206 protein-coding genes, 1 tRNA gene and 3 pseudogenes (1 of these 210 running past the window's edge) are annotated in these 221,442 nt (G+C 70.1%); 114 read left to right on the forward strand and 96 right to left on the reverse strand.

The genetic code is table 11. The features are described 5' to 3' along the window. Positions 1 to 1,229, forward strand: partial view of a glucose/quinate/shikimate family membrane-bound PQQ-dependent dehydrogenase gene (locus ACSQ4M_RS17070; RefSeq protein WP_436190624.1) — the 3' portion only. It extends 1,153 nt beyond the left edge of the window; the window shows 1,229 of its 2,382 coding nt (coding positions 1,154–2,382); the start codon falls outside the window, past its left edge; it ends in the stop codon at positions 1,227 to 1,229. A 28-nt stretch (positions 1,230 to 1,257) separates the two neighbouring features. On the opposite strand, the gene ACSQ4M_RS17075 is transcribed toward ACSQ4M_RS17070, so the two are convergent. Next, entirely contained in the window at positions 1,258 to 1,485 is a 228-nt protein-coding gene (locus tag ACSQ4M_RS17075) for a hypothetical protein (RefSeq protein WP_436190625.1), read from the reverse strand. Between the two features lie 64 nt (positions 1,486 to 1,549). On the opposite strand from ACSQ4M_RS17075, the gene ACSQ4M_RS17080 reads away from it, so the two are divergent. After that, positions 1,550 to 1,873 carry a DUF6172 family protein gene (locus ACSQ4M_RS17080; protein WP_436190626.1) on the forward strand — a complete coding sequence of 108 codons (324 nt, stop codon included), beginning with the start codon at positions 1,550 to 1,552 and terminating at the stop codon, positions 1,871 to 1,873. A gap of 4 nt (positions 1,874 to 1,877) precedes the next feature. On the opposite strand, the gene ACSQ4M_RS17085 is transcribed toward ACSQ4M_RS17080, so the two are convergent. The 7 genes from ACSQ4M_RS17085 to ACSQ4M_RS17115 all read right to left on the reverse strand — a co-directional run bounded on the left by ACSQ4M_RS17085 (position 1,878) and on the right by ACSQ4M_RS17115 (position 13,749). Beyond that, complete coding sequence (locus tag ACSQ4M_RS17085; RefSeq protein ID WP_436190627.1) at positions 1,878 to 3,014, reverse strand: iron-containing alcohol dehydrogenase; 1,137 nt, start codon at positions 3,012 to 3,014, stop codon at positions 1,878 to 1,880. A gap of 94 nt (positions 3,015 to 3,108) precedes the next feature. After that, positions 3,109 to 4,149: a VWA domain-containing protein gene (locus ACSQ4M_RS17090; RefSeq protein WP_436190628.1), complete on the reverse strand. Its 1,041-nt coding sequence runs from the start codon at positions 4,147 to 4,149 to the stop codon at positions 3,109 to 3,111. A 166-nt stretch (positions 4,150 to 4,315) separates the two neighbouring features. Next, positions 4,316 to 6,403 (reverse strand): Ig-like domain-containing protein, encoded by a 2,088-nt coding sequence (locus ACSQ4M_RS17095; RefSeq protein WP_436190629.1) that lies wholly within the window; start codon positions 6,401 to 6,403, stop codon positions 4,316 to 4,318. A gap of 97 nt (positions 6,404 to 6,500) precedes the next feature. Further along, entirely contained in the window at positions 6,501 to 7,496 is a 996-nt protein-coding gene (locus ACSQ4M_RS17100) for a Bug family tripartite tricarboxylate transporter substrate binding protein (RefSeq protein WP_436190630.1), read from the reverse strand. Positions 7,497 to 7,522: 26 nt separating this feature from the next. Beyond that, entirely contained in the window at positions 7,523 to 9,967 is a 2,445-nt protein-coding gene (locus ACSQ4M_RS17105) for a CoA transferase (protein WP_436194030.1), read from the reverse strand. Between the two features lie 5 nt (positions 9,968 to 9,972). Then, positions 9,973 to 13,281 (reverse strand): carboxyl transferase domain-containing protein, encoded by a 3,309-nt coding sequence (locus ACSQ4M_RS17110; protein WP_436190631.1) that lies wholly within the window; start codon positions 13,279 to 13,281, stop codon positions 9,973 to 9,975. Between the two features lie 33 nt (positions 13,282 to 13,314). Beyond that, the gene (locus ACSQ4M_RS17115) at positions 13,315 to 13,749 is read right to left on the reverse strand and encodes a PaaI family thioesterase (RefSeq protein ID WP_436190632.1); all 435 of its coding nucleotides are present in this window, start codon (positions 13,747 to 13,749) and stop codon (positions 13,315 to 13,317) included. A 114-nt stretch (positions 13,750 to 13,863) separates the two neighbouring features. On the opposite strand from ACSQ4M_RS17115, the gene ACSQ4M_RS17120 reads away from it, so the two are divergent. Beyond that, a complete protein-coding gene (locus tag ACSQ4M_RS17120) occupies positions 13,864 to 15,501 on the forward strand; it encodes a sigma-54 interaction domain-containing protein (RefSeq protein ID WP_436190633.1) in 1,638 nt (545 codons plus the stop codon). Here the strand turns inward: ACSQ4M_RS17120 and ACSQ4M_RS17125 are convergent. The 9 genes from ACSQ4M_RS17125 to ACSQ4M_RS17165 form a co-directional block, all read right to left on the reverse strand. Further along, positions 15,447 to 16,493: an amino acid ABC transporter permease gene (locus ACSQ4M_RS17125; RefSeq protein ID WP_436190634.1), complete on the reverse strand. Its 1,047-nt coding sequence runs from the start codon at positions 16,491 to 16,493 to the stop codon at positions 15,447 to 15,449. The genes ACSQ4M_RS17120 and ACSQ4M_RS17125 overlap by 55 nt on opposite strands. Before the next feature lie 14 nt (positions 16,494 to 16,507). Continuing rightward, on the reverse strand, positions 16,508 to 17,497 hold the full coding sequence (locus ACSQ4M_RS17130) for an ABC transporter permease subunit (RefSeq protein ID WP_436190635.1): 990 nt from the start codon (positions 17,495 to 17,497) through the stop codon (positions 16,508 to 16,510). A 268-nt stretch (positions 17,498 to 17,765) separates the two neighbouring features. Next, positions 17,766 to 18,797 (reverse strand): amino acid ABC transporter substrate-binding protein, encoded by a 1,032-nt coding sequence (locus ACSQ4M_RS17135; RefSeq protein WP_436190636.1) that lies wholly within the window; start codon positions 18,795 to 18,797, stop codon positions 17,766 to 17,768. A gap of 78 nt (positions 18,798 to 18,875) precedes the next feature. Next, positions 18,876 to 19,364, reverse strand: a complete 489-nt coding sequence (locus ACSQ4M_RS17140; RefSeq protein WP_436190637.1) for a type II toxin-antitoxin system VapC family toxin — start codon at positions 19,362 to 19,364, stop codon at positions 18,876 to 18,878. Next, positions 19,365 to 19,628, reverse strand: coding sequence for a ribbon-helix-helix protein, CopG family (locus ACSQ4M_RS17145; protein WP_436190638.1), 264 nt, complete (start codon positions 19,626 to 19,628; stop codon positions 19,365 to 19,367). A gap of 140 nt (positions 19,629 to 19,768) precedes the next feature. Then, positions 19,769 to 21,727 (reverse strand): PhoX family protein, encoded by a 1,959-nt coding sequence (locus ACSQ4M_RS17150; RefSeq protein WP_436190639.1) that lies wholly within the window; start codon positions 21,725 to 21,727, stop codon positions 19,769 to 19,771. Positions 21,728 to 21,877: 150 nt separating this feature from the next. Beyond that, positions 21,878 to 23,749, reverse strand: coding sequence for an IlvD/Edd family dehydratase (locus ACSQ4M_RS17155; RefSeq protein ID WP_436190640.1), 1,872 nt, complete (start codon positions 23,747 to 23,749; stop codon positions 21,878 to 21,880). Between the two features lie 17 nt (positions 23,750 to 23,766). Continuing rightward, a complete protein-coding gene (gene denD, locus ACSQ4M_RS17160; RefSeq protein ID WP_436190641.1) occupies positions 23,767 to 24,783 on the reverse strand; it encodes a D-erythronate dehydrogenase in 1,017 nt (338 codons plus the stop codon). Then, complete coding sequence (locus tag ACSQ4M_RS17165) at positions 24,780 to 25,574, reverse strand: FadR/GntR family transcriptional regulator (RefSeq protein WP_436190642.1); 795 nt, start codon at positions 25,572 to 25,574, stop codon at positions 24,780 to 24,782. Before ACSQ4M_RS17165 ends, denD begins: the two co-directional genes overlap by 4 nt. 170 nt (positions 25,575 to 25,744) lie before the next feature. Here ACSQ4M_RS17165 and ACSQ4M_RS17170 point away from each other — a divergent pair, with 170 nt between their 5' ends. The 8 genes and pseudogenes from ACSQ4M_RS17170 to ACSQ4M_RS17205 all read left to right on the forward strand — a co-directional run bounded on the left by ACSQ4M_RS17170 (position 25,745) and on the right by ACSQ4M_RS17205 (position 32,617). Further along, on the forward strand, positions 25,745 to 26,815 hold the full coding sequence (locus ACSQ4M_RS17170) for an ABC transporter ATP-binding protein (RefSeq protein ID WP_436190643.1): 1,071 nt from the start codon (positions 25,745 to 25,747) through the stop codon (positions 26,813 to 26,815). Between the two features lie 30 nt (positions 26,816 to 26,845). Then, a complete protein-coding gene (locus ACSQ4M_RS17175) occupies positions 26,846 to 28,180 on the forward strand; it encodes an ABC transporter substrate-binding protein (protein WP_436190644.1) in 1,335 nt (444 codons plus the stop codon). A gap of 66 nt (positions 28,181 to 28,246) precedes the next feature. Beyond that, positions 28,247 to 29,146 (forward strand): carbohydrate ABC transporter permease, encoded by a 900-nt coding sequence (locus tag ACSQ4M_RS17180; RefSeq protein ID WP_436190645.1) that lies wholly within the window; start codon positions 28,247 to 28,249, stop codon positions 29,144 to 29,146. Continuing rightward, entirely contained in the window at positions 29,146 to 30,021 is an 876-nt protein-coding gene (locus tag ACSQ4M_RS17185; protein WP_436190646.1) for a carbohydrate ABC transporter permease, read from the forward strand. The genes ACSQ4M_RS17180 and ACSQ4M_RS17185 overlap by 1 nt, the downstream gene beginning before the upstream one ends. A gap of 28 nt (positions 30,022 to 30,049) precedes the next feature. Continuing rightward, on the forward strand, positions 30,050 to 31,183 hold the full coding sequence (locus ACSQ4M_RS17190; RefSeq protein ID WP_436190647.1) for a hypothetical protein: 1,134 nt from the start codon (positions 30,050 to 30,052) through the stop codon (positions 31,181 to 31,183). Continuing rightward, positions 31,180 to 31,287, forward strand: a pseudogene (locus tag ACSQ4M_RS17195) (carbohydrate ABC transporter permease); the annotation flags it as partial. The gene ACSQ4M_RS17190 and the pseudogene ACSQ4M_RS17195, both read left to right, overlap by 4 nt. Positions 31,288 to 31,426: 139 nt before the next feature. Beyond that, the gene (locus tag ACSQ4M_RS17200) at positions 31,427 to 32,482 is read left to right on the forward strand and encodes a sensor domain-containing diguanylate cyclase (protein WP_436190648.1); all 1,056 of its coding nucleotides are present in this window, start codon (positions 31,427 to 31,429) and stop codon (positions 32,480 to 32,482) included. Between the two features lie 6 nt (positions 32,483 to 32,488). Continuing rightward, on the forward strand, positions 32,489 to 32,617 hold the full coding sequence (locus ACSQ4M_RS17205) for a hypothetical protein (RefSeq protein ID WP_436190649.1): 129 nt from the start codon (positions 32,489 to 32,491) through the stop codon (positions 32,615 to 32,617). A 22-nt stretch (positions 32,618 to 32,639) separates the two neighbouring features. Here the strand turns inward: ACSQ4M_RS17205 and ACSQ4M_RS17210 are convergent, their stop codons facing one another. Further along, on the reverse strand, positions 32,640 to 33,257 hold the full coding sequence (locus ACSQ4M_RS17210; protein ID WP_436190650.1) for a LysE family translocator: 618 nt from the start codon (positions 33,255 to 33,257) through the stop codon (positions 32,640 to 32,642). A gap of 67 nt (positions 33,258 to 33,324) precedes the next feature. On the opposite strand from ACSQ4M_RS17210, the gene ACSQ4M_RS17215 reads away from it, so the two are divergent. Further along, positions 33,325 to 34,248 (forward strand): LysR family transcriptional regulator, encoded by a 924-nt coding sequence (locus tag ACSQ4M_RS17215; protein WP_436190651.1) that lies wholly within the window; start codon positions 33,325 to 33,327, stop codon positions 34,246 to 34,248. Positions 34,249 to 34,400: 152 nt separating this feature from the next. Here ACSQ4M_RS17215 and ACSQ4M_RS17220 read toward each other — a convergent pair whose 3' ends face one another. Together ACSQ4M_RS17220 and ACSQ4M_RS17225 are read right to left on the reverse strand one after the other, a co-directional pair. Next, positions 34,401 to 35,096, reverse strand: coding sequence for a hypothetical protein (locus tag ACSQ4M_RS17220; RefSeq protein ID WP_436190652.1), 696 nt, complete (start codon positions 35,094 to 35,096; stop codon positions 34,401 to 34,403). Positions 35,097 to 35,105: 9 nt separating this feature from the next. After that, positions 35,106 to 36,125 (reverse strand): TRAP transporter substrate-binding protein, encoded by a 1,020-nt coding sequence (locus ACSQ4M_RS17225; protein WP_436190653.1) that lies wholly within the window; start codon positions 36,123 to 36,125, stop codon positions 35,106 to 35,108. 108 nt (positions 36,126 to 36,233) lie between these two features. Here ACSQ4M_RS17225 and ACSQ4M_RS17230 point away from each other — a divergent pair, with 108 nt between their 5' ends. Continuing rightward, a complete protein-coding gene (locus tag ACSQ4M_RS17230; protein ID WP_436190654.1) occupies positions 36,234 to 37,070 on the forward strand; it encodes an IclR family transcriptional regulator in 837 nt (278 codons plus the stop codon). Positions 37,071 to 37,250: 180 nt separating this feature from the next. Here the strand turns inward: ACSQ4M_RS17230 and ACSQ4M_RS17235 are convergent, their stop codons facing one another. The 4 genes from ACSQ4M_RS17235 to ACSQ4M_RS17250 form a co-directional block, all read right to left on the reverse strand. After that, positions 37,251 to 38,627, reverse strand: coding sequence for a phospholipase D-like domain-containing protein (locus ACSQ4M_RS17235; RefSeq protein ID WP_436190655.1), 1,377 nt, complete (start codon positions 38,625 to 38,627; stop codon positions 37,251 to 37,253). Between the two features lie 19 nt (positions 38,628 to 38,646). Continuing rightward, entirely contained in the window at positions 38,647 to 39,753 is a 1,107-nt protein-coding gene (locus tag ACSQ4M_RS17240; protein ID WP_436190656.1) for a 5-methyltetrahydropteroyltriglutamate--homocysteine S-methyltransferase, read from the reverse strand. A gap of 113 nt (positions 39,754 to 39,866) precedes the next feature. Next, the gene (locus ACSQ4M_RS17245) at positions 39,867 to 40,763 is read right to left on the reverse strand and encodes an aldose 1-epimerase (RefSeq protein WP_436190657.1); all 897 of its coding nucleotides are present in this window, start codon (positions 40,761 to 40,763) and stop codon (positions 39,867 to 39,869) included. After that, a complete protein-coding gene (locus ACSQ4M_RS17250; RefSeq protein ID WP_436190658.1) occupies positions 40,760 to 41,692 on the reverse strand; it encodes an SMP-30/gluconolactonase/LRE family protein in 933 nt (310 codons plus the stop codon). Before ACSQ4M_RS17250 ends, ACSQ4M_RS17245 begins: the two co-directional genes overlap by 4 nt. Positions 41,693 to 41,780: 88 nt before the next feature. Between ACSQ4M_RS17250 and ACSQ4M_RS17255 the strand changes: the two genes are divergently transcribed. Then, a complete protein-coding gene (locus ACSQ4M_RS17255) occupies positions 41,781 to 42,566 on the forward strand; it encodes an SDR family NAD(P)-dependent oxidoreductase (protein WP_436190659.1) in 786 nt (261 codons plus the stop codon). Here the strand turns inward: ACSQ4M_RS17255 and ACSQ4M_RS17260 are convergent, their stop codons facing one another. Further along, positions 42,567 to 43,514, reverse strand: a complete 948-nt coding sequence (locus ACSQ4M_RS17260) for a LysR family transcriptional regulator (RefSeq protein WP_189687504.1) — start codon at positions 43,512 to 43,514, stop codon at positions 42,567 to 42,569. Between the two features lie 164 nt (positions 43,515 to 43,678). Between ACSQ4M_RS17260 and ACSQ4M_RS17265 the strand changes: the two genes are divergently transcribed. The 9 genes from ACSQ4M_RS17265 (at position 43,679) to ACSQ4M_RS17305 (ending at position 55,113) form a co-directional block, all read left to right on the forward strand. After that, on the forward strand, positions 43,679 to 44,644 hold the full coding sequence (locus tag ACSQ4M_RS17265; protein WP_436190660.1) for an ABC transporter substrate-binding protein: 966 nt from the start codon (positions 43,679 to 43,681) through the stop codon (positions 44,642 to 44,644). A 39-nt stretch (positions 44,645 to 44,683) separates the two neighbouring features. Beyond that, positions 44,684 to 45,748, forward strand: a complete 1,065-nt coding sequence (chvE, locus tag ACSQ4M_RS17270) for a multiple monosaccharide ABC transporter substrate-binding protein (RefSeq protein WP_436190661.1) — start codon at positions 44,684 to 44,686, stop codon at positions 45,746 to 45,748. 14 nt (positions 45,749 to 45,762) lie between these two features. Then, positions 45,763 to 47,310, forward strand: a complete 1,548-nt coding sequence (gene mmsA, locus ACSQ4M_RS17275; RefSeq protein WP_436190662.1) for a multiple monosaccharide ABC transporter ATP-binding protein — start codon at positions 45,763 to 45,765, stop codon at positions 47,308 to 47,310. Next, on the forward strand, positions 47,307 to 48,530 hold the full coding sequence (mmsB, locus tag ACSQ4M_RS17280) for a multiple monosaccharide ABC transporter permease (protein WP_436190663.1): 1,224 nt from the start codon (positions 47,307 to 47,309) through the stop codon (positions 48,528 to 48,530). The genes mmsA and mmsB overlap by 4 nt, the downstream gene beginning before the upstream one ends. Next, positions 48,527 to 50,041 (forward strand): sugar ABC transporter ATP-binding protein, encoded by a 1,515-nt coding sequence (locus ACSQ4M_RS17285; RefSeq protein WP_436190664.1) that lies wholly within the window; start codon positions 48,527 to 48,529, stop codon positions 50,039 to 50,041. The genes mmsB and ACSQ4M_RS17285 overlap by 4 nt, the downstream gene beginning before the upstream one ends. A gap of 379 nt (positions 50,042 to 50,420) precedes the next feature. Further along, a complete protein-coding gene (locus ACSQ4M_RS17290) occupies positions 50,421 to 51,425 on the forward strand; it encodes an ABC transporter permease (protein ID WP_436190665.1) in 1,005 nt (334 codons plus the stop codon). Positions 51,426 to 51,445: 20 nt separating this feature from the next. Beyond that, positions 51,446 to 52,429, forward strand: coding sequence for a galactofuranose ABC transporter, permease protein YjfF (gene yjfF / locus ACSQ4M_RS17295; protein ID WP_436194031.1), 984 nt, complete (start codon positions 51,446 to 51,448; stop codon positions 52,427 to 52,429). Between the two features lie 7 nt (positions 52,430 to 52,436). Then, on the forward strand, positions 52,437 to 54,176 hold the full coding sequence (locus ACSQ4M_RS17300) for an IlvD/Edd family dehydratase (RefSeq protein WP_436190666.1): 1,740 nt from the start codon (positions 52,437 to 52,439) through the stop codon (positions 54,174 to 54,176). A 13-nt stretch (positions 54,177 to 54,189) separates the two neighbouring features. Then, positions 54,190 to 55,113 carry a dihydrodipicolinate synthase family protein gene (locus ACSQ4M_RS17305; protein WP_436190667.1) on the forward strand — a complete coding sequence of 308 codons (924 nt, stop codon included), beginning with the start codon at positions 54,190 to 54,192 and terminating at the stop codon, positions 55,111 to 55,113. Between the two features lie 75 nt (positions 55,114 to 55,188). On the opposite strand, the gene ACSQ4M_RS17310 is transcribed toward ACSQ4M_RS17305, so the two are convergent. The 9 genes from ACSQ4M_RS17310 to andAc form a co-directional block, all read right to left on the reverse strand. Next, the gene (locus ACSQ4M_RS17310; protein ID WP_436190668.1) at positions 55,189 to 56,490 is read right to left on the reverse strand and encodes a hypothetical protein; all 1,302 of its coding nucleotides are present in this window, start codon (positions 56,488 to 56,490) and stop codon (positions 55,189 to 55,191) included. A 345-nt stretch (positions 56,491 to 56,835) separates the two neighbouring features. Then, on the reverse strand, positions 56,836 to 57,555 hold the full coding sequence (locus ACSQ4M_RS17315; protein ID WP_436190669.1) for an ABC transporter ATP-binding protein: 720 nt from the start codon (positions 57,553 to 57,555) through the stop codon (positions 56,836 to 56,838). After that, positions 57,555 to 58,316, reverse strand: a complete 762-nt coding sequence (locus tag ACSQ4M_RS17320; RefSeq protein WP_436190670.1) for an ABC transporter ATP-binding protein — start codon at positions 58,314 to 58,316, stop codon at positions 57,555 to 57,557. Before ACSQ4M_RS17320 ends, ACSQ4M_RS17315 begins: the two co-directional genes overlap by 1 nt. Continuing rightward, on the reverse strand, positions 58,313 to 59,287 hold the full coding sequence (locus tag ACSQ4M_RS17325; RefSeq protein ID WP_436190671.1) for a branched-chain amino acid ABC transporter permease: 975 nt from the start codon (positions 59,285 to 59,287) through the stop codon (positions 58,313 to 58,315). Before ACSQ4M_RS17325 ends, ACSQ4M_RS17320 begins: the two co-directional genes overlap by 4 nt. An 8-nt stretch (positions 59,288 to 59,295) precedes the next feature. Further along, entirely contained in the window at positions 59,296 to 60,216 is a 921-nt protein-coding gene (locus tag ACSQ4M_RS17330; RefSeq protein WP_436190672.1) for a branched-chain amino acid ABC transporter permease, read from the reverse strand. A 166-nt stretch (positions 60,217 to 60,382) separates the two neighbouring features. Continuing rightward, positions 60,383 to 61,573 carry an ABC transporter substrate-binding protein gene (locus ACSQ4M_RS17335; protein WP_436190673.1) on the reverse strand — a complete coding sequence of 397 codons (1,191 nt, stop codon included), beginning with the start codon at positions 61,571 to 61,573 and terminating at the stop codon, positions 60,383 to 60,385. 23 nt (positions 61,574 to 61,596) lie between these two features. Beyond that, complete coding sequence (locus ACSQ4M_RS17340) at positions 61,597 to 61,947, reverse strand: non-heme iron oxygenase ferredoxin subunit (protein WP_436190674.1); 351 nt, start codon at positions 61,945 to 61,947, stop codon at positions 61,597 to 61,599. Beyond that, a complete protein-coding gene (gene andAd, locus ACSQ4M_RS17345) occupies positions 61,944 to 62,459 on the reverse strand; it encodes an anthranilate 1,2-dioxygenase small subunit AndAd (RefSeq protein WP_436190675.1) in 516 nt (171 codons plus the stop codon). The genes ACSQ4M_RS17340 and andAd overlap by 4 nt, the downstream gene beginning before the upstream one ends. A gap of 1 nt (position 62,460) precedes the next feature. Next, positions 62,461 to 63,747: an anthranilate 1,2-dioxygenase large subunit AndAc gene (gene andAc, locus ACSQ4M_RS17350; RefSeq protein ID WP_436190676.1), complete on the reverse strand. Its 1,287-nt coding sequence runs from the start codon at positions 63,745 to 63,747 to the stop codon at positions 62,461 to 62,463. Positions 63,748 to 63,920: 173 nt separating this feature from the next. Here andAc and andR point away from each other — a divergent pair, with 173 nt between their 5' ends. Continuing rightward, positions 63,921 to 64,916: an anthranilate 1,2-dioxygenase regulatory protein AndR gene (andR, locus tag ACSQ4M_RS17355; protein WP_436190677.1), complete on the forward strand. Its 996-nt coding sequence runs from the start codon at positions 63,921 to 63,923 to the stop codon at positions 64,914 to 64,916. Positions 64,917 to 64,931: 15 nt separating this feature from the next. Here andR and ACSQ4M_RS17360 read toward each other — a convergent pair whose 3' ends face one another. Continuing rightward, positions 64,932 to 65,651 carry a Crp/Fnr family transcriptional regulator gene (locus ACSQ4M_RS17360; RefSeq protein ID WP_436190678.1) on the reverse strand — a complete coding sequence of 240 codons (720 nt, stop codon included), beginning with the start codon at positions 65,649 to 65,651 and terminating at the stop codon, positions 64,932 to 64,934. Between the two features lie 118 nt (positions 65,652 to 65,769). On the opposite strand from ACSQ4M_RS17360, the gene ACSQ4M_RS17365 reads away from it, so the two are divergent. Genes ACSQ4M_RS17365 through ACSQ4M_RS17395 form a run of 7 tightly spaced genes read left to right on the forward strand, consistent with a single transcriptional unit; the run spans position 65,770 to position 74,934 of the window. Beyond that, positions 65,770 to 66,825, forward strand: a complete 1,056-nt coding sequence (locus tag ACSQ4M_RS17365) for a porin (protein ID WP_436190679.1) — start codon at positions 65,770 to 65,772, stop codon at positions 66,823 to 66,825. Positions 66,826 to 66,841: 16 nt separating this feature from the next. After that, positions 66,842 to 68,956: an acetate--CoA ligase family protein gene (locus ACSQ4M_RS17370; protein ID WP_436190680.1), complete on the forward strand. Its 2,115-nt coding sequence runs from the start codon at positions 66,842 to 66,844 to the stop codon at positions 68,954 to 68,956. After that, on the forward strand, positions 68,953 to 69,933 hold the full coding sequence (locus ACSQ4M_RS17375) for a Bug family tripartite tricarboxylate transporter substrate binding protein (protein WP_436190681.1): 981 nt from the start codon (positions 68,953 to 68,955) through the stop codon (positions 69,931 to 69,933). The genes ACSQ4M_RS17370 and ACSQ4M_RS17375 overlap by 4 nt, the downstream gene beginning before the upstream one ends. Before the next feature lie 27 nt (positions 69,934 to 69,960). After that, on the forward strand, positions 69,961 to 71,340 hold the full coding sequence (locus ACSQ4M_RS17380; protein ID WP_436190682.1) for a DUF1254 domain-containing protein: 1,380 nt from the start codon (positions 69,961 to 69,963) through the stop codon (positions 71,338 to 71,340). Continuing rightward, positions 71,340 to 72,680, forward strand: a complete 1,341-nt coding sequence (locus ACSQ4M_RS17385; RefSeq protein WP_436190683.1) for a DUF1254 domain-containing protein — start codon at positions 71,340 to 71,342, stop codon at positions 72,678 to 72,680. The genes ACSQ4M_RS17380 and ACSQ4M_RS17385 overlap by 1 nt, the downstream gene beginning before the upstream one ends. Next, positions 72,677 to 73,930, forward strand: coding sequence for an alkyl sulfatase dimerization domain-containing protein (locus ACSQ4M_RS17390; protein WP_436190684.1), 1,254 nt, complete (start codon positions 72,677 to 72,679; stop codon positions 73,928 to 73,930). Before ACSQ4M_RS17385 ends, ACSQ4M_RS17390 begins: the two co-directional genes overlap by 4 nt. Positions 73,931 to 73,968: 38 nt before the next feature. Beyond that, a complete protein-coding gene (locus tag ACSQ4M_RS17395) occupies positions 73,969 to 74,934 on the forward strand; it encodes a Bug family tripartite tricarboxylate transporter substrate binding protein (RefSeq protein ID WP_436194032.1) in 966 nt (321 codons plus the stop codon). A gap of 3 nt (positions 74,935 to 74,937) precedes the next feature. Here the strand turns inward: ACSQ4M_RS17395 and ACSQ4M_RS17400 are convergent, their stop codons facing one another. Next, positions 74,938 to 75,894 carry a PDR/VanB family oxidoreductase gene (locus ACSQ4M_RS17400; RefSeq protein ID WP_436190685.1) on the reverse strand — a complete coding sequence of 319 codons (957 nt, stop codon included), beginning with the start codon at positions 75,892 to 75,894 and terminating at the stop codon, positions 74,938 to 74,940. A gap of 1 nt (position 75,895) precedes the next feature. After that, a complete protein-coding gene (locus ACSQ4M_RS17405; RefSeq protein ID WP_436190686.1) occupies positions 75,896 to 76,948 on the reverse strand; it encodes an aromatic ring-hydroxylating dioxygenase subunit alpha in 1,053 nt (350 codons plus the stop codon). 95 nt (positions 76,949 to 77,043) lie between these two features. On the opposite strand from ACSQ4M_RS17405, the gene ACSQ4M_RS17410 reads away from it, so the two are divergent. The 8 genes from ACSQ4M_RS17410 to ACSQ4M_RS17445 all read left to right on the forward strand — a co-directional run bounded on the left by ACSQ4M_RS17410 (position 77,044) and on the right by ACSQ4M_RS17445 (position 83,181). After that, the gene (locus ACSQ4M_RS17410) at positions 77,044 to 77,889 is read left to right on the forward strand and encodes a GntR family transcriptional regulator (protein ID WP_436190687.1); all 846 of its coding nucleotides are present in this window, start codon (positions 77,044 to 77,046) and stop codon (positions 77,887 to 77,889) included. Positions 77,890 to 77,960: 71 nt separating this feature from the next. Further along, on the forward strand, positions 77,961 to 79,145 hold the full coding sequence (locus ACSQ4M_RS17415) for an ABC transporter substrate-binding protein (protein ID WP_436190688.1): 1,185 nt from the start codon (positions 77,961 to 77,963) through the stop codon (positions 79,143 to 79,145). A 51-nt stretch (positions 79,146 to 79,196) separates the two neighbouring features. Beyond that, on the forward strand, positions 79,197 to 80,069 hold the full coding sequence (locus ACSQ4M_RS17420) for a branched-chain amino acid ABC transporter permease (RefSeq protein ID WP_436190689.1): 873 nt from the start codon (positions 79,197 to 79,199) through the stop codon (positions 80,067 to 80,069). Next, a complete protein-coding gene (locus tag ACSQ4M_RS17425) occupies positions 80,066 to 81,031 on the forward strand; it encodes a branched-chain amino acid ABC transporter permease (protein ID WP_436190690.1) in 966 nt (321 codons plus the stop codon). Before ACSQ4M_RS17420 ends, ACSQ4M_RS17425 begins: the two co-directional genes overlap by 4 nt. Next, positions 81,031 to 81,795, forward strand: coding sequence for an ABC transporter ATP-binding protein (locus tag ACSQ4M_RS17430; protein WP_436190691.1), 765 nt, complete (start codon positions 81,031 to 81,033; stop codon positions 81,793 to 81,795). The genes ACSQ4M_RS17425 and ACSQ4M_RS17430 overlap by 1 nt, the downstream gene beginning before the upstream one ends. Next, positions 81,788 to 82,507, forward strand: coding sequence for an ABC transporter ATP-binding protein (locus ACSQ4M_RS17435; RefSeq protein WP_436190692.1), 720 nt, complete (start codon positions 81,788 to 81,790; stop codon positions 82,505 to 82,507). The genes ACSQ4M_RS17430 and ACSQ4M_RS17435 overlap by 8 nt, the downstream gene beginning before the upstream one ends. A 70-nt stretch (positions 82,508 to 82,577) precedes the next feature. Further along, positions 82,578 to 82,850, forward strand: a complete 273-nt coding sequence (locus ACSQ4M_RS17440; protein WP_436190693.1) for a YlcI/YnfO family protein — start codon at positions 82,578 to 82,580, stop codon at positions 82,848 to 82,850. A gap of 73 nt (positions 82,851 to 82,923) precedes the next feature. Continuing rightward, positions 82,924 to 83,181, forward strand: a complete 258-nt coding sequence (locus tag ACSQ4M_RS17445; RefSeq protein WP_436190694.1) for a type II toxin-antitoxin system RelE/ParE family toxin — start codon at positions 82,924 to 82,926, stop codon at positions 83,179 to 83,181. Positions 83,182 to 83,277: 96 nt separating this feature from the next. Here ACSQ4M_RS17445 and gloA read toward each other — a convergent pair whose 3' ends face one another. The 4 genes from gloA to ACSQ4M_RS17465 are packed head-to-tail and all read right to left on the reverse strand — an operon-like array spanning position 83,278 to position 86,507. Further along, a complete protein-coding gene (gloA, locus tag ACSQ4M_RS17450) occupies positions 83,278 to 83,817 on the reverse strand; it encodes a lactoylglutathione lyase (RefSeq protein ID WP_436190695.1) in 540 nt (179 codons plus the stop codon). 28 nt (positions 83,818 to 83,845) lie between these two features. Further along, positions 83,846 to 85,414, reverse strand: a complete 1,569-nt coding sequence (locus ACSQ4M_RS17455) for a GMC family oxidoreductase (protein WP_436190696.1) — start codon at positions 85,412 to 85,414, stop codon at positions 83,846 to 83,848. A gap of 53 nt (positions 85,415 to 85,467) precedes the next feature. Next, on the reverse strand, positions 85,468 to 86,103 hold the full coding sequence (locus ACSQ4M_RS17460; protein ID WP_436190697.1) for a twin-arginine translocation signal domain-containing protein: 636 nt from the start codon (positions 86,101 to 86,103) through the stop codon (positions 85,468 to 85,470). 53 nt (positions 86,104 to 86,156) lie between these two features. Beyond that, on the reverse strand, positions 86,157 to 86,507 hold the full coding sequence (locus ACSQ4M_RS17465; protein WP_436190698.1) for a c-type cytochrome: 351 nt from the start codon (positions 86,505 to 86,507) through the stop codon (positions 86,157 to 86,159). A gap of 297 nt (positions 86,508 to 86,804) precedes the next feature. Between ACSQ4M_RS17465 and ACSQ4M_RS17470 the strand changes: the two genes are divergently transcribed. The 17 genes from ACSQ4M_RS17470 (at position 86,805) to ACSQ4M_RS17550 (ending at position 105,651) form a co-directional block, all read left to right on the forward strand. Further along, positions 86,805 to 87,848 (forward strand): NAD(P)-dependent alcohol dehydrogenase, encoded by a 1,044-nt coding sequence (locus tag ACSQ4M_RS17470; RefSeq protein WP_436190699.1) that lies wholly within the window; start codon positions 86,805 to 86,807, stop codon positions 87,846 to 87,848. 7 nt (positions 87,849 to 87,855) lie between these two features. Beyond that, positions 87,856 to 88,884: a CobW family GTP-binding protein gene (locus ACSQ4M_RS17475; protein WP_436190700.1), complete on the forward strand. Its 1,029-nt coding sequence runs from the start codon at positions 87,856 to 87,858 to the stop codon at positions 88,882 to 88,884. Next, complete coding sequence (locus ACSQ4M_RS17480) at positions 88,881 to 90,029, forward strand: WD40 repeat domain-containing protein (RefSeq protein WP_436190701.1); 1,149 nt, start codon at positions 88,881 to 88,883, stop codon at positions 90,027 to 90,029. The genes ACSQ4M_RS17475 and ACSQ4M_RS17480 overlap by 4 nt, the downstream gene beginning before the upstream one ends. Further along, entirely contained in the window at positions 90,026 to 90,214 is a 189-nt protein-coding gene (locus ACSQ4M_RS17485) for a hypothetical protein (protein ID WP_436190702.1), read from the forward strand. The genes ACSQ4M_RS17480 and ACSQ4M_RS17485 overlap by 4 nt, the downstream gene beginning before the upstream one ends. A 10-nt stretch (positions 90,215 to 90,224) precedes the next feature. After that, complete coding sequence (locus ACSQ4M_RS17490; RefSeq protein WP_436190703.1) at positions 90,225 to 91,307, forward strand: NAD(P)-dependent alcohol dehydrogenase; 1,083 nt, start codon at positions 90,225 to 90,227, stop codon at positions 91,305 to 91,307. Positions 91,308 to 91,568: 261 nt separating this feature from the next. Continuing rightward, positions 91,569 to 93,236, forward strand: a complete 1,668-nt coding sequence (locus ACSQ4M_RS17495) for an aromatic/alkene/methane monooxygenase hydroxylase/oxygenase subunit alpha (RefSeq protein WP_436190704.1) — start codon at positions 91,569 to 91,571, stop codon at positions 93,234 to 93,236. Positions 93,237 to 93,292: 56 nt separating this feature from the next. Further along, positions 93,293 to 94,351, forward strand: coding sequence for an NADH:ubiquinone reductase (Na(+)-transporting) subunit F (locus tag ACSQ4M_RS17500; protein ID WP_436190705.1), 1,059 nt, complete (start codon positions 93,293 to 93,295; stop codon positions 94,349 to 94,351). Positions 94,352 to 94,370: 19 nt separating this feature from the next. Then, positions 94,371 to 95,459: an aromatic/alkene monooxygenase hydroxylase subunit beta gene (locus ACSQ4M_RS17505; protein WP_436190706.1), complete on the forward strand. Its 1,089-nt coding sequence runs from the start codon at positions 94,371 to 94,373 to the stop codon at positions 95,457 to 95,459. 26 nt (positions 95,460 to 95,485) lie between these two features. Then, positions 95,486 to 95,845, forward strand: a complete 360-nt coding sequence (locus ACSQ4M_RS17510; protein WP_436190707.1) for an MmoB/DmpM family protein — start codon at positions 95,486 to 95,488, stop codon at positions 95,843 to 95,845. A gap of 10 nt (positions 95,846 to 95,855) precedes the next feature. Further along, positions 95,856 to 96,881, forward strand: coding sequence for an amidohydrolase family protein (locus ACSQ4M_RS17515; protein WP_436190708.1), 1,026 nt, complete (start codon positions 95,856 to 95,858; stop codon positions 96,879 to 96,881). Positions 96,882 to 96,897: 16 nt separating this feature from the next. Continuing rightward, positions 96,898 to 97,668, forward strand: coding sequence for a metal-sulfur cluster assembly factor (locus ACSQ4M_RS17520; RefSeq protein ID WP_436190709.1), 771 nt, complete (start codon positions 96,898 to 96,900; stop codon positions 97,666 to 97,668). Positions 97,669 to 97,699: 31 nt separating this feature from the next. Next, positions 97,700 to 99,337 (forward strand): molecular chaperone GroEL, encoded by a 1,638-nt coding sequence (locus ACSQ4M_RS17525; protein WP_436190710.1) that lies wholly within the window; start codon positions 97,700 to 97,702, stop codon positions 99,335 to 99,337. A gap of 88 nt (positions 99,338 to 99,425) precedes the next feature. Then, positions 99,426 to 100,832, forward strand: a complete 1,407-nt coding sequence (locus ACSQ4M_RS17530; protein WP_436190711.1) for an Nramp family divalent metal transporter — start codon at positions 99,426 to 99,428, stop codon at positions 100,830 to 100,832. Between the two features lie 104 nt (positions 100,833 to 100,936). Then, positions 100,937 to 102,976: a sigma-54-dependent Fis family transcriptional regulator gene (locus ACSQ4M_RS17535; RefSeq protein WP_436190712.1), complete on the forward strand. Its 2,040-nt coding sequence runs from the start codon at positions 100,937 to 100,939 to the stop codon at positions 102,974 to 102,976. Between the two features lie 112 nt (positions 102,977 to 103,088). Beyond that, positions 103,089 to 104,072, forward strand: a complete 984-nt coding sequence (locus tag ACSQ4M_RS17540) for a tripartite tricarboxylate transporter substrate binding protein (RefSeq protein ID WP_436190713.1) — start codon at positions 103,089 to 103,091, stop codon at positions 104,070 to 104,072. Continuing rightward, positions 104,069 to 104,548: an N-acetyltransferase family protein gene (locus ACSQ4M_RS17545; RefSeq protein WP_436190714.1), complete on the forward strand. Its 480-nt coding sequence runs from the start codon at positions 104,069 to 104,071 to the stop codon at positions 104,546 to 104,548. Before ACSQ4M_RS17540 ends, ACSQ4M_RS17545 begins: the two co-directional genes overlap by 4 nt. Then, positions 104,545 to 105,651: a DUF418 domain-containing protein gene (locus ACSQ4M_RS17550; RefSeq protein ID WP_436190715.1), complete on the forward strand. Its 1,107-nt coding sequence runs from the start codon at positions 104,545 to 104,547 to the stop codon at positions 105,649 to 105,651. Before ACSQ4M_RS17545 ends, ACSQ4M_RS17550 begins: the two co-directional genes overlap by 4 nt. Before the next feature lies 1 nt (position 105,652). Here the strand turns inward: ACSQ4M_RS17550 and ACSQ4M_RS17555 are convergent, their stop codons facing one another. Further along, a complete protein-coding gene (locus ACSQ4M_RS17555; protein WP_436190716.1) occupies positions 105,653 to 106,594 on the reverse strand; it encodes a 2-hydroxyacid dehydrogenase in 942 nt (313 codons plus the stop codon). Positions 106,595 to 106,688: 94 nt separating this feature from the next. Then, positions 106,689 to 107,066: a hypothetical protein gene (locus tag ACSQ4M_RS17560; protein ID WP_436190717.1), complete on the reverse strand. Its 378-nt coding sequence runs from the start codon at positions 107,064 to 107,066 to the stop codon at positions 106,689 to 106,691. Between the two features lie 449 nt (positions 107,067 to 107,515). Between ACSQ4M_RS17560 and ACSQ4M_RS17565 the strand changes: the two genes are divergently transcribed. Then, a complete protein-coding gene (locus tag ACSQ4M_RS17565) occupies positions 107,516 to 108,463 on the forward strand; it encodes a helix-turn-helix domain-containing protein (RefSeq protein WP_436190718.1) in 948 nt (315 codons plus the stop codon). Between the two features lie 15 nt (positions 108,464 to 108,478). Here ACSQ4M_RS17565 and ACSQ4M_RS17570 read toward each other — a convergent pair whose 3' ends face one another. After that, on the reverse strand, positions 108,479 to 109,399 hold the full coding sequence (locus tag ACSQ4M_RS17570) for a LysR family transcriptional regulator (RefSeq protein WP_436190719.1): 921 nt from the start codon (positions 109,397 to 109,399) through the stop codon (positions 108,479 to 108,481). Positions 109,400 to 109,551: 152 nt separating this feature from the next. Between ACSQ4M_RS17570 and ACSQ4M_RS17575 the strand changes: the two genes are divergently transcribed. From ACSQ4M_RS17575 to ACSQ4M_RS17605, 7 genes and pseudogenes are all read left to right on the forward strand, one after another. Then, positions 109,552 to 110,580 (forward strand): amidohydrolase family protein, encoded by a 1,029-nt coding sequence (locus ACSQ4M_RS17575; protein ID WP_436194033.1) that lies wholly within the window; start codon positions 109,552 to 109,554, stop codon positions 110,578 to 110,580. Between the two features lie 10 nt (positions 110,581 to 110,590). Beyond that, entirely contained in the window at positions 110,591 to 111,274 is a 684-nt protein-coding gene (gene ligK / locus ACSQ4M_RS17580) for a 4-carboxy-4-hydroxy-2-oxoadipate aldolase/oxaloacetate decarboxylase (RefSeq protein WP_436190720.1), read from the forward strand. Between the two features lie 17 nt (positions 111,275 to 111,291). After that, the gene (locus ACSQ4M_RS17585; protein ID WP_436190721.1) at positions 111,292 to 112,290 is read left to right on the forward strand and encodes a Bug family tripartite tricarboxylate transporter substrate binding protein; all 999 of its coding nucleotides are present in this window, start codon (positions 111,292 to 111,294) and stop codon (positions 112,288 to 112,290) included. 2 nt (positions 112,291 to 112,292) lie between these two features. Further along, on the forward strand, positions 112,293 to 113,210 hold the full coding sequence (locus ACSQ4M_RS17590; protein ID WP_436190722.1) for an amidohydrolase family protein: 918 nt from the start codon (positions 112,293 to 112,295) through the stop codon (positions 113,208 to 113,210). Position 113,211: 1 nt separating this feature from the next. Then, positions 113,212 to 113,532: pseudogene (ligA, locus tag ACSQ4M_RS17595) on the forward strand (protocatechuate 4,5-dioxygenase subunit alpha); the annotation flags it as partial. A 147-nt stretch (positions 113,533 to 113,679) separates the two neighbouring features. Continuing rightward, positions 113,680 to 114,579, forward strand: coding sequence for a class III extradiol dioxygenase subunit beta (locus tag ACSQ4M_RS17600; protein ID WP_436194034.1), 900 nt, complete (start codon positions 113,680 to 113,682; stop codon positions 114,577 to 114,579). A gap of 2 nt (positions 114,580 to 114,581) precedes the next feature. Next, the gene (locus tag ACSQ4M_RS17605) at positions 114,582 to 115,532 is read left to right on the forward strand and encodes a Gfo/Idh/MocA family oxidoreductase (protein WP_436190723.1); all 951 of its coding nucleotides are present in this window, start codon (positions 114,582 to 114,584) and stop codon (positions 115,530 to 115,532) included. Between the two features lie 16 nt (positions 115,533 to 115,548). Here ACSQ4M_RS17605 and ACSQ4M_RS17610 read toward each other — a convergent pair whose 3' ends face one another. Then, complete coding sequence (locus ACSQ4M_RS17610; RefSeq protein WP_436190724.1) at positions 115,549 to 115,995, reverse strand: helix-turn-helix domain-containing protein; 447 nt, start codon at positions 115,993 to 115,995, stop codon at positions 115,549 to 115,551. A gap of 161 nt (positions 115,996 to 116,156) precedes the next feature. Here ACSQ4M_RS17610 and ACSQ4M_RS17615 point away from each other — a divergent pair, with 161 nt between their 5' ends. From ACSQ4M_RS17615 to ACSQ4M_RS17630, 4 genes are all read left to right on the forward strand, one after another. Continuing rightward, positions 116,157 to 117,161, forward strand: a complete 1,005-nt coding sequence (locus ACSQ4M_RS17615; RefSeq protein WP_436190725.1) for an aldo/keto reductase — start codon at positions 116,157 to 116,159, stop codon at positions 117,159 to 117,161. A 97-nt stretch (positions 117,162 to 117,258) separates the two neighbouring features. Then, on the forward strand, positions 117,259 to 117,720 hold the full coding sequence (locus tag ACSQ4M_RS17620; RefSeq protein ID WP_436190726.1) for a Spy/CpxP family protein refolding chaperone: 462 nt from the start codon (positions 117,259 to 117,261) through the stop codon (positions 117,718 to 117,720). A gap of 10 nt (positions 117,721 to 117,730) precedes the next feature. After that, entirely contained in the window at positions 117,731 to 118,423 is a 693-nt protein-coding gene (locus tag ACSQ4M_RS17625) for a response regulator transcription factor (RefSeq protein WP_436190727.1), read from the forward strand. A gap of 40 nt (positions 118,424 to 118,463) precedes the next feature. After that, positions 118,464 to 119,744, forward strand: coding sequence for an ATP-binding protein (locus ACSQ4M_RS17630; protein ID WP_436190728.1), 1,281 nt, complete (start codon positions 118,464 to 118,466; stop codon positions 119,742 to 119,744). A gap of 27 nt (positions 119,745 to 119,771) precedes the next feature. On the opposite strand, the gene rpoD is transcribed toward ACSQ4M_RS17630, so the two are convergent. The 5 genes from rpoD to ACSQ4M_RS17655 all read right to left on the reverse strand — a co-directional run bounded on the left by rpoD (position 119,772) and on the right by ACSQ4M_RS17655 (position 126,933). After that, entirely contained in the window at positions 119,772 to 122,117 is a 2,346-nt protein-coding gene (rpoD, locus tag ACSQ4M_RS17635) for an RNA polymerase sigma factor RpoD (protein WP_436190729.1), read from the reverse strand. 251 nt (positions 122,118 to 122,368) lie between these two features. Further along, positions 122,369 to 124,213, reverse strand: coding sequence for a DNA primase (dnaG, locus tag ACSQ4M_RS17640; RefSeq protein WP_436190730.1), 1,845 nt, complete (start codon positions 124,211 to 124,213; stop codon positions 122,369 to 122,371). A 43-nt stretch (positions 124,214 to 124,256) separates the two neighbouring features. Further along, a complete protein-coding gene (locus ACSQ4M_RS17645; RefSeq protein ID WP_436190731.1) occupies positions 124,257 to 125,015 on the reverse strand; it encodes a 3-hydroxyacyl-CoA dehydrogenase in 759 nt (252 codons plus the stop codon). Positions 125,016 to 125,152: 137 nt separating this feature from the next. Beyond that, complete coding sequence (locus ACSQ4M_RS17650) at positions 125,153 to 126,193, reverse strand: extracellular solute-binding protein (protein ID WP_436190732.1); 1,041 nt, start codon at positions 126,191 to 126,193, stop codon at positions 125,153 to 125,155. Positions 126,194 to 126,381: 188 nt separating this feature from the next. Next, positions 126,382 to 126,933, reverse strand: a complete 552-nt coding sequence (locus ACSQ4M_RS17655; protein WP_056670601.1) for a phasin family protein — start codon at positions 126,931 to 126,933, stop codon at positions 126,382 to 126,384. Positions 126,934 to 127,127: 194 nt separating this feature from the next. On the opposite strand from ACSQ4M_RS17655, the gene ACSQ4M_RS17660 reads away from it, so the two are divergent. Beyond that, the gene (locus ACSQ4M_RS17660; RefSeq protein WP_436190733.1) at positions 127,128 to 127,583 is read left to right on the forward strand and encodes an acyl-CoA thioesterase; all 456 of its coding nucleotides are present in this window, start codon (positions 127,128 to 127,130) and stop codon (positions 127,581 to 127,583) included. Between the two features lie 99 nt (positions 127,584 to 127,682). On the opposite strand, the gene ACSQ4M_RS17665 is transcribed toward ACSQ4M_RS17660, so the two are convergent. Continuing rightward, complete coding sequence (locus tag ACSQ4M_RS17665; RefSeq protein WP_436190734.1) at positions 127,683 to 128,093, reverse strand: hypothetical protein; 411 nt, start codon at positions 128,091 to 128,093, stop codon at positions 127,683 to 127,685. Between the two features lie 44 nt (positions 128,094 to 128,137). Continuing rightward, complete coding sequence (locus ACSQ4M_RS17670) at positions 128,138 to 128,362, reverse strand: CsbD family protein (RefSeq protein ID WP_056670607.1); 225 nt, start codon at positions 128,360 to 128,362, stop codon at positions 128,138 to 128,140. Between the two features lie 217 nt (positions 128,363 to 128,579). On the opposite strand from ACSQ4M_RS17670, the gene pncB reads away from it, so the two are divergent. The 5 genes from pncB to ACSQ4M_RS17695 are packed head-to-tail and all read left to right on the forward strand — an operon-like array spanning position 128,580 to position 134,690. Beyond that, entirely contained in the window at positions 128,580 to 129,776 is a 1,197-nt protein-coding gene (gene pncB, locus ACSQ4M_RS17675) for a nicotinate phosphoribosyltransferase (RefSeq protein WP_436190735.1), read from the forward strand. Next, entirely contained in the window at positions 129,773 to 131,185 is a 1,413-nt protein-coding gene (locus tag ACSQ4M_RS17680) for a sodium:proton antiporter (RefSeq protein ID WP_436190736.1), read from the forward strand. The genes pncB and ACSQ4M_RS17680 overlap by 4 nt, the downstream gene beginning before the upstream one ends. A 13-nt stretch (positions 131,186 to 131,198) precedes the next feature. Beyond that, the gene (locus ACSQ4M_RS17685; RefSeq protein ID WP_436190737.1) at positions 131,199 to 132,182 is read left to right on the forward strand and encodes a 2-hydroxyacid dehydrogenase; all 984 of its coding nucleotides are present in this window, start codon (positions 131,199 to 131,201) and stop codon (positions 132,180 to 132,182) included. Further along, complete coding sequence (locus ACSQ4M_RS17690; RefSeq protein ID WP_436190738.1) at positions 132,175 to 133,518, forward strand: DNA recombination protein RmuC; 1,344 nt, start codon at positions 132,175 to 132,177, stop codon at positions 133,516 to 133,518. Before ACSQ4M_RS17685 ends, ACSQ4M_RS17690 begins: the two co-directional genes overlap by 8 nt. After that, complete coding sequence (locus ACSQ4M_RS17695) at positions 133,515 to 134,690, forward strand: MFS transporter (protein WP_436190739.1); 1,176 nt, start codon at positions 133,515 to 133,517, stop codon at positions 134,688 to 134,690. Before ACSQ4M_RS17690 ends, ACSQ4M_RS17695 begins: the two co-directional genes overlap by 4 nt. Here ACSQ4M_RS17695 and ACSQ4M_RS17700 read toward each other — a convergent pair. Then, positions 134,678 to 135,547, reverse strand: a complete 870-nt coding sequence (locus ACSQ4M_RS17700; RefSeq protein ID WP_436190740.1) for a TIGR00730 family Rossman fold protein — start codon at positions 135,545 to 135,547, stop codon at positions 134,678 to 134,680. The genes ACSQ4M_RS17695 and ACSQ4M_RS17700 overlap by 13 nt on opposite strands. Positions 135,548 to 135,736: 189 nt before the next feature. Here ACSQ4M_RS17700 and ACSQ4M_RS17705 point away from each other — a divergent pair, with 189 nt between their 5' ends. From ACSQ4M_RS17705 to ACSQ4M_RS17715, 3 genes are all read left to right on the forward strand, one after another. Further along, complete coding sequence (locus tag ACSQ4M_RS17705; protein ID WP_436190741.1) at positions 135,737 to 135,934, forward strand: CsbD family protein; 198 nt, start codon at positions 135,737 to 135,739, stop codon at positions 135,932 to 135,934. A gap of 10 nt (positions 135,935 to 135,944) precedes the next feature. Beyond that, the gene (locus tag ACSQ4M_RS17710) at positions 135,945 to 136,361 is read left to right on the forward strand and encodes a BON domain-containing protein (protein ID WP_436190742.1); all 417 of its coding nucleotides are present in this window, start codon (positions 135,945 to 135,947) and stop codon (positions 136,359 to 136,361) included. Between the two features lie 87 nt (positions 136,362 to 136,448). After that, positions 136,449 to 137,186 (forward strand): metallophosphoesterase family protein, encoded by a 738-nt coding sequence (locus tag ACSQ4M_RS17715; protein WP_436190743.1) that lies wholly within the window; start codon positions 136,449 to 136,451, stop codon positions 137,184 to 137,186. Here ACSQ4M_RS17715 and ACSQ4M_RS17720 read toward each other — a convergent pair. The 13 genes from ACSQ4M_RS17720 to ACSQ4M_RS17780 all read right to left on the reverse strand — a co-directional run bounded on the left by ACSQ4M_RS17720 (position 137,180) and on the right by ACSQ4M_RS17780 (position 146,900). Beyond that, a complete protein-coding gene (locus tag ACSQ4M_RS17720) occupies positions 137,180 to 137,668 on the reverse strand; it encodes a Crp/Fnr family transcriptional regulator (RefSeq protein ID WP_436190744.1) in 489 nt (162 codons plus the stop codon). The two genes, ACSQ4M_RS17715 and ACSQ4M_RS17720, sit on opposite strands and share 7 nt — an antisense overlap. A gap of 33 nt (positions 137,669 to 137,701) precedes the next feature. Then, on the reverse strand, positions 137,702 to 138,841 hold the full coding sequence (locus tag ACSQ4M_RS17725) for a zinc-binding metallopeptidase family protein (protein ID WP_436190745.1): 1,140 nt from the start codon (positions 138,839 to 138,841) through the stop codon (positions 137,702 to 137,704). 84 nt (positions 138,842 to 138,925) lie between these two features. Continuing rightward, the gene (locus tag ACSQ4M_RS17730; protein WP_436190746.1) at positions 138,926 to 139,243 is read right to left on the reverse strand and encodes a BON domain-containing protein; all 318 of its coding nucleotides are present in this window, start codon (positions 139,241 to 139,243) and stop codon (positions 138,926 to 138,928) included. Between the two features lie 71 nt (positions 139,244 to 139,314). Continuing rightward, on the reverse strand, positions 139,315 to 139,800 hold the full coding sequence (locus ACSQ4M_RS17735) for a hypothetical protein (RefSeq protein ID WP_436190747.1): 486 nt from the start codon (positions 139,798 to 139,800) through the stop codon (positions 139,315 to 139,317). Then, a complete protein-coding gene (locus tag ACSQ4M_RS17740; protein ID WP_056670646.1) occupies positions 139,787 to 140,173 on the reverse strand; it encodes a hypothetical protein in 387 nt (128 codons plus the stop codon). Before ACSQ4M_RS17740 ends, ACSQ4M_RS17735 begins: the two co-directional genes overlap by 14 nt. A 42-nt stretch (positions 140,174 to 140,215) precedes the next feature. Beyond that, positions 140,216 to 140,641 (reverse strand): hypothetical protein, encoded by a 426-nt coding sequence (locus ACSQ4M_RS17745; RefSeq protein WP_436190748.1) that lies wholly within the window; start codon positions 140,639 to 140,641, stop codon positions 140,216 to 140,218. 91 nt (positions 140,642 to 140,732) lie between these two features. Then, positions 140,733 to 140,897, reverse strand: coding sequence for a DUF1328 domain-containing protein (locus ACSQ4M_RS17750; protein WP_082524985.1), 165 nt, complete (start codon positions 140,895 to 140,897; stop codon positions 140,733 to 140,735). A gap of 160 nt (positions 140,898 to 141,057) precedes the next feature. After that, a complete protein-coding gene (locus ACSQ4M_RS17755; protein ID WP_436194035.1) occupies positions 141,058 to 142,398 on the reverse strand; it encodes a CHASE3 domain-containing protein in 1,341 nt (446 codons plus the stop codon). A gap of 59 nt (positions 142,399 to 142,457) precedes the next feature. Next, complete coding sequence (locus tag ACSQ4M_RS17760; protein WP_436190749.1) at positions 142,458 to 142,835, reverse strand: response regulator transcription factor; 378 nt, start codon at positions 142,833 to 142,835, stop codon at positions 142,458 to 142,460. A 133-nt stretch (positions 142,836 to 142,968) separates the two neighbouring features. Beyond that, positions 142,969 to 143,391, reverse strand: coding sequence for a BLUF domain-containing protein (locus ACSQ4M_RS17765; RefSeq protein ID WP_436190750.1), 423 nt, complete (start codon positions 143,389 to 143,391; stop codon positions 142,969 to 142,971). 3 nt (positions 143,392 to 143,394) lie between these two features. Further along, positions 143,395 to 144,132, reverse strand: coding sequence for a GTP cyclohydrolase I (folE, locus tag ACSQ4M_RS17770; protein ID WP_436194036.1), 738 nt, complete (start codon positions 144,130 to 144,132; stop codon positions 143,395 to 143,397). Positions 144,133 to 144,147: 15 nt separating this feature from the next. Then, the gene (locus ACSQ4M_RS17775; RefSeq protein WP_436190751.1) at positions 144,148 to 145,899 is read right to left on the reverse strand and encodes an ATP-dependent DNA ligase; all 1,752 of its coding nucleotides are present in this window, start codon (positions 145,897 to 145,899) and stop codon (positions 144,148 to 144,150) included. Next, entirely contained in the window at positions 145,896 to 146,900 is a 1,005-nt protein-coding gene (locus ACSQ4M_RS17780) for a ligase-associated DNA damage response exonuclease (protein WP_436190752.1), read from the reverse strand. The genes ACSQ4M_RS17775 and ACSQ4M_RS17780 overlap by 4 nt, the downstream gene beginning before the upstream one ends. Positions 146,901 to 147,022: 122 nt before the next feature. Here ACSQ4M_RS17780 and ACSQ4M_RS17785 point away from each other — a divergent pair, with 122 nt between their 5' ends. Next, positions 147,023 to 148,324, forward strand: a complete 1,302-nt coding sequence (locus tag ACSQ4M_RS17785; protein WP_436190753.1) for an ArgE/DapE family deacylase — start codon at positions 147,023 to 147,025, stop codon at positions 148,322 to 148,324. Here the strand turns inward: ACSQ4M_RS17785 and ACSQ4M_RS17790 are convergent, their stop codons facing one another. Beyond that, positions 148,325 to 149,131, reverse strand: a complete 807-nt coding sequence (locus tag ACSQ4M_RS17790; protein WP_436190754.1) for an AraC family transcriptional regulator — start codon at positions 149,129 to 149,131, stop codon at positions 148,325 to 148,327. It abuts the gene before it with no gap. Between the two features lie 241 nt (positions 149,132 to 149,372). Between ACSQ4M_RS17790 and ACSQ4M_RS17795 the strand changes: the two genes are divergently transcribed. The 5 genes from ACSQ4M_RS17795 (at position 149,373) to ACSQ4M_RS17815 (ending at position 154,942) form a co-directional block, all read left to right on the forward strand. Further along, complete coding sequence (locus ACSQ4M_RS17795; protein WP_436190755.1) at positions 149,373 to 150,962, forward strand: ABC transporter substrate-binding protein; 1,590 nt, start codon at positions 149,373 to 149,375, stop codon at positions 150,960 to 150,962. A gap of 56 nt (positions 150,963 to 151,018) precedes the next feature. Then, complete coding sequence (locus tag ACSQ4M_RS17800; RefSeq protein WP_436190756.1) at positions 151,019 to 152,227, forward strand: serine hydrolase domain-containing protein; 1,209 nt, start codon at positions 151,019 to 151,021, stop codon at positions 152,225 to 152,227. Next, positions 152,224 to 153,150 (forward strand): 2-hydroxyacid dehydrogenase, encoded by a 927-nt coding sequence (locus ACSQ4M_RS17805; protein ID WP_436190757.1) that lies wholly within the window; start codon positions 152,224 to 152,226, stop codon positions 153,148 to 153,150. The genes ACSQ4M_RS17800 and ACSQ4M_RS17805 overlap by 4 nt, the downstream gene beginning before the upstream one ends. A 27-nt stretch (positions 153,151 to 153,177) precedes the next feature. Next, positions 153,178 to 154,161: an alpha/beta hydrolase gene (locus ACSQ4M_RS17810; RefSeq protein WP_436190758.1), complete on the forward strand. Its 984-nt coding sequence runs from the start codon at positions 153,178 to 153,180 to the stop codon at positions 154,159 to 154,161. Between the two features lie 61 nt (positions 154,162 to 154,222). Beyond that, positions 154,223 to 154,942, forward strand: coding sequence for a class II aldolase/adducin family protein (locus tag ACSQ4M_RS17815; protein ID WP_436190759.1), 720 nt, complete (start codon positions 154,223 to 154,225; stop codon positions 154,940 to 154,942). Here the strand turns inward: ACSQ4M_RS17815 and clsB are convergent. Next, positions 154,936 to 156,141 (reverse strand): cardiolipin synthase ClsB, encoded by a 1,206-nt coding sequence (gene clsB, locus ACSQ4M_RS17820; RefSeq protein WP_436190760.1) that lies wholly within the window; start codon positions 156,139 to 156,141, stop codon positions 154,936 to 154,938. The genes ACSQ4M_RS17815 and clsB overlap by 7 nt on opposite strands. Beyond that, positions 156,138 to 156,590 carry a dihydroneopterin triphosphate diphosphatase gene (gene nudB / locus ACSQ4M_RS17825; protein WP_436190761.1) on the reverse strand — a complete coding sequence of 151 codons (453 nt, stop codon included), beginning with the start codon at positions 156,588 to 156,590 and terminating at the stop codon, positions 156,138 to 156,140. Before nudB ends, clsB begins: the two co-directional genes overlap by 4 nt. A 162-nt stretch (positions 156,591 to 156,752) precedes the next feature. Here nudB and ACSQ4M_RS17830 point away from each other — a divergent pair, with 162 nt between their 5' ends. Next, complete coding sequence (locus ACSQ4M_RS17830; RefSeq protein WP_436190762.1) at positions 156,753 to 157,730, forward strand: GMP reductase; 978 nt, start codon at positions 156,753 to 156,755, stop codon at positions 157,728 to 157,730. On the opposite strand, the gene ACSQ4M_RS17835 is transcribed toward ACSQ4M_RS17830, so the two are convergent. After that, positions 157,723 to 158,649 (reverse strand): carbohydrate kinase family protein, encoded by a 927-nt coding sequence (locus ACSQ4M_RS17835; protein WP_436190763.1) that lies wholly within the window; start codon positions 158,647 to 158,649, stop codon positions 157,723 to 157,725. The genes ACSQ4M_RS17830 and ACSQ4M_RS17835 overlap by 8 nt on opposite strands. A 209-nt stretch (positions 158,650 to 158,858) precedes the next feature. On the opposite strand from ACSQ4M_RS17835, the gene ACSQ4M_RS17840 reads away from it, so the two are divergent. Further along, positions 158,859 to 158,934: transfer RNA gene (locus ACSQ4M_RS17840), tRNA-Lys, on the forward strand. 360 nt (positions 158,935 to 159,294) lie between these two features. Here the strand turns inward: ACSQ4M_RS17840 and ACSQ4M_RS17845 are convergent. Next, positions 159,295 to 160,245, reverse strand: a complete 951-nt coding sequence (locus ACSQ4M_RS17845) for an IS5 family transposase (RefSeq protein ID WP_436190764.1) — start codon at positions 160,243 to 160,245, stop codon at positions 159,295 to 159,297. Between the two features lie 452 nt (positions 160,246 to 160,697). Here ACSQ4M_RS17845 and ACSQ4M_RS17850 point away from each other — a divergent pair, with 452 nt between their 5' ends. From ACSQ4M_RS17850 to ACSQ4M_RS17875, 6 genes are all read left to right on the forward strand, one after another. Then, complete coding sequence (locus ACSQ4M_RS17850) at positions 160,698 to 161,666, forward strand: ferritin-like domain-containing protein (protein WP_436190765.1); 969 nt, start codon at positions 160,698 to 160,700, stop codon at positions 161,664 to 161,666. A 98-nt stretch (positions 161,667 to 161,764) separates the two neighbouring features. After that, positions 161,765 to 162,652 (forward strand): ZIP family metal transporter, encoded by an 888-nt coding sequence (locus ACSQ4M_RS17855; protein ID WP_436194037.1) that lies wholly within the window; start codon positions 161,765 to 161,767, stop codon positions 162,650 to 162,652. A gap of 77 nt (positions 162,653 to 162,729) precedes the next feature. Continuing rightward, a complete protein-coding gene (locus tag ACSQ4M_RS17860; RefSeq protein ID WP_436190766.1) occupies positions 162,730 to 163,335 on the forward strand; it encodes a sigma-70 family RNA polymerase sigma factor in 606 nt (201 codons plus the stop codon). After that, positions 163,332 to 163,994, forward strand: coding sequence for a ChrR family anti-sigma-E factor (locus ACSQ4M_RS17865; RefSeq protein WP_436190767.1), 663 nt, complete (start codon positions 163,332 to 163,334; stop codon positions 163,992 to 163,994). The genes ACSQ4M_RS17860 and ACSQ4M_RS17865 overlap by 4 nt, the downstream gene beginning before the upstream one ends. A gap of 186 nt (positions 163,995 to 164,180) precedes the next feature. Continuing rightward, complete coding sequence (locus tag ACSQ4M_RS17870) at positions 164,181 to 164,420, forward strand: hypothetical protein (protein ID WP_436190768.1); 240 nt, start codon at positions 164,181 to 164,183, stop codon at positions 164,418 to 164,420. A gap of 25 nt (positions 164,421 to 164,445) precedes the next feature. Beyond that, complete coding sequence (locus ACSQ4M_RS17875) at positions 164,446 to 164,976, forward strand: DUF1003 domain-containing protein (RefSeq protein WP_436190769.1); 531 nt, start codon at positions 164,446 to 164,448, stop codon at positions 164,974 to 164,976. Positions 164,977 to 165,014: 38 nt separating this feature from the next. On the opposite strand, the gene ACSQ4M_RS17880 is transcribed toward ACSQ4M_RS17875, so the two are convergent. Both ACSQ4M_RS17880 and ACSQ4M_RS17885 read right to left on the reverse strand, forming a co-directional pair. Next, the gene (locus ACSQ4M_RS17880; protein WP_436190770.1) at positions 165,015 to 167,435 is read right to left on the reverse strand and encodes a catalase; all 2,421 of its coding nucleotides are present in this window, start codon (positions 167,433 to 167,435) and stop codon (positions 165,015 to 165,017) included. 224 nt (positions 167,436 to 167,659) lie between these two features. Beyond that, positions 167,660 to 167,809 (reverse strand): hypothetical protein, encoded by a 150-nt coding sequence (locus tag ACSQ4M_RS17885; protein ID WP_436190771.1) that lies wholly within the window; start codon positions 167,807 to 167,809, stop codon positions 167,660 to 167,662. Positions 167,810 to 167,904: 95 nt separating this feature from the next. Between ACSQ4M_RS17885 and ACSQ4M_RS17890 the strand changes: the two genes are divergently transcribed. Next, on the forward strand, positions 167,905 to 168,039 hold the full coding sequence (locus tag ACSQ4M_RS17890) for a hypothetical protein (protein ID WP_436190772.1): 135 nt from the start codon (positions 167,905 to 167,907) through the stop codon (positions 168,037 to 168,039). Positions 168,040 to 168,192: 153 nt separating this feature from the next. Here the strand turns inward: ACSQ4M_RS17890 and ACSQ4M_RS17895 are convergent, their stop codons facing one another. From ACSQ4M_RS17895 to ACSQ4M_RS17905, 3 genes are all read right to left on the reverse strand, one after another. Beyond that, on the reverse strand, positions 168,193 to 168,921 hold the full coding sequence (locus ACSQ4M_RS17895; RefSeq protein ID WP_436190773.1) for a TSUP family transporter: 729 nt from the start codon (positions 168,919 to 168,921) through the stop codon (positions 168,193 to 168,195). A gap of 170 nt (positions 168,922 to 169,091) precedes the next feature. Next, entirely contained in the window at positions 169,092 to 169,736 is a 645-nt protein-coding gene (locus ACSQ4M_RS17900; RefSeq protein ID WP_436190774.1) for a hypothetical protein, read from the reverse strand. Continuing rightward, positions 169,733 to 171,160, reverse strand: a complete 1,428-nt coding sequence (locus tag ACSQ4M_RS17905) for a hypothetical protein (protein WP_436190775.1) — start codon at positions 171,158 to 171,160, stop codon at positions 169,733 to 169,735. The genes ACSQ4M_RS17900 and ACSQ4M_RS17905 overlap by 4 nt, the downstream gene beginning before the upstream one ends. Positions 171,161 to 171,366: 206 nt before the next feature. On the opposite strand from ACSQ4M_RS17905, the gene ACSQ4M_RS17910 reads away from it, so the two are divergent. The 11 genes from ACSQ4M_RS17910 (at position 171,367) to ACSQ4M_RS17960 (ending at position 181,055) form a co-directional block, all read left to right on the forward strand. Then, positions 171,367 to 171,627 carry a hypothetical protein gene (locus ACSQ4M_RS17910; protein ID WP_436190776.1) on the forward strand — a complete coding sequence of 87 codons (261 nt, stop codon included), beginning with the start codon at positions 171,367 to 171,369 and terminating at the stop codon, positions 171,625 to 171,627. Positions 171,628 to 171,648: 21 nt separating this feature from the next. Further along, positions 171,649 to 172,608: a sulfonate ABC transporter substrate-binding protein gene (locus tag ACSQ4M_RS17915; RefSeq protein WP_436190777.1), complete on the forward strand. Its 960-nt coding sequence runs from the start codon at positions 171,649 to 171,651 to the stop codon at positions 172,606 to 172,608. Positions 172,609 to 172,614: 6 nt separating this feature from the next. Next, on the forward strand, positions 172,615 to 173,802 hold the full coding sequence (ssuD, locus tag ACSQ4M_RS17920; RefSeq protein WP_436190778.1) for an FMNH2-dependent alkanesulfonate monooxygenase: 1,188 nt from the start codon (positions 172,615 to 172,617) through the stop codon (positions 173,800 to 173,802). 9 nt (positions 173,803 to 173,811) lie between these two features. Further along, positions 173,812 to 174,669 (forward strand): aliphatic sulfonate ABC transporter permease SsuC, encoded by an 858-nt coding sequence (ssuC, locus tag ACSQ4M_RS17925; protein WP_436190779.1) that lies wholly within the window; start codon positions 173,812 to 173,814, stop codon positions 174,667 to 174,669. A 22-nt stretch (positions 174,670 to 174,691) separates the two neighbouring features. Continuing rightward, entirely contained in the window at positions 174,692 to 175,660 is a 969-nt protein-coding gene (locus ACSQ4M_RS17930; RefSeq protein WP_436190780.1) for an aliphatic sulfonate ABC transporter substrate-binding protein, read from the forward strand. Next, complete coding sequence (locus tag ACSQ4M_RS17935; protein WP_436190781.1) at positions 175,657 to 176,442, forward strand: ATP-binding cassette domain-containing protein; 786 nt, start codon at positions 175,657 to 175,659, stop codon at positions 176,440 to 176,442. Before ACSQ4M_RS17930 ends, ACSQ4M_RS17935 begins: the two co-directional genes overlap by 4 nt. 27 nt (positions 176,443 to 176,469) lie before the next feature. Continuing rightward, the gene (locus tag ACSQ4M_RS17940) at positions 176,470 to 176,685 is read left to right on the forward strand and encodes a TOBE domain-containing protein (protein WP_436190782.1); all 216 of its coding nucleotides are present in this window, start codon (positions 176,470 to 176,472) and stop codon (positions 176,683 to 176,685) included. Positions 176,686 to 176,721: 36 nt separating this feature from the next. Further along, a complete protein-coding gene (locus ACSQ4M_RS17945; RefSeq protein WP_436190783.1) occupies positions 176,722 to 177,609 on the forward strand; it encodes a MurR/RpiR family transcriptional regulator in 888 nt (295 codons plus the stop codon). 185 nt (positions 177,610 to 177,794) lie between these two features. After that, positions 177,795 to 178,640, forward strand: coding sequence for a nidogen-like domain-containing protein (locus ACSQ4M_RS17950; RefSeq protein ID WP_436190784.1), 846 nt, complete (start codon positions 177,795 to 177,797; stop codon positions 178,638 to 178,640). A 295-nt stretch (positions 178,641 to 178,935) separates the two neighbouring features. Beyond that, positions 178,936 to 180,384, forward strand: coding sequence for an MFS transporter (locus tag ACSQ4M_RS17955; protein ID WP_436190785.1), 1,449 nt, complete (start codon positions 178,936 to 178,938; stop codon positions 180,382 to 180,384). An 11-nt stretch (positions 180,385 to 180,395) separates the two neighbouring features. After that, positions 180,396 to 181,055 (forward strand): aspartate/glutamate racemase family protein, encoded by a 660-nt coding sequence (locus ACSQ4M_RS17960; RefSeq protein ID WP_436190786.1) that lies wholly within the window; start codon positions 180,396 to 180,398, stop codon positions 181,053 to 181,055. On the opposite strand, the gene ACSQ4M_RS17965 is transcribed toward ACSQ4M_RS17960, so the two are convergent. From ACSQ4M_RS17965 to ACSQ4M_RS17980, 4 genes are all read right to left on the reverse strand, one after another. After that, positions 181,052 to 181,759 carry an anti-sigma factor gene (locus ACSQ4M_RS17965; RefSeq protein WP_436190787.1) on the reverse strand — a complete coding sequence of 236 codons (708 nt, stop codon included), beginning with the start codon at positions 181,757 to 181,759 and terminating at the stop codon, positions 181,052 to 181,054. The genes ACSQ4M_RS17960 and ACSQ4M_RS17965 overlap by 4 nt on opposite strands. Beyond that, positions 181,756 to 182,292 (reverse strand): sigma-70 family RNA polymerase sigma factor, encoded by a 537-nt coding sequence (locus tag ACSQ4M_RS17970; RefSeq protein ID WP_436190788.1) that lies wholly within the window; start codon positions 182,290 to 182,292, stop codon positions 181,756 to 181,758. Before ACSQ4M_RS17970 ends, ACSQ4M_RS17965 begins: the two co-directional genes overlap by 4 nt. A 45-nt stretch (positions 182,293 to 182,337) precedes the next feature. Then, positions 182,338 to 183,987, reverse strand: a complete 1,650-nt coding sequence (locus tag ACSQ4M_RS17975) for a DUF4394 domain-containing protein (protein ID WP_436190789.1) — start codon at positions 183,985 to 183,987, stop codon at positions 182,338 to 182,340. Positions 183,988 to 184,098: 111 nt separating this feature from the next. After that, the gene (locus ACSQ4M_RS17980) at positions 184,099 to 185,070 is read right to left on the reverse strand and encodes a DMT family transporter (protein ID WP_436190790.1); all 972 of its coding nucleotides are present in this window, start codon (positions 185,068 to 185,070) and stop codon (positions 184,099 to 184,101) included. A gap of 172 nt (positions 185,071 to 185,242) precedes the next feature. On the opposite strand from ACSQ4M_RS17980, the gene ACSQ4M_RS17985 reads away from it, so the two are divergent. Next, entirely contained in the window at positions 185,243 to 185,593 is a 351-nt protein-coding gene (locus ACSQ4M_RS17985) for a thioredoxin family protein (protein ID WP_436190791.1), read from the forward strand. 1 nt (position 185,594) lies between these two features. Here ACSQ4M_RS17985 and ACSQ4M_RS17990 read toward each other — a convergent pair whose 3' ends face one another. After that, positions 185,595 to 186,527 carry a TSUP family transporter gene (locus ACSQ4M_RS17990; RefSeq protein ID WP_436190792.1) on the reverse strand — a complete coding sequence of 311 codons (933 nt, stop codon included), beginning with the start codon at positions 186,525 to 186,527 and terminating at the stop codon, positions 185,595 to 185,597. A gap of 177 nt (positions 186,528 to 186,704) precedes the next feature. On the opposite strand from ACSQ4M_RS17990, the gene ACSQ4M_RS17995 reads away from it, so the two are divergent. Then, the gene (locus tag ACSQ4M_RS17995; RefSeq protein WP_436190793.1) at positions 186,705 to 187,538 is read left to right on the forward strand and encodes a DODA-type extradiol aromatic ring-opening family dioxygenase; all 834 of its coding nucleotides are present in this window, start codon (positions 186,705 to 186,707) and stop codon (positions 187,536 to 187,538) included. Here the strand turns inward: ACSQ4M_RS17995 and ACSQ4M_RS18000 are convergent. From ACSQ4M_RS18000 to mhpA, 3 genes are all read right to left on the reverse strand, one after another. Further along, positions 187,531 to 187,929 (reverse strand): nuclear transport factor 2 family protein, encoded by a 399-nt coding sequence (locus tag ACSQ4M_RS18000; RefSeq protein ID WP_436190794.1) that lies wholly within the window; start codon positions 187,927 to 187,929, stop codon positions 187,531 to 187,533. The two genes, ACSQ4M_RS17995 and ACSQ4M_RS18000, sit on opposite strands and share 8 nt — an antisense overlap. A gap of 188 nt (positions 187,930 to 188,117) precedes the next feature. Then, complete coding sequence (locus ACSQ4M_RS18005) at positions 188,118 to 189,071, reverse strand: tripartite tricarboxylate transporter substrate-binding protein (protein ID WP_436190795.1); 954 nt, start codon at positions 189,069 to 189,071, stop codon at positions 188,118 to 188,120. A gap of 3 nt (positions 189,072 to 189,074) precedes the next feature. After that, the gene (mhpA, locus tag ACSQ4M_RS18010) at positions 189,075 to 190,676 is read right to left on the reverse strand and encodes a bifunctional 3-(3-hydroxy-phenyl)propionate/3-hydroxycinnamic acid hydroxylase (RefSeq protein ID WP_436190796.1); all 1,602 of its coding nucleotides are present in this window, start codon (positions 190,674 to 190,676) and stop codon (positions 189,075 to 189,077) included. A 142-nt stretch (positions 190,677 to 190,818) separates the two neighbouring features. Here mhpA and ACSQ4M_RS18015 point away from each other — a divergent pair, with 142 nt between their 5' ends. The 8 genes from ACSQ4M_RS18015 to ACSQ4M_RS18050 all read left to right on the forward strand — a co-directional run bounded on the left by ACSQ4M_RS18015 (position 190,819) and on the right by ACSQ4M_RS18050 (position 197,732). Beyond that, on the forward strand, positions 190,819 to 191,928 hold the full coding sequence (locus ACSQ4M_RS18015; RefSeq protein ID WP_436190797.1) for an alcohol dehydrogenase catalytic domain-containing protein: 1,110 nt from the start codon (positions 190,819 to 190,821) through the stop codon (positions 191,926 to 191,928). A gap of 8 nt (positions 191,929 to 191,936) precedes the next feature. Next, positions 191,937 to 192,482: a cupin domain-containing protein gene (locus ACSQ4M_RS18020; RefSeq protein ID WP_436190798.1), complete on the forward strand. Its 546-nt coding sequence runs from the start codon at positions 191,937 to 191,939 to the stop codon at positions 192,480 to 192,482. 61 nt (positions 192,483 to 192,543) lie between these two features. Beyond that, the gene (locus ACSQ4M_RS18025; RefSeq protein ID WP_436190799.1) at positions 192,544 to 193,764 is read left to right on the forward strand and encodes an amino acid ABC transporter substrate-binding protein; all 1,221 of its coding nucleotides are present in this window, start codon (positions 192,544 to 192,546) and stop codon (positions 193,762 to 193,764) included. Then, positions 193,765 to 194,640 carry a branched-chain amino acid ABC transporter permease gene (locus ACSQ4M_RS18030; protein WP_436190800.1) on the forward strand — a complete coding sequence of 292 codons (876 nt, stop codon included), beginning with the start codon at positions 193,765 to 193,767 and terminating at the stop codon, positions 194,638 to 194,640. Further along, the gene (locus ACSQ4M_RS18035; protein ID WP_436190801.1) at positions 194,637 to 195,554 is read left to right on the forward strand and encodes a branched-chain amino acid ABC transporter permease; all 918 of its coding nucleotides are present in this window, start codon (positions 194,637 to 194,639) and stop codon (positions 195,552 to 195,554) included. Before ACSQ4M_RS18030 ends, ACSQ4M_RS18035 begins: the two co-directional genes overlap by 4 nt. Continuing rightward, positions 195,551 to 196,285, forward strand: coding sequence for an ABC transporter ATP-binding protein (locus ACSQ4M_RS18040; protein ID WP_436190802.1), 735 nt, complete (start codon positions 195,551 to 195,553; stop codon positions 196,283 to 196,285). The genes ACSQ4M_RS18035 and ACSQ4M_RS18040 overlap by 4 nt, the downstream gene beginning before the upstream one ends. Then, entirely contained in the window at positions 196,278 to 196,982 is a 705-nt protein-coding gene (locus ACSQ4M_RS18045) for an ABC transporter ATP-binding protein (protein WP_436190803.1), read from the forward strand. The genes ACSQ4M_RS18040 and ACSQ4M_RS18045 overlap by 8 nt, the downstream gene beginning before the upstream one ends. Positions 196,983 to 197,018: 36 nt before the next feature. Next, positions 197,019 to 197,732 (forward strand): FCD domain-containing protein, encoded by a 714-nt coding sequence (locus tag ACSQ4M_RS18050; protein WP_436190804.1) that lies wholly within the window; start codon positions 197,019 to 197,021, stop codon positions 197,730 to 197,732. On the opposite strand, the gene solA is transcribed toward ACSQ4M_RS18050, so the two are convergent. Beyond that, positions 197,729 to 198,955, reverse strand: a complete 1,227-nt coding sequence (gene solA / locus ACSQ4M_RS18055) for an N-methyl-L-tryptophan oxidase (RefSeq protein ID WP_436190805.1) — start codon at positions 198,953 to 198,955, stop codon at positions 197,729 to 197,731. The genes ACSQ4M_RS18050 and solA overlap by 4 nt on opposite strands. A 16-nt stretch (positions 198,956 to 198,971) precedes the next feature. Next, positions 198,972 to 199,934 carry an aliphatic sulfonate ABC transporter substrate-binding protein gene (locus ACSQ4M_RS18060; RefSeq protein WP_436190806.1) on the reverse strand — a complete coding sequence of 321 codons (963 nt, stop codon included), beginning with the start codon at positions 199,932 to 199,934 and terminating at the stop codon, positions 198,972 to 198,974. 141 nt (positions 199,935 to 200,075) lie between these two features. On the opposite strand from ACSQ4M_RS18060, the gene ACSQ4M_RS18065 reads away from it, so the two are divergent. Beyond that, positions 200,076 to 200,717, forward strand: a complete 642-nt coding sequence (locus ACSQ4M_RS18065; protein ID WP_436190807.1) for a response regulator — start codon at positions 200,076 to 200,078, stop codon at positions 200,715 to 200,717. Positions 200,718 to 200,720: 3 nt separating this feature from the next. Here ACSQ4M_RS18065 and ACSQ4M_RS18070 read toward each other — a convergent pair whose 3' ends face one another. The 10 genes and pseudogenes from ACSQ4M_RS18070 to ACSQ4M_RS18115 form a co-directional block, all read right to left on the reverse strand. Continuing rightward, complete coding sequence (locus tag ACSQ4M_RS18070; RefSeq protein ID WP_436190808.1) at positions 200,721 to 201,383, reverse strand: histidine phosphatase family protein; 663 nt, start codon at positions 201,381 to 201,383, stop codon at positions 200,721 to 200,723. Positions 201,384 to 201,388: 5 nt separating this feature from the next. Further along, positions 201,389 to 201,736, reverse strand: a pseudogene (gene arsC / locus ACSQ4M_RS18075) (arsenate reductase (glutaredoxin)); the annotation flags it as partial. 73 nt (positions 201,737 to 201,809) lie between these two features. Continuing rightward, positions 201,810 to 205,337, reverse strand: a complete 3,528-nt coding sequence (locus tag ACSQ4M_RS18080) for a hypothetical protein (protein WP_436190809.1) — start codon at positions 205,335 to 205,337, stop codon at positions 201,810 to 201,812. Then, entirely contained in the window at positions 205,337 to 207,262 is a 1,926-nt protein-coding gene (locus ACSQ4M_RS18085; RefSeq protein ID WP_436190810.1) for an AAA family ATPase, read from the reverse strand. Before ACSQ4M_RS18085 ends, ACSQ4M_RS18080 begins: the two co-directional genes overlap by 1 nt. Continuing rightward, positions 207,259 to 208,674 carry a hypothetical protein gene (locus tag ACSQ4M_RS18090; protein WP_436190811.1) on the reverse strand — a complete coding sequence of 472 codons (1,416 nt, stop codon included), beginning with the start codon at positions 208,672 to 208,674 and terminating at the stop codon, positions 207,259 to 207,261. The genes ACSQ4M_RS18085 and ACSQ4M_RS18090 overlap by 4 nt, the downstream gene beginning before the upstream one ends. A gap of 723 nt (positions 208,675 to 209,397) precedes the next feature. Beyond that, positions 209,398 to 214,599 carry a hypothetical protein gene (locus tag ACSQ4M_RS18095; protein ID WP_436190812.1) on the reverse strand — a complete coding sequence of 1,734 codons (5,202 nt, stop codon included), beginning with the start codon at positions 214,597 to 214,599 and terminating at the stop codon, positions 209,398 to 209,400. Next, positions 214,596 to 216,575 carry a hypothetical protein gene (locus ACSQ4M_RS18100; protein ID WP_436190813.1) on the reverse strand — a complete coding sequence of 660 codons (1,980 nt, stop codon included), beginning with the start codon at positions 216,573 to 216,575 and terminating at the stop codon, positions 214,596 to 214,598. Before ACSQ4M_RS18100 ends, ACSQ4M_RS18095 begins: the two co-directional genes overlap by 4 nt. Positions 216,576 to 216,590: 15 nt before the next feature. Next, positions 216,591 to 217,517, reverse strand: coding sequence for a hypothetical protein (locus ACSQ4M_RS18105; RefSeq protein ID WP_436190814.1), 927 nt, complete (start codon positions 217,515 to 217,517; stop codon positions 216,591 to 216,593). Then, positions 217,514 to 217,915, reverse strand: a complete 402-nt coding sequence (locus ACSQ4M_RS18110; RefSeq protein ID WP_436190815.1) for a hypothetical protein — start codon at positions 217,913 to 217,915, stop codon at positions 217,514 to 217,516. Before ACSQ4M_RS18110 ends, ACSQ4M_RS18105 begins: the two co-directional genes overlap by 4 nt. Positions 217,916 to 217,956: 41 nt before the next feature. Next, positions 217,957 to 221,031 carry a phage tail protein gene (locus ACSQ4M_RS18115; RefSeq protein WP_436190816.1) on the reverse strand — a complete coding sequence of 1,025 codons (3,075 nt, stop codon included), beginning with the start codon at positions 221,029 to 221,031 and terminating at the stop codon, positions 217,957 to 217,959. Between the last annotated feature and the right edge of the window lie 411 nt (positions 221,032 to 221,442).

Here is a 221,442-nt window from a genome sequence, read left to right on the forward strand (position 1 = left end):
CCGCCATCACCAAGCTGCCGCCCGAGGGCCAGACCTACACGCGTGGCTCGCCCAACGTCTGGGCCGCGATGTCCTACGACGCCAAGCTGGGCCTGGTGTACCTGCCCACGGGCAATGCCACGCCCGACTTCTGGGGCGCGCACCGCACGCCCGAGGAGGAGAAGTACAGCTCGTCCATCGTCGCGCTGGACGCCGCCACAGGCCGCGTGCGCTGGCACTTCCAGACCACGCACCACGACCTGTGGGACTTCGACCTGCCGTCGCAGCCGCTGCTGATCGACGTGCCCAACGCCCAGGGCGGCACCGATCCCGCGCTGGTGCAGACCACCAAGCAGGGCGAGATCTTCATGCTGAACCGCGAAACCGGCGTGCCGCTGGCCGAGGTGCAGGAAAAGCCCGTGCCGCAGGGCAATCTGCCGGGCGAGCGCTATGCGCCCACGCAGCCGTTCTCGGTCGGCATGCCGTCCATCGGCAACACCACGCTGGTGGAGTCCGACATGTGGGGCGCCACGCCCTTCGACCAGCTGCTGTGCCGCATCAATTTCAAGGGCATGCGCAGCGAGGGCGTCTACACGCCGCCGGGCCTGGACCACGCGCTGCAGATGCCCGGCTCGCTGGGCGGCATGAACTGGGGCAGCGTGTCGGTCGACCCGACCACGGGCACCATGTTCGTCAACGACATGCGCCTGGGGCTGGCCAACTACATGATCCCGCGCGAGAAGATGCCCAAGAACGCGAGCGGCATCGAAATGGGTGCCGTGCCGCAGGACGGCACGCCCTACGGCGCCATGCGCCAGCGCTTCCTGTCGCAGCTGGGCATTCCGTGCCAGGCGCCGCCGTTCGGCACCATGTCGGCGATCGACCTCAAGAGCCGCCAGCTGCTTTGGCAGGTGCCGGTCGGCACGGTGCAGGACACCGGCCCGCTGGGCATCAAGATGCGCCTGCCGATCCCGATCGGCATGCCCACGCTGGGCCCGTCGCTGGCCACGCAATCGGGCCTGGTGTTCTTCGCCGGCACGCAGGACTACTACCTGCGCGCCTTCGACAGCGCCAGCGGCAAGGAAGTCTGGAAGGCCCGCCTGCCGGTCGGCAGCCAGGGCGGCCCGATGACCTATGTGTCGCCCAAGAGCGGGCGCCAGTACGTGCTGATCACGGCAGGCGGTGCGCGCCAGTCGCCCGACCGTGGCGACTACGTGATCGCCTACGCGCTGCCCGGCACCCCCAAGTAAGACACCGTCAAGACCCTGGGCGCGCAGCTCAGGGCGAACGGTGCAGCCGCGGCGCTGCCAGCAGCGCCAGGTTGTCCGTGATGGCCGCATCCACGCGTGGATAGCGGCCTTTCATCTTCGAGATGGTCATGATGGTCTGCAGCGCCTGCAGGTCCTTGAGGGTCGGCGCGACCTTGATCTGCGCGATGGCCGCAGCCTGGTTGCCGCCGTTGATCAGGGTCATCAGCTTGCTGGACCAGTCGTTTGCGCGTGCCATGTCGTTCACCTGTCTTCGTTGAGGGCGCCGACTTTACGGCGCTGCGCACACGTTAGGATCACCCATGAGAAAAACATTTCAGCTCCAGGTCGAGGGCAAGCACCCCGACCGTCTCGTCGAAGCCATCAAGCACGAGATCCGCAAGTACATCAAGCGCGAACGCGGCCACGCCTTGCCCGAGGGTGCCGACTTCTGGGATTTCGACTGCCGCTTCGGCACGGACGAGGCCAGTGCCGGCACCGTTCACCTGTCGGACATCACCGGCCGCATCGACGGCGTGGTCCAGGAGGGCGGCAAGCAGTTCTACGTCGAGATCCTGGCCAAGCCCGCCAAGCGCCAGCCGCGGGCGGCGGCGGACCCGGCCGGTCCGGCCCAGGACGGCGCCTGACGCCTCACATCGCGCTGTCGAGCATCGCGCGGTAGTCCTCGCGCGAGGCCAGCCGCGGATTCGTCTTGTGGCAGTGGTCGGCCATGGCGCCGTCGATGATCTGCTCGAACAGCGCCGGCGTCACGCCGACCTCGGCCAGGCCCTTGGGCAGGCCCAGGCGCGCATTCATGTCGCGGATCGCCTCGCCGATGTCGCCAGGACCGTCCAGGTGCATGGCCTGCGCCATGCGCTGCAGCCGCGCCTCCTTCTGCACCGATTCGGCACCCGCGTTGAAGGCCACCACGGCCGGCAAGAACAGCGCGTTGAGCGTGCCGTGGTGCAGCCGCGGGTCCACGCCGCCCAGGCTGTGCGAGAGGCTGTGCACGCAGCCCAACCCCTTCTGGAACGCCATGGCGCCCTGCATCGAGGCGCTCATGAGGTTGAGCCGCGCATCGCGGTCGCTGCCATCCTTCGTCGCCCGCTCGATGTGGGCCCAGGCGCGCTCCAGGCCGTCCAGCGCGATGCCATCGGCCGGTGGGTTGAAGGCGGCCGACATGAAGGTCTCCATGCAGTGGGCGATCGCGTCCATGCCAGTGGCGGCCGTGAGCCTGGGCGGCAGGCCCAGCGTGAGCTCGGGGTCGCAGATGGCGGCCTTGGGCATCAGCGACCAGCTGTGGAAGCCCAGCTTGCGGTGGTCGTCCACGATGAGGATGGCGCCACGCGCCACCTCGCTGCCGGTGCCACTCGTGGTCGGCACGGCGATCAGCGGCGCGGCCGCCTCGGTGATGCGCGGCGAACCGCCTTCGATGGTGGCGTAGTGGGTGAGCGGGCCCTCGTGCGTGGCGGCAATGGCCACGCCCTTGGCGCAGTCGATCGAGGAGCCGCCGCCCACGGCGATCAGGCCGTCGCAGCGGCCCTGGTGGTACAGCGCGACGGCGGCGCGCACGGCGGCCTCGGTCGGGTTGGACGGCGTTTCGTCGAACACCGTGACGGGCAGCTCGCCCAGCGCGTCGAGCGCCTTCTGCAGGATGCCGACGGCGCGCACGCCCACGTCGGTCACGACCAGCGGGCGCGTGATGCCGATGCGCTTGCATTCATCTGCCAACAGGCGGATTGCGCCGAACTCGAACTGGACTTGGGTCAGGTACTGGATCAGGGCCATGGGATCAGCGTGGGACGTGGAAGACCGGGCAATCTAGCAAACCCTGCCCCTTGTGCGCATAGCGCCATCCCTTGGTTGGTCGTTACGGCGACCGTCACGCCACCCGTTGGAACCAGAGCAGCGACAGCAGCGCCGCGCCCGCCATCAACAGCAGCGCGCCCAAAGCCAGCGGCCCGGACAGTTCGGTCTCGCGCATCTGCACCTGCAGCCGCGCGCCCATCTTCTCGTAGACCTGCAGCAGGCTCTCGGCGCTGCCGGCGCGGAAGTAGTCGCCGTGCGTGATGCCCGTGACCTCGCGCAGCATGCCTTCGTCCAGCTGCAGCACGATGGACCAGTCGTCCTGGTCGGCGCCGGGTGTGTCGATGGTTCCGAGGCCGACCGCGTGGATGCGCACGCCGCGCGCGGCCGCCATGTCGGCCGCCTGCAGCGGGTGCACGCCGAAGTTGCTGCGCCCATCGGTCAGCAGCACGATGGTGGCGGCCGGCTCGGCACCCTGGGCGAACCGCTGCGGCACCGGCTTGGGCGTGGCGCGTGGCGCATGGGAGGTCAGCGGCAGGAAGGCGGCCTCGCCCAGGTCCATGGCCTCGTTGGGGAACAGTTCGCCCAGCGCGGCCACGATGCCGCTGCCCATGGCCGTGCCGTGCTGCAGGTGCAGCGCGTCGATGGCCGCGAGCAGCTTCTCGCGGCTGTAGGTCGGCGGCTGCACCACCTGGGCCGTGCCCGCGAAGCTGACCACACCCACACGGGCGCCGTCCGGCAACTGGCGCACGAAGGCCTTGGCGGCCTCGCGCGCGGCGTCCAGCCGGCTCGGCTTGATGTCGTCGGCCTGCATGCTGAGCGAGACGTCCACGGCCAGCATGACGGTGGCCTGCTCGGTCGGCAGCGGCAGCGCCGCCTGCGGCCTCGCCGCGGCGAGCAGCAGCACGGCCAGCGCGGCCAGCAGCAGGGCCGGTGGCAGATGGCGCCGCCAGACCCTGCCCGGCTGCATGGCCTGGCGCACCAGGGCCAGGTTGGCATAGCGCAGCGCCGGCTGGCGCCGGCTGCGCAGCAGCCAGACGTAGCCCAGGACGAGCAGGGGAATGGCCCACAGCAGCCACAGCAGTTGCGGCCAGAGGAAGTGCAGGGGCTGGATCATGGTGGACTCCAAGGGTTAACCCTAGGATCCAAGCAATAAACTTGCCTGGCGGTCGCCGGTCCGGAAGCTGTACGAAATTGTGGATACCAGGCCGCTCGATCTGTACGCTCCATGAAAAAAGGGGGCCAATGGCCCCCTTGCGGTGCGCGGCGCATGCCGCCGAATGTCACTGCAGCTTGTACAGCGCGGCCTTTTTGCTCACCTCGACCTGTTTGGGGCTGCGGGCCCACAGTTCGAGCATGTTGGCGGTGGTGCCCACGGCGTAGCGGCCCTGGCCGCCGGCATCGCAATGCTGGTCTGCCGAGGTCTGCGCAGAACAGTAGATGATGGTCTTGCGTGCCGTGCTGGCCACGCCCACGCTGTCGTTGAAGCGTGCGCCGTTCTGGCCCGCGGTGGTGCTGCCGAACGGGGCCCGGCCGAAGAGGATGGCCGAGGTCGGCGCCAGCGCCCCCGTCGGCACCGTCCAGGCATCGCCGCCGCCGATGGTGTCGAAGTAGGCCACCTCGGGCGTGTCGAACAGTACGTAGCCATTGGCTTGCGATTCCGTGATGAGTTCCGCGCGCAACGCGGCCGTCAGTTCCGTGAACACACGGGTGGTGCGGATCTCGCCGATGGTCTCGGCCCGCCGCACCGTGCGGTAGTGCTGCACGACGTTGGCCACGCTGCTGTCGGCATGGAAGAACTCGATGGTCCATGCGCCGTTGTTGCCCAGCGCCGCAATCTGCGCGTCGGTGTACTGCGGCGCGGTGTAGACCAGGTTCTCCTTCTCCTGTGGATTGCCGGCCAGCATAGTGTCGCGGTAGGCACCGGCCAGCCGCAGCACCGGCGAGCCGGTGGGCGTCACGCCGTCCGGCGCGATCACGAGGTACGACAGCCCTGCCTGCGGCAGCATGGTCAGCGTCAGCCCGAGTGGCGTGGTGACCACGGCCTTGCTGAAGATCGGCGACCCGTTGGATGTCCGGTTCTCGATCTGGATGTTGTAGCCCGTGGTGTAGTAGCTGAACGCCGGCGTGTTGAGCAGTTCGCGGTCTTCCGAGACAGGCCGGATCGTGATCGGATAGGTGTTGCTGTTGCCCACGAGGCGCAGCGTGCCGTCGGCATCGGCGTGCGCGGCGATCTGGTCGAAGTCCTGGTTGCCGGCCGTGTCCACCCACTTGTAGGTGATGATCATGTCGCCGTTGCCGCGGAAGAACTCCACATCGCCCGCGGTCCATTGCAGGCCCGTGGCGCCTGAGCGGAACATGCTGGCGAAGGCGCCGCCATTGTTGGCGTTGCGGCCTACGCCCACCTTGTTGGAGACGAAGGTGCCCGGGTCGCTGTTCTGGAACAGCCCGCGGCAGACCGCGGCCTTCACGTTGCTGGCGGTGCCGATGGCGCTGACCGTGTCGCTGGTCGCGCTGTCGATACGCTGCGTCAGCGGCAGTGCGTAGCAGGCATTCAGGCGCGCGAACAGGTCGGCCACCTTGGACGGCGTGGGCACCGGGGCGAGCGCCGTGACAGCCGCCGCGGAGACGGTCGGCAGGGTCGTATCGCTGCTGCTGAACTTGAGCGACTCGGGCGGTGCGGCCGCGTCGGACGGGAGGGTCTTGACCGTCACCTCGATGTTGGCGGCCGTGCCGCTGGGCTGCACGGACACGGAGATGCTGTCGAGCAGTTTGTCCTGGCCGGTGCCGTCGGCCGTGAGCGCGCCGGCGATGGGATCGATCGTCAGGCCCAGTGCGGTCAGCAGCGGCTGCAGCGCGGCCAGCAGGGCGCTGGACTGGGCCTGCAGCGCTGTGGCCGTGATCGACTGGGGCGAGGTGGCCAGCTTGGAGGGATCGCCGTTGGGCGCCAGCCGTGCGGCGATGATGGTGGTCAGCGGCGTCACGTTGGCGCGTGTGTCGCCCGCGGCCGCCGTGGCGCTGTAGAGCGTCTGGTCGTCCCGGACGGCGCGCAGCACGAGCGGCCGCGCCGCGGTGGGCGCCAGCGTGCAGCTGAAGCTGCCGTCGGCGGCGGTGGTGGTGTCGCAGACGGTCGCGCCCGAGGCATCGGTCACCTGCAGCGCCGCACCGGCGAACGCTGCGCCGGTGGCGGCCGTGCCGCTCAGCGTCGTGGCGACGGGCGCCGGCGGTTCGGGCTCCGGCGCCGGGTCGTCGCCGCCGCCCCCGCCGCAGGCGGCCAACGCCGCCGCCGCGCCGAGGCTGGTCAAGGCCCAGCGCAGGCGGCTGGGCGAAGGGCTGCGGTGTGCAGCTTGTGTGGAAACACCGTTCGTCATGGTCACTCCTCCTCGCATGGTTGTTGCAAAGCGTGACGGAGTGTGCGGGGGGCCGCCGTGGCGGCGCATCATGCAAATGAACGATGGCGCGCAGGCCTCAATCCAGTGCGATGCCCTCGGCCTGGATCACCGCGCCCCAGGCCGGCACCTCGGCCGCGATGCGTTTGGCAAAGTCCGCTGGCGCGCGCATCGTGAGCTCGCCCTGCGCGCCAAGCGCGGCCTTGGCCTTGGCATCGTTCAGCAGGCCCTGGGCGGCCGAGTTCAGCTTGGCAACGATCTGCGTCGGCGTGCCGGCGGGCACCAGCAGGCCGATCCAGAAGGCCACGTTGAAGTCGGCAATGCCGGCCTGTTCCATGGTCGGCACCTCGGGCAGCTGCGCGATGCGCTGCGGCGAGGTCACCGCCAGCGCCTTGAGCTTGCCGGCCTGGATGTGCGGCACGGCCGTCAGCACGTCGAAGGAACTGTTGAGCTCGCCCGCGATGGTCGCCAGCTGCGCCTGCGCCGTGCTCTTGTAGGGCACGTGCGTGGTGCTGATCTTGCTGCGGTTGTTCAGCATCGCGTAGCTCAGGTGGGCGATGTTGCCCGCACCCGGCGAGCCGTAGCTGATGGCGCCCGGGTTGCGGCGCGCGTACTGCACCAGGTCGCTCACGGTGGCGATGTTGTTCTTCTGCGCCCACTCGGGGTTGGCCGTGAGGATGAAGGGCGCTTCCAGCACCATGGTCACGGGCGCGAGGTCCGCCGTCTTGTAGCTGAGCTTGCGGTAGAGCTGTGGGTTGATCGTGATGCTGCTGGAGTTGGTCAGCAGCAGCGTGTAGCCGTCGGGCGCGGCACGCGCGGCCTCGGACACGCCGATCACGCCGTTGGCGCCGACCTTGTTCTCCACGACCACGGGCTGGCCCAGGGAGCGGCCGAGGGTGTCGGCCATGACGCGGGCCACGGTGTCGGTGAACGAACCGGCCGGGAAGGGCACGATCATGCGGATCGGTTTGCTGGGCCAGGCGTCCTGGGCCTGGACGGGCAGCGCGGCGGCGCAGGCCAGCGCGAGCGCCAGCTGCAGTGTCTTGCGACGGGAAGGGGGATTGGCTCGTCTCATCTCGGTCTCCTTGGGTGTGTGGTCTGTCATGCCGCATTGCGGCTGGTCTTGGGCCGCGCGCTGCGGCCCGTGATGCCTTGTCGTTCCAGTGCGTCGAGCTGCGTGGGCGTGAGACCCAGCCGCTCGGCCAGCACCTGGGCCGTGTGCTCGCCCAGCGTGGGCGCCACCTGCCGGATCGGCAGCGGCCGGCCGTCCTGGCGGAACGGCGTGCTGCCGCTCAGGTAGCGGCCCACGTGCGCGCGCTCCATCTGCTGCCAGAAGCCGCGCGCCCGCAGGTGCGGGTCGTCCATGAGGCGCGGGATGGAGCGCACCACGCCGGCGCTGACACCGGTCTGTTGCAGCTGCTGCATCGCCGCGTCGGCGCTGCGCGTGGCGGCCCAGGCCGCCACCGCCGCGTCGAGCCGGTCCTGCTGCGCGCGCCGGCCCTGCGCCTGCGCGAGGCCGGCATCGGCCGCGAGGTCCGGCCGTTCGAGCACACCGCACAGCGCCTGCCACTGGGCATCCATGCGCACGCTCACGACGAGCCAGTCGTCCGGCCCCGCGCAGCGCCAGCAGCCGTGCGGTGCATCCAGCGGGTGGCGGTTGCCCGCGCGGGTGGGCGCGCTGCCGTGCACCGACTGCGCGAGCACGAAGGGCGCGGCCATGGGCAGCATGGCCTCGACCTGCGAGAGGTTCAGCTGCATGCCGCGCCCGGTCTCGCGCTGCACGTGGAGCGCCAGCAGCAGGGCCGCGCCCGCGTTGAGCCCGCCGACCGGGTCGCCGTAGGCGTAGGAGGTCATGGCCGGCGGCCCGTCCGCATGGCCGGTGTACAGCGGCAAGCCCGTGGCCTGCTCCAGCGTGCCGCCATAGGCCCGCGTGTCGCTCCAGGCATTGCCGAGGCCGAAGGCCGGCATGGAGACCATGACCAGGCGTGGGTTGACCTTGCGCAGCGCGGCGTCGTCCAGCCCCAGCTTGGGCAGCACCTCGGCCGAGTAGTTCTCGATGACCGCATCGGCCTGGGCCACGAGCTGCAGCAGCAGCTGCCGGCCTTCGGGCCGGGCCAGGTCCAGCGTGATGCCGCGCTTGTTGCGGTTCATGAGGTTGAAGTTGGCGTTCTTCTCGTACAGCCGCTCGCGGTAGAACTCCTCGGTGAAGTTGGCGCCGCGCCACCAGTCCGGGTAGACCGTGCTCTCCACCTTGATGACCTCGGCCCCCAGGTCGGCCGCCGTGCGTGCGGCCAGCGGGCCGGCCCAGCCCATGGTCAGGTCGACGATGGTGGTGCCCGCCAAAGGCAGGCGCTGTGCCGGGCCGGCCGCGCGCGCCGGCAGGTGCATCAGCCCCGCGCCACGGTAGTGCGCGTCGTCGGCGCCGCGTGCGGGCGCCGCGCCACCGCGCAGCGGGCCGGCCGCGCCCAGGCGCAGCGGCACGATGGGGCCTTCGCAGCGCGCCGCGCCCACCGTGACGGGCACGAAGGCATGGCGCTGGCGGTGCACCTGCTGCGCGAGCAGCTCGGCCATGGTGGGCACCAGCACCGTGGGGTGCTTGCGCGCGCCCAGCTCTTCGAACCACTGCTGCGCGGTGCGGGTCTGCAGCGCGGCGCGCAGCATGGCGTCGATCTCGTCGGCGCGTGCCATGCGTTCGGCGCCATTGGCGTAGCGCGGGTCGTGCGCGAGTTCGGGCCGGCCGATGGCCTCGCACAGGGCCACCCACTGGGGCAGCGTGTGCGTGAAGATGCCGATCCAGCCCTGGGCCGTGGCGTAGATGCCGGTCGGGTGCGTGCCGCAGAAGCGGTTCACGCCCAGGCGCGGCGCGTGGCGGCCGTCCTGCACCATGCCGGCTTCCATCTCCACCGTGTGGAACACCGCCTCGTGCACGCTGAGCACGCAGCGGCGGCTGCCGTGGGCGCGGCCCATCCAGGCCGCCACGGCGGCCGAGAAGGCCATGAGGCCGGCCGCGATGCCGGTCTGCAGCGCGTGCGGCATGTGCGGCGGGCCGTCGACGGGGCCGCTGTTGAACACGGCGCCCGACAGTGCGCGGCACACGGCCTCCGAGCCGGCGTAGCCGCTGTAGGGGCCGTTCTCGCCGAACCAGGTGAAGACGATCTCGACCGGGGCCGGCGTCGCGCCCGCGATGGGTCGCTCCAGGACCGACAGGCCTGCGTCGAGCGCGCGCGCATCCAGCACCACGTCGCAGGTCTGCACCAGCTGTTCCAGCCAGCCTGCATCCTCGACCGGGTCCGCCGTCACGCTGCGCTTGTTGGTGTTGAGCCAGGCCCACAGCGCACTGCGCGGCTCGGGTCCGTCCAGCAGCGGCGGCATGTGCTCCCAGGCGTCGCCGCCCGGCGCCTCGACCTTGACCACCTCGGCGCCGAAGTCCGCGAACAGCTTGCCCGTGTAGGCCAGCGCCGGCCCGGTGCCGATCTCCAGAACGCGCAGGCCGCGCAGCGCCAGCTGGGCCGGGTCCGGCGCTTGCTCGATGCTGTCTCCCTGCATCGCGCTCACCAGGCGTCCACGAAGCCGCGGCGCGCGCGCTGGCCGCGCAGCGCGGCCGAGGCGATGCCCGTGGCGATCCACTGGCGCGTCTGCGCCGGGTCGATCACGGCGTCGATCTCCACGGCCGCGGCGGTCGAGATCGCGTGGCCGCGCTCGTAGGCCTGGGCCACCAGGCTGTCGTACAGCGCACGCCGCTCCGGGCCATCGGGTACGGCCTGGAGCTCCTTCTTGAAGCCCAGCGTGATCGCGCCTTCCAGCCCCATGGGCCCGAACTCGCCCGTGGGCCAGGAGACCGTGAAGCTGGCCGAGCGAAAGCCGCCGCCGGCCATGGCCATGGCGCCCAGGCCGTAGCCCTTGCGCAGTGTCACGGCCAGCAGGGCCACGCGCAGCTTGGCCGCGACCAGGAACATGCGCGAGACATGGCGCACCTGGGCCCGGGCCTCGACCTCGGGGCCGACCATGAAGCCGGGCGTGTCGATCAGCGAGACGATGGGCAGGCCGTGCGCATCGCACAGCTGCATGAAGCGCGCCGCCTTGTCGGCCGCGTCGGCGTCGATGGCGCCGCCCAGGTGGTGCGGGTTGTTGGCCATGATGCCCACGGGCTGGCCTTCCACGCGGGCCAGCGCGGTGTGGATGCCCAGGCCGAAGCCGCCGCGCAGCACCAGCATGCTGCCGCTGTCGGCGATGCCCTCGATGGCGCGGCGCGTGTCGTACACGCGCAGCCGGTTCTCGGGCACGACCTGGCGCAGCTGCAGCGGATCGGGCGCGCTCCACTGCTTCAGCGGACCCTGGAACATCGACAGGTAGTGCTTGGCCGCCTGCACGGCCTGGGCCTCGTTGTCGACCAGCACGTCGATCACGCCGTTGGCGTACTGCACGGCCGCCGGTCCCACGTCCTCGGGCTTGTAGACGCCCAGGCCGCCACCCTCGATCATGGCGGGGCCGGCCATGCCGATGTTGGCCGAGCGGTCGGCGATGACCACGTCGCAGCAGCCCAGGAAGGCCGCGTTGCCCGCGAAGCAACGGCCCGACACCACGCCGATCACGGGCACCTGGCCCGACAGATCGGCAAAGGCCGCGAACGAGGGCTGGTACAGGCCCGAGACGGAGGGGAAGTCCACGTCGCCGGGCCGGCCGCCGCCGCCTTCGGCCAGCAGCACGAGCGGTATCTCGTCGCGCAGCGCCACCTCGACGATGCGGTCGGTCTTGATGTGGTTGCGCTTGCCCTGGGTGCCGGCCAGCACGGTGGCGTCGTAGGCCATCACGGCACTCTGCGCACGGCCCTGGTCGACGAGCGCGCCGTTGATGCTGCCGATGCCGGTGATGAGGCCGTCGGCCGGCGTGTTGGCGATCAGGTCGGCCTGGCTGCGGCGGCTGGCCTGGGCCGCCAGCGCGAGCGCGCCGTACTCCACGAAGCTGTCGGCGTCGACGAGGTCGGCGAGGTTCTCGCGTGCCGTCCGCTGGCCGCGTGCGCGCCGGCGGGCCACGGCCTCGGGGCGGGCCGCGTCGTAGAGCGGGGCGTGTCGGTCGAGCACGCGCTGCAGGTCGGGGCGGATGGCGGCGGGGTCGATGGCCTCGGTCGCCTGGACTGCGGCAGCATCGCCTTCGACAGGTTCCAGCAGCACCAGGATCTGGCCCTCGGCCGCCTGCGCGCCGGGCGCCAGTTGCACCGCCAGCACGCGGCCGCTGGCCGTGGCGGCGACGCTGTGTTCCATCTTCATGGCGTCGAGCACGGCCACGGTCTGGCCCGGCTGCACAAGGGCGCCGGCCGCCACCGACAGCTCGACCACGCGGCCGCTGAGCGGTGCACGCACGGCGAGCAGGCCGGCGGGCGCGGCCTGCTCGGCGGCTGCGGCGGCCACGGGCGTGGCGGCCGTTGCCAGGCCCAGCGCGGCATCACGTGCGCGTTCGGCCTCGGCGATGGTGGCGGCCGCCGCCAGCAGCTCGGGCGCAATGGCCTCGAAGTGGCGCGTGTGCACTTGCTGCGCGGCGAAGTCGGGGCGGGCCACGAGGGCGCGCAGCAGGTCCAGGTTGGTTGCGATGCCGGCGATGCGGAACTCCGCCAGGCTGCGCTGCAGCCGCCGCACCGCGTCGCCGAACTGGGCGCTCTGGCTGGTCACGATGAGCTTGGCCAGCAAGGTGTCGAAGCTGGGCGGTGGCGCGTAGCCAGTGGCACCGTGCGTGTCCACGCGCACGTCCGGGCCGGCCGGCAGCTCGAAGCGCTCGAGCCGGCCGTGCGCGGGCCGGGCCTGGCCCTGGGCGTCGCTGGCTTCGGCGTTCACACGCACCTGGATCGCGAAGCCGCGCGGCTGTGGCGGCGCGGCCGGGTCCAGGCCCAGTTCGCGCAGGCTGCGGCCGCCCGCCAGGCCCAGCTGCACCGCCACCAGGTCCACGCCCGTGACCTGCTCGGTGACGGTGTGCTCGACCTGCAGCCGCGGGTTGGCCTCGATGAAGACGAAGCCGGTTTGTTGGCCGGCTGCGTTCTCCTCGACCAGGAATTCGAAGGTGCCCAGGCTCTGGTACTGCACGCGCTTGGCCAGGAGCCGCGCGGCGTTGACGATGCGCTCGCGCAGCGCGGCATCGAGCACCGGGCTTGGCGCGATCTCCACGAGCTTCTGAAAGCGCCGCTGCAGCGTGCAATCACGCTCGCCCAGTGCCACGACCTGTTCGCCGTCGCCAGCGATCTGCACCTCGATGTGGCGCGCGCGGGCCACCAGCCGCTCGGCATAGAGCGCGTCCACGCCGAAGGCGCTGGCGGCCTCGGAGCGGCAGCGCGCGTAGGCCTGTTCCAGGTCTTCGCGCCGGTTCACCACGCGCATGCCGCGCCCGCCGCCGCCGCCCACGGCCTTGATCACGATGCCGGTGCCGCCTTGCGCATCGAAGAAGGCGGAAATCTCATCCAGCGAGGCCGCGCCGGCCGTGGCGGGCATCACGGGAACATCGCAGCTGCGGGCGAGGGCCAGCGCGCGGCCCTTGTCGCCGAACAGCGCGAGCTGCTCCACCGTGGGGCCGACGAAACGGATGCCGGCATCCGCGCAGGCCTGGGCGAAGTCGGCGCGCTCGCTCAAAAAGCCGTAGCCCGGATGCACGGCATCGCAGCCCGTGGCCCGGGCAGCGGCCAGCATGGCGGCGATGTCGATGTAGGCGGCCGGGCCGCTGGCGGCCAGCGCGTGGGCCTCGTCGGCCAGCAGGCGGTGGCGCGCGGCGGCGTCGTCCTGCGAATAGACGGCCACGCTGGCGATGCCGAGGTCGCGCGCGGCGCGCAGCACGCGCAGCGCGATCTCGCCGCGGTTGGCGATGAGCAGTTTGTTCAAGAGAGTCTCCGGTGTTGTTGTGACGGGGTCAGGTCAGGCGCTCTGGCGCACGACCAGCTTGAAGACGGCGCGCGCGACCGCCACCACGGTACCGGCCGTGTCGACGATCTCGCCCTCGCAGAAGGCCAGCGACCTGCCGCGCCGCGTGCAGCGGCCGATCACGGTGAGGTCGGTGCGCGCCGGTTCGTAGAAGTGGGTGGTCATGTCCACCGTGATCACGCCCAGGCGCTCGGGGTCGTGGGCGCGCGCGGCCCCGCTCAGCGTGAAGTCGAACGCGCTCATGAGCGTGCCGCCATGGATGTCGCCGCGGCTGTTGACGAGATCGGGCCGCATGGCCAGCAAGGTGTGGCAGCGGTCCTGGTCCAGCAGCAGCGGGCGCAGGCCGATGTGCTGCATGAACGGCACTTCGATGCCGAAGTAGCTGATCGCGTCGGAAGACGGGGGCGAAGAGGGCGGGGGACTTGTCATGCATCCGGCATTGCAGCGACCGTGCCAGGGCGTCCAGGCGGCACTGTCGCCCGTGTTGCTCGCGAAAGTGTCGTTGCTGGCTACAGTTCTCTGTCCTTGCTGTGTCTGCCGTGTATGCCTGAAGAACAGATTTCCAGCGCGCCCCTGGGCGTGTTCGTGCGGCGCCAGGGTGCCGTGGTTGCGGCGCTGGGCCTGGCGGCCGGTGCGGCCGTGCAGCAGGCGCTGGCGGCGGCACTCGCCCGCGCGGGCGACCGGACGCTGTTCGAACTGCCCCTGCCCATGGGCCCGGGCATCGCCACCGCGCTGCGCGCGGACGGCCTGGAGATCGTGCTGCTGCGCCCGGCGGACAGCGGCAGCACGCTGCTGGACTTCGTCGCGGCCGTGCCCTTCGCCTTCGACATCTTCGAACAGATCCTGTCCGACCCCTACCAGGGCATCACCGTGGCCGACCACACCGGCACCATGCGCTACGTGAGCCCGGTGCACGAGAAATTCCTGGGCCTGCCGCCCGGTGGTGGCGCGGGCAAGCCCGTGGAGCAGGTGATCCGCAACTCGCGCCTGCGCGCCGTGGTCGCGTCGGGCAAGGCCGAGATCGGCCAGCCGCTGTCCTTTGGCAACGCCGTCACGCGCGTGGTGAACCGGCGGCCGGTGCGGCGTGATGGCCAGGTCATCGGCGCGGTGGGCCAGGTCATGTTCCGCGACACCGAGGCCGTGGCCCAGATGGCGGCGGAGATGCAGCAGCTGCGCACGCAGCTGGAGTTCTACCGCCGCGAACTCGACGGCCTGCGCGAGACGCGTGGCGCCGTGGCCGAGCTCGTGGGCGACAGCCAGGCCATGCAGCGGCTGCGCCAGGAGGTGCAGGCCGTGGCCCGGCTCGACGTGCCCGTGCTCGTGCAGGGCGAGAGCGGCACCGGCAAGGAACTCGTGGTGCGCGCCATCCATGCGCTGGGCCGGCCCGGCCAGGCCCTGGTCAGCCTGAACCTCGCGGCCGTGCCCGGCAGCCTGGTGGAGTCCGAACTCTTCGGCCACGCGGCCGGCGCCTTCACGGGCAGCGCCAAACAGGGCCGACCCGGCAAGTTCGAGATGGCCAACGAGGGCACGTTGTTCCTCGACGAGGTCGGCGACATCCCGCTGGACGTGCAGATCAAGCTGCTGCGTGTGCTGGAAGAACGCGTGGCCGAGCGGCTGGGCAGCCATGCCGCCAAACGCCTGAGCTTTCGGCTGGTGTCGGCCACGCACCGTGACATGGCGGCCCTGGTCGACGGTGGCACCTTCCGCCACGACCTGTTCTACCGCATCAGCGGCGTGACGCTGCAGGTGCCGCCGCTGCGCCAGCGGCTGGAAGACATCCCCGCGCTGCTGGCGCACTTCGTCGAGGCGTTCTGCCTGCGCAACCGCCGCGCCGTGCCGCAGATCGACGCGGGCGTGGCGCGCCATCTGGCAGACCAGCCCTGGCCCGGCAACCTGCGCCAACTGCGCCACCGCATCGAGGAGGCGTTGGTGTTCTCGCCACCCGAGCGGCTCACGCTGGAGGCGTTCTGCCGCGGCGCGCCGCTGCAGGCCGAAGCCGCGCCAAGGCGCGCGGAGCCTGCGCGGCTCAAGGACCACGAGCGCACGGCTGCGCTGCAGACGCTGGCCGACTGCGGCGGCAACAAGAAGCGCGCGGCCGAGCGGCTCGGCATCTCGCGCTCCTACCTCTACAAGCTGTTGGGCGAGTCCGCGGCCAGCCGCCGCTCCAGCCAGGCGCTGTAGCGCGACAGCCCGAAGCACAGGCACCAGTACACGAGCGCGACGAACAGGTAGCCTTCCAGGTAGAAGGGGCGCCAGGTCGGGTCGCCGCCCAGCGCCAGGCTCAGCGCCCCGGTCAGCTCGAACAGGCCGACGATGGTCACGAGCGAGGTGTCCTTGAGCGTACCCACGGCGTTGTTGGTCAGCGCCGGCACCACCATGCGCAGCGCCTGCGGCAGCACGATGTGGCGCTGCACCTGCCAGCGCGAGAAGCCCATGGCCATGGCCGCGTCGACCTGGCCGCTGGGCACGGCCTGCAGGCCGCCGCGGATGATCTCGGCCAGGTAGGCCGCCACGAACAGCGCCAGCCCGGCCAGCACGCGCAGCAGCACGTCGGGCCGCCAGCCGGCCGGCCACAGCAGCGGCAAGAGGTAGGAGGCCATGAACAGCACCGAGATCAGCGGCACGCCGCGCACCAGTTCGATGGTGCCGGCCGAGAGCGCGCGCGCCGGCCACCAGGACGCGCGCCGCGCCAGGGCCAGCACCAGGGCGAGCGGGAAGGCCAGCGCCAGGCCGACCACGGCCAGGCCGATGGTCAGCGGCAGACCACCCCAGCGGTTGGTCGGCACGTCGGCCAGGCCCAGTGCGCCGCCGCCCATCAACAGCACGGTCAGTGCCAGCACCGCCAGCCACAGGGGCGCCAGCCACCAGCGCCAGCTGCGCGGCCAGGCCGACAGCAGCGTGGTGCCGGCCAGCAGCACCGTGGCCAGGGCCGGGCGCCACTGTTCCTCGAACGGGTAGCGGCCGAACAGCAGCGGCCGCCATTTCTCGGCCACCACGCCCCAGCAGGCGCCGTGCTCGCGCGCGCGGCAGGCCGCGGCGTCGGGCCGGAAGACGGCCTGCAGCAGCGCCCAGTCCAGCGCATGCCAGCCGGCCCAGGCCAGCAGCGTGAGCAGCACGGCCGTGAGCAGTGCACGCGCCGGCGAGCCGAACAGTTCGGCCTTCCAGCCGTTCATGGCGCCTGCCCCGCTCACCGCCAACCCCGCAGCGCCACGCGCGCGTTGTAGACGTTCATCGCGGCCGAGATCAGCAGCGAGAGCACGAGGTAGACCGCCATCACGATGGCGATGCACTCGAAGGCCCGGCCCGTGGAGTTCAGCGAGGTGTTGGCCACCGACACCAGCTCCGGGTAGCCCACGGCCACGGCCAGCGAGGAATTCTTGACCAGGCTCAGCAGCTGGTTGGTCAGCGCCGGCACGATCACGCGCAGTGCCTGCGGCAGCACCACGATGCGCAGCTGCTGGCCCGGCTGCATGCCCAGGGCCTGTGCGGCGAGCTTCTGGCCGACGGCGACCGAGCCGATGCCGGCACGCACGATCTCGGCCACGAAGGCCGCCGTGTAGAGGCTCAGGCCCAGCACGATGGTGAGGTATTCGGGGCTCAGCGCGGCACCGCCGATCACGTTGAAGGCCGTGGGCTCGGGCCAGTCCAGCCGGCTGGGCCAGAACGCGCCGTCCTCGCGCACGGGCCAGGGCAGCGACAGCCCGCCCTTGCTGAGCCACCAGCCCGGCAGCAGCTGCACGGGCTCGGTGGAGTCGGGCAAGAGGTGCGTGAGCGCGAAGTACAGCATCAACAGCTGCACCAGCAGCGGCACGTTGCGCAGCGTCTCCACATAGGCCGTGCAGAGCGCGCGCACGAGCAGGTGCGAGGTCAGCCGGCCGATGCCCAGCAGGGTTCCCAGCAGCACCGCCAGCACGGCCGCCGGAACGGCCGCGCGCACGGTGTTGACCAGGCCGGCCGCGAAGGCGCGCGTATAGCTGTCGCCCGAGTCGAAGGCCAGCCAGCCTTCGGCGATGCCGAAGCCGGCCGGCTGCTGCAGGAAGCCGAACTGCGCGCCCAGCCAGGCCCACAGCGTGGCGACGCCGGGCACGCCACGCAGCAGCCAGAGCGCGCCGGCCGCGACCGCGAACGCCAGCAGCGCCCACAGCGCTGCGGGCGCGTTGACCCGCGCGGGCTTCATCAACCGTTCGTTGTACGACACGACGGCAGTGTCCGCCAGCAACGGTTCAATGGAAGCAGTTCGAGAGGCCGCGGAGCAGGCCGTGCCAGCAGACGCCGCGGAACGGGCTCTGCCCGGCTGCTGGCGTGCCTTGCAGGCCGCAGCAGTGCCAGAGGCACTGCTTCCTCGGGCTGTCCAAGCCTGCGCAGGCAGGCTTGGAGCCGCAGCCCTCGGCCCCTGGAGGGGGATGGAATGGCTACACGAAGTGAGCCATTCAAACGGGGTGGGCTCACTTCACCGGCATGGCGTACAGCAGGCCGCCCTTGCTCCACAGGTTGTTGACGCCACGCGGCAGCTGCAGGGCCGACTTGGGGCCCACGTTGCGCTCGAACATCTCACCGTGGTTGCCCACGGCCTTGATGGCGTGGTAGGACCAGTCCTTGTCCAGCCCCAGCAGCTTGCCCAGGTCGTCGCCCGTGCCGATCAGGCGTTGCTGGGCCGGGTCCTTGCTGTTGCTGCGCAGCTGGTCGATGTTGGCCTGGGTGATGCCCAGCTCCTCGGCCTCGATCAGCGCATTGGGCACCCACTTGACGATGGCGAACCATTCGTCGTCGCCGCGCTTGACGGCCGGGGCCAGCGGCTCCTTGGAGATCAGGTCGGGCAGGATGAGGTAGTCGTCGGGGTTCGGCGCTTCCTTGTTGCGCAGGCCCGCCAGCGCCGAGGTGTCGGTCGTGAAGGCCTGGCAGCGGCCTGAGAAGAAGGCCTTGAAGGAGGCCTCGAAGCTCTCGAACACGACGGTCTTGACCGGGATGCCCTGGGCCTTGGACCACTCGGCCACGTTCTTCTCGTTGGTGGTGCCGGCCTGGGTGCAGATGGTCGCGCCCTTGAGTTGCTTGGCGCTCGTGACCTTGATCTTCTTGGGCACCAGGAAGCCCTGGCCGTCGTAGTAGTTGATGGTCGTGAAGTTCAGGCCCAGGGATGCGTCGCGCGTGAGGTTCCAGGTGGTGTTGCGCGTGAGGATGTCGACCTCGCCGGCCTGCAGCGCGGCAAAGCGCTGCTGCGAGTTCAGCGGCACGAACTCGGCCTTCTTCGCATCGCCCAGCACGGCGGCGGCGATGGCGCGGCAGGTGTCCACATCCAGGCCCGACCAGTTGCCCTGGGTGTCGGGGGCCGAGAAGCCGGCCACGCCGTTGGTCACGCCGCACTTGACGGTGCCGCGCGCCTTGACGGCATCCAGCGTCTTGCCGGCCTGGGCGGTGGTGGAGGCCAGGGCCAGCAGCAGGGCGCCGGCCGCCAGGGCCACGGAGTGGTTCTTGCGCATCAGTGGTTTCCTCGTCGAATGGGAAGGGCCGGCGGCGCTGCCGGCCGGGTCGCGCGGCAGTTTACGTGGGGCGAAGAATCAGCGCCGCAGCAGGTTCACGAGCGGCCGGCCCGCGCGGTCGCGGTAGACGTCGAAATCGGCGTCGATCGACAGGATGTGCCGCAGCTTCAGGCGCGCGGCGGCCTCGGCGATGGAGGCATCGGCCAGGTCGAACGGCAGGTCGGCGAAGCGCTCGGACAGGCGCAGTACCTCGGTCAGCGCGCCTTCGGCGGCGCGGTCCAGCGCGATGGCGCCGCGTTGCGCCCAGCGCAGGAAGTCGAGCGCGCAGTCGTTGTGGATGCGCCGCGCCAGCAGCGCGCAGACCTCGGTGGCCACGCACCAGGTGGTGACCAGCCTGGCGGCGGGGTTGGCCTGCAGCCAGGCGCGCACCGGGGCGTGCCAACGGTCGGCGCCATTGAACAGCGCGGTCAGCGGCCCGCTGTCGACCAGCACGGTGCCGGCATGGGCCAGCCAGGGCGCGGAGGGCTCGCGGACTTCCAATGCTGCGCCGGTCTTGCGCGTGGCCATTCAGCTGCCGCGCGCAGCATGCCGCGCGGCCCATGCATCGCCGGCATGCTGTTTGCGGCGCTGGGCCAGGTCGGCCGGCCCCTGGTGGCGGCCGAACAGGTCTTCGCCCAGCGCATAGGCTGAGCGCGGTGATTCGGCGTCGGACTGCGCCAGGTAGGCCTGCAAGGCCGCGCGCACCACATCGCTGGTGCTGCGGCCGGTGCTGGCAGCGCGCTGGCGCAAGCGCTCCTCCAGCGTGGCTTCGAGCTTGATGGTGACGGTCATGGACGTTCCCTCGCTTTTCGTAATACCGATGGTATTTTCAATGCCGCAGCACGTCAACCAGGGCCCCACCATGGCAAAAAGGCCTGTGCCGGCGGACGCCGGAACAGGCCTTGGGTGCCAGCGCCCGCGGGCGCCGTTCCTCAGTCGCCCAGCTTGGGCTGCAGCGGCGTGGCCGTCAGGTAGCCGACGGCGGCGCTGTGCTTGTTGTCGTAGTTGGTGTTGATGAGCGCGTCGATCTGGTTCTTCAGCGTGGCGTCCAGTGCCGGGAAGCGGTTCCACTCGTCACCGGCGTGCTGGAAATTGCTCATGATGTAGGTCCAGCCGTTGATCTCGTCCACCGCGTGCAGGCCGGTCGATTCGGCGCCGGCCGGGCACGACAGCAGCCGCTCCAGCGCCTTGGTGTCGACGTTGTAGGCCCAAAGGAAGTTGTTCAGGTGGTTGCCGCTGTCCTCGCCGATGAACAAGGTCCGCAGCTTCTCGGAGAACTTGAGGTTGTCGGGGCTGGCGACCTTGGCCGGGTTGGCGGTGTTGCCCAGGCTGTCGGCCGCGATGTCCTCGCCGCGCAGCAGCAGGCGCGATTGCGTCGGCACCCATTCGCTGTTGATCGCATCGCCCTTCTTGTCCTTCTGCCCGGCGGCCATGTCGTGCGCCAGGATGCCGCCGGCCGTGATCTTCGGGAAGGCCACGTTGTTGGCTTCCACATAGCCCGAGCCGCCCACGACCATGGAATCCTGGATGTTGGCCAGGGCCGAGTAGGCGACCTTGTCCTTGGCGTTGGCGGTCGTGCCCTCCATCTTGGTGAAGGCCATGCTGCCGCCCATCAGGGCTGCGTAGCGGTGCGTCTCCAGGAAGGCTGCGGCCTTCTCCTGGCCGGCCTTCAGGCGCACCCAGGCGGTCTTCTTGTTCAGCACGATCTTGGTGTAGCTCGCGTCGCCCGGGTCGGTCGTCGTCGAGTCCATGATGTCGGTGGGCTGGATGTTGCTCACGTTCACGAGATCCTCGATCTCCTTGCTCGTGGCGTGGCCCAGCTTGATCCACTGGATCCTGGCGGTCGAGGTGTCGGTCAGCTTGTCCAGGTACTTGGCCACGTACAGCGTGCCGGCGGACAGATCCTTGGCCTTGTCGGCCACGAACATGAAGAAGCCGCCGTTGGTGGCGTCGTCGCCCATCAGCGCGGTGCGCTCGTCGGGCAGCACGTGGATCAGCTCGTGCGAGATGCGGCCCAGGCAGAAGTGCTTCTTGATCGTGGCCGTGCCGTCGGCCTTGACCGTGACCTCGGGCAGGTGGCCGTAGTTGTAGGCCTTCGCGCTGGTCTCGTTGCCGTAGACGTTCTTGCTGTAGGCCTTGAGCGTGGCCAGGGACTGGCCGGCCAGACCCTGGTTGAAGGCATCGGGCTCGTACTCTTCGCTGGACAGGTGCGTGCCCCAGGGCGACAGGCTGGCGCCGCAGGTGATCCACAGGCCGTGCACGGACGAGGTGTCGACGTTGTGGTACTTGGACAGGCTCAGGTGGCCGTTGGCCGGATCCTGCTGGAGCGTCAGCACGGCGATGGGCGAGGGCAGCGTGCCGTAGGCGCTGGCACCGGACAGGTCGGCCGTCGTGTACTCGAACTGGACCACGGCGAACACCGTGTTGGCCGGCGCGCCCGCCACCGTCAGCAGCGAGGTGCCGTCCGGGCAGTCGGAGAAGAACTGGCGTTCCTGGCCCGGCACGCTCTTGTCGATGATGGGCTGGTTGTTGATGTCGTAGTAGCCGCCGGCGACGACCTTGGCGCCGCTGGTGCTCGTGACCTGCTGGCCCGTCAGGAAGAAGGGCTGGTAAGCCAACTGGTAGGTGGTGCTGGTGCCGTTGCCGTAGCTCACCTTGAGGCTGGAGCCCACGGTGGTGCTGGCCAGCGCGGCCGGGTTGCTGGCCGCGGGCGCGGCCATGCCCGTGAATTGGGCGGAGGCGAAGCGCAGTTCATCGTCGTCACCGCCGCCGCAGGCGGCGAGCGTGGAGGCGAGCAGGCCACCGGTACCCAGCGGCAGCATGGGGGCGCCGGCCAGCAACTGGAGGATGCGGCGGCGTGACTGGACGGGAGTCGTAGGGAGGTTGGACATCGGTCTGGGCTCCACGGGAGCCTGTTGTTTTGGATGGGAACGCGATGGCAGATGCCATGCAGCGCGCCGCGATCCTAGGATCGACCGATGACAGTGTTGTTACAGCGTCGTGACGCCGGCCGGCGCGCGGGGCGCCGGCCTGGAGCGTGCTCAGTGGTTGTCGCGCGGCACGCCGAAGGTGGCGTGGATCTTCTGGTACTTCACGGCCGGCTTGAGCACCATGCCGTCTGCGAGTTCGCCGACCACCGCGCGCTGGATCTCCTGCCACGGGGTCTGGCTCGGCGGGAACTGGTAGCCGCCCTGGGCCTCCAGCGCTGCACGCCGCTTGGCCAGTTCCTCGTCGGACACCAGCATGTCGGCACGCCGCTTCTTGAGGTCGATGCGCACGCGGTCGCCAGTGCGCAGCAGCGCCAGATTGCCACCCGTCGCGGCCTCGGGCGAGGCGTTCAGGATCGACGGCGAGCCCGAGGTCCCCGACTGCCGGCCGTCGCCGATGCAGGGCAGGGCCGTGACGCCCTTCTTGAGCAAATAGCTCGGCGCACGCATGTTGACGACCTCGGCCGCGCCGGGGTAGCCCACGGGACCCACGCCACGCATGAACAGCACGCTCTCGCCCGTGATCTTGAGCTTGGGATCGTCGATGCGCGCGTGGTAGTCCTCGGGGCCGTCGAACACCACGGCCGGGCCTTCGAAGGCCATCGGATCGGCCGCGTTCTCCAGGTAGCGCTGGCGGAACTCGGGCGTGATCACGCTGGTCTTCATGATCGCCGAGTCGAACAGGTTGCCCTTGAAGTTCAGGAAGCCGGCGTCCTTCTTGAGCGGCTTGGCGTAGGGCAGGATCACGTCGCGGTCGCTGCTGAACTTGCCCGTGCAGTTGTCGATCAGCGTCTTGCCGTTGGCGGTGATGGCGGGCTGGATCTTGTCCTTGGCGATCAGTTCGGCCACCACGGCGGGCAGGCCGCCGGCGCGGTAGTAGTCCTCGGCCAGGTAGGTGCCGGCCGGCTGCAGGTTCACGATCAGCGGCACCTTGTAGCCGTGCTTCTCCCAGTCGTCGTTGTCGAGCTGCACGCCGATGTGCTTGGCGATCGCGTTCAGGTGCACCGGTGCGTTGGTCGAGCCGCCGATGGCCGAGTTGATGACGATGGCGTTCTCGAAGGCCGCGCGCGTCATGATGTCCGAGGGCTTCAAGTCCTCGCGCACCATCTCGACGATGCGTTTGCCCGTGAGATAGGCCATCTCCTGGCGGTCGCGGTAGGGCGCGGGAATGGCGGCGGCGCCCGGCAGCGTCATGCCCAGCGCCTCGGCCAGCGCGTTCATGGTGGAGGCCGTGCCCATGGTGTTGCAGTGGCCCGTGGATGGCGCCGACGAGGCCACGAGCTTCAAGAACTCGGGGTAGCCGATCTCGCCCGCGGCCATGAGTTCGCGCGCCTTCCAGACGATGGTGCCCGAGCCCGTGCGCTCGCCCTGGAACCAGCCGTTCAGCATCGGGCCGCTGTTGAGCGCGATGGCCGGAATGTCCACCGTGGCCGCGGCCATGAGCTGGGCCGGCGTGGTCTTGTCGCAGCCCGTGGTCAGCACGCAGCCGTCGATCGGGTAGCCGTACAGGATCTCGACCAGCGAGAGGTATTGCAGGTTGCGGTCCAGCGAGGCCGTGGGCCGCTTGCAGGTCTCCTGGATCGGGTGGATCGGAAACTCGAAGGCGATGCCGCCCGCGTCGCGGATGCCTTCCTTGACACGCTCGGCCAGCACGATGTGGTGGCGGTTGCAGGGCGCGATGTCCGAGCCGGTCTGGGCGATGCCGATGATGGGCCGGCCCGATTGCAGCTCCTCGAACGACAGGCCGAAGTTCATCGTGCGCTCGATGTAGAGCGCCGTCATGTCGGCGTTGGACGGGTTGTCGAACCAGGCCTGCGAGCGCAGGCGCTGGGCTGGCTTCGCGGACTTCGCTGCTCTCGCTGTCTTCTTCGGCTTGGTCGCGTTCGCGGCTTCAGCCTTGCTGGCCGCGCTGGCGGATGCTTTCATCGTGGTGTCCTTCTTGCTCATTGCATGCCTTTGAGAGTCTGGTCGGCATTGGGGCCGGCCTGGCAATCGGCGATGTATTCGCGGATGATCTCGGCGAACTGGCTGTACGGCTTCAGGCCCAGCTTTTCTGCCCGCTTGGCCGTACCGCCGCTGGGCCAGTTGGCCACGATGCCGGCGATGCGCTCGTCGCGCTCGAAGCGCACCAGTGCACTCACCTTGGGCCCGGCCACCTCTTCCAGCGCGGCCAGCATGTCGGCCACGCGCACGTTCAGGCCCGGCAGGTTCAGCGCCAGGCGGCCGCCCATCTGCTCGCGCGTGGCCTCGTAGACCGTGATGAGCCCGTTCACCGTCTGCGAGGGTGAGGACATCGGGTGCGAGACCTCCGGGTCCACCGGGCAGACCGATTCGCTGCCTGCCAGCGGCTCGCGGATGATGCCGCTGAAGAACGACGAGGCCGCGCCGTTGGGCTTGCCGGGCCGCACCGTCACCGTCATCAGGCGCGCGCTGCGGCCGTCCAGGTAGCCCTTGCGCGTGTAGTCGGCGATCAGGTACTCGCACATCAGCTTGTGCGTGCCGTAGGAGGTCTGCGGCGCGGGCAGGGTGTCGTCGGCCACGGTGCCGGGCCAGGCGAAGGACGGGTCGGGCCCGAACACGGCGACCGAGCTGGAGAACACGAAACGCGGCACCTTGCCGGTCTTGGCCGTGCGTGCGCGCAGCGCGTCGAGCAGCGCGCGCGTGCTGTCCAGGTTGGAGCGCAGGCCCAGCTCGAAGTCGAGTTCGCACTCGCCCGAGACGGCCGAGGCCAGGTGGAACACGCCGTCGAAGTCCTCGCCCTGGAAGGCCTCGGTCTGCGACAGCAGCGTGCCCGTGCGCGCCTGCACGCGCGCATCGGCCAGCAGGTCGGCCGGTGGCGGCGCGATGTCGGTCAGCACCAGGCGTTCGATCTGTTGGCCGTCGAGCTGGCCGCGTGCGAGCAGCGTGCGCGCCAGGCGCGCGCCGACGAAGCCGCCGCCGCCGGTGATCAGGAGTTTCATGGGGGTCGTCCTTGTGAGGGGGGTTGGGAATTCTTCTTGCGCCGGCCGGCGATCACGCCGCCTTCGACCAGGCGCTGTTCGCCGTGCAGGATGTGGTCCACCGCGCAACGCCGTGCAGCGGCCGGATCGCGTGCCGCGATGGCATCGACCATGGCGCGGTGTTCCTGCTGCACGGCCTGCATGAAATCGGTGCGGCGCGCCTCGTTGCCGCGCGTGATGCGCATGCCTTCGCGCAGGTACTGTTCCAGGAAGCCCAGCAGCAGCCGGAACTGTGGGTTGCCCGTGGCCTCGCCGATCAGCCGGTGAAAGCCCAGGTCTTCGGCAACACCGTCGCGGCCTTCGTCCACGGCCACGTCGATGGCCTTGAGCTGGCGGCGCATGCCGGCGATCTGGCTGCGCGTGGCCCGCTCGGCCGCCAGCGCGGCGATCTCGCCTTCGAGCACGCGGCGCACCTCGACCACGTGCACCACGGCATCCACCGAGCCCAGCACGCGCGGGTCGAAGGCCAGGGGCTGGTGCGCCGGTGCCTGGGCCACGTAAACGCCCGAGCCCTGGCGCGAGACCACCAGCGACAGCGACTTGAGCTGGTGCACGGCCTCGCGCACCACGGTGCGCGAGATGCCATGGGTCTGGGCCAGTTGCTGTTCGGTGGGCAGCCGCGCGCCCGGTTGCAGCGCACCGCTGGCGATCTGCTGCGCCAGCCGGTGGGCCAGCCGGTCGGACAGCCGATCCGCTTCCTGCCGCAGGGGTTCGGCCGCGGTCGGGGCGGGGACGGCGAGACGGTTGAACACGTTCGGACGCTCTGAAAGGCGCTGTACTGTAATCGGGTCATCATACAAATTGCCGGGTTTTCGCCTACCTGATTTCCCTGATGCCAAGCACTGGCGGTGTGCCGATACTGCGCGGGCTTCGGAGCGTCCGACGGGCGCTCGTTCCCCCAACCAACAGCAGAGCGCAGCGCATGGCCAGCGTCACGATCCAGGGTGTGAAGAAGAACTTCGGCGATGTGCCCATCCTGCACGGGGTGGACATCGACATCCAGGACGGATCCTTCACCGTCCTGGTCGGGCCGTCTGGCTGCGGCAAGTCCACGCTGCTGCGCATGATCGCGGGGCTGGAGCAGATCAACGGCGGCGAGATCCGCATCGGCGACAAGCGCGTCAACGACCTGCCGCCCAAGGAGCGGGACATCGCCATGGTGTTCCAGAACTACGCGCTGTACCCGCACATGACGGTGCGCGACAACATGGCCTTCTCGCTGGCCCTGGCCAAGACCGACAAGGCCACCATCGACACCAAGGTGCAGCGCGCCGCCGAGATCCTGGCCCTGGTGCCGTTGCTGGACCGCTACCCGCGCCAGCTCTCGGGTGGCCAGCGCCAGCGCGTGGCCATGGGCCGGGCCATCGTGCGCGACCCGCAGGTGTTCTTGTTCGACGAGCCGCTGTCCAACCTGGACGCCAAGCTGCGCGTGGCCATGCGCAGCGAGATCAAGGAACTGCACCAGCGCCTGAAGACCACCTCGGTCTACGTCACGCACGACCAGATCGAGGCTATGACCATGGGCGACAAGATCGTCGTGATGCGCGATGGCCGCATCGAGCAGACCGGCAGCCCGCTGGAGCTGTACGACCGCCCGGCCAACCAGTTCGTGGCCGGCTTCATCGGCTCGCCCGCGATGAACTTCCTGCCCGGCACCTTGCGCCAGGCCGCTGGCGCGGCCGAGGTCGAACTGCGCGACGGCACGCGGCTGGCGGCCCCGCTGGGCAGCGGTGGCCGCGACGGCCAGAGCGTGGTCTACGGCACCCGGCCCGAGCACCTGACGCTGGGCGACACCGGCATCCCCTCCAAGGTGGCGGTGCTGGAGCCCACCGGCATGGACACCTTCGTCGCCTGCCGGCACGAGGGCGCCGAGTTGTCGGCCGTGTTCCGCGAGCGCCACGACTTCGCGCCCGGCACGCTGATCCATCTGCAGCCCGATCTCGCGCGGGCCCATCTGTTCGACGCGGGCACCGGCCAACGGCTGGTGGCATGAGCTTTTTCCGACCAACGCAAGGAGACAGGCATGAGTGAGTTCCAAGGACGCAGGCGCAGCATTCTCAAGGGCTCGGCCGGCGCGGCCGCCGTGGCATCCATCGGTGCCGGTGGCGTGCTGTTCTCGCCGTTCGCACGTGCGCAGACGCTCAAGTTCACGCCCGAGAAGGGCGCCAAGTTGCGCGTGCTGCGCTGGAGCCGCTTCGTGCAGGGCGACATCGACGCCTACATGGCCAACGTCAAGAAGTTCACCGAAGCCACCGGGGTCGAGGTGCGCGTGGACAACGAGGGCTGGGAAGACGTGCGGCCCAAGGCGGCCGTGGCGGCCAACACCGGCGCCGGTCCCGACATCATCCTGTCGACCAACGACGACGCCAACCTCTACCCCGAGAAGCTGCTGGACGTGACCGACCTCGCGGAGTACCTGGGCAAGAAGTACGGTGGCTGGTACCCGGCCGTGCAGCAGTACCTGCGGCCCGACGGCAAGCGCTGGCTGGGCCTGGGCCTGGGCGCCTCGGGCTCGATGATCGTCTACCGCGGGAGCATGGTGAAGGCCGCCGGCTTCGACAGCTTCCCCAAGGACACGGCGGGCTTCCTCAAGCTGCACCAGGCGCTCAAGGAGAAGGGCACGCCGGGCGGCTACGCGCTGGGCAATGCCACGGGCGACAGCCTGTGGACCAACTGGCTGATCTGGTCGCATGGCGGCAAGCTCGTGGACAAGACCAACAAGGTCGTGATCGACAGCCCCGAGACCATCAAGGCGCTGGAGTACGCCAAGGAGCTGTACGCCACCTTCATTCCGGGCACCCTGTCCTGGCTGGACCCGAACAACAACAAGGCCTTCCTGGACGGGCAGATCAGCGTCACCAACAACGGCATCTCGATCTACTACGCGGCCAAGAACTCGCCCGATCCCAAGCTCAAGGAGATGGCGGCCGACATCCAGCACGCGGCCTTCCCGATCGGCCCGGCCGGCGTGCCGACCGAGTCGCACCTGTTCTTCAACCAGATGGTCATGAAGTACACCAAGTTCCCGAATGCGGCCAAGGAGTTCCTGCGCTTCATGATGGAACGCGAGCAGTTCGACGCCTGGCTGATCGGCGCGGGTGGCTACATCGGCCAGCCGCTGGCGGCCTACGAGTCCTGCCCGATCTGGACGTCCGACCCCAAGAACACCCCGTACCGCGACTGCGTGAAGAACATGCGGCCGTCCGGCTACGAGGGCAAGCTGGGCTACGCATCGGCCGGTGCCGGGGCCGACTTCATCGTCGCCAACATGGTGGCCGAGGCCGCCAGCGGCTCCAAGACGCCCAAGGAAGCCGCCGAACGCGCCCAGAAGCGCGCCGAGCGCTACTACAAGGTGTAAGCACCTCCCGCGTTCCGGCTGGGCCCGCGCCCGGCCGGGCCTCCATGGCACCTGTCTAGGGTCTGCATGCTCGCCCGACTGCAAAACAGCCGCAACGGTCTCGGCTTCCTGTTCATGCTGCCAGCGGCCGTGCTGCTGCTGCTGTTCCTGACCTATCCACTGGGCCTTGGCACCTGGCTCGGCTTCACCGACACCAAGGTGGGCCGGGCCGGCGTCTGGGTCGGGCTGGAAAACTACATCTACCTGTGGAACGACTCGGTCACACGGCTGGCCTTGTTCAACACCCTGTTCTACACGGTGGTGGCCAGCATCCTCAAGTTCGGCCTGGGGCTGTGGCTGGCGCTGCTGCTGAACAAGCACATCCGCTTCAAGACCTTCTTCCGCGCCGTCATCCTCTTGCCCTACATCGTGCCGACCGTGCTGTCGGCCATCGCGTTCTGGTGGATCTACGACTCGCAGTTCTCCATCATCAGCTGGGCGCTCGTGAAGATGGGGTTGATCGACCACTACATCGACTTCCTGGGCAACGAGTGGAATGCGCGCATCGCGGTGATCATCGCCAACGTCTGGCGCGGCGTGCCCTTCGTCGCCATCACGCTGCTGGCCGGGCTGCAGACGATCTCGCCCTCGTACTACGAGGCCTCGGCCATCGACGGCGCCTCGCGCTGGCAGCAGTTCCGCCACGTCACGCTGCCGCTGCTGACGCCCATCATCGCCGTGGTCATGACCTTCTCGGTGCTGTTCACCTTCACCGACTTCCAGCTCATCTACGTGATCACGCGTGGCGGCCCACTGAACGCCACGCATTTGATGGCCACGCTGTCGTTCCAGCGCGCGATCTCGGGCGGCGCACTGGGTGAGGGCGCGGCCATCGCGATCGCCATGGTGCCGTTCCTGCTGGCCTGCGTGCTGTTCAGCTTCTTCGGATTGCAACGCCGTGCCTGGCAACAAGGGGGGAAAGACTGATGGCCAGCAGCTCCGATGTCGACACCGTCGGCATGTCCTACCTGGACTCGATTCCGCGCAAGGCGGTGACGGTCTACCTGCCGCTGGTGGTCTTCCTGATCGTGCTGCTGTTCCCGTTCTACTGGATGGTGATCACCTCGATCAAGCCCGACGCCGAACTGCTCTCGCGCGACGGCAACCCGTTCTGGGTGGTCAAGCCCACGCTCACCCACTTCCACAAGCTGCTGTTTGAGACCACCTACCCGCAGTGGCTCTGGAACACGGTGCTGGTGTCCGTGGTGTCCACCGTGCTGTCGCTGGTGGCCTCGGTGCTGGCGGCCTACGCCATCGAGCGGCTGCGCTTCAACGGCTCCAAGCATGTGGGGCTGTCGATCTTCCTGGCCTACATGGTGCCGCCGTCCATCCTGTTCATCCCGCTGGCCAACGTGGTGTTCAACCTCGGCCTGTTCGACACGCGGCTGGCGCTGATCCTGACCTATCCGACCTTCCTGATCCCGTTCTGCACCTGGCTGCTGATGGGCTACTTCCGCTCCATCCCGATGGAGCTGGAAGAGTGCGCGCTGATCGACGGCGCCACGCGCTGGCAGATCCTGATCAAGGTGGTGCTGCCGCTGGCGGTGCCGGGCCTGATCTCGGCCGGCATCTTCGCGTTCACGCTGTCGTGGAACGAGTTCATCTACGCGCTGACCTTCGTGTCCTCGTCCGAGGTCAAGACCGTGCCCGTGGGCGTGGTCACCGAACTCGTGCAGGGCGACGTCTACCAGTGGGGCCCGCTGATGGCGGGCGCGCTGCTGGGCTCGCTGCCGGTGGCCTTCATCTACTCGTTCTTCGTCGAGTACTACGTGTCGGGGATGACGGGGTCGGTCAAGGAGTAGGGTGGCGGAGCAGCGGACAATAGATCAGATGCTGCCGCGCAAAAACATTCTGGCCGCGCGCCAGCCGGCGCAGCGATGGCGTTCGCAAGGCACTGCCGCGCGGCTTGCGCAACGCGAGGCGTTTTCCGTCGTCGGAGCCTGCCTGACGCTGGCGAAGCTGGTCGTGGGCGGAGGGGTGCTCGGCGCTGCCATTGGCTTCTTGGTCCTGTGTGCCTATGGCTTCAAGCGCAACGCCTTTCCCGTGTTCAGCAGCGACGAGTGGGTGCCGCAGCTGGCCACGCTGGGCTTGTTTTGCGGGATGGTGGTGGGCTACCTATCTGTCGTGCCCTGGCTGGATGCGCGCGTGGAACGCATGTTTGTCGTCGTCCGAGCGGCCGATGCCCGGGCAGGGCGCCTGGCGCAGGTCGCGGCGCAGATCATTACCGGCTGGACGCTGCTGATCTGCGTCCCATTCGTGCGGGAGGATGGGCCATGGTTGAGCATCTTGCTCGTACTTTGGATCGGCAGCGTGGCACTGGCTTCGGAAGTGAACCTGGTTTGGGGTGGTCGGCGCTGGCCTGAGAAGCTTGGCGACCGAGTGGAGCCGATGTTCATGCTGTGTATCGGGCATTTGCTCTATCTCCTCTCCCTGCTTGGCGTGTGGGTTCTGGCTTACCAGCGCACGCTCGGAGTGGCCAGCCACTCTGCGTGGTGGCCTGCGGCACTGGCCACGGTCTGCTTCGCCGTGTACAGGGGGGTGTTCGTGGCTCTTGACAAGGCACCGACCGTTGTGCAGTTCTATGCCGCCATCGTCGCGGTCTTTTTCGCCGGCTGGTTCTTCTCTCCTGAGATCGCGCGGCTGACGGGGCTTGGCAATTTGCCGAACGCTGCGATCAGCGTCGAGGGGGCTGTGGCGCGCGAGCTGGTCGACCATTTGAAGTTGGCGGTACCTGCGCTTGCCGAACCGGGCAAGAGCGTCTCTGAGAGCGCACCCGGTTTGATTGACCTGGATGTGGACATCGTCAGCCGCTTCGGCGGCCAGGTAGTCCTGGCCGCCCCGGGGAGTTTGCTGCTATCGGACGATGGCCGGTGCAGGACGCTGATACGCAAGTCACGGCCTTCGGCGTCGAGCTTTCCTTGCGTGGAGATTCCGCGCGACAGCGTGAAGGCATGGCTGCGCTGAATGCCGCCGATGCCGAGACAGTACCGGTGGGCGTGGTGACCGAGCTCTACTCCTTCTTCGTCGAGTACCAGGTGTCGGGGTTGACGGGCTCGGTCAAGAAGTGAGGCCGGGGCGGTGCACCGTCCCGGCCGCCGTCCATCGCCTGTTTCGGACCGCAGGGCGGCCCGTGCTCGCCCCGGGCGCTGCACGCTTCTAGACTCTTGGGCCCGTGATCCACGGTAAGTCTCCCCGCACTGCCCCCTGATGGTCGACGACTTCCACCGCTTGCCCCGGCTCGTGTACCCGCTGCGCATCATCGGCATGGGGCTGGGCGCGGTGGTGGCCATGGTCGTCCTGTACGAGCGCAATGCCGCGCCGGCGGTCTGGGCCGTGGTGGTCTGCGGCGGCTTCGTCTGGCCGCACCTGGCCTGGTGGCTCACGCGGCGCAGCCGCAACCCGCGGCGGGCCGAGGTGCGCAACCTGCTCGTCGATTCGGCCATCGCGGGCGCCTTCGTGCCGCTGATGCAGTTCAACCTGCTGCCCAGCGTGCTGTTGGTCACGCTGACCATGGTGGACAAGATCAGCACCGGCATCCGGTTGCTGTGGCTGCAGTCGCTGCCCGGCATGCTGGCGGCGGGCCTGCTCGCCGCCTGGTGGATGGACGCGCCCATGGCGCCCGAGAGCAGCATGCGCGTGGTGCTGGCCTGCCTGCCCATGCTGGTGATCCACACGCTGTCGGTGAGCGTGTCGAGCTACCGCCTGATCCGCCGCGTCTCGCGCCAGAACCGCCTGCTCGACGAACTCGGCCGCATCGACCCGCTGACCGGGCTGTACGGCCGCGCCTACTGGGAGCAACAGGTGCGCGATGCGCAGCGGCGCCATGCGGAGACCGGCGAGGCGGCCTGCCTCTTGATGCTGGACATCGACGGTTTCAAGCAGATCAACGACGGCCTGGGCCACACCGTGGGCGACGACGTGATCTGCACGCTGAGCCGCATCGTGCGCGACTGCGTGCGCTCCAGCGACTGTGCCGGCCGCTACGGCGGCGACGAGTTCGCCATCCTGCTGCGCGGGGCAGACATGGACGAGGCGCAGGAGATCGCCCAGCGCATCCGTGCCGAGGCCGAGAACCACCGCTTCCGCGACCATGCGGACCTGCGGTTCACGAGCAGCATCGGCATCGCCGCGCTGCAGCCGCACTACGCGAGCACGCGCGACTGGGTGGCCGCCGCCGACGCCGCGCTCTACCAGGCCAAGCGGGCCGGGCGCAACCGGGTCGAGTTGCGCCCGCCGAGCCGGCGCGCGCCGCTGTCGGCCTGATTCCTGGTGCACTTGCGTCGGCGCCAGGCCGAGCTGCTGCAGGCCAAAGGCCACCTGGGCTGCCGCGGCGACGGCGTGACCGCGCGACGCCACCTGCGGCGGCCGCTGTTCGGGCCCGTGCATCCGTCCGGGTGAGGCGTGCATGGCCGCTGGCGGCTCAGCGGGATCCGCGCGTGAGCGCCAGCAGCACGCCGAAGCCGACCAGCATCCCACCGAAGACACGGTCGATCCCATGGCGCATGGCGAGCAGCCGCTGCCGGACGGCGCCGGCCGAGAAGCACAGCGCCACGAGGCCGAACCAGGCCATGTGCGCCACGCAGATGAAGGCGCCGTAGCCAGCCTGCACTGCCAGCGGCGTGTCGGGCCGCACCACCTGCATGAACAGGCTGACGATGAAGACCGTGGTCTTCGGGTTCAGCGCGTTCGTCAGGAAGCCGGTGCGCAGCGCCGCCAGGTCGGACAGCGCCGCCGCCGCGCCATCGGCCTGCATGCCGTGGGGCTGGGCACGCAGCATCTTCACGCCCAGGCAGACCAGATAGACGGCCCCGGCCAGTTTGATGGCGTTGAACAGCCACGACGACTGCTGGATCAGCCATCCCACTCCCACCAGGGTGTAGCCGACGTGAGCCAGCACGCCCAGGCCGATGCCCAGGGCCGTGAGCACGCCGGCGCGGCGCGACTGCACCAGGCTGTTGCGCGTGACCATCGCAAAGTCCGGCCCGGGGCTGATGACGGCGAGCAGAGTGATGGTGATGACAGCTATCAGTTCGGTCATGGCGTCTCGTGTCGCAGAATGGTGGAACAGCACCGATGCTAGTGACGCCAACCTGCGATGTACAACGATGCTTTCTGACAACCATGGTGATCCTGGCTCACAACTGGCCGACACACGCCTGCCCTCGCTGCAGGCCTTGCGCTGCTTCGAGGCGGCGGCGCGCCTGGAGAACTTCAGCCGCGCGGCCACCGAGTTGCACCTGACGCACGGCGCGGTCAGCCGCGCCGTGCGCCTGCTCGAAGACGAACTGGGTGTGGCGCTGTTCGAACGCCGCAGCCAGCGCGTGTTCCTGACCCAGGCGGGCGCAACCCTGGCGCGTGCCGTCGGCGGCGGCCTGGAGATGATGCGGCAGGCGGTCGGCGAGCTGCGCACCAGTGCCCGAAAGGGGCGGCGCTGGGTGCTGTCGTGCGAGCCGACGCTGCTGATGCGCTGGCTCATCCCGCGCTGGCCGGATTTCCAGGCCCGGCACGCAGCGCTCGACGTGCACCTGGTCGCCGGCGGAGGCCCGTTCTCGTTCGGCAGCGGCATCGATCTGGCCATCCGCCGCGACGACTTTCCCTGGCCTGACGGCTACCACGCCGAACCGCTGTTCGCCGAGCAGGTCGGCCCGGTCTGTCGTCCGGACCAGCGCGCGTCCTGGTTCGCCACGCACAAGGGCAGCGCCGCGCTGCGGCCCGGTGCCCCCTGCCTGCACGCGCGCACGCGACCGGGCGCGTGGCAGGAATGGGCCACGGCCGCCGGCCAGCCACTGCCCGGTGCGAAGGGCCAGAGCTTCGAGCACTTCTACTTCAGCTTGCAGGCGGCGGTGGCCGGGCTGGGCGTGGCCATCGGTCCCTGGCAGCTGGTGCGCGACGACCTGGCAAGCGGCGTGCTGGTTGCGCCGCTGGGTTTCGTCGAGGACGGCTCGCGCTACTGTCTGTTGTCGCCCCAGCCATTGCACCCCGGCAGCCCGCAGGCGGACCTGCTGGCATGGTTGCGTGCGATGGGCTGACACGCCGAGCCACAGGGGGTGGACAGCGCCGCGTGCCGCCGGCCTGGACCAGCAACTGGGCCATGATCGCCGGCCGGGCTGCGCGTGGGCGCGGCCGTCGGCCAGGTGCGCCACAGGCTGCGGGCCATCGAGGCCGCGCGTGGCGCGGCGGCTCAGAGCAGGGTGTCGGCCACGTCCGCGGGCAGCGCGCAGTAGGCCAGCGCGTACATGCCGCGCTCGACTCCGGGCGCGGCGCCCATTGCGGCCAGGCTGGCGTCGGACAGCGCGGCGTCGGCCAGGCCGGCGAGCGCCGCGGCCTCGTAGCCGCAAGCCAGCAGCACCCAGTCCGCATACCGGTCGCCCGCGCCGCGCAGCTTCTGTTCGGTGGTCTGTGCGATGGCCGGGGTCTCGTGGCGCAGCAGGTGCAGCCCGGCCAGGCCGGGCTGGGCGGCCAGCTCGGCGGCCAGCGCCCGCAGCGCACTTCGCAGCGCCTGGTCGCGGCCGGGAGCGGGCGACAGGCGCACGGTCAGCGCGTGCCCGGCCATGCTGCCGCCGCGGCTCTCCAGCACACGGCACTGGCTGCGCACCATGTTCCGGTGCTGCGGCATCAGGCGGGTGGACCAGGGCGTGGGCGCGTTGAGCCGTGCCAGATAGGAAGGCGAGGACAGCACGCCGTGGTCTTGCAGTTCGTACAGCACGAACACGCCTTCACCACCACCGGCCGCGCGCCAGCGCGAGGCACGGCGAAAGCCCGGGATGCCGAGCCGCTCGGGGAAATGCTCGTGCGCATGCCAGTGCTCGAAGTCCGCACGCGCGGCGGGTGCCATGTCCCACCACATGGCCAGCGCGGCCTTGCCAAGAAGCGCCAAGCTGCGCTCCTACTGGCCGCCGCGCAGGCGCGCGAGCTCGGCTTGGACCTGCTGCACGAGCGGCTCGCCGACCTCGCGCGCGAACTTGTCGCTCACGGCCTGCACCTTCTCGCGCAGGCGCTTGATCTCGGCCGCGCCGACCTCGTTGACCTGCATGCTCTTCCTGAGCGCGTCGATGGACTCGCCCTCCTTGCGCTGCACGGCCTGGCGCTCGAACTGCTTCGCCTCGTCGGCGGCCTCGCGGATCACCTTGCGCTCGGCCTCGTTGAGCGCGTCCCAGGTCTTCCTGCCCATCATGAAGGGCATGCCGGTGTAGACGTGGCGCGTCAGCGAGAGGTACTTCTGCACCTCGGCGAACTTGGCCGACTCGATCACGCCCAGCGGGTTGTCCTGGCCGTCGATGGCGCGTGATTCGAGCGCGCCGTAGACCTCGCCGAAGGTCATGGGCACGGGGTTGGCGCCCAGGGCGTTGAACAGGTCCAGGAAGATCGGCGAGCCGATCACGCGGATCTTCAGGCCCGCGATGTCCTCGGCCCGCGCGATCGGCCGCTTGCTGTTGGTCATGTGGCGAAAGCCCAGGTCCCAGATGCCCAGACCCACGATGCCGTGCGGGGCCAGGTCGGCCTGCAGTTGCGTACCGGTCGCGCCGTCGGCGATGGCATAGGCCTCCTGCGGCGTGTTGAACAGAAAGGGCAGGTCGAACAGCATGAAGCGCTTGTCCAGCGATGCCACGATGCCGGTGGCCATGGAGGTGAAGTCCAGCGTGCCGCCGCGCACGGCCGACAGGTTCTGCATGTCGCTGCCCAGCACCGCGCCCGGGAACAGGCTCACGCGCAGCTTGCCGCCGCTGCGCTGGGCCACGGCGTCGGCGAACTTCTGCGCGCCCAGGCCCAGCGGGTGGTCCTTGGCCAGGCTGAAGGCGAAGCGCAGCTGGCGTTCGCGGATCTCCTGCGCGTGCAGGGCCGGGGCCGCCAGCAGCGCGGCGGTGCCGGCCGCGAAGGCACGGCGGGACAGGGATGGGTGTGGCATGGGTCTCCTCGTTCGAAAAAGCGGGCGGATCATTGCAGAATGCTGAACGTCTTCCAAATTTTGGAAGCCGTTCAAAATTTGAACACTGCAAGTCATTGAAAGCACGGCATGAGTGGCGCTCTAGAAAAGTCCCTGGCCATCCTGGAATACCTGATCGCCCACCCCGACGGCGTCGCGCTGGCGCAGATCGCGACCGAGCTGGGCCAGCTGCGCAGCGGCTGCCACCGCACGTTGCAGGAACTCATCCGCTACGGCTACGTGCGCCAGCTGCCGCAGCGCGGCGACTACGCGCTGACGACCAAGATGGCCTCCATGGGCCTGAGCTTCCTGTCCAAGTCGGGCGTGGTCGACATCGCCCAGCCCGTGGTCCAGCGGCTGGCCCAGACCACCGAGGAGCTGGTGCGCCTGGCCATCGTCGACGGCGAGCGGCTCACGCTGGTGGCCAAGGCCCAGGGCGCGCGCTCCGGCCTGCTGTACGACCCGGACATGGGCATCGACCTGCGGCTGTCGTGCAGCGCGGCGGGCCAGGCCTGGCTCATGACGCTGCCCGAGGACGCCGCCATCGCCTACGTCACGCGCCAGGGCATGGGCCAGCCGAAGCACTTCGGCCCCAACGCGCCGACCTCGTTCAAGGCGCTGCTCAAGCTGCTGGACGAGCACCGCAAGCGGCGCTGGAGCGTGATCGAGGAGGCCTATGCGCCCGGCATGAGCTCCATGGCCGCGCCGGTCCAGCGCCAGGGCGAGCCGGCCACGGGCGTGCTGGTGATCGCGGGGCCGTCGGCGCGACTCACGGCCTCGCGTATGCAGCAGTTCGGGCCGGCGCTGCTGGCCGCGGCGGCCGAGCTGGCAGCGACCGGGCAGGCCTCGGCGCTGCTCAAGTCGGCCAACGTCGGCACCTGGGGCAACGTGCCCGAGAAGGCGGCCGGGCGCAGGCGCGCGGGCTGAGTCTCAGCGCCGGGGCGTGGTTTTGCCCGATTGGCGGCCAGCGAGGTATTGGCGCACGAGCTTGTAGACCACGATGACGATGAAGACGGCGAACAGCAGCCAGTTGATGGGTTCCATGGGCAGGGCAGGCGAAGGGCGCGCGCAGCTTAACGCGGCGGCCCGGCGTCGCCGCGGATAAGCCTACAGCTGGAAGGCCACTGCGAGCAGCAGGCCCTCGGCGATGTCGCGGCCCAGCCCTGGCATCTCTGCCTGGTAGGGCTGGCCCAGTGCGCGCTGGCCCTCGATCCACCGCGCCAGCCAGCCGATCTCGGTCGCGCCGTAGAACACCACGCCGGCCTCGTGGTTGAGCAGCAGGCTGCGCAGGTCCAGGTTGATCGATCCCGCCAGCGCGAGTTGTTCGTCCACCACCACGGCCTTGGCATGCGACATGGAGGGGAGCAGGTGGAAGGCCACGCCAGCCTCGGCCAGGTCGCGCATGGCGCGGCTGCGCGCGAAGTCCGCGAGGCGGTGGTTGGACTCGGCCGGCAGCACGATGTCCACCGCCACGCCGCGGCGGGCGGCGCGGCGCAGGGCGTCGCGCAGTGCGTCGTCGGGGATGAAGTAGGGCGTGGCCGCCAGGATGCGCTGCTCGGCGCGGTAGCAGGCGTCGATCAGCAGCGCGTGGGCCGTGTCCTCGGCCTGGTCGGGGCCGCTGGGCAGGAACTGCGCGGGCGCCCCAGGGGCCATGGGCGGGGTCGGCGCCACGGCGCGCGGCGGGGACTGGCGCACGGCGCTCCAGTCGCGCTCGAACTGCCAGGCCGCGGCGCCCGCCACGGGGCCTTCGATGTCGAAGGACAGGTCGGTCCAGGCCGCGATGCCGGCATCGCCCTCGAAGTACTCGGCTGCCAGGTTGCGCCCGCCGCTCCACAGGCGGTGGTCGTCGGCGATCGCCAGCTTGCGGTGGTTGCGCAGGTTGCGCGGGCCGTTGTTGCGCAGGCTCAGCAGGGGGCGGAACACGGCCACCTCGCCGCCGGCCGCGCGCAGCCGGTCGAAGTGCCGGCGCGGCAGTTGCAGCGCGCCGAAGCCGTCGAGCAGCACGCGCACCTGCACGCCGGCGCACGCACGCTCGGCCAGCCGGTCGACCACGGCATCGCCGAAAGCGTCGCGGCCGATGATGAAGGTGCTGATGTCCAGCCGGTGCCGGGCGCCGGCGATGAGTTCCCACAGCGCCTCGCGCGCCGTTGCGCCGTCGGCATGGAAGCGCGCGCGGTTGTCGCTGGGCGGCGCGAGGTCGAAACCATCCAGCAGGTCGGCCGCCCAGTGCGTGAAGCGTGTGGGCCGGCTGCCGCGCAGCCGCGGCCGGCCGAGCGGGCGCAGCTTGCGCCGGCCGAACAGCAGGAACAGCGGCAGCACGAAGTAGGGCAGCAGCGCCAGGCCCATGACCCAGGCGATGGCCGTGGTCGGCGCACGCGGCTGGCGCCTTGCCCGGTTGGTCAGGATGTAGACGAGGACCGCCAGCGCGCCGAACAGCAGGTGCTGCGAGACGCTGGGCAGCCAGGCGATCAGGGCGTGCGCCACCGGTGCGCCGGGGTGGGGCTCAGCCCCAGACGGACTGGGCGGTTTCGACCACGAGGCGCAGCTTGTCGCGCTGCGCCTGCACGGCGATGTTGTTGCCGTGCACGGTGCTCGAGAAGCCGCACTGGGGCGACAGCGCGAGCTGCTCCAGCGGGGCGTAGCGCGCGGCCTCGTCGATGCGGCGCTTGAGGTCGTCCGGGCTTTCCATCTGGCCGAACTTGGTGGTCACGAGGCCCAGCACCACGGTCTTGCCCTTGGGCAGGAAGCGCAGCGGGCGGAAGTCGCCGGAACGGTCGTCGTCGTATTCGAGGAAGTAGGCGTCCAGGTCCATCTCTTTCAGCAGCGCCTCGGCCACCGGCTCGTAGTTGCCAGCGGCCGCGTGCGTGCTCTTGAAGTTGCCGCGGCACAGGTGCATGGCCAGCAGCATGCCCGGCGGCTTCTGGGCCACGACCTTGTTGATGAACTTCGCGTAGCGGTGCGGCAGCTCGTTGGGGTCGTCGCCGCGCTGGCGTGCGGCTTCGCGCATCTTCTCGTCGCACAGGTAGGCGAGGTTGGTGTCGTCCATCTGCACATAGGTGCAGCCGGCCGCGGCCAGCGCGCGCAGCTCGTCGCCGTAGGCCTTGGCCACATCGTCGTAGAACTCGGGCTCGAGCTCGGGATAGGCCTCCTTGCTGATGCCGGCGCGGCCGCCGCGGAAGTGCAGCATGGTGGGCGAGGGGATGGTCACCTTGGGCGTGTTGCCGGCGGCCACCTGGCTCTGGAGGTACTCGAAGTCGGCCAGCTGGATGTTTTTGGCGTGGCGCACCTTGTCGATCACGCGCATGACGGGAGGGGCCAGTTCCTCGCTGCCGTCGGGCTTTCGGATGGTGACCGGGATGTCGGTCTTCACACCGCCCAGCTGTTCGAGGAAGTCGATATGGAAGTAGGTGCGGCGGAACTCGCCGTCGGTGATGCTCTTGAGCCCCACATCCTGCTGGAACTGCACGATCTCGGTGATGGCCTGGTCTTCGACGCGGCGCAGCTGCTCGGCCGTGATCTGGCCCTTGGCCTTCTGTTCACGGGCTTCGAGCAGGTAGGCGGGGCGCAGGAAGCTGCCGACATGGTCGTAGCGGGCGGGCAATGGGTGCATTGTTTCCTCCGTTGTAGGCGTGCATGGCGCAAGCCCTGCAGGCAGGCGCTTGCGAGGAGGCGCAGTGTAGTGCGGCCCCCTCCATGGCCTTGGGCATCGTGGGTGCTTGGGGCTCAGGCGTCTTCGAAGCGCCACTGCACGTGCAGGCGCAGTGTCTGGCCCTGCGCGAGCACGCGCAGGCCAGGGCGGTCCGGCATGTGGAAGGCGTCGATGGGGTGCGTGATCGGCTCGAAGCACAGCGCCGGGCCATGGCCGGGCCGGTACACCAGGCAGCAGGGTGCGCAGGCCGTGGGGTCGGGCGTGGTCAGCGTGAGCCGCAGCCCATGCTCGGGCCAGTCGATGCGGGCCTGGCCCTGCCAGCCGCCGTAGCCGTTGTCGATGAAGCTGCCGTGCGCGGGAATGCCGGCGTTGAGGTCCCAGTCGGCCGGCAGGTCACGGGTGTAGCCGGTCGGGATCGGGTCGTCGCCGCTGAGCCACACGCCATCGACGCGGGCCTGCACGCGCATGGCCGGCGTGCGCGGGAACCAGGGGTGCAGGCCCAGGCCGTAGGGCAGTGGCGCAGCGCCAAGGTGCTGTACCTCGACGCTTTGGTCGAGCCCGCCAGGCACCAGGCGCAAGGTCTGCGTGGCCGCGTAGTCGTAGGGGTTGCCGCCGAAGTGCTGCGAGCGCAAGGCCATGCGCAGCGTATCGGCCGCCGGTTGCGCGAGCGTCCAGGCTTGCAGCCAGGCGTCGCCATGGATGGGGTAGGGCTCGCCCGCGCGGTTGGGCTGCATGGCATGCCAATGGCCGTCCTGCGCGAAGCCGCCCTGGCCGATGCGGTTGGACCAGGGCAGCATCGCGAACGAGGCCAGCTGGTAGAGGTCGGTGCTCTGGCCGTCCCAGGGGCGCCAGAGGTCGAGCAGCCTGCCGTCCGGTCGCGTACAGCGCCAGGCCGCGACCGCGCCGCCGAGCGAGGGCACGAGGCCCAGTTCCTGGCCGGCGTGGCGCAGCCAGACGGTGGGGTGGGTCATGTGCCTTCTCCGTGGCTTCCGAAGAGGTGCGCCGGCAGGCCTGGGCTGTCCAGCGTGACGGCAAACAGCGCACCGGCCAGCGGCTGCGCGGTGCGGGCCGCGGCGTCCAGGCCGGTGGCGGCACTGGTGATGAACAGGGTGCACAGGTCGGGCCCGCCGAATGCGCAGCTCGTGATCTGTCGTGCGGGCAGGTCGATCCTGCAGAGTTCGGCTGCATTCACGGGGTCGTGGCAGCTCACGCAGCCGCCACCCCAGTGCGCGATCCAGATGCGGCCGGCAGCGTCCGTGCACATGCCGTCGGGTACGCCATCGTCGGCGGCCAGGCGCAGCCACGGCCGGCGCGCGGCGATGCGGCCGGTGGCCGCGTCGAAGTCGTAGGCCAGCACCTGGCCTTGCACCGTGTCGTTGAAGTACAGGGTGCGGCCGTCGCGCGACCAGGTCGGGCCGTTGGTCACGGCGAAGCCCGCGTCGTGCCGCGTGCAGCGGCCATCGGGGTCGAAGCGGTACAGCGCGCCCGTGGGCGCGGCGCAGTCGAAGTCCATGCTGCCGGCCCAGAAGCGGCCTTGCGCATCGCACTTGCCGTCGTTGAAGCGGTTGTGCGCGGGCTCGTCCGCGACCCGGTGCAAGGGCGTGAGCCGCCCGTCCTCGGGATCGAAGGCGATGAAGCCATGGCGCAGGGCCAGCAGCAGGCCGGTGCCGTCCGCGCGTTCGGCCACGGCCGAGATTTCTTCAGCGAAGTCCCAGTGCGCTTGCGTGCCCAGCGGCCACTGCCAGCGGTACAGCCGCCGGCCGAGGATGTCGACCCACCACAGCGCCTGCGTGCGCGGCGACCACAGCGCGCCTTCGCCGAGTTGGGCGCCGGCATCCCAGACGCATTGCGGTTCGGACAGCGCGCGCGGAGCGACGGGAGCGGAGGAGGTGGCTGGCATGGGGCGGGGGCTTGACGCGGCGCATCGTATCAAGGCACATTCATATTGGAAAGAAATGATTTTGTAGTTAACTGATAGCAAATTCAATATGTCAAATACCAGCCCCGGAGACAGCAGCACCTCTTACCCCAGCCTGCGCGGTCGCAGCTGCTTCGTGACGGGGGGCGGCAGCGGCATCGGCGCGGCCATCGTCGCGTCGCTGGCGGCCCAGGGCGCGCGCGTGGCCTTCGTCGACGTGGCCGAGGCGCCCAGCCGTGCGCTGGCCGAAGGCATCGCGCAGGCCGGCCACGGCGCGGTCTGGTGGCGCCGCTGCGACGTGCGCGACATTTCCGCCCTGCAGACGGCCATCGCCGATGCGCAAACGGCGCTGGGCGATTTCGCGGTGCTCGTCAACAACGTGGCCAGCGACGACCGCCACACGCTGGAGTCGGTCACGCCGGCCTACTACGACGAGCGCATCGCGGTCAACGAGCGGCCGGCCTTCTTCGCGATCCAGTCCGTGGTGCCGGGCATGCGCCGGCTCGGCGCCGGCTCCATCGTCAACCTGGGCTCCACGGGCTGGCAGGGCAAGGGCACGGGCTACCCGGTCTATGCGATCGCCAAGTCCTCGGTCAACGGGCTCACGCGCGGTCTGGCGCGCACGCTGGGCGCCGACCGCATCCGCATCAACACGGTGTCGCCGGGCTGGGTCATGACCGAGCGGCAGATGCGGCTCTGGCTCGACGCCGAGGGCGAGAAGGAACTGGCCCGCAACCAGTGCCTGCCCGACAAGCTGGCACCGCAGGACATCGCCGCCATGGTGCTGTTCCTGGCCTCCGACGACGCGAAGATGTGCACGGCGCAGGAGTTCACCGTGGACGCCGGTTGGGTGTAGTCAAGCCTCCATGCGCTTGCCGTAGGCCGAGAACGCGGCCGTGCGCAGCGCCTGCATGAGCAGCGTGGCACCCGGAGAGAGCAGCCGGTCGCTGCGCGTGATGAGGCCGAAGTCGTCCATGTGACAGGGCATGTCCAGCGGCAGCACGCTGACGATGCCGTGCGCCGCGTAGTAGCGCGCCACCTCGGTCGCCACCACGCAGAGCATGTCGCTCTGTTGCAGCATGCGCGTGATGAACAGGATGGCCGCGCTCTCGATCACGTTGAACGGCGGCTCCAGCCCGGCCTCCTGGAACATCAGGTCGAAGCGGTGCCGCAGCACGCTGCCGGCCGGCGGGACGATCCAGCCGGCCTGCACCACGTCCGCGAGCGTGAGCCCGCTCGCACCGGCCAGCGGATGGCCCGGCCGTGCCACCGCGCAGACGGGCTCGCCCGTTACCGGCTCGTAGCGCAGGTTGGTCTTGTCCTCGCCGGCGAAGAAGCGCGCCACCGCGATATCCAGCTTGCCCTGGCGCAGGCGCTCGAGCAGCGGCGGGCTGTTCTCGATCTCCAGCACCACGCGCAGGCTGGGCTGTTCGCGCTTGACCATGGCGATGGCAGGCGGCAGCAGCGCCAGTGCCGGCGAGGTGATGGCACCCACGGCGACCTGGCCGAAGCGCCCGGCCTTCAGCGCGCTGAGCTCCTCGTGCGCCTGGTTCAGGCTGGCCAGCGCCTGGCGCGCGTGGCGGATCATGGTCTCGCCGTACCAGGTCGGCCGCATGCCGCGCGGCAGCCGCTCGAACAGCGGCACCTCCAGCACATCCTCCAGGTCCTTGAGCAGCTTGGAGGCGGCCGGCTGCGTCATGTTGAGCTGGCGCGCGGCGCCGTGGATGTTGCCTTCCTCGGCCAGCGCGGAGAGCAGCAACAGCTGGCGCGTCTTCAGCCGGGCCTGCAGAAACCAGTGCGACATCGGGTTTTCCTGATGATTGAATTGATATCGGTTTTGTCAAAAAAACGATTGGATTGATACATTTTTCATTCTTACACTGGCGCCCGGTCCCGGCAAGCCGCGTTCGCCATCGCAACAGATACCAAGACGCGGATACCGCCCCTCAACCCGCAGGAGACAACGCCATGCAACAGAACCGCAGAGACCTCATTGCCGCCGCCGCGGCACTCGCACTTGCCGGCGCCCTGCCGGGCCAGGCCTTCGCGCAGAAGAAGATCGTGCTGGGCTTCAGCCAGGTGGGGGCCGAGAGCGAATGGCGCACGGCCAACACCGAATCCATCAAGAGCGCGGCCAAGGACGCCGGCATCGAGCTGAAGTTCTCCGACGCGCAGCAGAAGCAGGAGAACCAGATCAAGGCCATCCGCGCCTTCATCGCGCAGAAGGTCGACGTGATCGCGTTCTCGCCCGTCGTCGAATCGGGCTGGGACAACGTGCTGCGCGAGGCCAAGGCCGCCAAGATCCCGGTGGTGCTGACCGACCGCGCCGTGAACGCCAAGGACACCTCGCTCTACGTCACCTTCATGGGTTCGGACTTCGTCGAGGAAGGCCGCAAGGCCGGCCGCTGGCTGGTCGAGAAGATGAAGGGCCAGAGCGGCGAGGTGCGCATCGTCGAGCTGCAGGGCACGGTGGGCTCGGCCCCGGCCATCGACCGCAAGAAGGGCTTCGAGGAAATCATCAAGGCCGACCCCAAGTTCAAGATCGTGCGCAGCCAGACCGGCGACTTCACGCGGGCCAAGGGCAAGGAGGTGATGGAAGCCTTCCTCAAGGCTGAGGGCAAGACCATCAACGTGCTCTACGCGCACAACGACGACATGGCCATCGGCGCGATCCAGGCCATCGAGGAGGCCGGCCTCAAGCCCGCCAAGGACATCGTGATCATCTCCATCGATGCCGTGAAGGGCGCCTTCGAGGCCATGATCGCCGGCAAGCTCAACGTCTCGGTGGAATGCAGCCCGCTGCTGGGCCCGCAGCTGATGGCGGCGGTCAAGGACATCAAGGACGGCAAGACCATCCCCAAGCGCATCGAGACGGTGGAGAGCATCTTCCCGATGGAGACGGCCGCGGCCGAGTTCCCCAAGCGCAAGTACTGAGCACGGCCCTCCTTCAAAAACACACAACAAGAGACAGCCATGAAGCGCACATTCCTCAAGAGCCTCGCTGCCACCGCCGTCGTGCTGGCCCTCACCCCCTGGGCCCAGGCCCAGGACAAGGGCATGGTGGGCATCTCCATGCCCACCAAGTCCTCCGCCCGCTGGATCGACGACGGCAACAACATGGTCAAGGTGCTGAAAGAGCGCGGCTACAAGACCGATCTGCAGTACGCCGACGACGACATTCCGAACCAGCTGGCCCAGATCGAGAACATGGTGACCAAGGGCGCCAAGGTGCTCGTGATCGCCTCCATCGACGGCACCACGCTGTCCAAGGCGCTGCAGAACGCGGCGGACAAAGGTGTCAAGGTCATCGCCTACGACCGGCTGATCAAGGGATCGAAGAACGTCGACTACTACGCCACCTTCGACAACTTCCAGGTCGGCGTGCTGCAGGCCAGCTCCATCGTCGATGCGCTAGCCCTCAAACAGGGCAAGGGCCCGTACAACATCGAGCTGTTCGGCGGCTCGCCCGACGACAACAACGCCTTCTTCTTCTACGACGGCGCGATGTCGGTCCTGAAGCCCCACATCGACAGCGGCAAGCTCGTGGTGCGCAGCAAGCAGATGGGCATGGACAAGGTGGGCACGCTGCGCTGGGACGGCGCGGTCGCGCAGGCGCGCATGGACAACCTGCTGTCGGCCTTCTACGGCAACGCCAAGGTCGATGCCGTGCTCTCGCCCTACGACGGCATCTCCATCGGCATCCTGTCTTCGCTCAAGGGCGTGGGCTACTGCACCAAGCAGACCCCGTGCCCCGTCGTGAGCGGGCAGGACGCCGAGGTGCAGTCCGTCAAGTCCATCCTGCGCGGCGAGCAGACCTCCACCATCTTCAAGGACACGCGCGAGCTGGCCAAGGTGGCGGCCAACATGGTGGACGCCGTGGTTTCGGGCAAGACGCCCGAGGTCAACGACACCAAGACCTACAACAACGGCGTGAAGGTCGTCCCGTCCTACCTGCTCAAGCCCGTCACCGTGGACAAGAGCAACTGGGAAGCCGTGCTGGTCGGCAGCGGCTACTACAAGGCCTCGCAGATCAAGTAAGCCAACGCACCACCATGCGCACGCTGCTGGAGATGCGGGCGATCCGCAAGACCTTCCCGGGCGTCGTGGCGCTGGACCGGGTCGACCTGAAGATCCGCGAGGGCGAGATCCACGCCCTCGTGGGCGAGAACGGCGCGGGCAAGTCCACGCTCATGAAGGTGCTGTCGGGGGTCTACCCGCACGGCGAGTACGAGGGCGACATCGTCTACGACGGCGCCGTGCAGCGCTTCGGCGGCATCCACGACAGCGAGGCCGCGGGCGTCATCATCATCCACCAGGAGCTGGCGCTGGTGCCCATGCTCTCGATCACCGAGAACATCTTCCTGGGCAACGAGGTCGCCACGCGCGGTGTGATCGACTGGGTGCAGGCCCATGGCCGCACCCAGGCGCTGCTGGACAAGGTGGGCCTGCGCGAATCGCCGCAGGTGCACGTCGGCGAGCTGGGCATGGGCAAGCAGCAACTGGTGGAGATCGCCAAGGCGCTGTCCAAGAAGGTGCGCCTGTTGATCCTGGACGAGCCCACCGCCAGCCTGAACGAGAACGACAGCGCGGCGCTGCTGGACCTGTTGATCGGCCTGCGCGCCCAGGGCATCACCTGCATCCTGATCTCGCACAAACTCAACGAGATCGCGCGCGTGGCCGATTCGGTGACCATCCTGCGCGACGGCAGCAGCGTGGAGACCATCGATTGCCAGGGCCAGCCCGTCAGCGAGGACCGCGTGATCCGCGGCATGGTGGGCCGCGCGATGGCTGACCGCTACCCGCCGCGCGCGCCGCAGATCGGCGCCATCGGCTTCGAGGTGCGTGGTTGGTCGGCACGCCATCCAGAGCACGCCGACCGCGACTTCCTGAAGGGCCTCCACCTGAACGTGCGCCACGGCGAGGTGGTCGGCATCGCCGGCCTCATGGGTTCGGGCCGGACCGAGTTCGCGATGAGCGTGTTCGGCCGCAGCTGGGGCCGGCAGATCCGCGGCGAGGTGCTGGTGGACGGCACGCCCGTCGACGTGGCCACGGTCGGCAAGGCCATCGCGCACGGGCTGGCCTATGTGACCGAGGACCGCAAGGGCGCGGGCCTGGTGCTGGACGAGAGCATCCAGTTCAACACCTCGCTGGCCAACCTGCCCGGCGTCTCGCGCGGCGGCGTGATCTCCCAGGAGCAGGAACATGCGGTGGCCGAGCGCTACCGGAAGTCCATGCGCATCCGCACCCCCAACGTGCTGCAGAAGACGCTCAACCTCTCTGGCGGCAACCAGCAGAAGGTGGTGCTGGGCAAGTGGCTGTTCACCGAGCCCAAGGTGCTGATCCTGGACGAGCCCACGCGCGGCATCGACGTGGGCGCCAAGTACGAGATCTACGCGCTGATCGCCGAACTCGCGGCGCAGGGCCGCTGCGTGATCGTGATCTCGTCGGAGATGCCCGAGCTGCTGGGCATTTCCGACCGCATCTATGTGATGAACGAAGGCCGCTTCGTGGCCGAGATGCCCACGGTGGAGGCCTCGCAGGAACGCATCATGGCCGCGATCCTGAAAGCCCATGCGCCCCAACCACAAGCCTTGACATGACAGAAGAGACATTGCCCACGCGCGCCGCCGCGGCCGTGCCCCCGCCTTCCATGGGCAGCTTCCTGCGCCACAACTTCCGCGAATACGGCATGTTGCTGAGCCTGGTGGCCATCATGGTGTTCTTCCAGGTCATGACCGACGGCACGCTGATGCAGCCGCTGAACCTGACCAACCTGGTGCTGCAGAACAGCTACATCGTGATCATGGCGCTGGGCATGCTGCTGGTCATCGTGGCCGGCCACATCGACCTGTCGGTGGGCTCGGTCTGCGGCTTCGTCGGCGCCGTGGCGGCCGTGTTGATGGTGCAGCACGACTGGCCGGTGTTGCCGGCCGCGCTGGCTTGCCTGGTTGTCGGTGGGCTGATCGGCGCGGCGCAGGGCTGGTTCGTGGCCTATGCGCGCATCCCGTCCTTCATCGTCACGCTGGCCGGCATGCTGGTGTTCAAGGGCCTCGCGCTGGCGCTGCTCGCCGGGCAGTCGGTCGGGCCGTTTCCCGAGGTGTTCCAGGCCCTGAGCTCGGGCTTCATCCCCGACCCCTTCGCGGCGCCGCCGACGCCGGGGCAGCAGAACCTGCGTTTGTTCACGCTGCTGCTGGGCATCGCCGCCGCGCTGCTGTTCGCCTGGACCGGCTGGCGGGCGCGCCAGCGCCAGCATGCGCACGGCATCACGAGCGAGCCGGGTGGCTTCTTCGTGGCCAAGACCCTCGTGTTCGCCGCGCTGTTGGTGGGCTTCTCCTGGCTGCTGGCCTCGTACCGCGGCCTGCCCAACGTGCTGGTGGTCATGGCCTTGCTGATCCTGCTGTTCGACTTCGTCACGCGGCGCACCACCATCGGCCGGCGCGTCTACGCGCTGGGCGGCAACGAGAAGGCTGCGCGGCTGTCGGGCATCGACACCCGGCGGCTGTCGTTCCTGACATTCGTGAACATGGGCGTGCTGGCGGCCCTTGCCGGCCTGGTGTTCGCCGCGCGGCTCAACACCGCCACGCCCAAGGCCGGCCTGGGCTTCGAGCTCGACGTGATCGCGGCCTGCTTCATCGGCGGCGCTTCGGCCTCGGGCGGGGTCGGCAAGGTCATGGGCGCTGTGATCGGCGCCTTCATCATGGGCGTGATGAACAACGGCATGTCGATCCTGGGCATCGGCATCGACTACCAGCAGGTCATCAAGGGGCTGGTGTTGCTGGCGGCGGTGTTCATCGACGTGTATCACAAGAACAAGGCATGACGACCGTGCCCAAGGTGGAACCTGTTCTGGAGCTGTCGGGCATCGGCAAGCGCTTCGGCGACATCGACGTACTGCAGGACGTGCAGCTGCGCCTGTACCCCGGCGAGATCCACGCGCTGATGGGCCAGAACGGCGCCGGGAAATCAACCCTGATCAAGGTGCTCACGGGCGTGTTTCCTGCCAGTGCGGGCGAGATCCGGCTGGGTGGCGAACGGGTGCGGCCCGACTCACCGATCGCAGCGCAGCGCCTGGGCATCAGCACGGTCTACCAGGAGGTGAACCTGTGTCCCAACCTGTCGGTGGCCGAGAACATGTTCGCGGGGCGCTACCCGAAGCGCGGCCTGCGCATCGATTGGGCAGCCGTGCACGCCCAGGCGCGTGAGCTGCTCGCGCGCATCGGCCTGTCCATCGACGTCACGCGCCTGCTGTCCAGCTACCCGGTGGCGGTGCAGCAGATGGTGGCGATCGCGCGTGCGCTGGGTGTCGAAGCGCGCGTGCTGATCCTCGACGAGCCCACCTCCAGCCTGGACGACGACGAGGTGCGCAAGCTGTTCGCGGTGCTGCGCCAGCTGCGCGACGAAGGCCTGGCCATCGTCTTCGTCACGCACTTCATGAACCAGGTCTATGCCGTGTGCGACCGCATCACGGTGCTGCGCAACGGTGGCTGGGTGGGCGAGTGGCCGGTGGCTGAGTTGCCGGCCCCGGCGCTGATCGCGGCCATGCTGGGGCGTGAACTGGCCGCCGCGCAGGCGCGCACCGAGCCGGCGCAGGCGAATGACGTCGGAACTGCGCCGCTGCTGCGTGCCGATGGCCTGGGCCAGACGACCCAGCTGCACCCCATCGACCTGCAAGTGCGGGCAGGCGAAGTCGTCGGCTTGGCCGGCCTGCTGGGCGCGGGCCGAACCGAACTCGCGCGCCTGCTGTTCGGTCTGGAGACACCGGACTGCGGCACGCTGCAGATCGACGGCCAGGTCGTGCGTTTCGCCAGCCCGTCCGACGCGATCGCCGCGGGCCTGGCGTTGTGTCCCGAGGAGCGCAAGACCGACGGTATCGTCGCCGAACTGTCGGTGCGCGAGAACATCGCGCTGGCGCTGCAGGCCCGCATGGGCGTGGGCAAATTCCTGTCGCATGCCGAGCAGAAGCGGCTGGCCGAGCGCTTCGTCGCCCAGCTGGGCATCAAGACCGCCAGCATCGAAACCCCCATCGGCCTGCTCTCGGGCGGAAACCAGCAAAAGGCCGTGATCGCGCGCTGGCTGGCCACCGCCCCGCGCCTCTTGATTCTGGACGAGCCCACACGCGGCATCGACGTCGCCGCCAAGCAGGAAATCATGGAGCAGATCCTGCAGTTGGCCGAGGCTGGCATGGCGGTGGTCTTCATCTCCTCGGAGATCAGCGAGGTGGTGCGCGTGGCGCACCGCATCGTGGTGCTGCGGGATCGGCGCAAGGTGGGAGAACTGCCTGCGGGCAGCACGGAGGACGATGTGTACGAGATGATTGCGGCGGCTGCATGACGCGACATCAGTTTGCACGCTTGGCGCGGGACCGCGCCGACGGTGTACTCCACTCCGCGAATGTCCCCCGGCCTTGCCCGCCTTGCCGGCCTGAGGCCGGCAAGGCGGGCAAGGCCTCCTCCTTTATTTCGCTGCGTGGAGCACACCATCGTCGTGGTCCTGAAGCGTCGCGTCGCACGACCCGGCACGACGCGACGTGTCCAAGGTCGAGGGTACTGGGTGGCCCCTGCAGCGAAATAAAGGAGGAGCCAGGGCCGCCTGCGGCCCTGGCGGGGGACATTCGCGGAAGGGGCCACCCGGTGGCCTCGGCCCGCGCGCAACCCAGTCACCACGCGCAAGCAAGCGCCAAGCGTTGGGGCTGCATGACATGAGCCGCTGGATGCAACACCGCCTGGCCTGGCCCCTGGTCACGCTGGCCATCCTGCTGGCCGTCAACGCCGCCTTCAACCCCGGCTTCCTGCGCATCGAATGGCGTGAGGGCCATCTCTACGGCAGCCTGATCGACATCCTGAACCGCGCGGCGCCGCTGATCCTGGTCTCGCTGGGCATGACGCTGGTGATCGCCACGCGCGGCATCGACATCTCGGTCGGTGCCGTGGTGGCCATCAGCGCGGCGGTGGCGGCCTGGGCCATCGGCGGCAACGTCGACGGCACGGCGCGCTTCGGCCTGCCGCTGGCCATCGTGGCGGCCCTGGGCGTGGCACTGGCCTGCGGGCTGTGGAACGGCGTGCTGGTGGCCGGTGTCGGCATGCAGCCCATCATCGCCACGCTGATCCTGATGGTGGCCGGGCGCGGCATCGCGCAGCTCATCACCGACGGGCAGATTCTCACGGTCTACCACAAGCCGTTCTTCTTCCTGGGCGGCGGCTACCTGCTTGGCCTGCCGTTCTCGGTGTTCGTGGTGGCCGCGGTGTTCGGCATCCTCTACCTGGCCGCCACGCGCAGCGCGCTGGGCCTGTTCATCCAGTCGGTCGGCATCAATCCCACGGCCGCGCGCGTGGCCGGCGTGCAGGCGAAACGCCTCGTGCTGGGCGCCTACGCGGTCTGCGGCCTGTGTGCCGGCATGGCGGGTCTGCTCATCAGTTCCAACATCAAGAGCGCGGACGCCAACAACGCGGGCCAACTGCTGGAGCTTGATGCGATCCTGGCCGTGACGCTGGGCGGTACGCTGCTGACGGGCGGGCGCTTCAGCCTGGTCGGCAGCGTGATCGGCGCATTGATCATCCAGACGCTGACCTACGCCATCTACTCGCTGGGCGTGCCGCCCGAGATCAACCTCGTGGTCAAGGCCGTCGTGGTGTTCGCCGTGATGCTGCTGCAGTCGGCCGAGTTCCGCAGCGCGCTGCGTGTGCTGGCCGTGCGGCCCGCGGGAGGCCTGCGGTGAGCAGCGTGCCTGCACCCGCGATGGCGCCCACGCCGCACGCGCCGCGGCTGGACCCCAAGTACCTGCCGCTGGCCGCCACCATCTCGCTGTTCGTGGCCGTGGCCACGCTGGGCGGGCTGCGCTACGACGGCTTCTTCTCGGCCCAGGTGTTCCTGAACCTGCTGATCGACAACGCCTTCGTGCTGGTGGTGGCCATCGGCATGAGCTTCGTGATCCTCACGGGCGGCATCGACCTGTCGGTGGGCTCGGTCATCGCGCTGACCACCATGGTCTCGGCGTCACTGGTCGAGCGCCATGGCTGGAGCCCTGCGGCCACCATCCCGCTGGTGCTCGTGATGGGCACCTTGTTTGGCGGCTTCATGGGCCTCCTGATCGAGCGCTTCCGGCTGCAGCCCTTCATCGTCACGTTGGCCGGCATGTTCCTCGCGCGCGGGCTGTGCTATCTCATCAGCATCGATTCCATCAGCATCACCAACGAGGCGTACTCGGATCTGGCGCAGATCCGCATCCCGCTGCCGGGCGAGACCTCGCTGTCGCTGTCCGCGGTGATCGCGCTGGTGGTGCTGGCGCTGGCCATCTACGTGGCCCACTGGACGCCTTTCGGCCGTACGGTCTACGCCATCGGCGGCAACGAGCAATCGGCCCGGCTCATGGGCCTGCCGGTGCGGCGCACGCTCGTGGGCGTGTACGCGCTGTCAGGCCTGTGCTCGGCGCTTGCCGGCGTGCTGTTCACCTTCTACATGCTGTCGGGCTACGGCCTGCACGCCCTGGGCCTGGAGCTCGATGCGATCGCGGCCGTCGTCATCGGCGGCACGCTGCTGTCGGGCGGCGTGGGCTACCTGGCCGGCACGCTGTTCGGCGTGCTGATGCTCGGCATCATCCAGACGCTGATCTCCTTCGACGGCACGCTGAGTTCGTGGTGGACGCGCATCGTCGTGGGCGCGCTGCTGTTCGTCTTCTGCATCCTGCAGCGCTTCATCACGGCGCGCGGCCCCAACCGGTGAGACTTCCATGACCCCCAAAAAATTGCGCTCCAGCGAATGGTTCGGCACGGCCGACAAGAACGGCTTCATGTACCGCAGCTGGATGAAGAACCAAGGCATCCCCGACCACGAATTCGACGGCCGCCCCATCGTCGGCATCTGCAACACCTGGTCGGAGTTGACGCCCTGCAACGCGCACTTCCGCAAGATCGCCGAGCACGTCAAGCGCGGCATCTCGGAGGCCGGCGGCTTTCCGGTGGAGTTCCCGGTGTTCTCCAACGGCGAATCGAACCTGCGGCCCACCGCCATGCTCACGCGCAACCTGGCCAGCATGGACGTGGAGGAAGCCATCCGCGGCAACCCCATCGACGCCGTGGTGCTGCTGACCGGCTGCGACAAGACCACCCCGGCGCTGCTCATGGGCGCGGCCAGCTGCGACATCCCGGCCATCGTGGTCACGGGCGGGCCCATGCTGAACGGCAAGCTGGAGGGCCGCAACATCGGCTCGGGCACGGCCGTGTGGCAGCTGCATGAGTCCTTGAAAGCGGGCGAGATCAACCTGCACCAGTTCCTGGCGGCCGAGGGTGGGATGTCGCGCTCGGCCGGCACCTGCAACACCATGGGCACGGCCTCCACCATGGCCTGCATGGCCGAGGCGCTGGGCACCTCGCTGCCGCACAACGCGGCGATTCCGGCCGTCGATGCACGGCGCTACGTGCTGGCGCAGATGTCGGGCGCGCGCGCCGTGGCGATGGCGCGCGAGGGTCTGTCGCTGTCCAAGATCCTCACGCGCCAGGCCTTCGAGAACGCGATCCGCGTGAACGCGGCCATCGGCGGCTCGACCAATGCGGTGATCCACCTGAAGGCCATCGCCGGCCGCATCGGCGTTCCGCTGGAACTGGAAGATTGGACGCGCATCGGCGCCGGCACGCCGACGCTGGTCGACCTCATGCCCTCGGGCCGCTTCCTGATGGAAGAGTTCTACTACGCGGGCGGCCTGCCCGCCGTGCTGCGGCGCCTGGGCGAGCATGGCCTGCTGCCGCACCCCGAAGCGCTGACCGTGAACGGCCACACGCTGTGGGACAACGTGAAGGACGCACCCAGCTACGACGACGAGGTGATCCGCCCGCTGGACAAGCCGCTGCTGCCCGACGGCGGCATGCGCATCCTGCGCGGCAACCTGGCGCCGCGCGGCGCCGTGCTCAAACCCTCGGCCGCCACGCCCGCGCTGCTGCAGCACCGCGGCCGCGCTGTGGTGTTCGAGAACCTGGAGCACTACAAGGAGCGCATCGTCGACGAGACGCTGGAGGTCGATGCGGACTCGGTGCTGGTGCTCAAGAACTGCGGCCCGCGCGGCTACCCCGGCATGGCCGAGGTCGGCAACATGGGCCTGCCGCCCAAGCTGCTGCGCCAGGGCATCAAGGACATGGTGCGCATCTCGGATGCGCGCATGAGCGGCACGGCCTACGGCACCGTCGTGCTGCATGTGGCGCCCGAGGCCGGCGCGGGCGGCCCGCTGCTGGCTGTAGAGGACGGCGACTGGATCGAACTGGACTGCGCGGGCGGCCGGCTGCACCTGGACATTTCCGAGGAAGAGCTGGCACGCCGGCTGGCCGAGCGCGCCGCGCAGGCCGCGGCCGAGGCCCAGCCTTCGCGCGGCGGCTACGCTGGCCTCTACGTACAACACGTGCTGCAGGCCGACGAGGGCTGCGACTTCGACTTCCTGGTCGGCTGCCGCGGCGCCGACGTGCCACGCCACTCCCACTGAACAGGGCCACTCCATGACCAAACCCCGCTACCAAGGCGTCTTCCCGGTCGTCCCGACCACCTTCCACGAGAACGGCAGCCTGGACCTGGCAAGCCAGAAGCGCTGCGTCGACTTCATGATCGACGCCGGCTCGCACGGCCTGGCCATCCTGGCCAACTTCTCCGAGCAGTTCCTGATCGCCGACGACGAGCGCGAGCTGCTCACGCGCACGGTGCTCGAGCATGTGGCCGGCCGCGTGCCCGTGATCGTGACCACCACGCATTTCTCGACCAAGGTCTGCGCCGAGCGCAGCCGCCGCGCGCAGGACATGGGCGCGGCCATGGTCATGGTGATGCCGCCCTACCACGGCGCCACCTTCCGCGTGGGCGAGCCGCAGATCCACGCCTTCTACGCCGGCGTGTCCGACGCCATCTCCATTCCCATCATGGTGCAGGACGCGCCGGCCGCCGGCACGCCGATGTCGGCCGCCTTCCTCGCGCGCATGGCGCAGCAGATCGAGCACCTGAGCTACTTCAAGATCGAGACGGCAGGCGCCGCCAGCAAGCTGCGCGAGCTGATCCGCCTGGGCGGCGACGCCATCGAAGGGCCGTGGGACGGCGAGGAGGCCATCACGCTGATCCCCGACCTGGACGCCGGCGCCACCGGCGCGATGACGGGTGGCGGCTACCCCGACGGCATCCGCCAGATCATGGACCCGTACGCGGCCGGCGAGCGCGAGGAAGCCATCGCGCAGTACACGCGCTGGCTGCCGCTGATCAACTACGAGAACCGGCAGGCCGGCTTCCTGGCGGCCAAGGCGCTGATGCTGGAGGGCGGGGTGATCGCTTGCGACCTTCCGCGCAGCCCCTGGCCGGCCATGCACCCCGAAGTGCGCAAGGGCCTGCTCGAGACGGCCAGGCGGCTCGACCCGCTGGTGCTGCGCTGGGGCCGTTCCTAGGACGGTTGCGGCATCTGGCTGCCGCGCTGCTGCTGAAGGCGAAGCCGGCAGCGCTGTGCACCCGCTGTGCAGACACTAGCTTTGCTTCGTGGTGAAGGCGCCGATGATGCGATCCATGAACGCGAACACCAACTCGATGCCGTAGCCTGCCACGAACGCCAGTGCCCAGACCGGCAGGTTGGCCCACTGCGCGCCACCGACGGTTGAAGGCGTGAGCAGCCAGTTGGACGCCAGCCCCGCAAGCGCGCCGAGGCCGATGCGCACGATGTGGTTGAACGCGGAGCCGGGAGCGAAGGACCGTTCCGTGATGGCCTTGCTCATGTTGCGCAGGATGAAGGCGTGCGCGCCCAGCCAACCCAACAGGAGGGGGAGGTAGACATCGCTCAGTCGCGTGGCCACCGTGCGCGCGGCTTCCACCCTCACGAGGACATCGGCCTCCTGCGGCATGTCGGCCGCCGGCTGCGTCTGGTCGGTCTTGGCGCACAGAAGACCGATGAACCAGTTGGCGCTGGCGTCGCAAGGCAGCGCGGCCCATTGCTGCATGCGCTCGGGGATGGCCAGACGTTCCCTGCGGGCCGCGATCAAGTCCTCGTGCGCGCTTGCCAGGGACACTTCGGCTTCTGCCAATGCCTTTTGAGCGACGTCGAGAGCCGCCGGATCTGCAGGTTGCCGTGCCATCGCCAGATCGCGCGCTGCGATGCGGCTGGTCAGTACGGCCCTTTTCTCGGACAGCGCCTGTTCCCCCTTCGAGATCACTTCGCGCAGTTCGTTGAACCGCTTCAAAGCGGATGCACCCTGTGCATAGAAACTCAGCGTGATGCAGGTACCGACCAGCACCGCAATGAAGATGAGCACGTTGAGGAACCGGCCGAAAGACCAGCGTTGCAGCTTGCCCCAACTGCTCGGTGGCCAACCCGGCAGGACCGTTTGCGACGCCGTGAGCGTTTCCACAGTGATGGGCGCCAAGGCAACCGTGAGGCCTTCATAGGCTTTGAGGAGCTCCTGCTCCTGCGCCATGGCCAGTGCTCCTTCGTCCACGGAGGCTTGGATGGCGACAAGGGGATTGCGTATGCCGTCTTCCACCTTCTTGCCATTGGCGGCGGCATAGGCCAGCAGCATCTGTGCGCTGCTCACGATCGGGCCTGCTCGCTGGCATCTGGCGAAGCTGGCGTAGGCCGGGGCGCCAAGTGCGGCAACCGTCGCGTTGTGGGCCGCGAGGAATGCCGTCTGCGCGGGCCCCGAGCTGGCGATGGCGGCTGCATTCGCAGCGGCGTTCAGCAACTCCTGCACGTCATTCGCCGGCAAGGCGATGCCTTGCCGCGCGGCAAAGCCTGCCAGGCCGGCGGATTCGCGGATGAGGTCTTCTATTCGAGTCATCGAGCTTTCTCGCTTTCATGCTGGTCTGCGTACCCGGGAGACAGGATCAGGATGCGAACCCGAGGAAGCGGCACTTTCGATGTTCCGGTGCCGACCGGGCGGGTTCAGCGTGCGGCTTCGAACTTGTCCTTCAGGAAGCGCGGCGCATGCATCCGGGCCTGGACCACGCTGCCGAGCAGACCTGTGCTTGGCGCCGTGACGGCATTAAGGCGCGTTGCTGGAGCGCGGGCATCCTCAGATCTAACGAGGGTGCCGCGAGCGGGCGCATGGAGGCAAGCGATGCGGGACGAGTAGCAACTGCTGTGTGCGGTGCGCAAGGGCGGAGCCGCTCGCTGCGACAGCCTCCTAGACCCCCAGATAGCGCGCCCACACGCCGCGATCCCCGTCCAGCGCCGCTGAGTCGCCTTGCCAGACCACGCGTCCGCGCTCCAGCACCACATGGTGGTCGGCCAAGGACAGCAGCCGCTCGATGTACTTGTCGACCACCAGCGTGGTCTGGCCTTCGGCCTTGAGCCGGGCCAGACAGCGCCAGATCTCCTCGCGGATGACGGGCGCCAGGCCCTCGGTAGCCTCGTCCAGGATCAGCAGCCGCGGATTGGTCGACAGCGCGCGCGCGATGGCCAGCATCTGCTGCTCACCGCCCGAGAGCTGGTTGCCCATGTTGTTCTCCCGCTCCTTCAGGCGCGGGAACAGCGCGTAGAGCCGGGCCAGGTCCCAGCCGCCACGCTGGCCGTTGCGCTGGTCGGCGAAGGCCAGCAGGTGCTCGCGCACCGTGAGGTTGGGAAAACACTGCCGGCCCTCCGGCACGATGGCCACGCCCAGCCGCGCGATGGCGTCGGCCCGCAGGCCCGCGAGCGGCTGGCCGCCGAAGCGCACGCTGCCGCCGCGCAGCGCGAGTGCACCGATCAGCGTCTTGATGGTGGTGCTCTTGCCCATGCCGTTGCGGCCCAGCAGGGTCACGACCTGGCCGGCCGGGATGTCCAGGTCCACGCCGAACAGCACCTGGCTGGCGCCGTAGCCGGCCTGCAGCTGGCGCGCCTGCAGGATGGGTTCCGGGGCGGCCATCAGGCGGGTGCTCCCACGGTGTCTTCGGTGCCCAGGTAGACGGCCTGCACCTGCGGGTTGCCGCGGATCGCATCCACGCCGCCCGAGACCAGCACCTTGCCGTAGACCAGCACCGAGATGCGGTCGGCCAGCGCGAACACGGCCTTCATGTCGTGCTCGATCAAGAGGATCGCCATGTCGCGCTTGAGCTCGTGGATCAGTTCGGTCATGCGTTCGGAGTCTTCTGGGCCCATGCCTGCCATGGGTTCGTCGAGCAGCAGCAGCTTGGGCTTGGCGGCCAGGGCCAGGGCCACGTCGAGCTTGCGCTGGGCGCCGTGGGGCAGGGTGCCGGCCACGCGGTGCTGGTCAGAGGCCAGGCCCACGCGCTCGGCCAGCGCCTGGGCCGTGTCGGCCAGCGGGCGTTCGTGGCGGCGGTCGCGCAGCATGCCGAAGCTGGAGCCGGCATGGGCCTGGGCTGCCAGCAGCAGGTTGTCGCGCACGGTCGCCTCGCGGAAGATGCTCGTGATCTGGAAGCAGCGCGACAGGCCGGCGCGCACGCGTGCGTGCATGGGCAGCCGCGTGAGGTCCTGGCCGTCCAGCAGCACGCGGCCAGCATCCGGCGGGATCAGGCCCGAGATCAGGTTCACGAGCGTGGACTTGCCGGCCCCGTTGGGGCCGATCAGCGCATGGATCTCGCCGGGCTGCACGGTCAGCGACACATGGTCCGTGGCCAGCAGTGCGCCGAAGCGTTTGACGAGTCCTTCGACCTGGAACAGGCTCATTGCAGTGCCTCCTGTCCGTGCACCGCCGCGGCCTTGGCGGGCCGCTTCTCCAGCAGGCTGGCCAGCCCGCGCGGCGCCAGGAACACGATGGCGATCAGCAGCACGCCCAGCGGCAGATGCCAGTACTCGGTGTGGAGCTTGACCACCTCTTCCAGCCCGATCCACACGGCCGCGCCCACCGGCCCGCCCCAGCGCCGGCCCACTCCGCCGATCACCACCATCACGACCAGCGTGGCCGACTGGGTCCAGTGCATGATCTGCGGGCTCACGAAGCTGTTGTGCGAGACCAGCAGCGCACCGGCCAGACCGGCCAGCGCGCCGGCCAGCGCGAAGGCTGCCAGCCGCAGCCGGAACACCGGGAAGCCCATGGCCTGCATGCGCGTCTCGTTGTCGCGGATGCCCATCAAGGCATTGCCAAAGCGCGAGACGGTCGCCCGGTTCAGGATGGCCATCACGGCCACGAACAGCACCAGCACCACCCAGTAGAAGGTCGGCTCGTGCGTGCTGTCCAGGCCCAGGCCGAACTGCGGGCGCTCCATGAGGTTGTAGCCGTCGTCGCCACCGTAGGCCCGCAGCGCGACCGCGACGAAGTACAGCATCTGCGCGAATGCCAGCGTGATCATGATGAAGTACACGCCGCGTGTGCGCAGCGCCACCAGGCCGATCAGCGCGGCCACGCCGCCGGCCACCGCCATCGCCGCCGGCCACAGCAGCCAGGCCGAGGTCTGGCCGGCATCGGCCAGCGCCACCAGCGTGTAGGCGCCCACGCCCACGAAGCCCATGTGGCCCAGCGCCACCAGGCCGCCGTAACCCAGGATGAAGTTCAGGCTGGCGGCGGCCAGCGCGAAGACCAGCGCACGGCGCACGAAGTTGATGTAGTAGTCCAGCCCCAGGAGCGGGGCCAGAAGCGGGAAGGCCGCGAGCAGCGCGAACGCGGCCCAGGGCAGCCAGCGGGAAGCATTGGAAGGCATGGGAGCGTTCAGCCTCGTGCGGGAAACAGGCCGGTGGGCTTGAAGGCGAGCACGCCGGCCATCAGCGCGTAGGTGGCCAGACCCGCGATCAGCGGCGCCAGGTCGGACACCAGCGTAGGCGGCAGCACGCTGCGCAGCGCCATCGGCACGAAGGCGCGGCCGATGGTGTCCACCAGCCCGACCAGCATGGCCGCCACAAAAGCGCCGCGCACCGAGCCGATGCCGCCGATCACGAGCACCACCAGCGAGGGGATCAGGATCTCCTCGCCCATGCCGACCTGCACGGCCGTGAGCGGCCCCATCAGCGCGCCGGCCAGTGCCGCGAGCGCCGCGCCGAGCAGGAAGACGAGCGAGAACACGCGGTCCACGCGCACGCCCATCCACTCGGCCATGGCGCGGTTCGAGGCGCCGGCGCGCACCAGCATGCCCACGCGCGTGTGGTTGACCAGCAGATACAGCCCCAGCGCCACCAGCACGCCGGCCGCGATGATCACGAAGCGGTAGGCCGGGTAGGGCAGGCCGGGGATCAGCTCCACCGGGCCGGCCAGCGCGGCCGGTGCCGAGGCCATGATGGGCGAGGGGCCCCAGGCCATCTTCACGAGGTCGTCGGCGATCAGGATGATGCCGAAGGTGGCCAACACCTGCGACAGGTGGTCGCGGCCGTAGAGCCGGCGCACCAGCAGGGCTTCGAGCGCCAGCGCCACCAGCACCACCACGGCCAGCGCCGCGAGCAGCGCGCCGATGAAGGAACCGGTGAGCGTGTGCACGCTGGCTGCCACGTAGGCCCCGCCCATGAACAGCGAGCCGTGCGCCAGGTTCATGACGTCCATGATGCCGAACACCAGCGTGAGCCCGGCGGCCAGCAGGAACAGCATCAGGCCGTAGCCGATGCCGTTGAGCATCTGTTCGGTGAAGAGTGTGGATGTCATCGATCGTGTGTAGGTGTTGGACCTTCTGCGCCCGCACTGCGCTGCAACCGGCGAGCGCAGCGAAGACCGTTCGGGAACACCGCGGAACCGGCTCTGCCGGGCCGCAGGTGTTGCTCCCTTGAGGGAGGATTCGGCTACACGAAGTGAGCAAGAAACGAGGGTGGGCCTATTTCATCTTGCAGAGCTGGTGGTAGGCGTCCTGGTAGCCCTTCAAAGGCGTGGACAGCGTCTTGTTCGTGATGTGGCCCTCGGCGTCCTTGCCGATCACACGCAGGTAGTAGTCCTGGATCGGGAAGTTGTTGTTGCCGTACTTGAACGGCCCGCGGATGGACTGGAAGTTGGCGGCCTTGAGCGCCTTGAGCACGGCGGCCTTGTCCTTCACATTGCCCTTGGTGTCACGCGCGGCGGCGTCCATGGCCATCACGGCGTCGTAGGCCTGGGCGGCGTAGAAGGTCGGGTAGCGCTTGTAGGCCTTGCGGAACTCGGCGACGAACTTCTGGTTGGCCGGGTTCGGCACGTCGTGCGAATACTGCGAGGTGGAGAACAGTCCCAGCATGGGCTCGCCCACGGCGGCGATCGTGTCCTCGTCGGCTGAGGCCGGGCCGGTGACGAGCTGGATGTCGCGCGAGAGGCCGGCCGCCACGAACTGCTTGATGAAGTTGATGCCCATGGCGCCGGGCAGGAAGAAGTACACGGCCTGCGGCTTGGCGGCGCGGATCTGCGCGAGTTCGGCCGCGTAGTCCAGCTGGCCGACCTTGGTGTAGACCTCGGCCACCACCTCGCCCTTGTACAAACGCTTGTAGCCGGTCAGGTGGTCGCGGCCCGCGGGATAGTTGGGGGCGACGATGAACGAGGTCTTCAGGCCCTTGTCGGTGGCCCACTGGCCTGCGGCTTCGTCCCAGGTGTCGTTCTGGTAGCTCTGGCCGAAGAAGAAGGGGTTGCACTGCGCGCCGGCGTACTGGCTGGGGCCAGGATTGCTCGTGATGAAGGGCACCTTGGCCGCGAACAGGGCAGGGCCCACGGCCAGCGCCACGTTCGATGGCGTGGGGCCGGTGAAGAAGTCGATCTTGTTCTGCTGGATGAAGCGGTCGACCACCTGCTTGGCCTGGTCCGGACTGCCGGCCGTGTCGGCCTGCAGGAACTCGGCCGGGTAGCCGCCGAGCTTGCCGTCCAGCAGCTTGATGGCCAGGTTGATCGCGTCGCGCGTCTCGGCGCCGCCGGCCGCGAACGGGCCGGAGATGTCCAGCGCCAGGCCGACCTTGATCGGGTCCGCGGCCAGGGCGGCGTTGGCGGCCAGCGCCAGCGCGAGGACAACGCCAGCGTGGCGCAGATGGGAAAGACTCTTCGATGCGGGCATGGACACTCCGTGGGATGGACAGATCAGGGGAGAAGCGGTGTGGCGACTTCGACGCGGCCGTCGCGCACGCGGACCGGGTAGCTGCGCACGCCCTCGGTCACCGGGCCGCCGCAGGCCGCGCCGGTGCAGATGTCGAACAGGCCCTGGTGCAGCGGGCATTCGATGCGGCCGTCCTCGACGTAGCCGTCCGACAGCCGGGCGTTGCCGTGCGTGCACAGGTCGTGCAGCGCATGCAGCGACTCCCCTTGCCGGAACATAGCAATCGGCATGCCACCGGCCACGACGGGCCAGACCGCGCCGTCCGGAAAGTCGTCGGGTTCGCCCACGTCGGTCCAGGTCGCGGGCTGCAGGATGGTGGTGGTGTCCGTGCTCATATCGGCGTGGCCAGGAGGGTGATGACGCGCGAGGTGTCGTAGATGACCCTGCGCTGGGCGTAGCGCCAGCCCTGGGGCGTGCGCACGATGCGGTCGAGGTAGCGGCCGGCTTGGTAGACGAAGCTCTCGCCGTTGGTGCGGGTCTGGATGACCACGTAGCTGGATTCAGCCTGCACGCTGCCGTCAGCCTGCTGCTGCAGCACCAGGCCGCTGCTCATGTGGCGGCAGCTGTGGTCCTCGTAGATGCTGGCGTGGCGCAGCGAGACCACACGGTCGCGCAGCATGCGCTGGTTGTTGCAGTGGATGAGGCCGATGGGCAGGCCAAGGTCGGCGTTCTCCTTGGGCACGATCTCGTAGAGGCAGTCCTCGGTGAACAGCGTGGCCCATTCCTCGAGCCGGTCGTTGTCCAGCGCGGCGCAGTAGCGCTCGTTGAGTTGGTGGATCTCGAACCAGAGCAGCAGGCTGTCGAGCGATGCAGCGGTGGTGGGGCGTTCTGCCAGCGTCGTGTCCATCTCAGTAGCCCATCAGCTGTTGGTAGCCGGTCCAGAACTTGCGGATCAGGTTCTCGGTGACCATGGTGTCCTCGCGCGTCGGGTCGGAGCGGCCCAGCTCGATGACCGAGGTGGCATCGACATCGCGCGCCGTGCCGCGCTGCACCAGTTCGGTGGCCTCGGTGTCTTCCATCGAGATGTAGCCGGCCGGGCCGACCAGGTTGGCCTGCTTGATGCGCAGCGCGCGCAGCTCGGGCGTGTCGTCGGCGTAGCCGAAGAAATGGAACACCAGCTCGAACTCGCCCGGCCCTTTGGGCAGCACCTGGCGCGCCACCAGCGTGTTGTGGATCTGCTGCAGCACCAGCTGCGGAAAGATCGTCTGGATGTGGTTGGTGCAGTCTTCCTCGAACTCCGAGACGAATCCCAGCACCGAGTCGTCTTCGAGGTGGAAGCCTTCGTCCATGGAGCGGATGGCCTGCTGCTTGTAGGCCGTGGCGGTGTCGCTCTCGTCGACCTTGGTCGCGGTGATGATGCTGTGCAGGCCGTGCCGCACGTCGGCGATGGAGCGCGCCTTCATGCCCACGCGGAAGATGTTGAAGGTGGTGTGGAACAGGTGCAGCAGGCTGGCGTGGTACGGGTCCTTGACGTTCTCGTAGTAGAGCTTCCAGTTCGAACGCGCGTACTGGCGCGTGCAACCGAGGTACACCACCGGTTTGTGCATGACGCGGTCGACCCAGGGCGCCATCTGCGGGCCGATGTACTCGGGCAGCGGCGGCGCTTCGGCGCTGAAGCTGGCGAACACCAGGCCCTTGTAGCTTTCGGCGCGCAACTGGCGCAGGCCGTGGTTCTTGGGGTTGAAGTCGGCCGGCATGCCCGGTGCACCATTTTGGCCACGCCGGAACGGCACGCCCTGCAGGTTGCCGCGCGTGTCGAAACTCCATTGGTGGTAGACGCAGGTGTGCGAGGTGGCGTTGCCGCGCGCGTTGCGGCAGACGATGGCGCCGCGGTGCGCGCAGCGGTTGACCCAGGCGGCCACGCCGCCGTCCTCGGTGCGCGTGACGACCACGGGCGTGTCGCCGACGAAGCTGCTCTTGTAGTCGCCGGCGTTGGGGATCTCGGCGTCCAGCGCGACGAAGCTCCAGGTCGGGCCGCGGTAGATGCGTTCCTGCTCGCGCTCGAAGACTTTCTGCGAGCTGAAGACTTCGTAGGGCACGCGCGAGCCGTCGGCCTGCGGGAAATGCACCAGCTGGGCCGTCTCGGCCGTGGCTTTGATCGATTTCAGTGCACTGATGTCGACGGGGTGGTTCATGGGTGGGTCCTCGTGGCATGCGCCGCACCGGGGCGGCTGGTGGGGCCAATCTTGGAAGACACCGGGGGCGCTGGCTATCCGCTTTGCGCGGCGGCAGGCGGCGGCTGTCCGTTTTGCGCAGGCATCTGCGGCCACGGCGTGCTGGCGCGCTTCTTGCGCCAGATCAAGCCGTGTTGCCCAGCCAGACCTTCCGTCCAGCCACGCCTGCCGCGTTCGAGCCCGCGCTGCTGCGCGCGCGCCGCCTGTTCGAATCCGACGACCTGGAAGACACGCGCGAACGCATCTCGCGCGTGATGCAGCCGCACGGCCTGCAGCCCATCGCGCGCGCCCACGGCGGACGCGCCCACATGGACTACCTCAGCGTGGGCGGCATCGGCATCGGCACCATCGCCTTCGGCGAGGCCATGCGCGTGGACGTGGAGCATGTGCAGGACTACCACCTGCTGATGTTTTGCCTGCGCGGCCAGGCCGACACGCTGGTGGGCGGCCAGGCGCTGCAGACGCATGGCCTGCAGGGCCTGGCCTGCGCCCCCGGCGAGCGCTTCCTGGCGGCGCTGTCGGCCGATGCCGAGCAGCTGGTGCTGCGGCTGGACCGCCGCATGCTGGAGGCGCATGCCGGCCGGCCGATCCGCTTCGACACCGCCTTCGACCTGCGCCGCCCCGCGCTGCAGGCCTGGCTGCAGCAACTGCACCTGCTGCTCAATGCCGAAGCCATGCTGGCGGCCGTGCATGCGCACCCGCTGGTGGCGCTGGAGATGGAGCGACTGCTGGTGCAGCTGCTGCTGGCCGGCCAGCCCTGGCAGGAGCTGCCTGCTGCCCCGATGCTGCGCAAAGGACAAGGCGGCCGTGCCTGCGTGCGCCGCGCCGAGGCCTACATGCGCGCGCACGCCGACGCGCCGCTGCGCATGGCCGACATCGCCGAGGCCGCCGGCGTGCCCGTGCGCACGCTGCAGGAGGCCTTCCAGCAGGCGCGCGACTGCAGCCCCATGCAGTACCTGCGCGAGCTGCGGCTGGATGTGGCGCACCGCCGGCTGCGCGAGCCGCAGGCCGACACCACGGTGGCCACGGTCGCACTGGACTGCGGCTTCACGCACCTGGGCCGCTTCGCCCAGGCTTATGCGCAGCGCTTCGGCGAGGCGCCCTCGGCCACGCTGCGCCAGGCCGGCTGAGCCCGGGCCTGCGCTTCAGGGCGTGGTCGCGATGCGGCGCAGGGCCTGCGCGTCGAGGATGGCGATGCGCTTGTAGCTGAGCTCGATCACGCCCTGCGCGACCAGGCGCCCCAGTTCCTTGTTGATGGTCTGCCGGGACAGCGTCAGCATGGAGGCCAGGTCGTTCTGCGACAGCCGCACGCGCAGGTCCAGCCCGCCCTGGTCCTGCTGGGCGCCGTAGAGCTCCGCCAGGCTCAGCAGCGTGGCCGCCACGCGGCCGGGCACGGGCGCCAGCATCTGGTTCTGCAGCAGCGCGATGCTCTGGCGCTGGCGCCGCAGGCCCAGCCGGGCCACGCCGCGCCACAGCACGGGCTCGGCGTCCAGCACGGCGACCACGGCGTCGCTGGGCAGGTGCACGATCACCGAGTCCTCGTGGGCGTGGTAGTCATAGGGCAGCGGCACGTCCTCCAGCAGGCGGACCAGCGGCGCCACCTGGCCCGGCCCGAGCAGCGCGTTGACGTACTTGCGGCCTTGCGGGCTGCTGCTGATCTCCAGGCAGCCCGAGACCACGGCCATCAGTTCGCGCTTGCGCGGGTCCTGCGACAGCAACTGCGTGCGCCGCGTGTAGCGCTCCAGCCGGGCCGAGCGCATGAGCTCGTCCAGCCGCTGCTCGGGCCAGCTGCTGAAGAGCTCGATCAGGCGCAGCGCACGGGCGATCAGCGTGCGGCTGTCGGTGGCGTCGGCGGTGGTGGACATGGGTGGCATCACAGGGTTCTCCCGGGCGCGATGTTCGCAAATCTGTCAACGCGTTGACAGATTCGTTCGGCCGGCATTTCTATCGTTGGGCGGCAACACACCAACGGAGACAAGACGGATGAACAAGACAGCTGGCGCGGTCCTCGCGCTCGCGGCCTGTGGCGGCGCCTGGGCGCAGGGCAGCGTGTCCATCTACGGCACGGTCGACCTGGCCCTCTCGCGGGCCAGTTCGGGCGGGGTCGCCACCACGGGGCTCAAGGAGGGCGGCCACACCGCGTCGCGCATCGGTTTTCGCGGCACCGAGGACCTGGGCGGCGGCCTGGACGCGCACTTCCTGCTGGAGGCCGGCCACGACCCCGAGACCGGTGCCGGCACGCTGCCCGGCCCAGGCCTGGCGTTCTCGCGCCAGGCCTTCGTGGGCATCTCCGGCCCCTGGGGCCAGATCGACGCGGGCCGCATGTACACGCCGATGTTCTACACGCTGTTCAGGGCCGATCCCTACGGCGTGAACGCCGTGTTCTCGCCCTTGAACCTGGTGTCGGCCACCGATGCGCAGCGCGGCATCACCCCGTTCGCGGCGCGCGCCAGCGGCATGCTGCGCTACCGCACGCCCGCCGGCAGCCCCTTCCTCGCGGACATCGCCTATGCGCCCAGCAAGGCGGCGGAGCCGAGCCGGCGCAGCGGCGAGTTCAAGGGCGCCACCTTCGGCTGGTCGCGCAAGCCCTGGTACGTGGCCTATGGCTTCCAGCGCGCGCGCTCCGGCACCGCCGCCGCGCCGGTGGCCGTGCCGGCGGTCACCACCTACCACGCACTCAGCGCGAGCTACCAGTTCGCCGAGCTGACGCTCTACGCCCATGCCATGCGCACCACGGTCCGCCATGCGGCGGCGCCCGATGCGCGCCTCTTCAGCCTCGGCGCCTCCTACCCCGTGACGCCGGTGTCCAGCCTCATCCTCGAAGCCGCCCAGCGCAAGGTCAGCGGCAGCGACCGTGCGCAGTTCGCCTGGACGCTGGGCTACGACCACCACCTGAGCAAGCGCACGGCGCTGTATGCGCGCTGGCTGGGGCTGGCCAACCGCGGTGGCGCCTCGGCCACGCTGGCCGGCGTGCCAGTCGTGGCCGACAGCGGCAACGGCGTGCGCGTGCTGGCCGCCGGCATCCGCCACAACTTCTGACCCCGGAGCCCATCGCATGGACCTCTTCGCATCCCAGCACGCCGCGCTGTCCGCGCTGTTCGCACCGCGTGCGATCGCGGTGGTCGGCGCATCGAGCAGCGCGCAGAAGATCGGCGGCATCCCGATCGACTACCAGCGCCGCTTCGGCTTCGACGGCGCCGTCTACCCGGTCAATCCGCGCGCGGAGCGCATCCAGGACCTGCCGGCCTGGCCCAGCATGCAGGCCATCGGCCAGCCGGTGGACCTGGCGATCCTGGCCGTGCCCGCGCCGCTCGTGGACAGCGCCTTCGACGACGCCGTGCAGGCCGGCGCCAAAGGCGTGGTGCTGTTCTCCTCGGGCTTCGCCGAGGTCGGCGCCGAGGGCGCGGCGGCGCAGGCGCGCCTGGGCGCCAGGGCCCGCGCCGCCGGTGTGCGGCTGATCGGGCCCAACTGCCTGGGCTTCATGAACGTGGCGCGCCATGTGTACGCCACCTTCTCGCCGGCGCCCAACGTGGGCCGCGTGCAGCCCGGCCGCATCGGGCTGGTCAGCCAGTCGGGTGCGTTCGGCGCCTACGCCTATGCGATGGCACGTGCCCGCGGCGTCGGCCTGTCGCTGTGGGCCACCACCGGCAACGAAGCCGACGTGCAGCTGGCCGACTGCCTGGCCTGGCTGGCGCAGGACCCCGGCACCGACGTGATCATGGGCTACATGGAGGGCTGCCGCGACGGCCCGCGGCTGCAGGCCGCGCTGGCGCTGGCCCGGGCGGCGGGCAAGCCGGTGGTCATGGTCAAGGTGGGCAGCACCGCGCTCGGCGCCCAGGCCGCGGCCTCGCACACGGCCGCGCTGGCCGGCGACGACGCCGTCTACGACGCGGTGTTCCGCCGCCACGGCGTGCTGCGTGCCCGCACGCTGACCGAGTTCTTCGACCTGGCCCACAGCGCGGCCGTGGCCGGGCGCCCGCGCGACCGTTCCATCGGCCTGTTCACGCTGTCGGGCGGCGTCGGTGCGCTGATGGCCGACGACGCCTCGGCCCAGGGCCTGGAGGTGCGGCCGCTCGGCGAGGCCGCGCAGAACCGGTTGCGCGACTGGGTGCCGTTCGCGGCGCCGCGCAACCCGGTGGACATCACGGGCCAGGTCACCAACGACCTGTCGCTCATGGAGCGTGCTGCGCGCCTGATGCTGGACGACCAGCGCTTCGCCACCTGGATGGGCTTTCTCGCGGCCGCCGGTGCTTCCGATGCATTCTGGCCCGTGCTGCGTTCGCTGGTGGCGGCGCTGCGCGAGGCCTACCCCGACACGCTGCTGGCCGTCAGCACGCTGCTGGCACCCGAGCGCCGCGCCGAGCTGGAGGCGATGCGCTGCCTGGTGTTCGCCGACCCCTCGGACGGCATCCGCACGGTCGCGGCGCTGGCCGGCCTGCCCCAACCCGGCGCAGCGGCGCCGGCCGCACCGGCCACCGGCCCGGCGGTGGCGCTATCGCCCGGCGCGCTGTCCGAGCCGGCCGCGCTCGCGCTGCTGGCCGAGGCCGGCCTGCCCGTGGTGGCCCACCGTGTGGTGCACAGCGCCGACGAAGCCGCGGCGGCGGCCGAGGCCCTGGGCGGCGCGGTCGCCGTGAAGGTGGTCAGCGCCGACATCGCGCACAAGTCCGACGTGGGCGGCGTGGCGCTGCGGCTGCAGGGCGCGGCCCAGGTGCGCGCTGCGTTCGAACGCACGCGCGCCAGTGCCCAGGCCGCGCTGCCCGCTGCGCGGCTGGAGGGTGCGCTCGTGGCCCGCATGGTGGACGGCGGCGGTGTGGAATGCATCGCCGGTGTGCACCGCGACCCGGTGTTCGGCCCCATCCTCATGTTCGGCCTGGGCGGCATCCATGTGGAGACGCTGCGCGACGTGGTGCTGCGCCCGCTGCCGCTGGCGCCGGGCGACGCGCAGGCCATGCTGCGCGAGCTGCGCGGAGCCGCCATCCTGGACGGCGCGCGCGGCCGGCCGCCGGTGGACCGGGACGCCCTGGCCGCCGCGCTGCAGGCGCTTGCGGACTTCGCGCTGCGCGCCGGCGACACGCTGGCCAGCGCCGAGATCAACCCGCTGATTGCACGGCCGGCGGGCGAGGGCGGCTGCGTGGCGGTGGACGCGCTGGTCGTCGGGAGCGCCGCATGACGCGCCGCCGCCGCCTGCTGTGCGGTGCGCTGGCGCTGCTGCCCCTGGGCGGGCTCGGCGCAGCCGAGGCCGATTACCCGTCCAGGCCGATCCGCATCGTCGTGCAGTACCAGCCCGGCGGCTCGACCGACACGCTGGCGCGGCTGCTGGCCGAAGGCCTGGCCAGGAAGCTGGGCCAGCCCGTGGTGGTGGAGAACCGCAGCGGCGCGGGCGGCATCATCGGCACCGACCATGTGGCCAAGAGCGCGCCCGACGGCCACACGCTGCTGCTGACCACGCCGGCGCCCGTGGCCGCCAACCTCTCGCTGTACAGCAAGCTGCCCTACGACCCGCGCACCGACCTGCGCATGGTCTCGGACGTCGCGACCATGCGCACCGTGCTGGCGGTCCACCCCTCGGTGCCGGCGCACGACTTCAAGAGCCTGCTGGCCGTGCTGCGGCAGGCCCCGGGGCGCTACGCGATGGGGTCCTGGGGCCCCGGCACGCAGCCGCACCAGATCCAGGTCTACATGGACAGGACCTACGGCCTGCAGACCCTGCACGTGCCCTACAAGGGCGAAGGGCCCATGGCGATCGACCTGATCGCCGGCACCATCCAGATGACCGTGGGCTCCGTCACCACGCTGCAGCCTTACATCGCCGCCGGCAAGCTGCGCGCGCTGGCCGTGGCCGGCCCGCGGCGCGCGCGGGCGCTGCCCGCGGTGCCGACCTTCGCCGAGCAGGGCTACCCCGACGAGGTCTACACGCAGACCGGCCCGACCTCGCTGATGGTGCCGGCCCGCACGCCCGATGCCGTGGTGGCCAGGCTCGGCCGCGCCGTGGCCGAGGTCGTGCACCAGCCCGAGGTCAGCCGGCGCATCGAGGAGCTCGGCGCCGAGCCGGTCGGCAACACGCCCGAGCAGGCGGCGGCGGCCTACCGCCAGTCGCTGCCCGTCACGCTGCGGCTGATCCAGGCCACCGGCGTGAAGCTGGACTGAACACCCCACACCAGGAGACACACCCCCATGAGCACCACACCATCCTCCGCTGCGCTGGCCGCGGCGCGGCAGGCCCAGGCCCGCGCCATCGGCCTGTCGGCCTTCGTCTACGGCTACCCGCTGGTCGAGTCCTTGCGCACCTGCCGGCTGCAGACCTCGGCGGCTACGGCCGGTCCCGACCAGGGCTCGGACGCGCGCATGCCGATCGACCAGCTGCACCACAGCCCGCGGCCCTCGACCGACCAGGACCGCGACATCGTCACGCCGGCCAACGACCTGCTCTACAGCACGGGCTGGATCCATCTGGGCGACGGGCCGCGCCTGCTGACGGTGCCGTCCTCGGCCGCGCACCCGGGCCGCTACTTCGTGCTGGCGCTGTACGACGCCACCACCGAGAACTTCGAGAACCTCGGCCCGCGCAACTGTGCGGCCGCGGGTGAGACGGTCGTGCTGGTGGGGCCGGGCGGCCCCGTGCCCGAGGCGCTGGCCGGCCACCGCGTGGTGCGCTGCCCGACCAAGCTGGTCTGGCTGATCGGCCGCATCCTGGCCGGCGACGAAGCCGACTGGCCGGCCGCGCGTGCGCTGCAGGCCGAGATCCGGCTCGCACCCGCGCCGGGCACGCCGACCGGGCGGCGACCACGTGGCGTCGATGCCTGGGAGGGCGCGCCGGTCGACACCATGGCGGCCTGCTTCGAGCGGGGCCAGCCGGCCGCGCAGGTGGCGCCGCTGTTCTTCGCCAACCTGTGCCGTGCGCTCGCCGACGCGCCGGGCCGCACCGAAGACCAGGGCCTGGTGGCCTGGTTCGGACAGGCCGGGTTGGTGGCCGGCACCCAACTGGCCTGGGACGCCATGGAGGCCCCGCTGCGCGCCGGCCTGGTCGAGGGCTTTGCCGAAGGCGTGGCCCTGGTCGCGGCCGCCGCGCGCAGCCGGCGCGCCCGGCCCTGGGTGCTGGCCGCGCGCGCGGGCCGCTACGGCAGCGACTACCTTGCGCGCGCGCTGACCGCCTACATCGGCCTGGGTGCGCTGGCGACCGACGAGGCGCTGTATGGCGCCGGCCACTTCGATGCCGAGCACGCGCCGCTGGACGGGCGGCGGCGCTACAGTCTGCGCTTCGCGGCCGACGAGATGCCGCCGGCCGATGCGTTCTGGTCGGTCACGCTGTACGACGCCGACCGCTTCCTGTACCGCAACGCGGCGCGCCGGCATTCCATCGGCGACCGCACGCCGGGCCTGCAGCGCGAGCCCGACGGCAGCCTGCAGATCGATTTCTCCCATGCGCCGCCCGCGCGCACCACCAACTGGCTGCCCACGCCGGCCGGCCCGTTCTACCTGATCCTGCGGCTGTACCACCCGCGCGAGGGCGTGCGCAGCTGGCGCATCCCGGCCTTGCAAGCACAGGAGGCCTAATGGCACACACCGACCCGGACCGCGCGCTGGCCGACGAGGCCGTGCTCGCCACCTATCCGCTGTACGAGATGTGCCGCATGCGGGCCGCCACCTCGCCGCGCCGCATCGAGGCGGCCGGCGCGGCGCCCGAAGGCCAGCGCTGGTGCAACGTGTTCACGCATGCGCGCGAGCTGCTGCGCGCCGGCAAGAGCCGCGTGGTCACGCCCAACAACGACACGCTGTACACCAACGCCTGGCTCGACCTCGGCGCCGGGCCGCTCGTGCTCGAGGTGCCCGACACGGCCGGACGCTACTACGTGCTGGGCCTGCTGGACTTCTACACCGAGCCCTTCGCCCACATCGGCCAGCGCTGCACGGGCACGCAGGCGCGGGCCTTCCTGCTCACGCCGCCGGGCTGGGCCGGCGCGCTGCCGACAGGCTTCGACGCGCCCGGCGCCCACATCGCGGCGCCCACGCGCTGGCTGTGGGCCATCGGCCGCATCCTGGTCGACGGCCCGCAGGACCTGGCCGCCGTCCATGCGCTGCAGGACGGCTTCACGGTGCGGCCGCTGGCCGACTGGCGGGCCGGCATGGGCGGCGCCACGCCGCATCCTTTGGCCTTCGACCCGGCCTGCGACCCCAAGGCGCCGCTGGATGCCGGGGGCTTCGCCGCGCAGGTCGGCCAGGCGCTGCGCGAGAACCCGCCGCCCGCGCACGAGGCCGCGCGCTTCGCACGCTACGCGCCGCTGGGCATCGCGCCCGGTGCCGGGCCGCTCGGTGCGCCGCAGCGCGCGGCGCTGCAGGCCGCGCTGGACCGGGTGCTGCCGGCCTTGCGCGCCCGGCAGGCCGGCCAGGTGAGCCCGGCCGGCTGGACGCTGATGCCGGTGGTGGAGGGCAGCTTCGGCGGCGACGACCTGCTGCGTGCGCTGGTGGCGCTCAAGTACATCGGCATGCTGGAGAGCCGCGAGGCGACCTATCCGATCGCCTGGCGCGACGGCGCGGGCCAGGCGCTGGACGGCAGCCGGCGCTACCGCCTGCACTTCCCGCCCGGCGCGTTGCCGCCGGTCGACGCGTTCTGGTCGATCACGCTGTACGACAGCCGCGACTACATGCTGGTCGACAACCTGATCGACCGCTACGCCATCGGCGACCGCACGCCCGGCCTGCGGCGCGACGCCGACGGCGGCCTCACGCTGCACATCGCGCACGCGCCGCCGGCCGATGCGGCCGCGCGCGCCAACTGGCTGCCGGCACCGCCGGGCGGCTTCTACCTGTGCCTGCGCGCCTACCTGCCGCGCGCCGAACTGCTGGACGGGCGCTATGCGCTGCCGCCCGTCACCCCTGTGGAGGTCAACACATGAACACCGAAACCGCCGAAAAGCCTTTCCTGATCGTCGGCAGCGGCACCGAGACCGTGGCGCCGGGCCTGCACATCCTGCGCGGCCAGGGCCAGTCCTTCGTGGCCGAGACCGACGCCGGCCTGGTCGTCGTCGACACCGGGCCGGGCGGCGCGGTCACGCAGGGCATGGTGGAGGCCGTGCGGCAGCTGTCCGACGCGCCGCTGCACGCGCTGTGCTTCGGCCATGGCCACATCGGCTACAACGCCGGCCTGCCGCAGTGGCTGGCCCATGCGGCCGCGCGCGGCGAACCGCCGCCGCGCGTGATCGCGCACCGCAACGTGCGCCGCCGCCTGGCGCGCTACCGCGAGACGCATGCGCTGCAGCAGCGCATGGCCGAGATCCAGTTCAGGCGGCGGCCGGGCTTCTTCGAGCACCGCATGCCGATGCACGAGCCGACCGAGACCTTCGACGAGCTGCTGGTGGTGGGCCAGGGCGCGCAGCGCGTGGAGCTGCGCTGGGCGCCCTCGGAGACCGACGACGCGATCGCGCTGTGGAGCCCGGCGCAGCGCGTGCTGTACGGCGGCGCGGCGCTGATCGACTCGATCCCCAACATCGGCACGCCGTTCCGCACGCTGCGCGACACGGTACGCTGGGCCGACACGCTGGAGACGCTGGCCGCCCTGGGCGCGCGGCTGGCGGTGCGCGAGTTCGGCCCCACCATCGAGGGCGAGGCGCAGGTGCGGCAGGTGCTCTCGCACACGGCCAAGGCGCTGCGCTGGCTGCGCGCCGAGGTGGTGCGGGGCCTGAACGAGGGCCTGGGCGAGCGCGAACTGCTGGCGCGCATCCGTTTTCCGGACGAGCTGTTCGGCGTGCCCTGGATGAAGCCCTCCTACGGCGACCCCAGCTACATCGTGCGCGACATCTACCGTTCGGAGAACGGCTGGTGGGACCGCAACCCGACCTCGCTGCACCCGGAGCCGCCCGAGGCCGTGGGCCAGGCCGTGGCCGATGCGATCGCCGACAAGGGCGCCGTGGTCCGCCAGGCCCGCGCGCTGGCCGCCCAGGGCCGCACGCAGCTGGCGCTGCACGTGATCGACCTGCTGGCCACGGCCGGCGGCGATGCGCCCGAGATAGGGGAGGCACGCGCGCTCAAGGCCGGCTGGCTGCGTGCGCGGGCGGCCCAGGTGGAGAGCTATGTGTCGCGCAACCTGTACCAGGTCAGCGCCGACATGCTCGAGCAAGGCACACAGGCAAGGTTCAGCATCCGATGAACATCCAGATGAGGAGACAAACCATGCACCGTTGGTTCATGCGCTGCGCGCCACTGGTGGTGGCCGTCTGCGGGGCGCTGCTGCCGCAAGCCTGGGCAGCCGAGGCCTACCCCGACAAGCCCGTCACGCTGGTGGTGCCGACCGCCGCGGCCGGCGGCACCGACACCATCGCGCGCGTGATCGCAGATGCGCTGGGCCGGCGCCTGGGCCAGAGCTTCGTGGTCGACAACCGGCCCGGCGCCAACGGCATCCTGGGCGTGGAGGCCGGCGCGCGCGCCGCACCCGACGGCTACCGGCTGCTGTTCACCTACGCGGCCTCGGTGGTGGTCAACCCCAGCCTGTACCGCAAGCTGCCCTTCGACCCGCAGAAGGACCTGGTTCCCATCGCCCAGGTCGGCCGTGGCGGCAACCTGCTGCTGGTGCGCAAGGACCTGCCGGTCACGACGCTGCAGGAGTTCGTGGACTACGCCCGGGCGCGGCCCGACAAGCTCAGCTATTGCTCGTGGGGCGCGGGCTCGGGCGGCCACCTGGCGATGGAGAGCCTGAAGAAGCAGGCCGGCATCGTGATGGTCCACGTGCCCTACAAGGGCAGCAGCCCCTGCGTGAACGACCTGATCGGCGGGCAGGTGGACGCGGCGTTCGCGGACACCTCTTCGACGGTGGAGATCGTGCGCGCCGGCCGGCTGAAGGCGCTGGCCAACAGCGGGCCCTCGCGCCTGCCCATGCTGCCGGACGTGCCGACCATGACCGAGGCCGGGTTTCCGTTCCACAACTACGCTTGGTACGGGCTGTTTGCGCCAGCGAAGACGCCGCCTGCGGTCGTGCACAAGCTCAACGAGGCGGTCAACGCAGCGCTGCAGGACCGGGCCGTGGTGCAGCGCATGCGCGAGCTGAACTTCAACGACCTGCCGCAGACCACGCCCGGGCAGTTCGGCGCGACCATCGCGCAGGACCTGCGCGATTGGGCCGCACTCGTGAAGTCGATCGGCCTGCAGCTGGAATAAGGGCTACAGGTCCAGCTCCAGCACCGCGCTCTTCGCACGCGAGCAGCAGGGCGTGAACTGGTCGTTTGCAGCCTTTTCCTCATCGGTGAAGTACAGGTCGCGGTGCTCGCACTCGCCCTCCAGCACGCGCGTGACGCAGGTGCCGCAGACGCCTTGCTCGCACGAGGTCAGGATCTCGATGCCGTGGGCGAGCAGGGCCTGCACCACGCTCTGGTCCTTGGCAACGGTGACGCTCTGGCCGCTGCTGGCGATGCGCACCTCGAAGCTGCCGTCGCCGCTGGTGTCCTGTGGCGCCGCGCCGAAGTACTCGAGGTGGACGTTGGCCTTGTCCCAGCCCTGGGTGTTGGCCGTGCCGACCACGTGGTCGATGAAGCCGGTCGGGCCGCAGACGTAGACATGGGTGCTGGCCGCGGGCGCGGCCAGCAGGCTGGCGGCATCGAGCTTCTGCTCGGCCTCGCCGTCGTCGAAGTGCAAGTGCACGCGCTGCGCCCAGGGCGCGGCCGCGATCTCGGCGCGGAAGGCCATGCGCTCTGCCGAGCGCGCGCAGTAGTGCAGTTCGAAATCGGCCCCCAGCGTCGCGAGGCGCTGCGCCATGCAGAGAAGCGGCGTGACGCCGATGCCACCGGCCAGGAGCAGCGTGCGCTCGGCGCGCACCAGCGGGAAGTGGTTGCGCGGCGTGCTGATGGTCAGCAGGTCGCCTTCCTTGACCTGCTCGTGCATGCCCTGCGAGCCGCCGCGCGAGGCGGCGTCGCGCAGCACGGCGATGCGGTAGCGGTGCGATTCCTGGTCGTCGTTGCACAGCGAGTACTGGCGCGTGAGGCCCCCCGGCACCTGCACATCGATGTGCGAGCCCGCACCGAAGGCCGGCAGCGGGCCGCCGTCAACGCGCGCGAGTTCGAAGCTGGCGATGTCCTGCGCCTCCTGCGTCTTGCGCAGGACCTTGACGGTGAGCTGGTCCATCTCAGGCGGCCTGTGCGACGGGGGCCGTTGCCTGCTCCGCGGCGATCATCTTGTCGAGCAGCTTGCGCGACTGCACGCCGCCCGCGTCGATGTTGAGCATCAGCAGCCGGCGCCCGGGGTGCAGCAGCATGTTGGCCTGCTGAGCCTCCAGCACGGCCGTGTCTTCGGCGAACACCTTGGCCTGGCCCTCGCGGATCTGCGCCGTGAGCGCCTTGTCCTTCACGTTGAAGTTGCGCGCCATGCCCCAGAAGTACCAGTGCGAGGTGGCGGTCTCGGGCGTGATGAAGTCCACCACGATGCTGTAGACCTTCTGCTCCGCTGGCGCGTGGTAGCCGCCCTGGCCCGCCAGCGCCACGCCGACCTCGATCATGATGTGGCTGGGCGGCGTGAAGCGGCAGACCTGCCAGCGGTCCACGGGCTGGTCGTCGGGCAGGTGGTTGCCGCGCAGGTTGGCGCGCCAGAAGGGCGGGGCCATCACGCCGTCCATGAAGCGGCTCGTGACGACCTGGCCGTTCTCCACCTTGGTCGTGACCGGCGTCTCGTCGATCTCCTTCTGGCCGATGCTGCTGGCGTGCACGTAGGTCTCGTGCGTGAGGTCCATCAGGTTGTCGATCATGAGCCGGTAGTCGGCCTGGATGTGGTACAGGCCGCCGCCGTAGGCCCAGTCGGGGTTCTCGGCCCATTCGAGGTGGTGGATGGTGGCCGGATCGGCCAGCGCGGCGTCGCCAGGCCAGACCCAGATGAAGCCGTAGCGCTCGACCACCGGGAAGGCGCGGATCTTCGGGAACCCTGCCGTGCGCTGGCCGGGCATGGAGACGGTCTTGCCGTCGCAGCCCATCACGAGGCCGTGGTAGCCGCAGACCAGCTGGCCTTCGCAGACGCTGCCCAGCGAAAGCCTGGCGCCGCGGTGCGGGCAGAAATCCTCCAGCGCGGCGACCTGGCCGTCGGCGCCGCGGTAGAACACGATGTGCTCGCCGCAGATCTGGCGGCCCAGGGGTTTGGCGTCGATTTCGTCGGGCGTGCAGGCGACGTACCAGGTATTGCGCGGGAACATGCGGGTCTCCGTGGGGTGCAAATAATTAGGGTTGCAATGTATACCGAGTTAAGAGAATTGGCGTAAAAATGGCTGGATCAGAGCGAATTACTCGGATGAATGTATACATAGACCCCGATGGACGCGAGGCCGTCGATGCTGGCGGATCGCAGTCGCTGCGTGCCCAGCTGCGGCTGCGCGAGCTGATCCTGGCCGGCGAGCTGGCGCCCGGCGCGCGCATCGCCGAGGTGGCGCTGGTCGAGCGCATCGGCGTGTCGCGCACGCCGATCCGCGCCGCCTTGTTGCGGCTGGAGCAGGAGGGTTTGTTGCAGGCGCTGCCCGGCGGCGGCTACGCCGTGCGCGTGTTCTCCGAGCGCGAGGTGGCTGATGCGATCGAACTGCGCGGCACGCTGGAAGGCCTGTCGGCGCGGCTGGCGGCCGAGCGTGGCGCGCCGGCCGAGGCGCTGGCGCAGGCCGGCGCGGCGCTCGACGCCATCGACGCGGTGCTGCGCCACAGCGCGCTCGACGATGCGCAGTGGCAGTGCTACGTGGCGGCGAACGAGCTGTTCCACCACCTGCTGCACGGCATGGCCGGCAGCGACGTGCTGGCCCGCGAACTCGAGCGCGTGGTGCGCCTGCCGTTCGCCTCGCCCTCGGCCTTCGTGGTGCAGCAGGCCCATGCGCCGCAGGCGCGCGACATGCTGATCGTGGCGCAGGACCAGCACCGCCAGGTGCTGGACGCCATCGCACGGCGCGAGGGCGCGCGCGCCGAGGCCATCCTGCGCGAGCACGCGCGCATCGCCCAGCGCAACCTGCGCGAGGCCATGGCCGCGCCGCTGCCGGGCCGCGCGCCGGGCGTGCGGCTGGTGGTGCCCGAGGCCGCGCCGTCCGATGCCGTTGCCGAGCCGCCCCCCACACCACGGCGCCGCGGTAGGCCACGCAAAGACGCCGCCGCGGGGTGAAGCTAACGCACAATGCGCGACCAAAAGCGGCGCTGGAACCGTTCGATTTTGAGACCAATGAAGGAGATGACATGCAAGCACCCACGACCCGCCGCAAGGCGCTGACCCTGGCCACGGCCGCCGCGCTGGCCGGGCTGGCCGTCCCGGCCATGGCCCAGGACAACGTGTTCAAGATCGGCCTGGTCCTGCCCATGACCGGGCAGCAGGCCACGACGGGCCGGCAGATCGAGGCGGCCGCCCGCCTGTACATGGCGCAGAACGGCGACACCGTGGCCGGCAAGAAGGTGCAGCTCATCGTCAAGGACGACACCAGCCTGCCCGACCAGACGCGCCGCCTCGCGCAGGAGCTCATCGTCAACGACAAGGTCAACGTGCTGGCCGGCATGGGCATCACGCCCTCGGCCATGGCGGTGGCGCCGCTGGCCACGCAGAGCAAGACGCCGCTCGTGGTGATGGCCGCTGCCACCTCCAGCATCACCGAGGCCTCGCCCTATGTGGTGCGCACCAGCTTCACGCTGCCGCAGGCCTCGGTCGCGCTGGCCGATTGGGCGCCCAAGAACAACATCAAGACCGTGGTCTCGCTGGTCTCCGACTACGGCCCCGGCATCGACGCCGAGAAGTTCTTCAACGCGCGCATGGTCAACAACGGCGGCAAGGTCATCGAGGCGCTGCGCGTGCCCATGCGCAACCCCGACTTCGCGCCCTTCCTGCAGAAGGTGCGTGACCTGAAGCCCGACGCGCTGTTCGTGTTCGTGCCCTCGGGCGCGGGCGCGGCCGTCATGAAGCAGTTCACCGAGCGCGGCATGGACAAGGCCGGCATCAAGCTGATCGGCACCGGCGACGTGACCGACGACGACCAGCTCAACGACATGGGCGACAGCGTGCTGGGCGTGGTCACCTCGCACCACTACTCGGCTGCGCACCCGTCGGAGCTCAACAAGAAGTTCGTCGACGCCTTCCAAAAGGCCAACAAGAACCTGCGGCCCAACTTCATGGCCGTGGGTGGCTACGACGGCATGCGCGTGATCTACGAGGCGCTCAAGACCACCAAGGGTGCCGGCGGCGGCGATGCGCTGCTGGCCGCGATGAAGGGCCAGATCTTCGAGAGCCCGCGCGGCAAGATCTACATCGACGCGCAGACGCGCGACATCGTGCAGGACATCTACCTGCGCAAGGTCGAGAAGAAGGACGGCCAGCTGTTCAACGTGGAGTTTGACGTCATCAAGGACGTCAAGGACCCGGGTAAAGCCAAGTAAGCCGCGGCTGGGCGCACGGGCGGCAGCCTGCCGCCTTTTTCCTCGCATTCCATGCTGACCATCCTCTTTGACGGCATCGCCTACGGCATGCTGCTGTTCATCCTGGCCGTAGGCCTGGCCGTGACGATGGGGCTGATGAACTTCATCAACCTCGCGCACGGTGCCTTCGCCATGGTGGGCGGCTACACCACGGTGCTGCTGATGCAGCGCGCAGGCTGGCCGTTCCTGGCCTGTCTGCCGCTGGCCTTCCTCGTGCCCGCGCTGCTGGGCGCGGTGCTGGAGCGCACGCTGTACCGGCCGCTCTACCAGCGCCCGCACCTGGACCAGGTGCTGTTCTCCATCGGCCTCGTCTTCATGGCGGTGGCGGCGGTGGACTACTTCATCGGCTCCACGCAGCAGATCATGCAGCTGCCCGAATGGCTCAAGGGCCGCAGCGAGTTCGGCAGCGGCGCGCTCACGCTGGGCATGGGCCATTACCGGCTGTTCATCATCGTGGTCTGCGCCGTGCTCACGCTGGCCTTGCAGTACGTGCTGGCGTCCACGCGCTTCGGCAGCCGGCTGCGCGCGAGCGTGGACGACCAGCGTGTGGCGGCCGGCCTGGGCATCAACGTCAACGTCGTGTTCCTCGCCACCTTCGCGGTGGGCTCGGGCCTGGCGGGCCTGGGCGGTGCGCTGGGCGCCGAGGTGCTGGGGCTGGACCCGCAGTTCCCGCTCAAGTTCATGGTGTACTTTCTGATCGTCGTGGCCGTGGGCGGCACGGCGTCCATCACGGGGCCGCTGCTGGCCGCGTTGCTGCTGGGCGTGGCCGACGTGGCGGGCAAGTACTACATCCCCAAGATGGGGGCCTTCATCGTCTACAGCCTCATGATCGTGATCCTGATCTGGCGGCCGCAAGGGCTGTTCGTGCGAAAGGGTGCGAAATGAACGCACGTGCTTCGCTGCTCAACATCAGCCGCATGCGGCCCTGGGAGCCCGTGCTTTGGCTCATCGCCTTCGCCGCGCCGCTGCTGCTGCCCAGCAAGGCGCTGATCGTCAACGAGATCGCCATCGTCGCGCTGTTCGCGGTCTCGCTGGACCTGGTGCTGGGCTATGCCGGCGTCGTCTCGCTGGGCCATGCGGCCTTCTTCGGCATGGGCGCCTACTCGGCCGCGCTGTTCGCCAAGCACGTGATGCCCGATCCGCTCGCCGGCCTGGCCTTCGGCGTGGCCACGGCCACGCTGCTCGGGGCCGTGGGCTCGCTGACCGTGGTGCGCGGCACCGACCTCACGCGGCTCATGGTCACGCTGGGCGTGGGCCTGATCATGCTGGAGCTGGCCAACAAGCTGGACTGGCTGACCGGCGGCGCCGACGGCCTGCAAGGCGTGGTCATCGGCCCGGTGCTGGGACAGTTCGAGTTCGACCTGTATGGCAAGACGGCCGCCTGGTACTCGCTCACGGTGCTGCTGGTCTGCTTCGTGCTGGCGCGCCGGCTCGTGCATTCGCCGCTGGGCGCGAGCTTCAAGGCCATCCGCGACAACCGCTTGCGCGCGGGCGCCATCGGCATCCCGGTCACAGCGCGCATCGCCACGGCCTACACCATCGCCGCCGCGCTGGCCGGCGCCTCGGGCGCGCTCCTGGCACAGACCACGGGCTTCGCCTCGCTGGACGTGTTCGACTTCCACCGTTCGGCCGACGTGATGCTGGTCCTGATCGTGGGCGGCACGGGCTGGCTGTACGGCGGCATCGCCGGGGCTGTCGTGTTCAAGATCATGTACGACGTGCTCGCGTCCATCACGCCGCAGTACTGGACCTTCTGGCTGGGCCTGTTCCTCGTGGTGCTGGTGCAGGTCGGACGCGACCGGCTGCTCAGGCCCTGGACCTGGTTCGGCAAGCGGGGAGGTGCCTGATGGCCGAGATCGTTCTGTCCGCCGACAGGCTGGTCAAGCGCTTCGGTGGCATCACCGCCACCAACGACGTGACGCTGCATCTGGAGAAGGGGGCGCGCCATGCGCTGATCGGCCCCAACGGCGCCGGCAAGACCACGCTGATCAACCTGCTCACGGGCGTGCTGGAGCCTTCCGAGGGCCGCATCAGCTTGCTGGGCGAGGACATCACACGGCTCGCCCCGCATGCGCGCGTGCAGCGCGGCATGGTGCGCACCTTCCAGATCAGCCAGCTGTTCCACACCATGACGCCGCTGGAAACGCTGGCCATGGTGGTCTCGCAGCAGCGTGCCCTCGGCGCGCGCTGGTGGCAAAAGCTGGGTGCGCAGGCCGGCGTAGTCGAGCGCTGCGCCGAACTGCTGGCGCAGTTCCACCTCAGCGACGTGCAGGACCAGCGGACCGAGCACCTGGCCTACGGCAAGCGCCGATTGCTGGAGATCGCGATCGCGCTGGCCTGCGAGCCGCGCGTGCTGCTGCTCGACGAACCCGTGGCCGGCGTGCCGCCGGGCGAGCGCGAGGAGCTGCTGCAGACCGTGGCCGCGCTGCCGGCCGATGTGTCGGTGCTGCTGATCGAGCACGACATGGACCTGGTGTTCGAGTTCGCCAAACGCATCACGGTGCTGGTCAACGGCACGCTGCTGACCGAGGGCACGCCGGACGAGATCGCGGGCAACCCGCAGGTCAAGGCCGTGTACCTGGGCCATGGCGAGGAGGCCGCCCATGGCTGAGCTGCTGCAGATCGAGAACCTCAGCGCCGGCTACGGCGAGGCCGTGGTGCTGAGCGGCGTGAGCCTGTCGCTGCCCGAAGGCCAGACGCTGGCGCTGCTGGGCCGCAACGGGACGGGCAAGACCACGCTCATGAACACGCTGGCCGGTGCCACGCGCCAGCACGCGGGCAGCATCCGGCTCGGCGATGCCGTGCTGCACAAGCTGCCAGCGCACGAGCGGGCTGCAGCCGGCATCGGCTGGGTGCCGCAGGAGCGCAACATCTTCAAGTCGCTCACGGTGCACGAGAACCTGACGGCGGTGGCGCGACCGGCACGCGGCGGCGCGCCGCAGTGGACGCCCGAGCGCGTCTACCAGATGTTCCCGCGCCTCGCGGAGCGCAAAGGCAACCTGGGCACGCAGCTGTCCGGCGGCGAGCAGCAGATGCTGGCCGTGGGCCGCGCGCTGGTGCTGAACCCGCGCCTGCTGCTGCTGGACGAGCCCTTGGAAGGCCTGGCGCCCATCATCGTGGAGGAGCTGCTCAAGGCCATCCGGCGCATCACGCGCGAGGAGGGCCTGTCGGCCATCATCGTCGAGCAGCATCCGCAGGCCATCCTGGCGATCTCCGACCGGGCGGCCGTGCTGGACCGCGGCAGCGTGGTGCACAGGTGCGGCGCGGCGGAGTTGCGGGCGCAGCCGGCGCTGCTGGACCAGCTGTTGGGCGTGGTGCGCTGACCAGGCCGTGGCTTGACAAAGTCTTCGCTTTGGCTCAACTCGATGCGTCGCAACTGCAACGCAATAAGCCATGAAGACCGCCACATTTCCCTCCCTGCGCGTCGACGCGCAGCTGCGCTCGGATGCGGAGAGCGTGTTGCGCGAGGGCGAGACGCTGACCAGCCTGATCGAGACGGCGGTGCACGACACCATCGAACGCCGCCATGCGCAGGCGGAATTTCTGACGCGTGGCTTGCGGGCACGTGAGCAGGCATGCAGCTCTGGCGTCTACCACCCTGCGGACGCGGTGCACCGGCAGTTGCGCCAGCGGCTGGATGCACGGCGCAAGCAGGTGCTGGGGTGAGCGCCGCGCCGGGCCGCCCCAAGCAAGCTCGCTCCCGCTTGGCGGGACAGGCCGCAGGCCGAGGGGTGCATCAGTGACCCCGCCGGGCGGCTTCGCCGTCCGCTACACCGATGCCGCCCGTGAGGACCTGCTGCGGCTGTTCGACTTCTTGCCGGAACGCGCGCAGACGGTCGAGGATTTCGACCTGGCGCAGCGCGCCCTCGATGCCGTGGTCGATGCGGTCGAGCGGCAACTCGGCCGCAGGCCATTGATCTTCCGCAAGGCCGCCGCGAGTCCTTTCCTGCGCGAGCTCATCATTCCTTTCGGCCATGCCGGCTATGTGGTGCTGTAAGAGGTGCGCGACGCATCCACCGTGGACATCCTGGCGGTGCGTCACCAACGCGAGGATGACTACCACTGAAGCCCGGCGGACCCCCTCCGCAACAGATCAGCGCCCCAGCCCCTGCAGCCGCCCGGCCTCCACGATCTCGATCCAGTAGCCGTCCGGGTCCTTGATGAAGGCCACGTCCTTCATCTTTCCCTGCTCCGGCCGCTTGACGAAGGCCACGCCGTTGCGGTCGAACCAGGCCACCGCCGCATCCAGGTCGGGCACCGAGAAGCAGATGTGCCCGAAGCCCTGGGGCTGCGCATTGCCGTCGTGGTAGCGGAACGCGGGGTCGGCCTCCGTGCCCCAGTTGTGCGTGAACTCCAGGATGCCGCGCTGCGCGAAGGTCCAGGCGGTGCGCTCGCCCGCACCGTCCGGTGGTGGCGCGTCGCCGGCCTGCGGCCGGTGCAGGAAGTACAGCGAGAACTTCATCTCCGCAAAGTCCAGCTTGCGCAGCAGGCGCATGCCCAGGATGCGGGTGTAGAAGTCCAGCGCGGGCTGCGGGTCTTTGACGCGCAGCATGCTGTGGTTGAAGACGAAGCCGGCGGTCGCCGCGTCGGGCTGCGCCGCGACACCGGGTTGGTTCTCGGTGGTGAATGGCATGGTGGATGGGGTTGCAGGTGGCGCCGGCTCAGATCGCGCGTTCGCTCATCTGGCGCGCGATGTACTCGGCCTGGCGGATCGCCAGCGTGACGATGGTCAGCGTGGGGTTCTCGGCGCCGCCGGTCGTGAACTGGCTGCCGTCGGAGATGAACAGGTTAGGGATGTCGTGCGTCTGGCCGTACTGGTTGCACACGCTGGTCTGCGCGGACGCGCCCATGCGGCAGGTGCCCAGGTTGTGCGTCGACGGGTAGGGTGGTGTGCGGAACGACTTGATGGCGCCGGCCGCCTCATAGATGCGCTGGCCCTGGCGGAACGCGTGCTCGCGCATCGCGATGTCGTTGGCGTGGTCGTCGAAGTGCACGTTGGGAATGGCATTGCCCCATTTGTCCTTCAGGCTGGCGTGCAGCGTCACGCGGTTGCTCTCGCGCGGCATGTCCTCGCCGACTAGCCACATGCCGGCCAGGTGCGTGTAGTTCTCCATGTACTCGCTGAAACCCGCGCCCCAGCCGCCCGGGTTCAGGAAGGCGGCCATGAAGGGCAGACCCAGCGCCAGCGTCTCCAGCTCGTAGCCGCCCGCGAAGCCGCGCCGCGTGTCATGCACCGCCTCGTCGCGCACGATGCCGGCCATGGTCGTGCCGCGGTACATGTGCACGGGGTTCTTGAACATGGCGTAGACCGAGCCCGTCATGTGGCGCATGTAGTTGCGCCCGACCTGGCCGGAGCTGTTGGCCAGGCCGTCCTTGAACATGGACGAGGCCGACAGCAGCAGCAGGCGCGGCGTCTCGATGGAGTTGCCGGCCACGGCGACGATGCGCGCCTTCTGCCGCTGCTCCTTGCCGTCCTTGTCGAAGTAGACGACACCCGTCACCTTGCCCCGGGCGTCGTGCTCGATGCGCGTCACATGGCTTTCGGGCCGCAGGTCCATGTTGCCGGTCTTCTCGGCCTTGGGCAGCTCGGTGTACAGCGTGCTCCACTTCGCGCCGCTCTTGCAGCCCTGGAAGCAGAAGCCCAGCTGCATGCAGCGGCCGCGGCCGTCGCGCGGCTGGCTGTTGATCGCCATGTTGCCGGTGTGCACCTCCTTGTAGCCCAGCTTGGTGGCGCCGGCGTGCATCACCTTGAAGTTGTTGTTGCCGGGCAGTCCGGGAATACCGTGGGTGCGCGTCACGCCCATCTTGTCCTCGGCGCGCGTGTAGTAGGGCTCCAGGTCTTTCAGCGTCAGCGGCCAGTCCTGCAGGTTGGCACCGGCGATCTCGCCATAGACGGTGCGCGTGCGGAACTCGTGCTCCTGCAGGCGCAGCGAGGCGCCGGCCCAGTGGGTGGTGGTGCCGCCCACGGTCTTGCAGATCCAGGCCGGCAGATTCGGGAAGTCCTTGGCGACGCGCCAGCTGCCCGAGGTGGTGCGCTTGTCCAGCCAGGCGAGCTGGCTGAAGGACTTCCATTCGTCGTTGATGAAGCTGGCGCTGGACTGCAGTGCGCCTGCCTCCAGCACCACGACCTTGATGCCTTTCTGGCAGAGCTCGTTGGCGAGCGTGCCGCCGCCTGCGCCGGAACCGATGATGACGACGACACCGTCGTCGTCGAATGCGAATTGGGTCATGCGTGCCTCCTGTTCGTGTGGTGTGTCGAATGCCTGTCGGTGCGCCGCTGCCGTCAGCCCAGGAAGGGCGGCGGGCTGGCCGCCTTGGACGGCGCCGGCAGCCACTTGAGGTCCTGGAAGCCCCGCGTGATGTAGCCCCCCTTCTCCCAGGCGGAGCCCGGATAGCCCAGGGCGGCGTAGGCCATGTCGTTGTCGTACAGCGATGTCACGCACTGCCCCCGCACGGTGTTGAAGAAGGACGTGCCCTCGATGGCCTTGACCGCGGCCAGCCGCTTGCCGGCCGGCGCCTTGGCGAAGCTGCCGCCCACCGCCTGGTCGAGCGCGGCCAGTCCTTCGTGCAATTGCGTGGCGGTGGCCGCGTCGGTGCCGGCCTTGGCATCGAGATCCTTGGCCAGCAGCGCGTAGACCGCATCCGGCAGCTTCTTGTGCGGATACAGCACGCGGCCCATGGCGATCAGCGTCTGGCCTTCCTGCGTGCTGAGCTGCTTGAGCTCCGCGGCCCACACGGGCGAGGGCGCCAGCGCCGCCAGCACCGAGCCGGCTGCCAGCGTGCCCATCAGCAGGCCGGTGCCCTGCAGGAAGTCGCGCCGCGCCAGTGGCAGATCGCACTTCGGCACCTGGCCGCTGCGCTCGTCTTCGCAGGCGCTGTGGTGGGTGTGGGTCGAGGGTGCGATGGGGATCACATGCATGTTGTTCTCCTGGGGTTGGGGTCTTGGTCGTCGGGGGACATCGTGGGGCGGTGCTACCTGGCGCCGCCCAGGATCCAGGTGGCCAGCCGACGCGCATCGGCCTCGGACAGCTGCGGCTGCGGCGGCATCGGGATCTGGCCCCAGCGGCCGCTGCCGCCGCCGCGGATGTGCTCCACCACGGCCTGCAGCGCGCCGGCCTGGTCGCTGTACTTCGCGGCCACCGACCGGAAGGCCGGGCCCACCAGTTGCGTCTGCACCGCATGGCAGCCCGTGCAGCCGTTCTTCTGCGCCAGCGTGGCGTTGGCGATAGCGCCAGGGCAGGTGGCGCACAGCGCAGCGCACGCCAGCCAGCCGGTCAGTCGCCGCAGCTGCGGCTGTCTTGTCTCGTTGTTCCTGCGTTTCATGCCCGTTCGTCGTCGTCCGTTCGAGGCAGGGATGGTGCTGCGCCAGGCCGCGTTGAACCACGCGGACTAACGCTGTAGCGATTTGGGACGCCCCCCACCGGGCGGCCGCATGCCGGTGCGTTCGAAAGCGCGACACCGAGGGCTTTCCCGGGGCTGCGGGAAACCCGTTGGCCGCGCGAATTTCCACAAGCGAATCAAGGCTCGGGGCATGTGGGCAGCACCCGGGCATGTCGGTTGCAAAGCAGCGCGGTCAACGCAACGGTGGCAGCGCAAGGCCGCACAACACAGGAGATGACCATGAAAGCCGCAGTCCTTCACGAGTACGACGAGACGCTCAGCAGCGATGCGTTCGTGCGCTACGAAGATGTCCCCGACCCGAAGATCGAGAGCCCGACCGACGTCATCGTGCGCATCGGCGGTGCCGGTGTCTGCCGCACCGACCTGCACGTGGTCGAAGGCATCTGGCGCAACCAGGTGGAGGTGAAGCTGCCCTACATCATGGGCCACGAGAACGCGGGCTGGGTCGAGGCCGTCGGCTCGGCGGTGAGCGGCGTGAAGGTCGGCGATGCCGTGATCTGCCACCCGCTGGTCACCAGCGGCCACTGCCTGGCCTGCCGCCGCGGCCTGGACACCCATGCCGAGGACAGCCGCTTTCCCGGCATCAACACGGACGGCGGCTATGCCGAGTACCTGCGCACCGGCGAGCGCTCGCTGATCAAGCTGCCCAGGACACTGGCGCCCAAGGACGTCGCGCCCTACACCGATGCCGGCCTCACGGCCTACCGCGCGGCCAAGAAGGCCTCGCGCCACCTGCTGCCAGGCGAGTACGCGGTGGTCATCGGCGCAGGCGGCCTGGGCCACATCGGCATCCAGGTGCTGGCCGCACTGTGCGCCACCGAGATCATCGTCGTCGACCGCTCCGACACCTCGCTGCTGCTGGCCAGGGAATGCGGTGCGCACCACCTGGTCAAGGCCGATGGCAACGAAGTGGCCCAGGTGCTGGAACTCACGCGCGGCAAGGGTGCCGAGGCCGTGATCGACTTCGTCGGCGAGGGCGACGCCATCGCCAAGGGCCTGGCCATGACGCGCAACGCGGGCAGCTACTACATCGTGGGCTACGGCGGCAAGATCGAACTGCCGACCATCGACATGGTCACCAGCGAGAAGAGCATCGTCGGCAACCTGGTTGGCACCTACCCCGAGCTGGTCGAGCTGATGGCGCTGGCCGACCGTGGCCTGGTGCACCTGGCCACCCAGGAGTACCGGCTCAAGGACGCGAACCAGGCTCTGCGCGACCTGCACCACGGCAAGGTCAAGGGCCGTGCAGTGCTCATCCCCTGAGGTGGCCATGAGCGCTGCACCCGCACCCATTCCCGTCACGGTGCTGACGGGCTTCCTCGGCGCCGGCAAGACCACCTTGCTGAACCGGCTGTTGCGCGACACGGGCGGCCGGCGCTATGCGGTCATCGTGAACGAGTACGGCGAGATCGGCATCGACGGCGCGCTGGTCATCGGCGCCGAAGAAGAACTCTACGAACTCAACAACGGCTGCGTCTGCTGCAAGCTGCGCGGCGACCTGGTGCGCATCGTCAGCGGCCTGGTGCGACGGCCGGACCGCTTCGACGGCATCCTGATCGAGACCTCGGGCCTGGCCGATCCGGCGCCCATCATCCAGACCTTCTCGCTGGACGACCTGCTGCGCCAGCACACGCGGGTGGACAGCGTGGTCTGCGTCGCCGACGGCCGCTACCTGGACACGCAGCTGCGCGGCGCACCCGAGGCCAGCGCGCAGCTCGCGCAGGCCGACCTGGTGCTGCTCAACAAGGCCGACCTGGCCGACGAAGGCCAGCTGCAGCAGGCGGAACAGGCCGTGCTGCAGCTCAATCCCGGTGCCGAACTGCGGCGCTCGGCCTACGGCGACCTGCCGCTGAAGGACCTGTTGGACCGCGGTGCCTTCGACCGGGCACGGCTGACCGTCGTGGCGCCGCGCCTCGCGCCGGGCGCGCCACCGGGTGCGCTGTCGGCGGCCTATGGCGCGGTGAGCGCGGCACAGCACAGCCCCGGCCTGTGCAGTGTGTCGCTGCGCTTCACCGAGCCACTCGACCGCAGCCGCTTCCTGCCGTGGCTGCAGCAGCTGGTGCAGGAGCGCGGAGCCGACCTGCTGCGCGCCAAGGGCATCCTCGACTTCGCGGGCGATGGCAGGCGCTTCGTGTTCCAGGCCGTCCACATGACCGTGGACAGCGGACCGGACCGCGCCTGGGCAGAAAGCGAGCCGCGCGAGTCCCGGCTGGTGTTCATCGGGCGCGGCCTGGACGCCGCTGAGCTGCGCGCCGAATTGGCCCACTGCCTGGCGGACGTGGCCGAGGTGGCCTCGTGAGTGCCGCAACGTCGTTCGCACCGCCGCTGCTCGACCTGCTCGGCGTGCACTGGGCGGCCGGTGCTCCGGTGACGGGCCTGGCCTGGGAGGCCGATGGCGGCTCGGTGGCGTTCGCGCTGGGCGATGGCCACCTGCTGGTCGCCGATGCGCGCTGGCCCGGCGGTCCGACGCTGGTGCCGCGGCCGGCCGGTGGCGTGGCGGTGCAGCCGGCGCAGAGCCTGGCACCCGCACCGCGCCGTGCGGCCTGCCACCAGGGCGCCTGCCTGGCGGTGGCGGCAGATCGCGCCGGCGGCTTCGTCACGGGCGGCGACGATGGCGGCGTGGTGCACCTGCCGCGCCAGGCCGCGCCCGCGGTGCTGGCCAGCGGCAGCGACGGTTGGGTCACCGCGCTCGACTGCGGCGCCGACGCCTGCCACGCCTACGCGCGCGGCCGCCATGCCTACCGCATCGGCGCCGGCAGCGGCGCGCGCATCGCGCTGCCTGCGCCGGTCACCGCGCTGGCCTTCGATCCGGCCGGCACCCGCCTGGCGATCGCGCACCACGGCGGCGTCACGCTGTGGGAAGAAGACGGCACGACCCGGCTGCTGCCCTGGCACGGCTACCACCGCGCGCTGGCCTGGAGCCCCGACGGCCGCTACCTCGTCACCGGCATGCAGGAGAACGCGCTGCACGGCTGGCGCGTGGCCGACGGCGGCGACATCGAGATGGGCGGCTACCCGGGCCAGGCCCTGTCGCTGTCGTTCTCGCACGATGGCCGCTTCCTGTGCACCAGCGGCGCCATGCGCCCGGTGTGCTGGGGCTTCGATCCGCCCGGCGTGCAACAGCAGCCGGGCGAGGCCGGCATGGCCAGCCGCACACCGGTGACCCGCGTCGCCTGCCATCCGCGCCAGCTGTTGATCGCGGCGGGCTACCACAACGGTGCCGTCGCGCTGTGCCAGCCCGGCAGCCACGAGACGCTGTTCATCAAGGGCGCGGGCGCCGGTGCCGTCAACGCGCTGGCCTGGTCGCCGGACGGGACCGGTCTGGCGCTGGGCACGCAGGAGGGCCTGTGCGGCTGGCTGGCCATGCCGCCAGGGCTGTTCCGGCCACGCGCTGGGGCGCGCCGCGACACACACGCGAACCACCACCAGGAGTTGACCGCATGAGCGACACCACCCAGGACAAGGACCACTACTTCGCGCAGCTCGCGCGCATCGCCGACGAGATGACCGCGGCCTACGGCCGCGACTTCGCGATGGGCGCGCTGGTGCTCGCGGCGCGGTTCATCGCCGAGAGCGAGGCGCGTGGAGCCGCCACCACTCCCGAGATCCCGACCACCGTCACAACCTGAGGAGACACCGATGAGCAAGAAGAAGATGATGAAAGCCGCCGTGTTCGTCGAACCCGGCCGCATCGTGCTGGAAGACAAGCCGATCCCGGTCGTCGGGCCCACCGATGCGCTGATCCGCATCACCACGACCACGATCTGCGGCACCGACGTGCACATCCTGAAGGGCGAGTACCCGGTCGCCAGGCGGCTGACGGTCGGCCACGAACCGGTGGGCGTGATCGAGAAGCTGGGCTCGGCCGTCATGGGCTACCAGGAGGGCCAGCGTGTGATCGCTGGCGCCATCAGCCCGAGCGGCCACAGCTACGCCTGCCTGTGCGGCCTGCACTCGCAAGACGGTGGCGCCGCCAGGCATGGCTTCAAGGCGCTGGGCGGCTGGCGCTTCGGCAACACCATCGACGGCGCGCAGGCCGAGTACCTGCTGGTGCCCGACGCCATGGCCAACCTGTGCCCGGTTCCCGACGCGCTCAGCGACGAGCAGGTGCTGATGTGCCCGGACATCATGTCCACGGGCTTCGCGGGCGCGGAGAACGGCCACGTGCGCATCGGCGACACCGTGGCCGTCTTCGCGCTCGGCCCCATCGGCCTGTGCGCGGTGGCCGGCGCCAAGCTGATGGGGGCGTCCACGGTGATCGGCGTGGACACCGTGGCCGAGCGCATGGCCGTGGCGAAACAGCTCGGCGCGACGCACGTGGTCGACTTCAGGAAGGCCGATCCGGTCGCGGAGATCCTGCGGCTCACCGATGGGCGTGGCGTCGACTGCGCCATCGAGGCGCTGGGCACGCAGCGCACCTTCGAGAACGCGCTGCGCGTGCTGCGGCCGGGCGGAACGCTGTCCAGCCTGGGGGTGTACTCCGAAGACCTCACGATCCCGATCAGCGCCTTCGGCGCGGGCCTGGCGGAACACAAGATCGTCACCGCGCTGTGTCCGGGCGGCAAGGAGCGCATGCGCCGCCTGCTGAACGTCGTGGCCTCCGGCGACGTGGACTTGAAGCCCCTGGTCACGCACCGCTTCAAGCTGGACCAGATCGAGGCCGCCTACGAGCTGTTCGCGAACCAGCGCGACGGCGCGCTGAAGGTCGCGATCACCCCCTGATCCCTCCGTGAAACCCCGCATGCCGCGATCGGACGTCCTGACACATCCAGGCGTCCCAGAACACGACGGGGTCCCTTCGTCGGGCCGGTCCCAAGGCTTGATTTCACGGGGAAATGAAGGCACTGCGAGGGTTATGGAGCAGTGGCACGCAAATCGCAAAGAAGCAAGTGCGGCGGGTGCGCGAGGCGATGGCAAGGTCGCCGGGTTTCACCGGAACGCAGCAAGAGTGCAAGTGGTAATCACCGTTCAAAGGAGACGTTCATGGCAGTGGGTTTGACACTCAACAAGATCACCTCGCAAAAGGGGATCAGCGTGGCGGAGGCGGCGCGCCGCATCGCCGATCTCGGCTGGCAGCCGAGCTATGTGCAGGAGGCGATGACCTTCCCGACCGACTACAAGATCGGCAAGGCACCGCGCGACCCGATGAAGCAGGTGCTGCGCTCCTACTTCCCGATGCAGGAGGAGAAGGACAACCGCGTCTATGGCGCGCTCGACGCGGCGCTGCGCGGCGACATGTTCCGCAACACACAGGCGCGCTGGGTCGAGTGGATGAAGCTGTTCCTGGCCATCATCCCGTTCCCGGAGATCTCGGCCGCGCGCTCCATGTCCATGCTGGGCCGGCTGGCACCGGGGGAGGAGCTGCGCACCGGCTTCACCATGCAGATGGTCGACGAGTTCCGCCATTCCACGATCCAGATGAATCTGAAGAAGTGGTACATGGAGAACTACATCGACCCGGCCGGCTTCGACATCACCGAGGCCGCGTTCGGCAAGTGCTATGCCACCACCATCGGCCGCCAGTTCGCCGAGGGCTTTTTGACCGGCGACGCGCTGACCGCCGCCAACATCTACCTGCAGGTGGTGGCCGAGACCGGCTTCACCAACACGCTGTTCGTGGCCATGCCGTCGGAGGCCGCGCGCAATGGCGACTATGCGCTGTCCTCGGTGTTCCTGTCGGTGCAGTCCGATGAATCGCGCCACATCGGCAACGGCCACTCGCTGCTGATGTCGGTCGTCAACGACCCCGACAACCACCTGCTGCTCGAGCGCGACATCCGCTACGCGTTCTGGCAGAACCACGCCATCGTCGACGCGGCCATCGGCACCATCATCGAGTACGGCACCACCGACCGCAACAAGAACAAGGAGTCCTACGCCGAGCTGTGGCACCGCTGGATCTACGAGGACTACTACCGCACCTACCTGCTGCCGCTGGAGAAGTACGGCGTGAAGATCCACCACGACGACGTGGGCGCGGCCTGGGACCGCATCGTCAAGAAGAACTACGTGCACAAGGTGGCGCAGTTCTTCGCCGTGGGCTGGCCCGTCAACTTCTGGCGCATCGAGGCGCAGACGGAGAAGGACTTCGAGTGGTTCGAGCACAAGTACCCGGGCTGGTACGCCGAGTTCGGCGACTTCTGGAAGTGGTACGCCAGGAAGAGCGTGCCAGGCGAGACCAACATCCTGTTCGACCAGGAGAACGGCTACGTCTACCCGCACCGCTGCTGGAGCTGCATGGTGCCCTGCCTGATCCGCGAGGAGATGCAGGTCGACGAGGTCGACGGCAAGATCTACACCTACTGCTCCGAGCTGTGCCGCTGGACCCACAAGGTCGCCTTCGCCGAGGAGTACGAAGGCCGCGCCACGCCCGCCATGGGCCGCTTCAGCGGGCGCCGCGAGTGGGAGGAGTGCTACCACGGCTGGGACCTGGCCGACGCCATCAAGGACCTGGGCTTCGTGCGTTCGGACGGCAAGACGCTGGTCTCGCAGCCGCACCTGCGCTTCGATGACAAGCACATGTGGACGCTGGACCACGTCAAGGGCCACACGTTGCAGAGCCCGCTGACGCTGCTGCGCGCCATGACGCCCGAGGCGCGCGAGAAGCACGTCGCCGAGTACCGCCAGGGTTTCAAGATCAAGCCGATCTGATGCACCGCCGCGCCCGGCCGCCAGCGGCCGGGCGCGTCACACAACGAGGAGACCCCATGTCTGCAAAGACGACGTACACCGTGCGCTTCGAGCCGGTTGGCGTGGAGATGGAAGTGGAAGAAGGCGAGTGGGTGCTCGACGCCGCCTTCCGCCAGGGCATCGCGGTGGCCCATGGCTGCCGCGAGGGCCGCTGCAGCAGTTGCAAGTGCGTGCTGCTGGAAGGCGATGCGGAGGTCGAGGACTACTCCACCTTCGCGCTGCCGGACTACGAACGCGACAGCGGCCATGTGCTGCTGTGCCGCACCCAGGCCTTCAGCGACCTCACGGTGGAACTGCTGAACTACGACGAAGACCTGATCCGCCGGTCCATCGCCGTGAAGGAGTTCGCCGGCAAGCTGGCCAGCGTCACCGCGCTCACGCACGACACGCGCCTGCTGGAGGTGCAGCTGGAGCAGCCGATGAAGTTCTGGGCCGGCCAGTACGTCGAGCTGACGGTGGTGGAGGCGGGCGTGACGCGTTCGTACTCGATGGCCAGCACGCAGAGCACGCCCGACACGCTGCGCTTCATCATCCGCAAGTACCCGGACGGCGCGTTCTCGTCCCTGGTCGACACCACGCTGCAGCCCGGCACCGCACTGACGGTGAAAGGACCGTACGGCAGCTGCTTTCGGCGCGAGGAGCGGCCCGGGCCGATGGTGCTGGTCGGCGGTGGCTCGGGCATGTCGCCGCTGTGGTCCATCCTGCAGGACCACCTGCACAGCGGCGAGCAGCGGCCCATCCGCTTCTTCTACGGCGCACGCACGCGCAAGGACCTGTTCTTCCTGCAGGAGTTCGCCGCCATCGCGCAGCAGCTCGCCGACTTCGAGTTCATCCCGGTGCTGTCGCAGGCCACGGCCGAGGACGCCTGGGAGGGCGAGACCGGCTTCGTGCACGAGGCGCTGGAGCGCGTGCTGCGCGCGCAGCAGCTGCCCGGGGAGATCGATGCCTACACCTGCGGCCCGCCGCCCATGATCGACGCCGTGCTGCCCGTGCTGCAGCGCCTGGGCGTCGAGCTCGACAGGACCTACGTCGACAAGTTCACGCCCGCCAGCACCAAGCTGGAACTCGTTCATTGACCACAAAGGAGACATTCTCATGAGCACCACCACAGCAGAACCCGTGGCCACCTATTCCGGCGCCGCTGGCGCGGCGAAGTTCGCCGGATGGGACAGCCGCAAGTACAACTACTACCAGCCCAAGGGCCGCAAGGCCACGCACTACGAGGACATGACGCTGGACGTGCAGCCGGACCCCAAGCGCTACCTGCTGCAGGACTGGATCATCTCGTTCGGCGACGGCACGCCGACCTATGCCGAGAAGTGGACGGCCGCGCAGGCCAGCGACTGGCACCTGTTCCGCTCGGTGGACGAGGAGTGGGAGCGCACCCACTACCAGCGCCAGTCCACTATCGTGGGCATGATCTCGCAGGCGGTGGAGAACGGCCGCCGCGCAGGTGCACCGGCGCGCGTGGACAAGACCTGGGTCAAGGTGCTGGAGCGCCACCTGGGCGCCTACAAGCATGCCGAGTTCGGCCTGGGCACGGCGCTCATGCATGCGCAGCGCTACGGCTACACGCAGATGATCAACACGACGATCCTGACCAATTCGTCGTACAAGCTGCGCTTCGCGCAGGACCTGACGCTGTTCCTGGGCGACATCGGCCTGGACATCGCGGGCTTCGACGCCGAGGTCGGCAAGAAGCACTGGCTGGAAGACCCGATCTGGCAGCCCACGCGCCAGCTGGTGGAGACCATCGGCGGCGCCACCGACTACCTGGAGAAGTACTTCGCCATCAACATCGTGTTCGAACCGATGCTGGGCGAGCTGTTCCGCAGCGGCTTCCTGATGCAGGCCGCGGCGGCGCAGAACGACTTCCTGACGCCGACCGTGGTCTCGGCCGCCGAGGGCGACTACCAGCGCAACCTGGCCAACACCGTGGAGCTGCTGCACATGCTGGTGAGCGACCCGGTGCACTCGGCCCACAACGTGGCCCTGCTCGGGCGCTGGCTTGCCGACTATGGCGACATGGCGGTGCACGCCGCGCGCAACCTGCAGCCGATCTGGTCGCTGCCCCACGTCAAGGTGGCCCAGTTCGACGACGCCTACGCCTCGGCCGTCGAACGCATCCGTTCCATCGCCAGCCAGCTGGGCCTGCCGCTGCCGGCGTCCCTGTCCGCGTCCTGATCCCCTTCCATCCACAAGGAGCAAGCATGTCCGAGAACCACCACAGCGACAACATCTTCAAGGCCTTCAAGGACCTGGAATTCAAGGAAACCATCTCGCACCAGTGCGGCGTGACCATGAACGACAGCGTGGAGGCGCGTGCCATCGCCGAGCTGATGGCCACCAAGCCCGGCATCCGCGTGACCTACATGCCGGCCATGATCCGCATCGACGGCGAAGGCCGCATCGAGTTCAAGATGGATGAGATCGCCGAGACGCTGGGCCGCGAGATGACGCCGCACCTGTTCGAGATCTCCACCTCGACCCACTATGGCCGCATGGTGATGCTGGACGAGAACACCGTGGTGCTGTTCGGCAACATGGAAGAAGCCATGGCTTTCGAGTAAGGAGCAGACCATGTTCATCACCGAATCGGGCGAAGAGATCTTCATCATCGACGGGCATGTCCACAACTGGGACGGCAGCAAGGCCAACCAGAAGAACGTGCATGGCGAGCAGTTCATCAACTGCTTCTACGGCTACCACACCTTCCTGAGCCCCAAGGAGAAGCTGTGGACGCGCGAGAAGTTCGACCGCTACGGCGCCGACCAGCTCTACCAGGACCTGTTCGTCGATGGCTACGACGACATGGCGATCTTCCAGCCGACCTACCTCAAGGATTTCTACGTCAACGGCTTCAACACCACCGAGCAGAACGCCAAGCTCAAGGAGCGCTACCCGCACCGCTTCATCGTCAATGGCGCCTTCGACCCGCGCGACGAGGCGGCCGGCCTGGACGTGCTGGAAGAGCTGGCGGCCACGCACAGGCTCAAGGGCCTGAAGCTGTACACGGCGGAATGGAAGGGCGCGAGCCGCGGCTACAAGCTGACCGACCCCTGGACCGAGAAGTACCTGGAGCGCGCCGAGATGCTGGGCATCAAGAACATCCACGTGCACAAGGGCCCGACCATCCTGCCGCTGGACCGCGACGCCTTCGACGTGGCCGACGTAGACCACGCCGCGACCAACTTCCAGGGCCTGAACTTCATCGTCGAGCACTGTGGCCTGCCGCGCCTGGACGACTTCTGCTGGATCGCCACGCAGGAGACGAATGTCTACGGCGGCCTGGCCGTGGCGCTGCCCTTCATTCGCAAGAAGCCGCAGTACTTCGCGCACGTGATCTCGCAGCTCCTGATGTGGCTGGGGCCGGAGAAGCTGCTCTACGGCAGCGACTACGGCATCTGGACGCCCGACTGGCTGGTGGAGGACTTCATGGCCTTCGAGCTGCCCGAGGACATCGCCAAGGAGACCGGCGTCACGCTGGACCTGGAGGCCAAGAAGAAGATCCTGGGGCTGAATGCGGCGCGGCTGTACGACATCGACATCGCGGCCCAGAAGCGCCTGCTCGCAGAGCAGGCCCAGCCGGCCGCGGTGGCGGCCTGAGCGGGAAGGCGCCGCCATGACCGCATTGCCGATGGAGGTCGATGCCGACCGCCTTGCCCAGGTCCGTGGCCGTCTGGACACGGTCATGGACCCCGAGCTCGACGAATCCGTGACGGACCTGGACTTCATCACCGACATCGTGCTCGGCGCGGCGGGCAGCGTGCGCATCGCGTTCCGCCTGCCGACCTACTGGTGCGCGGCGAACTTCGCGTTCCTGATGGCGGACGACATGCGCCTGGCGGTGTCGTCGCTGCCCTGGGTCGGCGAGGTGCAGGTGCATCTGCACGAGCACATGTACGCCGATGCGATCAACGCGGGGGTGGCGCAGGGCAGCGGCTTTCAGGCCAGCTTCGGCGAGGCCGCCGAGGGCGGGCTGGAGGGCCTGCGTCGCACCTTTGCGCTGAAAGCCTTCCAGCGGCGCCAGGCGGCGCTGGTACGGCATCTGCTGGACCAGGGCGGCACGCTGGAGGTGCTGGCACTGCTGGACATCGCTGCGCTGGCGGCGCTGGCGGTGGACGCACCCACGCGGGTGCTGCTGGAGCGCCACCTGGCGCGGCGCGATGTGCCGGGCGGCGGCAGCGCCGCCTTCGTCGACACCGACGGTCAGGCGCTCGATGCGCAGGGCCTGCAGGCGCAGCTGCGCCATGCCAGGCGCGTCGACATCAACGCCGAGTTCAACGGCGCGCTGTGCCGCGGCCTTCTGGCGGCGCGGTATGGAGAAGCGAAGGACGCAGCGCCGCAGCCCCTGCATTTCATCCCACGGCGCAGCCTCGCGGCCGCGCACTGATTCCCCTACAAAGACACCACGGAGACAAGACATGCCCAACATCATGTTGCACGATGAAGAAGCCCGCCTGGCCCTGGGCCGCGGGGTGGCCAAGCTGGCACGGGCCGTGCGCGGCACGCTGGGGCCGCGCGGCATGAACGCTATCATCGACCGGCCGATCGGCACGCCGCTGATCTCGCGCGACGGCGTCAGCATCGCGGCCGAGATCGAGCTGGAGGACCCGTTCGAGAACATGGGCGCACAGGTGCTGCGCGAGGTGTCCAGGCAGACCAACGAAGTCGCCGGCGACGGCACGACCACAGCCACCGTGCTGGCCGATGCGCTGGTGCAGGGCGGCCTGGCCTGCCTGGCCAAGGGCGCCAACCCGGTCGAGCTGGTGCAGGGGCTGGAGCTGGCGGTGGAGGAGGCGATCGCCTTGCTCAAGCGCAGCGCGACGCCGCTGGCCGGCGGCGATGAGCTGCGGGCGGTGGCGGTGGTGGCCGCCAACGACGAGGCCACCGGCCACCTGGTGGCGCAGGCACTGGAGCGTGTCGGCGCCGACGGCATCGTCGACGTGGACTACGGCAGCACCGTCGAGACCCTGCTGGAGGTGGTCGACGGCATGGCCTTCGACCGCGGCTACCTGTCGCACCACATGATCACCGAGGTCGAGAAGATGCAGGTGGTGCTGGAGCAGCCGCTGATCCTGCTGACCGACCAGCGCCTGCAGACGCAGGAGGAGGTGGCCGCGCTGCTGGCGCTGGCGGGCGAGGCCAAGCGCCCGCTGCTGGTCATCGCCGACGAGGTGGCGCCGGCCTGCGTGGTGAGCCTGCTGGCCTGGCGCGACAAGACGGGGGTTGCGGTGGCGGCCATCCATCCGCCCGAGTACGGGCACTGGCGCAAGGCCATGCTGGAGGATCTGGCGATCCTGACCGGCGGGCGGGTGATCGCGCGCGACCTGGGCGGCACACTGGCCGCTGTGCAGCTGCGCGACCTGGGCAGCGCGCGCCAGGTGCGCATCTCGTCCAACCAGACGGTGGTGACGCAGGGCGGCGGCGATCCGGCGCTGATGGCGGCGCGGCGCCAGCAGGTGGCGCGCCAGTACGAGCTGGCGCCGCAGAACGTGGAGCGCGACAAGCTCAAGGAGCGGTTGTCCAAGCTGTCCGGCGGCACGGCGGTGCTGATGGCCGGCGGTGCCACGCCGGTGGAGCAGAAGCGGCGGCTGCACCTGATCGAGGACGCCATCCACGCGGCGCGCGCGGCCATCGCCGAGGGTGTGGTGCCCGGCGGCGGGCTGGCCTTGCTGCGCACCTCGGCCCAGCTCGGCCCCTTGCTCGACCGCACCAGCGGCCATGCGCAGGAGGGCGTGCGGCTGCTGCAGCGCGCGCTGCAGCAGCCCATGCACCACATCGCGGCCAACTGCGGGCTGGACGGCCAGGCCATGGCCCGCAAGGCGCTGGGCTCTGCGCCCGGCGTCGGGCTGGATGCGCGCAACGGGGCTTTCGTCGACCTGGCGGCCGCGGGCATCATCGATCCGGTCAAGGTCAGCTACAGCGCGGTGCGCAACGCGGCGTCGGTGGCGTGCCTGATCCTGACCACGCAGACGCTGATCGCCAAGAAGCCGGAGTACACCGACCCCACCGCCGGGCCGGCGCTGGGCGGCGGCGCCGAACTGCTGGGGCGGGCATGAAGTCGCGGGCCCGCCGCCTGCTGGGGGCGCTGATCACGGGCAGCGGGCTGGTGCTGCTGTGCGAGCGGCTCTACCTGCAGTGGCTGGCATGACCGGCCTGGAACACAGCGTCGACATGCGCCACCATGTCGGCGGCCGCTGGCGCGTGTGGGGCTTCGTCGGCCCCGCCGCCATGGTCAGCGTGGGCTACATGGACCCCGGCAACTGGGCCACCGACCTGGAAGGTGGCGCCCGCTTCGGCTACCAGCTGCTGTGGGTGCTGGTGGCGTCCAACCTGATGGCCATGGTGTTGCAGACGCTGGCCGCGCGGCTGGGCATCGCTGCCCGGCTGGACCTGGCGCAGGCATGCCGCGCCTACTACGCGCGGCCGGTGGCGCTGGCGCTGTGGGGGCTGTGCGAGATCGCGATCATCGCCTGTGACCTGGCCGAACTGCTGGGCAGCGCGATCGCGCTGAACCTGCTGTTCGGCATCCCGCTGGCCTGGGGCGCATTGATCACGGGGCTGGACGTGATGCTGATCCTGGCGTTGCAGCACTTCGGCGTGCGCAAGCTGGAGGCGTTCGTCGGCGTGCTGGTGCTGACCATCGGCGCCTGCATGGGCGTGGAGATGGTGCTGGCGCGGCCGGTCTGGTCCGACGTGGCCGGTGGGCTGGTGCCACGGATCGACGGTGCCAGCCTGTTCGTGGCCATCGGCATCCTGGGCGCCACGGTGATGCCGCACAACCTGTACCTGCATTCCTCGCTGGTGCAGACGCGGCTGATCGACCGCACCGACCGCGGCAGGCGGGAGGCCATGCGCTACAACTTCCTGGACACGGCGCTGGCGCTGAACATCGCGCTGTGCATCAACGCCTCGATCCTGGTGCTGTCGGCCTCGACCTTCTTCGCCCACGGCATCGAGGTGACCGAGCTGCGCCAGGCGCACGAGCTGCTCACGCCGCTGCTGGGCACCACGCTGGGCGCGACGGCGTTCGCCGTGGCCTTGCTGGCGGCGGGGCAGAGCTCCACGATCACCGGCACACTGGCCGGCCAGGTCGTGATGGAGGGCTTCGTGCGCCTGCGCATGAGCCCTCTCAAGCGGCGGCTGCTGACGCGCGCGCTGGCCATCGTGCCGGCCGTGGCCGTGCTGTTCCACTCGGGCGAGTCCGGCGTGCTGCAGCTGCTGATCTTCAGCCAGGTGGTGCTGAGCCTGCAGCTGCCGTTCGCCATCGTGCCGCTGATCCGCTTCACCAGCGCGCCCGCCATCATGGGCGCCTTTGCCAACCCGGACTGGCTGCGTCGCCTGGCGTGGGCGGCGGCGGCCGTGATCGTCGCGCTGAACCTGTGGTTACTGCTCCAGGCGTGGTCGGCGCTGGCTGCGGGAGACGGCATGGGCGCCGTGCTGGCCGGCGCGGTGGCGCTTGCCTGTGTCCTCTTGCTGGGCTGGACCGTGCTGGCGCCGTTGCGCAGCGGGCCGGCGCTGGCGCGGCCGGGCGACTCGGTGGAGAATCGTTAGCTTTCCAGAAGAACGCGCGGCGAGCCAGGCACCCCACACGGTGGCTCGTCGATCCAGCGATGGCGGCGCGCCCATGGGCACCGCACACCGTGATGGAGGAGACGATGAACGATCCCGATGAAGATGGCCGCCAGGCACCGGCGGCAGCGGACGCGCGCCGCCTCGGTCTGGCACGGCAGGACCTGCCCAGCGAGCAGCAGACGATGGACGCCTGGGAGCGGCTGATCACCGGTGAGGCGCTCGCGCCCATGGCCGTGTCGAATGTCGTGCTGGCTTCCTGGCAGCGCTGCATGCGTTCCAGTGTGGAGCCGCGTGCGCGTTCCGCCCCGCTGGCGGCCGGCGGCGTTGCGCTGGAGCGGCTGCGCCGCCAGAACCAGGACATGATGTGGGCCGCCCAGGGCCTGTTCGTCGCGTCGTCCCATCTGCTGTCGAATTCCGGCTCCATCATGTTGCTGACGGATCCGCACGGCGTGGTGCTGGACGTGGCCGGCGACATGCGCACGCTGGACGCTGCACGGGCCATCCACCTCGTGGAGGGCGCCAACTGGCACGAGGGGGTGGTGGGCACCAACGGCATCGGCACGGCACTCGCGACGCGGCAGCCCGTGATCGTGCACGCGGCGGAGCATTTCTGCGAAGGCATCAAGCACTGGACCTGCGCCGCGGCGCCGGTCTACCGGCCCGATACGGACCAGATCGTCGGCGTGGTGGACATCTCGGGCCCGCCGTCGACCTACCAGCGCAGCAACCTGGCGCTGGCGCTGGCCGCCGCACGGCAGATCGAGGCCGTGCTGGCCGAACGCGCCAGCCGCGACCACGTCCATCTGCTGGAAGCTTCGCTGCGGTTCGCCAGCCGCAGCGAGGTTTCGGCGATGGTCGTGCTGGACAGCCATGGCGTGGTGATCCACATCCGGGACGCCCTGCCGGGCCTGAGCCTGCGCCTGGGCGAGCGCTTGCCGGGCATGGGCGCCGGGCTGGACAAGCCGGTCGACGAGTGGCACCGCTACCTGCCCGCCGAATTGCGCCCCGACTGGCTGCATCCGGTGCACACCGACGGCCGCGCCATCGGCGCCCTGCTGGTGGTGCCCAGCCGCAGCCGAAGGCCCACCGCCCCTGCCGGTGCGCAGCCGGACCACGCGCCCAGGGCCACGCGCCAGGGATTCGGGGCGCTGCTGGGCGACAGTCCGGCCATGCGCACCGCCGTCGACCGGGCCCAGCAACTGGCCGGCAGGCGTGTCGCCGTGCTGATCCAGGGCGAGACGGGCGTCGGCAAGGAACTGTTCGCGCGTGCCATCCACGGCGACGAGGCCGGCAGCGGGCCGCTCGTGATGTTCAACTGCGGCGCGACGACGAAGGAGCTGATCGGCAGCGAGTTGTTCGGCCATGTGCGCGGCGCCTACACCGGCGCCACGAACGAAGGCCGGGCCGGGCGCTTCGAGCTGGCGCACGGCGGCACGTTGTGCCTGGACGAGATCGGCGAGCTGCCGCTGGAACTGCAGCCGGTGCTGCTGCGGGCGCTGGAGGAAGGGGTCGTGTCGCGGCTGGGCGAGGCCAAGGAGCGCGCGGTGAATGTGCGCCTGATCGCGATGACCAACCGCGACCTGCTCCAGGAGGTGGCGGCCGGGCGTTTTCGCCGCGACCTGTACCACCGCATCAGCGTCACCTCGATCCGGGTGCCGCCGCTGCGCGAGCGTGTGGCCGATGTCGAGTTGCTCACGCGGGAGTTCAACCGCCGGCTGGCCGAGCGGCACGGCATCGCGCCGCGCCGGTTCGGCCCGGACGTGATGGCCTGTCTGAACGCCTATGCCTGGCCCGGAAATGTGCGCGAACTGCGCAACGTGGTGGAGAGCCTGCTGCTGACATCGGAGGCGGAGTGCGTGCTGTGCAACGAGTTGCCGCAAGAGCTGCTGTCGTCCATCGGCAAGGCCGCGGGCGCGGCACCACTGGACTGCGCCAGCAGCCTGGAAGACACGGAGCGCCAGGCCATCGCGCAGGCTGTGAAGAATGCGCGCGGCAACTTGACGCAGGCCGCCCGCACGCTGCAGGTCTCGCGCAGCACCCTGTACCGCAAGGTCGAGCGCTACCAGCTGGGCGGACTCGTGCAGCACGCGCATCCATCGGACCCGGGCGCCGACGGGATGTAGGCGCGGCGGCTGGTGCACACTGCGCGGTTCGGGATGCCAGGAGCCGGCCGCGCCTGAAGGTGCGGCATGGCCTGGATCCACCGCAACACGACGCATCGACAAGGACCACCGCATGACCACCAGACGCGCGCTGATGACGACGGCCGCTGCCATGGCCGCCACCGGCCTGCTGCCACAGAACGCCGCAGCGCAGGCCTTCCCCGGCAAACCGCTCAAGCTCGTCGTGCCCAACGCGGCCGGCGGCGCGGCCGACCTCACGGCGCGCACCGTGGGCCAGAAGCTGGCCGATGCGCTGGGCCAGCCCGTGGTCATCGACAACCGGCCCAGCGCGGGCGGCATCGTGGCCGGTGAGGCGGTTGCGCGTTCGCCGGCCGATGGCCACACGCTGCTGCTGGTGTCCAGCGGCACGGCCGTCAGTGCGGCGCTGTTCAAGTCGCTGCCGTTCGACACGCAGAAGGACTTCGCGCCGGTCTCGATGCTGGCCACATTCGACCTAGGCATCGTCGTCGCGCAGGACAACCGCTTCAAGACGCTGGCCGAGCTCGTGGCCTACGCCAAGGCCAACCCCGGCAAGCTCAACATCGGCACGCCGCAGATCGGCACCACGCAGAACCTGGCGGCCGAGCTGTTCAAGAGCACGGCCGGCATCGACGCGCAGATCGTGCCCTTCAACGGCACGCCGCCCGTGATCACGGCCGTGCGCGGCGGCCAGCTCGACGCCATGCTGGACATCCTGGGGCCGCTGATGTCGCAGATCAGCGGCAAGGCCCTGCGGCCGCTGGCTGTGCTGGGCGCCAAACGCACGGCGCTGCTGCCGGACACGCCTGCCGCGCGCGAGACGGGCGGCAGCCTCGCGAACTTCGACGTCGCGTCCTGGAACGGCCTGGCGGTGCCGGCCGCCACGCCCAAGGATGTGGTCGCGCGGCTCAGCAAGGAGACCAACGCCGCGCTCGCACTGCCCGACGTCAAGCAAAAGCTGCTGGACCTGAGCCTCATCGCGCAGGGCAGCACGCCCGAGCAGCTGGCCGGCCAGCTGGACCGAGAGATCAAGCGCTGGGGCGAGGTCATCGTCCGCGCCAACATTCCCAAGCAATGAGCATTTCCATCCGCGACGCAGGCCGTGACGACACGGCGCTGATCCTGCATTTCATCCGTGAACTGGCGATCTACGAGAAGGCCGAAGACCAGGTCGAGGCCACGCCCGAGACCCTGGCCGCGAGCCTGTTCGGCCCTGGCAGCCCTTCGCGCGCGCTGATCTGCGAGCAGGACGGCCAGGCCGTCGGCTTTGCCGTCTACTTCTTCAACTACTCGACCTGGCAGGCCAGGAAAGGCCTGTACCTCGAAGACCTGTTCGTGCTGCCCGCGGCGCGCGGCCAGGGCGCCGGCAAGCGGCTTCTGCAGCACCTGGCCGGCATTGCCGTGGCCCAGGGCTGCGGCCGCTTCGAATGGAGCGTGCTGGACTGGAACCAGCCCGCCATCGATTTCTACGAGTCCATCGGCGCCAGGCCGCAAAGCGAGTGGGTGCGCTACCGTCTGCACGGGCAGGCGCTGCGCGACTTCGCGGCCGGGTGAGCGCTTCGAACGCCCGCGCGCAGCTGCCCGACGCGCTGCGTGCCATTGCGATGGTGTCGGTGCTTGCCGTGAACGCCATCGGCTACGCCGTTGCGCCCTGGGGCCCGGTGCTCGGTGTGCGCACACCGTCCGACAGCGCCTGGGCCGCCGCGGCCCAGGGCCTGGTGGCCGCGCTGCTGCAGGGCAAGGGCGTGGCCATGCTGTCCTTCGTGTTCGGCATGTCGCTGTGGCTGGCCAGCCGAAGGCGCGACCGGCAAGAGGCCTTGCAACGCGGCCTGGTGCGCAACCGCCGCCTGCTCGGGCTGGGCATCGTGCACGGCGTCTTCGTCTACTTCGGCGACATCCTGACGCTCTACGCGCTGGTCGGCAGGCTGCTGCTGCGCCGCCTGCACCTGCCCTGGCGCGCGTTGCGCCGGCATCTGCGGTGGGCATTGGCCTGGGCCTTGGCGACCAAGCTGGTGTGGTGGCTGGCGCTGGTGGGCCTGGCCGCCGATCCCGACATGGCAGAGGTGCCGTCGTTTGCATCGGTCCAGGGGTACTGGCCGTTCTGGCGACTCAACGCCGGCTCCTATGCCTTCGGCCTGGCCGCGAGCCTGCTCATGGCAGGGGCCGTGACCTATCTGTGCATGGCCTGCGGCGTGGCCGCGGCGCGCCTGCGGCTGCTCACCCACCGCCGCTGGCGGGCGCCGCTGCGCCGCTTCCTGTCGTACGCCGGCCCGCCCTTGCTGCTGCTGGGCGGCGCTTACGGCTGGGGCTGTGCCCTCACGGGTCCGACGGACGCCTGGCGCCCGTGGATCGATGCGCTCGGCGATGCGGTTGCCATCCCGATGGCGGCCTGTTACGTGGCCGCACTGTCTCTTGCTGCCCATGGGGGCAGCGCGCGCTGGTGCAGCTGGTTCAGTCCGCTCGGGCAGCGCACGCTGAGCCTGTACATCGGTCACAGCCTGCTCTGCGTGGCCCTGTTCTCCGGCGCGGGATGGGCGATCTCCGTCGGCACGCTGCAGACCGTGCTGCTCTACCTGGGGCTGTGGTTGCTTGCAGGGGTTGCGGCCAGGCACAGCCGCCGCCGCTGGCCGCTGGAGGCCTGGATGGCGCGCCGATGATTCAGAGCGGCGTGGACATCGCCCGGCCCGCGAAGAAGGCCTCCAGGTTGCTCAGCACCAGCGTGACCGAACCCTGGATCGCCTCGGGCGAGCGGCCTGCGATGTGCGGCGTGATGACCACGTTGGCGATGTCCAGCAGCTCCGCGGGCGGCTGGGGCTCGCTCTCGTAGACGTCGATGCCGGCCGAGGCGATGCGTCCTTCGCGCAGGGCCGCAGCCAGCGCGGCCGTGTCGACCACGCTGCCGCGCGCGATGTTGACCAGCGTGCCCTGGGGGCCGAGGGCCTGCAGCACTTCGGCATTGACCAGGTGCTTGGTGTCGGCGCCGCCCGGCGTGGCCACGACCAGGTAGTCGGCCCATTCGGCCAGCGCGCGCACGTTGTCGAAGTAGGTGTGCGGCAGTTCGGGCTTGGCGCTGCGGCTGTGGTAGCCCACGGCCATGTCGAAGCCGGCCGCACGCTTGGCGATCTGCTTGCCGATGTCGCCCATGCCCAACAGGCCGAGGCGCTTGCCGCTCACGGTGGGCGTGTAGACGCTGAGCTGGTCGCGCCACAGGCCGCGGCGCACGCCCACGTCCATCTGCACGATGCCGCGCACGGCCGCCAGCAGCAGGCCGAAGGCGTGGTCGGCCACGCAGGTGGCGTTGGAGCCTGCGGCGTTGGCCACGGCGATGCCGCGCGACTTGGCCGCGGCCACGTCGACGAGCTCGTAGCCCACGCCCAGCGTGTGCACCACTTCCAGTGCCGGCAGCGCGGCGATCTCCAGTGCGGTGAGGCCGATGGTGCCGATGGTCAGCACGGCGCGGATGCGCGCGCCATGCGCGGCGATGGCCTGGGCGCGGCGCGCGTCGTCACCGGCCTCGATCACGTCGAAGCGGTCACGGAACTGTTGCATGTACTCGGCTTGCAAGGGGCACAGCACGAGCAGGGGGATGGCGGATGGCATCGGTGACAGGGATGGAGCTCTGGAAGCGGGCCAGTCTATCCGCCGCGTCGGCGCGCGTTGGCGGCCGCGGCCTGCAGGAACGGCCGCTGCCGCTTCACCTGCGCACCAGCGGGATCTGCAGGTTGGTGGGCCGGTTCTCTTCCTTGTCGAAGCCGCGGCCATCGATGTTGCGGGCGCCCCAGAACAGCATGCCGTGCGCCATGTAGACGAGGTCGTACTCCATGAAGTGGCGGCCCTGCACCAGCCCGAAGGGCGCGAAGTTCTTGCCGAAGACGCTCTGGGTGGCGCCCACCTCCCACCTGGCATAGCCCTGGCTGGCCACCTGGTTCAGCACGTCGGCGAAACCCTGGGCCAGCGGCGTCACCTCGTAGGCTTCGTCGGCGACGAAGTCGACCTTCTGCGCACCCTCGGCGATCGGGTGCGGTCCGCGCCACAGCATGTGGCCCTTGATCTGGATCCTGGCCAGCGGCACGGCACCGTTCGGGTCGGCCGAGTTGACGATGCGCAGCGCGAAGCGGTCGCCGTCCAGGTACGTGAAAGCGCGCTGCAGGTAAAACGGCTTGAGCGTGCCATCGGTGTTCCTGGCCGCGCTGGGGCGGATCTCGGGCGCGATGCTGGCCCACTCGCCGGCCAGGGCCTGTCTGGTTTATTCGATGTTCATGGTGCTTCGCTGGGTGGTGGAGGATGGTGTGGGGGGCGTCGCAGTGCAGGCGCCGAGTCCGACGGACAGGGCGAGAGCGATGTACAGGGGGATGCGTTGGGGCATGGTGGGGACGGCAGACGGTCGAAGGGGCGTGCGGCGGTGTCGACCCGGCGCGCACGGGGGCCCAGTCTGGGCCACAAGCGCTTGAGGGCGGTAACCCAAATCGGCAGAATCCGGCGACGCGGCCAGTGGCTGCATGCAGAACACCACGGCGATCCATGCTGGCCCGATTCGACGACTTCCACCTCTACGGTGCTTCCGCGCCGGAGTGGCACCAGCGCTACCAGCAGGTGTCGCGCGGCAGCATGCGCAGTTCGATGTTGGAGGCCACGCTGGGGCGCACCCACCTGTTCCGCAAGTCCTTGAGCCAGCGGGTGCTGCAGCAGGGCTGCCTGCCAGCGGGCAAGATCTGCTTCGCGCTGGCGACGCCTGCCGCGGGCGTGGCGCGCATGCAGGGGCGCGAGGTGAGGGCGCAGAGCCTGTTCATCCTGCGCGGCGGCGAGGAGTTCGTGATCCACCGGCCCCCGGGGATGGAACTGCTCGCCGTGACCTTCGATGCGTCCAGCTTCGCCGAGCTGCTGGCGCAGCAGAACGACGCCACGCGGCTGGGTGCCACCCTCGGCCGCGGCCTGGTCGAGCTGCCCCCGTCCGTGCTGGCGGAGCTGCGCCGCGCGCTGTCGGCTTCGTTCATGGCGGATGCGACCGGGTCGGTGCTGCCGTGGGTGGAGGCGGCGGTCCCGGCCGCCGTCGTGCACGCGCTGCGGGGCGGGCAGCGGGGGGCGGGCCGCGACCGCGGCATGTCCAGCCACGCGCTGGTCAGCGAGTGCCACCGGATCACGCTGGCCAGTGCCCATGCGCCGCCGACGGTCGCCGCGCTGTGCACGCGCTTGCGCGTCAGCCGGCGCACCTTGCAGGACAGTTTCCGCAAGGTCGCCGAAACCACCCCTGTCGACTACCTGCGGGCGATGCGCCTGAACCTCGTGCGCCAGGCCTTGCACCGGACCTTGCCCGGCGCGGTGGACATCGGCGAGGTCGCGACCCATGCCGGCTTCTCGCAACTGAGCCATTTCGCGCGCCAGTACCAGCGGCTGTTCGGCGAGCTGCCGTCGCAGACCCTGCGCGCGGACAGGCTTGGGCAGAGCGCCAGGGCCGTTCCGGCAGTCTGACGCGGCCCTGGCCGCTCAACTGGTGTAGGGCGCGATGGCGCGCAGCACCACATCCTGCAGCAGCGCACGCGCCACCTTCTGCGTCTCCGTGGAGGGGCGGCGCGAGGAACGCACCAGCGTGAGCTGGCTTGTCGGCCGCGGCGCCTGCAGCCGGCGCACCACGAGTGCGCCGCCGTGGTCGATGTTGGCCAGCGTGTAGGCCGGCAGCACGGCATGGCCGAAGCCCTCGCGCACCAGGCTCAGGATGGCGTTGAGCCCGTCGACCTCCATCGCGATGCGGAGCAGGCAGCCCAGGCGCATGGTCTCGGCCTCCAGCAGCAGGCGGAAGGCGTTGGGGCGGCTGGGCAGGATCAGTGGCAGGGCGGCGGCATCGCGCAGCGCCACCGCCGGGCGGCTCTTGCCCTTGGTCTCCGGCACCTCGGCGCGCGGCGAGATCAGCACGAGTTCTTCCTCGTGCAGCAAGGTCTGCTCCATGTCGGGCGAGCGCTCGGGGTTGTAGAGCAGGGCCATGTCCAGGTTGCCCATGCGCAGGCTGTCGATCATGACCAGCGAGAAGCCCTCGGTCAGCGTGAGCTGCGCCTGCGGCAGCCTGGCGCGGAAGGCCTGGGTCAGCGGCACCGTGATGAGCCGCGACAGGCTGGGCGGCAGGCCGATGGACACGCGCCCGGCCAGCGCGCCGCGCGCCACGCCGAGTTCCTCGCGCGCCACGGCCACCTGGTGCAGGATGCCGCGCCCATGCTCGAGCAGCAGCTTGCCGGCCTCGGTGGGCGTGGCGCCGCGGCCGTTGCGGGCCAAGAGGTTCTGGCGCAACTCCACCTCGAGCAGACGGATCTGGCGCGACAGCGCTGGCTGCGCCACGTCCAGTGCAATGGCCGCGCGCGTGAAGCTGCCGAGCTCGGCCACGCGGACGAAGTACTCCAGTTGCTTCAAATCCATGCTGTGAGTGTAGTGAATAGCTTTGAGCAAGATATGCCATTTCGTTCTAGCTGATAGCAGGCTTGCAAGCTAGGCGGGTATGCGCCGCGCGCGCAGAATCCGCGCACACCGCAGAGCCCAACACGAGGAGCAACATGAGCCGCGAGAACCCCTTGATCATCGACTGCCACGGCCACTACACCACGGCACCCAAGGCGCTGGAGAACTGGCGCAACCAGCAGATCGCCGGCATCAAGGACCCGGCCCAGGCGCCCAAGGTCGCCGACCTGAAGATCAGCGACGACGAGCTGCGCGAGTCCATCGAGACCAACCAGCTGCGCCTCATGAAGGAACGCGGCAGCGACATCACCCTCTTCAGCCCGCGCGCCAGCTTCATGGCCCACCACATCGGCGACTTCCATGTCTCCAGCACCTGGGCTGCGATCTGCAACGAGCTGTGCTACCGCGTCTCCACGCTGTTCCCCGACAACTTCGTACCCGTGGCCATGCTGCCGCAGTCGCCCGGCGTGGACCCGGCCACCTGCATTCCCGAACTCGAGAAGTGCGTCAAGGAATACGGCGCGGTCGGCATCAACCTGAACCCGGACCCGTCGGGCGGCCACTGGAACAGCCCGCCGCTGACCGACCGCCACTGGTATCCCATCTACGAGAAGATGGCCGAGTACGACCTGCCGGCCATGATCCACGTCAGCACCAGCTGCAACCCCTGTTTCCACACCACGGGCGCGCACTACCTGAACGCCGACACCACGGCCTTCATGCAGCTGATCCAGGGCGATCTGTTCAAGGACTTCCCGACGCTGAAGTTCCTGATCCCGCACGGCGGCGGTGCCGTGCCCTACCACTGGGGCCGTTTCCGCGGCCTGGCGCAGGAGATGAAGAAGCCGCTCTTGAGCGAGCACCTGCTGAACAACGTGTTTTTCGACACCTGCGTCTACCACCAGCCCGGCATCGACCTGCTCAACACCGTGATCCCGGTCAAGAACGTGCTGTTCGCCTCCGAGATGATCGGCGCCGTGCGCGGCATCGACCCCACCACGGGCCACTACTACGACGACACCAAGCGCTACATCGCGGCGTCGACGATCCTGAGCGACGACGACAAGCACCAGATCTACGAAGGCAACGTGCGCCGCGTGTTCCCGCGCCTGGATGCACGCCTCACCGCCAAAGGCCAATAAGGAGAACCGCATGTACGAACTCGGAGTCGTCTACCGCAACATCCAGCGCACCGACGCTGCCACCGCCGATGCGCTCGCCGCGCTGGGCTCGGCCACCGTGCACGAGGCCATGGGCCGCGTGGGCCTGCTCAAGCCTTACATGCGCCCGATCTTCCCGGGCGCCCAGGTGTCGGGCACGGCGGTCACGGTGCTGCTGCACCCCGGTGACAACTGGATGATGCACGTCGTCGCAGAGCAGATCCAACCGGGCGACATCGTCGTGGCCGCGATCACGGCCGAGTGCACCGACGGCTACTTCGGCGACCTCTTGGCCACCAGCTTCCAGGCCCGCGGCGCGCGCGCCCTGGTCATCGACGCCGGCGTGCGCGACGTCAAGACGCTCAAGGAAATGAACTTCCCGGTCTGGAGCAAGGCGATCAGCAGCAAGGGCACGATCAAGGCCACCATCGGCTCGGTCAACATCCCCGTGGTCTGCGCCGGCATGCTGGTCATGCCGGGCGATGTGGTCGTGGCCGACGACGACGGCGTGGTCTGCGTGCCGCGCGCCATCGCGGCGAAGACGCTGGAGGCTGCTCAGAAGCGCGAGGCCAACGAAGGCGAGAAACGCGACAAGCTGGCCTCCGGCGTGCTGGGCCTGGACATGTACAAGATGCGCGAGCCGCTGGCCGCCGCCGGACTGAAATACATCGATTGAGACGAGAGAGACACGACATGACGAACACCCTTCGCCGCGCACTGCTGCGCGCCGGCCTCGCCACCTGCGCCCTGGCTGCCGCCTTCGGCGCAAGCTTCGGTGCCATGGCCCAGCAGTTCCCCACCAAGCCCGTGCGCATCATCACGCCGTTTCCGGTCGGCGGTGGGCCGGACGGCGTGGCCCGCCTAGCGGCCGACAAGCTCGCGCGCCTGTGGGGCCAGCCCGTGGTGGTGGAGAACCGCCCGGGCGGCAACGGCTTCATCGCCATCGACGCCTGGAAGCGCGGCGCCAAGGACGGCACCGACCTGCTGGTGCTGGACAACGTGCACCTGGCGGCCTACCCCGCGCTGTTCAAGAAGCTGCCCTACGACCCGCAGAAGGACTTCGACATCGCGCTGCCGCTGTTCAAGACGCACTTCTTCTTCACGGTGCCGACCAGCAGCAAGTACAAGACCGTGGGCGACATCATTGCCGAAGCCAAGGCGCGCCCGGGCAAGCTCAACTACGGCTCCTGGTCCATCGGCAACCCCGTGCACCTGGGCTCCGAGCTGTTCGAGAGCGTGACCGGCACGCAGATGGAGCACGTGATCTTCAAGGAGACCACGCAGCTCTACACCTCGGTGGCCACGGGCGACATCGACTTCGCGCTGGGCAGCGCCGGCACGGCCGGCCCGCTGTACCGCGCCGGCAAGCTGCGCCTGGTGGCCTTTGCCGCCAACAAGCGCTCGGCCGATTTCCCGGACATTCCGACGGTGGCCGAATCGGGTGGTCCCAAGGACTTCGAGGTCACCGGCTGGAACGTGATCGCCGTGCCGCCGGGCCTGCCTGCCGCCACCATGGACAAGATCCGCAAGGACTTCACCGAGATCCTCAAGGACAAGGATTTCGTCGAACGCTTCAAGACCTTCGGCTACGAGCCCTTCCCGACCACGCCCGAGCAGTTCCAGGCCACCGTGAAGGCCGAGACGCAGCGCTTTGGCGACGTGATCCGCAAGGCCAACATCACACTGGATTGAACATGAGCGAATTCACCAAGACCCCCGGTTGGCTGGACTGGTACGCCGGCCCCAGCAAACCCAAATTCCAGGTGCCCGCGGGCGCCGTGGATGCGCATTGCCATGTGTTCGGCCCCGGCGCTGAGTTCCCGTTCGCGCCCGAGCGCAAGTACACGCCCTGCGACGCGAGCAAGGCGCAGCTGTTCGCGCTGCGTGACCACCTGGGCTTCGCGCGCAACGTGGTCGTGCAGGCCACCTGCCACGGCGCCGACAACCGCGCCATGGTCGATGCCTGCAAGGCCTCGAACGGCAAGGCGCGTGGCGTGGCCACCGTCAAGCGCAGCATCAGCGATGCCGAGCTGCAGGAGCTGCACGACGCCGGTGTGCGCGGCGTGCGCTTCAACTTCGTCAAGCGCCTGGTCGATTTCACGCCCAAGGACGAGTTGCTGGAGATCGCCGGCCGCATCCACAAGCTGGGCTGGCATGTCGTCATCTACTTCGAGGCGGTGGACCTGCCCGAGCTGTGGGACTTCTTCACTGCGCTGCCGACCACCGTGGTGGTGGACCACATGGGCCGGCCGGATGTGAGCAAGCCCGTGGACGGCCCGGAGTTCGCGCTGTTCGAGAAGTTCATGCGCGAGCACACCAACGTGTGGAGCAAGGTCAGCTGCCCGGAACGCCTGTCGGTCGCCGGCCCCAAGGCCTTGAACGGTGAGCAAAACGCCTACCAGGACGTGATCCCGTTCGCGCGCCGCATCGTCGAGCAGTTCCCCGACCGCGTGCTGTGGGGCACCGACTGGCCGCACCCCAACCTCAAGGACCACATGCCCGACGACGGCCTGCTGGTGGACTTCATCCCGCACATCGCGACAACGGCCGAGCTGCAGAAGAAGCTGCTCGTGGACAACCCCATGCGCCTGTACTGGCCCGAGGAGGTCTGACATGGCTCTGAACAAGCCTTACCTGGACGTGCCCGGCACGACCATCTTCGACGCTGACCAAAGCCGCAAGGGCTATTGGCTCAACCAGTTCTGCATGAGCCTCATGAAGGCCGAGAACCGCACGCGCTTCAAGGCCGACGAGGACGCCTACCTGGCCGAATGGCCGATGACGGACGAGCAGCGCGCAGCGGTGCGCGCGCGCGACCTGAACTGGGCCATGCGCACGGGCGGCAACATCTACTTCCTGGCCAAGCTCGGCGCCACCGATGGACTGTCGTTCCAGCAGATGGCCGGCAGCATGACCGGCATGACCGAGCATGCCTACCGCGACATGATGATCGGCGGCGGCCGCAGTGCCGAAGGCAACCGCATCGTGGGCGAGGGCGGCAACGCGCAGGGCGCGCCCGCGCAGTCGGACGCCTGGAAGAACTGGGACCTGACGCACCAGGAGGCGCTGGCTGCGCAGATCATGGGCGAGCACGCTGCCCGGCAGACGGGCGCCGATGCACCGGTCGCGCACGCGCAGATCACGGCCTCGGTCTACACCTCGCACGTGCCGGCCATCGGGGCGGCCATCGACCTGGGCAAGACCGAGGAGCCGTACTGGAAGCCGCTGTTCGCGGGCTACGAGCCGTCCAAGCAGTGGATGCGCGAGAACAAGCCCGACGTGGTGTTCCTGGTCTACAACGACCATGCGACCAGCTTCGACCTGGGCGTGATCCCGACCTTCGCCATCGGCACGGCAGCCGAGTTCGAGCCGGCCGACGAGGGCTACGGCCCGCGGCCGGTGCCCAAGGTCATCGGCCACCCGGACCTGGCCTCGCACATCGCGCAGTCGGTGATCCAGCAGGACTTTGACCTGACCATCGTGAACGAGCTCAAGGTGGACCACGGCCTGACGGTGCCCATGAACCTGCTGTTCGGCTCGCCCGAGGCCTGGCCGGTCAAGGTGATTCCGTTCCACGTCAACGTGGTGCAGTACCCGGTGCCCTCGGGTGCACGCTGCTTCGCGCTGGGGCAGGCGATCCGCCGCGCCATCGAGTCCTACGACGAGCCGCTCAAGGTGCAGATCTGGGGCACGGGCGGCATGAGCCACCAGCTGCAGGGCCCGCGCGCCGGCCTGATCAACAAGGAATGGGACAACAAGTTCCTGGACCGCCTGATCGCCGAGCCGGCCGAGCTGGCCAAGGTGCCGCACATCGAGTACGTGCGTGAAGCCGGCAGCGAGGGCATCGAGCTGGTGATGTGGCTGATCGCCCGTGGTGCCATGGCCGACGTGGCGGGCGGTCCCGCGCCCCGACTCAAGCACCGCTTCTTCCATGTCCCGGCGTCCAACACCGCCGTGGGCCATCTCATCCTGGAGAACTGAACATGACCATCAAAGTAGCCCTGGCCGGTGCCGGCGCCTTCGGCATCAAGCACCTGGACGGCATCAAGAACATCGATGGCGTCGAAGTCGTCTCGCTGATCAGCCGCGACCTCGGGAAGACCAGGGAAGTCGCCGACAAGTACGGCATCGGGCATGTCACCACGAACCTGGAAGACAGCCTGGCGCTCAAGGAAGTGGACGCCGTGATCCTGTGCACGCCCACGCAGATGCACGCCTCGCAGACGCTGGCCTGCCTGAAGGCCGGCAAGCATGTGCAGGTGGAGATCCCACTGTGCGACGTGCTCAAGGATGGCGAAGAAGTCGTCAACGTGGCCAAGACCAGCGGCCTGGTGGCCATGTGCGGCCACACGCGGCGCTTCAACCCCAGCCACCAGTACGTGCACAAGAAGATCGTGGCTGGCGAGTTCAACATCCAGCAGATGGATGTGCAGACCTACTTCTTCCGCCGCACCAACATGAATGCGCTGGGCCAGGCCCGCAGCTGGACCGACCATTTGCTGTGGCACCACGCGGCGCACACGGTGGACCTGTTCGCCTACCAGGCCGGCAGCCCCATCGTGAAGGCCAACGCCGTGCAAGGCCCGATCCACAAGGACCTGGGCATCGCCATGGACATGAGCATCCAGCTGCAGGCCGCCAACGGCGCGATCTGCACGCTCTCCCTGTCGTTCAACAACGACGGCCCGCTGGGCACCTTCTTCCGCTACATCGGCGACACGGCGACCTACATCGCGCGCTACGACGACCTGGTGAACGGCAAGGAAGAGAAGATCGATGTCTCGAAGGTCGACGTGTCGATGAACGGCATCGAACTGCAGGACCGCGAGTTCTTCGCCGCGATCCGCGAAGGCCGCGAGCCCAACAGCAGCGTGGCCCAGGTGCTGCCCTGCTACCAGGTGCTGCACCAGCTGGAGCAGCAGCTGAACGGCTGAACGCCGTGCGGCGGCTTCAGCCCGCCGCCTCCGTGCCGTTGGCGGTTCTCTTGAGGATGCGCCGCACCGTCTCGCGGCTCACCGAGCCCAGGCCGAACTGCTGGCGCGCTGCACGCTCCAGCTCCAGCAAGGTCCAGCGCTGGCGGCCTTCCGGTGGGTCGGAACTGGCCAGTGCCATCACGCGAGCCTCCGCGTCCGCGCCATAACGGCGTGGGCGGCCCGAGCGGGCCAGATCGAAGACGGCACGCTCCACCCCCCCTTGCAGGTAGGCGGCCCGCGTGCGCCACAGGGCGGTACGGCCGACCCCCAGAACCTCCAGGATCTGTGCCTCGGGAATGCCGCGGTCCAGGCACCACAGCACATGGGCTCGGTTGACCTCGCGGGCGTGGTGCACGCCCTTGCTCCGGATTTCTTCGACCGTGCCCCGATCTTCTGCCGTCAGCTGCAGCTCGACCTGCCTCATGAGTACATCCTGTGTGCTGTTGAACGTATTGTTTTAATGTATTCAAAGCGATGGAAATTCCATCCCTGCATGGATGAAACAAATTGTTTTTGTGTGTCGGCGGGGTGGGGCGTTGCTGCGGCTGGGCGCGGGTACCTTGGGGTGGCGGTAAGCTCGCGCGCATGCAAACACGCACCATCGGACCCTTCACTGTCTCGGCCATCGGCCTGGGCTGCATGAACCTGAGCCACGCCTATGGCGTGCCGCCGTCGCCCGAGCAGGCCGAGCGCCTGCTGCTGGCCGCACTGGACGCAGGCGTCACGCTGTTCGACACGGCTGCGCTGTACGGCTTCGGCGCCAACGAGGAACTGGTCGGACGGGTACTGAAAGCCCACCGCAGCCGGTTCACGCTTGCCAGCAAGGGCGGCATGGCCGGCGTGCGCGGCGAAGACGGCGTCGTGCGCCGCGTCATCGACGGCCGGCCCGAAGCCCTGCGCCGCAACTGCGAGGACAGCCTGCGCCGCCTGAACACGGACGTCATCGACCTGTACTACCTGCACCGCTGGCACAAGGAGGTGCCGATCGAGGACAGCGTGGGTGCATTGGCCGACCTCGTGCGGGCCGGCAAGGTGCGCAGCATCGGCCTGTCGGAAGTCTCGGCCGCCACCCTCCGCAAAGCGCATGCGGTGCACCCCATCACGGCCGTGCAGACCGAGTACTCGCTGTGGACGCGCAACCCCGAGATCGCGGTGCTCGAGGCCTGCCGCGCCATCGGCGCCGCCTTCGTGGCCTTCAGCCCCTTGGCCCGCGCCTACCTGACCGACACGCTGCACGACGTAACCACGCTGGACGCAAAGGACATCCGCCGGCCCATGCCCCGCTTCGCGCCGCAGAACTACGCGGCCAACCTGCAGTTGCTGCAGCCCTATGTGGCGTTCGCGCGCGAGCTGGGCTGTACGCCGGCCCAGCTGGCGCTGGCCTGGCTGCTGCACAAGGCGCCGCACACCGTGCCGATCCCGGGAACGACGAACCTGGCGCACCTGCAGGAAGACCTGGATGCCGCCAGCGTGCAGCTGACGTCCAAGCAGATGGCGCGCGCCGAGGCGCTGATCGGCCAGCACAACGTGGTCGGCCCGCGCTATGCGCCGCAAGCCACGGGCGAGGTCGACACCGAGAACTTCGCCTGAGATAAACCGAAACAAAGCGAAACCGCGCCGAGACCCGGGCCGGCCGGTGCGCCGGCACCATCGCTGCCATGTTCACTTTTCTTCAAGAGGCATGGCGATGAAATCCTGGATCAAGCGCAGTCTGGCGGGCCTGTTCGGTGCCGCCGTGGTGGTGGGTAGCCTGTCGGCCTGTGGCCACCGGCCGCACGATGGCGGCTGGAACGCCAGTGCCGAGCAGATGGCCGAGCGCCGCGCCAAGATGGTGGCGCGCGTGGCCGGCAAGCTCGACCTGGACGCGGCGCAGAAGGCCAAGCTGGAGGTGCTGGCCGGCAAGCTGTCCGAGCAACGCAGCGCGCTGATGGCCGGCGCGCATCCGCGCGAGCAGGCCCAGGCCCTGGTGGCGGGCGAGAAGTTCGACCGTGCCGGCGCACAGGCGCTGGTGGACCAGAAGACCGATGCACTCAAGGCCAAGGCGCCCGAGGTCGTGACCGCGCTGGGCGACTTCTACGACAGCCTCACGCCGGCCCAGCAGCAGAAGGTGCGCGACTTCATGCAGCGCCGCGGCTGGCATCGCGGATGACAATGCAGGCATGCCCCGCATCCTGCTGATCGACGACGACGCCGACCTGGGCGCTCCGCTGGCCGCGTACTTTGCGCGTTTCGAGCTGGAGCTGGTCCAGGCCCTGCACCCGGACGAGGGCCTGGCCCGGCTGCGCGCAGGCGGCTTCGACGCGGCCATCCTGGATGTGATGCTGCCGGGCATGGACGGGTTCGCGCTGTGCCGCGCGATCCGCAAGGACAGCGACCTGCCCGTGCTCATGCTGACCGCGCGCGGCGAGGTCATGGACCGCGTGGTCGGCCTGGAGCTCGGCGCCGACGACTACATCCCCAAGCCCTTCGAGCCGCGCGAACTCGTGGCGCGCGTGCAGACCGTGCTGCGCCGGCGCGTGGCGCCGGCAGCGGCCGTGGAGGATGGCCGCCTGCGCTTCGAGGGCCTGGAGATCGACCCCGTCACGCGCAGCGTCTGGCGCGGTGGCGAGGTGCTGGAGCTGACCGGCACCGAGTTCGAGCTGCTGCAACTGCTGGCGCGCGAGCCCGGCCGCGTCTGGAGCCGCGACGACATCCTGAACCAGCTGCGCGGCCACGAGGCCGAGCTCTACACGCGCGCGGTGGACATCGTGATCAGCCGGCTGCGCAAGAAGCTCGAACCCCTGGATGCGATCAAGACACTGCGCAACGCCGGCTACGCGCTGGCGCTGGCGCCGCGGCTGGGCCGTGGCTGAAGCGCGCGTGCGGGGCTGGCACCGGCGCGCGCACCGCGCCATGCGGCATTCGTTGCGGCTGCGGCTTGTCACGCTGTTCCTGCTGCTGGCGCTGGCCATGTCGGCCAGCTTCCTGTTCGGCATGCAGCGGGCGATCTCCATGGGCTGGCGCGACGCCGTGCGGCCGCTCGCGGCCGACTACGTGGACCGGCTGGTCGCCGAGATCGGCAGCCCGCCGAGCGTGGCGCGCGCGCAGGCGCTCATTGCGCGCTTGCCGGTCAGCGTCAGCATTTCCGGCCCTTCCATCAACTGGAAAAGCGAGCCGCAGGCTGGCCGCGAGCGCTACCGTGACCGGGACGGCGATGGCCACGAACGCGAGTTCCTGCGCCGCACCACGGCCGATGGCCATGTGGTGGAACTGGGCCTGTCGGTCGCGGCCTGGCAGGACAAGCCGCGCCGCGTCGGCTGGATGACGCTGTCGGTGCTGCTGGTGCTGACCATGCTGGCCTGGATCTACGTGCACCGCCTGCTGCGCCCGCTGCGCGACATCGGCGCGGGCGCACGGCGCTTCGGCACGGGCGATTTCGCCGAGCCGATCCCGGTGCGGCGGCGCGACGAGCTCGGCCAGCTGGCCGAGGACGTGAACGCCATGGCCCAGGACATCCACGGCATGCTGGAGGCCAAGCGCGGCCTGCTGCTGGCCATCAGCCACGAGCTGCGCAGCCCGCTCACGCGCGCGCGGCTGCACACCGAGCTGCTGCCCGAGACGGCAGACCTGGCGCCCACGCGCGCGGCGCTGCTGCGCGACCTTGCGGTGATGCGCGACCTCGTCACCGACCTGCTGGAGAGCGAGCGCCTGGCCGTGCGGCATGCGGCCCTGCAGCTGGAGCCGACCGACCTGGCCGCGCTGGCGCGCGAGGTGCTCGATGGCCTGGGCGGGGAGGGCGGTGCGGCGCCACAACTGCATGCGGCGCCCCATCTGCCACAGCTGCCGCTGGACCGCGCCCGCATGCGCCTGTTGCTGCGCAACCTGCTGGGCAATGCGCAGCGCCACAGCGGCGGCGCGCAGCAGCCACCCGAACTGCAGCTGCTGCCCGAAGGCGGCGGCATTCGCCTGCGCGTGCGCGACTATGGGCCGGGCGTGGACGAGGCCGTGCTGCCGCACCTGGCCGAGCCCTTTTACCGGCCCGATGCCGCGCGCGAGCGCAGCAGCGGTGGTGTGGGGCTGGGGCTGTACCTGTGCCGCCTGGTGGCACATGCCCATGGCGCGACCTGGCAGGTGGCCAATGCCCACCCGGGGCTGGTGGTGCAGGTGGACCTGGCGGCACCCGGCCAGACGTAAAAAAGCCCGCTGGTGCGGGCTCTTTTCTTACAGCGTGTCGATGAAGCTGCGCAGCTTGTCGCTGCGGCTCGGGTGCTTCAACTTGCGCAGCGCCTTGGCTTCGATCTGGCGGATGCGTTCGCGCGTCACGTCGAACTGCTTGCCGACTTCTTCCAGCGTGTGGTCGGTCGACATCTCGATGCCGAAGCGCATGCGCAGCACCTTGGCTTCTCGCGGGGTCAGCGAGTCGAGGATGTCCTTGACCACGTCGCGCAGGCCGGCCTGCATGGCGGCCTCGATGGGCGCGGTGTTGGCGCTGTCCTCGATGAAGTCGCCCAGGTGGCTGTCGTCGTCGTCGCCGATCGGCGTTTCCATGGAGATCGGCTCCTTGGCGATCTTCATGATCTTGCGGATCTTGTCTTCCGGGATCTCCATGCGCTCGGCCAGGATGGAAGCATCGGGCTCGAAGCCGAACTCCTGCAAGTGCTGGCGGCTGATGCGGTTCATCTTGTTGATGGTCTCGATCATGTGCACCGGAATCCGGATGGTGCGCGCCTGGTCCGCGATGGACCGGGTGATCGCCTGGCGGATCCACCATGTGGCGTAGGTCGAGAACTTGTAGCCGCGGCGGTACTCGAACTTGTCCACGGCCTTCATGAGGCCGATGTTGCCTTCCTGGATCAGGTCCAGGAACTGCAGGCCACGGTTGGTGTACTTCTTGGCGATAGAGATCACGAGGCGCAGGTTGGCCTCGATCATTTCCTTCTTGGCATCGCGCGACGAGGCCTCGCCTTCGTTCATGCGCTTGTTGATGTCCTTGAGCTCGTCCAGCGGCACGACCACCTGGGACTGGATGTCCATCAGCTTTTGCTGCAGGTCCTGCACCGGCGGGATGTTGCGGCCCATGATCGCGGCCCAGGGCTTGTTCGAGGCGGCCTGCTTCTCGATCCACTTCAAGTCCAGCAGGTGCGAGGCGACCTTGTGGCCCATCTTGTCGCGGCCGCTGAACTCGGCGATGAACTGCTCCTGCGGGTAGCCGCACTTGTCGACGATGATGCGGCGCAGCTCGCGTTCCTTCTTGCGCACATCGTCGACCTGGCTGCGCAGCAGGTCGCACAGCTTCTCGATGGTCTTGGCCGTGAAGCGGATGGTCATCAGCTCTTCGCTGACGGCCGCCTGGGCCTTCAGGTAGTGGGCCGAACCGTAGCCTTCCTTGTCGTAGATCTTGTGGACCTTCTCGAACAGCTCGCGCAAGCGGTCGAAGCGCGCCAGGGCCTCGTTCTTGAGTTCCTCGAGCTTCTTGGTCAGCGCCTTGGAGCCGCCCTTGCCGTCGTCGTCGTCGGCCGCGTCGAACTCGTCGAAGTCTTCCTCGGCCACATAGTCGTCGGCCTCGTTGGGGTTGGAGAAGCCGTCGACGATGGTCGAGATGACGACCTTGCCTTCACGGATCTCCTCGCCCAGGCGGAACACCTCGGCCAGCGTGGCCGGGCTGGCGCTGATGGCTTCCATCATGCGCATGAGCCCGCCTTCGATGCGCTTGGCGATCTCGATCTCGCCTTCGCGCGTGAGCAACTCGACCGTGCCCATCTCGCGCATGTACATGCGCACCGGGTCGGTGGTGCGGCCGAATTCGCTGTCCACGGTGGACAGGGCGGCTTCGGCGGCTTCCTCGGCCTCCTCTTCGGTGGAGCCGGTCGGCGCGTTGTCGGTGATGATCATCGACTCGGCGTCCGGCGTCTGCTCGTAGACGGCCACGCCCAGGTCGTTCAGCGTCGCGATCACGACTTCCAACGTCTCGGCGTCGACCAGCTTGTCGGGCAGGTGGTCGGAGATTTCGCCGTGCGTGAGGTAGCCGCGCGTCTTGCCCAGCTTGATCAGGGCCTTCAGGCGCTGGCGGCGCTTGGCCATGTCCTCTTCGGACAGCACGGTCTCGTCCAGGCCGAATTCCTTCATCAAGGCCCGTTCCTTGGCCTTGCTGATCTTCATGCGCAGCGGCTTGACCTTCTCGACCGGCGCGTCGGCGGCGGCGGCCGCAGGTGCAGCGGGCTCTTCCGCGAACTCTTCCTCGATGTCGGACATGTCGTCTGCGACATCGTCCTCGTCCATGCCCTTGGGCGCGGCCTTCTTGGCAGCGGCAGGCTTCTTGGCCGCGGCGGCGCCGGCAGCCTTGGGCGGGCGGCCGGGCTTCTTCTTGGTCACGGTCTCATCGGCCGCAGCGGCGGCGGCGGTCTTGGGGGTCTTTTCCGAGGCGGGTGTCTTGGATGCGGGCACTGTCAGAGCTTTCGTAGGGGACTTGGCGGCGGCCTTCGCGGTAGGCGTTGGCTTGGCTGCAGCCTTTGCAGCAGGTTGGGCCACGGACTTCTTGACCGGCTTCTCGGACTTCTGGCTTGGCATGGATACACCTCGACACACGAAAAACGCAAAGGGCAAGCGCCGCGGGAAACCCGGCGCGGGGGCGATGGGGCCGGACTTTCCGTCAGGAAAGAACGGTCCATGGGCAAGATGTGGGGGCGATCATTTGGAATGCAGCCCTTGCGATGAGATTGGCCGATCGTGCGCGCGTTGGCATCGGGTGGCCGGGCTCGGAGGTACTGCTGTCGCTCTTGCCGCGAGACAACCCTAGAGTATAGCCGATGCGGCCGATTTCAAGCCGCGAGCGACTTTTTCAGGGCCAGCTGCTGCAGGATGAGCTCGCGTTCGCGGCCGATGCGCTCCGGGTCGGAAGCCGGCAGTGTCTGCAGGTACTTGAGTTCTTCGGAGATCACGTCGCGGTGCAACTTGGTCAGCGTGGCGCGTACATCGGCCAGCGGCACGTCCTCGATGTCGAAGACCTTGCCCAGGGGCTGCATGTTGTCCTGCGCGACCAGCTTGCGCGCTTCGGGCTCGAAGGGCTGGCCCTGCACGCCGACGTCCAGTGCCGCCCAGGGCTGGGCGCCGTGCTCGTGCACCTGCTGGTCGACCCAGCGGAACAGCTCGCCATAGGGGCCTTCGAGCGCGCAGAGCAGGTCGTGGTCGGCATGCGTGAGGCTGTCCCAGAGCAGCGTGTTGCGCAGCAGCAGCATGGCGACATGGCTGGCATGGGCCTGCAGCGCGGGGCGGCTGGCGCTGCGGCCGCGGCTGGGGCGGGGCCGCGATGCTTCGTCCCTGCTGGCCGGGCGACGGCGCGGTTTGGGCGCATCGGGCGCGGCCCGGGGCTCCCAGAGTTCGGAGAGTTCGCGCGCGTCCAGCTGCACGAGGTCGGCCAGGTCGCCGAGCAGCTGGCGCTTGAGCGCACCGTCGGGCAACTGTGCCCAGAGCGGCTTGGCGTTGCTGGCCAGGTGGGCGCGGCCCTCGGCGCTGCCCAGGTCGCAGCCTTCGCGCGCGACGTCCACGAGGAAGCGCGACAGCGGCACGGCTTCGCCCACGCTCAGCGAAAAGGCTTCGGTGCCGTGTTCGCGGATGTAGCTGTCCGGGTCGTGCTCGGCCGGCAGGAACAGGAACTTCACGCTGCGCACGTCGCTGGCATAGGGCAGGGCGCCTTCGAGCGCCTTGCGCGCGGCGCGCCGGCCGGCGGCGTCGCCGTCGAAGCTGAACACCACGGCGTCGGTGAAACGGAACAGCTTTTGCACATGGTCGGGCGTGCAGGCCGTGCCCAGCGTGGCCACGGCGTTCGGAAAGCCGTGCTGGGCCAGCGCCACCACATCCATGTAGCCTTCGGTCACGAGCACATAGCCCATGTCGCGCAGCGCCTCGCGCGCCTCGTACAGGCCGTAGAGCTCGCGGCCCTTGCTGAACACCGGCGTCTCGGGCGAGTTCAGGTACTTGGGCTTCTCGTCGCCGAGCACGCGGCCGCCGAAGGCGATGCATTCGCCCTTGACGTTGCGGATCGGGAACATGAGGCGGTCGCGAAAGCGGTCGTAGCGCTTGCCGTCGTCGCTGTCCTCGTGGTGGATCACGAGGCCGCTGTCGACCAGCAGCGCGTCGTCGTAGTGCGGGAACACGCTGGCCAGGTTGCGCCAGCCCTCGGGCGCATAGCCCAGGCCGAAACGCTTGGCGATCTGCCCCGACAGGCCGCGCCCCTTGCAGTAGTCGATCGCGCGTGGCGACTGGCGCAGTTGCTTGCGCCAGGCCTCGCCGGCCTTCTCGAGCACGTCGGTCAGCGTGGCCTGGCGCTCGCGCTGCTCGGCGGCGCGCTGGCGTTCCTGCGGCGTGCTGTCGTCATCGGGCACATTCATGCCGACCTGCTGGGCCAGGTCCTGCACGGCCTCGCGGAAGCCCGCGCCGGTGTGCTCCATGAGGAAGCCGATCGCGTTGCCGTTCTTGCCGCAGCCGAAGCAATGAAAAAACTGCTTGCTGGGGCTGACCGTGAACGAAGGCGACTTCTCGCCGTGGAAGGGGCACAGGCCCAGGAAGTTGGCGCCGCCCTTCTTGAGCTGGACATGCCGCCCCACCACCTCGACCACGTCGACGCGGGCGAGGAGTTCCTGGACGAACGACTGGGGAATGGCCACGGGGCGAGCTTACACAGGCCGTGGCCTGTCCATGGGGGAAGGGTCAGCGCGGCGCCAGACGGATCGCGCCGTCCAGGCGGATCACCTCGCCGTTGAGCATGTCGTTCTCGAAGATGTGCAGCGCCAGCCGCGCGTAATCGGAAGGCGTGCCCAGGCGCGAGGGGAAGGGCACGCTGGCGGCCAGCGCGTCCTGCACCTCCTGCGGCATGCCGAACAGCATGGGCGTGCCGAAGATGCCGGGGGCGATGGTCATGTTGCGGATGCCGGTCTTGGCCAGGTCACGCGCGATCGGCAGCGTCATGCCGACCACGCCGCCCTTGGACGCGCTGTAGGCAGCCTGGCCGATCTGGCCATCGTAGGCCGCCACCGAGGCGGTGGAGATCAGCACGCCGCGCTCGCCCGTGGCTTCGGGCGCGTTCTTGCCCATGGCCTCGGCCGCCAGCCGGATCATGTTGAAGCTGCCCAGCAGGTTGACCATCAGCGTCTTCTGGAAGGTCGCCAGGCCATGGGCGCCGTTCTTGCCCACGGTCTTCTCGGCCGGCGCAATGCCGGCGCAGTTGACCAGGCCCATGAGCTTGCCCAACTCCACGGCCTTGGCCACGGCGGCCTGGCCGTCGGCCTCCTGGCTCACGTCGCAGCGCACGAAGGCCCCCCCGATCTCGCGGGCCAGGGCCTCGCCCTTCTCAAGCTGCAGATCGGCCACGACCACGCGGCCGCCCTTGGCGGCCAGCGCCCTCGCCGTTCCTTCGCCCAGACCCGATGCGCCGCCCGTGACGATGAAGACCTTGCCTGCGATGTCCATGTGTGCTCCTTTGGTGGTTTGACGTTGACGTAAACGTCAATTATGGCGGCGGCGCGCGGGGGAAATAAAAGGGCCGCCCATCGAGGGCGGCCCTTTTACCAGTCGCTGCGCGGGGCCCTCGCCCTGCTCTTCGCGCCTTACTTGAAGCCCACCCGGTCCAGCATCTGCTGCACCTTCAGCTGGTGCGCGCCGACCTGGCCGATCGGGATCGTCTCGGACTTGAAGCCGTTGGGCACCATGGCCGCCAGCGCCGGGTTGTCGACCTTCACGCCCTTGGCGGTCGGCCATTCGTTGTTGCCATTGGCAAAGTAGTTCTGCGCCTCGGGGCTGGCCAGGTACTCCAGCAGCTTGATGGCGTTGCCCTGGTTCTTGGCGTACCTGGCCACCGCGCCGCCGGCGATGTTCAGGTGCGTGCCCCAGCTGCCCTGGTTCGGGAACACCACGCCGACCTTCTCGGCCACGCTGCGGTCGGCCGGGTTGGTCGAGCGCATCAGGCGCGCCAGGTAGTAGCTGTTGGTGACGCCCACGCCGCACTCGCCCGAGGCCACGCCCTTGATCTGGTCGGTGTCGCCGCCCTTGGGGTCGCGCGCCAGGTTGGCCACGATGCCCTTGAGCCATTCTTCGGCCCGCGTCTCGCCCATGTGCTCCGTGACCGCGCCGAACAGGCTCAGGTTGTAGGGGTGCGAGCCCGAGCGGATGCAGATCTTGCCCTTGAGCGCTGGCGAGGCCAGCTTCTCGTAGGTGTCGACGTCGCTGGCCTTCAGCGTGGCCTTGTCGTAGACGATCACGCGGGCCCGCGTGGAGAAGCCCCACCAGGAGATACCGCCGTCGGCCGCCGGCTGCGAGCGCAGGTTGGACGGGATCGCGTCTTCCAGCAGCTTGGAGCGGATCGGCTGGAACAGGCCGTCGACCTCACCGCGGTACAGCCGGGCGGCGTCCACCAGCAGGATCACGTCGGCTGGCGAGGCCGTGCCCTCGGCCTTCAGGCGGGCGATGATGTCCGCGTCGCCCGCGTCCACACGGTTGATCTTGATGCCGGTGGCCTTCGTGAAATTGCTGTACAGCGCTTCGTCGGTGGCGTAGTGGCGGGCCGAGTACAGATTCACGACCTGGTCCTGCGCGAGCGCGGTGCCGGCTGCCAGCAGCAGCGCAGCCAGGGAAATGGCTCTCTTCAACATGAAGCTTCCTGGAACGATGGGAGCCGGCGATGGTAAGGCCAACGCGAATCGTTCTCGAAAATCCCCGGCATAAAAAAAGGCCCCGCACAGCGGGGCCCTTGAAGGGGTTCCTGAATTCCGATGAATTCGAAGAAACCCGAGGAGACAACTCGCGGGAGCCGGCCGGGCCGGTCTCCCAGAACAAGGAATCAACGCTTCTTGGCAGCGGCGGTGGCCGTCTTGCCGGCGTTCACGGCCGAGGTGGCGACCGCGTTGAAGTTGGCTTCGGCCACGTCGCTGGCTTGCTTGACGGCCTTTTGCACGGATTCCAGGGCGTTGGTGCCGGCGGCCACAGCGCTCTTGAACACGGCCACGGCGGTCTCGGAACCGGCGGGGGCGTTCTTGGCGGCGCTGTCCACGGCCGACAGGAACTTCTTCTGCACGTCGCTGGCCTGGGCTTCGAAGGCCTTGCCGAACTCGGCGCCCGTGCCTTGGGCGATTTCGTAGACGTGGCGGCTGTAAGCGGCGGTCTTCTCGGCCAGGGGCTGCAGCAGGCTGGCTTGCAGGGCCAGCAGCTCTTGCGCGTCCTTGACCGACAGGGCGGCCTGGGCGGTGTCGGCGGCTTCGGCCAGGGCGGCCTTGGAAGCGGTGACGTTCAGTTCAACCAGCTTCTCGACGCCTTCGAAGGCCTTCGAGGTCAGGCCGAACAGCAGGTCGAAGTTGGCTTTGTGGGTGGCAACGATTTGGTCAGCGGTCAGCATATGAATCTCCAGTTTGAAAATGCGCGGGATCTCTGCTGCTCTCCCGCCTCATCTGTTGATGTTGCAGTGCAGCATGGAACGAATTATAGGGATGCACTGCGGCGGTGCAAGTCTTTTTTGCTGCATTGCAACAATCTAGAGGGCGGCTTCTAAACCTGCCCGAACTTGACGAACCCCGCTGGCAGAATGCCGCGATGCCAGCCACCCCCGCCGCCGCCCCGGCCCGCGCCCAGCCGCGTGGGCGCGAAGACTTCCGGGTGTTTCGCCCGATCACCACCCGCTGGGCCGACAACGATGCCTACGGCCACGTCAACAACGTCGTCTACTACAGCTGGTTCGACACGGCCGTGAACGCTTACCTGATCGAGCAGGGCGCGCTGGACGTCGAGCGCAGTCCCACCATCGGCCTGGTGGTGGAGACGCAGTGCCAGTACTTCGCCCCGCTGGCCTTTCCCCAGACCATCGAAGCCGGCCTGCGCGTGGCGCGACTGGGCGGCAGCAGCGTGCGTTACGAGGTAGGCCTGTTCGCGCAGGGTGCGCCGCAGACGGCCGCCCATGGCCATTTCGTGCATGTGTACGTGGACCGGGCAAGCCGCCGGCCCGTGCCGGTGCCCGAGGCGTTGCGCAGCGTGCTCGCGCCGCTGCTGTGAAACGGGTTCGGGCCGGCCGGGTGCAACCCCGACCGGCCCGAACGGGCCTGCCGCACGCCATCGCGTGCCAACCAGGCCGCAAGCGGCGCGCAACAGCGATCAGCTGCGCTTGGCGTCTGCCATGGCGGCCACGTGGGCAGCCTTGGCGTCCTTCATGCACACGTCCTTGGTGTTGCCTGCGAGCGCATCGCACTTCTGCTTGGCCGTGTCGTAGGCGGCATCGGCCTTGGTCTCGACGACCTTGGCCGCGGCCTTGGCGCTGGGCTTGTACTGCGCATCGTTCTCTGCCTTGGCAACCTTCTCCTTGCCCTTGGCCTCGCTCTGGCACACGTCTTTGGCATTGCCGGCCAGGCCATCACAGCGCTGCTTGTCGGCCTTGTACTCGGCCTCGATGCGGTCTTCGGCAGCCTTGTGCTCGTCGCGCGTCATGGCGCTGGCGTGCGATGCGAAGGTGAAGGTCATGGCGACACCCAGGGCGGTCAGGGCGTGCTTGATGGTGATGGCTTGCATGGCGGTACTCCTCGGTGTGTGGCTTCGGCTTGAGAGACGGGGGGTCAGACAGACTTTTCGAAGAAGAAGTCGGGGTTGCGGCTTTCCCAGTCGCGCACCTGGCGCTCGGCTTCGTCGCGGGCGACGCCGTGGCGTTCCTGGATTCGGCCCAGCAGCTGTTCGCGACGCCCTTCGATCACGTCCAGGTCGTCGTTCGTGAGCTTGCCCCATTGCTCCTGGACCTTGCCCTTGAACTGCTTCCAGTTGCCTTCCAGCTTGTCGTTGTTCATGTGCTCTCTCCTTGTGAAACCGTCCTTCGCGGACTGCTCTGGACGTGGAGTCACTGTAGGCAGGGCGGCGCCCGCAGGCGGTAGGACGCGCCGGTCTGCCCGCGTAGGCCTGAAAGCCTTGCGCCCTGCAGAAAAAGCCGCCTGCCGCGCCTGCGACAATGCTCTGTCATCACCCTGAAGCATTGAGCCGGAGACAAGCCCGCGCGGCGCGCCAACCATGATCCTCAGCAGCCTTCTCGACACCGACCTGTACAAGTTCACGATGATGCAGGTGGTGCTGCACCAGTTCCCGGGCGCGCAGGTGGAGTACCGTTTCAAGTGCCGCAACAGCATCCCGCTGGCGCCCTACGTGAACGAGATCCGCGAGGAGATCCGCCACCTGTGCACGCTGCGCTTCCAGGACGCCGAACTCAACTACCTGCGTTCGCTGCGCTTCATCAAGAGCGACTTCATCGATTTCCTGGGCCTGTTCAAGCTCAACGAGAAGTACATCGAGGTCCAGCCGCTCGCCTCGGGCGACATCGAGATCTCGATCCGCGGGCCCTGGCTGCACACCATCCTGTTCGAGATCCCGGTGCTGGCCATCGTCAACGAGGTCTACTTCCGCAACACGGGCGCCGGTGCGCGCCTGGCCCAGGGCCGTGAGCGGCTGGACCGCAAGATCGCGCAGCTGCAGGCCGATGGCCTGGCCGACCTCAAGATCGCCGACTACGGCACGCGTCGGCGCTTCTCAAAGACTTGGCACGAGGAGGTGCTGCGGCGCCTGGCCGAGCGCCTGGGCACGGGCCCCACCGGCCAGCTCGCCGGCACCAGCAATGTGCTGTACGCGATGAAGCTGGGCCTGACGCCGCTCGGCACTGTGGCGCACGAGTACCTGCAGGCCTGCCAGGCGCTCGGCCCGCGGCTGCGCGACAGCCAGGTGTTCGCGTTCGACTCCTGGGCCAAGGAGTACCGCGGCGACCTGGGCATCGCCCTGTCCGACGTGTACGGCATGAGTGCCTTCCTGCGCGACTTCGACATGTACTTCTGCAAGCTGTTCGACGGCGCGCGCCACGACAGCGGCGACCCCTTCACCTGGGGCGAGCGGCTGATCGAGCACTACCGTCAGAACCGCGTGGATCCGCACACCAAGACGCTGATCTTCAGCGACGGACTCACGGTCCCGCGCACCATCGAGCTCTACCAGCGCTTCCGCGGCCGCTGCCAGCTGGCCTTCGGCATCGGCACCAACCTCACGAACGACCTGGGCGATGCCCCCGCGCATGTGCCGCTGCAGATCGTCATCAAGATGGTGCGCTGCAACGGCCAGCCCGTGGCCAAGCTGTCGGACACGCCGTCCAAGAACATGTGCGACGACGAGAAGTACCTGGCCTACCTGCGCCAGGTGTTCGAGATCGAGCAGCCTGCCGTATGAGCGGCCGCACTTGGCGCACGCTGGCGGGCGTGCTGGGGCTGGCTGCGCCGCTGGCCGGATGGGGTGCCGAGATCGATGGGCGCGCCTTGTCGGCCTGGTGGGGGCTGCCGTTCGCCGGCGTGCTGCTGTCGATTGCGCTGTTCCCGCTGTTCGCCATGCGCATCTGGCACCACCATTTCGGCAAGATCACGGCGGCCTGGGCGCTGGCCTTCTTCGTGCCCTTCGTGCTGGTGTTCGGGCCGGGCCTGGCCGGTGCCAGCCTGGTCCATGCGCTGTTGGCCGAGTACATCCCCTTCATCGTGCTGCTGACCGCGCTGTTCGCGGTGGCCGGGGGCATCTACATCCGCGGCAACCTGCACGGCAGCCCGGCGCTGAACACCGGCATCCTGGCCATTGGCGCCGTGCTGGCCAGCTTCATGGGCACGACGGGCGCCTCCATGCTGCTGATCCGTCCGCTGGTGCGCGCCAACGACAACCGCCGGCACAAGGCCCATGTGGTCGTCTTCTTCATCTTCATCGTCTCCAACATCGGCGGCTCGCTGACGCCGCTGGGCGACCCGCCGCTGTTCCTGGGCTTCCTGAAGGGCGTGGAGTTCTTCTGGACGCTGCGCAACATCCTGCCCGAGACGGCGTTCATGCTGGCCTGCCTGCTGGTGTTGTTCTATGTGCTGGACAGCTGGTACTACCGCCGCGAAGGCGTGCTGCCTGTCGATCCCACGCCCGACACCCCGCGCCTGGGCTTCGACGGCGGCATCAACTTCGTGTTGTTGCTGGCTGTGGTCGGCCTGGTGCTCATGAGCGGCCTGTGGCAATCGTCCGTGGTGTTCGATGTGTTCGGCACGCCGCTGCCGCTGCCCTCGCTGGTGCGCGACGTCGGCCTGGTCGTGGTCACCGTGCTGTCGCTCAAGCTCACCGCCGCCAAGGTGCATGCCGATAACCAGTTCTCCTGGGGCCCGATGGCCGAGGTGGCCAAGCTGTTCGCAGGCATCTTCCTGACCATCATTCCCGTGATCGCGATGCTGCGTGCCGGCGTCGACGGACCCTTCGGCGCCGTGGTGCGTGCCGTGACCGGGCCGGACGGCCAGCCGCTGCCCGCCATGTACTTCTGGGCCACGGGCGTGCTGAGCTCCTTCCTCGACAACGCGCCCACCTACCTGGTGTTCTTCAACACCGCAGGGGGCGACCCGCAGCATCTCATGACCACGCTGGCGCCCACGCTGGCCGCGATCTCGGCCGGCGCCGTGTTCATGGGTGCCAACTCCTACATCGGCAACGCGCCCAACCTGATGGTCAAGGCGATTGCCGAGGAGCGCGGCGTGGCCATGCCCAGTTTCTTCGGCTACATGGCCTGGTCCTGTGCCGTGCTGGTGCCGCTGTTCGTCGTGCTCACGTTCATCTTCTTCGTCTGAAAGGCGCCCATCCATGTCCAAGCCCTCCGTCCTCGTCGCCCGTGCCGTGTTCCCCGAAGTGCTGGCCCGGCTGGCCGCGCATTTCGAGGTCAGCGACAACCAGGCCGACGCGAGCTGGAGCGCCGACGAACTGGCGGCCCGCCTGGCCGGCAGGCAGGGCGTGTTCACCACGGCCAGCGAGCGCATCGACGCGGCCCTGCTGGCACGCTGCCCCGATCTCAAGATTGCTGCCAACATGGCGGTCGGCTACAACAACTTCGACCTCGACGCCATGAGCGCACGCGGCGTGCTGGCCACCAACGCGCCCGACGTGCTGACCGAGACCACGGCCGACTTCGGCTTCGCGCTGCTGATGGCCACGGCCCGGCGCATCGCCGAGAGCGAGCATTACCTGCGCGCCGGCCAGTGGACCAAGTGGAGCTACGACCTCTTCGCCGGCAGCGACGTGCACGGCGCCACGCTCGGCATCCTGGGCATGGGCCGCATCGGCCAGGGCATCGCCAGGCGCGGCGCCCATGGCTTCGGCATGAATGTGGTCTACCACAACCGTTCGCGCCTGACCCCCGAACTGGAAGCCGAATGCAAGGCCCGCTACGTCAGCAAGGAAGAGCTGCTGCGCCAGGCCGACCACCTGGTGCTGGTGCTGCCGTACTCGCCGGCCTCGCACCACGCCATCGGCGCGGCCGAACTCGCGCAGATGAAGCCCACGGCCACGCTCATCAACATCGCGCGCGGCGGCATCGTCGACGACGCTGCACTGGCCCGGGCGCTCAAAGACAGGCGCATCGCCGCCGCCGGCCTGGACGTGTTCGAGGGCGAGCCCTCGGTGCACCCGGATCTCCTGAGCGTACCCAATGTGGTGCTGACCCCGCACATCGCCAGCGCCAGCGTGCCCACGCGCCTGGCCATGGCCAATCTCGCGGCCGACAACCTGATCGGCTACCTCGTGCACGGCAAACCCTTGACGCCCTTGAACGCCGCCGCCTTGCATGCCTGAACTTGCGCTCGCCACCTGGCTGCTGCTGGGCCTGGCAGCGCTCAACGTGGTGCTGCTCGTGCTGCTGCTGAGCCGGCCGATCTCCCGCGCGGCCGAATTCGACGACCTCGTGCGCGCCCACACCGAGCGCACCGAGCGCAACCTGCGCCAGGAACTGGCCGACGGCGCACGCGGCAGCCGCCAGGAAAGCGCGCAGGCCCTGGGCAGCTTCCAGCGCACACTGCTGGCCCAGGGGGCCGAGGCCACGCGCACGCAGAACGCCCAGATCGACGCGCTGGCCCAGCAACTGGCACTGCTGCAGAAGTCGCTGGCCGACACGCTGGCGCAGCAGCTCATGGGCCTGTCGGAGTCCAACGCCCGGCGCCTGGCCGAAGTGCGTGCCACCATGGAAACGCAACTGGCCCAGCTGCAGGCCAGCAATGCCGGCAAGCTCGACGAGATGCGCCGCACCGTGGACGAGAAGCTGCAGAGCACGCTGGAGACACGCCTGGGCGAGAGCTTCCGCCAGGTGGCCGAGCGGCTGGAGCAGGTCTACAAGGGCCTGGGCGAGATGCAGACCCTGGCCCAGGGCGTGGGCGACCTGAAGCACCTGCTCAGCAACGTGAAGACGCGCGGCATGTTCGGCGAGGCGCAGCTGGCCGGGCTGCTGGAGCAGGTGTTCGCGCCCGAGCAGTACGCGGCCCAGGTCTCGACCAGGCCCGGCCAGCGCCATGCGGTGGACTTCGCCGTGCGCCTGCCCGGCCGCGGCGACGACGGCGCGCCGGTCTGGCTGCCGATCGACGCCAAGTTCCCCAACGAGGACTACGAACGCCTGCTCGACGCGCAGCAGCGCGCCGATGCGCCGGCCGTGGAGCAGGCTGCTCGTGCGCTGGAAGGCCGCATCCGGCTGGAAGCCCGGTCGATCTCCGACAAGTACGTGGAGCCGCCCCACACCACGGACTTCGCGATCCTGTTCCTGCCCACCGAGGGCCTGTACGCCGAGGTGCTGCGCCGGCCCGGCCTGGTCGAGGCGCTGCAGCGCGAGCACCGCATCACGCTGGCCGGCCCCACCACCTTGCTGGCCATGCTCAACGCACTGCAGATGGGCTTTCGCACGCTGGCGCTGGAAAAGCGCAGCAGCGAGGTGTGGCAAGTGCTGGGCGCTGTCAAGAGCGAGTTCCAGAAGTTCGGCGGCGTGCTGGCCGACGTGCGGCGCCAGACCCAGACCGTGCTCAACACGCTGGACAAGGCGCAGACCCGCAGCAACGTGCTGACGCGGCGCCTGCGCGACGTGGAGGCCTTGCCCGGCGCCCAGGCGCTGCTGCCCGAGGACGACGAGGCGGGCGAAGGCGCATGACGGGCCGCGAACTGCTGCGCCTGATCGCAGCCCAGGTCTGCCTGCACGCCACCATGGCCGGCATGCGCCTGGCCACGCCGCTGCTGGCGCTGCAGCAGGGCCACAGTCCGGCGGCCGTCGGCGTGCTGATTGCGCTGTTCGCGCTGACCCAGGTGTTCCTCGCGCTGCCGGCTGGCCGCTTCGCCGACCGCCATGGCCTGAAGCTGCCGATGACCCTGTCGGCGGTGGCGGCCTCGGGCGGCGTGCTGCTGGCTCTGGTGTGGCCCAGCTTCATGGCCATGTGCGTGGCCGCACTCATGACAGGCGGCGCCACCGGCGCCACCGTGATCGCGCTGCAGCGCCACGTGGGCCGCTCCGCGCACGACACCAGCGAACTCAAGCGCGTGTTCAGCTGGCTGGCCATCGCGCCGGCGGCCGCCAACTTCCTCGGGCCCTTCGCGGCGGGCCTGCTGATCGACCATGCCGGGCGCGCGCCGGCGGACCTGCTGGCCTTCCGCGTGAGCTTCTTCGCGCTGGCGCTGCTGCCGCTGGCCAGCTGGCTGCTGGTGCGCCGCGCCCAGGAGCAGCCGCCGAGCCCGCCGCCCGCGGGCAGCGCGCCCACGCGCGCCTGGGACCTGCTGCGCGCGCCCATGTTCCGCCGCCTGCTCTTCGTGAACTGGCTGCAGTCCTCCAGCTGGGACGTGCATTCCTTCGTGCTGCCGGTGCTGGGCCATGAGCGCGGCCTGAGCGCCGCGGTGATCGGCACGCTGCTGGGCGCCTTCGCCATCGCTGCTGCGCTGGTGCGCGTGGTGTTGCCCGTGATCGCGGCGCGCGTGGCCGAGCGGCATGTGATCTTCACCTCCACCGTGGTCACGGCGGCGGTGTTCGCGGTCTACCCGCTGCTGTACTCGCCCTGGTCCATGGGTGCCTGCTCGGTTGTGCTGGGCCTGGCCCTGGGTGCCGTGCAGCCCATGGTCATGAGCCTGCTGCACCAGCTCACGCCGCCGCACCGCCAGGGCGAGGCGCTGGGCCTGCGGCTCATGACCATCAACGCCTCCAGCGTCGCCATGCCCATGCTGTTCGGCACGGTCGGCGCGCTGATCGGCATCGGCGGCGTGTTCTGGATCGTCGGCGGCGTGCTCGCGTTGGGTGGGCGCGCCGTGCTCGGTCTACAGATCGATCACAAGGCGTAGAACGCCTGGATCGCGGCCCAGGCGTCTTCGGGCTGGTCCACGTAGCTGAACAGCTTCAAGTCGTCGGGCGAAATCGCGCCTTCCTCGATCAGCACGTCCAGGTTCAGCAGCCGCTTCCAGTAGCTCGAGCCGAACAGCACGATGGGCACGGCCTTGGCCTTGCCGGTCTGCACCAGCGTGAGCACCTCGAACAGTTCGTCCAGCGTGCCGAAGCCGCCGGGGAAGGCCACCAGCGCCTTGGCACGCATCATGAAATGCATCTTGCGCAGCGCGAAGTAGTGGAACTTGAAGGACAGGCTGGGCGTGATGAAGCGGTTGCCGCTCTGCTCGTGCGGCAACGCGATGTTCAGGCCCACGTTGGCCGCGCCGGCCTCGTGCGCGCCGCGGTTGGCCGCTTCCATGATGCCGGGGCCGCCACCGGTGCAGATCACCAGGCGCTCGGCCGCGGGGCGGCTGGCGCTGTCGCGCGCCACCAGCTCGGCGAAGCGGCGGGCCTGGTCGTAGTAGCGCGCATTGCGCATGCGGCGCTCGGCCAGCTTCAGGGCCTGGGCGTCGCCGCTGCTGCGCGCGGCCGCCAGCTCCAGTTCGGCCTGCTCGGGCGCCGGGAAGCGCGCACTGCCGAACACCACGATGGTGTTTTCAATGCCCTGGGCCTGCTGCTCCAGGTCGGGCTTGAGCATCTCCAGCTGGAAGCGGATGCCGCGCGTCTCTCGGCGCAGCAGGAATTCAGGGTCGGCGAACGCCAGCCGGTAGGCATCGGCCTGCAGCGGCTGTCCCTGGTCGGCGGAGGCCTGCAGCTGGGACCAGGCGGCGGCCACGTCCACGTTGCGCTTGTCGAGGGTATCGGTGTTTTCCATTTGGAAGCTATTTTGCAGGCAAAGCGTGACCCCTCGGGTTTCCCCGACTGGCCTGGAGCGGGGGCTGTGTCCTACGCCCGCATCGGTTCGTGCCGACAGGCCCGGGCCGCCCGCCCGACCATGATGGACCCAGGCCACAGCGGCAGTGCCGCAGGCCTTCCACCAACCTGTCAGGAAAGGACATCCACCATGAACAAGAACCAAGTTTCCGGCCGCGTCGAACAAGCCAAGGGCGCCGTCAAGGAAGTTGCGGGCAAGGCCGTGGGCAATGCCAGCCTGCAAGCCGAGGGCAACGTGCAGAAGAACATGGGCAAGGCCGAGAAGCATCTCGGCGACGCCCGTGAGCACGCCAAGGACAAGGCCAAGGACGCCGTGGACAAGCTTTGAGGAGCAGAGCATGAAGACCAAGCAACTCTCCCTGCGCGCAGCCGGCCTGCTGGCTACCAGCGCGCTGGCGCTGGGCCTGGTGGCCTGCGGCGAGCGCGTGGACACCGCAGGTGCCCAGCCGACCGAACCGACCGTGGGCCAGCGCGTGGATTCGGCCGCGGAGCGCACCGCCAACGCCGCCGGCAACATGGCGCAGAACGTCGAGCGCAAGGTCGACGATGCAGCCATCACGGCCTCGGTGAACGCCAGCCTGGCCAAGGACCCGGACCTCTCGGCCATGAAGATCAACGTGGACACCAAGTCCGGCGTGGTCACGCTGAACGGCCCGGCGCCGACCGCTGCCGCCAAGGACCGCGCGACCAGCCTGGCCCAGGCCGTGGATGGTGTGGCCGGCGTCAACAACAACCTGGAAGTGCGCGCGGGCTGATCTCCACCTCCGCAGCACCGAGGAGCCGCTTTCGAGCGGCTCCTTTTTTTGTGTCATGCGCTGCATGGGCGCTTAAAGTCGGGCGCGATGCGCATCCTGCTGACCTCCGACCTGCACTACAAACTGCGCCAGTACGACTGGTTGTTCCAGAGGGCGGCGGACTTCGATGCGGTGGTGGTGGCAGGCGACCACCTGGACGTGGTGTCCGCCGTGCCGGCCGAGGTGCAGGTGGCCGCGTTGTCGACCACGCTGGCGCGGCTGTCGGCCCTGGTGCCGGTGCTGGCGTGCTCGGGCAACCACGACCTCAACACCCGCAATGCCGCCGGCGAGAAGACGGCCGACTGGCTCGATGGCCTGCGTGGCCCGCGGCTGGCGGTGGATGGCGACAGCCTGTGCATCGCCGGCACGCTGTTCACGGTTTGCCCCTGGTGGGACGGCCCGCATGCGCAGGCCGCGGTGCGTCGGCAGCTGGAGGCCGCCGCGCTGCGCCGCGGCGAGGCCGCCGCGGGCCGCTGGGTCTGGGTCTACCACGCACCGCCCGAGGGTGGCCTCAGCTGGACCGGCCGGCGCCACTACGGCGACCCCTTGCTGCCCGAGCTGGTCGCCAGCCTGCGCCCAAGCGCCGTGCTTTGCGGCCACATCCACGAAGCCCCGTTCAAGGCCGGCGGTGCCTGGGCCGAGCGCATCGGCGGCACCTGGCTGTTCAATGCGGGCCGGCAGATCGGCGATGTGCCTGCGCGCATCGAGATCGACCTCGCGGCCGGCACCGCCACCTGGGTCTCGCTGGCCGGTGTCGAGACGCGGGTCCTGGACCAGCTTCAGTAGTCGGGCACGTCGGCGCGCTCGGAGCCCGGCGCCTGCGGCGGCCTGGGCTGCTGCTCCATGAGCCGCGCGAGCACCTGGTCCATCAGCGCCAGATGGGTGCCGGTGCCGGCGTATTGCTGCTGCAGATCGACCAGGTAGGCGGTGACGGTCTGCAGCCGGCGCGCCAGCAGCTGGGCAATGGCCAGCGTGAGGGCCGGATCGCTGCGCACGGCCGCGGCAGCCGGGTGGATGACCTGCACCAGGCTGTCGCTGGCGGCGATCACGCTCGCGCTGGCCGGCGTGTTCAGCAGCGGCCCGATCTCGCCCAGGAAGGCGCCGGGTTCGCGCACCTGCACGATGCGCACGCCGGCACGCACGATGTCGAATGCGCCCTGGCTCAGGACGTAGAGGTGGTCGCTGCGCTCGGCTTCCCGGATCAGCACGGTGCCGGCCGGGATCGCGCGCTCTGGCCACTGGCTGGCCGTGGAAGAGGGATGGGACATGGCCCCGATTCTGGGGCCCGCGCGCGCAGGGGTCTATGTCGGCGTGGCCTCGGGCTGGGCGTCGGCCTGGACAGGCGCGCCGGCCTGGGCGATCACGTCGTGCACGAAGCGCAGCTTGCGCAGCGCCTGCTCGCTGAGCGCGAACGGGTAGGCGTCGTCCTGTCCCAGGCTGCGGTTCAGGCTGTTGAGCAGCAGCGTGACCGGGACCCATTGCGCGATCCATTCGTCGAAGCTGCTGCGACCCTCCTGGAACGGATCGGCCGGGCGGCTGGGCTGCGCGCCCTCGGCGCTGGGCAGCACGATGCGCGTGCGGTAGGAGGCCGCGGTCTCCAGCAGGTCCACCATGTGCAGGTAGTGGGCCCAGGTCTCGGCCCAGTCCTCCCAGGGGTGCGCGGCCGCGTAGGCGCTCACGAAGCCCGGCCGCCAGTCGGGCTTGCCGTCGCCGGCCGCATAGTGGGCCTGCAGGGCCTGCATGTAGTCCTGGCTCTCGTCGCCGAACAGCGCGCGGAAGTCGGCCAGGTGCTGCGGGTGGTCGCGCACCAGCTGGTCCCAGTAGTAGTGGCCGGACTCGTGGCGCAGGTGGCCCAGCAGGGTGCGGTAGGGCTCGAACAGCTGCACGCGGCGGCGCACGCGCTCGTCGTCGTCGGCCTCGGCCACGTTCAGCGTGATCACGCCGGCGGCATGGCCGGTCATGACCGGTGCCTGGCCGGGCAGGTCGGCCATGAACTGGTAGATGGGGCCTTCCTTGGCGCGCGGGTCGGCCAGGCCCAGGCGCAGCAGGGTGTAGAGCAGGCGCCGCTTGGCCGTCTCGATGCGGATCCAGCGCGGCACGTTCTCGGGCACCGACAGGTCGGGCAGGATGCGCGTCTGTCGGCAGGACATGCACAGCGGGTTGGGATCGTCGGCCGCGACCGTGAAATTGCAGGCCTGGTAGCGCGTCTGGTTCTGGCACAGGCGGTACTGCGGCGTGCTGCCCTCGCCGGAGCTGCGCGGCTGCCATAGCGGCTCCACCGGTGGCACCTGCGGGTCGGGCGGCGCGGAGACCTGCACAGGCTCGATCGCCGTGACGGCCATGCGCTCGGGCACGAAGGCCAGCGCACTGCCGCACTGCAGGCATTGCACGTTCTCGAAGAACACCGGATGACCACAATGGTCGCAACTGAAGATCTGCATGGAATGCCTTGTTTGGCCGTCTCGCGAAAAACGGGCGCACACCCGTGGTGTGCGCCCGTTCAGTCTGGGTCTGCTGGGTGCCGCTCAGGGGCGCACGGCCAGCGTGTTGCGCACGTCGCGCACGCCCTTGACCTCGCGCGCCAGGCGCTCGGCCTGGCTGCGCTCGGCACCGGACTTGGCGAAGCCGGACAGGTTGACGGTGCCGTTCAGCGTCTGGACGTTGATGGCGCCGGCGTCCACGGTCTTGTCTTCGACGAACTTGGCTTTCACCGCGGTGGTGATGGCCGCGTCGTCGACATAGGCTCCCATGGTCTGCTGGTCGCGCACGACGGCGCAGCCGGTGATGGTGGCCACGCTCAGGGCGGCGACGAGAACGAGGGTGATGGGGCGGAAGGTGCGCATGGTTGGCTCCTGTGGCTTGTTGTGGTGCGGAACAGTGGCGGCGACAGGCTGCACGAGGCCTGGCGCCGGTCTCACGCGGCGCCCGTGCGGTGGCCAGGCGCCACCGCTGCGGTCGTGCGTGGGATTTCCTCCTCGCGGGGATCGGTATCCGCGCCCTGCGGCGCGGCAACGAACGAGCGTGCCGTGGCCTTCAGGTCGGACGATTTCATGAGGGCGAAGGCCACACCGGTCAGCGGCAGCAGATGCCACACGCGCAGCAGTGCCAGCGCAGCACCGGCCCCGGCGGCCATGCCGACCAGCCGGTAGGGCTTGTCCTCGGCGTAGTCCTGCAGGGCAGGACGGGCGAAATCGACGGCGTTGTGCATCGGGTGCGAATGCCACCAGACGCGGGCCGCGCGGCGCATGCGCGGCAGCATGCCCTGCTGCTGTGCCGCGTCCGTATCCTCGGGCGGCAGGCCGGGGCGGCGGCGGCGCGCGAGCTGGCGCGCCAGCGCGTTGCGGGTCATCTCGAGCCGCTCGCGCGGCGTGGGCTCGCTGGCCAGTTCAATGGTGTCCATGGCCACCTTCTCCTGCGGTACGCAACAGGCCGATGTCGGCCGCCATCTGCCGGCGCAACTCTGCGAAGCGCTCGCCGGGCGAGGGACGGCGGCTGGCCAGCAAGGCCGCCAGCGTGATCAAGAGGGCAACGCCCGGAACCGCCGCCAGGCCCCAGTGGAACTGCCCGTGCAGCAGGCCGAGCATGGCGGCGACGCCGGCCAGCAGCACGAACATCAGGCCGAACACGCCCGCCACGGCCAGTGCCAGCGCGCGCAGCTTGAGGTCGCGGCCGGTGGCCGCCGCCTCCTCGCTGGCCAGGGCCAGGTAGGCCGACAGGTGGTCGACCACGAGGTCGGGCCGGGAGACCACGGTGGAGAAGATGGGATGCAGCATCGTCGTGGTGGGGTGCAGCGTGGAAAGGGCAGGGCGCGCGGCTCAGTAGCTGCGGTGCGCGCTCTCGCGGCGCTTGCGCGCGCTGCTCGCGGTGACCATCGCCAGCGCGGCGATCACGGCACCCGCGGCGGCGGCGATCAGGATGGCGCGCACGGGCTGGTCGGCCACGTAGCGCTCGGTCACGGCCGCGCATTGGCGCAGCGTCTGCTGTGCGCGCGCGCCGGTCTGCGATGCGAGGTCCAGGCTGCGGTGCGCAAGCTTCTGCGCGTTGCTGGCAATGTCCTCCAGCGCCGGGTCGATGCGGCCGCGCGCCCTGCGCACCGCGCTGTCGGCGCTGTCCAGCGCATGCTGGGCCAGGTCGCGGGTGGAGTCGACCGCTTCGTGCGCCGACTGCAGCACCCGGTCGGAGAGGTGGCGGGTCATCTGGTCGGCGTCGCGGGCCAGGCCGTTGTGCGTGCGGAGGTTCATTGCAGTTTCCTTGTGTTCGTTGGGGCAAAAGACTGGAGGACCGGCGCGCCTGGTGCTCTGGCTGGGCGGCGTCGCCGGTGGCGTGCGGCAGCTAGTTGCGCCGCACCATGCTCACGACGAAGCCCACGATGGCCATGACGGCGAAGATGAAGAACAGGATCTTGGCGATCTCGACGGCTCCGGCTGCGATGCCGCCGAAGCCGAAGACGGCGGCGATCAGCGCAATCACCAGGAAAACGACCGAGTAGTGCAGCATGACGGACTCCTTGTGGCTGTGGATCAAGACCATCGTTGTGGCCTGGTTGCAAGCGTACGGAGCCCGGGGCGGATCGCCGATCAGCGGCCAGCGGCTCGCACCGTCGGTTGCGGTGCGCTGGCTGCGTAGGAGGGTGCCGACCCGGCGGGCCGACGGTGGCTCAGGCGTCGGCCCGCGGCACCTGCGTGCGCAGTGGCAGCGTGGCGGAAATGCGCGTGCCCTGGCCCGCGGTGGAGTGGATGGTCAAGCGTCCGCCGGCCGCCTCGACACGGTGGCGCATGCCGGCCAGGCCGTGGCTGGCCGCCGGGGCCGTGCGGCTGGTGTCGAAGCCCTGGCCGTCGTCCTCGACCTCCACCGTCACGTGGTTGCCGTAGTTCTGCACGCTCACGTGCACCTGCTGGGCCCGCGCGTACTTGCCGATGTTGGTCAGCGATTCCTGCACCAGGCGGTACACGGTGAGCTGCGCGGCCTCGTCGAGCTCGACCGGCTCCAGGCTGGTGGTGACCGACAGCACCGAACGCTCGCCGAATTCGCGCGCCAGGATCTCCAGGGAGGTGACCAGCCCGAGGTTGGTCAGCGAGGAGGGGCGCAGGTCTTCGATGATGCGGCGCTTCAGCGCGATGCCGCTGTTGAGTGTGTCGGTCAGGTGCTGGATGCGCTGCTGCGCATCGGGCGAGTCCGCGCCCAGGCGCGACTTGAGGCGTGCCACGTCGAGCTTGGCGGCCGTCAGCAGCGCGCCGAGCTCGTCGTGCAGCTCACGCGCGAGGTGGCCGCGCTCGCGCTCGCGCACCTCCTGCAGGTGGGTGGCCAGCTCGGCCAGGCTTGCCGTGCGTTCCTTGACCTGCTGGCCCAGCAGGTCGCGCTCGCGTTGCAGGTCTTCCTGCACGCGCTGGTCCACGGCCTGCAGCCGGCGCGTCTGGCGCAGGTACATGTAGAAGGCCAGCAGGCCCACCATGGCCACCAGCGCGATGCCGATGCGCGAGAGTTGCAGCGCCTGGGTGATCTGCGCCTCGCCCGCCGCCTGGCGCAGCAGCGCCGCCTGCAGCAGCTGCGCGGACTGCTCGCGGATCGCATTCATGTGCTCCTGGCCGACGTCGGTGCTGAGCACGAACTTCCAGGCATCCTCGTGGCCCTGCTTGCGCAGGCGCACGCTGACGTCCATCTCGGCCAGCTTGCGCTGCACGTTGCGCGACAGTTCGGCGAACAGCTCCAGCTCGCGCGGGTGCTGCAGGTACAGGCCGCGCAGCGCGTCCAGGTTCTGCGCGATCACCGAGGTGGCGCTTTCGTAGGGTTCGAGGTAGCGCGCGTCGCCGGTCAGCAGGTAGCCACGCTGGCCGGTCTCGGCGTCCAGCATGTGCTGCAGGAGCTGGGTGACGCCGCTGCGCGTCTGCTGCACCTGTGCCATGCTGGACAGCGCGGCCATGGACCGGCTGTGGCCGGTCTCGTTGATCGCGATCAGCACGGCCGCGGCGAGGATCGCCAGCGGCAGGCTGATCGCCATCGTCGGAACGAACAGCCAGCGCGGACGTGCGAAGCGCGGCACGCGTCAGCCCCCCACGCTCAGGCGCGCGACGAATGCTCGACGCAAAAATCGATCAGCGCATCGATCTCGTTGGATTTGTCGAACACCGCATCCACGCCCAGCTGGGCGCAGCGCTTGCGGATGTCGGGCGTGGCGTAGTTGGAGAGCACCACGAGCTTCTGGCTCGGTGCACGGTCCTTGCAGGCGTGCAGGATGCCGAGGCCGCTGCCCTGCTTCAGGAACAGGTCGATGATGGCGAGGTCCCATTGCGGGCCATTCTCCGTGAGCCAGGCCTTGCCCTCGTTCTCGGTCTCGGCGCTGCCCACCGCCTGGATGTTCGCCAATTCCTCCAGGGTCGCGACGAGGTTCTCGCGGATGGTGGCGTTGTCTTCGACGATGTAGGTTCTGAGCGGCACGGCGGTTGGGGTTCTGGCCGCGGGCAGGGGGTGCACCCGCGCTCGAAAGATTGTGCCAGCCTGCCTTCGGCCGACGCGTAGGAGCTTGCCTACACATCGGCAGCTCCGTCTTCCGGGTATACACCCGGCCTTCTCACACCCGCCCGATGATGGAAGCGGTCGCCATCAATTCTTCGAGCAGCGCCAGCGAGACCCTGCCCGACACCGCATAGGGGTCGAGCTCGGCCCGCTCCGAGTACTTGAGCAAGATGGCATGGTTGAGCCGGTTCAGGTTGACCTGGCCCATGGTCCAGCCGCCGAAGCGCCGCTCGCTGATCTCTTCGAAGTGCAGCAAGGCCACGTCCTTGTGGCGCGGATCTTTCTGGATGTGGCCGAACAGCTCGCTGACGGCCATGCGCCCGCCTTCGATGGCCTGCAGGAAGATGCCGCCGCCGTAGCACAGGATCCCGGTGATGCCGCAGCTCGGGTTGTGTTCGCGGGCCTGGGTCAGGATGGCTTCGATGGCGCCGGGGCTGGTGTCCACGGCGCGGCTGGCATAGAGCAGACGGACGAGCATGGCTTACTTCCGGTTGGGGATCAGCGCGAGGAATTCGCGGCGCAGGTTGGGGTCCTTCAGGAACACGCCGCGCATGACCGAGTTGATCATCTTGCTGTCCATGTCCTTCACGCCGCGCCAGGCCATGCAGTAGTGGCTGGCCTCCATCACGATGGCCAGGCCGTCGGGCTGGGTCTTGTCCATGATGAGGTCCGCCAGCTGCACCACGGCCTCTTCCTGGATTTGCGGGCGGCCCATGATCCACTCGGCCAGCCGCGCGTACTTGGACAGCCCGATCACGTTGGTGTGCTCGTTGGGCATCACGCCGATCCAGACCTTGCCGATCACAGGGCAGAAGTGGTGCGAGCAGGCGCTGCGCACCGTGATCGGGCCCACGATCATGAGCTCGTTCAAGTGCTCGGCGTTCGGGAACTCGGTGATGCTGGGAGCCTTGACGTAGCGGCCGCGGAACACCTCGTTGACATACATCTTGGCCACGCGGCGCGCGGTGTTGTCGGTGTTGTGGTCGCGCTCGGTGTCGATGACCATGCTGGAGAGCACGCCCTCCATCTTCTGCGTGACCTCGTCGAGCAGGGCCTCAAGCTCGCCGGGCTCGATGAACTCGGCGATGTTGTCGTTGGCATTGAAGCGCTTCTTGGCCGCGTTCAGGCGTTCGCGGATCTTCACCGAGACGGGCGTGCCCTCGTCGTCGGCGGTGGTCGTGGTGGTGGGGGACAGCGCTGCTGCGCCTGGCGGGTGCATGAGCATCGCGGGATATTAACCCAGGGCCTTCTCTGGCGTGGGTGCCGGCGTGGGGGCCGTGGCGTGCAGCAGATCCTCCAGCTCGGCCAACGTGCCGGCCTCGTGGATGGGTTTGTCCTCGCGGATGCGCAGCATGCGCGGAAAGCGCACCGCGATGCCGCTCTTGTGGCGTGGGCTGCGCGCGATGCCCTCGAAGCCGAGCTCGAACACCAGCGAGGGCACGACGCTGCGCACGGGGCCGAACTTCTCCAGCGTGTTCCGACGGACGATGGCATCCACGCGGCGGAACTCGGCGTCCGTGAGGCCCGAATAGGCCTTGGCAAAGGCCACCAGTTGCAGCGCACCGGGCTGGGCCGGCTCCTTGCGCGCGATCGCGTCGAGCACGGCCTGGGCCTCGGCCGCGTCCTGCGGCGCGCGATTCCAGACGGCGAAGGTGTAGTCGGTGTAGACCGAGGCGCGCCGGCCATGGCCAGCCTGGGCATAGACCAGCACGGCGTCCACGGCCATGGGATCGATCTTCCATTTCCACCACAGGCCGTCCTGCTTGGTGCGGCCGGTGCCGTAGGCGGCGTCGCGGCGCTTGAGCATGAGGCCTTCCACGCCGCGCTCGCGCGATGTGGCGCGCGCGGCCGCCAGCGTTGTCCAGTCGGCGCCTGTGACCAGCGGCGACAGACGCAGCCCGGGGCGGCCTGCCAGCAGCCGCTCCAGTTCGGCGCGGCGCGCGGCCTGCGGTTGGGCGCGCTGGTCCTGGCCTGCCAGTTCGAGCAGATCGTAGGCCACGAAGGACACGGGCGCATCGGCCAGCAGCTTGCGCGGCAGCGTCTTGCGCGCGATGCGCTGCTGCAGCAGGGCGAAGGGCGCAGGCTGCTCCGCCGTGGCCGGCCAGACCAGGATCTCGCCATCGAGCACCGTGCCGTCGGGCAGGGCCTGTGCGGCGACCACGATCTCGGGAAAGCGCTCGGTCACGAGTTCCTCGCCGCGCGACCAGAGCCAGACCTGGCCCGCGCGCTTGACGATCTGGCCGCGGATGCCGTCGTACTTCCACTCCACCTGCCAGTCGTCCGCCGGCCCCAGGCGTTCGGGCAGTCCGGCCAGCGGCGTGTCGAGCTGGTGGGCGAGGAAGAAGGGGTAGGGCTGACCGGGATCGGCCGGGGCGTGCGGGCCGTCTTCGTCCAACGCCGCATGGGTCAGCGCCGCGAAGCGCTCCGGCGTGGGCATGCTGCGCGTGTCGGTGTAGCCCATCATGCGCTGGGCCACGCGCTTGGCGTCCACGCCCGCGTGCGCGGCCAGCGCGCGCTGCACCAGCAGCTTGCTCACGCCCACGCGGAAGCCGCCGCCCACGAGCTTGATGAGCAGGAAGCGGCCCTGCGGATCCAGCTCCTGCCAATAGCCGCGCACGCGCGCCGCCACCTCGGGCTCGGGCAGGCCGCGCAGCGGCAGCAGGCGCTCCTCGATCCAGGCAGCCAGGCCCAGCGCGCTGGCGTCCCCGTCCAGCGGCAGGATGTAGGCGATGGTCTCGGCCAGATCGCCCACGGCCTGGTAGCTCTCCTCGAACAGCCAGTCGGGAATGCCGGCCATCTCGCAGGCGATCGCCCGCAGGCTGGCCGTGCGCACCACCTGGCGCGGCTTGCCGCCGGCCAGGAAGTACACGGCCCAGGCCGCATCGGCCGGCTGGGCCTGCGCGAAGTAGCGCTGCATGGCCTGCACCTTGGCGCTGGTCGAGGTGGTCGCGTCCAGCTCGCTGAACAGGCGCGCGAACAGCTTCATGCGGCCTCGGTTTCCAGCACTTCGTCGCCGTATTCGGTCTGGAAGGCGCCGGCCTCCAGGCCTTGTTCGGCCAGGTAGCGCACCATGGCCGGGATGCTGCCGTGCGTCACGATCACGCGCTGCGCGCCCGTCGCGCCGATGGCGCTGTGCAGGCCGGGCCAGTCGGCATGGTCGCTGAGCACGAAGCCGCGGTCGTAGCCGCCGCGCCGGCGTGCGCCGCGCAGCTGCATCCAGCCGCTCGCGAACGCCGTGCCGACCTCGCCGAAGCGGCGCGCCCAGGTGCTGGCCGCTGCGCTGGGCGGGCACAGCACGAGCGCGCGCTTGAAGACGGCGCGGTCCGTCACCTCGGTGGCCAGCTGCGTGGCGGGCAGAGCCACGCCGGCCGCGCGGTAGGCCCGGTTCAGCGGCTCCACGGCGCCATGCACGACGATGGGGCCGATGGCCGCGTTGACGCCGGCCAGGATGCGCTGGGCCTTGCCGAAGCTGTAGCAGGCCAGCAGGCTGGCGCGGCCGAGCTCGGCATTGGCCTGCCACCAGGCGTCGATCTCGGCGAACAGCTCGGCATCGCTGCGCCAGCGGTAGATCGGCAGGCCGAAAGTCGACTCGGTGATGAACACGTCGCAGCGCTGCGGCGCGAACGGCACGCAGGTCGGGTCGGGCGCCACCTTGTAGTCGCCGCTGGCGACCCAGACCTGGCCGCCATGGGCGAGTCGCACCTGGGCCGAGCCCAGCACATGGCCCGCGGGGTGCAGTGAGATCTCCACGCCGTTGTGGACGATCGGCTCGCCATAGGCCAGGGTCTGCAGCGTGATCTCGCCCAGGCGCTGGCGCAGTACGCCCTCGCCAGGGGCAGCCGCCAGGTAGTGGCCGTGGCCCGTGCGCGCGTGGTCGGCATGGGCGTGGGTGATGACGGCCCGGTCCACGGGCCGCCAGGGATCGATGTAGAAATCGCCGGGCGGGCAATACAGCCCTTCGGGGCGTTGCACCACGAGTTCGGTCATGGGGCAAGATTGTGCGGCTGGCCGGTCTGCGACGAAGAACGGCCCGAACGCAATGGTTGCGTCGGCCATGGGCTCGCACCATTGCAGGCAAGATCCACCCTCCATCCCTGCCGAGTCACGCCATGCACCGAGACCTTCCCACCGAACCCCGCGCCGACGAGGCCGCCATCGTGTCCGCCGCGCGGGCCCTGCGCGACGACGCCATCCAGATGCTGCAGGACCTGGTGGCCCAGCCCTCGCTGCTGGGCCACGAGCAGGGCGCCCAGGACGTCATGGAGCGCGCCTTCCAGGGTCTCGCCCTGCGCGTGGACCGCTTCGCCATCGATGAGGAGCGGCTGCGCCAGCACCCCGCGTACTCGCCGTCCATCGTCTCCTACGAAGGCCGCACCAATGTGGTCGGCATCCACCAGCCGCGCGGCCTCACGCGCGGCAACTCGCTGATCTTCAACGGCCACATCGACGTGGTGCCGGTCGGTGCCGAGGCGCTCTGGTCACGCCCGCCGTTCGAGCCCTTCATCGACGGCGACCGGTTGTACGGCCGCGGAGCCTGCGACATGAAGGCTGGCCTCGTGGCCTACACCATGGCCTTCAAGGCGCTGCAGTCGCTGGGCCTGGAGCCGGCCGCGCCGGTCTACCTGCAGTCGGTGATCGAGGAGGAGTGCACCGGCAACGGTGCGCTGGCCTGCCTGGTGGAGGGCTACCGCGCCGACGCGGCCATCATCACCGAGCCCGTGGGCGGCATCACCACCTGCCAGATGGGCGTGCTGTGGTTGCGCATCGAGGTGCTGGGCAAGCCCGTGCACGCTTCGGTCGCGCAGACCGGCGTGGGTGCGATCGATTTCTCGATGTACCTGTTCAGCAAGCTCAAGGAGCTGGAGGCGCGCTGGAACGCACCCTCGGCGCGCTACCGCTGCTTCGCCCACAACCAGCACCCGGTCAACTTCAACCTGGGCCGCATCGAGGGCGGCGAATGGGCCTCGTCCGTGCCCACGGCCTGCCGCAGCGACATCCGCATCGGCTTCTACCCCGACATCAAGGTCGGCCAGGTCAAGTCGGAGGTCGAGGCCCTGCTGGCCGCCGCCTACGCCGCCCACCCGGCCAGCGCGGCGCTGCAGTACAAGGTGGTCTACGAGGGCTTCCAGGCCGACGGCTTCGATCTGCCGCTGGACCTGCCGGTGATCAAGGCGCTGCAGCAATGCCACCAGGACATCGCGGGCGCGCCGCTGCTGCCCTTCGCGTTCACGGGCACGACGGACGCCAAGTTCTTCAACCTCTACGGCGACACACCCTCGGTTTGCTACGGCCCCACGGGCGCGAGCTACCACGGCATCGACGAATGGGTCTCGCTGGCCAGCCTCATGGAGGTCACGGCCGTGCTGGCCGTGTTCATGGCGCGCTGGTGCGGCGTGAATCCGCGCGCCTGATCAGTCCAGGGCGGCGTCCTGCCGCCCGAGGTAGTGCCGGGGCGTCCTGCCCATCACGCGGCGGAACATGGCCGTGAACGCGCTGGGACTGTCGTAGCCCAGGTCCAGCGCCACCGTGGTCACGGGCTGGCCCAGCGACAGCCGCGTCAGCGCTTCCATGAGGCGCACCTGCTGCAGCCACAGCGTGAGCGTGATGCCGGTCTCCTGGCGGAACAGCCGCGTGAGCGTGCGCCGGCCCAGTGCGCCGATGCGGGCCCAGTCGTCCAGGTCGCCGCCCTGGCCCGGATCGGCCAGCAGCGCGCGGCAGATCTTGAGCAGGCGCGGGTCGCGCGGCATCGGGATGTGCAGCGGCATCTTGGGCGCCGCGCAGATTTCGTCGAGGATCAAGCGCATCACGCGGCCGTCGCGGCCGTTCTCGTCGTAGAGCAGCGGGATCTGCGTGGCCTCCAGGATGAGCTGGCGCATCAGCGGCGACAGCTCGATCACGCGGCAGTCGTCCGGCAGGCCGGGTGAGGCGTCGGGCTGGATGTAGAGCGAGCGGTTGGACACCGCCTGCCCGCGCGCATGCATCTCGTGCACCACGCCGCCAGGCACCCAGACGGCACGGTTGGGCGGCACCAGCCAGGTGCCCTCGGCCGTGTGCAGCGAGAAGATGCCCTTGACCGCCACGGCCAACTGGGCCTTGGGGTGCGAGTGCGCGGGCACGATGACGGCCGGCTCGGGCTCGTGCTCCACGATGATCATCGAGACCGGCCGGGGCACGAACTGGTAGGCGTGGAAGGTGTCGCTACGGCTCAGGTCCTGCATGGTGGTGCTCCGCAAAACATCTTGGGTGTCGTCCGGACAAAGCCAACGCAGGCGCATTTTCCGTGCCACGGCCGCGCATGCTGCCTGGGCGCAAGCCCATCGGTCAAGCCGTTCGCGTGGATGGCCCGCGCGGAACAGAACTTGGCTCGAACCCGCCAATCCTGCCGCGGTCCCGTTCCTACACTGGGTTCGTCGCCGGCTGCATGCGCTGGCCGGCGCTCCCTTCCACCGAGGACGCACCATGAAGAAACGGGATTTCCACAAGTTCGCGCTCGCCGCTGCCGCGATGGGCCTGGCCGACATTCCGCTGGGCATCACGCGGGCCCACGGGCAGACCCGCGGCGGCACGCTGAACTCCATCGTGCAGCCCGAGCCGCCCATGCTGAACCTGGCCGTGAGCCAGCTCACGCCTACGCAGATGGTCTCGGGCAAGATCTTCCTGAGCCTCTTGACCTACGACGTCAACCTCAAGCCGCTGCCCAGCCTGGCCAAGAGCTGGACCGTCTCGCCCGACGGGCTGACCTACACCTTCCAGCTCGAACCCAACGCCAGGTGGCACGACGGCAAGCCGCTGACGGCCGAGGACGTGGTCTACACCGCACGCGAATTCCTGCCCGTGACCCACCCGCGCGCACGCGACATCTTCGGCCGTTGCGAGTCCATCACCGCGGCCGGTGCGCACACCGTGGTGTTCAAGCTCAAGGCGCCGTTCGGTCCCTTCCTGAGCGCCTTCGACATCTCCAACCTGCCGGTCATGCCCAAGCACATCTACGCAGGGACCGACCTGGCCAAGAACCCGGCCAACCTGAACCCCATCGGCTCGGGGCCCTACAAGCTCAAGGAATGGGTGCGCGGCTCGCACATCCACCTGGTGCGCAACGACGACTACTTCAAGCCTGGCCTGCCGCACCTGGACGCCATCATCTACCGCGTGATGCCCGACGGCGCCTCGCGCGCGCTGGCCATCGAGAAGAGCACGGTGCAGCTCACGCAGTGGACCGACCTGGAACTGTTCGACGCCCAGCGCATCGCCAAGCAGTCCAACCTGGCCATGACGACCAAGGGCTACGAGTACTTCGCACCCATCATGTGGCTGGAGATGAACAACCGCACGGCGCCCATGAACGACAAGCGCTTCCGCCAGGCGGTCATGCACGCGATCGACCGCAACTTCATCAAGGACCGCATCCTCTACGGCTTCGGCAAGGTGGCGACGGGGCCGGTCAACTCCAAGACCAGGTTCTACGAGCCGGACGTCAAGAAGTACGACTTCAACGTGGCCAAAGCCACAGCGCTGCTCGACGAGATGGGCCTCAAACCCGACGCCAAGGGCATCCGCGCGCGGCTGCGCTTTCCGGTCTCGCCCTATGGCGAGATGGTGCAGCGCTCGTGCGAGTACATCCGCCAGTGCCTGTCCAAGATCGGCGTGGCCGTCACGCTGGAATCCACCGACCCCGGCAGCTACACGCAGCGCATCAGCCAGTGGGACTACGACCTGAACCTGTCCTGGCTTTACCAGTTCGGCGACCCGGCGCTGGGCGTCACGCGCAACTACGTGACATCGAACATCCGCAAGATCCTGTTCACCAACACCGTGGGCTACTCCAACGCCGAGGTCGACCGCCTGGCCGATGCCGCGGCCACCGAGACCGAGGACGCCAAGCGCCAGGTGCTGTACAGCCAGATGCAGAAGCAGCTGGTGGAAGACGTGCCGATCGCCTGGCTCGTGGAGATGGAGTTTCCGACCATCCATGACAAGCGCATCCAGAACCTCGTGACCACGGCCATCGGCATCCACGAGAGTTTCGACCAGGTCTCGTTCAAGGCATGAGCATGGCCCGGCCGCCCGAAGGCGCTCGCTCCGCAGGCGAAGCCGAAGGTACTCCAGTGAGCACGGCCCCCACCGTGGAACTGGGCTGGCGCATGGGCGCGCCGGACCTGGCCGACGATCCCGAGGCCTGGTCCTGGCCGCGCGTGCGCGAGCGCTTTTGCAGCATGCGCGGCGCCATCCCCACTGCCAATGTCTGGCGCGGCGCAGGCCCCGCGGCGGTGCTGCCGCGCGCGCTGCGTGACGACATCGACGCTGTGCGCTTCACGCCGCTGGGCGGCAGCGAGACCATGCGCTGGGATGCCTCGCTCGCGGCCAACCGCACGGATGGCATCCTCGTGCTGCACCGCGGCCGCATCGTCTACGAGCGCTACGACGGCCCGTTGAGCGCCGAGCTGCCGCATGTGTGCATGTCGGTCACGAAGTCGCTGGTCGGCACGCTGGCCGCCGCCGAAGTGGCCGAGGGCCGGCTCGACCCGGCCGCGCCGGTCGGCCGCTACGTGCCCGGCCTTGAGGGCAGCGCCTGGGCCACGGCCACGCTGCGCCAGGTCATGGACATGACGACGGCGCTGCACTACGACGAGGACTACACGCGGCCCGATGCCGAGGTCTGGGCCTACCTGCGCGCGGCCGGCCAACTGCGGGCCGAGCCCGGCGTGCCCGTGCCGCGCGGCATCCACGCCTTCCTGCGCACGGTGCGCGCGAACGGAGCGCACGGCGAAGGCTTCACCTACAAGACCGTCAACACCGAGATGCTGGCCTGGGTGCTGCGCGAGACCACCGGTCTGCCGCTGGAGCAGCTCGTGTCCGAGCGGCTGTGGGCGCCCATGGGCGCCGAACAGGACGCCTACTTCGGCGTGGACGCGCTGTGCCTGGCCGGCGCGGGCGGTGCGCTGAGCGCCACGCTGCGCGACCTGGCCCGCTTCGGCGAGCTGATGCGCTGCGGCGGCGTCTTCAACGGCCGGCGCATCCTGCCGCAGGCTGCGGTCGAGGACATCGCGCGCGGCGCCAGCCCCGCAGACTTCCGTCGTGCGGGCTACGCACTGCTGCCGGGATGGAGCTACCGCGCCATGTGGTGGGTCACGCACAACGCGCATGGCGCCTACTGCGCGCGCGGCATCCACGGCCAGGGCATCTACATCGACCCGCGCGCCGAGATGGTGATCGCGCGCTTCGCCTCGCACCCGGGCGCGGGCAATGCCAAGCTCGATCCGACCACGCTGCCGGCCTACCACGCGCTGGCGCAGCACCTGGTGGCCAACCCATGACGCGCGTCGCGCTGCTGAGCCGCTCGGTCGACCTGGACTTCCTGCGTCCGCTGCTGCTGGCGCAGGACGCCAGCCTGGACATCGCCACCTGGCCCGATCCGCGTTGCCTCCAGGCCGAGGTGGCCGTGTGCTGGCAGACGCCGCCCGGCCTCTACGCGCGGATGCCCAGGCTGCGGCTGGTGCACAGCATCGCCGCCGGCGTGGACAACGTGGTCGACGGCCAGGCGCTGCGCGGCCTGCCGGTCTGCCGTGTCGTCGATCCGCTGCTGGCCCAGGGCATGCTGCAGTACGTGCTCTGGGGCGTGCTGCACTTCCACCGCCACTTCGACCGCGCGCTGGCCAACCAGCGCCGCGCGCACTGGCAGCGCCATGCGCAGGCCCCGGCGTCCGATTGCCGCGTGGGCCTCATGGGCCTGGGCGAACTGGGCGGCCTGGTCGCGCAGCAGTTGGCGGCCATGGGCTATGCCGTGGGTGGCTGGTCGCGCACGCCGCGCAGTCTGGATGGCGTGCAGACCTTCAGCGGAGACCCGGGCCTGCAGCCCTTCCTCGCGCGCACCGACGTGCTGGTCTGCCTGCTGCCCTTGACCGACGCCACGCGCGGCATCCTCGGCGCGGACTGTTTCGCGGCGCTGCCGGCCGGCGCCGCGTTGATCCACTGCGGCCGCGGCGAGCACCTGGTGCAGGGCGACCTGCTGGCCGCGCTCGACAGCGGTCACTTGCGCGGCGCCGTGCTCGACGTGTTCGAGACCGAGCCCTTGCCGGCCGAACATCCGCTGTGGCACGCGCCCGGCGTGGTCGTGACGCCGCACATGGCCTCGATGGCCGGCTTCGACGTGGTCGTGCGCCAGATCGCCGACAACGTGGCGCGGTTGCGCGCCGGTGAGCCCCTGCAACACCAGGTCGACACCGTCCACGGTTACTGAACCCATCTTCTTTCCATGCCTTGCACCATGCACATCGCTCCCGAATTCAAGGCCGCCATGCACGGCACCCATCCCGCTCCGCTGGACCCCAAGGTGCGCGCGTTCGTGCGGGGCATGGCGGCCGACGCAGGCAAGTTCCCGCGTCGCGACACCGTGTCCATCGCCGAAGGCCGCGACATCGCAGAGAAGGTGCGTGCGCCCTGGGCCAAGGGCGGCCCGGCGATGGCGCGGACGCAGAACCTGCCCGTGCCCACGCGCCATGGCGAGGTGCAGATCCGTGTCTACACCCCGGCCGAACGCCGCCAGCCCGGCGCCTTCATCTACATCCATGGCGGCGGCTACGTGCTGTTCAGCAACGACACGCACGACCGCCTGATGCGCGAATACGCCCAGCGTGCCGGCATGGTCGTGGTCGGCATCAACTACACGCGGGCGCCCGAGGCGCGCTTTCCGCAACCCATCGAGGAGTGCATCGACACCGTGCGCTGGCTGCGCGCCAACGGCGCGGCGCTGGGCTTCGACGCGGGCCAGCTGTTCATCGGCGGCGACTCGGCCGGCGGCAACCTCGCGCTGAACACCTGTCTGCACTTCCGCGATGCGGGCGAGGCGGTGTTCCGCGGCATGGTGCTGAACTACACGGGCTTCTCGACCAACCTGTACCGCGACTCGGTGGTGCGCTACGGCGCCGGCGACTACGGCCTGTCGCTGCACATGATGGTCTGGTTTTTCCGCAATTACCTGCGGCGCTTTGATGACTTCCACGACCCGCGCATGAACCTGCTCGCGGCCGATCTGCACGGCATTGCGCCGGCCTACCTGGCCATCACCGAATGCGACCCGCTGTACGACGACAACATCGACATGGTGGCCAAGATGCAGGCAGAGGGCGTGGACGTGGCCTCCAAGGTCTACAAGGGCACGGTGCACAGCTTCCTGGAGGCCGTGTCCATCGCGCCGGTGGCCGACGAGGCGTTCGACGACACCGTGCGCTGGATGGCGAACAAGGCCTGAGCATGACCACACCACAGGCCTGCGCCCGGCCCGCAAGGGCGGCCGCCTTCGGGGAGCGCGCATGACGTCGGCCGAAGCCCGCACCCGCACCGAACTTGCGGCGCTGTACCGCCTGGTCGCGCATTTCCGCATGACGGACCTGATCGACACCCACATCAGCGCGCGCATTCCGGGCACGCCCGACCATTTCCTGATCAACCGCTACGGTGTGCTGTTCCACGAGATGCGGCCCGAAGACCTGGTCACGATCGACCCCGAAGGCCGGGCGGTCCACGACCCGGACGACCCCGCGCAAGAGGTCAACCAGGCGGGCTTCACGATCCACTCGGCCATCCACATGGCGCGCCACGACCTGGCCTGCGTCGTCCACACGCACACGGCCGACGGCATGGCCGTGGCCTGCCAGCAGGAGGGGCTGCTGCCGATCACGCAGCATGCGCTGAAGTTCCACAACCGGCTCGGCTACCACGCCTACGAGGGCATCGCGCTGGACCTGGACGAACGCGCGCGCCTGGTGGCCAGCATGGGCCAGCACCGCGCCATGGTGCTGCGCAACCACGGCCTGCTGGCCGCGGGGCGCAGCATCGCCGAGGCCTTCGTCAACATCTATTTCCTGGAACGCGCCTGCCAGGCCCAGGTCAAGGCGCTGGCCGGCAACCGGCCGCTGAGCCTGCCGCCGCCCGAGGTCTGCGAGCGCACGGCGCGCCAGTTCGACCGCACCGAAGGCCTGGCGCACTGCGAACTGGCCTGGCGCGCGGCCAAGCGCCTGCTGGTTCAATAGCGCTTTCCGGTGACCAGCAGGGCCAAGCGCATCACGAACATGGCCAGGCTCTCCTTGCAGCGCTGCGGCCAGGGCCGGCGGCCATGGTGCGTGGGCTCCATGCGCTTGCCCTCTTCGCGCATGGCACGCAGCAGGCGGTCGCGCAACTGCTGCGCGAAGGCCTTGTCCTGGATGACCACATTGGCCTCGCGCGCGAGCAGCAGGCTCAGCGGGTCGAGGTTGGACGAGCCCACCGTGGCCCAGTGCCCGTCGATGACGGCCACCTTGGCATGCAGGAAGCTGGGCGCGTACTCGTGGATCTCCACACCGGCTTCCATCAGCAGGCCGTAGACGGGCCGCGAGGCGTGGTACTGCATGAAGTACTCGTAACGGCCCTGCAGCAGCAACTGCACGCGCACGCCACGCCGGGCTGCGCGCACCAGCGCATTGCGCAGCTTGCGGCCCGGGATGAAGTAGGCGTTGGCGATCACGACCTCGTGGTGCGCCGCACCGATGGCCTTGAGGTAGGCGCGCTCGATGTGCTTGCGGTGGCGCAGGTTGTCGCGCAGGAGTAGGGCGGCGCGCGCACCGGCGCTGCCGTGCGCCATGGCCTCGCCGCGGCCGCCGCCGTGCTGCAGGAGGTCCTGCACGGCCTGCAGAGGCTCGCGGCGGCGCAGGTCGTGCACGGCCTGCAGCCGGCGCCAGAGCAGGGCCACGGTCTGCTGCGCATCGGCCACGAGCGGGCCCGTCACGCGCACGGCGAAGTCCAGGCGGGGTGCGTCCAGCCGGCCCCAGCTGGGGTCGTGGAAGTCGTCCAGCACATTGATGCCGCCGCAGAAGGCCACCTGGCCGTCGACCACGCAGAGCTTGCGGTGCAGCCGGCGCCAGCGCGTGGGCAGCAGCAGCCCCAGCGCGTTGACGGGGGAGTACACGCGCCACTGCACGCCGGCCTCGGCAAAGCGCTGCTGCCATTGCCGGGGCGCCGCGCCCGTGCCCAGCCCGTCCACGGCCACACAGGTCTGCACGCCGCGCCGTGCCGCGCGCAGCAGGGCCTCGGCGAGTTCGGCGCCGCTGCCCGTGAAGTCGAAGATGTAGGTCTCGAAGTGGACCAGCGTCTGCGCCGCGTCCATGGCCGCGATCAGCGCCGGGAAGAGCTCGCGCGTGCCCTCCAGCAGCGTGAGCTGGTGGCCACCATGCAGTCGGGCCACGCCACGCGTCATGCGCTGGCCGCGAAGCGCGGCAGCATCAGGATGGCCTCGGCGTTGGACGGCGAGAAGCAGGCTTCGGCCGCGGCCTGCCAGGGTAGCCACCGGAAGGCCGTGTGTTCGCGCGCGTGCAGCTGCACCGGCGTGCCGGCGGGCACGGCGAGGCTGAACAGATGCTCGGTGTTGTGCCGCACGCCGGGTGCGTAGCGGTGCAGCCACTGCGGCCAGATCGCGTAGACGTTTTCCAGGTTCCAGTCCACCAGGCTGTCGCCGCAGGCGATGCCGGTCTCCTCGAAGACCTCGCGCCGGGCGGTCTCGCGCAGCTCCTCGGTCTCGGTGTCCTTGCTGCCCGTGACCGATTGCCAGTGCTCCTGTGGATCGGCGCGGCGGATCAGCAGCACCTCGAGCGCAGGCGTGTGGATCACGACCAGGACCGACTGCGGGATCTTGAAGGGGCGGGCCATCGCGGGATTCTAGGAGGCTGCGTAGGGATACCCACGCGGCTAGAATCAGTCACCGGGCCCAAGTATTTGGCACCCGGTTTTTTGTTGCCCGCTGCGGTGACAGGCCGGTCCAGTCCAAGCGCTCAATTCTTAGATGCAAGCATTGATGAAAGCTGGATTGCCATGGAAATCTTCGACTACGACAACGTCCTGCTGCTGCCGCGCAAGTGCCGCGTGGAGAGCCGCTCGGAATGCGACGCCAGCGTGACGCTGGGCGGCCGCAGCTTCCGCCTGCCGGTGGTGCCGGCCAACATGAAGACGGTGGTCGACGAGGCCACGTGCCTGTGGCTCGCGCAGCACGGCTACTTCTACGTGATGCACCGCTTCGACCTGGACAACGTGGCCTTCGTGCGCCGCATGAAGGACCAGGGGACGTTCGCCTCGATCTCGCTGGGCGTGAAGCAGCCGGACTACGACACCGTGGACCGGCTGGTGCGCGAGGGCCTGACGCCCGAGTATGTGACGATCGATATCGCCCATGGCCATGCCGACAGCGTCAAGAACATGATCGCCTGCCTCAAGGACAAGCTGCCCGGATCATTCGTGATCGCGGGCAACGTGGGCACGCCCGAGGCCATCATCGACCTGGAGAACTGGGGCGCGGACGCCACCAAGGTCGGCATCGGCCCGGGCAAGGTCTGCATCACCAAGCTCAAGACCGGCTTCGGCACGGGCGGCTGGCAGCTGTCCGCGCTCAAGTGGTGCGCGCGCGTGGCGACCAAGCCCATCATTGCGGACGGCGGCATCCGCGACCATGGCGACATCGCCAAGAGCATCCGATTCGGCGCTTCCATGGTCATGATCGGTTCGCTGTTCGCGGGCCATGAGGAATCGCCCGGCCAGACCGTGGAAGTCGATGGCAAGCTGTTCAAGGAGTACTACGGCTCGGCCAGCGACTTCAACAAGGGCGAGTACCGCCACGTCGAGGGCAAGCGCATCCTGGAGCCCATCAAGGGCAAGCTCTCCGATACGCTGGTCGAGATGGAGCAGGACGTGCAGAGCTCCATCAGCTATGCCGGCGGCAAGAAGCTCATGGACATCCGCAAGGTGAACTACGTGATCCTGGGCGGCGACAACGCCGGCGAGCACCTGCTCATGTGAGGGCAGGGCTCTGGGCGGCGAGCAGGCGCTCGACCTCCGCGCGGTCCGGCCCGTGGGCCACACCGCCCGGGCGCTGGCATTTGAGCGCGGCGGCGGCGCAGCCGAAGCGCATCGCGTCTTCGTCGGGCAGGCTGCGCGCCACCGCCATGGCCAACGCGGCATGGAACACATCGCCCGCGCCGTTGGTGTCCACGGCCTGCACGGGGAAGGCCGGCAGGCTTTGCACCGGGCCACCCGGGCGCTGCCAGCGCACACCGTGTGCGCCCAGCGTCACCGCAGCCAGTTGGGCGCCCGAGGCAAGCGCGGCGCCCAGGCCATCGGCCAGCGTGGCATGCGGTGCAAAGGCCGCCAGGCCGGCTTCGGAGAACACCGCCCAGTCGGCCAGTGCCGTTAGCGCCTGGAGGTCCTGCGTGGGCGAAAGATCGCCATCCAGCAGCGAAGGCACGCCGGCCTGGCGCGCCCAGCGCAAGGCGGCCAGGGCGCCAGGCATCCAGCGCGGATCGGCCATCAGCACGTCGCAGCCGGCCAGCACGCCGGTGTCGAGTGCGGCGGCGCGCGTGAGGGCGTCGCCGCGGTGGTTGAAGATCTGGCGTTCGCCGCGTGCGTCGATGACCACGGCCGACACGGAGGAGGCCGCGCCGGCCACGCGTTGCAGCTGCCGGCAGTCCACGCCGGATTCGCTGAGGCGCCGCACCAGGAAGTCGCCGGCATCGTCATCGCCGATCGCGCCATGCAGGCGCACTGTCGCGCCCAGGCGCACGGCGGCGATCGATGCATTGGCGGCCATGCCGCCGGAGATGGCCTGGTAGTGCCGCGCTGGTGTCTTGGTCGGCGTCGGCGGGAAGTCCGCGATGCTGAAGCAGTGGTCCAGTGCGGCATGGCCCACCGTGCAAAGTGTCCATGGGCCGGATGTGCGCATGGTGTGGTCCTTGTTCTTGTGGCTGGCTGTGCTGCCATCTTAGTTGGCCCCTGCCGCTAAAAAACATGAAAAATCTTGCGCCATCCGCAAAAAGTAGGTTATAGTCTAGGGCTTCCGGGGAACACAAGATCAAAACAAGATCTCGCAACTACCCGGCGATGATTGCGAAGGCGTAAGGCTTTGAAAGCCGGACGACAGCACAAGACATCGGGCTCTTAGCTCAGTTGGTAGAGCAGCGGACTCTTAATCCGTAGGTCGAGTGTTCGAGTCACTCAGGGCCCACCAAAATTAAGTGAAAAATCAAGGGGTTAGCGTCGCAAGGCGCTAACCCCTTGTTGTTTGTGCTGACGGCAATGACAGATCTGGTGACACCCAGTTTTGCCTAGTGACACCGACATCCCAGCACGGACAACGCTGGTCAGCGGCCCCCGCGGCTCGGCCAGTCGAGACAGCGGTTGTTCGCGACATCACGACGCACCGCATCAATCGCATCAACCATCCGCAGTTCCGGGTACCGCCTGTAGCAGTGGTCATACCCGTCTAGGTGATCACGCAGCCTGGACACGATGGTCAACGTCGAGTGGCCCGCCGGGCTCTGTTGCACAAATCGATCTTCGGGCGGCATGACCCCAACCCCGGACGGACCTATGCCACAGCAGCCACCGGCACGGTTTTGGGACGGCCGATCTGGCTGAAACGATTCAGCAAGGCCACGCGAACATGCAGCCCCACAACCTGACGCTCGAACGTGCGCGCGGTCACCCGTTCGCCCAAGCGCTTGAAGCAGTGCATCTTCGTCTCCAGAAGGCTGCGCCGGTGGTAGCCGCTCCACTTCTTCCAGATGCTGCGGCCCAGGCGCTTGCACGCCCGAATGGCCTCGTTACGCTGCGCCGAGCCCGGACTCGACTTCTTCCAGTGGCTGGCGTTCTTGCGCGGCGGGCTCACCGCCGTCGCGTGCCGTTCAGCGATGGCATCCAGGCAGCCTCGCGTGTCGTAGGCGCCATCGGCGTAGACGCTTTCGATGGGCTCGTCGGCAGGAATCTGAGCCAGCAACTCGGGCAGCATCGGCGCATCGCCGATGGCATTGCTGGTCACCTCGATGGCTCGTATCTCCAGCGTCTGCGCGTCGATGCCCAGGTGCACCTTGCGCCATTCACGCCGGTACTCAGCGCCGTGCTTCTTGCGTTTCCACTCGCCTTCGCCCAGGAACTTGATGCCAGTGCTGTCCACCAGCAACTGCAGCGGCGACTCGCTCGGCTGGTAGCTCAGCTGGACCTGCAAGGTCTTGTGGCGTCGGCAGACCGTGCTGAAGTCAGGCACCGGCCAGTCCAGCTTGGCCAGCCGCAGCAAGCTCTCCACCATGCCCAGGGCTTGGCGCAAGAGCTGGCCGAACAGGCACTTGATGCTCAAGCACAACTGGATGGCTGCGTCCGAGAAGGTCGGGCTGCGCCCGCGCTTGCCGGTCGGTGTTCCAAGCCACTGCATGCTCTCATCCAGCCACATCGTCAACGAGCCCCGCGCCTTCAGCGCTGCGTTGTACGCCTTCCAGTTCGTCGTGCGGTACTTGCTCCGCTGCCTGTCCTTCGCTTCTGTCACGCCGCGAGTCTACGGGCGCCGGTCAGGCCGGGCGATTTACGCAACAAAGCCGCTGCGACATGGCAATGGTCGTGTGGCCGAGCAACTGCGCGTCAAAAGTGGCTCAAATTTCGGTCGGCGCCAACACTGGCCCAGCCCGATGAGAAACAGCGGCGCCGCTGGAAGCCGACGGCACCCAGCAGAAGGGGCCCCAGCGGCAACTGCCGTCCGTGGTGTTGATGCGGTACTTGCGGCGTCGCCGGATCTCAGGACGATGTCGGCGCCTTGTCCTACGCGGCGGCTTCGGTCCGCAGCGCGCGATGGTCCGTATCAGGCAGTGATCGGGTGTGCTGCCTGCAACGCCGAGCGGCGTGGAGCAGACAGGCATTTGGTTGCGCCTGCGCAGCCGCGCAGGCGCCCACCCACGGTGGCGCCATGCCGATGCCGGCGCGCGCACCCTACAGGAGCAAGCCATGCTGGGTCACTTTCTGACGCGGGAGCAGGTCGACGGGATTGCGATGCGGCGCGCCGAACGGCGCGCCTTCTTCCGCAAGACGAGCGGATTCGCGGTGGGCGTGGCCGGGGGCGGCATCCTCGCCGCCTGCGGCGGAGGGTCGGGCGACTCCAACGCCCAGGCCAACGAGGTCTCCGATGCCGACGTGCTGAACTTCGCGCTGAACCTGGAGTACCTGGAGGCCCAGTTCTATGCCTACGCGGCCACCGGCACCGGCCTGCCTTCGTCCCAGCTCACTGGCACGGGCACGCAGGGGGCGGTCACTGGCGGCCGTGCGGTCAGCTTCACCGATCCGGTGGTGCGCCAGTACGCCAAGGAGATCGCGCAGGACGAGATCGCCCACGTGGCCTTCCTGCGCCAGGCGCTGGGCTCGGCAGCGGTGGCGCAGCCGGCCATCGACATCGGCGCCGATCCCAACGGCGCCTTCTCGAGCGCGGCGCGTGCGGCCGGCCTCGTGGCCGCGGGCCAGGCCTTCGACCCCTACGCCAGCGACGAGAACTTCCTGCTCGCCGCCTTCATCTTCGAGGACGTGGGCGTGACGGCCTACAAGGGCGCCTCGCCCTTGATCCAGAACAAGACCTTCCTCGAGGCGGCCGCCGGCATTCTCGCGGTGGAGGCCTACCACGCCGGCCTGGTGCGCACCGCGCTCTACGCGAAGGGCGTGGCCGCCCCGGCGCTGCGTACGGCCACCGACGCGATCTCCAACGCACGCGACAGCCTGGATGGCGGCAGCGATGTGGACCAGGGCGTGAGCGGCGCCGACGACCGCTCCAACATCGTGCCCACCGACGCCAACGGCATTGCCTTCAGCCGCAGCCCCGGCGATGTGCTCAACATCGTCTACCTGAATTCGGGCGCGGTCTCGCGCGGCGGCTTCTACCCGGCCGGCGTGAATGGTGCGCTGGCCATCAGCAGCGCGCTGGCCTGACCTCGCGACAAGCCCCGTCGATGCGGGGCATTCTTCTTCCCCTCTGAGGACGCACCATGGACTTGCTGCACCGAACCCATGCACCGCACGCTTGCGCCATGCCCGGCATGGGCGGCTTGCGCTGGCGTTGGCGCTATCTCGCCGGGCTGGCCATCGTGCTCGGCGCGCTGGCGATCTGGGCGCAGCAACTGCTGCAGGCGCCCTGGCTGCAGAACCCCGGCATCTCGGGTGCCCTCATGGGCGGCAGCATGGCGGCCCTGGCCACCGCGCTGGGCACCTTGCCGGTGCTGCTGTCGCAGAAGTTCTCGCAGCGCAGCCACGACACGATGCTGGGTTTCGGCGCCGGGGTCATGCTGGCCGCCAGTTCGTTCTCGCTGATCATCCCGGCCCTGGCGGCGGCCAAGGCGCAGGGCGCCGGCAGCTGGGGTGCGGCAAGCACCGTGGGCCTGGGCATTGCGGCCGGTGCCTTGCTTCTGCTCTTCATCGACCGCGTGGTGCCGCACGAGCACTTCGTCAAGGGCCTGGAGGGGCCGCAGGCCCGGGCCATGAAGCGGGTCTGGCTGTTCGTGCTGGCCATCGCCGTGCACAACCTGCCCGAGGGCCTGGCCATCGGCGTGGCCTACGCGGGCACGGAACCGCTCGGCGCGCTGGCCCTGGCCACCGGCATCTCGATACAGGACGTGCCCGAGGGCATGGTCGTCGCATTGGCCCTGCGCGGCGTCGGCTATGGCCGCGCCTGGTCGGCGGGTCTGGGCGTGCTGTCCGGGCTGGTGGAACCCGTCGCGGCCGTGTTCGGCGCGGCTGTCATCGGCCTGTCGGCCAACCTGTTGCCCTGGGGATTGGCGGCGGCCGCGGGCGCGATGCTCTACGTGATCAGCCACGAGATCATCCCCGAGTCGCACCGCGCCGGGCACGAGCGCTGGGCCACCTGCGGGCTCATGCTGGGCTTCGTTCTGATGATGGTCCTCGACACCGCGCTGGCCTAGCGCTTGCTGGTGCACCCGCGCTGCGGTATCCACCCATGGCCGATGCACAACCCGGTGGTCCGCCACCCAACCCGTCTGTGGGGCGCCCCCCGCTGCAGCTCGTGCCGCAGGAGGGCGCGGCCGCGCCGCTGCAGACCCTGGCCTGGATGCAGGCGGTGGCGACGCTGGCCGACCGCCATGCCTTCGCCCAGCTGTTCGCGTTCTATGCGCCACGCGTGAAGGGCCATCTCATCCGGGCGGGCGTCGAGCCCTGCCTGGCCGAGGAGATCGCGCAGGAGACGCTGCTGGTGCTGTGGCGCAAGGCGGCGTTGTTCGACGCCAGCCGGGCGAGCGTGGGAACCTGGCTGTTCACCATCGCACGCAACCTGCGCGTGGACCGCCTGCGCACGCAGGGCATGGCCTGCGTGCATGCCGATGCGGCCGAGCTGGACGATGTGGCGGACGCATCCCCGCCCGTGGACGAGCGCCTGCACACGGCTCAGCTCTGCGCGCGCATGCGCGCGGTGCTGCGCACCATGCCGGTGGAGCAGGCGCGCGTGCTGCAGCTGGGCTACTTCGAGGACCAGCCCCACACCCGCATCGCCAGCACGCTCGGCCTGCCGCTGGGCACCGTGAAGTCCCGCATGCGTGCGGCGCTTGCGCATCTGCGCCGCGCCCTGCAGGATGGCGGGCCGGCGCCATGACACGCATCACCCACCATCCTTCCGACGCGCTGCTGCTCTCGCATGCGGCGGGCCGGCTGCCCGCGGGGCTGTCGCTGGTCGTGGCCGTCCACGTGGAGCGTTGTGCGCGGTGTGCGGCCTATGTCGGGGCGCTGGAGGCTGCGGGCGGGCTGCTCCTCGAGGAGACGCCGCCAGTGGCCATGCACAGCCAGGCGTTGGGCCGGCTGATGGCGGCACTGGATGCCGCGCCTGCCGACGCGCCGGCACCGGCGCCTTCTCAGGGCCCGCCGCCGCTGCCGCAGGGCGAGGTCTGGCCGTCGGCCTTGGCCGGCAGCCAGATCGCGGCCTGGCGCTGGATCGGTTCCGGCATGCACTACAGCCGTGTGCGGCTGGCGGGCGACGACGCCGTCACCGTGTTCTTGCTGCGCCTGGCGCCGGGCAAGTACCTGCCGCAGCACGCGCACCACGGGCGCGAGTTCACCCAGGTACTGTGCGGCGGGTTCCACGACGGTCGGGCCCAGTTCCATGCGGGAGATTTCGACGCCCCTGGCCGCGGCGTGCACCACCTGCCTGTGGTCCAGTCGGCAGGCGAGTGTGTCTGCCTGACAGCCGTGCAGGGGCGGCTGCAGTTCGACTCGGTCTATGGCCGGCTGCTGGGGCAACTGGCCGGCCTGCGTTGAGGCGCGCAGGCGGGAGCCGCAGCAGCCGGCACGGCGCCGTGGCCGACGCCTTGGACATCCCGCTGCCGACATCGAGCCTGCCCCCCGGCTGCGTACAACCGGCAACAGTGGACCGCTGTGCCTTCATCGGCGCAGCGGCCCCTGCTTCCCGTGAAATCGGCAACACCCAACTTGAGGGAACACGACATGGCGCAATCCAGTGGCCTGGGCATCCGGGGCAAGCAGCCCGACGAACCGAAAGTGGAGGAGGCCGAACGCAAGGTCGGCGCGGTGCTCGAGGAGCTCGAGGACGACAACGACATGGAGGTCAAGGACATCGACCTGCAGGAGGTCGTGGACACCGATGCACAGGACCGGCCGGTGGTCAAGAAGGCCGTGGACATCCAGGCCCAGGAGCGGCCCAAGAAAAAGGGCTGGGCCAGCTGAGGCGCCGGGGCACTTGCCGACTCCCATGTCCCCATCCACCTACCGCGATCCGGGCACGGCCGAGGAACTCACGGCGCACAACGTGCGCGCCATGCGCCACCTGGACGATGCGGCGGCACGGCATGAAACTCCGGCAGACCGGGCCGCCGCGCGCATCGCCAACTGGTGCGGGCGCATCCAGTTCGTCTGGCTCCACGTGGCCTGGTTCGGCGGCTGGATCGCGTTCAACAGCCTGCCCATGCTGCCGCACTTCGACCCCTATCCGTTCACCTTCCTGGTGCTGGTGGTCTCGCTCGAGGCGATCTTCCTGTCGACCTTCGTGCTGATGAGCCAGAACCATGAGATGCGCATCACCGAGCGGCGCAACAAGCTGGACCTGCAGATCAACCTGCTGACAGAGCAGGAGAACACCAAGGCGCTGCAGCTGCTCGCGCGCATCGCCGAGAAGCTCGGCGTCGAGGACGCGTCCGGCGGCCTGGCCGCGCTGGAGCAGGCCACGCGGCCCGACAACCTGGCGCGCCAGATCGACCAGGCCTACCCCGAAGACCGCCGGTGAAGCGCCGGCCGCACCGGCGGCGGCGCGGTGTGGCGGCGTCAGACCCGCGGCGGATCGGTCTCGCGCTCGGGGTGGCGGTGCCGCGCCACGGCCTGCGCGAAGGCCTGGAGCGCCGTCTCGCCATCGCCGTCGCCGGGCACCAGGCCGGGGTCGGCACCGCCGTCGGGCAGTTCCCACGGAATGCTGGCCAGCTCCAGCAGCACGCGGGCATCGGTGGGCACCAGCAGCGTCTTGCCGTGGCGGTACTGCTCCTTGACGAACTCCAGCGCCAGGCCGTTGGCGGCCAGCGCGGCGATGGCGTCCTGGCCCTGCGGCAGCACCACCGCGTCGAACAGGAAGCCGGGTTCGTTCTCGAGCGAGGCATCGGCCTGGACTGTGGTGCCGTCGGCCGCGGCGATGGCGCCCACGTGCGGGCCCACGATGCGCGGCGCGGCGCCCTGGTCGGCCAGCGCCGCAGCCTGGGCCTGCAGCAGCGCCCCGTCCACGCCATCGGCCGCCAGCAGCGCGACCATGCGCGCGCGGATGCCCATCTCGCCCGGGCGGGCCAGCAGCGACAGCGCGGGCGATGTGCGCACCTCGGGCTTGGCAGGCTTGGCCAGGGCGCGCGGCAGCGGTTCGGGCAGCGCCGCCATGCCCAGGCCCTGGGCCACCTGGCTGGCCAGCGCCTCGGACACGTTGCGCAGCGAGGCCACCATGCGCTCGCGCACGGCCGGCACCGTGAGCTTGGACAGCTCGAAGCGGAAGGCGGCCGCGATGTGGGCCTGCTCCACCGGGCTCTGGCTTTCGTAGAACAGCGTGGCCTGGGTGTAGTGGTCGGCGAACTTCTCGGGCTTGGCGCGCACCTTGCCCTGTTCCTCCTTGGCCGCGATGCGTGCGGGCACCGAGACGAAGCCCTGCACCGCTCCGGCCTGGAATGGGCAGCCGCCGGCCAGCGAGTTGGGCTCGTAGGACACGCGGCCGCGGTGGATGGCCTGGCGGTGCATGCCGTCGCGCTGGTTGTTGTGCACGGGCGCGACCGGCGCGTTGATCGGGAGCTCGTGGAAGTTCGGCCCGCCCAGGCGCGAGATCTGGGTGTCCACGTAGGAGTGGATGCGGCCGGCCAGCAGCGGGTCGTTGGAGAAGTCGATGCCCGGCACCACGTGCGCGGTGCAGAAGGCCACCTGCTCGGTCTCGGCGAAGAAGTTGTCGGGGTTGCGGTTCAGCACCAGGCGGCCCACGGGCAACACGGGCACCAGTTCCTCGGGAATGATCTTGGTCGCATCCAGGATGTCGAAGCTAAAGCGCTCGGCGTCCTGCTCGCTGAAGATCTGCACGCCCAGTTCCCACTCCGGGTAGTGGCCCGACTCGATGCGTTCCCACAGGTCGCGTCGGTGGTAATCCGGATCGGCGCCCGAGATCTTCACGGCTTCGTCCCAGACCAGCGAGTGCGTGCCGTACTTCGGGTTCCAGTGGAACTTGACGAAGACCGATTGGCCCTCGTCGTTGACGAAGCGGTAGCTGTGCACGCCGAAGCCCTGCATGGTCGCGTAGCTGCGCGGGATGGCGCGGTCGCTCATGGCCCACATCAGCATGTGCGTGGATTCGGGCATCAGCGAGACGAAGTCCCAGAAGGTGTCGTGCGCGCTGGCCGCCTGCGGCATGGCATGGTGCGGTTCGGGCTTGACGGCGTGCACGAGGTCGGGGAACTTCATCGCATCCTGGATGAAGAACACCGGCATGTTGTTGCCCACCAGGTCCCAGTTGCCCTCGTCGGTGTAGAACTTCACGGCGAAGCCACGCACGTCGCGCGCGGTGTCCTTGGAGCCGCGCTCGCCGGCCACGGTGGAAAAGCGCACGAACACGGGTGTCTGCTTGCCGGCCTCGCGGAACGGCGTTGCCTTGGTGTACTGCGTGAGCGGCTCGTAGCACTCGAAGAAGCCATGCGCGCCCGAGCCGCGCGCGTGCACGATGCGCTCGGGGATGCGCTCGTGGTCGAAGTGCGTGAGCTTCTCGCGCAGGATGAAGTCCTCCAGCAGCACCGGCCCGCGCAGGCCGTACTTGAGCGAGTTCTGGTTGTCCGCGACGGGCACGCCCTGGTTGGTGGTCAGGCGCTGGCCGGTGGAGTCCACGCGCACGCGGTCCAGCGGCGCAACGGTCGGGTTGCCGCCCTCGGGCGCCACGCCGCCGGTCTTGTCCGAGGCGTTGGCTTCGGACAGCGTGCTGGCGCCGGGCAGGCGCGACGGCGGGGCGATGCTGACGCCGGGCTTGGGCGCCACGCCGTTCGCGAAGCCATGCTCGTCGGCCTTGGTCGGATTGGACCGCATGCCCGCGGCCAGCGCCTGCACCTCGGCCTTCTGGCGGGCTGCGGGGTCGGCGAGGTCGCCGGCCGGGCCTTGTGCGGGGCCGCCGTCGGTGTGGTGGGCGGCGGCTGGGGCGGTGCGGGCGCGCGCCGGAGCGGCGGACTTGGGAGACTTGGCCATGGTGTTGTGCGTGGGGTCCTGGGGTGGTGCGGCGACATTGCCGAAACAGACACGCTAAGCACGCGGCCCGCCGCGTGGTGTAGGACGTGGCGACAGTCTCGGATGCGCGCACCGCCGACGGCGGCCCACCTGCATCGCATGCCGGTGCTTGTGGACTTCATCAACCCCCTGCAATGTGCGTGCAGCTCAGCACCGCCGAGGCTTGCATGCACGGACATGCACGGCTACAGCGTCTGGGTGCCCTCGGACTGCACGGCGGCCGAGACACCCGAGGCCAAGCGCCGTGCCTTGCGCCGCATGGCCACCGTGATGAAGTGCAGCGTGTGCGCCTCCACGGCGCATGGCGCGCCGGCGCGTGGGGGCCGGGTGACCACCCCAGCGGCTTGGGCGCGGAAGCAGAAGACGTCTGCATGGGCTTTGCGCTTCTGTCCGACGCTCCGGGCCGCTGGCGCCTGCGACGCTCATTGGCATGAACGCTCCCAAGAACACTCCCGGCGCCGTGCCCACCTCGTCCAGCCGCAACCGCTACGCCAGCAAGCGCACCTTGACCGTCGGCGCCGTCGTCGTCGCCTTCCTGCTGTTCGCGGTGTTCGTCCCTTGGTGATGCAGCCAGCAGTGCTGCTCGCGGAGAGAACCCGCACTGGCACCTGGCGCCAGGCCCATGGCGACGGATGAGACCGGTCCCTGCCCGCATGGCTGCGGACCTGCCGTGCCCCAGCGCGCCAGGGCCCGGCGCTGAAGCGCTCCGGCAGCGGGACTAACGCCAGGCCGCCGCCAGCAGCGCCAGGCCCGAGAGCAGCAGCAGCGCGTCCAGCAGGCACTGGAACAGCGCCGCGGGCAGGCGCAGCACGAAGGCCTTGCCGGCGAAGGTGCCGGCCATCAGCGAGGCACCCACGATGAGGCCCTTGGCCAGCACCGCCCAGGGCAGGCCGCCGAGCTGCGCGAAGGCCAGCGACTTGGCCACGTACAGCAGCAGCGCGCTGGCCGCCTCCGTGCCGATGAAGCCGCCCTTGACCAGGCCGTAGGCCGAGAAGGCCGGCACGCTGAGCGGCCCGGTCGACAGCACCAGGCCGGTCAGGTAGCCGATGACGGCGCCGGCCACCGCCAGCTGCCACAGCTGCAGCCGCCACTGGCGCCGCTGCAGCCCGTGACGCAGCGGCACCACCAGCACGAAGAACAGGCCGAGCGCGATGTCGACGGCGTGCGCGGGCATGGCCCACAGCGTGCGTGCACCGAGCGCCGCGGCCGGTGCGCCGGGCAGGGCGTAGGCGCAGACGGCGCGCCAGTCCACCAGGCGCCACCAGGCCAGCACGCGCGCCGCATTGCCCACGACGGCGGCCACGGCCATGATGGGCACGGCCTGCTTGGGGCCGAAGGCGTGGACCAGCACCGGCAGCAGCATGACCGACGAGCCGGTGCCGACCACCCCGCTGACGGCCCCTGCGACCAGCCCCACCAGCAGCACCGCTGCGTAGCCCTCCAGCATCCTGCGTCACTCCCTGGCCGGCGATTGTGACGCGCGGGCGCCGCCGGCTTGCCCCCAGCTCCTGTGGACAACACTGTGAAGAACGGTTGGGCAGCGGGCGCCGGCCCAGCAACGGCGCGGCCTGCGACGGATTGCCCAATCGCTGGGCAGCGGCCCGCTGCCGGCCCGTGCTAGCGTGCGCCGACGTTGACGCAGCTAGGCGGGTTGGGGCTATCCACCTTCTTTCCCTTGATGCGCAGGGGGGCGTTGGCGGCGCGCCTGTAGGTCTGCGCCGACGGGTGGAGCGTGGCGCCGTCGGGAAGCGGGCGGTCGATGCATTCGCTGCCGAGATTGCCCGGCGCGTCGGCCATGGACCAATGGGCGGGCTGCTCGGAACCGGCTTCGGGGAACGCCGCGATCCCCGCGCCCAGGTGCGGGCGCAACAGTTCCGCCGTCCAGTTCAGCGAAGCAAGGTGCATCGTCGATGCGGCATAGCCGCCGCCGACGTCCGAGTGCGCGCCCGCGAACCACTGCTCGTCCGTGCGCGTCATGTGGTCCAGCACCGGCGGGCACAAGATCGTGGCGCTCGAGGGATCGTTGCGCGTGCCGTCGAAGAAGACGAAGAGTTCCCGCGGCGCGGCGGCATCGTCCGTGTCCGGCGCGCCGACCTGCTCCTCGGCGGGTGGCGCTGCGCCGCAGCCGGCAGGCAGGGCCATCGACAGCGCGAGGCACAGCGCACCGAGGTGCCGCAGCAGGGCGCCGCCGATGCGCACTGGCGTACCTTCGCGTTGCGCGCTGCGGTCCTGAGCACCTTGGGGCGGCCTGGCGGTGCTCATGGCCGGACTCCCGCGAGCTGGGGCGGCTCGGGCGAGCGCGTCGTCGCGGCCAGGCCGCAGACCAGCGGCCCCATGTCGTGCTGGCGCAGCGAACTGCCCGCCTGGTAGTTCACCGCGTCGCAGGCGACCACCGGGCCGATGCCTGCAGCCCACATCGCACCGCTCGCACAGGGGAACAAGGAGGTCAGGATCTCCCCGCGTTCGTACAGCAGGAAGATCGCCGCATCGGAGCGCCGCGGCTGGGCCAGGCGGGCGATGTGCCGGGACAGCGGCGCCGCTGTCGGGCGCGGATCGGCGTCGATGGTCCTGGGGCCGGCGTCCTCGGAGGCCTTCTCCAGCCGGCGCAACCACTCGGCGTTGTATTGGCCCTCGGCGTCGTCGCGGTTCGGATAGGCGGGCGCCTTGAGGTTGACCGCACGCGCGCTGTTGACGTGGCGCCGCTCGAAGACGGGAATGGTGGAGGCGCCGTTGACCGGCGAGGGGTTGAAGCCCACCACGCGGGTGATCTGGGGGTTGGTGAGGTAGGCGTACTGCGCCAGGCCACCCCCCAGCGAATGGCCGACGGCGGTGATGAGCACCTTCTCGTCCGGCTTGCCGAGGATCTTGGCCTTGAGCTTGTGCGTGAACTCGATCTGCCGGATGATTTCGGCGGTCGACTTGCGTGCCTGCAGGTAGTGGTCGTAGATGAAGGGCGTCACGATCGAGATCCCGCGCAGGTTCGACAGCCAACCGCCCGAGCCGGCGGTTCCGCGGAAGACGATGGCGTATTCGGTGATGGACTCGTCCTCGGCCGTCCGCCGCGCCCGGTACCAGACATCGATCTTCAGGTGCGGAACGAAGACCGCCCAACTCCGGGCGCGGGCGTACTTCTGCAGTTCCGGCACTTGCTTCCATTGCATTTCCTTGGTGGGCGCGTAGAGCGCGGACGCGACATCCCTGAACCCACAGTCGCGCCCGGCCTGCGTGGTCCGCCGCTCCGTGCTGCCCTCGTGCCTGCGCCGTGCCTCCTCGCAGCCCATGGTCTGGATGTCCTGCACCAGGGAAGCCAGGTCCTCCTCCTGACGCAGCAGGTCGACTGCCTCCTGGCCCTCGTCCCGGCAGCCGTCCGAGATGGTCTGCAGATAGCCGGCCAACAGGTTGGCGGAATAGGCGTCCTTGCCGAAGTCCTTCATCCTGTCGACCACCGCGTTGTCCCCCGTGATCAGCGGCGAACTCAGCGAGCGCACCACCTGCATCTGCAACTCCGTCTCCGAGGTGTAGACATCGGCGGCGAGTACCGCGTACTGGAGATAGAAGGCGGCCGTCGCCTGTTCCTGCGCGGTGGCGGGCCGGTCTTGCGGTGCCGGCGGCGGCGCGGTGTCCATGCCGGCGCACGCGCCCAGCAACAGGGTGATGCCCACAAGCAATGCGGCGGCTGGTCTCATGGCGACTCCCGAGGCCCCGGTCGACGTGCGGGGCGGCGCGGTGGATGCTAGGACCGGGGGTGTCTGGTGCACATCCTCATTTCGCGTGACGGCGCGTCGCGCGGTTCGCTTGCTCGGAAAGCGCATAAGCACGCGCAGATTGATTCGTTCTCATCAGGAGCCGGGCTTCGGACACTGGCGGCACCAACCCTGCCGGAGACCCGTCCATGCTGCCCCATCCCACCGCGCCAGCCGAAGCGCTTGCGCCTGAAGCCCCGTTCTGGCTGAGCGCGCTGCGCCACTTCGGCACGGCCCTGCTGGCCGTGGGCACCATCGCGCTGGCCGTGGGCCTGCTGTCCATGCCCGTGAAGGCGCAGACGCTGGCCGAGCTGGGCATCGGCCACCAGAAGTCCGCCAGCCTGTTCGTGCTGCGCCAGGCCCAGCGCACGCTGGAGACCGGCGAAGCCGTGGTGTTCGCCCAGGATTGATCCATTGCCGAGAAGCACGACATGACCGCCATCTCCCTTGTGCGCCGCCGCCTGGTCCAGGCCACCGCCGCAGCCATCGCCTTGCCCGGTTCCAGCACCTTCGCGCAGGTCTCGCAGCGGCAGTTGCGCATCGGCCACCAGAAGGGCGCGCTCAACGTGCTCAAGGGCCGCGGCACGCTGGACAAGCGGCTCGCGCCGCTGGGCGTGGCCATCAAGTGGACCGAGTTCACGGCCGGCCCGGTGCAGCTGGAAGCGCTCAACGTGGGCTCGATCGACTTCGGCGACGTGGGCGAGGCCCCGCCGATCTTCGCGCAGGCCGCGGGGGCGCCGCTGGCCTATGTGGCGGCCACCGTGCCGCGCCCGGCGTCCGAGGCGGTGCTGGTGCCCGCGCCATCGGCCATCCAAAGCGTGGCCGATCTCAAGGGCAGGAAGATCGCGCTGAACAAGGGCAGCAACGTCCACTACTTCATCGTCAAGCTGTTCGAGAAGCACGGCCTGGCGTACAGCGACCTGAACCTGGTCTACCTGCCACCGGCCGATGCGCGTGCGGCCTTCGAGAAGGGATCGGTCGACGCCTGGGTGATCTGGGACCCGTTCCTGGCTGCGGCCGAGAAGGCGCTGGGCGCGCGCGTGCTGGCCGATGCGCAGGGCGTGGTCGGCAACCGTGCCTACTACTTCTCCTCGCTGGGCTACGTGGCGAAGAACGCCGACGTGCTGGCCATCGTGACCGAGGAAATCAACGCGCTGGACCGCTGGTCCGAGGCCCACAAGGACGCCTTCGCGGGCGAACTGGCCACGCTGCTGGGCCTGCCCAAGCCGGTGCTGGACCTGTCGGTCGGCCGCAGCCGCTACGGCACCACGCCGATCACGCGCGCCATCCTTGCGGAGCAGCAGCAGATCGCCGACACCTTCCACGCATTGAAGCTCATTCCCAAGCCCATTCAGGTGCTCGAGGCCGCCGCGCCCGGCATCGCCGCCTGATCCGCCATGCAAGTCTTCTGGTTCCTCCCCACCCACGGCGACAGCCGCTACCTCGGCACCGGCGAAGGCGCGCGCCAGGTCGACCTGTCCTATCTGCAGCAGGTGGCCGGCGCGGCCGACCGCCTGGGCTACGAGGGCGTGCTGATCCCCACCGGCCGCTCGTGCGAAGACCCCTGGGTGATCGCCTCCAGCCTGGTCGGCGCGACGCAGCGCCTGAAGTTCCTCGTGGCCGTGCGGCCCGGACTGCACCAGCCCGCGCTGGCCGCGCGCATGGCCGCCACCTTCGACCGGCTCTCGGGCGGGCGCCTGCTCGTCAACCTGGTCACCGGTGGCGACCAGGGCGAGCTGGAGGGCGACGGCGTGTTCCAGGACCATGCGGCGCGCTACGAACAGTCGGCCGAGTTCATCCGCGTCTGGCGCGAGATCCTGGCGCGCAGCCATGGCACCGAGACCTATGACTTCGCCGGCAAGCACCTGAGCGTGAAGGGCGCGCGGCTGCTGTACCCGCCCGTGCAGAAGCCGCATCCGCCCGTGTGGTTCGGCGGCTCCTCGCCGGCCGCGCAGGACCTGGCGGCCGAGCAGGTCGAGGCCTACCTGACCTGGGGCGAGCCGCCGGCCGATGTGGCGGCCAAGATCGAGGCCGTGCGCACGCGTGCGGCGCAGCAGGGCCGCACGCTGCAGTTCGGCATCCGCCTGCACGTGATCGTGCGCGAGACCGAGGACGAAGCCTGGCGCGCCGCCGAATCGCTGATCAGCCGCCTGGACGACGCCACCGTGGACCGCGCCCAGGCCGTGTTCGCCAAGATGGATTCCGTGGGCCAGCAGCGCATGGCCGCGCTGCATGCGCAGGCGCGCGCCAAGGGGGGCGCCTCCAGTCGCTCGCGCGCAGCGCTGGAGATCAGCCCCAACCTGTGGGCCGGCATCGGCCTGGTGCGCGGTGGCGCCGGCACGGCCCTGGTGGGCAGCCCTACGACCGTGGCCGCGCGCATGCAGGAGTACGCCGAACTCGGCATCCACACCTTCATCCTGTCGGGCTACCCGCACCTGGAAGAGGCCTACCGCTTCGCCGAACTGGTGTTTCCGCTGCTGCCGCTGCAGCTGCGCGACCGCCTGGCCGGCGGCAACGTGACGGGGCCGTTCGGCGAGGTCGTGGCCAACCTGGACGCACCGGCGCGGCTGGCGTCCCAGAGCTGAGGACGACACATGAGCACCCTCGGTTCTGAAATCCGCGAGCCGCAGGTCACGCCGCTGCCGGACGTGACCGACGCACCCGACAACGTGCAGGCCCCGGCCTGGATCACTGGCGTGGGCAGCCAACTGCTGCCCTGGCTGGTGCCGGTGGCGCTGGTCGCGCTGTGGCAGGCCGCATCCAGCCTGGGCTGGCTGTCCACGCGCGTGCTGCCAGCGCCGGTCGACGTGGTCACGGCCGCCTGGACCTTGAGCGCCTCGGGCGAACTGTGGACGCACGTGAAGGTCAGCGCCGGCCGCGCCTTGCTGGGCCTGGCCATCGGCGGCGGCCTCGGCCTGCTGCTGGGCCTCTTGACGGGCTCGGTCCAATTCTTCGAGACCCTGCTGGACTCCACCATCCAGATGGTGCGCAACATCCCGGCGCTGGCGCTGATTCCGCTCGTGATCCTGTGGTTCGGCATCGACGAGACGGCCAAGCTGTTCCTGATCGCGGTGTCGGTGTTCTTCCCCATTTACCTCAACACCTTCCATGGCATCCGCAACGTCGACCCGCAGCTGATCGAGATGGGCCGCACCTACGGCCTGTCGCGCTGGCAGCTCTACAAGGAGGTGATCCTGCCCGGTGCGGTCTCCTCCATCCTCGTGGGCCTGCGCTTCTCGCTGGGCCTGATGTGGGTGATCCTGATCGTGGCCGAAACCATCTCGGCCCAGGCCGGCATCGGCTACCTGACCATGAACGCGCGCGAGTTCCTGCAGACCGACGTGGTGCTGGTCGGCATCCTGCTCTACGCGCTGCTCGGCAAGCTGGCCGACCTCTTGGCGCGCGGGCTCGAACACTGGTGGCTGCGCTGGCACCCCGGCTATGCACGTTGACTTCCATACGGATTCCTCTGTCATGACTCCATCCTTTGCGGTCACACGCCGCGGTGCGCTCGGCGCGCTGGCCACCCTCTCGGCCGGTGCCGCGTGGGCCCAGCCTGCACCGACCACCGTGCGCATCGGCTACCAGAAGTCGTCCACGCTGACCGTGGTGCTCAAGTCGCAGGGCACGCTGGAACGCCGGCTCGCGCCGCTGAACACCAAGGTCAGCTGGCACGAATTCACGAGCGGGCTGCCGCTGCTCGAAGCGCTGAACCTGGACAACCTGGACTTCAGCGCCGACGTGGCCGACACCGTGCCCGTGTTCGCGCAGGCGGCCGGCGCGCAACTGACCTTCGTCGCCCAGGAAGCGCCTTCGCCCACGGCCCAGGCCATCGTGGTGCGTGCGGATTCGCCGCTGCGCAGCGTGGCCGAGCTCAAGGGCAGGAAGGTCGGCTTCGCCAAGGCGGCCGGCGCGCACTACCTGCTGATCGCCGCGCTGGAGCAGGCCGGCCTGTCCTTCAAGGACATCGAGCCGGCCTACCTCACGCCGGCCGACGGCCGCGCCGCCTTCGAGCGCGGTGCCATCGACGCCTGGGTGATCTGGGACCCGTTCCTGTCGGCCGCGCAGCGCCAGTCCCATGCGCGTGTGCTGGCCGACGGCACGGGCATTGCCAGCTACCAGCGCTACTACCTGGCCAGCACCAGGTTCGCCCAGGCCCGCGCCGATGTGCTGGAGGTGATCTACGCCGAACTGGCCAAGGCCGGCCAATGGGTCAAGGCCAACCCCGATGCTGCGGCGGCGCTGCTGTCGCCAGTGTGGGGCGTGGACCTGCCCACCGTGCTGCAGGCGAATGGCCGGCGCAGCTACGCCGTGCGCGCGGCCGTGCCGGCGGGCCTGGCGGAGCAGCAGAAGATTGCCGATGCCTTCTTTGCCGAGAAGCTGCTGCCGCGGCGCGTGAACGCGCTCGACATTCCTCTGTTCAAACCCGGGAGTGCGACATGAGCGAAGGTGGCGTGCGCCTGAAGGCGCGCAAGCTGACCAAGCGCTACGGCGCGCGCACCGTGTTGCAGAACACGCAGCTGGACATCGCGCCCGGCGAGTTCATCGCCATCGTCGGCCGCAGCGGCTGCGGCAAGAGCACCTTGCTGCGGCTGGTGGCCGGCCTGGAGGCGTCCAGCGGCGGCAGCCTGCAGGTCGACGGCCAGGCCATCACGGGCCTGAATCCGCAGACCCGCATCATGTTCCAGGAGGCCCGCCTCCTGCCCTGGAAGCGCGTGCTGGACAACGTGCTGCTGGGCCTGCCCGATGCGGCGCGCCCGCGCGGCGAAGAGGTGCTGGCCCAGGTCGGCCTGGCCGAGCGCGCGCGCGAATGGCCGGCCCGCCTGTCCGGCGGCCAGCGCCAGCGCGTGGCCCTGGCGCGCGCGCTGGTGCACCGGCCGCAACTGCTGCTGCTCGACGAGCCGCTGGGCGCGCTGGACGCGCTGACCCGCATCGAGATGCACCGCCTCATCGAAGATCTGTGGCAGCGCCACCGCTTCACGGCGCTGCTGGTCACGCACGACGTGCAGGAGGCCGTGGCCCTGGCCGACCGCGTGGTGCTGATCGAGGACGGCCGCATCGCGCTGGACCAGCGCATCGATCTGCCGCGCCCGCGTTCGCAGGGCGACGCGGCCTTCGCAGCCATCGAGAAACGCATCCTCGACCGCGTGCTGCAAAAGCCCGCGGTCGAGCACCCCGAACCCGAGCGCCTGCACCCCGCGCATGCCCTGCGTTGGGCGGTCTGACCTTTCACCACAACAAGGAGTTATTCCATGAGCATCCAAGCCATCAACGTGCGCAACCAGTTCCGCGGCAAGGTCAAGGAGATCATCCGCGGCGACGTGGTCTCCGAGGTCGATGTCGAGACGCCCTGGGGCATCGTCACCTCCGTCATCACCACGCGCTCGGTCGACGAGCTCGCGCTCCAGCCGGGCTCGGACGTGGTCGCGCTCGTGAAGTCCACCGAAGTCTCGATCGCCAAGCTCTGAACGCGGCGGGGCGATGGCTTAGCATCGCCAGCGCCCATGCCTGCCCACGACGACGACACCGCCGCCTCCTTCCTCACGCGCATCCGCGAGGCGCTAGACCAGCTGCCGCCGACCGAGCAGCGGCTGGGCCGCTTCATCCTCGACTTCCCGGGCGAGCTGGCCAGCTACAGCGCTTCCGAGCTGGCGCACCAGGCGGGTGTGTCCAACGCCAGCGTGACGCGCTTCGTGCGCCGGCTGGGCTATGCCAGCTACGAGGAGGCGCGCCGCCATGCGCGCGACCAGCGCTCGGCCGGCTCGCCGCTGTACCTCTCTCCACGCACCGCCGACGCACTGGGTGGCAGCAGCGCCGCCCACGCGCAGGCCGCGCACGACAACATCGCCGCCACCCTGCGCGGCATCGACGATGCCCAGCTCGACGCCATCGCCCAGGCCATGGTGCATGCACGTGCGGTCTGGTTCCTGGGCTTTCGCAACAACCGCAGCTTCGCGGCCTACCTGCGCTGGCAACTGGCCCAGGTGCTGCCGCGCACGCAGGTGCTGCCCGGGCCCGGCGAGACGCTGGCCGAGTACGCCGTGGACATCGCCGCGGGCGACGTGCTCGTGGTGTTCGCGCTGCGCCGCAGCCCGGCCGTGGCGGCGGCCTTCGCGCGGCACGCCACGCAAGCAGGTGCCCAGGTGGTGTTCGTGACCGAGCCTTCGTCGGCCGAGGGCGCCGGTGCGCGCTGGGTCCTGCACTGCCACACGGCCGCGCCCGGGCCCCTGGACAGCCATGTGGCGCCGATGCTGATGTGCGAGCTGCTGGCCACGCGCACGCTGCAGGCGGCAGGCGCGGCCGGTCGCCAGCGTCTGGCCGGCGTGGAGGCCGCGCATGCGGCACTGGGCGAGCTGCGCACCGCGCCCCGGGACGACACCGCCGGACTCTGACGCCCCCCGGGGGCGGTGCGTCGAAATACCTGACAACGCGTCATGTTGGCCGCATGGCTCGTCACGCTTTTGCGCGAAATTTTCCTGTTGTGTCAAAGACTTGCTGCATTTGGCATGGATGCTGCTCTAAATGCCCGGTTCGATGTTTCGAACTTGCTTCATTTCTTTAACCATTCGGAGATCCCATGCTGTTTTTCAAGCAAGCGGCCGCCGTGCTGGCCCTGGCCAGCGCTGTGGTGGCGCCTGCCGCTTCGGCCGCCGTTGTCACGCTTCCCACCTCGGCGCTGAACGCATCCAGCGGCGTCTACACGCCCAATGGCTACTACACCAACAACATCGGCCAGGTCGCCGTCATGACCGGCGGGGGCGCCACGCCCAACATCGGTGGCGCGGACGGCCGCAACGACGACGGCTACATGGCCCTGAACCTGGGCTTCAGCTTCACCTTCTTCGGCCAGACCTACACCAGCCTGTTCCTCAACAACAACGGCAACGTGAGCTTCGGCAGCGGAATCTCGGCGTACGTGCCTTCTGGCCCGACGGGCGCCGACGCACCCGTCATCTCGACCTTCTTCGGCGACGTGGACACCACCGGCCCCGCATCGGGCGTCATGCACTACAGCCTGAGCGCCAACCAGCTGGTCGTGACCTGGGACCAGGTCGGCTACTTCGACAGCAAGGACGACCTGCTCAACAGCTTCCAGCTGGTGCTGCGCAGCAACGACTACGTGCTGCCCGAGGGCGAGGGCCAGATCGGCTTCTTCTACGGCAACATGGACTGGGAACAGACCGACACCAGCCAGACGGCTGCCGTCGGCTTCGGCGACGGGCAGGGCAATGCCGTGGTGATCGCCGGCTCCAACACGCCGGGCATGAACGACGTGGTCGATGGCCAGTACATCTGGTTCGACCCGAACCTGCGTCCGGTGGAGCCGCAGGAACCCGGTGAGGTGCCCGAACCGGCCTCGCTGGCCCTGGTCGGCCTGGCGCTGGCCGGCCTGGTCGCGAACCGCCGCCGCAAGAAGGCCTGAGCGCCCGAAGGCCCCGCCTCCAGGCACGCACCTGGACGGGGCCGGCAGCCGCGGCCCGCGGCTGCCAGAGCGCGGCTGCCCTGCCGCGCAACCTGGGGCCCAGCGCCGGCTCCAGTACCTCCGTCCTCCTCCGTCAGCAAACCCCGGGTTTGTCCGGATGTTTGTGAAAATCCAATTTCATAAACAATATGGTTTGAAAAATGCTTTTCATAACCAGTGCCCAAGCCGGGCACCACGCGGGTGCGGCCGAGGCGGTCGCCAGCCCTTCAGCGCAGGCAACACGGAGGTATCCACCATGGCCGGAGAAGCAATCATCTCGGCGTCGAAGCCCCAGACGGCGCAGATGCAGCAGCTCGAATCGGCGCTCGAGCAGATCGGCGTCACGCGCTCGCACAAGAGCATCATCTTTCTGGTGGTCTGCGGTGTGCTGTTCGACGTGTTCGAGCAGAACGCGGTGGGCCTGGTCGGCCCGCTGCTGCGCCAGCACTGGGGGCTGGACGCGACCGACATCGGCTTTCTCAACACCATCACCTTCATCGCCGCGGCGATGGGGCGGCTGGGTTCGGGCTACTGCGCCGACCGCTTCGGCCGGCGCTTCATGCTCAACGTGAACCTGGCGCTGTTCACCTTCGGCGCCATCCTGTGCGCGCTGGCGCCCAACTACGCGGTGCTGGCGGTCGGCCGCTTCATCGTCGGCCTGGGGCTGGGCGGCGAGATCACCACCGCGGTGACCATGCTGGCCGAGTTCTGCTCGTCCAAGTTCCGCGGCACGGCCGTGGGCCTCATCAACGTGGGCGGCGGCGGGCTGGGCAACATGCTGGCGCCGGCCTTCGCGCTGGGCGTGTTCGCGCTGTTCCCGGGCGAGAACGCCTGGCGCTGGCTGTTCGGCTGCCTGGTGCTGCCGGCGGTGTTCATCGTGTTCTACCGCCGCTTCGTGCCCGAGACGCCGCGCTACCTGCTGTCGCAGGGCCGGGTGGAGGAGGCCAACCGCGTGCTGTCCATGCTGGCCTCGGGCAAGCTCGCCAATGCGCAGTACCCGCTGCACAACTACATCACGGCCGGTGCCGAGGCCAGTGCCGCGCCGGTGCGCAAGACGCGGCTCGCCGACATCTTCAGCGGCGGCTATGCGCGGCGCACCATCGCGGTCGGCGTGGCCTCGTGGATGACCTTCGGCGCGCAGCTCTCGGTGCTCACGCTGATGCCCACCATCCTGGTGGCCCAGGGCTACTCCATCACCAAGAGCTTCGCCTTCACGATCGTGATGCAGAGCGGCAGCCTGCTGGGCGCCATCGCGGCCTCGGTGCTGGGCTACAAATTTCCGCGCAAGCGCGTGCTGACCGTCGGCGCCATCGCCGCCTGCCTGGCGGGCCTGGCCTTCGGCAACCTGACCTCGAGCGTGGCCATGGTGCTGGTGTGCGGCGCGCTGTTCCAGTTCTGCGTGCTGACGCTCAACACCTCGATCTGGATCTACGCGCCCGAGCTCTACCCGACGCGCATGCGCGGCCTGGGCACCTCGTTCCTGCTGGCGCTGGGCACGGTGGGCGGCGCACTGTCGCAGCTACTGGCCGGCAAGATGTTCGACCTGCATGGCGTGGCCGGCATGTTCGGCATGATCGCGGCCATGTACGCCATCTTCGCGCTGGCCGTGCAGTTCGCGCCCGAGACCTATGGCAAGTCCATCGAGGAGGAGGCCGATGCCGGCACGCCGGACCTCGTCCTGCAACCGGCGCAGGCCACGCGTTGAGAAGGGCAGGCATGGCGCACACGGTGCTGTTGATCAACCCAAACACCTCGGCCGCGACGACCGCGATGATGGCCGAGCTGGCCCGCGCGGCGCTGCCGCCGACGCTGGACCTGCGCAGCGCCACGGCGGCGCGCGGGGCGCCCATGATCACGAGCGACGCCGAGCTGGCCACCGCCGTGGACGAGGTGCTGGCCATCGGCATGCGCGAGGCCGGCCACGTGTCTGCCATCGTGGTCGCCGCCTTCGGCGACCCGGCACTGGCCCTGCTGCGCGCGCGCGTGGCCGTGCCCGTGGTCGGCATCGGCGAGGCCTCGATGCAGGAAGCCGCCAGCGGCGGGCGGCGCTTTGGCGTGGCCACCACCACGCCGGGGCTGGCAGATTCCATCGCCCAGGCCGTGGCGCGGCTGGGCTTGTCGGCGCAGTTCAGCGGCACGCGGATTCCCGAGGACGACCCGCTGCGCCTGGCGGCCGACCCGAACCTGCAGGACCGGCTGCTGGGCGACGCGGTGCAGGCCTGCATCGCGCAGGACGCTGCCCAGGCCGTGGTCATCGGCGGCGGCCCGCTCGCGCAGAGCGCCGAACGGCTGGCCGGGCGCTTCGGCGTGCCGGTCATTTCGCCCGTGGCAGCGGCCATGCGCCGCGTGGCCGCCTTGCTGGCGGCGACCGGCTAAAGCCGGACGGAGCGGCCCACGAACAGGATGGGCCCGGTGGGCAGCCCGGTCGGCGAGCCGCCCTGCGGCTCCAGCGTGAGCTCGAACAGCTGCTGCTCGCCCAGGCCGGGCGAGCGCGCCACGGGCAGCTCCAGCCGGGTGCCGGCGTCCACCAGACCCAGCGAGGTCGGCCGATCCGCTCCTTGCGGCTTGGTCCAGAACTGCAGCGACTTGCCGGCCGGCACCGCGGCGCCGGCCTCGATGGGCACCAGCCGGATGCGTCCGCCCGTGGTGGCCTCCACGACCCAGCCGGTGCGCTGCGTCTCGGGTGCCTGCAGCAGCGTGATGTAACGCACCTGGGTTTCAGCCGGGCGCAGCACCAGCACGGCGGCCAGCGCCACCGACGCGGCCATCGAGAGCAGGGCAGCGGCGCGCCAGCGGCGGCGGCTCTGCCACAGCGCATCGTTGGCGGCAGGGGCAGCGGCGTCGATGGGCGCGGGCGCGATGCGCGCGGCGATGCCCGGCCACAGCGCTGCGGGTGGCTCTTGCGCCGGTGTGCGCAGGGCCAGCGGCAGCAGCCGGTCCTGCCAGCGGTAGACCTCGGCGCGCAGCGCGGCATCGTGTTGCAGCCGTTCCTCGAACGCGGCACGCGCGGGCGCATCCAGCGTGCCCAGCACGTACTCGGCGGCGGCCACGCTGCGGTCGTCGGCGTCGTCGAGCGTCATGACAGGCAGTTCCTCAGCGAGAGCAGACCGCGGCGGATCCACGACTTGACCGAGCCCAGCGGCGCGGCCAGCCGGGCGGCGATCTGCTCGTGCGTGAGCCCTTCGACGAAGGCGCTGACGATGCAGTCGCGCTTGGGCGCATCCAGCGCATCGAGGCAACGGCTCAGGGCGTCGGCGTCGGTGGCGGCGGCTTCGGGGGCCGCCTGCGCACCGAGCTGCTCCAGCAGATCGCCGGCCGGCAACTCACGCTGCGCGCGCCGGCTTTCGTCCAGCGCCTTGTGGCGCACCACCGTGTAGACCCAGCCGCGGGCCGAGCCCAGCGTGCGGTCGAAGGTGGCGGCGCGCTGCCAGATCTGCACGAAAGCGTCCTGCAGCACGTCGTGCGCGGCATCGCGGTCGCGCACGATGCGCTGGGCCACGCCCAGCAGCCAGCGCGATTCGCGCGTGTACAGCGCTTGCAGGGCGGCGGCATCGCCACGGGCACAGGCTTCCACGGTGGATTCGTAGTCGAAGTCGGTGGGCTGCAAGGGCATGGGCGCGCCATTCTAGGAATGGCCGATACGCCCAGCCGATATCCCCTAGAAGCGCAATGCCAGGTCGACCAGGTTGGTCGGCCCGCCAGCACCGCCGATCACCGAGCGGCTCGCGTCGCCGGTGGTGTTGCGGTACAGCCCGGTCGCGCCGCTGGCCAGCGTGACGGAGTACAGCGTGAACGGTCCAGCCGGCCCGTTGCGCAGCGCCGCCAGCGCCGCGCCGTTGCCGCCACCGGCGATGTCGAAGCCGGCCGCGCCCGACAGGTCCAGGCCCAGCGCGCCCACGTTGACCTGCGTGCCGTCGTTGGGCGGGTTCTGCAGCGTGAGCTGGTCCTGCGTCTCGTCCAGGTTGTACAGCGCGGTCGTGGTGGCCCCGGCGAAGCTGTTGGTGTAGGCCGAGGCCACCACCGAGGCCGGCGTGCCGGCGCGGTTGACGGCGCCGTCGGTGATGGTGCGGCCGGCGGTCACAGTGGTGCCGCCCGCGGTGGCCGTCTCGACCACGATGCGCAGGCTCTGGCCATCGCTGCCGATGGCGCGCAGGCGGTCGGCCACGGGGTTGAAGTCCACCGTGTAGCGCGGCGCGGTGAGGCCGGCGTAGGGGGCCGTGGCATCGGTCGGGTCGGCCTCCAGGGTGGCGCGCAGCGTGGCTGCGCCGTTGGCCGGGTCCAGCGTGTACAGGCGGCCGCCGCTGGCCAGCGCGTAGAGCAGCCCGTCCTTGGGCCGGAAGTCGATGCCCAGCACCGTGTCGCCGGCCTGCAGGCCGGTGATGGGCGTGGTCGCGGTGATGGTGTTGGGCGCCGCGGGGTCGAAGGCCAGCAGGCGGTTGTCGGCCGCCAGCGCCAGGGCCTGCAGCTTGGCCGGGCCATTCAGGGCCAGGCCGCGCACGGCCTCGCCGCCGGCGATGGTGGCAACGCGCGTGGCGGCATTGCCGGTGGCGGCCAGGTCGATGGTGTACAGGCCGGTGCTGCCGCCCACGCGCAGCGCGGCGTAGCCGGTGTTGGTGCGCGGGTCGATGTCGAAGCCGTTGGCCGCCTCGGCCGTCACGCCCAGCGGCACGCCGGTGCTGACCACGCCGTCGTTGGGCGGGTCCTGCAGCACCAGCCGGCCAGCGGCCGCGTCGATGCCGAACAGCTGCGCGGTGACGGTGCCGGCGAAGGAATTGGTGTAGGCCGCCGCGGTCACGCTCGTGGTGGCGGGGGTGATGGTGCCGTCGGTCGTGGCCTCGCCGGTGTCGACGTTGATGCGCAGGTTCAGGCCCGTGTCGCTGACCACGCGCAGCCGGTCGGCCGCGGGGTTGAAGTCGACCGCGAACTGCGTGCCCGAGAGCGCCGTGTAGGGCGCGTTGTCGCCGGGCGCGGCGATCAGGGTGGACTTGCGCGTGGCCACGCCGGTGGCCGGGTCCACGGTGTAGAGGTTGCCGCTGCTGCCCAGCGCGTAGAGCGCGCCGTCGGCCGGCCGCAGGTCGATGCCGACCAGCGTGTCGCCGCTGGCCAGGCCCGTCACGGCGACCGCGCCGACCTCGGTGGCCGGCGCCGCGCGGTTGAACGAGACGAGGCGGCCGGCGCTGGTCAGCACGATGGTGTCGCCCACCTGCACGGGGCCGGGCGGGGTGTCGTCGTCGCTGCCGCCGCAGGCGACGAGGCCGGCCGTGGCCAGGACGAGAAGGGACGAGTGGACGGCGGTGCGCAAGATCATCGGATGGCTCCTGTGAAGAATTGGCCCAGGCCCGGATGGCGTGGACTCACAGGCACTACCGATGGGCGGCGCTGCTGGATGCAGCGCGGCCGGGAAAGTGGTTACAAGGTGTCAGGGCGCCCGGGGCTCGCGCGTGACCAGCCAGATCCCCGCGCAGACCAGCACCAGTGCGATGGCATTGCGCCATTCGAGGATGGTCTCGTGCAGGAACAGCGCCGACAGCAGCGCGCCGAACACCGGCACCATGAAGTTGAAGGCCGTGATCAGGCTCACGCGGTTGTGCTTGAGCAACAGGCTCCAGATCGAGATCGCGAGCGAGGACAGCAGCACCATGTAGGCCAGCAGTGCCGTCGATGCCGGCGTGAAGCGCGTGAGCGCACCGCCCAGCGCATAGCCCAGCACCAGCAGGGCGGCGCCGCCGATGGCCAGCTGCCAGCCCGTCATGACGATGGGGTCTACGCCCTCCGAGATGCGCTTGCCGTAGATGCTGGCGCCCGCCAGCACGGCCGCCGCGATCACCACGAAGCCTTCGCCCAGCAGCGTGAAGTCCAGCGCCAGCAGGCCGCCCAGACCTTCCATCCCGTTCGCCAAGTTCACCACCATCACACCCGCGAAGCCCACCACGCAGCCGATCGCCTTGCCATAGCTGAGCCTGTCGTTGGCGTAGATCCAGTGCGCCAGCAGCACGCTGAAGAAGGTGCCGGTGGCATTCATGATCGAACTCTTGACGCCCGTGGTGTGGGCCAGGCCGATGTAGAAGAACACGTACTGCAGCGTGGTCTGCACCAGGCCCAGCAGCGCGAACTGACCCAGCGTGCGCGCCGGCCAGCCGCCCACGCGCTTGCCGCTGGCCGCGGCATACGCCAGCAGCACCGCCCCGGCCAGCGCGAAACGCCAGCCCGCGAACACCAGCTTGGAGGCGATGTCGTCGGTGGCGATGCCGAACAGCGCGTAGCCGCCCTTGATCGCCGGGTAGGAGCTGCCCCAGAGCAGGCAGCAGAAGCTGGCCAGCAGGAAGACGGTCTTGCGGTCGGTCAGCGGGGAAGGGCGGACCGGCGGAACGGAAGTGGCGGAGGCCGACATGGACAGCGTGAATGAACCAAAACGGTGCATTGTGCCGTGTTGTACGACAACGTGCAGGCGATCATTCGAGAGACATGCGCCAAGTCGACGGTACTTCCGTGCTTGGTTGTGTGATGACTCACGCGCGGCCTGTCACCACGCGGTCAGGCCGGCTTTGGCATGATGGCGCCCCATGTCTGCCACCGCCTCCGTTCCCCGCGCCGCAGCGCGCCATGTCTATTGCCTGTGTGCCGAGTGGTGCGGTGTCTGCCGCGAGTGGCGCGCGCGCTTCGATGCGATGGCGGCGGCCCATCCGCAGGTGCAGTTCGTCTGGGTCGACGTGGATGCGCAGGAGGCCGTGCTGGACATCCTGGACATCGAGACCTTTCCGGTGCTGCTGATCGCCGATGGCGCCACGCCCCTGTTCTGCGGGCCGGTGCAGCCCCAGCTGCCGGTGGTCGAGCGGCTGCTGCAGGGCCTGCAGCAGCCGGCCGTGGCCGATCCGGTGGCGCAGCAGCTGCTGGCGCTGCTGCAGGCGCGCTGATTCAGAACAGCTTGTAGAGGTTGTAGGCACTGAGCGCCGAGATCAGCACGCCGACGATGGCCAGCAGCAGCTTGGTCGGCGCATGGCGGGTGAGCACGGCCGCGAACGGCGCGGCGAACAGCCCGCCGAAGACCAGGCCGGCGATCGTGGTCCAGTGCGTGAGCCCGCCCAGCATGCTGAACGACAGGCCGGTGGCCAGCGCGATGAAGAACTCCGCCGCGTTGACCGAGCCGATCGTAGTGCGCGGATCGTGCCCGCCGCCGATCAGCGAGGTCGTGACCACCGGGCCCCAGCCGCCACCGCCCACGGCGTCGACGAAGCCGCCGGTCAGCGCCAGCGGCGCGACGTACTTGGGCGGCTCGGTCTGCACGCGCAGCTGGCGCCAGACCTTGGACAGGATGTACAGGCCGATCAGCAGCAGGTAGGCCGAGATGAAGGGCTTGATGGTGTTGGCGTCGACCGAGGTCACGATATAGGCGCCGATCAGGCCGCCGGCCACGCCCGGGATCAACAGGCGCTTGAACAAGGCCTTGTTGACGTTGCCGAGCTTGAAGTGCGAGAGGCCCGAGAAGCCCGTCGTGAAGATCTCGGCGATGTGCACCGAGGCCGAGGCCGCGGCCGGCGGCACGCCCGTGGAGAGCAGGAAGGTGGTGGAGGTCACGCCGTAGGCCATGCCCAGCGCGCCATCGACGATCTGTGCGGCCAGGCCCACTGCCGCGGCGGTCCAGAAGCCGCGCGTCTGCAGGCCTTCGCCGATGGTGTGCAGGGCCTGGGGCAGCCAGCCCGCCGGCAGGGTCGCCTGGGCAATGCCCCAGGCGGCGGCGAGCAGGACCAGCGGCGGCAGCGTCCACAGCAGCCAGGTGCGGGTGCGCTGGGGCACGGCGGCAGGCGCGGTGCCGGGCTGGGCGGCGGAAGGCGTCGGTATACGAGACATGGCGATCGATCCTTGTGTTGTTGTGTGTGCAATGGATGTTAGGAATGGTCCTGGTGTGCGCCAACGAACGAAACCGCATATGCAAGTTCGCACGGCGTTGGGCGAAGGCGTGCGGCTGTTTGCAAAAGGCCGCTGCGGCCTAACATGGGGTGCAACAACGTTCTGCCAGCAGCACCCATGACCGCTTCCACCACCCCACGCCTGCCCACCTACTTCATCTCCCACGGCGGCGGCCCCTGGCCCTGGATGAAGGCCGAGATGGGCAACACCTACGCCAGGCTGGAGGCTGCGCTGGCCGACATGCCGCGCCAGATCGGCCGCAAGCCGGCCGCGGTGCTGATGCTCTCGGCCCATTGGGAGGCGCCGGCCTTCACGGTGCAGGCCACGGCCCAGCCCGGCATGATTTACGACTACGGTGGCTTTCCGCCGCACACCTACGAGGTGCACTACCGTTCGCCGGGCGCGCCGGCCGTCGCGCAGCGCGTGCAGGCGCTGCTCCAGGCCGCCGGCCTGCCAGTGGCCGTGGACACCGAGCGCGGCTACGACCACGGCATGTTCTCGCCCATGCAGGCGATCTATCCGCAGGCCGACGTGCCCGTGCTGCAGCTCTCGCTCAAGCGCGGGCTGGACCCGACCGAGCACCTGGCGCTGGGCCGCGCGCTGGCGCCGCTGCGCGACGAGGATGTGCTGATCGTGGGCAGCGGCCTGAGCTACCACAACCTGCGTGCCTTCGGCCCGCAGGCGGCCGCGCCGTCCAAGGCCTTCGACGACTGGCTGGGCCAGGCGCTCGCCAGCGCGCCCGCGCAGCGCAGCCAGGCCCTGGTGGATTGGGAGCAGGCGCCGGCCGCGCGCATCGCGCACCCGCGCGAGGAGCACCTGATCCCGCTGATGGTGGCGGTCGGCGCGGCCGAGGGCGATGCCGCCGTGCGCGTCTACCACGAGAGCGCGTTCGTCGGCGGGCTGTCGGTGTCGAGCTACCGGTTCGGGACGGCGGCGGGCGACGTCAGCTGACGCTCATTTGCAGCGGCGTGGTCTGGAACGCCAGCTGGCGCCAGCGCCCCTCGTGCAGCGCCCAGACCTGCAGCACGCGCGAGTCGATGCGCACGGTGCCGCTACCGTCCTTGCGCACGGCGACCAGCTGCTGGCGCCCGGTCATCAGCGCGGCCTCGCCCAGCACGGTGACCTGCAGGTCCGAGCGGTCGACCTGGTGGTAGTCCACATGCGTGCCGCCGGAGCGGAAGTAGCTCTCGTAGTCGTCGGTCTGGCCCTTGGCGTGCACGTGGGTGAGGCCGGGGTGCAGGATCTCGCGCAGGCGTGCGAAGTCGCCATGCTTCATCGCGTCGCAGCGCTGGGCTTCGAGGTCGAGCAGCAGGGCTGCGGTGTCGGTGGTGGTGTTGGTCATGTTCTGGTGCTATGTCAGTTGTCCACGGTGCTTCGCGCCAAACCGGCTCGCAAGCAGCGGTTCGAGAGGCCGCGGAGCAGGCCATGCCAGCAGACGCCGCGCAACGGGCTCTGCCCGGGCGCTGGCGGCGCCCCTGGAGGGGGATGGAATGGCTACACGAAGTGAGCCATTCAAACGGGGTGGTTCCATTAATCGAGCTGGATGCCCGTGGCCGCGACCTGCGCGGTCCAGCGGGCCTGGTCTTGCTGCAACAGCCGGGCGAGGCTGGCGCCATCCTCGTAGCGCGGGATCACTTCCAACCGCTTGGCAGCGGCCTGCAGCTCGGGCGTCTGCATCACGCGCTTGAGCTGCGCGCTGACTCCCGCGAGGGTGGGCGGCGCCAGCTTCGCCGGTGCGAACAACCCGTACCACTCGACCAGCTCCAGCGCGGGCAGGCGCGATTCGGTGAAGGTCGGCACGTCGGGCAGCGTCGCCAGCCGCGTGGGGTTGCTCACGGCCAGGATGCGGATGCGGCCGGCGCGGTGGTACTCCAGCATCGTGGTGACCGGGTTGACGGTGGAGGCCACCTGTCCGCCCATCAGGTCCTGCAGGCCCGGTGCCACGCCGCGGTAGGGCACGTGCACGAGCGGCGCGCCGATCTCGCGGCCCAGCATCACGCCCAGGAAGTGCGGCGCGCTGCCGGGGCCTGGCGTGGCGTAGCTGGCCTTCTCGGGATTCGCCCTGGCCCAGGCGATGTACGCCGCCAGGCTGGTGATCGGCGAATTGCCGTTCACGGCCAGCGCGAACGCGTGGTCGCACACGCAGGCGACCGGCGCGAAGTCGCGCAACGCGTCGAACGGTGGCTTTTTGTAGAGCAGTGGCACCAGCGTCAGCACGGAGGAGGGCGTCAGCAGCAGGCTGCTGCCGTCCGGCACCGCCTGGCGCACGGCCTCGGCGGCAAGCTGCCCCGAGGCGCCTGACTTGTTGTCGACGACATAGCTGATGGCGGCATCGGCCAGCAACGGTGCGAGCGCGCGCGCCAGGCTGTCGGCCGTGCCACCGGCCGGGAAGCCGACGACGAGCTTGCGCACGGCCGGCGTGCCTTGCGCCCAGGCCGGGACGGCCAGGGCAGCGCCGGTGGCGAGGAAAGTGCGGCGGTCCATGGCTTATCCCAACGATGCGGTTGCCCGCGCAACACCCAGGGCCTCACAGGCACGGGCCAGCATGGCCCCGATCTGCGCGGGGCTCTCTGCCACGCCGAAGACGACGTGGTCGGGCCGCACCAGCGCGGCAGTGCAGCCGTGCTGCGCGAACCAGCCGGCCAGCACGCCGTCCTGCTCGGTGAAGGCCTGCGCGCCAGCGGCTTGCGTCAGGCCGTCCAGATGCACAGCCTGCGCCTGCAGGCTGGCCAGTGACTCGGCCCACTGGTCAAGCTGCGCGGCCAGCGGCGCATCGCGCAGCACCAGCAGGAAGCCGTTCGGCACCAGGTCGTCCAGCATGCGTGCTGGGGCCTCGCTGTGCGCGCGCACCACCGGCTGCGGGAACGGCGTGCCCGCAGGCGCCGTGTCGCTGTCGATCAGGCCGTGGTGGATGCCCGGCAGCAGGCTCTGGCGCAGCTGCATGCGGACCTGGCCGCCCTGAACCGCGCGCAACTGGCGGTCGCGCTCCGCGGCCTTGGCCGGGTCGCGCTCGCAGATGATCTGGCCCAGGCGCTTGACGGTGGCCGTGACGTCCTGCACCTGCGGTCCGCGTTCGTCGCCGTAGCTGTCGAGCAGGCTGTCGGGCGCGCGGCCGGTCAGCACCCAGTCCAGCTTCCAGGCCAGGTTGGTCGCGTCGCGCAAACCCTGACACATGCCCTGCGCCAGGAAGGGCGGCATCTGGTGCGCGCTGTCGCCGGCCAGCAGCACCGGCCCCTTGCGCCACTGCTCCAGCACGACGGCGTGGAAGCGGTAGGTGGCGGCGCGCCAGATGCTCGCCTCGCCGGGCGCGACCCAGGGCGCCAGCAGCTGCCAGATGGCCTGCTGCGGCATCTCGCGCTGCTCGGCCTCGTGCGGCAGCAGCAGGAACTCCCAGCGGCGGTGGTTGCCGGGCCCGACGACATAGGTGCAGGGCCGCGCCGGATTGCAGTACTGGATGTTGGTGGCCGGCAGCTGCGCGAGCTTGGACTCCGCGATGCGCATGTCCACCACGATCCAGGGCTCGTCGAACTCCAGGCTGCGCAGCTGCAGGCCCAGGCGCTTGCGCGTGGGGCTGGTGCCACCGTCGCAGGCGACGACGTAACGCGCATGCACCTCCTGCGGCACGCCGTCCCGCCCGGCCACCGCCAGCACCGCGCCGCCCTCGGCCTCGCGCAGCCCGGTGACCTCGCTGCCCAGGTGCACCTGCACGTTGGGCATGGCCTGCACGGCCGCGCGCAGCGTCGCCTCCAGCGCCGGCTGGTTGAAGGTGTACGAGGGCGCCCAGGCCAGCGGCCAGGGTGCAGGCCCCATGTCGAAGTGCTGGATGGGTTCGCCGTCCTGGCCCTGGTAGAGGGTGGGGCGGTAGCGCATGGTGTGCGGCGCAAGAAGGTCGGCGATGCCGATCTCCTGGAAGGTGCGCATGGCCTCGTGGTCCAGCGCGAAGGCGCGCGGCAGCGGGTAGACCGTCTCGGATTTGTCGAACACCACGACGCGCCGGCCGCGGCGGCCGAGCAGCGCGGCCAGCGCGGCGCCGACCGGGCCGAAGCCGACGATGGCGACGTCGAACGACGCAGGTTTGGTTGGGGACATGGAAGCCTGAGGTTGTGCGGGAATGCGCAAATTGTGCATAAAACAATTCTTTCTGCACCAAGGGTTGTCCCCGATGGCAGTCGCTCTCGCGTCGAAATTTAATGCACAAAAATTCTTTTACGCATTTTTCAAAGGAGACGACATGGCAATGATGAAAGCGGCCCGCCTGCACAAGGTGGGTGCCCCGATGGAGATCGAACAGCTGCCCATTCCGCTGCCGGGCGACAACGACGTGCAGGTGCGGGTGCATGCCTGCGGCATCGTGCCCAACCTGGGCAACATCCTGGCGAACTGGACCACCTGGTTCCCCGAGCTGCCGCTGCCGCCGCTGCCGGCCATCTTCGGCCTGGACCCGGCCGGCGAGGTCACGGCCGTGGGCTCGCACGTGCACGCCTGGAAGCCGGGCGACCGCGTGTACGTGAACCCCGGCCTGTACTGCGGCGGCTGCCGCGCCTGCCGCAATGGCGACCTGATCAACTGCACGCACTACGCGTTCAGCGGCTACTTCGGCTTCTCGCAGAACGCGCTCAAGCTGTTCAAGAACTACCCCTACGGCGGCCTGGGCCAGTACATGATCGCGCCGCAGTACGCGCTGGTGAAGCTGCCCGACAACGTGAGCTTCAACCAGGCCGCGCGCTTCGGCTACCTGGGCACCATGTATTCGGCCATGCGCAAGGCCAAGGTCGGCCCGGGCCGCAGCGTGCTGATCAACGGCATCAGCGGCACGCTGGGCATCGGCGGCGCGCTGTTCGGCCTGGCCATGGGCGCCACGCGCATCCTGGGCACGGGGCGCAACAAGGAACTGCTGGAGCGCGTCAAGGCGCTGGCGCCGGACCGCATCGAGGTCTTCTCCAACGCCGACGGCGGCGCCATCGACACCTGGGCCAAATCGGTCACCGACGGCCTGGGCGTGGACACCTTCATCGACGCGCTGGGCCCGGGCGCGCCGCACGAATCGCTGCAGCAGGGCGTGCGTGCGCTCAAGCGCGGCGGCGCGGCCTGGAACATCGGCGCCATCATGGGCATGGTGGGCATGGACCTGCACACCATGATGGACGACCAGCAGAGCATCAGCGGCTCGGCCTGGTTCACCGCCGGCGAAGGGCAGGACATGGCCGACATGGCCGCGGCCGGCACGCTGGACCTGTCGGTGTTCGAGCAGGTCTGCTATCCGCTGGACCGGGTGAACGAGGCGATCTCGGGCATCGCGGGCCGCAACGGCGGCTTCAGCAACTTTGTCATCAACCCCTGAGGTCCGCCATGCAGATCAGACGTGTCGTCGTCGGCACCGGTGCCGATGGCAAATCCCGTGTGCTCACGGATGCCGTGGCGCCCCGCCGCGCCGAGTTCACCACGGTGCCGGGCTTCGTGGCATCCCTGCTGTGGTCCACGGGCGCGGCCGAGACGGTGGCGCGCGGCGCCGCCATCACCGACCGCACGCCGCAGGTGGGCTTCGTGCCCGCGCCGGGAGAGTCGCGGCTGATGATCGTCACGTTCCCGCCCGACGCGGTGATGATGCGCGCCGATTTCGATGGCGCCGCCTTCGGTGCCGAGTTCGGCCGGCTGGTGCCGGGCCTGGCCGAGACCTTCGAGCCCGACCACCCCGGCATGCACACCACCGACAGCATCGACTACGACATCGTGCTGGAAGGCGAGATCACGCTGGAGCTGGACGACGGCCAGCAGGTGCTGCTGCGCCAGCACGAGGTGGCGGTGCAGCACGGCAACCGCCACGCCTGGCGCAACCTGGGCGACCGGCCGGCCACGATGCTGTTCGTGCTGATGGGCGCACGCCGACAAGGCTGAGCGCCCCCACAGGCGGCGCGCGCCGCGCCGCCTGTTTCCACCATCGACGAGGAGACAAGACATGACTGCACAAGCAAGCCGTCGCGCCATCGTGCGCGCGCTCGGAGGCGCGGCCCTGGCCGCCACGGTTCCCGCATCCCTGGTGCGGGCGCAGGCCGGCGAGAAGATCAGGATCGGCTGGGCCATCTCGAAGACCGGCCCCTTCGCCGGCGGCGCCGCCTCGGCCCAACTGCCCAACTACCGGCTCTGGGTGGACGACGTGAACAAGGCCGGCGGCATCGGCGTCGGCGGCAGCAAGCGCTTGCTGGAGGTGGTGGAGTACGACGACCGCAGCCAGCCCGAGGAGGCCGTGCGCGCCATCGAGCGCCTCGTGAATCAGGACAAGGTCGACTTCGTGCTGCCGCCCTGGGGCACGGGCATGAACCTGGCCGTGGCGCCCGCCATCCACAAGGGCGGCTTCCCGATGATCATGCCCACCTGCATCACCGACCAGATGCCGCAGCTGGTCAAGCGCTGGAACAACATGTTCTCGCTGCTGGGCACGCCGTCGAACTACTCCGACGCCATCGTCGCGCTGCTCACGCAGATGCGCAGCGACGGCAAGATCGGCAACAAGGTGGCCATGGTCAACGTGACCGACCAGGGCGGGCTGGAGCTGGCGGCTGCCGCGCGCAAGTCGCTCAAGGCGGCCAAGTTCGACATCGTGGTCGACAGCAGCTACCCGATCTCCACCCAGGACATGACGCCGCTGATCGCCGACGCCCAGCGCGCCAACCCCGACGCGTTCCTGGCCTTCAGCTACCCGCCCGACACGCTGGGTCTGACCGAGGCCGCACGCGTGCGCGGCTTCAACCCGAAGCTGTTCTACGTGGGCGTGGGCAGCGCACTGCCGCTGTACGCCAACAAGTTCGGCGCCAACGCCGAGGGCGTGATGGGGCCGGGCGGCTGGAACCCGAACTCGGACGCCATCAAGGCCTACATCGGCCGGCACCAGGCGCTGATCGGCCAGCCGCCCGAGCAATGGGTCAGCGTGCTGTGCTATTCGGGCCTGCAGGCGCTGGCCCAGGCCATCGAGAAGGTCGGCAAGCTCGACCGCGCGGCCATCATCGCGGCGCTGGGCTCCAGCACCTTCGACACCGTGGCCGGGCCGCTCAAGTTCGACAACCACATCCTGGCCGGCGGTTGGACGGTGGGCCAGTGGCAGGGCGGCACGTTCGCGGCCATCGCGCCCAGGCAGGCCGGCGCCAGGGAGCCCGTCGCCAAGCCCGCCTGGAAGGTCTGAATGCGGCTCGTCGACGCACTGATCTTCGGGCTGACGCTGGGCGGCACCTACGCGCTGATCGCGCTGGGCCTGAACCTGCAGTACGGCGTGGCGCGTATCCTGAATCTCGCCTACGGCGAGATGCTGATCGCCGCGGCGCTGGGCGCGCTTGTGCTGTTCACGCAGACCGGCGTCTCGCCGCTGCTGGCGCTGGTGCTGCTGGTGCCGGTGGCGGGCTTCACGGGCGCGCTGCTGTACCGGGTGGCGCTGCAGCCGCTGGTGCGGCGCGCGCGCAGCCGCGAGGCGCTGGAGGCCGACAGCATCCTGTCGACCTTCGGCCTGCTGTTCGTGCTGCAGGGCCTGATGCTGGCCGGCTTCGGCGGGAACTACCTGAGCTACTCCTACCTGGCGGTGCCGGTCGATGTGCTGGGCACCACGGTCTCGGCCAACCGCCTGCTGGCGCTGGTGGTGGCGCTGGTGCTGGGCGGCGGGCTGTTCCTGCTGCTCACGCGCACCCGCATCGGCACGGCGCTGCGCGCGGTGGCGGTGGCGCCGGAGTCCGCGCCGCTGGTCGCCATCGACGTGGCGAAGATCGCGATGCTGGCCTTCGCGCTAGGCACCGCGCTGGTGGCCGTGGCAGGCGTGCTGGTCAGCATGTTCTCGACCTTCAGCGCCACCATGGGCGTGCTGTTCACGATGAAGGCACTGATCGTGGTGATGATGGGCGGCGTGGGCAACTTCGTCGGCTGCGTGCTGGCGGCGCTGCTGCTGGGGCTGAGCGAGAGCCTGGTCTCCACCTATGTGGACCCGGGCCTCACGCTGGCGGCGAACTACGCGATCTTTTTGTTCGTGCTGGTGTTCCGGCCCGCGGGGCTGTTCGGAAAGGGCCGGCGATGAGCAAGAAGACCAAGCTGTTCTACGCGGCGTCGCTGGTCGCCTTCGTCGCCCTGGCGTTCGCGCCGCATGGGGGCAACGACTACACGACCTCGCTGCTGATCAACCTGCTGCTGTATGCCAACCTGGCCACGGCCTGGGGCATCTTCTGCGGCACCACGCGCTTCATCTCGCTGGCGACCGTGGCCTTCTTCGGCGTGGGCTGCTACAGCGTGGCCGTGCTGTCCGAGCACCTGCCCTGGCCGGCGGTGCTGGCGGTGGCCGCGCTGCTGGGCGGCGTGCTGGCGCTGGCCATCGGCATCTGCACCTTGCGCCTCTCGGGCATGTACTTCGTGGTGTTCAGCTTCGGCATGGCCGAGATGATCCGCCAGCTGGTGACCTGGTACGAATCGAAGATCGCCGGTTCGGTCGGGCGCTACGTGTTCCTGGAGATCACGGCCGCGCAGATCTACTGGCAGCTGCTGGGCCTGCTGGCGCTGCTGTGGGTGCTGGGCGCCTGGCTGGCGCGCTCGCGCCTGGGCTTCGCGCTGCGGCTGATCGGCGAGGACGAGACGGCTGCGCGCAGCTGCGGCATCCACACCGTGGGCGTGCGGCTGGCGGTGCTCACCGTCACGGCCATGTTCATGGCGCTGGCCGGCGCCATCGTGGCGCCGCGCTGGACCTACATCGAGCCGTCCATCGCGTTCAACGCGCTGGTGTCGTTCCAGGTGGTGGTGATGGCGCTGCTGGGCGGGGTGGCGGCCTTCTACGGCCCCATCCTGGGCGTGGTGCCGCTGGTGCTGGCGTTCGAGGCGCTGACCAAGTACTTCCCGGACCACTTCAGCATCGTGCTGGGCGCCATCTTCCTGGTGATCGTCTATGTGCTGCCGCGCGGCCTGCTGGGCGCGGGCCAACGCCTGTTCCGGAGACGCGCATGACCGCAGAACCCTTGCTCGAAGTCGCCGACCTGTCGCGCCGCTTCGGTGGGCTCAAGGCCGTGGACGGCCTGTCGCTGCAGGTCGGCCGGGGCGAGATCGTCGGCCTGCTCGGACCCAACGGCTCGGGCAAGACCACGGCGCTGAACCTGATCAGCGGCGCGCTGGCGCCCGACCGCGGATCGGTGAAGCTGGGCGGCCAGGAGACCGCGGGCGCGCCCAGCCACCGCGTGGCGCGCCTGGGCATCGCGCGCACCTTCCAGCTGGTGCGGCTGTTCCAGACCATGACGGTGCTGGAGAACGTGGTGGCCGGCATGGCGTTCACGCATGAACCCCGCTTCGGCGCGGCGGCTGCAGCGGACGCGCTCGCGCTGCTGGAGAAGGTGGGCCTGGCCGACCGCGCGGCGCAGCCCGCCGCCGACCTGACCTACATCGACCAGAAGCGCCTGGAGCTGGCCCGCTGCCTGGCCAGCCGCCCGCGCGTGCTGCTGCTGGACGAATGGCTGGCGGGCCTGAACCCCACCGAGCTGCAGCTGGCCATCGGCCTGGTGCGCTCGCTCAAGGACGAGGGTGTCTCCATCCTCATGGTCGAACATGTGCTCGAAGCCGTGCGCTCGCTGTGCGACCACTGCGTGGTGATGAACGCGGGCCAGCGCATCGCCGCCGGCACAGCCGCCGCCGTGCTGGCCGACCCAGAGGTCGTGCGCGCCTACCTGGGAAACGAACATGCTTGAGGTGCAGCAACTCAGCGCGCACTACGGCCAGCACCAGGCGCTGCACGGCGTGGACCTGCAGGTGGAGGCCGGCGAGGTGGTCAGCGTGCTCGGCGCGAACGGCGCCGGCAAGTCCACGCTGCTCAAGTGCATCGCCGGCCTCATGGCCAGCCGCAGCGCAGGCCTGTCGCTGGCTGGCAAGCCCGTCTGCGGCCTGAAGCCCGACCAGCGCGTGGAGGCCGGCATCGCGCTGGTGCCCGAGGGGCGCGGCGTGTTCGGCGAGCTGACGGTGCAGGAGAACCTGTTCCTGGGCGCCTACCCGCGGCGGGCCCGCGCCGGCGAGCAACGCAACCTGGCGCGCGTGCTGGAGCTGTTCCCGCGCCTGCGCGAGCGGCTGCCGCAGAGCGTGCGCACCATGAGCGGCGGCGAGCAGCAGATGGTGGCGATCGGCCGCGCGCTGATGTCCAGCCCCGAGGTGCTGCTGCTGGACGAGCCTTCGCTGGGCCTGTCGCCGCTGATGGTGTCCGAGCTGTTCAAGTCGCTCGAACGCGTGCGCGATGCCAAGGTGGCCGTGCTGCTCGTGGAGCAGAACGCCAGGCGCAGCCTGCAGCTCTCGTCGCGCGGCTACCTGCTGGAGCAGGGCCGCGTGGTCGGCACCGACAGCGCGGCCGCGCTGCTGGCCAGCGCGGCGGTGCAGCGGGCCTACCTGGGCGCGTGAAGCCGGCCGCAAGACTCTCTCCATCAGGAAGTCTTTATGCATAAAATCTTCGACATGCACAATGAAGAGATCTTGCTGCGCCGGCCGCCGCTCGCCGACCAGGCCTTCACGAACCTGCGGCGCGATGTGCTGGCTGGCACCTTCGGCGCGGGCGCCAAGCTCAAGGTCGACGAGCTGCAGGCGGTCTACGGCCTGTCGAGCAGCCCGCTGCGCGAGGCCCTGAGCCGGCTCGCGCAGGAGGGGCTGATCCGCGCGGACGAGCGCCGCGGCTTCCGCGTGGCGGCGATCTCCGAGGACGACCTGGCCGACATCACCCGCATGCGGCTCATGCTCGACGTGGGCGCGCTGCGCGAATCCATGGCGCAGGGTGATGACGCCTGGGAGGCGGCCGTCGTCTCGGCCTACCACCGGCTGGAGAAGGTCGAGTCGCGCCTCTCCGACGGCCCCGTGGTGCTGGACGACGAGTGGGCCCAGCTGCACCGCAGCTTCCACCTGTCGCTGCTGGCGGCATGCCCGTCGGAGCGCCAGCGGCTCTGGGGCGCCAGCCTGTTCGACCAGGCCGAGCGCTACCGGCGCTTCTCGGCGCGCTACCGCACGATCGGCCGGCGCAAGTCGAACGACCACCGCAGGATCATGGACGCCGCGCTGCGCCGCGATGCCGACACCGCCTGTGCGCTGCTCGAAGAGCACATCCTCGGAACCCAGCGCAACGTGGCGGCCGCGCTGCAGCGCGCCGCAGCCCAGGCCTAGGCGGCCTGCGCGGACGCCGCTGCGCGCCGCTTGAACGAAGCCAGCAGCGCGCCCGTTCCCACATCGAGCAGCTTGAGCGCGATGGCCTCGCCCAGCCCGGCCGAGTGCTTGAAGCCGTGGCCCGAGCAGGCCGAGGCCACCCAGACGGGCAGGCCGTCGCCGAGCCGGTCGACCACGAAATCGCGGTCGCGCGTGACCGTGTACATGCAGGCGCGCGATTGCAGCGCCTGCGGCCCGGCCTGCGGAAAGCGGCCGGCGACGCGGCTGGCGTGCATGGCGGCGGCTTCCTCCAGGCCGACCTCGCGCTGCAGCGCCTCGGGTGTGGTCGGCGCCAGGTACTGCTCGGTCGCCACCTTGAGCGCGGGCTGCGCCGGGTCGGCCGCGGGAAAACCGTAGAAGTAGTCCTCCTCGCCGTCGCCGTACATCCAGATGAAGACCGGAAAGCGCCCCGGCGCGAAGGCCGGCGCCGCCTCGGGCGGCAGCGCGAACCAGTGCATGGTCTGGCGGTACACGGCGAACTCGCCGGCCCAGGGCGCCCAGGCCTGCGCGCCCAGGCCCTGCAGCAGGCCGGGCAGCCAGGCGCCGGCCGACAGCACGACCTGGCGCGCGCGGTGGCGGCCCTGGTCGGTGACCAGGGTCACGCTGCCGTCGCCGTGCGGCTCCAGGGCCAGCACGGTCTCGCCGCTGCGCAGATGGGCGCCGGCCGCGCGGGCCACGGCCAGCTGCGCGCGGATGGCCTGCTCGGGCCGCACCAGTCCGGCCTCGGGTTCCCAGTAGCCGATCTCGTCGCCGCGCAGCGCGAAGGGCGGGAAGCGGCGCCGGATCTCGCGCGCGTCCAGCAGTTCGTGCGCGATGCCGTGGCGCTGCGCGCTGCCGATGGTGCGGCGCAGGAAGTCGGGCTTGCCATGGTGCACGCGGCGGCTGTGCTCGCTGCCCAGCACCAGGCCGCCCGTGGCCTCGTACAGCGGCAGGCCGGTCTGGCGTTCGAGTTCGCGCCAGATCGCGTGCGAGCGTCGCACCAGCGGCACGTAGGCGTCGCCCTCGCCGATGGCCAGCCGCGTGATGCGCGACTCGCCGTGCGAGGAACCCAGGTCGTGCGGCGGCGCATGCCGGTCCAGCCCCAGCACGCGCGCGCCGCGCTGGGCCAGCGGGCGCACGATGGCGCTGCCCAGGGCGCCCAGGCCGACCACGGCCACGTCATAGGGTTCGTCGTTCGTGCTCATGCGGCGGGATTGGAACTCAAACGAGGCCCAGGTCCAGGAATGCGTCCTTGACCTGCACGGGCCTGGGGATCAGCTTGATCTTGGCGAAGGCATCGGCCAGCAGCTGCTGGTCCTGCGCGATCGCGTCGCTGAGTGGCACCACGCCGTACGCGCGCCGCTCGGTGGCCAGGGCCAGCACCTGCGGGTCGACCTTGAGCTGCGGTGCCAGCGTCGCCACCACCTCCTTGGGATTGGCCTGCGACCAGGTGTTGGCCTTGCGCAGTTCGGCGAACACGGTGCGCAGCAGGTCCTGCTGCGCGCGCGCCACCTCGGGCCGGGCGAAGTGGTAGGTGCGGTTGGCCGACAGGCCGGTGCCGTCGAACAGCAGCCGCGCGCCGGTGGCCACCTGGGCGCCGGCCAGGAACGGGTCCCACAGGCCGATGGCGGCCACGCTGCCCGATTGCAGTGCGGCCACCGTGTCCGAGGCGGTGACGATGTAGACCGCCTCCACATCCTCGTAGCGCAGGCCGGCAGCCTCCAGGGCGCGGATCAGGATGTACTGGCTGTTGTAGCCGCGGCCCGTGGCCACGCGCTTGCCCTTGAGGTCGGCCACGGTCTTGAACGGCGCATCGGCCGGCACCAGGAAGCCCACGCCGCGCGGGTAGGGGCTCTCGGCCGCGAGGTAGGCCAGGCCCTTGCTGCTGGCCTGCTGGAACACGCCGATGCCGTCGGAGGCATGGCCGAAATCGATGGCGCCGGCGGCCAGTGCCTCCGACAGCTGGCCGCCACCCAGGAACTCGTGCCACTCGACCTTGGCGCCCTGAACCGCGAGGGCTTTCTCCAGCTGGCCCGTGCCCTTGAGGATGTTGAGCGTGTTGAACTTCTGGTAGCCGATGCGGATGGTGCGCGGGGCCTGGGCGAGTACGGCGGGTGCCGCCAGCACGGCGGCGCCAGAGGCAGCGAGTTGCAGGGCCTGGCGGCGGCGCAGAGGAAGGGACATGGGGGTGTGATCCGTCGTGACAACGCTGCCGAGCGTAGGCATGCCGGCGCGCCGACGCCACGAAGAACTTCGCATGTGCATATGCGCGCGCTGCGGCTACAGTGGTCGCCTCGCCGCCCCGGCCCGATGGGAGCATCCGCCATGCAGGATTTCGCCGCTCTGGTTTCCGCCCTGGCATCGCTGGCCTGGCCTGCGGTCTGTGCCTTCCTGCTGATCTGGCTGCGCGGCCCGGTCGGCGAACTGATCGCCTCGGCCAAGCAGCGCAAGTTCAAGATCGCCATCGCCGGCAACGAACTGAGCATGGAAGAGGCGGCAGAGCAGCAAAGCCAGGTGGTGCTGGACCTGCAGACCAAGCTCGCGGAACTCGAGAAACGCCTCGGCCCGCCACCCGAGGCCGCCGCGGCACCGATGGCCGCCCGCACGGTGCAGCCGGCACGCGGGCACCGCGTGCTGTGGGTCGACGACGTGCCGCGCAACAACAGCTACCTGATCGCCGCCTTGCAGGAGCGCGGCGTCGAGGTGGACACCGCGCTGAGTACCGACGAGGGCCTGGCCAGGTTCGCCGCGCAGCGCTACGACGTGGTCGTGACCGACATGGGCCGGCCCGAAGGCCGCACCGCCGGCATCGACCTCGTGCGCAGGCTGCGGGCGCTGGGCACCCAGGTGCCGCTGTACATCTACTGCAGCATGGACGCGGCCAAGCGCTGGCGCGACGAGGCGCTGCAGGCCGGCGCCAGCGACATCACGGCCTCAGGCACCAGCCTGCTCGGCGTGCTGCCCTGAACGCTACTGGATCTGCACCGCCTGCTCGCCCGGCGTGGGCAGCGCGCGCGGCAGCGCCGCGGCGAAGCGGATCGCCCAGTGCCCGTCGTCGCCATGCAGCGCGTAGCTGCAGCAGTTGGGCATGGGCAGGCCGAGCTGGAACGCGCGGAAGGCCTGCATGGCGCGCGTGCTGTCCACCGGAAAGCCCATGCAGCGCCAGACCAGCATGGCCAGCCACATGCCGTGGCCGAACACCACGCTGCGGTCGGGCAGGGCCTCGAGCCGCACGCGCACCTGGTCCACGCGGCCGGCGAAGGCCAGGAAGCTCTCGGCCCCCGGGCCCGTGCAGTGCGCGGGCTCGGCGCGCGCCCAGTAGGCGTCGATGAGCGGCTTGCGCGCCAGGTTGGTGGTGCCAGCCACCTCGTCGGGCGGCAAGGTCACGAACTCGTGCAGGTTCGCGATGGTCTCGATCGGCAGCTGCCAGCGCGCGGCGCAGGGCGCGGCCGTGTGCTGCGCGCGCTGGTAGTGCGAGCTGAACACCTGGGCCGGCTGCCAGTCCATGCTGCGGGCCCAGTGCGCGGCCTGGGCGATGCCGGTGGCGGTGAGCGGGATCAGGGCCGGGTCGCCACTGGGCAGGCCCGCATTGGCCTCACTCTCGCCATGGCGCACCAGGGTGATGGTCTTCATGCGGCGGGCAGCAGGTCCAGCACCAGATCGCCGGGGCGGCACAGCCGGGTGCCGCGCGGCGTCTCGACGATGGGGCGGTTCATGAGCACGGGGTGCTGCACCATCTGTTCGATCAGTTGCGCGTCGGTCCACTTCGCGTCGTCCAGGCCCAGTTCGGCGTAGCGCGCCTCCTTGCTGCGCAGCAGTTCGCGTGGCGCGATGCCCATGGCGGCGACGAGGCCGGCCAGCCGCTCGGCCGTGGGCGGGGTCTGGAGGTACTCGACGATCTCGGGTTCGATGCCACGCTCGCGCAGCAGGGCCAGCGCGCTGCGCGAGTTGCTGCAGGCGGGGTTGTGGAAGATGGTGGCGTGCATGCGGTCGATGATACGGACGGCGGCGCTGCCAGGCGGCCTGGCCCGGCCATTGCCCCCATGGCCGGGCGGACCGTCATGGCGCAGTCGCGTCGGATTCTTCCGGCAGGCGCAGTGGCGGGACGACCGGTGCCGCGCCCGGCCGGGGTGGCCGCGGCTCGGTCAGCGGCCAGCCGTCTCCGGCCTGGACATCGATGGACTCGGTGTTGGTGCCGGTGTCGGTCAGCACGTCGTGGGCGGCCGTGCGGCTCGGCTCGCCGAGGACGGCGCCGTCGGAGCGGTTGAAGCTGTAGCTCGAATCGCTGTCCATCACCCAGGTGACCTCGCCGTTGGGCCCCACGCGCGCGTTCAGCTCCCCGGCGGCGCGGGCCGTGCCGCGGAACTCGCCACCCGCGCCCGGGGTCAGGTCGCCGTGCACCACGCGCGACTTGAAGCCGGGCTGGTTCTCCGGCGCGATGATGAAGTTGCCCTCGCCGTCCACCACCCACAGATACCTGCGTGCCGGATCGAGCTGGCTCACGTCGATGGGCTGGCCGCGGCGCGCGGTCATCATCTCGGGCGGGTTGCGGTAGGGCATCTCGGCTTCCCGCAGGGTCTCGGCGGTCGAGGGTTCGCCGACCGCATCCAGCAGTTCGGGCGGTGCACGCGTCGGCTCCGCGCCCAGCACGCGGGTGCGCACCCACTCGTTCAGGTTGCGCGCGCCCAGGCGCAGGCCGGTGTACATCTCGATGCCCGTGACGCGCATGCCGCGCCAGGCCTGCGGCAGCGCGGCGCGCCAGCCCACCCAGCCGCGCGGGACCAGGTTGGGCCGGAAGAAGGCACCGCCCGGCGGCCCCTTGATCGCGGCGCGCGCGCCCAGCACCAGGCTCACCAGCGTGAACGCACCCATGACGCCGCGCTCGGTCTGCTCGCCCTGGGTGAGTTCGCGTCCCGTGACGAGGTCGTGCCCGGTGATGCCTTCGGCGATGCCGGTGATGCCCACGGTGTCTGCCAGCGCATAGCCGGCGATGGTGTACCAGGGGCTGTCCGAGAGTTCCGCCTGCCCGCTGCGCGCGGCGACCGCGAGCACGAAGCCCACCACCAGCAGGATCGCGCCGGCGATCATGACCGCGGTCCAGGCCGTGAGGATCACGCCGAATGCGGCGGCGATGGCGGCCACGACCAGGGCCACCGCCACCATGATCAGCAGCCCGACCACGATCTGGCCGATGGCCCGCACCAGCCCGGAGAACCAGCCATCGTCCACCTGCTCGGCGGCTTCCTGCGCCCGGTCCTCGACCTGGTCGGTGCGCGGCAGGATGGCCTGGGCGATGCCCTCGTCGACCGCGCTGCGCACGTCGTCCGCGAAGCGGGTGTTGATGGCGTCCAGCTCGGCCGTCGCCTGCGCGATCGCGGTGTCGATCTCGGCCATGACGCCCGCGCTCAGCTGCTCCTGGCGGCTGGCGAGCCCGGCGATGGCGCTCTCGCCCTGGCTGGCCTGGCCCGCGAGCACCGCCGCGGCCGCGGCGCTGCCGCTCTGCACGACCGCGGCCGATGCGCGCGCGGCCGCGCCTTCCAGCGCGCCGGCCTGCGTGGCGAAGCCGGCCGCCGCCTCGGCCAGCTGGCCGAGCGTGGCCGTGGCCGACTGGGCCAGGCCCGCGCAGCCGTCCGCGGCGCTCGCGGCGATGGCGGCGCGCGTCGCCTCGATGACGTCGCGCATGCCGCCGGGCAGCGGCTCGGCGGCGCCGCTCGCGACCGCCTCGGTTTCCTGCAGGCTGGCGTCGATGCCGGTCTGCAGCGTGGCCGCGTCGCCGTCCAGGCGCGCCGCTGCTGCCTGCGCGGCCTGCCGGATCGACGCGAGCGTCCGGGCGCTGGCGGCGTCCACCTGCGCCAGCGCGCCGGCCTCGGCGGCGTCCAGAGCAGCCAGGTCCGTGGCGAGCCGCTCGTCCAGGCCGGCAGCGGCGCCGGCTTCGCCGGCCTGCAGTTCGGCGATCGCCGCGGCCGCGGCCTCGGCGAGCAGCGGGATCAGGTCGGCGCGCGCCTGCGCGATCTGCGCGTTGACGCTGTCCGCGTAGTCGAAGTAGCCGCCGGAGAACTCGGCGGCCCGCTCGCGCACGTCCGCGGCCAGCGAGGGCTTCTTGTCGCGGATGTCCGCCGCACTCTCGGTGGCCACTTCCAGCGCGGCCGCGCGCTTGTCCGGATTCGGCTCCTCGCGGCCGGGATGGCGCGCCGCCTCGGCGCGGCCGGCCTGCTCGCATTGGCCGGCCGCGGCTTCCAGTTCCCGGTCCGAGCGCGCGACCTCCTGCTCCGCGATGGTCCCGGGCTCGCGGCTGCGCGCCGCGGCCGCCTCGCTCATCTGCTGCGCACGCAGCGCGAGCTGGCCTTCGGCGTCCGCCGTGCGCAGCGCCGATCCGGCTTCGAGCGCCGCGACCTGGCCGGCGATCTGCGCCGAGAGCTGCGCCCGGCTCTGCGCCGTGGCGGCCACGCGCGCGGCCCGGGCGCCGGCGCAGTGCGCGCCGATGCGCGCGCGCAATGCGGCCGCGTCCCGCTGCACGGCCGCGGCCTGCTCCTGCACACCGGCGAGGAGCAGGGCCTTCTGGGTCTCGGCTTCGGTGGCGATGGCGGCCTTGTGCGTCTCGGCCTCTGCGCGCAGCGCGGCGAGCAGCGCCGCCACCTGGGCGCGGTCCTGCTCCGGGCTGGTGCCGGATTCGAACAGTTCGAGGAACTCCTGCTGCGTGGGCTCGCGCTCTGGAATCGCGGCCTGCAATGCGGCGGGATCCGGCGGTGGCACGCCCGTGGGCAGCGGCGCGGCATCTGCGGCGCCTTCCCCTGGGCCTGCGGCGGGCGGCGCGTCGTCCGCCGCGCCGGCTTCGCTGGCGCCACCGTCCGCGCGCGGGGACAGCTCTTCTTCGCCGGGCATCGCGGCCTGCTGCGCCTGCTCCAGTGCCTGGGTTCCGGCCGCCAGCTGTTCTTCGATGGCGCGCTCGCCCGCGGGCGGTTCTTTGGCCGGAGCGGGGCCTGCGGTCGCGGGGGCCGGGGCAGGGGCAGGGGCAGGGGCAGGGGCGGACTGCGCCCGCGGCGGTTCGACGGTGGCAGCCGTCGCAGGCGGCTCCTGGGGCATCGGCCCGCTCGGCGCCAGGACGGTGGGCTGGCCCGCGCGCCGCTCGGCTTGGATGCCCCCGATGGCCACCACCTCGGCCAGCTCGCCGCGCATGACGCTGTCGTCGACGTCTTCGCCGGCCGCTGCCGAAGGCCCGATCACCGTGGCGGCCGCAGCCTGTGCCGCGCTCGGCGCCTGGGCATCCGGTGCCGCTTCGGCGGGCTGCGGGCTGTCTTCGGCAAGGTCTGCGCCGGTCCTGGCCGTGGTGGCGGCGTCCTGCGGTGCGGTGCGCGGCGCGTTGCCAGCGGTGGCGGGCGGGGCGCCCGTCGCGGACTGTTCGGCGCCGCTCGCCGCTGGCGCAGGCGCCGGTTGCGCGACCGCCGCCAGGTAGCGCGGCATGCCGGCCGGCGCGACGGGCGGGGCCACCGCGGCCTGCGGCTGGGCCGCGCCGTCCGCGGGCGCCGCGCCCGGGTGGCGGCGCGCGCGCTCGCGCGCGGGACGCGGAGGGGCCAGCGCGGTGCCCATCAGGCCTCCGGCGCCAGGCCGGCCGGTGCCTGGCGGCCGAGCTTGCGGCACTCCGCCGCCACCGCGGCGAGCGCGTCGCCATAGCCGATCCGGCGGCCCGCGTGCCGCGCGCGCGCCGCGGCCGCGAGCACGATGTTGCGGATGTGGCCGCCGGACAGGTCGCAGGCCGTGGCCAACCGGTTCAGCTCGCCGTCGCCGAGTGCGTGGCCGTCACCCAGGTGGCCGACCCACAGCGCGCGGCGTTCCTGCGGCGTGGGCTGCGGGAAGTCGACGATGGCGTCGAGCCGCCGCGTGAACGCGCTGTCGAAGCGTCCGCGGCTGTTGCTGGTCAACAGCGCGATGCCCTCGAAGGATTCGATGCGCTGCAGCAGGTAGTTGGTCTGCGCGTTGGCGAAGCGGTCGTTGGACTCCTTCACGTCGGTGCGCTTGCCGAACAGTGCGTCGGCCTCGTCGAACAGCAGCACCACCTCGGCATGCTCTGCCCGCGCGAACAGCTGGGCCAGGTTCTTCTCGGTCTCGCCGATGTACTTGCTGCTGATGGCGGCCGCGTCCACGCGGTACAGCGGCAGCCCCAGCTGCGTGGCCAGCCAGCCTGCGGCCAGCGTCTTGCCCGTACCCGAAGGGCCGACGAACAGTGCGCGTACGCCGGGTCGGTAGCGCGCCTGGGTCGAGGCGCCGAGTCCGTCCGCGAGATCCTCGCGCAATGCGCAGCGCTGGCCGAGCGCGGCCAGCGCCTCGCGCAGCGGGGCCGGCACGACCAGCACCGCGTCGGCGATGGCTTCGGGCATCAGCTCGGCCAGCGTGCCGAGCTCGGCCGCCAGGCCGCTGCGCGCGGCTTCGGCCACGTGCGCGAGACCTGGTGTGCCCGCCGCGGCCAGCCGCGCCTGGTAGCGCGCCGCCTGGCCGATCTGCGCGATGCGCGCTGCGTCGTAGCGGTACTGCCGGCCGGCGTTGCGCGACAGTGCCGCGTCGCCGAGCAGCGGCTGCCACAGCGCAGCCCGCTCGTCCGCGGCCGGCAGCGGCACGCGCCAGCTGCCCACGCTGCTGCCGTCGCGCTCGAAGCTGCCGTCGGTGCCGCTGGCCACGAGCAGCGGGCCGTGGTAGCCGGGCAGCGTGGGCAGGCGGCGCGACTCGCCGGGCGCGAGTTCGGCGCACAGCACCGGCACGCAGCCGCACAGCGCCAGCCACAGGCCCGCGCCGGGCGCGGGGTCCTGCTCGAAGAACGCCGGCCGGCGGCCCAGCGCATGCACCACCCAGGCCGCCGCATTGCGCGCCTCGCGCGGATGGCCGCTGCGCACGACGAGCTCGCCCGAGCCGGCCTGCAGCGCCCGGGCCTGGCGCTGCGCGGCCTCGCGCAGGGATGGCGCGACCGCGAAGGCCGGCGCATCGAGCGCCACGCCGGGCCAGCGCGAGACGCCCTCGCGCAGCGCCAGGACCAGCGGCAAGGGCACGCGCAGCGCCTGCTCGGGCAACGGGCGCGGCGCGGGCTCGGTGTCGCAGAGCAGCAGGCCGGCCTCGCGTGCCGCGCCATCGAGCAGGGCGGCCAGCGGTGCCTCCAGGCCCAGGGCCTGCGTCGCCGCGACGGCCAGGCCCACCGTGGGCCGCGAGCCACCGGCCGGTGCCTGCAGCCAGGCCACGGCGCGCGCGGCCATCGCGTCGAGTTCGACGGCCATGGCCAGTGCCACCGCGACCAGTTCCAGCGGCAGCAGCGGCAGCGTGCGGGCCAGGGCGTGCAGCAGCCGGTCCTCGACCGGTGGCTCGGCCAGCCAGGCCTGCAGCGCGGCGGCCGGATCGGCGGCGTCGGCGGCGGCCAGCCAGCCGGCCTCGGGGCTGGCATGCGTGTCGGCCGGCGGCACCAGTGCGGCCAGCGCGAGCCGGTGCAATGGCAGCAGCTGCAGTGCGGCCTCGCGCTGCGGGGCGTTCATGGCGCGTGCCCGCCGTAGTGGAATCCGACCACGCGGCCGAACCAGGGCAGCCAACCGGGGTCGATGTCCAGGCCCAGGCGGCGCACGGCCAGATCGGTCTGGTCCAGCGCGAAGAACAGGTCGGCGTGCGTGGCGGTCAGCGCCAGGCCGGCCGGGCGCCGCACGAGACCGGCCAGCGGCGGGCCGCCCGCGCGCCGCAGCTGGAGGCGGCAGGCGGCCAGCCAGGTGGCCGCCTGGGCGCCACGCGTGGCGCAGCGGGCCAGGCCTGCGGGCCAGCCGGCCGGCGCGGCCGGGCGCAGCGGTGCGGCCGCGGCCTCGGCCGCCGTGGCGGCCAGCCCCCAGGCCGGATCGTCGGCCGGGGCGCGCAGGCGCAGCAGGGTGGCGCGCAGCACCAGGGCGGCAAAGCGCTGGTCGTGCGGCGCCAGCCAGTCCGGCAGGCCCAGCCGGGCCAGCAGCGGCAGCAGGAACAGCAGGCCGCCGTGGCGGGTCGGTGCGCGCCAGGCCGGCCCGGCGGCGGCAGGAGGCACGGACCTGGGCGGTGCGGCGGGTGCGGCGTCCGGCGTGCTGTGCGGGCTGCGTTGCGGCGTGTCGGCGCGCAGCGGCCGTGCCGGCGCCGTGGGCGGGAGGGTGTCCTGCGCGGTATCCGATGCCGCCGCGGCCCGTGTTGCCGGTGGCGCCGTCGCGTCGGATGGGGGCGGCGCGTCCGCCAGGGCGGGGGGTGGCACGGCGGCCGTGGTGGCGTGCATGCCCTGCGTGTGCCGCAGCAGCTGCTCCAGCCAGGCCGGCAGTGCCGGTGCGGGCGCTGCGGCGGTCTCCGGCCGGGCCGTCTCGGCTGCGGGCGGCGGCAGTCCGGCGCGCGCCAGCAGGGCCGCGCCCTGCACCGGCGCCAGCGCCCGGGCCAGCGCCATGGCATGGCCGGCCTGCACCAGCGCCGCGGCCCAGGCCGGCAGCGCCACGCGGGCCTCGGGCCAGCCTGCGATGGTCCAGGCCATGCGCTGCAGCTGGTCGGCCGGTCCCATGGCGGCCGCGCACTCGGGTACCGCCAACGGCCAGTACCAGGCCGCGCAGGGCGCGTCCCGCAGCCGCCGCAGCGCCAGCTGCACGCGCGCGTCCAGCGCGCCAGCGAAGGCGACGCAAGCCGCATCGGCGGCGCTGTCGCTGTCCGCGCCGACCCAATGCCGCGTGGCCTCGGCCAGCCGCTCCTCGATGCGTTGCGCCAGGGCCGGCGCCGTGATGCCGGGAGCCACCGGCCCCAGCGCCAGCCGGCGCACCACGAGCAGCCGCGTGCCTTCGCCATCGCCCAGGCTGGCGCAGCGCAGCGCATCCTCCAGCACCGGCAGCAGCCGGCGCGCCTGCTCGGTGCCGGGGGCCTGCAGGCGCAGGTGGCGAACGGTGCGCTGAGCAGCGGGCATGGTGTTCAGGCCCCAGCGTCGGTAAGTTTCGAGGCCGAGCGCAGCGAAGGCCCGAATCGGTTCCCGTTCCCCGGGGCCCCTGTGCCCACGCCGAGGAGCGCAGTGGACTGGGCGGCGCGGGGAACCTCGCGCTTCAACATCTGACTCATTGCACTTGTTCGAGCCTCGTTCCCGCAGTGAACGGTGCGAGTTGTGCAATGCGCCCAGGCCGCGAGCACCGCAGGTTGCCCGGAGCGCCAGCGGAGGGACGTGGGGACCGGGGTCGCCCTTTCTTTGGTTACTTTCTTTCGGCGAAACGAAAGAAAGTGACTGCACTGCCGGGGGCAATCCCGGCCTCTGGTTCCCGCAGGAAAGACTACGTCTGATCGAGGTGAGGAGGCGGGGTTTTCGCCCCCGCACGACGACTCACTTTTCTTGCTTCGCCAAGAAAAGTAAGCAAAAGAAGGCGACCCCGGTGCCCCTGTCCTTCCGCTTCGCTCCAGGCAACCTGCGGTGCTCGCGCCATGGGCTGCATTGCGCAACTCGCACCACTCACTGCGTTCGTTCAGCTCGAACAAGCGCAATGAGTCAGATGTTGAAGCGCAAGGTGCCCTTGTGCAGCCCATGGCGCTGCGCTCCTCGGCAGGGGCACAGGGGAAATGCCGATCCGGGCCATCGCTGCGCTCGGCCTGGGGATCGGGCCATCGCTTCGCTCGGCCGCGGGAGGGGAGGAGGATTTCCATATCACCGGAACAGCGTGCGCCGCGCCGCCGTGGCCGCCAGGCTCACGGTGGCCGCCATGTCGAAGTGCACGCGCACGTCGTCGCCCAGGTCCACGCGCGTCTGCGCCGTGTGCACCACGCGCGCCATCACCTCGCCCTGGCCCAGGTCTTCCACCGTGGCGCGCGCGACCAGCTGGTCGGCCCGGTACAGCAGCGCGGCCATGCCCACGCGCAGCGGCGCGGCGTCCAGCACCGTGAGCGGGATGCGCACCCCCGGGCTCACGCCCGGCGTGGGCCGTGCCATGCGGCCCTGCACGATGCGGTCCACCGGCGCGTGGCTGGCCAGCAGCAGGCACATGCGCACCACGTCGTTGACCAGGGCCACGGCCTGCGGCTGGCCAGGCTCGATCTGGGCGAACAGCCAGTCGGCGTAGGCCTGCATCTGGCGCCGGTCCAGGTAGGGGATCTCGGCCCAGCGCGGCAGGTTGGCCAGGTTGCGCAGGTTGGGCGCGGCGTCGAACTCGGACAGCAGCTCGGCCCACTGCAGCCGGATCGCGGGCAGCACGCCGCTGAACTCGGCATGCAGGCAGGCCGCCACACCGCGGATGCGGTCCAGTTCCTCGGCCGCCGCGCGCGCCACGTCGGCGCGGCCATGGCCGCCTTCGGCCAGATCGCCGAAGCTCACCACCTGGGCGGCCTGGTCGCGCACGCCCTGCCAGGAGAGGCTGCCCAGCAGGCCCAGGTTCATGGTCTGCAGCGTGGCCACGCGCGGCGCCAGCGCCTCGGTCTGGCGCGTGGCCAGCTGGGCGATGCCGGTGGCCAGCCGGCTGGCGCCGGCCAGCACCTGGACCGACAGGCGCGGCTGGGCCAGGCCGGCCAGCGCGCGCACCTGGGCGCCGTCGAGCAGGCGCACCAGGTGGTCGACCTTGTCCAGCCGCTGCAGCAGCGGCGGCACCTGCACGAACCAGGGCGCGGGCGCCTCGCGCACCACGCGCAGCATGTCCAGCAGCTCCTCGGGCGGCTCCGGGTGCGCGCGCAGGCAGGCCGGCACGGGCGCCTCCACCAGGCCGGGGTCGACCGCATGGGTGGGCGTGGCCAGCAGGTTGTCGGTCTCGCGCGGGCGCACGTAGGCGATGAACTTGACCTCCTCGGCCAGCACCTTGGCGCGGCGCGCGTTGATGGCGGCGATGCGCTCGGTCTCCTCGGCCAGCAGCGCGCGCGTGACGCTGACGTCGTGGCGCGCCTCGGCCAGCTGGCTGGCGATCTCGGCCTGGCGCGTGGCCAGCAGAGCGACCTGGCCGCGCAGCGTGGTCAGCGCGGTCTCGCAGCGGCTCAGCGCATCGCGGTAGATGGTCAGCCGCGCCTCCAGCCGGCGCAGCATGGCGATGGTGGTGTCCGACAGGCTCACGGCCTGCGTGAACAGCGTGGCCTCGTCGAGCGCGTTGTCGCTGCCGGCGGGCGGGCGGGCCAGGGCTTCCTGCAGCGCGGCGTTGCCGCGGAAGTCGGCCAGCGGGCGCTGCAGCGTGCCGGCGGGCAGGCCGGCCAGGAACGGGTCGCCCGCCAGGCCCGGGATCTGGAAGTCCTGCAGCAGCGCGGGGACCTCGCCGCTGTCTTCGGCGGCGAAGCTCTCCAGCAGGTTCAGCAGCGACGAGACCGTGCGCGCGCGGTTGGACAGCGCGTAGTTGCGCGCCTCGGGCGAGGGCGGGTTGCGCAGCCGCTCGGCCAGCGCCGTGGTGCGGATCTCCGACAGGCCCACGACGGGGTTGGCGTAGACGATGTTGAGCGGCGCCGTAGGCCGCTGGATCAGCAGACCCTCGGCCAGCCGGTTGGTCGCCACGCCGCTGCGCGCCGCCAGGTTGGTGCTGCTGCCCAGCAGTTCGGCCTGCGCCGCGGCCTGGCCCGGGCGCGTGCCCAGCGCGCTCGCGGCCAGCGTGCCGGCGATGCCCGCGCTCTGCACGCTGCCGATGCTGGCGCCGGTGATGGTGCCGATGCGCACGGTGGAGATGCTGCCGATGCTGCTGCCGAGATTGCTGCCGAGGCTGCGCCCGCCGGGGCGCTGCGGCGCGGGGCTGGGCGCCGGGGCCGGCGGTGGAGGGGGTGGCGGCGGTGGCGGCGCGGTGGCGGCCTGGGCGGTCTGGCGCACGCGGTCGATGTAGGCACCGATTTCCTTCTGCACCTCGATCGCGCTGTCGGACCTGGCCAGCGCCGCCAGCGTGGGCGAGATCGCCAGCCGGCCGGCGTCGGTCGCGCTCATGGTCAGCTGGCGGATGCGGTGCATGTCCACCTGCATGTGGGCGAAGCCGAAATCGGTGATGTCGTCCGCCCGGTCGATGCGCTGGCGCAGGTAGTCGATGAAGCCCTGCAGCCCGCGCAGCAGCAGCTGCGACTGCTCGTGGCCCGACAGGCGCAGCAGCAGCGGGTCGCCGACCAGCGCGGTGTAGACGCTCACGGTGCCGATGCGCGAGGACGGCGTGGGCGTCAGCACGCCCAGGTTGTGCTGCGGGATCGGTGCCGGCGTCAGGAACGGTGCATAGGGCGGCGTGGTGGTCGGCCGCGGGTCGGCGCTGATGGCGGTGGGCCACAGCAGCACCGGCGCGGGCGTGGCCTGGCCCTGGGCCGGTGGCGGCCGGTGCAGCAGGTCGCTGACGGCCAGCTGGCCCTGGTAGGCCGTCAGCACCATGCCGATCACGGCGTAGCGCGAGGCGCCCGCGGGCACATCGGCGGCCGTGGGCAGGCGCAGCGGCAGCTCGACCCAGCTGCCCGAGCGCGGCAGCGCACCGGCGCGCCGCGTGCGCGCGTTCAGCGTCTCCAGGCCGGGCACGGTGCGCATGAGTTCGGCCTGGCGGTTCTCGCCCCAGTAGCCGAACACGTACTGGATGCGCGCGGCGGCCGGCACGTCCGAACGCAGGTCCAGCAGCATCAGGCCGGCCCACAACGAACGCGGCGGGTTCAACTCGTCCAGGTAGATCCAGCAGGCGATGCTGTCGGCCGCGCCGATGGTGATGCTGGCCAGCCCGCCCTGGCCGTTGGTGACGGCGTTGTTGACCACGCTGTGGCCGCGCCAGCCGGGGGCCGGCGGGTAGACCAGGCTGAAGCCGCTGCCCGGCACGGCCAGGCGCCGCGGCGCGGCGCCCGTGCCCGGCGCGCCGGGGTCGAAGATGCCGCCGCCGTCGCCGCCCTCGGCCTCCAGGTCGGGCAGGCTGGGCTCCACGCCGCGCTGCGGCTCGAACGGGGCCCACAGGTCGTTGGCGCTGAGCAGGTCCCAGGGCTCGTCGCCCTGCACGCGGGCGCCGGCCGGCAGGAAGTTGCAGAACCACTTGCGCCAGACCTCGGCCGTGCGCGCGCCGGTCAGGCCGAACGCGGCGCGGCCGTCGACCAGCGCGAAGCCCATGCCGTCCACGTTCTGCCCGGCCAGGCCCAGTGCGCTGGCCGCCACCGTGAGCATGACCCACTGGCCGGCCGTGGGCAGGTCGCCCACGCGCAGCCGCGCAGCCGTGCCGTCGGTGCCGCCGGGGAGCAGGTTCTCGCCCCAGTAGGCGCGGTGCTCCCAGCCATTGGGGCCGTGCCAGCGCAGCATCAGCTGGCGCGGCGGGTGCTCGGGGTCCAGGCAGACCCAGCAGAACAGCGACTCGGCGGCCTGCGCCGTGAACGGCGGCGCGGCACCGTCGAAGAAGTGCTGGTGCTGGCCGGCGCGCAGCGCGCTGCGGTGGCCGCCGCCGGGCGGCGGCTCGCCCCAGGGCGCAAGCGACTCGGTCTCGACCGCGAGCGGGTCGTCCCGGAACGAGGGCACGGCCTGCACCTTGCCCGACAGCGCGTGTTCCAGCATGGCGGCCTGCTGGCGCAGGCCCTGGCGCAGGCCCAGCGTGCGCGCGCGGCGCAGCAGGTGCTCGTCCAGCGTCTGCTGGAACAGCGGGTCGATCAGCGCGCGCTGCAGCAGCCCGGGCTCCCAGGACGACAGCGGCACCGGCACCATGAGGCGCACGCTCTCGGCCGCGCCGATGGACAGCGGCGCCAGCGCGGCGCTGGCGCGCACCGCCAGGTCCAGCTGCTCGACCGGGATCGGCACGGCGTCGATGTCGAAGCCCACCGGGAAGAAGGCGCTGCGCGGCCCGGCCGCGTCGAAGGCGTTGCGCGGCAGCAGGCCCACGGGCGGCAGGAAGCGGCCGAAGGCGTCGTTGAGCTGGCCCGGCGCGGGCGCGGGCTCGCCGGTGGCGGCCACCTGCTCGGCCAGCTGCTCGATGCGGGCCTGCCACAGCGCGGGCCGGCGGCTGTCGGCCTGCAGCTGGCCGGCCACGGCCACCAGCGGGGCGTCGCGCGCCTGGCCGCCGCGCCGCACCACGCTGGCGCGGTCCAGCCAGAGCGGCGCGCGCGTGGCCGGGTCCAGCGCCACCAGGGCCAGCGGCTGGCCCCAGGCCTCCCAGGGCAGCACCTGGCCGGCGGGCAGCGCCTCCTCGGCCTGGAACACGGTCCAGGCCAGCGCATTGCGCAGCTGCTCGTCGGGCACGGCCGGCACGCCGCGCCACTCGCCGGGCCAGACGTACCAGAGCAGGCGCGCGCCGTCGGCCATGCGCCAGTCCTCGAAGGCCGCGGCGTCGCCGTAGGTGCCCTCGTCGCAGGCGCTGCGCGCGCAGGGGTCCATGGGGTCCAGGCTGGCGCGGTCGGCCATGACGGGCTGCAGCACCAGCACGCCGATGGCCGGCAGCGCGGCGGGAATTTCGGGGCGCGGCGCACCGTCCGGCGTGGTGGGCTCGCCCAGCGCGCCCAGCGCGGCGCCGATGCCGCGGGCGCGCAGCGTGGGCGGATCGCCCTCGGTGCCGGGGCCGACGCCGCTGCCGTCCTCGAAGAAGCCGGCCGGCGCCACCACGGGCACGTCGGACAGCAGGCAGCGCAGCGGCTGCTGCAGCACCAGGTCTTCGCCGCTGGTGGCCAGGGCCAGCCCGCGGCCGATCTCCAGTTCGACCGCGCCGAAGCCGGTGGCATCGGGCAGCAGCCGGACCGAGAGTTCCAGCCCGTCGACCACGCCGGCCGTCCAGTCCTGCCCGCGCAGCGCGAGGTGGCCGGCCTGCCAGGCCTGCCACTGCGTGAGCGCGCCGGCCGTCAGTGCGCGGCCGGGGAACACGTTGGGCCGTCGGCGCCAGTCGCTGGCGGCCTCGGTGGCGCTGGTCGGCGACAGGCCGACGACGCGCTCGCCGGCCAGCGCACCGCGGATGGGCGTGGTGCTCACGGTGTGTCTCCTGGCTTGCCCGCCTTCTTCGCCACGGGTTTCTTGGCCGGGGCCTTTCTGGCCGGTGCCTTCCTGACCGCGGTCTTGCGCGGCGCGGGGGCAGGTGCGGGTTCCGCGGCCGGTGCGGCCACGGGCGCATCGGCAGGCGCGTCGGCCGGCGGCTGCGCGGGCGCCGCAGCGCCGCCACCCGGCACGCGCGTGAGCCGCTGGCCGAGCTGGGCCAGCCGGGTGCTGTCGGCGCTCTGCGCCGCGGTGTCCAGCTTGCGCCATTGGTCGTTGCTGGCCAGGCTGGTCAGCGCGGTGCGCGTGACGGCCTCGCTGCCGGTGGCGCGCTCGAGCTTCTCCAGGCCGCTGCCGGTGCCGCCCTCGAGTTCGGCGCCCACGCGCAGCACGCGGGCCTGGTCGATCTGCGGCGCGCCCTCGACCTTGGCGTTCAGCGCGCCCAGCGCGGCGGCCGTCAGCGTGGGCGAGGCCGCCACGCGCGGCGTGGCCAGCAGCGACACCACGTTGGCGGCGGCGCGCGTGCTGGAGGCGGCCAGCACGCGGTCCAGCGCCGGCCTGAGGCCCAGCGCGTCCACGCGCGCCAGCACGCCGCGTTCGACCGGCACGTCGTCGCCGCCGGCCACGGCCACGGGCCGGCCGACCAGGTCGTCGCGGTAGGCCAGGTTGCGCCGGCGCACGAACCACAGGCCGGGCAGCTGGGCCAGGCGGGTCCATTCGGCGTCCGAGGGGTTGGCCACGTCCACCGGCACGAGCGGCTGCGGCAGGCGCAGCCGCGTGAGGATCTCCAGCGGCTTGCGCTGCGCGATCAGGTTGGGCGCGGCCGGGCGCAGCGCGCGCGTGACGGCCGTGAGCCGCGCACGCACGGCGCGGAACTCGGCGCGCGGCACGGGCGCGAGGATCAGCACGGCGGTCAGGTCCAGCGCCGCCTCGCTGGCCAGCAGGTCGATGGGCGGCAGGGCCAGCGCCTCCTCGACCAGGGCCGGCAGCTCGTCGTCCGGAATGATGGAGAAGTCCACGTCCACCTCGGACGGGAAGTAGCGCTGCGTGAAGTCGCGCGTGTCGATCACGCCGGGCGGCAGCGGCCCGGCCGGCGGCAGCGCCGGGAACTGCGTGGCCGCCGGAAAGCTGCGGCTGCCCAGCTGCGCGACCACGTCGGCCAGGTGGGTCTGGTATTGCAGCAGGTGGGCCAGGCGCAGGCCGCGCGGCACCAGGCCCAGGCCCGGCAGGTCGCCGCGGTCGGCGCCGAGTTCGCGCCGCACCAGGGCCTCGTCGATCCAGACCAGGCTGTTGGACTGCAGCGCCAGCATGGCCACGGGCAGCACGTTGGCCGACCAGCCCGGCGCGGTGGGCTGCGTGAAGATGCGCCGCGCGGCCGTGCCGCGGCGTGCATCCAGCGCATCGGCCGCGCCGTCGTCCTGCCAGGGGACCAGCACCACGGCCGTGCCCTCGACCACGTCGCCATCCTCCACGGTGCGCGCGCCGGTCAGCGTGGTCGGGTAGGCACCGATGGGGTTGGCCGTGAACTCCACCGGGCGCAGGCCCAGCACGAACAGGCCGGTGCGGCTGCGCAGCGGCGCGGCCGGCAGCCGCGACAGGCCGAAGCGCGCCGACAGCTGCTCCGCCAGCGGGATGTCGGCCAGGTTCAGGTCCAGCGTGCGCGGCAGCAGCACCAGCTCGCCCGCTCCGGTGATGCCGTCGCCGGCCGCGATCGTGACGCTCTGCTGCGTGGCGCCGCGCGCCACCTCCAGCCCGTGGGACACACCGCTGCCGGCCGCGCGGCCCAGGTCGGCTTCGCGGGTGAGGAAGTACTGCTGGTCGCGCACCAGGTCGCGCGCCGCGAGGAAGCGGCCGTCGAAGTAGCGCGGGCGCTCGCGCCGCGTGTCTTCCACGAGCACGCCGCGCTGGCGCAGCGCGGGCGCCTCGGCCGGATCGATGCGTTCGCGGGCGGCGCCCTGGGTCAGGTTGATGGCCATGGCGGGCTCCTCCGGTTATGAACCTGCGAACTGCGCGAACAGCGCAGAGGGGGGCAGGAAACGGCGGCCCCAGTTGTCCACCAGGGGCGTGTCGGCGGTGCGGGCCGGCGGCGTGGCGCCGTCCACGGGCAGCAGCACGCGGGCCAGGAACACGGCGCTGTGGTCGGCCAGTGCGGCGGGATGCTCGGGGGCCGGTTCCAGGCCGCCGTCCTCGCCCTCGCCACCGGCATGGCCGCTGGCGGACCAGCCCAGCAGCACCGCGTCCTGCAGCGCGTCGCGGCGCGCCTCGCGCGTGGCGGTGGCGTCGCCCAGGGCCGGGCCGCCGGGCGGCAGCGGCAGGCCGTCGTAGCCGGTGTCCAGGCCGGGGCGGGCGATCAGCTGCAGCTCGTAGGCATCGCGCAGCCGCGCGACCGAGACGGCGTTCAGCGCGTCGAACGGCCCCTGGGCGAAGCTGGGCGTGAGCCCGCGCGGGCAGGCCACGAAGCGCAGGAACACGTCGGCCACCAGCGCGCGTGCGGGCAGCGCGGTGCCGGACGCGGTGAAGCGCGGCGAGACGAAGCCGCTCACGTCGTCGTAGCTGGCCTGCAGCGGCACGCTGCCGCCGTTGTCCAGGGTGGGGGCCAGCGCCTCGAACCAGCGCGGCAGCCGCAGGCAGGCGGGGCGCGGCAGCTCGATGAGCCGGCCGAGCCGGTCCACCGCGAGGCCGGGCTGCACGCGGATCTCCTCGACCTGGGTGGCGCTGCCGGGCACGTGCTCCACGCGCAGCCCGGCCAGCGTGCCGGGGCCGGCCAGGAAGGCCAGGGCGCGCGCCAGCCGGCCGCGGTGGTAGGTCTGCTCGTCGCTGAAGTCCTGCGCGTCCAGCAGCATGCCGGTGGCGTAGGCCAGCCGGTCGGCGTTCGGCCGGGCCAGCAGCGGATCGGTGTCCGGGGCCAGGGTGCTCATCGCGGTCTCCTCGGTTTGGGGCTCCGCACGGGACGCACGGGCGTGACGACCGGACGCACCGGGGCCACGACGGGGGGATTGACGGGGGTGACGACCGGCGTCACGACCGGTGTGACCACGGGCCTGACCGGGTCGACCGGCACCGGGATCGGGATCGGCCGGTCGGGCGTGACCGGCGTGGGGATGGGCCGGACCGGATCGACCGGTATCGGGACCGGCCGGTCGGGGACCACCAGGCGCTGGATCTGCACCACCACTTCGTCGGCCACCCGGCTGCGCAGGCCGGCACTGTCCAGCACCACGAGGCTGAAGCGGTGGCTGCCAACGGCCAGCCCGGCATCGACGGTGACGCCCGGCGTGTCCGTGGTGATGGCCTGGCCGATGGCGAACTGGGCCATGGTTCAGTTCCTGCGGGGACGGTGCCTGGAGCGCGGCGGGCTCAGGTCACGGGGCCCATGTAGGTCCACACGTAGCGCACGATGCGGCCGCCGCCCGCGTCGAACGAGGCCGAGCCGTCCAGCTCGAAGCTGCGGCCGAAGGGGGCCAGGCGCGGCCCTCGGATCACGGCCGTGGGCGCATCCTGGTCGGCGATGATGATGACGACCTGGTCGGCCTGCGAGGCGTTGCCCGCATCGTCGACGACGACCAGCCGGAAGGTCTGGCGCCCGATCGGCATGGGGTTGTTGGGGCCGACGGTGACCTCGATGGTCGGCGTTTCGGTGGCGATCTCGACGCCGGGGGTGAATTCAGCCATGGTGATCTCCTTGGGGTTGCGGGTTCGGGAATCGGCTTCAGGAATCGGCGGCTGGCAGCCAGCGCCAGCGGTACGCGGCGAGCGTGCGGCCCGGCGCGGCGCGCGAGCCGCTGGCGTCCAGCACGAAGCTGGCGCCGGGCAGCACGCGCTGGTCGGCGCCGGCATCGGCCTGCGGCGCCAGCGTGGCCGGCGCGCCGGCAGCCGCGGGTCCAGCACGGCGGCGCTGATGAGGAAGTCGCCCAGGCCCAGGCCGCTCGCCTGCACCTGCACCGGGCGCGGCAGCCGCGGCGGGCCGAGGTAGGTGTCCACGCCGACCAGGCTGGCGATGCCGACCAGGAGCGGCCAGCTGGCCTGGGCCACGCGCAGCTCCACATGGGCCGGCGCCTCCCGCTGCGCGATGCGGCGGATGAGGCCCAGGTCCTGCGGTTCCACGGCCTGGTGCACGAGCACGGTGGCGCGGTGCGCGAGTTCGGCATCGAAGGCCAGTGCGGCCTGCTCGCCGGCCGCGCCGAGCTGGCCGGCGTTGAACAGCGCGGCCAGTTCGGCGCGCGCCTGCTCGCCGACGAACAGCGTGTCGCCCACCACCGAGTTGCCGCTGACCTGCAGGCCGGGCAGCAGCGGATCGCGCTCGTCGGCCAGGTCCACGCCCAGCAGCGTGGCCAGGATGCGGCGCAGCCGGAAGTCCTCCACCACCAGCACCTCGCCGCCGCGCACGGCGCCGCCGGTGGCGATGTCCAGCGCCAGCTGCAGGCCGCGCCGCGTGCCGTGCCAGCGCGCCAGGTCGGGCGCACCGCGCAGCCACTCGCGCCGGCGCGCGGCCGGCAACGCGGGGTCGAAGGCCACGCCGATCCAGCCGGCCAGCCAGTCGAGGCGGCCGTCGTCGGCCAGGGCCGGGTCGCTGAGCAGGTGGGCGTGGGCCACGCGGTCTTCCAGCCGCGTCAGCACGCCTTCGAAATTGGCCAACAGGCGGGCGTTGAAGTCGGCCGGCGTGGCGCGAGGGCGGTAGATGGCGATGAAGCCGTCCTCGCGGCGCAACCGCCAGGCGCTCGCACCGTCCTGCAGCAGCCAGGCCTGGCCAGCGCGCTCGACCGCGATGCTGGCGGCCGCGCCCAGCGTGACCTGCTCGAGCAGCAGCCGCGCGCGCAGCGCGACGTCGCCCGCGTCGGCCGCGTCGAGCGCGCCGCCGAACGCAGGGTCGATGGTCGCCAGCCGCTCGCCGGGCGCGCTGGCGGCGCTGCCGAACTGCGATTCGCGGTACAGCCGCGGCAGGTAGTGGTCCACGTAGGAGAAGCGGTTGCCCCAGACGCGCAGCGCGGCGATCTCGGGCGTGGCATGGCCATCGCCCTGCAGCGCCAGCCGCAGCCACAGGTAGCGGCCCGCGAGATGGCGCACGCGCTGGCGGCTGTTCTGCACGAGCACCGAGAACAGGCCGGCGCGGCCCGGTTCCTTGGCGCCGCCCAGCAGGCCGGGGTGGTGCGGCAGTTCGCTGGGCACGGGCTCCCAGACGGCCTGGGGCAGTTGCGGTTCGGCCAGCGCGGTGCTGCCGAACAGGTGGGCGTGCCAGGCCAGCCGGTCGTCGTCGGCCGGCGGTGCGGGCTCGTTGGTGGAGGCCAGCCAGGCGACGAAGCCGGTGTGAGGCGGCAGCTGGGCCTCGGCGAACAGGCGGTGCCAGACGGTGGTGGTGTCGCCGCTGTCGATGAGCCGTGCCACCAGGCCGGTGGCGCTGTCGACGTAGTTGCGCGCCTCGCCCTGCGCGGCGAAGCGGTGCAGCGACAGCGCATGCAGCGGCTCGGCGCCGGCCGTGCCGACGGGGTAGCAGGGCGGCTGCACGGGGCCGTTGCAGAACGGGGCTTCGAGGGCGTCGGGCGCGAGCGGGTAGACCTCGCCGAGCGGCGCGAGCGGGCCGGGCGTGGCGCCGAGCTGCCAGGCCGGTGCATCGCGACGGCCCGGCACGCGCAGGGCCACGCGGTCGGGCGCCAGCCAGGCCAGCGCATGGGCGTAGGCCGCGCCCTGCGGCGCGTCGGGCAGGTCCCAGTGCTGGGCGTCGGCGCGCCAGCGGCGCAGGCGTGGCGCACCGTCGGTGGCCCAGCTCAGCAGCGCGAGCGCGCCGTCCGGGCCGCTGGCCAGCGCCACGGCGTTCTCGCTGCCGTCGCCAGGCGGGCCGGCCAGCAGGCGGATCTGCGGCGCACAGGCGTTCTCGGGGCTGGGGCGGAACACGCGCGGGTCGTAGTCGTCGGGCTGGGGTGTCTCGGTGCGGCGCGGCCGGCCCGTCAGCCGCGCGAGCCGGCCGGTGCCGCGTTCCATGAACCACACGCCGCCGTCGGCCGCCGGGGCGGCGCGCCAGGGTGCGAAGCCGGGCAGGGCCACGCGCACGTCGGCCCAGCGGCCGCGCAGGTCGTGCAGCAGGACGGCGCCGGGCAGCAGGATGTAGAGCACGCCGTCGGCGCCGTTGCACAGGTCCGTGGGCGTGGCGTCCAGCGCGATGAGGACGGCCTCGTCGGGCAGCACGCTGCGCACCAGGATGGCGCCGCTGTCGGCGTCCCAGCGGGCCACGCATTCGAGCGTGTCGACGGCGCGGGGGATGCGTTCGAGCGCCTCCTGCGCGGCGGTGAAGGCGGCGGCGGGGGCCAGCGCGGGCGTGAGCGTGCGTTCGGAGGCCAGGCGCAGGCGGCGGCAGTCGGTGTCCCAGGCGGTGTGGGCGTGCGACGGGAAGTGAGAGGCTTCCCCGAGCAGCCAGAAGCGTTGGCCGTTGGCGTCCATGTCAGTGCTCCAACGCAGAGACCGAGGCCGAGCGCAGCGATGGCCCGGATGTGACCCCGCTCCCGGGGCCCCTGTGCCCACGCCGAGGAGCGCAGTGGCCTGGGCGGCGCAAGGGCACCTTGCGCTTCGTGAACTGACTCATTGCACTTGTTCGAGCTGAGTGAACGCAGTGAACGGTGCGAGTTGTGCAATGCGCCCAGGCCGCGAGCACCGCAGGTTGCCCGGAGCGCAGCGGAGGGTCGTGGGCACCGGGGTCGCCCTTTCTTTGGTTACTTTCTTTCGGCGAAACGAAAGAAAGTGACTGCCCTGCCGGGGGCATATCCCGGCCTCTGGTGCCAGCAAAAAACACTACGTCTGATCGACGTGAGGAGGCGGGGATTTCGCCCCCGCACGACGACTGACTTTTCTTGT

This window comes from Pseudorhodoferax sp. LjRoot39 (genome assembly GCF_964253035.1).
GTDB lineage: Bacteria > Pseudomonadota > Gammaproteobacteria > Burkholderiales > Burkholderiaceae_C > Pseudorhodoferax.

Bases quoted from the DNA above. Each gene is read 5' to 3' on its own strand.
- ACSQ4M_RS18045 (WP_436190803.1), top strand. From the start codon at position 196,278: ATGCTTGAGGTGCAGCAACTCAGCGCGCACTACGGCCAGCACCAGGCG.
- ACSQ4M_RS17865 (WP_436190767.1), top strand. From the start codon at position 163,332: ATGACACGCATCACCCACCATCCTTCCGACGCGCTGCTGCTCTCGCAT.
- ACSQ4M_RS17750 (WP_082524985.1), bottom strand. From the start codon at position 140,897: ATGCTGCACTACTCGGTCGTTTTCCTGGTGATTGCGCTGATCGCCGCC.
- ACSQ4M_RS17170 (WP_436190643.1), top strand. From the start codon at position 25,745: ATGGCCAGCGTCACGATCCAGGGTGTGAAGAAGAACTTCGGCGATGTG.
- ACSQ4M_RS17605 (WP_436190723.1), top strand. From the start codon at position 114,582: ATGACCATCAAAGTAGCCCTGGCCGGTGCCGGCGCCTTCGGCATCAAG.
- ACSQ4M_RS17180 (WP_436190645.1), top strand. From the start codon at position 28,247: ATGCTCGCCCGACTGCAAAACAGCCGCAACGGTCTCGGCTTCCTGTTC.
- ACSQ4M_RS17300 (WP_436190666.1), top strand. From the start codon at position 52,437: ATGACCCCCAAAAAATTGCGCTCCAGCGAATGGTTCGGCACGGCCGAC.
- ACSQ4M_RS17890 (WP_436190772.1), top strand. From the start codon at position 167,905: ATGAACGCTCCCAAGAACACTCCCGGCGCCGTGCCCACCTCGTCCAGC.
- ACSQ4M_RS17330 (WP_436190672.1), bottom strand. From the start codon at position 60,216: ATGACATCCACACTCTTCACCGAACAGATGCTCAACGGCATCGGCTAC.
- ACSQ4M_RS17200 (WP_436190648.1), top strand. From the start codon at position 31,427: ATGGTCGACGACTTCCACCGCTTGCCCCGGCTCGTGTACCCGCTGCGC.
- ACSQ4M_RS17910 (WP_436190776.1), top strand. From the start codon at position 171,367: ATGCTGCCCCATCCCACCGCGCCAGCCGAAGCGCTTGCGCCTGAAGCC.
- ACSQ4M_RS18110 (WP_436190815.1), bottom strand. From the start codon at position 217,915: ATGGCCCAGTTCGCCATCGGCCAGGCCATCACCACGGACACGCCGGGC.
- ACSQ4M_RS17460 (WP_436190697.1), bottom strand. From the start codon at position 86,103: ATGCATGTGATCCCCATCGCACCCTCGACCCACACCCACCACAGCGCC.
- ACSQ4M_RS17340 (WP_436190674.1), bottom strand. From the start codon at position 61,947: ATGAGCACGGACACCACCACCATCCTGCAGCCCGCGACCTGGACCGAC.
- ACSQ4M_RS17720 (WP_436190744.1), bottom strand. From the start codon at position 137,668: ATGTCCCATCCCTCTTCCACGGCCAGCCAGTGGCCAGAGCGCGCGATC.
- ACSQ4M_RS17130 (WP_436190635.1), bottom strand. From the start codon at position 17,497: ATGAAGCCCGCGCGGGTCAACGCGCCCGCAGCGCTGTGGGCGCTGCTG.
- ACSQ4M_RS17150 (WP_436190639.1), bottom strand. From the start codon at position 21,727: ATGTCCAACCTCCCTACGACTCCCGTCCAGTCACGCCGCCGCATCCTC.
- ACSQ4M_RS17625 (WP_436190727.1), top strand. From the start codon at position 117,731: ATGCCCCGCATCCTGCTGATCGACGACGACGCCGACCTGGGCGCTCCG.
- ACSQ4M_RS17725 (WP_436190745.1), bottom strand. From the start codon at position 138,841: ATGCAGATCTTCAGTTGCGACCATTGTGGTCATCCGGTGTTCTTCGAG.
- ACSQ4M_RS18080 (WP_436190809.1), bottom strand. From the start codon at position 205,337: ATGGGCACCGCGCTGGCCCCTCCGCGTCCCGCGCGCGAGCGCGCGCGC.
- ACSQ4M_RS17385 (WP_436190683.1), top strand. From the start codon at position 71,340: ATGGCACACACCGACCCGGACCGCGCGCTGGCCGACGAGGCCGTGCTC.
- ACSQ4M_RS17775 (WP_436190751.1), bottom strand. From the start codon at position 145,899: ATGAAGCTGTTCGCGCGCCTGTTCAGCGAGCTGGACGCGACCACCTCG.
- ACSQ4M_RS17615 (WP_436190725.1), top strand. From the start codon at position 116,157: ATGCAAACACGCACCATCGGACCCTTCACTGTCTCGGCCATCGGCCTG.
- solA (WP_436190805.1), bottom strand. From the start codon at position 198,955: ATGAGCACGAACGACGAACCCTATGACGTGGCCGTGGTCGGCCTGGGC.
- mmsB (WP_436190663.1), top strand. From the start codon at position 47,307: ATGACAGAAGAGACATTGCCCACGCGCGCCGCCGCGGCCGTGCCCCCG.
- ssuC (WP_436190779.1), top strand. From the start codon at position 173,812: ATGAGCACCCTCGGTTCTGAAATCCGCGAGCCGCAGGTCACGCCGCTG.
- ACSQ4M_RS17105 (WP_436194030.1), bottom strand. From the start codon at position 9,967: ATGCAGGGAGACAGCATCGAGCAAGCGCCGGACCCGGCCCAGCTGGCG.
- ACSQ4M_RS17325 (WP_436190671.1), bottom strand. From the start codon at position 59,287: ATGCCTTCCAATGCTTCCCGCTGGCTGCCCTGGGCCGCGTTCGCGCTG.
- ACSQ4M_RS17520 (WP_436190709.1), top strand. From the start codon at position 96,898: ATGACCGCATTGCCGATGGAGGTCGATGCCGACCGCCTTGCCCAGGTC.
- ACSQ4M_RS17475 (WP_436190700.1), top strand. From the start codon at position 87,856: ATGAGCGCTGCACCCGCACCCATTCCCGTCACGGTGCTGACGGGCTTC.
- ACSQ4M_RS17710 (WP_436190742.1), top strand. From the start codon at position 135,945: ATGAAGACCAAGCAACTCTCCCTGCGCGCAGCCGGCCTGCTGGCTACC.
- ACSQ4M_RS17695 (WP_436190739.1), top strand. From the start codon at position 133,515: ATGACGGGCCGCGAACTGCTGCGCCTGATCGCAGCCCAGGTCTGCCTG.
- ACSQ4M_RS17755 (WP_436194035.1), bottom strand. From the start codon at position 142,398: ATGGCGATCAGCCTGCCGCTGGCGATCCTCGCCGCGGCCGTGCTGATC.
- ACSQ4M_RS17395 (WP_436194032.1), top strand. From the start codon at position 73,969: ATGCGCTGCGCGCCACTGGTGGTGGCCGTCTGCGGGGCGCTGCTGCCG.
- ACSQ4M_RS17525 (WP_436190710.1), top strand. From the start codon at position 97,700: ATGCCCAACATCATGTTGCACGATGAAGAAGCCCGCCTGGCCCTGGGC.
- ACSQ4M_RS17530 (WP_436190711.1), top strand. From the start codon at position 99,426: ATGACCGGCCTGGAACACAGCGTCGACATGCGCCACCATGTCGGCGGC.
- ACSQ4M_RS17715 (WP_436190743.1), top strand. From the start codon at position 136,449: ATGCGCATCCTGCTGACCTCCGACCTGCACTACAAACTGCGCCAGTAC.
- ACSQ4M_RS17285 (WP_436190664.1), top strand. From the start codon at position 48,527: ATGACGACCGTGCCCAAGGTGGAACCTGTTCTGGAGCTGTCGGGCATC.
- ACSQ4M_RS17420 (WP_436190689.1), top strand. From the start codon at position 79,197: ATGCTGACCATCCTCTTTGACGGCATCGCCTACGGCATGCTGCTGTTC.
- ACSQ4M_RS17995 (WP_436190793.1), top strand. From the start codon at position 186,705: ATGACCGCTTCCACCACCCCACGCCTGCCCACCTACTTCATCTCCCAC.
- ACSQ4M_RS17670 (WP_056670607.1), bottom strand. From the start codon at position 128,362: ATGAACAACGACAAGCTGGAAGGCAACTGGAAGCAGTTCAAGGGCAAG.
- ACSQ4M_RS17590 (WP_436190722.1), top strand. From the start codon at position 112,293: ATGAGCGAATTCACCAAGACCCCCGGTTGGCTGGACTGGTACGCCGGC.
- gloA (WP_436190695.1), bottom strand. From the start codon at position 83,817: ATGCCATTCACCACCGAGAACCAACCCGGTGTCGCGGCGCAGCCCGAC.
- ACSQ4M_RS17600 (WP_436194034.1), top strand. From the start codon at position 113,680: ATGGGCGAGCACGCTGCCCGGCAGACGGGCGCCGATGCACCGGTCGCG.
- ACSQ4M_RS17095 (WP_436190629.1), bottom strand. From the start codon at position 6,403: ATGACGAACGGTGTTTCCACACAAGCTGCACACCGCAGCCCTTCGCCC.
- ACSQ4M_RS17425 (WP_436190690.1), top strand. From the start codon at position 80,066: ATGAACGCACGTGCTTCGCTGCTCAACATCAGCCGCATGCGGCCCTGG.
- ACSQ4M_RS17470 (WP_436190699.1), top strand. From the start codon at position 86,805: ATGAAAGCCGCAGTCCTTCACGAGTACGACGAGACGCTCAGCAGCGAT.
- ACSQ4M_RS17740 (WP_056670646.1), bottom strand. From the start codon at position 140,173: ATGCTGCATCCCATCTTCTCCACCGTGGTCTCCCGGCCCGACCTCGTG.
- ACSQ4M_RS17120 (WP_436190633.1), top strand. From the start codon at position 13,864: ATGCCTGAAGAACAGATTTCCAGCGCGCCCCTGGGCGTGTTCGTGCGG.
- ACSQ4M_RS17415 (WP_436190688.1), top strand. From the start codon at position 77,961: ATGCAAGCACCCACGACCCGCCGCAAGGCGCTGACCCTGGCCACGGCC.
- ACSQ4M_RS17940 (WP_436190782.1), top strand. From the start codon at position 176,470: ATGAGCATCCAAGCCATCAACGTGCGCAACCAGTTCCGCGGCAAGGTC.
- ACSQ4M_RS17320 (WP_436190670.1), bottom strand. From the start codon at position 58,316: ATGAGCCTGTTCCAGGTCGAAGGACTCGTCAAACGCTTCGGCGCACTG.
- ACSQ4M_RS17785 (WP_436190753.1), top strand. From the start codon at position 147,023: ATGCACCGAGACCTTCCCACCGAACCCCGCGCCGACGAGGCCGCCATC.
- ACSQ4M_RS17620 (WP_436190726.1), top strand. From the start codon at position 117,259: ATGAAATCCTGGATCAAGCGCAGTCTGGCGGGCCTGTTCGGTGCCGCC.
- ACSQ4M_RS17410 (WP_436190687.1), top strand. From the start codon at position 77,044: ATGAATGTATACATAGACCCCGATGGACGCGAGGCCGTCGATGCTGGC.
- ACSQ4M_RS18030 (WP_436190800.1), top strand. From the start codon at position 193,765: ATGCGGCTCGTCGACGCACTGATCTTCGGGCTGACGCTGGGCGGCACC.
- ACSQ4M_RS18065 (WP_436190807.1), top strand. From the start codon at position 200,076: ATGCAGGATTTCGCCGCTCTGGTTTCCGCCCTGGCATCGCTGGCCTGG.
- ACSQ4M_RS17685 (WP_436190737.1), top strand. From the start codon at position 131,199: ATGTCCAAGCCCTCCGTCCTCGTCGCCCGTGCCGTGTTCCCCGAAGTG.
- ACSQ4M_RS17500 (WP_436190705.1), top strand. From the start codon at position 93,293: ATGTCTGCAAAGACGACGTACACCGTGCGCTTCGAGCCGGTTGGCGTG.
- ACSQ4M_RS17660 (WP_436190733.1), top strand. From the start codon at position 127,128: ATGCCAGCCACCCCCGCCGCCGCCCCGGCCCGCGCCCAGCCGCGTGGG.
- ACSQ4M_RS17100 (WP_436190630.1), bottom strand. From the start codon at position 7,496: ATGAGACGAGCCAATCCCCCTTCCCGTCGCAAGACACTGCAGCTGGCG.
- ACSQ4M_RS17960 (WP_436190786.1), top strand. From the start codon at position 180,396: ATGGCGCACACGGTGCTGTTGATCAACCCAAACACCTCGGCCGCGACG.
- ACSQ4M_RS17495 (WP_436190704.1), top strand. From the start codon at position 91,569: ATGGCAGTGGGTTTGACACTCAACAAGATCACCTCGCAAAAGGGGATC.
- ACSQ4M_RS17795 (WP_436190755.1), top strand. From the start codon at position 149,373: ATGAAGAAACGGGATTTCCACAAGTTCGCGCTCGCCGCTGCCGCGATG.
- ACSQ4M_RS17700 (WP_436190740.1), bottom strand. From the start codon at position 135,547: ATGGAAAACACCGATACCCTCGACAAGCGCAACGTGGACGTGGCCGCC.
- ACSQ4M_RS17435 (WP_436190692.1), top strand. From the start codon at position 81,788: ATGGCTGAGCTGCTGCAGATCGAGAACCTCAGCGCCGGCTACGGCGAG.
- ACSQ4M_RS17565 (WP_436190718.1), top strand. From the start codon at position 107,516: ATGCTGGCCCGATTCGACGACTTCCACCTCTACGGTGCTTCCGCGCCG.
- ACSQ4M_RS17650 (WP_436190732.1), bottom strand. From the start codon at position 126,193: ATGTTGAAGAGAGCCATTTCCCTGGCTGCGCTGCTGCTGGCAGCCGGC.
- folE (WP_436194036.1), bottom strand. From the start codon at position 144,132: ATGCACCCGCCAGGCGCAGCAGCGCTGTCCCCCACCACCACGACCACC.
- ACSQ4M_RS18100 (WP_436190813.1), bottom strand. From the start codon at position 216,575: ATGGCCATCAACCTGACCCAGGGCGCCGCCCGCGAACGCATCGATCCG.
- ACSQ4M_RS17585 (WP_436190721.1), top strand. From the start codon at position 111,292: ATGACGAACACCCTTCGCCGCGCACTGCTGCGCGCCGGCCTCGCCACC.
- ACSQ4M_RS17970 (WP_436190788.1), bottom strand. From the start codon at position 182,292: ATGCCCTTGCAGCCCACCGACTTCGACTACGAATCCACCGTGGAAGCC.
- ACSQ4M_RS17730 (WP_436190746.1), bottom strand. From the start codon at position 139,243: ATGCGCACCTTCCGCCCCATCACCCTCGTTCTCGTCGCCGCCCTGAGC.
- ACSQ4M_RS17515 (WP_436190708.1), top strand. From the start codon at position 95,856: ATGTTCATCACCGAATCGGGCGAAGAGATCTTCATCATCGACGGGCAT.
- ACSQ4M_RS17380 (WP_436190682.1), top strand. From the start codon at position 69,961: ATGAGCACCACACCATCCTCCGCTGCGCTGGCCGCGGCGCGGCAGGCC.
- ACSQ4M_RS17125 (WP_436190634.1), bottom strand. From the start codon at position 16,493: ATGAACGGCTGGAAGGCCGAACTGTTCGGCTCGCCGGCGCGTGCACTG.
- ACSQ4M_RS17185 (WP_436190646.1), top strand. From the start codon at position 29,146: ATGGCCAGCAGCTCCGATGTCGACACCGTCGGCATGTCCTACCTGGAC.
- ACSQ4M_RS17780 (WP_436190752.1), bottom strand. From the start codon at position 146,900: ATGACCGAACTCGTGGTGCAACGCCCCGAAGGGCTGTATTGCCCGCCC.
- ACSQ4M_RS17955 (WP_436190785.1), top strand. From the start codon at position 178,936: ATGGCCGGAGAAGCAATCATCTCGGCGTCGAAGCCCCAGACGGCGCAG.
- ACSQ4M_RS17870 (WP_436190768.1), top strand. From the start codon at position 164,181: ATGGCGCAATCCAGTGGCCTGGGCATCCGGGGCAAGCAGCCCGACGAA.
- ACSQ4M_RS18050 (WP_436190804.1), top strand. From the start codon at position 197,019: ATGCATAAAATCTTCGACATGCACAATGAAGAGATCTTGCTGCGCCGG.
- ACSQ4M_RS18020 (WP_436190798.1), top strand. From the start codon at position 191,937: ATGCAGATCAGACGTGTCGTCGTCGGCACCGGTGCCGATGGCAAATCC.
- ACSQ4M_RS18035 (WP_436190801.1), top strand. From the start codon at position 194,637: ATGAGCAAGAAGACCAAGCTGTTCTACGCGGCGTCGCTGGTCGCCTTC.
- ACSQ4M_RS17370 (WP_436190680.1), top strand. From the start codon at position 66,842: ATGGACCTCTTCGCATCCCAGCACGCCGCGCTGTCCGCGCTGTTCGCA.
- ACSQ4M_RS17485 (WP_436190702.1), top strand. From the start codon at position 90,026: ATGAGCGACACCACCCAGGACAAGGACCACTACTTCGCGCAGCTCGCG.
- ACSQ4M_RS17930 (WP_436190780.1), top strand. From the start codon at position 174,692: ATGACTCCATCCTTTGCGGTCACACGCCGCGGTGCGCTCGGCGCGCTG.
- ACSQ4M_RS17090 (WP_436190628.1), bottom strand. From the start codon at position 4,149: ATGATCCAGCCCCTGCACTTCCTCTGGCCGCAACTGCTGTGGCTGCTG.
- ACSQ4M_RS17570 (WP_436190719.1), bottom strand. From the start codon at position 109,399: ATGGATTTGAAGCAACTGGAGTACTTCGTCCGCGTGGCCGAGCTCGGC.
- ACSQ4M_RS18085 (WP_436190810.1), bottom strand. From the start codon at position 207,262: ATGAACGCCCCGCAGCGCGAGGCCGCACTGCAGCTGCTGCCATTGCAC.
- ACSQ4M_RS17455 (WP_436190696.1), bottom strand. From the start codon at position 85,414: ATGACCCAATTCGCATTCGACGACGACGGTGTCGTCGTCATCATCGGT.
- ACSQ4M_RS17210 (WP_436190650.1), bottom strand. From the start codon at position 33,257: ATGACCGAACTGATAGCTGTCATCACCATCACTCTGCTCGCCGTCATC.
- chvE (WP_436190661.1), top strand. From the start codon at position 44,684: ATGAAGCGCACATTCCTCAAGAGCCTCGCTGCCACCGCCGTCGTGCTG.
- ACSQ4M_RS17365 (WP_436190679.1), top strand. From the start codon at position 65,770: ATGAACAAGACAGCTGGCGCGGTCCTCGCGCTCGCGGCCTGTGGCGGC.
- ACSQ4M_RS17555 (WP_436190716.1), bottom strand. From the start codon at position 106,594: ATGCCATCCGCCATCCCCCTGCTCGTGCTGTGCCCCTTGCAAGCCGAG.
- ACSQ4M_RS18025 (WP_436190799.1), top strand. From the start codon at position 192,544: ATGACTGCACAAGCAAGCCGTCGCGCCATCGTGCGCGCGCTCGGAGGC.
- ACSQ4M_RS17830 (WP_436190762.1), top strand. From the start codon at position 156,753: ATGGAAATCTTCGACTACGACAACGTCCTGCTGCTGCCGCGCAAGTGC.
- ACSQ4M_RS17805 (WP_436190757.1), top strand. From the start codon at position 152,224: ATGACGCGCGTCGCGCTGCTGAGCCGCTCGGTCGACCTGGACTTCCTG.
- yjfF (WP_436194031.1), top strand. From the start codon at position 51,446: ATGGCGCCCACGCCGCACGCGCCGCGGCTGGACCCCAAGTACCTGCCG.
- ACSQ4M_RS17260 (WP_189687504.1), bottom strand. From the start codon at position 43,514: ATGTCGCACTGGTTTCTGCAGGCCCGGCTGAAGACGCGCCAGCTGTTG.
- ACSQ4M_RS17390 (WP_436190684.1), top strand. From the start codon at position 72,677: ATGAACACCGAAACCGCCGAAAAGCCTTTCCTGATCGTCGGCAGCGGC.
- ssuD (WP_436190778.1), top strand. From the start codon at position 172,615: ATGCAAGTCTTCTGGTTCCTCCCCACCCACGGCGACAGCCGCTACCTC.
- ACSQ4M_RS17375 (WP_436190681.1), top strand. From the start codon at position 68,953: ATGACGCGCCGCCGCCGCCTGCTGTGCGGTGCGCTGGCGCTGCTGCCC.
- ACSQ4M_RS17290 (WP_436190665.1), top strand. From the start codon at position 50,421: ATGCAACACCGCCTGGCCTGGCCCCTGGTCACGCTGGCCATCCTGCTG.
- denD (WP_436190641.1), bottom strand. From the start codon at position 24,783: ATGAAACTCCTGATCACCGGCGGCGGCGGCTTCGTCGGCGCGCGCCTG.
- ACSQ4M_RS17850 (WP_436190765.1), top strand. From the start codon at position 160,698: ATGCTGGGTCACTTTCTGACGCGGGAGCAGGTCGACGGGATTGCGATG.
- ACSQ4M_RS17250 (WP_436190658.1), bottom strand. From the start codon at position 41,692: ATGCCAGCCACCTCCTCCGCTCCCGTCGCTCCGCGCGCGCTGTCCGAA.
- ACSQ4M_RS17245 (WP_436190657.1), bottom strand. From the start codon at position 40,763: ATGACCCACCCCACCGTCTGGCTGCGCCACGCCGGCCAGGAACTGGGC.
- clsB (WP_436190760.1), bottom strand. From the start codon at position 156,141: ATGACGCGTGGCGTGGCCCGACTGCATGGTGGCCACCAGCTCACGCTG.
- ACSQ4M_RS17680 (WP_436190736.1), top strand. From the start codon at position 129,773: ATGAGCGGCCGCACTTGGCGCACGCTGGCGGGCGTGCTGGGGCTGGCT.
- ACSQ4M_RS17465 (WP_436190698.1), bottom strand. From the start codon at position 86,507: ATGAAACGCAGGAACAACGAGACAAGACAGCCGCAGCTGCGGCGACTG.
- ACSQ4M_RS17145 (WP_436190638.1), bottom strand. From the start codon at position 19,628: ATGACCGTCACCATCAAGCTCGAAGCCACGCTGGAGGAGCGCTTGCGC.
- ACSQ4M_RS17975 (WP_436190789.1), bottom strand. From the start codon at position 183,987: ATGATCTTGCGCACCGCCGTCCACTCGTCCCTTCTCGTCCTGGCCACG.
- ACSQ4M_RS18090 (WP_436190811.1), bottom strand. From the start codon at position 208,674: ATGCCCGCTGCTCAGCGCACCGTTCGCCACCTGCGCCTGCAGGCCCCC.
- ACSQ4M_RS17255 (WP_436190659.1), top strand. From the start codon at position 41,781: ATGTCAAATACCAGCCCCGGAGACAGCAGCACCTCTTACCCCAGCCTG.
- ACSQ4M_RS17085 (WP_436190627.1), bottom strand. From the start codon at position 3,014: ATGGCCCTGATCCAGTACCTGACCCAAGTCCAGTTCGAGTTCGGCGCA.
- ACSQ4M_RS17155 (WP_436190640.1), bottom strand. From the start codon at position 23,749: ATGAAAGCATCCGCCAGCGCGGCCAGCAAGGCTGAAGCCGCGAACGCG.
- ACSQ4M_RS17215 (WP_436190651.1), top strand. From the start codon at position 33,325: ATGCTTTCTGACAACCATGGTGATCCTGGCTCACAACTGGCCGACACA.
- ACSQ4M_RS17985 (WP_436190791.1), top strand. From the start codon at position 185,243: ATGTCTGCCACCGCCTCCGTTCCCCGCGCCGCAGCGCGCCATGTCTAT.
- ligK (WP_436190720.1), top strand. From the start codon at position 110,591: ATGTACGAACTCGGAGTCGTCTACCGCAACATCCAGCGCACCGACGCT.
- ACSQ4M_RS17305 (WP_436190667.1), top strand. From the start codon at position 54,190: ATGACCAAACCCCGCTACCAAGGCGTCTTCCCGGTCGTCCCGACCACC.
- ACSQ4M_RS17880 (WP_436190770.1), bottom strand. From the start codon at position 167,435: ATGGCCAAGTCTCCCAAGTCCGCCGCTCCGGCGCGCGCCCGCACCGCC.
- ACSQ4M_RS17790 (WP_436190754.1), bottom strand. From the start codon at position 149,131: ATGCAGGACCTGAGCCGTAGCGACACCTTCCACGCCTACCAGTTCGTG.
- ACSQ4M_RS17315 (WP_436190669.1), bottom strand. From the start codon at position 57,555: ATGGCCGCCCCGGAACCCATCCTGCAGGCGCGCCAGCTGCAGGCCGGC.
- ACSQ4M_RS18070 (WP_436190808.1), bottom strand. From the start codon at position 201,383: ATGAAGACCATCACCCTGGTGCGCCATGGCGAGAGTGAGGCCAATGCG.
- pncB (WP_436190735.1), top strand. From the start codon at position 128,580: ATGATCCTCAGCAGCCTTCTCGACACCGACCTGTACAAGTTCACGATG.
- ACSQ4M_RS17115 (WP_436190632.1), bottom strand. From the start codon at position 13,749: ATGACAAGTCCCCCGCCCTCTTCGCCCCCGTCTTCCGACGCGATCAGC.
- ACSQ4M_RS17980 (WP_436190790.1), bottom strand. From the start codon at position 185,070: ATGTCGGCCTCCGCCACTTCCGTTCCGCCGGTCCGCCCTTCCCCGCTG.
- ACSQ4M_RS17440 (WP_436190693.1), top strand. From the start codon at position 82,578: ATGAAGACCGCCACATTTCCCTCCCTGCGCGTCGACGCGCAGCTGCGC.
- ACSQ4M_RS17665 (WP_436190734.1), bottom strand. From the start codon at position 128,093: ATGCAAGCCATCACCATCAAGCACGCCCTGACCGCCCTGGGTGTCGCC.
- ACSQ4M_RS17945 (WP_436190783.1), top strand. From the start codon at position 176,722: ATGCCTGCCCACGACGACGACACCGCCGCCTCCTTCCTCACGCGCATC.
- nudB (WP_436190761.1), bottom strand. From the start codon at position 156,590: ATGGCCCGCCCCTTCAAGATCCCGCAGTCGGTCCTGGTCGTGATCCAC.
- ACSQ4M_RS17900 (WP_436190774.1), bottom strand. From the start codon at position 169,736: ATGAGCACCGCCAGGCCGCCCCAAGGTGCTCAGGACCGCAGCGCGCAA.
- ACSQ4M_RS17765 (WP_436190750.1), bottom strand. From the start codon at position 143,391: ATGCTCGTCCGTCTGCTCTATGCCAGCCGCGCCGTGGACACCAGCCCC.
- ACSQ4M_RS17905 (WP_436190775.1), bottom strand. From the start codon at position 171,160: ATGAGACCAGCCGCCGCATTGCTTGTGGGCATCACCCTGTTGCTGGGC.
- ACSQ4M_RS17225 (WP_436190653.1), bottom strand. From the start codon at position 36,125: ATGCCACACCCATCCCTGTCCCGCCGTGCCTTCGCGGCCGGCACCGCC.
- ACSQ4M_RS17690 (WP_436190738.1), top strand. From the start codon at position 132,175: ATGCCTGAACTTGCGCTCGCCACCTGGCTGCTGCTGGGCCTGGCAGCG.
- ACSQ4M_RS17735 (WP_436190747.1), bottom strand. From the start codon at position 139,800: ATGGACACCATTGAACTGGCCAGCGAGCCCACGCCGCGCGAGCGGCTC.
- ACSQ4M_RS17645 (WP_436190731.1), bottom strand. From the start codon at position 125,015: ATGGACATCGCAGGCAAGGTCTTCATCGTCACGGGCGGCGCATCGGGT.
- ACSQ4M_RS17810 (WP_436190758.1), top strand. From the start codon at position 153,178: ATGCACATCGCTCCCGAATTCAAGGCCGCCATGCACGGCACCCATCCC.
- ACSQ4M_RS17400 (WP_436190685.1), bottom strand. From the start codon at position 75,894: ATGGACCAGCTCACCGTCAAGGTCCTGCGCAAGACGCAGGAGGCGCAG.
- ACSQ4M_RS17895 (WP_436190773.1), bottom strand. From the start codon at position 168,921: ATGCTGGAGGGCTACGCAGCGGTGCTGCTGGTGGGGCTGGTCGCAGGG.
- andAc (WP_436190676.1), bottom strand. From the start codon at position 63,747: ATGAACCACCCCGTCGACATCAGTGCACTGAAATCGATCAAAGCCACG.
- ACSQ4M_RS17630 (WP_436190728.1), top strand. From the start codon at position 118,464: ATGCGGCATTCGTTGCGGCTGCGGCTTGTCACGCTGTTCCTGCTGCTG.
- ACSQ4M_RS17405 (WP_436190686.1), bottom strand. From the start codon at position 76,948: ATGTTCCCGCGCAATACCTGGTACGTCGCCTGCACGCCCGACGAAATC.
- ACSQ4M_RS17510 (WP_436190707.1), top strand. From the start codon at position 95,486: ATGTCCGAGAACCACCACAGCGACAACATCTTCAAGGCCTTCAAGGAC.
- ACSQ4M_RS17965 (WP_436190787.1), bottom strand. From the start codon at position 181,759: ATGACGCTCGACGACGCCGACGACCGCAGCGTGGCCGCCGCCGAGTAC.
- ACSQ4M_RS17080 (WP_436190626.1), top strand. From the start codon at position 1,550: ATGAGAAAAACATTTCAGCTCCAGGTCGAGGGCAAGCACCCCGACCGT.
- ACSQ4M_RS18105 (WP_436190814.1), bottom strand. From the start codon at position 217,517: ATGAGCACCCTGGCCCCGGACACCGATCCGCTGCTGGCCCGGCCGAAC.
- ACSQ4M_RS17950 (WP_436190784.1), top strand. From the start codon at position 177,795: ATGCTGTTTTTCAAGCAAGCGGCCGCCGTGCTGGCCCTGGCCAGCGCT.
- ACSQ4M_RS17610 (WP_436190724.1), bottom strand. From the start codon at position 115,995: ATGAGGCAGGTCGAGCTGCAGCTGACGGCAGAAGATCGGGGCACGGTC.
- ACSQ4M_RS18000 (WP_436190794.1), bottom strand. From the start codon at position 187,929: ATGACCAACACCACCACCGACACCGCAGCCCTGCTGCTCGACCTCGAA.
- ACSQ4M_RS17935 (WP_436190781.1), top strand. From the start codon at position 175,657: ATGAGCGAAGGTGGCGTGCGCCTGAAGGCGCGCAAGCTGACCAAGCGC.
- ACSQ4M_RS18005 (WP_436190795.1), bottom strand. From the start codon at position 189,071: ATGGACCGCCGCACTTTCCTCGCCACCGGCGCTGCCCTGGCCGTCCCG.
- ACSQ4M_RS17310 (WP_436190668.1), bottom strand. From the start codon at position 56,490: ATGACTCGAATAGAAGACCTCATCCGCGAATCCGCCGGCCTGGCAGGC.
- ACSQ4M_RS18060 (WP_436190806.1), bottom strand. From the start codon at position 199,934: ATGTCCCTTCCTCTGCGCCGCCGCCAGGCCCTGCAACTCGCTGCCTCT.
- ACSQ4M_RS17990 (WP_436190792.1), bottom strand. From the start codon at position 186,527: ATGTCTCGTATACCGACGCCTTCCGCCGCCCAGCCCGGCACCGCGCCT.
- ACSQ4M_RS17265 (WP_436190660.1), top strand. From the start codon at position 43,679: ATGCAACAGAACCGCAGAGACCTCATTGCCGCCGCCGCGGCACTCGCA.
- ACSQ4M_RS17535 (WP_436190712.1), top strand. From the start codon at position 100,937: ATGAACGATCCCGATGAAGATGGCCGCCAGGCACCGGCGGCAGCGGAC.
- ACSQ4M_RS17655 (WP_056670601.1), bottom strand. From the start codon at position 126,933: ATGCTGACCGCTGACCAAATCGTTGCCACCCACAAAGCCAACTTCGAC.
- ACSQ4M_RS17875 (WP_436190769.1), top strand. From the start codon at position 164,446: ATGTCCCCATCCACCTACCGCGATCCGGGCACGGCCGAGGAACTCACG.
- ACSQ4M_RS17360 (WP_436190678.1), bottom strand. From the start codon at position 65,651: ATGTCCACCACCGCCGACGCCACCGACAGCCGCACGCTGATCGCCCGT.
- ACSQ4M_RS17335 (WP_436190673.1), bottom strand. From the start codon at position 61,573: ATGCCCGCATCGAAGAGTCTTTCCCATCTGCGCCACGCTGGCGTTGTC.
- ACSQ4M_RS17815 (WP_436190759.1), top strand. From the start codon at position 154,223: ATGACGTCGGCCGAAGCCCGCACCCGCACCGAACTTGCGGCGCTGTAC.
- ACSQ4M_RS17545 (WP_436190714.1), top strand. From the start codon at position 104,069: ATGAGCATTTCCATCCGCGACGCAGGCCGTGACGACACGGCGCTGATC.
- ACSQ4M_RS17835 (WP_436190763.1), bottom strand. From the start codon at position 158,649: ATGCGCACATCCGGCCCATGGACACTTTGCACGGTGGGCCATGCCGCA.
- ACSQ4M_RS18115 (WP_436190816.1), bottom strand. From the start codon at position 221,031: ATGGACGCCAACGGCCAACGCTTCTGGCTGCTCGGGGAAGCCTCTCAC.
- ACSQ4M_RS17540 (WP_436190713.1), top strand. From the start codon at position 103,089: ATGACCACCAGACGCGCGCTGATGACGACGGCCGCTGCCATGGCCGCC.
- ACSQ4M_RS17430 (WP_436190691.1), top strand. From the start codon at position 81,031: ATGGCCGAGATCGTTCTGTCCGCCGACAGGCTGGTCAAGCGCTTCGGT.
- ACSQ4M_RS17140 (WP_436190637.1), bottom strand. From the start codon at position 19,364: ATGGCCACGCGCAAGACCGGCGCAGCATTGGAAGTCCGCGAGCCCTCC.
- ACSQ4M_RS18040 (WP_436190802.1), top strand. From the start codon at position 195,551: ATGACCGCAGAACCCTTGCTCGAAGTCGCCGACCTGTCGCGCCGCTTC.
- ACSQ4M_RS17915 (WP_436190777.1), top strand. From the start codon at position 171,649: ATGACCGCCATCTCCCTTGTGCGCCGCCGCCTGGTCCAGGCCACCGCC.
- ACSQ4M_RS17240 (WP_436190656.1), bottom strand. From the start codon at position 39,753: ATGCACCCATTGCCCGCCCGCTACGACCATGTCGGCAGCTTCCTGCGC.
- mhpA (WP_436190796.1), bottom strand. From the start codon at position 190,676: ATGTCCCCAACCAAACCTGCGTCGTTCGACGTCGCCATCGTCGGCTTC.
- ACSQ4M_RS17505 (WP_436190706.1), top strand. From the start codon at position 94,371: ATGAGCACCACCACAGCAGAACCCGTGGCCACCTATTCCGGCGCCGCT.
- ACSQ4M_RS18015 (WP_436190797.1), top strand. From the start codon at position 190,819: ATGGCAATGATGAAAGCGGCCCGCCTGCACAAGGTGGGTGCCCCGATG.
- ACSQ4M_RS17075 (WP_436190625.1), bottom strand. From the start codon at position 1,485: ATGGCACGCGCAAACGACTGGTCCAGCAAGCTGATGACCCTGATCAAC.
- ACSQ4M_RS17135 (WP_436190636.1), bottom strand. From the start codon at position 18,797: ATGCGCAAGAACCACTCCGTGGCCCTGGCGGCCGGCGCCCTGCTGCTG.
- ACSQ4M_RS17855 (WP_436194037.1), top strand. From the start codon at position 161,765: ATGCCCGGCATGGGCGGCTTGCGCTGGCGTTGGCGCTATCTCGCCGGG.
- ACSQ4M_RS17190 (WP_436190647.1), top strand. From the start codon at position 30,050: ATGCTGCCGCGCAAAAACATTCTGGCCGCGCGCCAGCCGGCGCAGCGA.
- rpoD (WP_436190729.1), bottom strand. From the start codon at position 122,117: ATGCCAAGCCAGAAGTCCGAGAAGCCGGTCAAGAAGTCCGTGGCCCAA.
- ACSQ4M_RS17230 (WP_436190654.1), top strand. From the start codon at position 36,234: ATGAGTGGCGCTCTAGAAAAGTCCCTGGCCATCCTGGAATACCTGATC.
- andAd (WP_436190675.1), bottom strand. From the start codon at position 62,459: ATGGACACGACGCTGGCAGAACGCCCCACCACCGCTGCATCGCTCGAC.
- ACSQ4M_RS17745 (WP_436190748.1), bottom strand. From the start codon at position 140,641: ATGAACCTCCGCACGCACAACGGCCTGGCCCGCGACGCCGACCAGATG.
- ACSQ4M_RS17490 (WP_436190703.1), top strand. From the start codon at position 90,225: ATGAGCAAGAAGAAGATGATGAAAGCCGCCGTGTTCGTCGAACCCGGC.
- ACSQ4M_RS17705 (WP_436190741.1), top strand. From the start codon at position 135,737: ATGAACAAGAACCAAGTTTCCGGCCGCGTCGAACAAGCCAAGGGCGCC.
- mmsA (WP_436190662.1), top strand. From the start codon at position 45,763: ATGCGCACGCTGCTGGAGATGCGGGCGATCCGCAAGACCTTCCCGGGC.
- ACSQ4M_RS17175 (WP_436190644.1), top strand. From the start codon at position 26,846: ATGAGTGAGTTCCAAGGACGCAGGCGCAGCATTCTCAAGGGCTCGGCC.